The sequence below is a fragment of the Flavilitoribacter nigricans DSM 23189 = NBRC 102662 genome, from assembly GCF_002646595.1.
GTDB lineage: Bacteria > Bacteroidota > Bacteroidia > Chitinophagales > Saprospiraceae > Flavilitoribacter > Flavilitoribacter nigricans.
Genome location: NZ_PDUD01000028.1, coordinates 1 through 222176 on the forward strand (window position 1 = coordinate 1; position 222176 = coordinate 222176).

General features: G+C 51.0%; 160 protein-coding genes, 2 tRNA genes, 1 rRNA gene and 2 pseudogenes. 75 read left to right on the forward strand and 90 right to left on the reverse strand.

What is annotated here, in order from left to right:
- The 10 genes and pseudogenes from CRP01_RS23620 to CRP01_RS23665 all read left to right on the forward strand — a co-directional run.
- A partial coding sequence (locus tag CRP01_RS23620) for an IS3 family transposase (protein ID WP_143473513.1) occupies positions 1-729 on the forward strand: 729 nt, incomplete at its 5' end.
- Positions 730-743: 14 nt separating this feature from the next.
- Positions 744-1064, forward strand: a pseudogene (locus tag CRP01_RS23625) (recombinase family protein); the annotation flags it as partial.
- A gap of 101 nt (positions 1065-1165) precedes the next feature.
- On the forward strand, positions 1166-2398 hold the full coding sequence (locus tag CRP01_RS23630; protein ID WP_099152586.1) for a dsDNA nuclease domain-containing protein: 1233 nt from the start codon (positions 1166-1168) through the stop codon (positions 2396-2398).
- Positions 2399-2401: 3 nt separating this feature from the next.
- Positions 2402-2956, forward strand: coding sequence for a hypothetical protein (locus CRP01_RS23635; protein ID WP_099152587.1), 555 nt, complete (start codon positions 2402-2404; stop codon positions 2954-2956).
- Complete coding sequence (locus CRP01_RS23640; protein ID WP_099152588.1) at positions 2946-4895, forward strand: coiled-coil domain-containing protein; 1950 nt, start codon at positions 2946-2948, stop codon at positions 4893-4895. Before CRP01_RS23635 ends, CRP01_RS23640 begins: the two co-directional genes overlap by 11 nt.
- A gap of 74 nt (positions 4896-4969) precedes the next feature.
- Positions 4970-5953 (forward strand): restriction endonuclease, encoded by a 984-nt coding sequence (locus tag CRP01_RS23645; protein ID WP_099152589.1) that lies wholly within the window; start codon positions 4970-4972, stop codon positions 5951-5953.
- Positions 5954-5998: 45 nt separating this feature from the next.
- Positions 5999-7273, forward strand: a complete 1275-nt coding sequence (locus CRP01_RS23650; RefSeq protein ID WP_099152590.1) for a DUF559 domain-containing protein — start codon at positions 5999-6001, stop codon at positions 7271-7273.
- Between the two features lie 45 nt (positions 7274-7318).
- A complete protein-coding gene (locus tag CRP01_RS23655) occupies positions 7319-7561 on the forward strand; it encodes a hypothetical protein (protein WP_099152591.1) in 243 nt (80 codons plus the stop codon).
- Between the two features lie 72 nt (positions 7562-7633).
- Positions 7634-8473, forward strand: coding sequence for a hypothetical protein (locus CRP01_RS23660; RefSeq protein WP_099152592.1), 840 nt, complete (start codon positions 7634-7636; stop codon positions 8471-8473).
- Between the two features lie 336 nt (positions 8474-8809).
- On the forward strand, positions 8810-9067 hold the full coding sequence (locus tag CRP01_RS23665; RefSeq protein ID WP_099152593.1) for a helix-turn-helix transcriptional regulator: 258 nt from the start codon (positions 8810-8812) through the stop codon (positions 9065-9067).
- A gap of 90 nt (positions 9068-9157) precedes the next feature.
- Here the strand turns inward: CRP01_RS23665 and CRP01_RS23670 are convergent.
- The 3 genes from CRP01_RS23670 to CRP01_RS23680 form a co-directional block, all read right to left on the reverse strand.
- A tRNA-Cys gene (locus CRP01_RS23670) sits at positions 9158-9228 on the reverse strand.
- Positions 9229-9319: 91 nt separating this feature from the next.
- Positions 9320-10312, reverse strand: coding sequence for a sensor histidine kinase (locus CRP01_RS23675; protein ID WP_099152594.1), 993 nt, complete (start codon positions 10310-10312; stop codon positions 9320-9322).
- Positions 10313-10346: 34 nt separating this feature from the next.
- Positions 10347-11486 carry an FIST signal transduction protein gene (locus tag CRP01_RS23680; protein WP_099152595.1) on the reverse strand — a complete coding sequence of 380 codons (1140 nt, stop codon included), beginning with the start codon at positions 11484-11486 and terminating at the stop codon, positions 10347-10349.
- 184 nt (positions 11487-11670) lie between these two features.
- Between CRP01_RS23680 and CRP01_RS23685 the strand changes: the two genes are divergently transcribed.
- Positions 11671-12159, forward strand: a complete 489-nt coding sequence (locus CRP01_RS23685) for a hypothetical protein (protein WP_099152596.1) — start codon at positions 11671-11673, stop codon at positions 12157-12159.
- Positions 12160-12162: 3 nt separating this feature from the next.
- On the opposite strand, the gene CRP01_RS23690 is transcribed toward CRP01_RS23685, so the two are convergent.
- Positions 12163-13926 carry a T9SS type B sorting domain-containing protein gene (locus tag CRP01_RS23690; protein ID WP_099152597.1) on the reverse strand — a complete coding sequence of 588 codons (1764 nt, stop codon included), beginning with the start codon at positions 13924-13926 and terminating at the stop codon, positions 12163-12165.
- Complete coding sequence (locus CRP01_RS23695; protein ID WP_099152598.1) at positions 13926-14684, reverse strand: hypothetical protein; 759 nt, start codon at positions 14682-14684, stop codon at positions 13926-13928. Before CRP01_RS23695 ends, CRP01_RS23690 begins: the two co-directional genes overlap by 1 nt.
- A gap of 301 nt (positions 14685-14985) precedes the next feature.
- Between CRP01_RS23695 and secA the strand changes: the two genes are divergently transcribed.
- The 4 genes from secA to CRP01_RS23715 all read left to right on the forward strand — a co-directional run bounded on the left by secA (position 14986) and on the right by CRP01_RS23715 (position 20410).
- The gene (secA, locus tag CRP01_RS23700; RefSeq protein WP_143473514.1) at positions 14986-18309 is read left to right on the forward strand and encodes a preprotein translocase subunit SecA; all 3324 of its coding nucleotides are present in this window, start codon (positions 14986-14988) and stop codon (positions 18307-18309) included.
- A 195-nt stretch (positions 18310-18504) separates the two neighbouring features.
- A complete protein-coding gene (gene tsaB / locus CRP01_RS23705) occupies positions 18505-19188 on the forward strand; it encodes a tRNA (adenosine(37)-N6)-threonylcarbamoyltransferase complex dimerization subunit type 1 TsaB (protein WP_099152599.1) in 684 nt (227 codons plus the stop codon).
- 404 nt (positions 19189-19592) lie between these two features.
- On the forward strand, positions 19593-19931 hold the full coding sequence (locus tag CRP01_RS23710) for an ArsR/SmtB family transcription factor (RefSeq protein ID WP_099152600.1): 339 nt from the start codon (positions 19593-19595) through the stop codon (positions 19929-19931).
- A 152-nt stretch (positions 19932-20083) separates the two neighbouring features.
- Positions 20084-20410, forward strand: coding sequence for an ArsR/SmtB family transcription factor (locus tag CRP01_RS23715; protein ID WP_099152601.1), 327 nt, complete (start codon positions 20084-20086; stop codon positions 20408-20410).
- 72 nt (positions 20411-20482) lie between these two features.
- Here the strand turns inward: CRP01_RS23715 and CRP01_RS23720 are convergent, their stop codons facing one another.
- The 4 genes from CRP01_RS23720 to CRP01_RS23735 all read right to left on the reverse strand — a co-directional run bounded on the left by CRP01_RS23720 (position 20483) and on the right by CRP01_RS23735 (position 25378).
- Positions 20483-21625, reverse strand: a complete 1143-nt coding sequence (locus tag CRP01_RS23720; RefSeq protein WP_099152602.1) for a methionine aminotransferase — start codon at positions 21623-21625, stop codon at positions 20483-20485.
- An 81-nt stretch (positions 21626-21706) separates the two neighbouring features.
- A complete protein-coding gene (locus CRP01_RS23725; RefSeq protein WP_099152603.1) occupies positions 21707-22672 on the reverse strand; it encodes an AAA family ATPase in 966 nt (321 codons plus the stop codon).
- A gap of 344 nt (positions 22673-23016) precedes the next feature.
- Positions 23017-24495 (reverse strand): M48 family metalloprotease, encoded by a 1479-nt coding sequence (locus tag CRP01_RS23730; protein ID WP_099152604.1) that lies wholly within the window; start codon positions 24493-24495, stop codon positions 23017-23019.
- Positions 24496-24823: 328 nt separating this feature from the next.
- Positions 24824-25378: a DUF4199 domain-containing protein gene (locus CRP01_RS23735; protein ID WP_170110511.1), complete on the reverse strand. Its 555-nt coding sequence runs from the start codon at positions 25376-25378 to the stop codon at positions 24824-24826.
- Between the two features lie 396 nt (positions 25379-25774).
- Between CRP01_RS23735 and CRP01_RS23740 the strand changes: the two genes are divergently transcribed.
- Positions 25775-28816 carry a WD40/YVTN/BNR-like repeat-containing protein gene (locus tag CRP01_RS23740; RefSeq protein ID WP_099152606.1) on the forward strand — a complete coding sequence of 1014 codons (3042 nt, stop codon included), beginning with the start codon at positions 25775-25777 and terminating at the stop codon, positions 28814-28816.
- A gap of 80 nt (positions 28817-28896) precedes the next feature.
- On the opposite strand, the gene CRP01_RS23745 is transcribed toward CRP01_RS23740, so the two are convergent.
- The 4 genes from CRP01_RS23745 to CRP01_RS23760 all read right to left on the reverse strand — a co-directional run bounded on the left by CRP01_RS23745 (position 28897) and on the right by CRP01_RS23760 (position 32141).
- The gene (locus tag CRP01_RS23745; RefSeq protein WP_170110512.1) at positions 28897-30291 is read right to left on the reverse strand and encodes a tetratricopeptide repeat protein; all 1395 of its coding nucleotides are present in this window, start codon (positions 30289-30291) and stop codon (positions 28897-28899) included.
- 211 nt (positions 30292-30502) lie between these two features.
- Positions 30503-30961: a hypothetical protein gene (locus CRP01_RS23750; protein WP_099152608.1), complete on the reverse strand. Its 459-nt coding sequence runs from the start codon at positions 30959-30961 to the stop codon at positions 30503-30505.
- Between the two features lie 74 nt (positions 30962-31035).
- Complete coding sequence (locus CRP01_RS23755; RefSeq protein WP_099152609.1) at positions 31036-31566, reverse strand: hypothetical protein; 531 nt, start codon at positions 31564-31566, stop codon at positions 31036-31038.
- On the reverse strand, positions 31566-32141 hold the full coding sequence (locus tag CRP01_RS23760; protein ID WP_233752738.1) for an RNA polymerase sigma factor: 576 nt from the start codon (positions 32139-32141) through the stop codon (positions 31566-31568). The genes CRP01_RS23755 and CRP01_RS23760 overlap by 1 nt, the downstream gene beginning before the upstream one ends.
- 220 nt (positions 32142-32361) lie before the next feature.
- On the opposite strand from CRP01_RS23760, the gene CRP01_RS23765 reads away from it, so the two are divergent.
- From CRP01_RS23765 to CRP01_RS23790, 6 genes are all read left to right on the forward strand, one after another.
- The gene (locus CRP01_RS23765) at positions 32362-33105 is read left to right on the forward strand and encodes an isoprenyl transferase (protein WP_099152610.1); all 744 of its coding nucleotides are present in this window, start codon (positions 32362-32364) and stop codon (positions 33103-33105) included.
- Between the two features lie 207 nt (positions 33106-33312).
- A complete protein-coding gene (gene bamA / locus CRP01_RS23770; protein WP_099152611.1) occupies positions 33313-35880 on the forward strand; it encodes an outer membrane protein assembly factor BamA in 2568 nt (855 codons plus the stop codon).
- 141 nt (positions 35881-36021) lie between these two features.
- Positions 36022-36849: a prolipoprotein diacylglyceryl transferase gene (lgt, locus tag CRP01_RS23775; protein WP_099152612.1), complete on the forward strand. Its 828-nt coding sequence runs from the start codon at positions 36022-36024 to the stop codon at positions 36847-36849.
- A gap of 252 nt (positions 36850-37101) precedes the next feature.
- On the forward strand, positions 37102-37641 hold the full coding sequence (locus CRP01_RS23780; protein ID WP_099152613.1) for a hypothetical protein: 540 nt from the start codon (positions 37102-37104) through the stop codon (positions 37639-37641).
- A gap of 142 nt (positions 37642-37783) precedes the next feature.
- On the forward strand, positions 37784-38539 hold the full coding sequence (locus CRP01_RS23785; protein ID WP_099152614.1) for a hypothetical protein: 756 nt from the start codon (positions 37784-37786) through the stop codon (positions 38537-38539).
- A gap of 69 nt (positions 38540-38608) precedes the next feature.
- Positions 38609-39163 (forward strand): hypothetical protein, encoded by a 555-nt coding sequence (locus tag CRP01_RS23790; RefSeq protein ID WP_099152615.1) that lies wholly within the window; start codon positions 38609-38611, stop codon positions 39161-39163.
- 89 nt (positions 39164-39252) lie between these two features.
- Here CRP01_RS23790 and CRP01_RS23795 read toward each other — a convergent pair whose 3' ends face one another.
- Together CRP01_RS23795 and CRP01_RS23800 are read right to left on the reverse strand one after the other, a co-directional pair.
- Positions 39253-41052 carry a 4Fe-4S binding protein gene (locus CRP01_RS23795; RefSeq protein WP_233752739.1) on the reverse strand — a complete coding sequence of 600 codons (1800 nt, stop codon included), beginning with the start codon at positions 41050-41052 and terminating at the stop codon, positions 39253-39255.
- Between the two features lie 20 nt (positions 41053-41072).
- Positions 41073-42422, reverse strand: coding sequence for an NAD(P)/FAD-dependent oxidoreductase (locus CRP01_RS23800; RefSeq protein WP_099152616.1), 1350 nt, complete (start codon positions 42420-42422; stop codon positions 41073-41075).
- Positions 42423-42950: 528 nt separating this feature from the next.
- On the opposite strand from CRP01_RS23800, the gene CRP01_RS23805 reads away from it, so the two are divergent.
- Positions 42951-43679: a T9SS type A sorting domain-containing protein gene (locus CRP01_RS23805; RefSeq protein WP_099152617.1), complete on the forward strand. Its 729-nt coding sequence runs from the start codon at positions 42951-42953 to the stop codon at positions 43677-43679.
- Between the two features lie 101 nt (positions 43680-43780).
- Here the strand turns inward: CRP01_RS23805 and CRP01_RS23810 are convergent, their stop codons facing one another.
- Both CRP01_RS23810 and CRP01_RS23815 read right to left on the reverse strand, forming a co-directional pair.
- Positions 43781-44917 (reverse strand): site-2 protease family protein, encoded by a 1137-nt coding sequence (locus CRP01_RS23810; RefSeq protein WP_099152618.1) that lies wholly within the window; start codon positions 44915-44917, stop codon positions 43781-43783.
- A gap of 219 nt (positions 44918-45136) precedes the next feature.
- Positions 45137-46297 (reverse strand): acyl-CoA dehydrogenase, encoded by a 1161-nt coding sequence (locus tag CRP01_RS23815; protein WP_099152619.1) that lies wholly within the window; start codon positions 46295-46297, stop codon positions 45137-45139.
- 623 nt (positions 46298-46920) lie between these two features.
- On the opposite strand from CRP01_RS23815, the gene CRP01_RS23820 reads away from it, so the two are divergent.
- On the forward strand, positions 46921-56835 hold the full coding sequence (locus CRP01_RS23820) for a T9SS type A sorting domain-containing protein (RefSeq protein ID WP_233752745.1): 9915 nt from the start codon (positions 46921-46923) through the stop codon (positions 56833-56835).
- Positions 56836-56935: 100 nt separating this feature from the next.
- On the opposite strand, the gene CRP01_RS23825 is transcribed toward CRP01_RS23820, so the two are convergent.
- The gene (locus tag CRP01_RS23825; RefSeq protein ID WP_099152621.1) at positions 56936-58363 is read right to left on the reverse strand and encodes an RtcB family protein; all 1428 of its coding nucleotides are present in this window, start codon (positions 58361-58363) and stop codon (positions 56936-56938) included.
- 192 nt (positions 58364-58555) lie between these two features.
- Here CRP01_RS23825 and CRP01_RS23830 point away from each other — a divergent pair, with 192 nt between their 5' ends.
- A complete protein-coding gene (locus CRP01_RS23830; protein ID WP_099152622.1) occupies positions 58556-59134 on the forward strand; it encodes a hypothetical protein in 579 nt (192 codons plus the stop codon).
- An 18-nt stretch (positions 59135-59152) separates the two neighbouring features.
- Here CRP01_RS23830 and purD read toward each other — a convergent pair whose 3' ends face one another.
- From purD to CRP01_RS23855, 5 genes are all read right to left on the reverse strand, one after another.
- On the reverse strand, positions 59153-60421 hold the full coding sequence (purD, locus tag CRP01_RS23835; protein WP_099152623.1) for a phosphoribosylamine--glycine ligase: 1269 nt from the start codon (positions 60419-60421) through the stop codon (positions 59153-59155).
- 147 nt (positions 60422-60568) lie between these two features.
- Positions 60569-61834: an ATP-dependent Clp protease ATP-binding subunit ClpX gene (clpX, locus tag CRP01_RS23840; RefSeq protein ID WP_099152624.1), complete on the reverse strand. Its 1266-nt coding sequence runs from the start codon at positions 61832-61834 to the stop codon at positions 60569-60571.
- 183 nt (positions 61835-62017) lie between these two features.
- Complete coding sequence (locus CRP01_RS23845) at positions 62018-62728, reverse strand: ClpP family protease (RefSeq protein ID WP_099152625.1); 711 nt, start codon at positions 62726-62728, stop codon at positions 62018-62020.
- A 190-nt stretch (positions 62729-62918) separates the two neighbouring features.
- Complete coding sequence (gene tig, locus CRP01_RS23850; RefSeq protein WP_099152626.1) at positions 62919-64352, reverse strand: trigger factor; 1434 nt, start codon at positions 64350-64352, stop codon at positions 62919-62921.
- 498 nt (positions 64353-64850) lie between these two features.
- A tRNA-Leu gene (locus tag CRP01_RS23855) sits at positions 64851-64932 on the reverse strand.
- Positions 64933-65176: 244 nt separating this feature from the next.
- On the opposite strand from CRP01_RS23855, the gene CRP01_RS23860 reads away from it, so the two are divergent.
- From CRP01_RS23860 to CRP01_RS23875, 4 genes are all read left to right on the forward strand, one after another.
- Positions 65177-67405: a RelA/SpoT family protein gene (locus CRP01_RS23860; RefSeq protein ID WP_099152627.1), complete on the forward strand. Its 2229-nt coding sequence runs from the start codon at positions 65177-65179 to the stop codon at positions 67403-67405.
- A gap of 71 nt (positions 67406-67476) precedes the next feature.
- On the forward strand, positions 67477-68007 hold the full coding sequence (locus tag CRP01_RS23865) for a Fur family transcriptional regulator (RefSeq protein ID WP_099152628.1): 531 nt from the start codon (positions 67477-67479) through the stop codon (positions 68005-68007).
- Between the two features lie 11 nt (positions 68008-68018).
- Positions 68019-68372 (forward strand): STAS domain-containing protein, encoded by a 354-nt coding sequence (locus CRP01_RS23870; RefSeq protein WP_099152629.1) that lies wholly within the window; start codon positions 68019-68021, stop codon positions 68370-68372.
- Between the two features lie 136 nt (positions 68373-68508).
- Complete coding sequence (locus CRP01_RS23875) at positions 68509-69795, forward strand: adenylosuccinate synthase (RefSeq protein ID WP_099152630.1); 1287 nt, start codon at positions 68509-68511, stop codon at positions 69793-69795.
- Positions 69796-69933: 138 nt separating this feature from the next.
- Here CRP01_RS23875 and CRP01_RS23880 read toward each other — a convergent pair whose 3' ends face one another.
- The 4 genes from CRP01_RS23880 to CRP01_RS23900 all read right to left on the reverse strand — a co-directional run bounded on the left by CRP01_RS23880 (position 69934) and on the right by CRP01_RS23900 (position 77048).
- Positions 69934-71412 (reverse strand): pyridoxal phosphate-dependent decarboxylase family protein, encoded by a 1479-nt coding sequence (locus CRP01_RS23880; RefSeq protein ID WP_099152631.1) that lies wholly within the window; start codon positions 71410-71412, stop codon positions 69934-69936.
- A gap of 362 nt (positions 71413-71774) precedes the next feature.
- Positions 71775-74870: an efflux RND transporter permease subunit gene (locus CRP01_RS23890; protein WP_099152633.1), complete on the reverse strand. Its 3096-nt coding sequence runs from the start codon at positions 74868-74870 to the stop codon at positions 71775-71777.
- A 157-nt stretch (positions 74871-75027) separates the two neighbouring features.
- On the reverse strand, positions 75028-76140 hold the full coding sequence (locus CRP01_RS23895) for an efflux RND transporter periplasmic adaptor subunit (RefSeq protein WP_099152634.1): 1113 nt from the start codon (positions 76138-76140) through the stop codon (positions 75028-75030).
- 122 nt (positions 76141-76262) lie between these two features.
- Positions 76263-77048, reverse strand: coding sequence for a YwqG family protein (locus tag CRP01_RS23900; protein ID WP_099152635.1), 786 nt, complete (start codon positions 77046-77048; stop codon positions 76263-76265).
- Between the two features lie 130 nt (positions 77049-77178).
- Here CRP01_RS23900 and CRP01_RS23905 point away from each other — a divergent pair, with 130 nt between their 5' ends.
- Positions 77179-78714 (forward strand): hypothetical protein, encoded by a 1536-nt coding sequence (locus CRP01_RS23905; RefSeq protein WP_099152636.1) that lies wholly within the window; start codon positions 77179-77181, stop codon positions 78712-78714.
- 152 nt (positions 78715-78866) lie between these two features.
- Positions 78867-79604: a (Fe-S)-binding protein gene (locus CRP01_RS23910; RefSeq protein WP_099152637.1), complete on the forward strand. Its 738-nt coding sequence runs from the start codon at positions 78867-78869 to the stop codon at positions 79602-79604.
- Positions 79605-79618: 14 nt separating this feature from the next.
- Here the strand turns inward: CRP01_RS23910 and CRP01_RS23915 are convergent, their stop codons facing one another.
- The 3 genes from CRP01_RS23915 to CRP01_RS23925 form a co-directional block, all read right to left on the reverse strand.
- The gene (locus CRP01_RS23915) at positions 79619-80629 is read right to left on the reverse strand and encodes a potassium channel family protein (protein ID WP_099152638.1); all 1011 of its coding nucleotides are present in this window, start codon (positions 80627-80629) and stop codon (positions 79619-79621) included.
- 105 nt (positions 80630-80734) lie between these two features.
- A complete protein-coding gene (locus CRP01_RS23920) occupies positions 80735-83371 on the reverse strand; it encodes a M1 family aminopeptidase (RefSeq protein WP_099152639.1) in 2637 nt (878 codons plus the stop codon).
- Between the two features lie 348 nt (positions 83372-83719).
- Positions 83720-84499 carry an alpha/beta fold hydrolase gene (locus CRP01_RS23925; RefSeq protein WP_099152740.1) on the reverse strand — a complete coding sequence of 260 codons (780 nt, stop codon included), beginning with the start codon at positions 84497-84499 and terminating at the stop codon, positions 83720-83722.
- 766 nt (positions 84500-85265) lie between these two features.
- On the opposite strand from CRP01_RS23925, the gene CRP01_RS23935 reads away from it, so the two are divergent.
- Positions 85266-85967: an OmpA family protein gene (locus tag CRP01_RS23935; RefSeq protein ID WP_233752740.1), complete on the forward strand. Its 702-nt coding sequence runs from the start codon at positions 85266-85268 to the stop codon at positions 85965-85967.
- A gap of 574 nt (positions 85968-86541) precedes the next feature.
- On the opposite strand, the gene CRP01_RS23940 is transcribed toward CRP01_RS23935, so the two are convergent.
- The 4 genes from CRP01_RS23940 to CRP01_RS23960 all read right to left on the reverse strand — a co-directional run bounded on the left by CRP01_RS23940 (position 86542) and on the right by CRP01_RS23960 (position 91743).
- The gene (locus tag CRP01_RS23940) at positions 86542-87384 is read right to left on the reverse strand and encodes a DUF4249 domain-containing protein (protein WP_170110514.1); all 843 of its coding nucleotides are present in this window, start codon (positions 87382-87384) and stop codon (positions 86542-86544) included.
- A gap of 7 nt (positions 87385-87391) precedes the next feature.
- Positions 87392-89737: a TonB-dependent receptor gene (locus tag CRP01_RS23945; protein ID WP_099152643.1), complete on the reverse strand. Its 2346-nt coding sequence runs from the start codon at positions 89735-89737 to the stop codon at positions 87392-87394.
- Positions 89738-90111: 374 nt separating this feature from the next.
- Entirely contained in the window at positions 90112-90333 is a 222-nt protein-coding gene (locus CRP01_RS23950) for a CDGSH iron-sulfur domain-containing protein (protein ID WP_099152644.1), read from the reverse strand.
- A gap of 261 nt (positions 90334-90594) precedes the next feature.
- A complete protein-coding gene (locus tag CRP01_RS23960; protein ID WP_099152646.1) occupies positions 90595-91743 on the reverse strand; it encodes a PQQ-dependent sugar dehydrogenase in 1149 nt (382 codons plus the stop codon).
- Positions 91744-92142: 399 nt separating this feature from the next.
- On the opposite strand from CRP01_RS23960, the gene CRP01_RS23965 reads away from it, so the two are divergent.
- Together CRP01_RS23965 and CRP01_RS23970 are read left to right on the forward strand one after the other, a co-directional pair.
- Positions 92143-97608 (forward strand): T9SS type A sorting domain-containing protein, encoded by a 5466-nt coding sequence (locus CRP01_RS23965; protein ID WP_099152647.1) that lies wholly within the window; start codon positions 92143-92145, stop codon positions 97606-97608.
- 357 nt (positions 97609-97965) lie between these two features.
- Positions 97966-98385 (forward strand): hypothetical protein, encoded by a 420-nt coding sequence (locus CRP01_RS23970; protein ID WP_143473516.1) that lies wholly within the window; start codon positions 97966-97968, stop codon positions 98383-98385.
- Between the two features lie 90 nt (positions 98386-98475).
- Here CRP01_RS23970 and CRP01_RS23975 read toward each other — a convergent pair whose 3' ends face one another.
- The 5 genes from CRP01_RS23975 to CRP01_RS23995 form a co-directional block, all read right to left on the reverse strand.
- The gene (locus CRP01_RS23975; protein WP_099152649.1) at positions 98476-99105 is read right to left on the reverse strand and encodes a thioredoxin family protein; all 630 of its coding nucleotides are present in this window, start codon (positions 99103-99105) and stop codon (positions 98476-98478) included.
- Between the two features lie 180 nt (positions 99106-99285).
- Positions 99286-101514, reverse strand: a complete 2229-nt coding sequence (locus CRP01_RS23980) for an efflux RND transporter permease subunit (protein WP_099152650.1) — start codon at positions 101512-101514, stop codon at positions 99286-99288.
- Between the two features lie 118 nt (positions 101515-101632).
- Positions 101633-102208: a thioredoxin family protein gene (locus tag CRP01_RS23985; protein ID WP_099152651.1), complete on the reverse strand. Its 576-nt coding sequence runs from the start codon at positions 102206-102208 to the stop codon at positions 101633-101635.
- A gap of 216 nt (positions 102209-102424) precedes the next feature.
- Positions 102425-108838: a T9SS type A sorting domain-containing protein gene (locus tag CRP01_RS23990; RefSeq protein WP_099152652.1), complete on the reverse strand. Its 6414-nt coding sequence runs from the start codon at positions 108836-108838 to the stop codon at positions 102425-102427.
- Between the two features lie 116 nt (positions 108839-108954).
- Positions 108955-110724: a T9SS type A sorting domain-containing protein gene (locus CRP01_RS23995; protein ID WP_099152653.1), complete on the reverse strand. Its 1770-nt coding sequence runs from the start codon at positions 110722-110724 to the stop codon at positions 108955-108957.
- A gap of 55 nt (positions 110725-110779) precedes the next feature.
- On the opposite strand from CRP01_RS23995, the gene CRP01_RS24000 reads away from it, so the two are divergent.
- A complete protein-coding gene (locus CRP01_RS24000; RefSeq protein ID WP_099152654.1) occupies positions 110780-111283 on the forward strand; it encodes a DUF4112 domain-containing protein in 504 nt (167 codons plus the stop codon).
- A 290-nt stretch (positions 111284-111573) separates the two neighbouring features.
- Positions 111574-112821 (forward strand): hypothetical protein, encoded by a 1248-nt coding sequence (locus CRP01_RS24005; protein ID WP_099152655.1) that lies wholly within the window; start codon positions 111574-111576, stop codon positions 112819-112821.
- A 72-nt stretch (positions 112822-112893) separates the two neighbouring features.
- Here the strand turns inward: CRP01_RS24005 and CRP01_RS24010 are convergent, their stop codons facing one another.
- Positions 112894-114822 (reverse strand): CBS domain-containing protein, encoded by a 1929-nt coding sequence (locus tag CRP01_RS24010; RefSeq protein WP_099152656.1) that lies wholly within the window; start codon positions 114820-114822, stop codon positions 112894-112896.
- Positions 114823-114995: 173 nt separating this feature from the next.
- Between CRP01_RS24010 and CRP01_RS24015 the strand changes: the two genes are divergently transcribed.
- From CRP01_RS24015 to CRP01_RS24030, 4 genes are all read left to right on the forward strand, one after another.
- Complete coding sequence (locus CRP01_RS24015) at positions 114996-115520, forward strand: hypothetical protein (protein ID WP_099152657.1); 525 nt, start codon at positions 114996-114998, stop codon at positions 115518-115520.
- Between the two features lie 282 nt (positions 115521-115802).
- Positions 115803-117260 (forward strand): PQQ-dependent sugar dehydrogenase, encoded by a 1458-nt coding sequence (locus CRP01_RS24020; protein WP_099152658.1) that lies wholly within the window; start codon positions 115803-115805, stop codon positions 117258-117260.
- 69 nt (positions 117261-117329) lie between these two features.
- Positions 117330-118166: a CvfB family protein gene (locus CRP01_RS24025; protein WP_099152659.1), complete on the forward strand. Its 837-nt coding sequence runs from the start codon at positions 117330-117332 to the stop codon at positions 118164-118166.
- Positions 118167-118511: 345 nt separating this feature from the next.
- On the forward strand, positions 118512-118886 hold the full coding sequence (locus CRP01_RS24030) for an RNA recognition motif domain-containing protein (RefSeq protein WP_099152660.1): 375 nt from the start codon (positions 118512-118514) through the stop codon (positions 118884-118886).
- 106 nt (positions 118887-118992) lie between these two features.
- Here CRP01_RS24030 and CRP01_RS24035 read toward each other — a convergent pair whose 3' ends face one another.
- From CRP01_RS24035 to CRP01_RS24060, 6 genes are all read right to left on the reverse strand, one after another.
- Positions 118993-119988 carry an NADP-dependent oxidoreductase gene (locus tag CRP01_RS24035; protein ID WP_099152661.1) on the reverse strand — a complete coding sequence of 332 codons (996 nt, stop codon included), beginning with the start codon at positions 119986-119988 and terminating at the stop codon, positions 118993-118995.
- Positions 119989-120037: 49 nt separating this feature from the next.
- Positions 120038-120694, reverse strand: coding sequence for an MIP family channel protein (locus CRP01_RS24040; RefSeq protein ID WP_099152662.1), 657 nt, complete (start codon positions 120692-120694; stop codon positions 120038-120040).
- On the reverse strand, positions 120694-121323 hold the full coding sequence (locus CRP01_RS24045) for a low molecular weight phosphatase family protein (RefSeq protein ID WP_099152663.1): 630 nt from the start codon (positions 121321-121323) through the stop codon (positions 120694-120696). Before CRP01_RS24045 ends, CRP01_RS24040 begins: the two co-directional genes overlap by 1 nt.
- Positions 121324-121350: 27 nt before the next feature.
- Positions 121351-121884, reverse strand: coding sequence for an ArsI/CadI family heavy metal resistance metalloenzyme (locus CRP01_RS24050; RefSeq protein ID WP_099152664.1), 534 nt, complete (start codon positions 121882-121884; stop codon positions 121351-121353).
- A gap of 53 nt (positions 121885-121937) precedes the next feature.
- Positions 121938-122267, reverse strand: coding sequence for an ArsR/SmtB family transcription factor (locus tag CRP01_RS24055; protein ID WP_099152665.1), 330 nt, complete (start codon positions 122265-122267; stop codon positions 121938-121940).
- Positions 122268-122367: 100 nt separating this feature from the next.
- Positions 122368-122940, reverse strand: coding sequence for a hypothetical protein (locus CRP01_RS24060; RefSeq protein ID WP_099152666.1), 573 nt, complete (start codon positions 122938-122940; stop codon positions 122368-122370).
- Between the two features lie 201 nt (positions 122941-123141).
- Here CRP01_RS24060 and dacB point away from each other — a divergent pair, with 201 nt between their 5' ends.
- Both dacB and CRP01_RS24070 read left to right on the forward strand, forming a co-directional pair.
- Positions 123142-124608, forward strand: a complete 1467-nt coding sequence (dacB, locus tag CRP01_RS24065; RefSeq protein ID WP_099152667.1) for a D-alanyl-D-alanine carboxypeptidase/D-alanyl-D-alanine endopeptidase — start codon at positions 123142-123144, stop codon at positions 124606-124608.
- A gap of 232 nt (positions 124609-124840) precedes the next feature.
- The gene (locus CRP01_RS24070; RefSeq protein ID WP_099152668.1) at positions 124841-125587 is read left to right on the forward strand and encodes a class I SAM-dependent methyltransferase; all 747 of its coding nucleotides are present in this window, start codon (positions 124841-124843) and stop codon (positions 125585-125587) included.
- 107 nt (positions 125588-125694) lie between these two features.
- Here the strand turns inward: CRP01_RS24070 and CRP01_RS24075 are convergent, their stop codons facing one another.
- The 5 genes from CRP01_RS24075 to CRP01_RS24095 form a co-directional block, all read right to left on the reverse strand.
- Positions 125695-127329, reverse strand: a complete 1635-nt coding sequence (locus CRP01_RS24075) for a S41 family peptidase (RefSeq protein WP_099152669.1) — start codon at positions 127327-127329, stop codon at positions 125695-125697.
- 180 nt (positions 127330-127509) lie between these two features.
- Positions 127510-128274 carry an alpha/beta fold hydrolase gene (locus tag CRP01_RS24080; RefSeq protein WP_099152670.1) on the reverse strand — a complete coding sequence of 255 codons (765 nt, stop codon included), beginning with the start codon at positions 128272-128274 and terminating at the stop codon, positions 127510-127512.
- Positions 128275-128378: 104 nt separating this feature from the next.
- The gene (locus CRP01_RS24085; protein WP_099152671.1) at positions 128379-129674 is read right to left on the reverse strand and encodes a serine hydrolase domain-containing protein; all 1296 of its coding nucleotides are present in this window, start codon (positions 129672-129674) and stop codon (positions 128379-128381) included.
- A gap of 17 nt (positions 129675-129691) precedes the next feature.
- The gene (locus tag CRP01_RS24090; protein ID WP_099152672.1) at positions 129692-130066 is read right to left on the reverse strand and encodes a VOC family protein; all 375 of its coding nucleotides are present in this window, start codon (positions 130064-130066) and stop codon (positions 129692-129694) included.
- 64 nt (positions 130067-130130) lie between these two features.
- The gene (locus tag CRP01_RS24095) at positions 130131-131225 is read right to left on the reverse strand and encodes a 6-phosphofructokinase (RefSeq protein WP_099152673.1); all 1095 of its coding nucleotides are present in this window, start codon (positions 131223-131225) and stop codon (positions 130131-130133) included.
- A 439-nt stretch (positions 131226-131664) separates the two neighbouring features.
- Between CRP01_RS24095 and CRP01_RS24100 the strand changes: the two genes are divergently transcribed.
- The 6 genes from CRP01_RS24100 to CRP01_RS24125 all read left to right on the forward strand — a co-directional run bounded on the left by CRP01_RS24100 (position 131665) and on the right by CRP01_RS24125 (position 140821).
- Positions 131665-132282, forward strand: a complete 618-nt coding sequence (locus tag CRP01_RS24100) for a precorrin-2 dehydrogenase/sirohydrochlorin ferrochelatase family protein (protein WP_099152674.1) — start codon at positions 131665-131667, stop codon at positions 132280-132282.
- Positions 132283-132292: 10 nt separating this feature from the next.
- Positions 132293-132913, forward strand: coding sequence for an NUDIX hydrolase (locus tag CRP01_RS24105; RefSeq protein ID WP_099152675.1), 621 nt, complete (start codon positions 132293-132295; stop codon positions 132911-132913).
- Between the two features lie 47 nt (positions 132914-132960).
- A complete protein-coding gene (locus CRP01_RS24110; protein ID WP_099152676.1) occupies positions 132961-133791 on the forward strand; it encodes an META domain-containing protein in 831 nt (276 codons plus the stop codon).
- An 89-nt stretch (positions 133792-133880) separates the two neighbouring features.
- Entirely contained in the window at positions 133881-137246 is a 3366-nt protein-coding gene (mfd, locus tag CRP01_RS24115; RefSeq protein WP_099152677.1) for a transcription-repair coupling factor, read from the forward strand.
- Between the two features lie 277 nt (positions 137247-137523).
- On the forward strand, positions 137524-138402 hold the full coding sequence (locus CRP01_RS24120; protein ID WP_099152678.1) for a hypothetical protein: 879 nt from the start codon (positions 137524-137526) through the stop codon (positions 138400-138402).
- A 211-nt stretch (positions 138403-138613) separates the two neighbouring features.
- Positions 138614-140821 carry an alpha-L-rhamnosidase-related protein gene (locus CRP01_RS24125; protein WP_099152679.1) on the forward strand — a complete coding sequence of 736 codons (2208 nt, stop codon included), beginning with the start codon at positions 138614-138616 and terminating at the stop codon, positions 140819-140821.
- A gap of 171 nt (positions 140822-140992) precedes the next feature.
- On the opposite strand, the gene CRP01_RS24130 is transcribed toward CRP01_RS24125, so the two are convergent.
- Together CRP01_RS24130 and CRP01_RS24135 are read right to left on the reverse strand one after the other, a co-directional pair.
- A complete protein-coding gene (locus tag CRP01_RS24130) occupies positions 140993-141781 on the reverse strand; it encodes an Fpg/Nei family DNA glycosylase (RefSeq protein WP_099152741.1) in 789 nt (262 codons plus the stop codon).
- A 56-nt stretch (positions 141782-141837) separates the two neighbouring features.
- Positions 141838-142134 (reverse strand): SCP2 sterol-binding domain-containing protein, encoded by a 297-nt coding sequence (locus CRP01_RS24135; RefSeq protein WP_099152680.1) that lies wholly within the window; start codon positions 142132-142134, stop codon positions 141838-141840.
- A gap of 212 nt (positions 142135-142346) precedes the next feature.
- On the opposite strand from CRP01_RS24135, the gene CRP01_RS24140 reads away from it, so the two are divergent.
- Positions 142347-143327 (forward strand): endo alpha-1,4 polygalactosaminidase, encoded by a 981-nt coding sequence (locus tag CRP01_RS24140; RefSeq protein WP_099152681.1) that lies wholly within the window; start codon positions 142347-142349, stop codon positions 143325-143327.
- 12 nt (positions 143328-143339) lie between these two features.
- On the opposite strand, the gene CRP01_RS24145 is transcribed toward CRP01_RS24140, so the two are convergent.
- From CRP01_RS24145 to CRP01_RS24165, 5 genes are all read right to left on the reverse strand, one after another.
- On the reverse strand, positions 143340-144395 hold the full coding sequence (locus CRP01_RS24145) for a dipeptidase (protein ID WP_099152682.1): 1056 nt from the start codon (positions 144393-144395) through the stop codon (positions 143340-143342).
- Positions 144396-144431: 36 nt separating this feature from the next.
- Complete coding sequence (locus tag CRP01_RS24150; protein ID WP_099152683.1) at positions 144432-145538, reverse strand: D-TA family PLP-dependent enzyme; 1107 nt, start codon at positions 145536-145538, stop codon at positions 144432-144434.
- A gap of 88 nt (positions 145539-145626) precedes the next feature.
- On the reverse strand, positions 145627-146100 hold the full coding sequence (locus tag CRP01_RS24155) for a RidA family protein (protein ID WP_099152684.1): 474 nt from the start codon (positions 146098-146100) through the stop codon (positions 145627-145629).
- A 70-nt stretch (positions 146101-146170) separates the two neighbouring features.
- Positions 146171-147487, reverse strand: a complete 1317-nt coding sequence (locus tag CRP01_RS24160) for a gluconate:H+ symporter (protein WP_099152685.1) — start codon at positions 147485-147487, stop codon at positions 146171-146173.
- A gap of 192 nt (positions 147488-147679) precedes the next feature.
- Positions 147680-148174: a hypothetical protein gene (locus CRP01_RS24165; protein WP_099152686.1), complete on the reverse strand. Its 495-nt coding sequence runs from the start codon at positions 148172-148174 to the stop codon at positions 147680-147682.
- A 370-nt stretch (positions 148175-148544) separates the two neighbouring features.
- On the opposite strand from CRP01_RS24165, the gene CRP01_RS24170 reads away from it, so the two are divergent.
- The 5 genes from CRP01_RS24170 (at position 148545) to CRP01_RS24185 (ending at position 153117) form a co-directional block, all read left to right on the forward strand.
- A complete protein-coding gene (locus CRP01_RS24170) occupies positions 148545-149240 on the forward strand; it encodes an alpha/beta hydrolase (RefSeq protein WP_170110515.1) in 696 nt (231 codons plus the stop codon).
- Between the two features lie 45 nt (positions 149241-149285).
- Positions 149286-150110 carry an alpha/beta hydrolase gene (locus CRP01_RS24175; RefSeq protein WP_099152688.1) on the forward strand — a complete coding sequence of 275 codons (825 nt, stop codon included), beginning with the start codon at positions 149286-149288 and terminating at the stop codon, positions 150108-150110.
- Positions 150107-151885, forward strand: a complete 1779-nt coding sequence (locus CRP01_RS24180) for an AMP-dependent synthetase/ligase (protein ID WP_099152689.1) — start codon at positions 150107-150109, stop codon at positions 151883-151885. The genes CRP01_RS24175 and CRP01_RS24180 overlap by 4 nt, the downstream gene beginning before the upstream one ends.
- Before the next feature lie 144 nt (positions 151886-152029).
- Positions 152030-152203, forward strand: a complete 174-nt coding sequence (locus tag CRP01_RS42425; RefSeq protein ID WP_170110516.1) for a hypothetical protein — start codon at positions 152030-152032, stop codon at positions 152201-152203.
- Between the two features lie 35 nt (positions 152204-152238).
- Positions 152239-153117, forward strand: coding sequence for an alpha/beta fold hydrolase (locus tag CRP01_RS24185; protein ID WP_099152690.1), 879 nt, complete (start codon positions 152239-152241; stop codon positions 153115-153117).
- A gap of 207 nt (positions 153118-153324) precedes the next feature.
- Here CRP01_RS24185 and CRP01_RS24190 read toward each other — a convergent pair whose 3' ends face one another.
- Together CRP01_RS24190 and CRP01_RS24195 are read right to left on the reverse strand one after the other, a co-directional pair.
- Positions 153325-154944 (reverse strand): T9SS type B sorting domain-containing protein, encoded by a 1620-nt coding sequence (locus tag CRP01_RS24190; protein WP_099152691.1) that lies wholly within the window; start codon positions 154942-154944, stop codon positions 153325-153327.
- Positions 154945-155125: 181 nt separating this feature from the next.
- Positions 155126-155662, reverse strand: a complete 537-nt coding sequence (locus CRP01_RS24195; protein WP_099152692.1) for an ExbD/TolR family protein — start codon at positions 155660-155662, stop codon at positions 155126-155128.
- 434 nt (positions 155663-156096) lie between these two features.
- Between CRP01_RS24195 and CRP01_RS24200 the strand changes: the two genes are divergently transcribed.
- On the forward strand, positions 156097-157116 hold the full coding sequence (locus CRP01_RS24200) for a hypothetical protein (protein WP_099152693.1): 1020 nt from the start codon (positions 156097-156099) through the stop codon (positions 157114-157116).
- A 25-nt stretch (positions 157117-157141) separates the two neighbouring features.
- Positions 157142-158617, forward strand: a complete 1476-nt coding sequence (locus CRP01_RS24205) for a caspase family protein (RefSeq protein ID WP_099152694.1) — start codon at positions 157142-157144, stop codon at positions 158615-158617.
- Between the two features lie 139 nt (positions 158618-158756).
- Here the strand turns inward: CRP01_RS24205 and CRP01_RS24210 are convergent, their stop codons facing one another.
- Positions 158757-159620, reverse strand: a complete 864-nt coding sequence (locus CRP01_RS24210) for a glycoside hydrolase family 73 protein (RefSeq protein ID WP_099152695.1) — start codon at positions 159618-159620, stop codon at positions 158757-158759.
- A gap of 172 nt (positions 159621-159792) precedes the next feature.
- Between CRP01_RS24210 and CRP01_RS24215 the strand changes: the two genes are divergently transcribed.
- Positions 159793-160302 (forward strand): OmpH family outer membrane protein, encoded by a 510-nt coding sequence (locus tag CRP01_RS24215; protein ID WP_170110517.1) that lies wholly within the window; start codon positions 159793-159795, stop codon positions 160300-160302.
- A 149-nt stretch (positions 160303-160451) separates the two neighbouring features.
- On the opposite strand, the gene CRP01_RS24220 is transcribed toward CRP01_RS24215, so the two are convergent.
- Positions 160452-160862 carry a 6-pyruvoyl trahydropterin synthase family protein gene (locus CRP01_RS24220; protein ID WP_099152742.1) on the reverse strand — a complete coding sequence of 137 codons (411 nt, stop codon included), beginning with the start codon at positions 160860-160862 and terminating at the stop codon, positions 160452-160454.
- A gap of 174 nt (positions 160863-161036) precedes the next feature.
- Here CRP01_RS24220 and CRP01_RS24225 point away from each other — a divergent pair, with 174 nt between their 5' ends.
- The 5 genes from CRP01_RS24225 (at position 161037) to moaA (ending at position 166933) form a co-directional block, all read left to right on the forward strand.
- Entirely contained in the window at positions 161037-161516 is a 480-nt protein-coding gene (locus CRP01_RS24225; protein ID WP_099152697.1) for a glutathione peroxidase, read from the forward strand.
- 47 nt (positions 161517-161563) lie between these two features.
- Positions 161564-162751 carry a DNA polymerase III subunit gene (locus tag CRP01_RS24230; protein ID WP_099152698.1) on the forward strand — a complete coding sequence of 396 codons (1188 nt, stop codon included), beginning with the start codon at positions 161564-161566 and terminating at the stop codon, positions 162749-162751.
- 52 nt (positions 162752-162803) lie between these two features.
- Entirely contained in the window at positions 162804-164216 is a 1413-nt protein-coding gene (locus tag CRP01_RS24235; protein ID WP_099152699.1) for a PSP1 domain-containing protein, read from the forward strand.
- Positions 164217-164383: 167 nt separating this feature from the next.
- Entirely contained in the window at positions 164384-165787 is a 1404-nt protein-coding gene (gene lpdA / locus CRP01_RS24240; RefSeq protein ID WP_099152700.1) for a dihydrolipoyl dehydrogenase, read from the forward strand.
- Positions 165788-165934: 147 nt separating this feature from the next.
- Positions 165935-166933, forward strand: coding sequence for a GTP 3',8-cyclase MoaA (gene moaA, locus CRP01_RS24245; protein WP_099152701.1), 999 nt, complete (start codon positions 165935-165937; stop codon positions 166931-166933).
- Between the two features lie 112 nt (positions 166934-167045).
- Here the strand turns inward: moaA and CRP01_RS24250 are convergent, their stop codons facing one another.
- The 4 genes from CRP01_RS24250 to mqnC form a co-directional block, all read right to left on the reverse strand.
- A complete protein-coding gene (locus CRP01_RS24250) occupies positions 167046-167906 on the reverse strand; it encodes an inositol oxygenase family protein (protein WP_099152743.1) in 861 nt (286 codons plus the stop codon).
- Positions 167907-168030: 124 nt separating this feature from the next.
- Positions 168031-170349, reverse strand: a complete 2319-nt coding sequence (locus tag CRP01_RS24255; RefSeq protein WP_099152702.1) for a GH92 family glycosyl hydrolase — start codon at positions 170347-170349, stop codon at positions 168031-168033.
- 75 nt (positions 170350-170424) lie between these two features.
- Positions 170425-171255 (reverse strand): purine-nucleoside phosphorylase, encoded by an 831-nt coding sequence (locus CRP01_RS24260; protein ID WP_099152703.1) that lies wholly within the window; start codon positions 171253-171255, stop codon positions 170425-170427.
- A 198-nt stretch (positions 171256-171453) separates the two neighbouring features.
- A complete protein-coding gene (gene mqnC, locus CRP01_RS24265; RefSeq protein ID WP_099152704.1) occupies positions 171454-172596 on the reverse strand; it encodes a cyclic dehypoxanthinyl futalosine synthase in 1143 nt (380 codons plus the stop codon).
- A gap of 208 nt (positions 172597-172804) precedes the next feature.
- On the opposite strand from mqnC, the gene rimP reads away from it, so the two are divergent.
- From rimP to CRP01_RS24285, 4 genes are all read left to right on the forward strand, one after another.
- On the forward strand, positions 172805-173278 hold the full coding sequence (rimP, locus tag CRP01_RS24270) for a ribosome assembly cofactor RimP (RefSeq protein ID WP_099152705.1): 474 nt from the start codon (positions 172805-172807) through the stop codon (positions 173276-173278).
- A gap of 80 nt (positions 173279-173358) precedes the next feature.
- Positions 173359-174591: a transcription termination factor NusA gene (gene nusA, locus CRP01_RS24275; protein WP_099152706.1), complete on the forward strand. Its 1233-nt coding sequence runs from the start codon at positions 173359-173361 to the stop codon at positions 174589-174591.
- 366 nt (positions 174592-174957) lie between these two features.
- Positions 174958-178113 carry a translation initiation factor IF-2 gene (gene infB / locus CRP01_RS24280; RefSeq protein ID WP_099152707.1) on the forward strand — a complete coding sequence of 1052 codons (3156 nt, stop codon included), beginning with the start codon at positions 174958-174960 and terminating at the stop codon, positions 178111-178113.
- Between the two features lie 173 nt (positions 178114-178286).
- On the forward strand, positions 178287-179063 hold the full coding sequence (locus tag CRP01_RS24285; protein ID WP_099152708.1) for a hypothetical protein: 777 nt from the start codon (positions 178287-178289) through the stop codon (positions 179061-179063).
- 22 nt (positions 179064-179085) lie between these two features.
- On the opposite strand, the gene hemA is transcribed toward CRP01_RS24285, so the two are convergent.
- Together hemA and CRP01_RS24295 are read right to left on the reverse strand one after the other, a co-directional pair.
- Positions 179086-180318, reverse strand: a complete 1233-nt coding sequence (gene hemA, locus CRP01_RS24290; RefSeq protein ID WP_099152709.1) for a glutamyl-tRNA reductase — start codon at positions 180316-180318, stop codon at positions 179086-179088.
- Between the two features lie 83 nt (positions 180319-180401).
- Positions 180402-183527 (reverse strand): CHAT domain-containing protein, encoded by a 3126-nt coding sequence (locus CRP01_RS24295; protein ID WP_099152710.1) that lies wholly within the window; start codon positions 183525-183527, stop codon positions 180402-180404.
- Positions 183528-183933: 406 nt separating this feature from the next.
- Here CRP01_RS24295 and CRP01_RS24300 point away from each other — a divergent pair, with 406 nt between their 5' ends.
- Together CRP01_RS24300 and CRP01_RS24305 are read left to right on the forward strand one after the other, a co-directional pair.
- Positions 183934-184518, forward strand: a complete 585-nt coding sequence (locus CRP01_RS24300; RefSeq protein WP_170110518.1) for an RNA polymerase sigma factor — start codon at positions 183934-183936, stop codon at positions 184516-184518.
- A gap of 133 nt (positions 184519-184651) precedes the next feature.
- On the forward strand, positions 184652-185437 hold the full coding sequence (locus CRP01_RS24305; protein ID WP_099152712.1) for an anti-sigma factor: 786 nt from the start codon (positions 184652-184654) through the stop codon (positions 185435-185437).
- Positions 185438-185478: 41 nt separating this feature from the next.
- On the opposite strand, the gene CRP01_RS24310 is transcribed toward CRP01_RS24305, so the two are convergent.
- Both CRP01_RS24310 and CRP01_RS24315 read right to left on the reverse strand, forming a co-directional pair.
- Positions 185479-185937 (reverse strand): hypothetical protein, encoded by a 459-nt coding sequence (locus tag CRP01_RS24310; protein ID WP_099152713.1) that lies wholly within the window; start codon positions 185935-185937, stop codon positions 185479-185481.
- Positions 185934-186275, reverse strand: coding sequence for a PadR family transcriptional regulator (locus CRP01_RS24315; protein ID WP_099152714.1), 342 nt, complete (start codon positions 186273-186275; stop codon positions 185934-185936). Before CRP01_RS24315 ends, CRP01_RS24310 begins: the two co-directional genes overlap by 4 nt.
- Before the next feature lie 153 nt (positions 186276-186428).
- On the opposite strand from CRP01_RS24315, the gene CRP01_RS24320 reads away from it, so the two are divergent.
- Entirely contained in the window at positions 186429-187463 is a 1035-nt protein-coding gene (locus tag CRP01_RS24320) for an AI-2E family transporter (RefSeq protein WP_099152715.1), read from the forward strand.
- Between the two features lie 74 nt (positions 187464-187537).
- Here CRP01_RS24320 and CRP01_RS24325 read toward each other — a convergent pair whose 3' ends face one another.
- Positions 187538-188089: a winged helix-turn-helix domain-containing protein gene (locus CRP01_RS24325; RefSeq protein ID WP_099152716.1), complete on the reverse strand. Its 552-nt coding sequence runs from the start codon at positions 188087-188089 to the stop codon at positions 187538-187540.
- 174 nt (positions 188090-188263) lie between these two features.
- Between CRP01_RS24325 and CRP01_RS24330 the strand changes: the two genes are divergently transcribed.
- Positions 188264-189778 carry a serine hydrolase domain-containing protein gene (locus CRP01_RS24330; RefSeq protein ID WP_099152717.1) on the forward strand — a complete coding sequence of 505 codons (1515 nt, stop codon included), beginning with the start codon at positions 188264-188266 and terminating at the stop codon, positions 189776-189778.
- Between the two features lie 130 nt (positions 189779-189908).
- Here CRP01_RS24330 and CRP01_RS24335 read toward each other — a convergent pair whose 3' ends face one another.
- The 5 genes from CRP01_RS24335 to CRP01_RS24355 form a co-directional block, all read right to left on the reverse strand.
- Positions 189909-191009 carry a DUF2911 domain-containing protein gene (locus CRP01_RS24335; RefSeq protein ID WP_099152718.1) on the reverse strand — a complete coding sequence of 367 codons (1101 nt, stop codon included), beginning with the start codon at positions 191007-191009 and terminating at the stop codon, positions 189909-189911.
- 162 nt (positions 191010-191171) lie between these two features.
- A complete protein-coding gene (locus tag CRP01_RS24340; RefSeq protein WP_099152719.1) occupies positions 191172-191645 on the reverse strand; it encodes a hypothetical protein in 474 nt (157 codons plus the stop codon).
- Positions 191646-191748: 103 nt separating this feature from the next.
- The gene (locus tag CRP01_RS24345) at positions 191749-193368 is read right to left on the reverse strand and encodes a sodium:solute symporter (protein ID WP_099152720.1); all 1620 of its coding nucleotides are present in this window, start codon (positions 193366-193368) and stop codon (positions 191749-191751) included.
- Positions 193369-193512: 144 nt separating this feature from the next.
- On the reverse strand, positions 193513-194847 hold the full coding sequence (xylA, locus tag CRP01_RS24350; protein ID WP_099152744.1) for a xylose isomerase: 1335 nt from the start codon (positions 194845-194847) through the stop codon (positions 193513-193515).
- Between the two features lie 129 nt (positions 194848-194976).
- On the reverse strand, positions 194977-196482 hold the full coding sequence (locus tag CRP01_RS24355) for a xylulokinase (protein WP_099152721.1): 1506 nt from the start codon (positions 196480-196482) through the stop codon (positions 194977-194979).
- Between the two features lie 484 nt (positions 196483-196966).
- Between CRP01_RS24355 and CRP01_RS24360 the strand changes: the two genes are divergently transcribed.
- Positions 196967-197860 (forward strand): toxin-antitoxin system YwqK family antitoxin, encoded by an 894-nt coding sequence (locus tag CRP01_RS24360; RefSeq protein WP_170110519.1) that lies wholly within the window; start codon positions 196967-196969, stop codon positions 197858-197860.
- 492 nt (positions 197861-198352) lie between these two features.
- Here CRP01_RS24360 and CRP01_RS24365 read toward each other — a convergent pair.
- Positions 198353-199852, reverse strand: a pseudogene (locus tag CRP01_RS24365) (xylulokinase); the annotation flags it as partial.
- 179 nt (positions 199853-200031) lie between these two features.
- On the opposite strand from CRP01_RS24365, the gene CRP01_RS24370 reads away from it, so the two are divergent.
- The gene (locus tag CRP01_RS24370) at positions 200032-201210 is read left to right on the forward strand and encodes a serine hydrolase domain-containing protein (protein ID WP_099152724.1); all 1179 of its coding nucleotides are present in this window, start codon (positions 200032-200034) and stop codon (positions 201208-201210) included.
- Positions 201211-201214: 4 nt separating this feature from the next.
- Here the strand turns inward: CRP01_RS24370 and CRP01_RS43025 are convergent, their stop codons facing one another.
- From CRP01_RS43025 to CRP01_RS24390, 4 genes are all read right to left on the reverse strand, one after another.
- Positions 201215-202480, reverse strand: coding sequence for a helix-hairpin-helix domain-containing protein (locus CRP01_RS43025; RefSeq protein WP_233752743.1), 1266 nt, complete (start codon positions 202478-202480; stop codon positions 201215-201217).
- Positions 202481-202549: 69 nt separating this feature from the next.
- Positions 202550-203425, reverse strand: a complete 876-nt coding sequence (locus CRP01_RS24380) for an OmpA family protein (protein WP_099152725.1) — start codon at positions 203423-203425, stop codon at positions 202550-202552.
- Between the two features lie 237 nt (positions 203426-203662).
- Positions 203663-205129 (reverse strand): DUF1501 domain-containing protein, encoded by a 1467-nt coding sequence (locus CRP01_RS24385; protein WP_099152726.1) that lies wholly within the window; start codon positions 205127-205129, stop codon positions 203663-203665.
- Entirely contained in the window at positions 205129-207426 is a 2298-nt protein-coding gene (locus CRP01_RS24390; protein WP_099152727.1) for a PSD1 and planctomycete cytochrome C domain-containing protein, read from the reverse strand. The genes CRP01_RS24385 and CRP01_RS24390 overlap by 1 nt, the downstream gene beginning before the upstream one ends.
- Positions 207427-207633: 207 nt before the next feature.
- Between CRP01_RS24390 and mnmG the strand changes: the two genes are divergently transcribed.
- The 3 genes from mnmG to CRP01_RS24405 all read left to right on the forward strand — a co-directional run bounded on the left by mnmG (position 207634) and on the right by CRP01_RS24405 (position 214246).
- A complete protein-coding gene (mnmG, locus tag CRP01_RS24395; protein WP_099152728.1) occupies positions 207634-209499 on the forward strand; it encodes a tRNA uridine-5-carboxymethylaminomethyl(34) synthesis enzyme MnmG in 1866 nt (621 codons plus the stop codon).
- Positions 209500-209785: 286 nt separating this feature from the next.
- Entirely contained in the window at positions 209786-212365 is a 2580-nt protein-coding gene (locus tag CRP01_RS24400; RefSeq protein WP_099152729.1) for a penicillin-binding protein 1A, read from the forward strand.
- 219 nt (positions 212366-212584) lie between these two features.
- Positions 212585-214246 (forward strand): mechanosensitive ion channel family protein, encoded by a 1662-nt coding sequence (locus tag CRP01_RS24405; protein WP_099152730.1) that lies wholly within the window; start codon positions 212585-212587, stop codon positions 214244-214246.
- Positions 214247-214290: 44 nt separating this feature from the next.
- Here CRP01_RS24405 and CRP01_RS24410 read toward each other — a convergent pair whose 3' ends face one another.
- The 9 genes from CRP01_RS24410 to rrf all read right to left on the reverse strand — a co-directional run bounded on the left by CRP01_RS24410 (position 214291) and on the right by rrf (position 221868).
- Positions 214291-215001, reverse strand: coding sequence for an SDR family oxidoreductase (locus CRP01_RS24410; RefSeq protein ID WP_099152731.1), 711 nt, complete (start codon positions 214999-215001; stop codon positions 214291-214293).
- Between the two features lie 64 nt (positions 215002-215065).
- On the reverse strand, positions 215066-215524 hold the full coding sequence (locus CRP01_RS24415) for a hypothetical protein (protein WP_222845801.1): 459 nt from the start codon (positions 215522-215524) through the stop codon (positions 215066-215068).
- A gap of 56 nt (positions 215525-215580) precedes the next feature.
- Complete coding sequence (locus tag CRP01_RS24420) at positions 215581-216609, reverse strand: phosphotriesterase family protein (protein ID WP_099152732.1); 1029 nt, start codon at positions 216607-216609, stop codon at positions 215581-215583.
- Positions 216610-216688: 79 nt separating this feature from the next.
- Positions 216689-217783: a DUF4291 domain-containing protein gene (locus CRP01_RS24425; RefSeq protein ID WP_233752744.1), complete on the reverse strand. Its 1095-nt coding sequence runs from the start codon at positions 217781-217783 to the stop codon at positions 216689-216691.
- A 384-nt stretch (positions 217784-218167) separates the two neighbouring features.
- A complete protein-coding gene (locus CRP01_RS24430) occupies positions 218168-219010 on the reverse strand; it encodes a dienelactone hydrolase family protein (RefSeq protein ID WP_099152733.1) in 843 nt (280 codons plus the stop codon).
- An 87-nt stretch (positions 219011-219097) separates the two neighbouring features.
- Positions 219098-219586 (reverse strand): gliding motility lipoprotein GldH, encoded by a 489-nt coding sequence (locus CRP01_RS24435; protein ID WP_099152734.1) that lies wholly within the window; start codon positions 219584-219586, stop codon positions 219098-219100.
- A gap of 79 nt (positions 219587-219665) precedes the next feature.
- A complete protein-coding gene (dnaJ, locus tag CRP01_RS24440) occupies positions 219666-220829 on the reverse strand; it encodes a molecular chaperone DnaJ (protein WP_099152735.1) in 1164 nt (387 codons plus the stop codon).
- A 170-nt stretch (positions 220830-220999) separates the two neighbouring features.
- Complete coding sequence (locus tag CRP01_RS24445; RefSeq protein ID WP_099152736.1) at positions 221000-221542, reverse strand: nucleotide exchange factor GrpE; 543 nt, start codon at positions 221540-221542, stop codon at positions 221000-221002.
- Positions 221543-221758: 216 nt separating this feature from the next.
- Positions 221759-221868, reverse strand: a 5S ribosomal RNA gene (rrf, locus tag CRP01_RS24450).
- Between the last annotated feature and the right edge of the window lie 308 nt (positions 221869-222176).

A 222176-nucleotide genomic window follows, 5' to 3' on the forward strand; every position in this document is an offset into this window, starting at 1 on the left:
GAATTAGATACCTACATTGCTGATCTGCTTCATCAGGTTACCCGGCGCTTTGTAGCCTGGGGCTTTTGGATGGTGTTTCATTACCTGCGCCGACAGGGGCATTCATGGAACCACAAGCGGGTATACCGGATCTGGAAAGCTGAAGAGCTGCATTTACGATTGCCGCCGAAGCGCCCCAAGATCAGTCGTAAATATCAGGACCTGTTGGCTCCCGATCACATCAATGAGGGATGGGGTATAGATTTTTTGAGTGATTGGGTAGTAGGTCCTAATCAGGAAAGCGTACGGGTGATCAATATTATTGATGAACATTCCCGCAAGGCACTTTGGTCAGAAGCCTATTCGAGTATTTCAGCCAGAACTTTAATCGAAGTCCTCAACCTGGTGGTGCAATGGAGAGGCTGTCCGGCTTACATCCGGTGCGATAACGGGCCGGAATTCATCTCCCAAAAACTACAGGAATGGGCTAATGAACATGGTGTTGAATTACGTTTTATTCAACCTGGTAAACCCAGCCAAAATGGCTTGGTCGAGCGATTGAATAAAACCTTAAGAGTTGAATGTCTCAATCTGGAATGGTTCTCCAGCCTAGAGGCGCTGAACGAAAAGATCCAGGAATGGAGTGTCATTTATAACACCATCCGGCCACATAGCTCAATTGGCTACAAAACCCCGGATGAAATCGAATTACAAAATCAGAGTCTCTACTTTAGAGTGGTTGCGCATTAGGGGAAGAGCACACAGGTTTGAAGTCGCTGAATGACGCCATCGATACCACTACCCCACAGGGCAAGCTGACGTTTCATTTGTTTGCTTCCCTGGCAGAGTTTGAAAGAGACATTATCCGGGAACGCACCAAAGCAGGACTCGAAGCAGCTCGCGCACGTGGACGGAAAGGGGGACGACCGAAAGGGCTTTCGAAGGAGGCGAAGGATAAAGCTATGATCGCAGAGACACTTTATAGAAATGGAGAAATGTCAGTAACTGATATTTGCAAGCATTTGGGAATTGCAAGGAGTACATTGTATAAATACCTAAAATATCGGAAGGTAAAAATTAATTAATACTTTGTAGTCAAATTAGGTTTTCAAATGAAAGGTTGGATTACTCTGATTTTATAAATAGCAAATTAACTAACTATCCTATGTTATAAATCCCAATATAAATGAAACCAGATCAAACAGCAGCGACCAACGACCCTGGCGATGAGACATTAAAGAGGTATCGATTTCAAGCTACTTATTCGGCAATTATGTCAATAGGTTTACTGAATGATGGAAAAACAAAATTCCAGGAAATATTTTGTGAACATCATGAAGATATACTTGTAAAAAAGATAAATGGCAAATTTATTGGAATTCAAGTTAAAACCCAAGATTTATCAAGAGGAGCATTCAATTCCGGTGATGATGCAATCAACAAAACACTACACAGATTTGTAGATCTTTATCAATCCTTCCCCGACTCTTTTGAACGATTTGTTATTGCTAGCAACACTGGGTTTAGCAATAAGAAGGAAGTTTCCAGCTTGACATATATTCTAGAAGAAGCGCAGAAGCCTCAAAGTTTATGCGATCCTAAAGTAATTAAGTGGATTCAAAAGAAAGCTAAAAAGTATGGCTGTTTAGATAGTGATTTCCTGAATGTTTTGAAGATGATTGTTCTTGATCCCGGCCTCAGTGGACTCGATGAGATTAATTACAAGCTTATTCAACTACTTAGTCAAGAAGACATCTTTAAAGATAAAACGCTATCGGAATTGGGTAAAATTGCCGATAACTTGGTTATGCACCATTTGAATGCCTCCTCTTTAAAAATCACAAACCCACTCAACTCTTATTTTGCTTATTCTGATGATCCTGAAAATGAGAAAACAAAAGAAAAAATAGATGGAAAGAGATTTACAAAAGAGAAAATAAGCCAATTCTTTTTGGAACATCAAAGTGAAAATATTGCAATTGAACTTAAAGATAAGTTACCAGAAACAGATAAAATTTCTTCCTCTCAAAAACTCGAAGTCAAATTAGATTCGGGTGGGATCTCATATGAAAATATGTTATTGTTGAAAGATAACAAATACTCAATGGAAGAAAAATTGGTTAGTTGGCTTCATAAATGGGGAGAAGCGAAGACTACTAAAAAATATAATCAGGTTAAATCCATAGTACATGGGGAATGTCAATTAGCCTATGACAAGTGCTACAAAAAAGGAAATCTAATCACAGGAAATCCTAAATTTGGAACTGAGATGTTAGTTAATCTTAAAGAAAACTTGAAGGATAGATATTCAACTGATAAGGAGTTGTTTTTTGACTGTTTCCCGGAGCACCTATATGGTATGGCAGGCATTTTGACAGAAGAATGTAAAGTTTGGTGGAGTAAAAAATTCAAAATCTAAACTATGGAGCTCTATCAGATTCTAAACGAACTTGATCAGGCGGAAGATGTGCATTTAGGTAGAATTTTAATTCTCTTAAATGAGTTTAGTCAAGGGAAAAGAGAAAAAAAGATAGAAGGCCTAACGAAACTGGCTAAACTGGATTTTTTGTTGCGGTATCCTCTTTACTTGGAAAGGGCGTTAATAGCAAGGAGAAAAAGCACAAAGAATGTTCAAATTTTACCACACGAAAAGGATAGTGTTGAGTCTAAAATGGTCAGATACAAATATGGGCCCTGGGATTTTAGATATAGAAAATTTATCAACATTCTCATAGGGTTAGGATTAGCATACTACGAACAAGAAGGAAAGAGAATAAATATTGGGATTACACCTAAAGGCAAAGAATATGCTGAAAAACTATTGCAGACTCATTCTTTCGATGATGTAAGAAGAAGAGCAAAACTCGTAAAAACGAATTTTGACTTATCTGCAACCTCTTTAATGAAATTTATTTATCAGACTTTCCCGGAAATCGGAAGCTTAGACCTCGGCAAAGAAATCCAACATGAAAATTAGACTAAAAAGATTAACGTTACAGTGTAGACAATCCAGAGAAATTCTTGATTTAGATCATCAAGTTAATTTTTTTCACGGCAAGATTAGCGCAGGTAAATCATCGATTGTTCGACTAATAAATTACTGCTTAGGAGGCAAGCTGGAAAAAACTACAGCTATACAAAAAGAGTTAGTTTCTGCCAGTCTTTTTGTAGAAATTGGAGGAAATCAAGTTCTGCTTGAACGGACAATTGAATCCAATGATATACAAGCAACTTGGAAGAATGTAAATGGCGAAGAATTCTCAGTTTTGGCTCCTATTGCCACTGCCGGGGGCCCCATTTGGGAGGATGACATTTTTAGTTTATCTGACCTGCTGTTTTATTTTTTTAACATCGCTCCAATAAAAGTAAAGAAGAGTAAGGTTCAAGATAGCTCTCCCCTAGTGAGGTTAAGTTTCAGAGATTTCATGTGGTATTCCTATTTGGATCAAGATCATTTAGATTCATCTTTCTTTCGTCTAGAAGATACTTTCAAGAGCAATAAGAGTAAAGATGTGATGCGCTTTGTTGTTGGGTACTATTCCGAGAAGCTAAGTCAACTTGAAATTCGATTAGAGGATTTTTCTAAAGAAAAAGCCGGTAAAACAAGCGCTGTAGCTGAATTGAAAAAGTTCTTGGTACGTTTTGGATATGATTCTACTGAAAAAGTTGAAAAAGAAATTAGTGAGACGGCCGAGAAGTTGTCTGTAGCTAAAATCGAACGGAAGAAATTAGAAGAAGGATATATTAAAGCAACCCATTCCGGAGATACCTTGAGAAAACAAATACTCCCATTGGTTGAAATCATTGCTCAAAAAGAGGAAGCTCTTTTTGATTTAAAAGAGCGTATAATTGAGCAGAAGTCCTTGCGATCTGAGCTGATTTCATCAAAGTTTAAGCTTACAAGAGCAGAGTCAGTAGATAATGTGTTATCCGGTGTTTCTTTCGAAAGTTGCCCACAATGTGGTACAAATATTCAGAAGAGAGTCATTCCTACAGACCACTGCTCCCTTTGCCAAAGTGAACTTAAAAAAAATGATAATGAAGAAACCTTAAGCTCGAATGCCGATATTTTTCGATTGGAACTTGATGATAGAATCAAAGAACTTGATAACTCAATAGCATTTCATAATCGTGCGACAATCAGCCTTGCTAAAGAATTAGTTGACTTTAGGAATCAAAAAAAGAAATTAGACGAAGATCTTCGCAATAAACTTCAGGTTTATGAATCGCAGTACCTGGCTGGCTTCAGAGAGGTTGACTCTAATATTGCCAAGTATGAAGAACGACTAAAATCTCAGCAAAATATGCTTCAAATTCCAAAAGAGATCAACGCGCTCGAAGAACAAATTGACAAGCTGACTTTAGAGATAAAAAAGGTTAGGGATAATATAAGGAATGAACAAAGTAAGTTAAACCAAGCAAATTTGCATATCTCGGAAATTGAAGAACAGTTTAAGGAATATATGTATGAGGTAGGAGTACCCGGAGTTAGTAAAGAGGATACTGTCGAAATAAACCGAAAAACTTGGGAAGTCCAAATCTATCCAAAAGGTGAAGAGTACCTTAAATGGAATTTCTTTAATGCGGGTAGTGGTGGTAAAAAAACGCTATTTAATGTCTGCTATGCCTTGGCCATTCATAGTGTTGCCGCCAGGAATGAGCTCCCTCTCCCTACTCTCCTAATGATTGATACACCAATGAAGAATATTGGGGAAGATGTAAACGAAGATCTATTCAATAACTTTTATAATCTTCTGTATTCGTTGGCCAATTCTGTGCTTAAAAACACACAGTTTGTCATCATTGACAAAGAATTTTTTAAACCACAGATTGAAGATATTGATTTACAGTCTAGGTTTATGACTCCAGATGATGATAATCACCCTCCACTTATTAGATATTATAGAGGGGCATAAAATAGCCGTAAATCCCTGCCAATCAATACTCTTAATCTATCCCCCTGGTTTTCGCAAAGCCAAAAAACCTCAAAATGAAAGAAAAAAATTTCTGGATGGTAAGAGCCGGCGAAGGAGGTCGGTTGATCGAAGATTTTCTATCCAAAAAAATCGTTGCGATTGGTTGGAATGATATTGGAGATCTGAGCAAAATTGAAGACCTCGATCAGCTTAAAGCAAAATTTAGAGAAGCTTATCCAGAGGCTAGCGATGGTCAGGTCAATAATAACACGGGCCAGATTTACCGGTTCTTAAAGATTTTCAAAGAAGGTGATCTCGTTGTCACATATGATTCAGCAGGACGAATCTATTCAGTGGGTAAAATAACTTCGCATTACCAGTATGATCCTAATCTAATGGAATACCACCATGTCAGAAGCGTAGATTGGATCAGAGAGGTCTCCAGAGACGATCTATCAACGACTTCAAAGAACTCACTTGGCTCTACCCTTTCTATTTTTCAAATAAAAGATCTGACGGCAAAAGAACTATTAGGAAAACCAATAGACAAAGAAGAAGAAATTGAAAGAGAAGAAGAGACACTGGATGTCATAAAAGAGGATCTGGAGGCTAAAGCACTCGAGTTTATCAAAGACCAAATATCCCAGTTAAGTTGGGAGGATATGGAAGATTTGGTAGCTGGAGTGTTGCGAGGTATGGGCTATAAGACTATGGTAAGCCCCAAAGGCCCTGATCGAGGGAAAGACATCATGGCTTCACCGGATGGCCTGGGACTGGAAGATCCTAAGATTTTGGTGGAGGTAAAACATCGAAAAGCATCAATGGGTGCGCCCGAAATAAGAAGCTTCTTGGGAGGATTGAGGGCGAATGTAAAAGGTGTCTATGTTTCCACCGGAGGATTTTCTAAAGAAGCTAAATATGAAGCTGATCGCGCGAACAATCCGACCACATTGGTGGACCTTGACATGCTGGTCGGTCTTATCATACAGCATTATGATAATTTCGATTCAGAGACTAGGGCATTGGTGCCTTTGAAGAAGATTTACTGGCCACTGTAGGTTTTTTATTTCACTTCTTGTCTGTTGACGAACAAATTTGGTCCCATGAAATCATATCCCATTATCAAAATTCCATATGGCCTTAAAAATTTGAAGGAACAAAGGCCGCCGCTTCCTCAAAAGCCAGTTGCTCCAAAACCGCCTGAAAGACAGAAAAATTTGCCAGTTGCTCCAACCTATGAAGCCCCCCCTGTACCCCAGGAATCTAAGTCTGATTATGGTTGTTTTTGGTATCCTACAATAGGGGGAATAGTTCTATTTCTTATTTTGGGAGGTTCGAACGATCCTGATGAGTATATATTCTTCATCATTTGCTCAATAATTGCTGCAATTATTGGTATTTGGGCCTTAGTTAAAGGGTCAAATGAAAATCAAGACAAACAAGTAAAGTATATCCAGGCAAAGAATGCATATCCAAAATTAGAACAATTAGCTTTACTCGATCATAAAACTAAGTTGAAGAAACATAACGATGAATTATTAAAAATAGAGAGTGACTATGAGGAAAGGCTAGATCTTTTTAGGAATTATGAGTATCCCATGTATCTAGCAGAATTAGATACTTATGAAAAGCAGATTGATAGAATCAATGCATCTGAAAATATTGAAAACTTCCAATTAGAACTAAGGAAAAAAAACTTTGCCAATGCCGTTAAACCAAGTTTGCATCCAACAATAAATGAAATAAAAACAGGAGTTAGCGAAAGTTTTTTCTTAGGCTATTTGAAAAAATATTTTGGCAATAAGATTTATCAAAACTATGCATTGGTGAAAGAGAATATTTCAAAACCATATCTACCTGATTTCACCCTGTATGATAGAGAAATTGGTTATTGTATTGATATTGAAATTGATGAACCATATATTGGAAAGAATGGTAAGCCAATTCATTTTGTTGAAAGTGAACATGACGTAAAAAGAGATTCTTTTTTCAATTCTAAGGGTTGGGTTGTAATAAGATTCGCTGAGAAACAGGTCATAGAGTATCCAAATGAATGTTGCTGGGTAATTTTGGAAGTTCTAAATGAGATTTGTGAAGGCATTGCAAATTTTGAATACAATTCTGATTTTCTACTTCCCTCAATTAAGCAATGGACCAAAGATGAAGCCCATGAAATGGCTTTCAAACGAATTAGAAATTCATATTTAAAGACTGAATTCATTGAAAAGCTTAACGAAGAGGAGCATGAAATATCCGAGCACTTTATTCTTGAAATTCCAAAGGAAAAACCTGAGCCAATAAAAGTCAAAAATGACAGTAAAAAAGAAGAGCCACGTATCAGTCCAAAATATGATTTTGATGATGATTTGCCATTTTGATTAAAATCAGAAAAAGGTCTTAATGTAAATAAAAATAATTATTCGATGACCTATATCGCTGGATTCAAAAATAAGGATTCTGTCTTTATCGTTGGGGACTCTTCGATAACTTATTTAAATAAAAGGACCTTTAAAAGAAAGAGAACTACAATTGGCCAGAAAGTAATTGAATTATCAGGGCAATTTACTCATGAGGAATGTTTGAAAATTTACAATATTGAAAATAAGCTGATTTTAGGTTTTGCAGGGCAAGTTGAGGTAGCACTTAACTTCATTCAAACTCTTTGAAAAGAAATTGATTGGTCGGACATCCATACGTCGACAGGAAGAGCATTATGGGTAAACAAATACCCAAGAAAAATGCAGCTGATTTTAGGCTTCTTTCAAAATGATCAACCTCATTTATTGTCATACAATTGCGATAATGAGGATGGATATAGGGAAATCAAAGTTCATGATAAATCTATACAAATCGGAAACCTGGGAGCCGCTTATCAAAACTTTAGCAAAGATGTCTCAAATCTTTTGTGGCTAAAACAGAAGGAGCTTTCTGATGATGAAGTTTTAGTTATGTTATGTACTGCTCATTTACAAATCAGTATCTCTGGCGATTTACTGAGAAAGGGGGTTGGAGGTTTTTTTTCGGGAAACTATATCAATAAAGAAGGAGTAACTTGGCTTAAAGACACTACTTTTATTTTATACTCTTTGAATGAAGAAGAAATAAGAAAAGGGACCCGCGATCCAAATATTATCTTCCCTGATGCTGTTGTAATCAATCAAGCCATAAGAGATGAGGTTGTTGTTGTTGAGACTCCATATGGAGAACTTGGAGATCAGTGGAGGGTATTTAGAAACTGTATCAGACCCACAGCTACGAAAAGAGAAAGAGAAGAAAGGCAAGCTTTAGAAAACAGCTGGAATAAGAAATGGCATTTTACACTAAGACAGGAATTAGGCAATGCCATCTCTGATTATTACTGCTTTATGACAAGAAAAGATGATTTTCCTCTAAAAATCACCTTAGTCTCAAAAAATGATAATGAAAATAAGGGTTGGTTTACTTTAAAGAGAATAGATGATGATGGGTTATTTCAAACAGCATTTAAAGATGATTTCCTTAAAAATCTATTCCCCTTAAGTGATCCAAGTGCCCCTTTTGTTTTTCAATGGTTGAGATCTGAATCTCCCGAAAATTAACTAGAGATAAAATACGAGTCGTAAATCACTATACTAAACTGCACAAAGTGCACAAGATCGAACAATTTGCAAAACCTTAATCTTGTGCACCATAACTCAAAGAATACCAGTCCATTAGAGCAAGTGCACAAGATGCACAACATATTTTCATCAAAAAACTCCAGATTTTTTTCTTTTCAACAGCATTACGTTCAAACAACTGAATATCAGCATTTTATTTTTTGATTTTTATTTCCTAAATCTCCGGAAATTTTTTGTGCTTTGCCCAGACAGCTTGCCTCCCCTATTCTGTTAAAGTTTCAGTCTAAATTTTGACAGCAAAAATAATTTGAATTAATGGCGAACAAGAAAGAGGTGAATCGAGTAAAGGCCGTCCTGAAAGAACAGGGGCGATCCCAAAGTTGGCTCGCCGAGAAACTCGGTTACACCTTTGCCACTGTAAATGGATGGTGTAACAATCGAAATCAACCCTACTTGGTGGATATTGTGAGAATGGCCGAGTTGCTTGAAGTAGCACCGGCAGATCTGATAGTGGACGGCGCAAAAAAAGGAAAAGGCCTGACTGAAAGCCAAGCCTTTACTGAATTTAGCTAAATTCTTTTGAAAACGACTGCTGAAACGACGGCTAGCTCCAACTAGTTCGTCATAACATTTTGAAATACAGCCACCTATTCAAAAGCTGAGAGGTTGGGAGCGGATTCGAACCGCCGTACGAGGTTTTGCAGACCTCTGCCTAGCCACTCGGCCACCCAACCGGGTATACGTCCTTTCAAACGCGAACGCAAATATACGTCAATTTTTATGGCTACGCAATCCGAATGAATTTTTTTTTATGTGTTTCTCAAATTAGGTGTTGGGGGTATGCCCTTTCCCGATAGTGAAATAGAAGGTGGTGCCGTCGCCCGGGCGGCTTTCGTACCAGATCTCCCCGCGGTGGAGTTTGACGATCTTTTTGCAGATGGCCAGTCCGATGCCGGAGCCGGGCAGGCTGCGATCCGTCAGTCGCTGAAAGGGTAGAAATACTTTTTTGCTGAAGCTTTCGTCCAGGCCGATGCCGTTGTCTTTAACCGTGAATTTCCAGTGGGTATCAACGTCCTCGGCGGTAATCCGAATTTCCGGTGGCTCTTCGCTCTGGAATTTTATGGCATTGCTCAGGAGGTTTTGAAACAATTGGACCATGCCCGATTTGGAAGCCTGCATGACCGACGGAAGGGGACCGATGTGCAGTTGGGTCTGGGTATCGGCCAGTTCGGAATGTAAGTTGAACTTCACCATGCCCATGATCTCGTTCATATCGATATCGGCAAACATCTCCTTTTGTTCCTGAATGAAGGAGTACTCCAGCAGGTCCTTGATGATGTCGTTCATCTGCCGGGCGCCGGAAGTGATGTACTGCAGAAATTCATCGGCTTCTTCGCCCAGTTGCCCTCCGTAGCGGCGCTGCAGCAGTTGGGCGTAACTGGCAATGGTGCGCAGAGGGCTTTTCAGGTCGTGGGAGGCGATGTAGGAGAACTGCTCCAATTCTTCGTAGGACATCTCCAGCCGGTCCAGGCTTTCCCGTAGTTGGCGGGATTGCTCTTCCAATTGTAATTTTTGCAGCAGCAGGGTCTGGTTGACCTCTTCGATCTCCTCCTGTTTTTTTTGCAGATCGTCTATCGCCTGATTGAGTAGATTGATGGCAATGCTTTTATCCTTCAGGGTACGGGCATTCAGAAAATCCAGTCGCTCCTGATTTTTTTCCAGCACCGGAATAAAAGCGCTACATATCCGCTCCTGCACAGCCGGATCGATCGCCAGTTCGGCCAGTATTTTTCCTAGTGTAGTTTTTAAGTCGTCCATTTTTAAAGATTCTGGTGATCAGGAGCATTACTGATCAACATTCCCGCAGGAGTAATAGCGAGCAGGTCTCATTATGAAAGTCGCAATATCCCTGATCGTCAACGCCCAATTCTCCGTAGGAAAAGAAACCGATCAGCGGTTTTTCCCACTGTTCGTACACCCCTTTGATCTCATCCCCGATAAACGGCCCCAGCGCCGAATGGCGCCCTTTGCAGGAGAAGAGCAGCATGGCGTCCGCCGCCGCGTGCTTTTCGTGAAAGGTGGAGAATTCTGTCAGGGTCTGGTCGATCACATTGATGCCGGGCGACATGGAGAAGCGGAACTGATCGCCTTCACGTACGCCCGCGGCCAGGGTCAGGGAGCCGTCCTCTTCGTTTCCGATCAACGGCGAACGCAGTACCCGGTTGCCGTTTTCCTTGATGATCTGCAGCGGATACTGGGTACTCATATTCTCCAGCGACTGTTTCCGGATCTCCGCACTACTGAAATAACCGAAGTGCTTGATGAAGAAATCCAGCGCCGGCTGATCGTCGATCGTATGCACTACATTGCCGTCCGCCCGGGTGATCGTATGCACGGTACCGATGGCCTCCCAGCCACTGATGGCGATACCTTCGCAGCGCACCTTTTGGTTGTCGAATATCAAGGCGAATAAGGCATTATCACTGATGGCGGTATTCGAAAAGACCAATGTCCGGGAAAGTTGCAGATCGTCGCCGGCAAGCGCCCCGAAGATGGGACGGTTCAGATCACCGAAGGCCGTTTTGAACCCGTCAATAATGTTATCCGCATTTACACTGAAACCGCCCGAGAAGACCACGGAGGCCGGTTCTTCAAAACAGGATAGTGCGAAATGTCCAAGGTCTACGGCTTGCTGGTGGGTACATTCCTGATCGGGACTCGACTCGTAGATCCGGAAGGTAGATGGTTCCGGATCCAGCAGGAGACAGACGATCGATTGATCGAAAAATGATCCGTCGCAGATCTCACCGGCAGAGGTGCACCCGACACAGGTAATATCTCTTTGCTGAAAAATAACCTGAATAGTGGAGATATCCTGTTCGATCGAACAGAATACAATGGCTAGAGTAGGTTGAAACTGATGGTTGATGCAAGCGTCAACTTTCACTTCCAGATCCCTCGGATCCTGAGTAGCAAAAGAATGGCTGTTCATGGCGTTTATCGTTTGGTTCAGTAACCGGAGCAAAGTTTTTCGGAAAAACAGACGGCGTTCGGGCTTTGTCCCCTGCTGCCTTCTCTGTGAAGATAATAAATCTCCCGGAAGATCAGTATATTAGGGCAATTGTCGTAATTTAAGTATACTCTAAACTGATAAAAAAGTTCTAAAAAATTTACTTATGGAATTTCGGCGTATCCTCCTGATGATCACTCTGCTTTTTTTGTTCTCCCATTCCGGCTTTTCCCAACTCGACCGGGTATCCGGTTTTTGGAAAGGAACCTTCACCTGTCCCAAGACCGGAGAAGATATCGAGATCGAACTTCAATTGGTAACCAGCCCGCGGGAAAACGGGAAAAAAGACCGGAATTACGTCCTGGGTGCCGCCCGGGGCAGCGGCAAGCAACGGATCAATGACCGCCTCTACGACTTTCAGTTCAACTCCTTTGTACACAAAGATAATTCGATCACGGCCCGGATCTACCGGCTGACGGAAGAGAAACAAAAAGATCCGGACCCGAGTCTGGGTCAGGACGTCATTTTGCTGCTGGAAAAACGAAATGGGAAATATGTCATGACGGGAAACTGGGTGTATCAGGATGATGCTTCCCGGGACTGTGCCCGCGGCAATATCACGCTGGAACGCACGCGATCCACGATCCGGCCCTGATGCTTAACGCAACAGCAATACCGTCCCTTTTTTCTCGATAAGCTGTCCGCTGTTCTGTTTCATTTTGATGAGGTAAACGTACATGCCCTGCGGAAGCGGCCGTCCGTTCTTGCGACCATCCCAGCCGATGCTTAGATCCTGGCTTTCAAAGATGATCCCGCCGTAGCGGTCGTAAATGGTCATCAGGTATTCCTGCGATCCACCGAACTGCAGTACCGGTTTGAATTCGCGATTGACGCCATTGGGCACAAAGGCATTGGGTACAAAGAGTTTGGCCGACTGCTCCAGACAGACCACATTGGAAACGGACTGAACCGTTATCGACTGTCCCGAAAGGGCCACTTCTTCATTACTGACCACGTAGTAGCAGAGGGCTGCCTGTGAGGGATCCGTCAGATCAACGGGATCTACGTGCGTGCGTCCACTTTCGCTGTACGTCGCTTCAAAGGTTTCGCTGGCCCCCATGATCCGGTATACCTCGTAGGAAGATACCTGTCCTGCTTCATTAGCGTAAGGCGTCCAGTTCAATACATTTTCGCTGTTATCACCGGTGGAGCCGCTCAAATAAATAGTACTGGCCGCATTGGACACGATCATATTACCACACTGATCCTCCGCTTCAATACGATAGGTCAAAGGACCGGAATTGGCGAGGGCAGTCATATCCAGAAACTGCTCGTCTTCGGCCATAATGTCCGTAAGCGGCGAAAAATCCGAGCCATTGTCGGAGCGGAAAAGCGTTGCGGAGCGCAGGGGCACATCGGGTTCCAATACCCAGTTTACGGTGACGGATTCGGGAGCGACTTCCAGATTGGTCACTACCAGGTCCCTTACGGCCTGCACTACGCCTACTTCCACACAGGTTTCATTGGATAAGGACATATCGCCACTGCCCGCCGCTACCGCCTGTACCTTAAAGCAGAACAGGCTGCCGTCATTGGTAGCCGGAAAAGTAAACGTATTGACCGTACCTTCCACGGCACCCGCCAGCATATACGGACCGGGGGTTCCGCTAAGCGTTTCGCTCACCAGGATCTCGTAACGTTCCACGCCTTCGGGCCAGTTGATGTATTCCGTCCAGCGTAGGTTGACCTCCTGGCTGCAACTGTCTACGGAAACGATCTCCGTAAAAATAGTCTGATGGGGATCGGGCACCAGACTGACATTGCCACAGGGATCGAGCGCGACCACAAAATAGGTTTCCGGTCGCTCTCCGGGTCCGGCCGATAAGTCCGTGTAGACGAGGCTGTCGTAGATCGTATCCAGGATGGTGGTGCCCAGTGCATTCTGTCGGGAGACGATATATCCGATCACTTCGGGCGACGGGCTGGGAGTCCATTCCACACGTACTGTCGTTTCGTCCTCTACCGTTACCAGCCGGATCGGTCCGGCATCGGGTATCCGGTTATCGAGGGTATCCGATCTTAATATTGGTTCTCCGGCACACTCCAGATCGCTTTCCAGATAATAATACCAGGTTTGGTTGCCGGCGCCATCGTGGTAGTAGGAAGACTGGTTTTGGTTCGTTACCGTATCCAGGACATCGTACGGCCCGGTTATGTCCTGACTGCTGTAGATGAGGTAGCCGTTGAACGTACCGCAGTTATTTACGGGCGTGTTCCAGCGCAGGGTGTCGTTCTGAACACAGAGGAATTCCGGCGCATTGATCTGCGCCTGCAGTGGAGAAGAAAGTGGAAAGAGGAAGGCAATTAAAATAGCAATTTGAAAAATTGACCGGTATCCCAAATGCTTAAAGTCTGAGTTCATTAGTCTGTCGTCTTTAATCGTTCCGCAGCTTTTTGTTCGAGTTGTTCCATCGGATAACGATCCGCCAGTTCGTAAGCGATGGATTGCGCCCCCAGATTCTTCCGATAATAGACCAATCCAATACCTTTAGCGTAGATCTCCTCACCGTCAAATCGAGGCTCGATACTTCCTTCCGTCACCGAATTATCTTCCACCAGTTCACGTACTTCAAAGCGGACCGCATCGTAGGAATTACCCTGTACGGTATAGGTTGTATCGCCTACATAACGCCGATTTTTTATCAGTGTTGTGGTATTGCCTGTTTCATTTGGAAAATCAAATCGCACCTTGTAAAGAAATATACCGCTGCTGTCGCTCACGGAGAATGGGAAGACATTTCCAACCAGTACTTCCGCCGCGATCCGCTTTTGCCGGCCGGTCGAATCCGGCACGTACAGGAACAGGTCCTGCAACAGCATGCCGTTGCTCACCAGCTCTTCTCGCACCAGTTGTAGCGGATTGAGATCATACTCGTAATAGGTGCCGGTGAGATAGATCCCTTCATCCTGCAAAAAAGAACGATAATACCAGTAAGCCGGGCTGAGGGAATCCTGACCGATCGGCCGATATTCGTACACCTCCCCTTCCGTCAGCTTCTTCAGCGGAAAGTAGTAATCGCGAATGTCTTTTTGTCCGGATGGATTACAGCCCAGGAATAAGACCAGGGCGCAGGCCAGGGCCGGGAATAAGCGGTGTTCGGTGAAGTTCTTTATCGACATTTTGAGTAATTTGCAAATAGCTATAAAACTGTAAAAATTTCAGTTTGTTATAAATACGTGCCAATATGGCACAAATTGAGCTGTTCAGGCGATATGGTACGATTATCGTTACCGAAAAAGAGCAAGCCTTACCTTGATGGTTTGAAATTGCGATATCTTTGCGGCAGGATACCCCAGCCTGTGTCCTAATTTCGGGACGGATCATCTAAAAACAACCCTGATCCGTCACTACGATTGGCACATTCTGCAAATCCTGGCTTATCTTTGCAGCTCATTTGATAATACTGATAATTCAAGATATATGTTTAAAGGAATAACGGATTCCGTCAAAAAGATCTTTGGTAGTAAATACGAACGAGATGTCAAAAACTACATGCCGATCGTAGACGAGATCAACGAGATCTACGAAACGCTCGGGAGTCTGAGTAACGATGAGCTCCGCAACAAATCCCTGGAGTTTCGTAGCCGGATCGCCGACCACCTGGCCGGAATTGACGAAGATATCCAAAACCTGCGAGATCAGGCCGAAGAAGAAGAGAACCTCATCCAGAAAGAAAGCTACTTCTCAGAGATCGACAATCTCATCAAGGAAAGAGATACGCACCTCGAAGATATTCTCAAAGAGATCCTTCCCGAAGCTTTCGCCGTAGTTAAAGAGACCGCCCGGCGGTTCTCCGAAAATGAGACCATCGCCGTTACCGCCACCGATCACGACCGCGAACTGGCGGCCAGGACCGGCAAAGGTGCCTACATCAAGATCGAGGGTGACCAGGCCATCTACCACAACAGCTGGGTAGCTGCCGGTGGTGAGATCACCTGGAATATGGTACACTACGACGTACAGCTGATCGGTGGTATGGTACTCCACGACGGTAAGATCGCGGAGATGGCAACCGGTGAAGGTAAAACCCTGGTGGCCACCCTGCCCGCTTATCTGAACGGACTTTCCGGCAAGGGCGTCCATGTGATCACCGTAAACGACTATCTGGCCCGACGGGATTCCGAGTGGGTAGGCCCCCTGTTTGAATTCCTGTTCCTGACCATCGACTGTATCGATAAATACCGGCCGCATTCGCCGGACCGTATCAACGCCTACAAATGCGATATCACCTACGGTACCAACAATGAATTCGGCTTCGATTACCTGCGGGACAATATGGTCCGCTCGATGGAAGAAAAAGTACAGGGTAAGCACCACTTCGCCATGATCGATGAGGTGGACTCCGTACTGATCGATGATGCCCGTACGCCGCTGATCATTTCCGGTCCGGTACCCCAGGGTAGTGAAGATCAGGAATACAATGAGCTGAAACCACATATCGAACGCCTGGTGAGCGCCCAGCGCAAAATGGTTCAGGAATACCTGGCCGAAGCCAAGAAACTGTTCAAGGAAGGAAATACCGGTCTGCAGGACGGAGAAGGTGGTATGGCCCTGTTGCGGGCATTCCACGGTCTGCCTAAATACCGGCCATTGATCAAGTTCCTCAGTGAAGAAGGGGTAAAAGTGACCCTCCAGAAGACGGAGAACCACTACATGCAGGAGCAATCCAAGAACATGCACCTGGTGGACGATCCGCTGTACTTCATCATCGACGAAAAGAACCGAAGCGTTGAGCTGACCGATAACGGCGCGGAATACCTGGCCAAATTTAACGAAGACTCCCAATTCTTCATTATGCCGGATATCGCGACCAACATGGTGGCTATCGATAATAACGAGGAACTGACTGCGAAAGAAAAAGAAGAAGCCAAAAATAAACTGGCCCAGGATTTCGCGGTAAAATCCAAACGCCTGCACTCCATCAGCCAGCTCCTTAAGGCGTATACCATGTTCGAACGGGACGAGGAATACGTGGTGATGGACAATCAGGTAAAGATCGTGGACGAGCAGACGGGCCGGATGATGGAAGGCCGTCGCTATTCCGACGGTCTGCACCAGGCCCTGGAAGCGAAGGAGAACGTAAAAGTCGGTGATATCACCCAGACCTACGCAACCGTTACGCTCCAGAACTACTTCCGGATGTACCACAAACTGGCGGGTATGACCGGTACGGCCGAAACGGAAGCCAGCGAACTCTGGGACATCTACAAACTGGATGTAGTCGTGATCCCCACCAATAAGCCCATTATCCGGGATGACCGTGAGGACCTCGTATATAAGACCGAAAGAGAAAAATTCAATGCCGTTATCGATGAGATCGTATCGATGAGTGAAGCCGGAAGACCAACCCTGGTGGGTACCACCTCGGTGGATATTTCCGAAAAACTCAGCCGGATGCTGCAGATCCGCGGTATTGACCACAATATTCTGAACGCGAAACAGCACCAGCGCGAGGCCGAGATCGTAGCCGAAGCCGGTAAGCCGGGCAATGTGACTATTGCCACCAACATGGCCGGTCGGGGTACGGATATCAAGATCAGCGATCAGGTGAAAGCCGCCGGTGGTCTGGCCATTATCGGTACCGAACGACACGATTCACGGCGGATCGACCGCCAGTTGCGTGGTCGTGCCGGTCGTCAGGGAGACCCGGGTAGCTCTCAGTTCTACGTTTCCCTTGAGGATAAGCTGATGCGTCTGTTCCAGACCGAACGTATTGCCGGCCTCATGGACCGTATGGGCCACCAGGAAGGCGAGGTGATCCAGCACCGCATGGTTTCCAAGTCCATCGAGCGCGCTCAGAAAAAAGTAGAAGAAAACAACTTCGGTATCCGGAAGCGTCTGCTGGAATACGATGATGTGATGAACATCCAGCGGGAAGCGATCTACAAAAAACGGGATAACGCCCTTTCCGGAGATCGCCTGTCGGTCGACCTCAACCACATGTTCGAATCCATGATCGACAATCTGGTCTACGAACATAAAATGAACGGAGATGCGGAGACCTTCCGCCGGGCCGCGCTGAGTATTCTCGGTTTTGATCCGCAGATCGAAGCCGCCGATTTCAAAGAAGGAGCGACCGAAGACGTCAGCGATCGCATTTACGATCAGTTCCGGGAATTCTACGATCGTAAATCCCAGGCGATCACGGATGTGCTGATGCCTCAGGTACAACACGTCTACGAGAACCAGGGCCAGCGCTATAAGCGTATTGTACTGCCGTTTACCGACGGTAGCTCGCACCCGCTGCCCGTAACTGCGGACATTGCGGATGCCGTGAAAACGAAAGGCAAATCCATCGTTCGGGATATTGAAAAAGCCGTTACGCTTGCCATTATTGACGAAAAATGGAAAGAACACCTGCGGAGTATGGACGAATTGAAAGAATCCGTACAGGCGGCTTCCTTCGAGCAGAAAGACCCGTTGGTGGTATATAAAATGGAAGCTTTCAACCTCTTCGAACAATTGGTATTCGACGTCAACGAAAGCGTAACTTCCTACCTGGCTAAAGGATCCCTGCCGGCTACTCCGGAACAGGAAGAACTGCGTCAGGCCCGCGAGCAACGCACGGATATGAGCAAGGTGAGCACCAACCGTACCGGTGAAGCCGCCCGTCAGGCCGGCGAAGCCGTAAGCCGCAAACGCGCCAAGCCGGAGACATTCAAACGGACCGAGAAGAAGGTCGGCCGGAATGATCCATGTCCCTGCGGTAGCGGTAAGAAGTACAAGCAGTGCCACGGAAGATAGATCAGAACGGCTGAGGTCTTTTGCGCCAAATTATTGAGCGCTGAGAGACTGTTTACCGTCGGAGGGTGGAAAAGTGCATAAGTGTATAGGTTCGGATACCGCCGGCTTATCCATTTATCCATCTTTCCACCCTTTCGTTTTCAACAATATTCACACAGCAACACTCAGGCACTCTGGTCCGCTAACACATTAAACATGCCACTACTCCTACTGATCGAAACCGCAACCGACATCTGTTCCATCGGTATCAGCCGGGATGAAGCACTGCTGAGCCTGGTCGAGATCGACGAACGCGCGGATCACGCCGCCCGCATCAACGAACTCATCCTCCGGGCCTGTAAGGAGGCCGGATGTACGCTGGCGGAAGTGGATGCGGTGGCCATCAGCAAAGGGCCGGGCTCCTACACTTCGCTACGGGTAGGCACCGCTACGGCCAAAGGCATCTGTTATGCGCTGGACAAACCGCTGATCGCCGTGGATACGCTGGAATCCATTGCCCGGGCCAGCCGGCAGCAGGATGGAGAAGAAAAATGGCTGTACAGCCCCATGATCGATGCCCGCCGCATGGAGGTGTATACTACTTTTTACGATCGCGATCTCAGGGTGCTGGAAGCGACGCATCCGCTGGTGGTGGAATCTGATGTTTTTGCGTCCTATCTGGAGGAAGGGTACCGGGTAGTGATCGCCGGCAACGGTTCCGAGAAGTGCCTGGAGGTACTGCCCGAAAGCGTGATCTGGAAGCAGGTAACATGCTCCGCTGCTCATCTTCTTGCCCCCGCGCTACGCGCGTACCGGGAGCAGGAATTTGCCGACATTGCCTACTTCGAACCCTTTTATCTGAAAAAGCCGAACATTACCAAGTCCAAAAAACAACTCTGACCATCCCCTCTCCGGCTTCGTTACAGCTCCTAATGTATAGGCAGCGAAAAAAATAAATGTAATTTTTTTGCTATTTCTGCCCAATCGTATCAGAAATCTTTAGGCAGCTCCGTTCTATATATTGAAGTTTTACAAATGTTTTTGTAAATTTGTTTAGTTCAGTATATTTTTATGTGTTAAAGTATGTCATAATACGTACTTTGGTATGAAATTTGCACCAAATACGTCGGGCGACGGAAAGACAAAAACTACCGGTTAACAGTGTTTCTAACATGTTGTCACTTTAAGGCGCAGCCCTAAGTTCTAACCAAGCGCCGTCGGTAAGTTAACTGACAACATCTGCTGGACACCCGTTAGTTAAAATGTTCACCGTTGTGATATACATTTTAGCAAAAAACATTGTTATGAGAAAACAAAAAAATGAAACAGTTACGCTGAAGAAGGGCAAAAACGACATTCAACTCGATTATGCCGAACTGCGTAAAGCCGTCCTCGTATTGAGGGCCATCAACCACAAACTCCGTCAACGTATCATTGACCTTTTGGAAGAGAACGAAAGCATGACGGTGACGGACATTTACATCAAACTGCGCCTCGAGCAATCTGTCGCTTCCCAACACCTGGCTATTCTGCGCCGGGCGGGAGTGGTAAGAACCGAACGCCAGGGTAAATTCATCAATTACTCCATCGATAAAAATCGTTTGGCTGAAATTTCTAAACTGGTTGAGGAATTAGCTGCTTAGAACAGCCGAAATCTCACTTGATTTTTAAAAATCAGAAAATGCTGTAAATCAATTAGATTTACAGCATTTATTTTTTTACAGCTTTGATAAAATAAATAAAAAACGCATATTTGCTTAACGAGAACACTATCTGCAACCGAAAACGAGCTTCTATGAGAAAGGCTAAAGTCAACATTAACAATGAAAAACTGCAAGCGTCTTCTGAAGTCCTCCGAGCTCTCTCTCATCCACTTAGATTACAAATTTTGGAGTTTATAGATCAGAACGACACCATCAACGTCAACAAGATCTATAACACCCTAAATTTAGAACAATCTATAACTTCTCAACATCTACGTATACTCCGCCTGGCCGGTTTGGTAGAAACCGAGAGAGACGGAAAATTCATTCACTACCGAATTGATTACGATCGCATCAAAAATGCGGTTGGTGCCATCAACCGGTTCCTGAATAAAGAAGAAGACGAAGAAGAAGCGTAAGTAAAGTTTTTCAGCTCCATTATCCTACCCGGTCCTTTTTTCAACACAATTAACACAAACCACAAACTACTTTTACATGCTCTGCAGGCGCTCCGTTGCAGCCTTTAGGGTAGATTCCGTTTTTGCAAAGCACAGGCGGATAACACCATTGTTATGCCCGTTACTGTAGAAAGCAGATACCGGTATAGCCGCCACTCCGATCTCCCGCGTCATCCAGGCCGCGAATTCTCTTTCCGGCATATCACTGATCTCCGAATAGTCAAACAGGTGGAAATACGTCCCCGAACAGGTTAGCGGCTTCAGCCGGCTACCTTCCAGTTGCTGCAGGAAGAAGTCCCTTTTCTTTTGGAAGAAATCCGGAAGTTCCAGGTATTCCCGGGGATCTTTCAGAAAATCCGCCAGGGCGTACTGGATGGGCGTATTGATGGAAAAGGTATTGAACTGGTGCACTTTCCGAAATTCGGCGGTAAGTTCCGGCGGGGCTACGCAGTAGCCGATCCGCCATCCGGTCTTGTGGAAGGTCTTGCCGAAGGAATAAACGGCCAGACTACGCTCCCGCAGTTTCGGGTACCGCAGCACGCTCTGGTGTTCCAGGCCGTCGTAGATCAGGTGTTCGTACACCTCGTCGCTCAGCACCAGAATATTGGTGTCCGCCGTAATGCGTTCCAGGGCCTGCATATCTTCCGGGCTGAAGGCGGCTCCCGTAGGATTCGTCGGCGTATTGATCACGATCATACGGGTACGCTCGGTGATCAGAGCCTGTACGGCATCCCAGTCAATTTTAAAATCCGGAGCAAACAGCTGGTAAATGACGGGGACGCCTCCCACCACTTCGATAGCGGGGCGGTAGGAATCGTAGGCCGGCTCCAGAATGATCACCTCTTCTCCGCGGTGTACCAGGGCAGCGATAGAGGTGAAAAGTCCTTCAGTGGCTCCGGAAGTGATGGTCACTTCCTGTATCGGATCCACTTCCACGCCGTACATCAGCTTGATCTTATGTGCGATCTGTTCCTGCAGCTCGCGCACCCCCATCATCGGGGCGTACTGATTGTGTCCGACCCGGAGATGCTCGGTTACCAGATCGTTGAGTCGCTCGGAAGTAGGAAAATTAGGGAAGCCCTGAGATAGGTTGATCGCCCCGTATTCATTGGCCATGGCGGACATGACCGTGAATATGGTAGTACCAACATTGGGTAGTTTGGAAGTAATTTGCATGCTTTGTGGTAATAGGTCAAAAGTCGTAAGGCATCCGTCTTTTCCGGCTTACGACTTTTGACGGATGACTTACCACTTCACTTAGAAGAGGCTTTCGATCACCTTTTCTTCATTAATGCCTTCCGCTTCGGCTTTGTAGTTGCGTACGATGCGGTGACGAAGTACATATTTGGCGATAGCCTGTACATCTTCAATATCGGGAGAATATTTGCCCTGAATAGCTGCGTGGCATTTGGCGCCCAGCACCAGATACTGAGAAGCCCGTGGGCCCGCTCCCCAGGAGATATAATCGTTTACCATCTGAGTGGCCCGATCGGTGCCCGGCCGTGTTTTGGTAGCCAGCGATACGGCGTATTCCAGTACATTATCGGCAATAGGGATCTTCCGGATGAGTTGCTGGAAGCCCAGAATATCCATGTCCGTCAGTACGTGTTTGAGTTCATAGTTCTGAATGGTCGTGGTGCCCTTCACTACCCGGATCTCCTCCTCGTAGCTGGGGTAATCCAGGGGAATATTGAACATAAAGCGGTCCAGCTGCGCTTCCGGCAGCGGGTAAGTACCTTCCTGTTCGATGGGGTTCTGGGTAGCCAGTACGAAGAAAGGCATCGATAGCGGGTGGCGCACACCACTCACCGTAACGGAGCGTTCCTGCATGGCCTCCAGGAGGGCGGCCTGCGTTTTGGGCGGCGTCCGGTTGATCTCATCCGCCAGTACGATATTGGCGAACAGCGGACCTTTATTGAAACGGAAATGCCGGTCTTCATCGAGAATTTCCGAACCGGTAATATCCGAAGGCATCAAATCCGGGGTAAACTGAATGCGTTTGAATTCCAGGTCAAGTACTTCGGCAATGGTGCTCACCAGCAGGGTTTTGGCCAGACCGGGTACCCCTACCAACAAGCTGTGGCCGTTACTGAACAAAGAGATGATCACTGCTTTGACCACTTCATCCTGGCCCACGATCACCTTACCGATCTCACTTTTTAGATTTTTGTACGATTGTGCAAGTGCGTCAACTGCCTCAACATCCGAGTTAAAATTCTGCATGATATGTGTTTTTCAATAGCTTCCAATTTCCCAAAAATCCGATCACTTTTGGGAAGTTCGGGTAATCTTAATTTTTTAAAATCTTAGGAAGGAATTCAAAGATTGGTTTATTCCGGCAAAATAACGGAAGATTTTTACATACAACCTATTGGAAACGGAATAATTTACTTTTTGTTGCAAACATTTTGGCGATAAACTGGCAGAAAAGCATACGTGGAAGAAAGGGATCGGAAGAAATACAAAAATCAAGGTCATTCCGGGTTTTGACCGATAAGGATCCAAAACCCGGAATGACCGATTTTACAGGTGGTTGGGATCCACCAGCGGGGAGAAAACGACTATTATTATTGTCCTACAGACTTGATCCAGTCGCCCTTTTGTACCGTAGCATTCAGCGGCATCCCGTTCAGAATGGAGAACTCCTCCAGCCGATTACTGGGGATACCAAATCCGCGCAGGGCATTTTCCAGCGTAGTGGTATTGGTGACGGCCATGATGCGCAATTTTTCCGGCTGGCGATTCAGTTTATCCGGATCACTCAGGGTATTGAAATTGCGAATAACGTTGGTAAACTGCCGTTGCCAGGTACCAAAGGTCTGAGCCTGGGAAACGCCGATCAGACGGTAGATATTTCCACCGTAAGCGATCAGGCCGATATGCAGCCGAAGCTGCTGCTGTTGCTGCTGCTGTTGTTGTTGCGGATCCTGCACGATATCCGCTACCAGCTCAATGGCGCTCAATCCGTTGATGTTGGTCGACTTGGAATCCAGCACATTCAAATTGTACTGTTTTACGGTTTCCTGCGCAGCATTCTCCAGAGAATTACCGGCCGCCAGGTTGAGGATCATCATGGCTTTTCCGTTGCTTTCGCCCATAGCGAATTGGGTTGGAGAATTCTGGGTAGCCCATCCTGCCGGCACCGGAAACTGAAACTTCAGTTCGGGATGGTAAAAATTGTTATTCTCCACAAATCCCTGACGGGGATCTTCACCGTACACTAAGCCTTCCAGCATGCGCAGGTAATTCTGACGGTTCACGGCAAAATCCTTACCGGGATTTTGTGCCTGCCACTCAGAAGCCAGTTTGGCTACGGTTTTTTCGCGGTTGACCGGATTCGGGTGAGTGGACATAAAGGTAGGAACCCGTCCTTCACTTCCACCGCTCAGTCGGTCCAGCGTACCGAAGAAACCAGCCATCTGCTGGGCATCGTAACCGATCTTGGTAGAGTATTCCACACCCAGTTCATCCGATTCGCGCTCGTGGTCCCGGCTGTATTTGAGGAACAATAATTGTAAGGCCTGACCGGCCGTTTCGCCCATCTGAGCGATCTCAGGTACAGCGATCATACCGACGATGAGGCCCAGGGTACTGAACGTTTGGTTGGTCTGTTGACGGGCGGAGTGCCGGGCCGTTACGTGACCGATCTCGTGGCCCAGTACACCGGCAAATTCTGCTTCATTATTGAAGTGGGCCATAATGCCCCGCGTAAAGTAGACGAAACCTCCGGGCAGGGCAAAGGCGTTTACTACCGGAGAATCCACAACTTTAAATTCATATTTCAGTTCCGGCCGGTGGGAGATCGCGGCCATTTGTTGTCCTTTTTCGTTGATGAAGTTCTGTAGTCGGTCATCCTCGTAAAGACCGAACTGAGCGACAACCGCCGGGTCTGACTGTTGCCCCATCTGGATCTCCTGTTCTTCGGATACCAGCATGAGTTCTCTTTTACCGGTAACGGGGTTAGTGGCACAAGCACCGATGATCAGGAATAGGACCGACAGCAGGGCGTAGCGGTATAGGTTCTGTAGGAAGGCGTACTTTTTCATTAGTGTAATTTTTTTTAATGAAACGGTGCAAGTTTAGGTTACAGCAACACCAGCACTCGGTTTTTGGACTGTAAAGCTGTAAGAAAGTTACACGCGATGTAGGGGAAATGGCTTATTTGCCCAATTTTTACCCCCATTTTAAGTAACGCCAAGTGTTTTATGCTTGTTTGGCCAAAGCTCTCGAAATATAATAATTAAAAATTTAAGACTCTTTTATGAAATAATTAACATACTTTTGCAGAGGACTTACGTCCAAAGATTAATTACAGTCGGGTGATTACAGGGGAAAACCCTCTTCGCGGAGGTGTTTTCCCTTTGTTTTTTAGATCTAGGCCTCTGCGGCAGCCGCCATTTGCCCCTCTTTCTTCCGGAGTAGTACCGCCGCGATCAGCGAAATGATCAGTCCTACCGGAAAGATCTCCAGAAAAGTAAGCCCGATCATCACCAGCGGCTGTTCCTCGTACAGCTCCATAAAACTTTGCATTTCCGAAATTTCCTGTTGGATCACTGCTTCCGGCCGGCCGCTATTCTGAATATTGGCGATCTGTTGTTCCAGATAGGAATCCATCATTTCCTGGCCACTGCCCAGATGGTAGTAGAGCAGCCAGCCCGCAACGTAGATCACGGAGGCCACCAGCGTGATGAGAATACCCACCTGAACGGCTTTCCCAAAAGTGATCACTCCGCCCAGTTGCTCGTCCCGGTACGCTTTGATCCCGAAAAAGATCAGGGAGAGCGCCACGATCATGGTCGTATATCCCAGCAGTTCTCCGTATTCAGCTTTCGAACTCCCGTCTTTTACCAGCAACGCCATCAGGCCGAAACCGACAATCACCTGGATCCCGCCGGCTATTAATCCATACTTGTAAACTACATTTTTCATATTGCTCTTTTTTTCAACAAAATTGGCGGAGATCGTCCAAATCCGCATCACCCGAAAGAACCATTTAGTCAAAAAACCGCCAATTGGTACGAAAGTACCAGTGCAAATTGGGCGTCGGCCACGTTTTTATCGCAGCATTCCTTATTTTGGCATAAATTAAATAATGTGAGGATTACACCGGCCTTGTTTCCGAACGATTAACAGCGAGACATTTATTAGTGGCGAGGATGCCCGCTTGTGTGTTTTTTCTTCTTACCAAAAGAAAATAGACGACACAACCGGATCATCGAATCCGTCCGAATTGGACTAATCTGCATAAATATACCCCATCCGAAACCGATCGTTTTTGAGGTAAAACTCACATTTCATTAGATAACCGTTTGAATAATTACACTTATGTGCATCCGTTCGCTACTAGCGCTCCTGTTGCTGTTCATTACCGGAGAGCTTTCGCTCACCGCCCAATCGGTCGATCCCGATCTGATCGAAAAAATTAATTTTAGAAACGTCGGACCCACCCGGGGTGGCCGGGTAACCAGTGTTGCCGGGGTCGCCCAGCAAGCCGGCATCTTTTATATGGGTGCTACCGGTGGCGGCGTCTGGAAAACCGATGATTACGGAAATAGCTGGGAAAATGTTTCCGACGGCTATTTTTCCACACCATCCATCGGAGCTATCCGCGTCGCGCCCAGTGATCCCAAGGTCATTTATGTGGGCACCGGTTCGGATGGCCTGCGCAGTAATGTGATCGCCGGGAAAGGCATCTACCGCTCCGATAATTCCGGTAAAAGCTGGTCGCTCATCGGTCTGGAACATACCGGCCATATCGGCGCCGTGGAAGTTCATCCCGAAAACCCGGAACTGGTATACGTAGCCGCAATCGGCAATGGGTTCGCCCCCAATGCAGAGCGGGGCATCTACCGCAGCAAGGACGGAGGTTCCAACTGGGAGCAGGTGCTCTTTTTGTCGGATACCATCGGTTTTGCCGACCTGGAAATTGCCCCCGATGATCCCAATACCCTTTACGCGGCCGCCTGGCGCGGGGAACGCAAACCCTGGACCATCATCAGTGGTGGCCGGAAAGGTGGCATCTACAAGTCCACCGACGGCGGAGACTCCTGGGAGCAGGTGATGAAAGCCGACATCATGCCTTCGGGCCTGATCGGTAAGATCGACCTGGCCGTTTCTCCGGATGATCCCGACCGGGTCTACGCCCTGGTAGAAGCGCCGCAGGACGAAGGCGGCCTCTATCGCTCGGACGACCGCGGTGAAAGCTGGGAACTCGTCAGCACCTATTCACCGCTGCTCGACCGGCCATTCTACTATTGTAATGTGGATGCCAATCCGATGAATGCGGATGTAGTATACGTCAATTCTACTCAGTTCTGGCAGTCCTCCAACGGAGGGAAAAGCTGGAACCGACGGCGGACGCCCCACGGCGACAACCACGACATGTGGATCCATCCGCAGGATAGCATGGTCTGGGTACAGGCCAATGACGGCGGCGCTAATGTCAGTATCGACGGCGGCCGCAGCTGGTCTACCCAGAATAATCAGCCAACGGCCGAATTGTACCAGGTGGAAGTGGACGACCGCACGCCCTATTGGCTGTATGCGGGTCAGCAGGACAATTCTACCATTGCCGTTCCCAGCCTCCAGCCGTCCAACTCTCCCGCCGGAGCCCTTGGCTTCTGGGAAGCGGTAGGTGGTTGTGAGACCGGTCCGGCGGTACCCAAGCCGGGTGATCCCAATATTGTTTACAGCAATTGCAAAGGACGGTTCAGTGTATACGATCGTCGTACGGGCCAAAGCCGGCAGTACTACGTAGGCGCTTCCAATATGTACGGACACAACCCGCGGGATCTGACCTATCGCTTCCAGCGGGTCTCCCCCATTCACGTTTCTCCCCACAATCCGGATGTAGTCTACCATACGTCCCAGTTTGTGCACCGCACTACGGACGACGGACTTACCTGGGAAACGATCTCTCCCGACCTGACGGCTTTTGAGCCCGATAAGCAGGTGATTTCCGGTAGCCCCATCACCCGGGACGTAACGGGTGAAGAATTTTACAGTACCATCTACGCCATTCGCGAATCTTCCGTAAAGGCCGGAGTGATCTGGGTAGGATCCAATGACGGTCCCGTGCACGTTACTCAGGATAATGGTAAAAGCTGGGAGGATGTTACTCCCGAAGGTCTGCCCGGAGGTGGCCGGGTAGATTGTGTAGAGCCCTCGCCCCACGATGCGGCCAAAGCCTATGCGACTATTCTCCGTTACCAGCTGGACGACTGGAAACCTTATCTCTACCGTACGACGGATTACGGGAAAAGCTGGGAACTGATCAGCACGGAAAGGGCCGGATTTCCGAATGACGAACCGGTGCGCGTGGTGCGGGAAGATCCCGGACGCGAGGGCACCCTTTACGCCGGTACGGAGTACGGTCTCTGGGTTTCCTTCGATGACGGCGCTCACTGGCAGAGCTTCCAGCAAAATGTACCGGTTACGCCCATTACTGACATCAAGGTCTTCCGGGATAACCTCATTCTGTCCACCATGGGTCGCGGATTCTGGATCATGGACGATCTGCCTACCCTGCGGCAACTGCCCGACCTGGACAAAAGCGCCCGGGTACAGATATTGCCCGTTGGTGAAGTGCCCATGGTCCGTTCTTTCCCGGAAAGAGGGGTTCCCGAATATCCGGTTACCGGTACGACTTTTTACTACTACCTGAACGAAAAGGTAGACGCACCGATCGCCCTGGATATTCTCGATGACAGCGGCAAGGTGATCCGTTCCTTTACTAACCGCTCCAAGTCCAGTAAAGATAAAATGCCATCCGAGCCGGATATGGCTACGGGTTTTGTACAGCGCGGATATTCCAGTGCGCTGAGTGACAAAGCCGGTCTGCACGCATTCGAATGGGATTTCCGCCACGCCGGTTCCTGGTCCGAAAACGGAAGTAGCCGTCGGGGCAGTCCTTCCGTAGCGCCGGGTAAATACAGCCTGCGCTTACAGGTGGGCAACCAGCAGATCGAAGAACCATTCGAGCTGCAGATCGATCCCAGACTGACCACTGCGGGCATCACGGTGGCGGACCTCCAGGCACAGGAGGAACTGGCCCTGCGGGTACGCAACCTAATGAGCCGGGCCCGCCAGCTCGATGCGGCTATTGGTGCCGGGCTCAAAAAACCGGAAAAGAAAGCGGCCCTGACCAAGATCTCCCAGGAGATGAATACGGCCGACGGTCGCTACCAGCAGCCACAGTTGCTGGATCAGATCTCCTACCTGTCCAGCATGCTGAGCTATGCGGACCAGCGTCCGGGGCAGGATGCCTACAACCGCTACGATGAATTGCGGAAATGGTTTGAGGATCTGCTGGAAGAGTGGGCCGATGTGAGTGGTGAATCCGCTGCCCGTTTCAAACTGGATGACTGATCCGGATACGGTAGAAATCAGAACGGCCCCGATGGACATCCATCGGGGCCGTTCTGGTTTTATAACCAACCTGTTTGCAATTACAGGCGATAAGATGCGATCATAGATAACAGCGCCGAATCCTGCTCCAGTTCAGGAGCCAGATCGAAAACAACGCGATGCTGGTCGTAGTCTTCGGCCAGGGCTTCACCCAGCCAGTAGAAAGCTTCTTTCCGACGGCCCATTGAGAACAACACGGCGATGCGTGCGTAAAGGATCTCTACGCCCAGTTCGTAATCTTCGGCTTCCTCGGTGCAGTTGAGTGCTTCCCGGTAGGCTTCCGTAGCCAGCAGAAATGCAATGTAACGCAACCAATACCGAATATCTTCCGGGGCAATATCTACGGCCGCACGGTAAAGCGGAGATGCCTTTTCCCACTCATTGGTGTGAAAGAAAGCTTCGGCCAGGGCCGCGTAGTATTCCTCCCGGCTGTTCTCGATACTCAGCGCTTTGCGGAAAGACCGGACGGCCTGCTTCCATTTTCCTTCATCGGCGTAACATTCGCCGATGTGGAAATGCACCTCATCGTTCAGTGGATCGAGCTGGATCGCCCGGTGGAAATATTTACGGGCATCGATATAATTCCCCATCTCCCGGTAGCACTGACCGATGCGGAGCAGCAGTTCGCTGTCCGGCTCGAACAGTTCCAGGATCTCCTGGTAGCACTTCAGCGCCTTGCGGTAGCGTTTCATTTCGAAACACAATTCCGCACAATCGCGGTAAGCGTATTCAAAACGCTCATTGATCACGAAAGCGAATTCGTAGGCATCAACGGCTTCCTGGTAGTTGCCCAGATAAGCGTGGGCGTGGCCCAGATTGTACCAGGACAAATAGGAATAAGGATCGATATCCAGAATATAATCGTGCAGCTTAATGCTTTCTTCGTATTTCTTGGAGAGTTCCACGGCCAGCCAGACCCGTTCCAGCGCTTCTTCGTTGGAGTGGTTTTCCCGCAGCGCCCGGCTGAGGGTGTAGAACATCAGTTCGTATTCCTCCTGGTGCTCGTGCGCCATGGCTTCTACCAGCAGGATATCGCTCAGCGTTTCTTTGGAAACATTGATCTTTCGATCTTCCAGCAGGGCCAGCGCCTCGTCGATGCGATCCATGTAGATGAACGCTTCCGCCCGCAACAGGTCGATCTCTATTTCGCGCGGAGCGAATAGTGCGGCCTGATCCAGCGTTTCCAGAGCATCCTGTTCGTGATGGGTATCGATCAGCAGGTGAGCCTTACGGAGATAAAAATCGATCGTATAGTTATGATGATGAATAGCGTGCCCGGCGACTTCCAGTGCACGGTCCAGTTGTCCTTCCTCTTCGTAGTAGTCGATCAGTTGCTGGTACGATTTTTCGGATAGAAATACCTCCAATCCTCGCTTAGAATTGCTTTCGTATTCCACCACCAGATCGTAGATTGCCTGATCACGTTCATTGTTCATAGGACCCATAGCCACGTGTTGAGCTGTTTCCGACTAAAGATAAACAAATATCATTCAATTGTAGAGATAATGCCAATTTATACGGTAGAATCTTCCACAGGGTTTCTGACTTTGCCTATCATATACAAAAAAAGGCACCCACAGAATGGGTACCTCTATGCAAATATAAGCATTTGTACGTTAATGGGTAGCTTTTTTTAAAAAAGCCTCGTCAATTTCTTCCCCGCCTCCGATTGGCACGTATCCTATTCAGTAACAATTTCTTAAACTCCCGGTCGGCCCGGTTGAAGCCCGCCAGTTTGCGCGGAGAAATGATATCCGCCAGTCGCAAAAAATACTGACGTTTCAGGTCCAGTAATTCCTGCTCCATATCGAAGCGGCTTTCCAGAAATTGCTTTGCTTCTTCGTTAGACATATCGATCACCCGCCGCATATCCGACTGGTATCGTTTTCGGATCTTTCGTTCTTCCCGTTCGTACTCATTAAATACCGGCCAGAATTTTTCGGCCTCCTTGCTCGTCATATCGATCTTCTCGGTAATGAATGCTACCCGCTGGGCCTGCACCCGGTCCAGGGCGGCGGAAGAGATCTGATCCTCATCCCCAAAATCCTGTGCGCCGGCCGCAAAGGCCAGGCAGCAAAAACTCCAAATTAAATAAGCACGTTTCATGTCAATTTTTTAAATAACGAAATGCCTCAACAAAAGCTATCTTGTCCGTAAATACGTATTAGCATACTGCCTCCTCACAGCAGGTCCTCCAGGTCGATCTCATCGAGCAATTCATCGAAGTACTCCTCCATCAGTTCTCCGTCCAGGCTATCCTCTTCCATCAGCAAAGGCGCACTGCCCGGCTCTTCGGCCATTTCTTCCGCCAGCAGATCGAGATCAAAATCATCGATATGGTAGTCGATGTAATCATTGATATCCTCGTCCGTCATGGCTATATCGGGCGTTGTGTCCGCCACTTCACTCCGGTTAAAAACGGAAATGGTCACCAATAGTATGGCTACACCGGCCAGCGCCAGCGCGTAGGCCGGACGCTGAAAAAGCGACGATAAACCCTGCCACCACTGCTGCCAGACCGGCGGAGCGGCCGGCACGTCCCGGGCCGCAGCCTCTTCCCGCTGGATCCGCCGGAAGACCTCATCCGATAACTGATCGAAATAGCCCGGCGGCACTTCCGGCGGCGAGTTTTGTTCCCGCAGGCGGGCCAGATTCGGAGCGATGGACTCCAGTTCCTCCCGGACCGAACGTTTATTTTTTTCGTTTCCCATTAGATGATCGTATTAATGAGATAATGTTCAATCTTTTTCACGGCGTGGTGGTACGAAGCTTTGAGCCCGCCAACGGACGTCTTCAAAATCCCGGCAATCTCCGCGTAGCTCAATTCATCGTAGTAGCGCATTACAAAAACCTGTTTCTGCCGGTCGGGCAGGGTTTCCAGCGCTCGCTGCAAATGCTCCTGAACGGCTTCACCGTCCATCCAGGCGTCGGCCCGCAGCTGGCGGCCGGCCGTTGCCTCATCCTCCGGCTGCAGCTTATTTACGTGCCGTTGCCGTTTGCGCAAAAAGGTCATAGCTTCATTAGTCGCAATGCGGTACAACCAGGTGTACAGGGCCGACTGCGCTTTGAAACTGCCGATATTGCGGTAGACTTTCACCAGGCAGTTCTGCAGCACATCATTGGCGTCTTCGTGTTCGCCCACCATCCGGCGAATGTGCAGGTACAGGCGTTCCTGGTACGCCTGCATGAGCAGCCGGAAACCGCTGTCCCGTGTCTGCTCACTGCGCAGTAATGCCAGGAGTTTGTCCTCTGTGATTTTAGGTTCCGGTGCCTGCACCTGTGTCACTTTTTAGGTATTGGACGCCAATGATTACCAGAGGTTTAACGACCGGCCGGATTTTTTTATTGATCCGGTCCCGGAATTACGGGATCCTGAAGCGAACTTCCGTCGCTGCTGGTGGTCAAAGTTTCCTATAAATCAGGGGAAAGGCCGAAAAGTCCCAACAGTTTCGTAATTTTGTGGGAATTTTCTGATAAGGTTGCTTTTGAGGCTATCGATGAAGCTAATGGATTTGAAAGAACAGATCAACAAAGATAAATTGCCACGTCACATTGCCGTCATTATGGATGGCAACGGACGTTGGGCCAAGCAGCATGGTAAAGCTCGGGTTTTCGGCCACCGAAACGGAGTGAAAGCCGTGCGCGAAACCACCGAAGCGGCGGCCGAACTGGGTATCGAATACCTGACGCTCTACGCCTTCTCTACCGAGAACTGGAGCCGGCCGAAGCTGGAAGTCAGCGCACTGATGACCCTTCTGGTAGAGACGCTGAACAAGGAGGTCGATACTTTGATGAAGAACAACATTCGCCTCAAAGCCATCGGCGACCTCTCCCGCTTGCCCTCCAAAACCCACAAAGCCCTGTTACAAGGCATGAAACGCACCGCCGGCAACACGCGGATGACCCTGGTGCTGGCGCTGAATTACAGTGGCCGCTGGGAACTGGTGGAAGCCGCCCGCGAAATTGCCCTGCGGGTAAGTCAGGGCGACCTGGAAGCCGATCAGATCGATGAGGCTTTAATGTCCGCCGCCCTCAGTACCCGCGATATGCCCGATCCGGAATTGCTCATTCGCACCAGTGGCGAACATCGCCTGAGCAACTTTTTACTCTGGCAACTGGCCTACGCTGAATTCTGCTTTTCCCCCGTATTCTGGCCTGATTTCCGGAAAGAACACCTCTACGAAGCCATTATCGATTTTCAGAAAAGAGAACGTCGTTTTGGCAAGATTAGCGAACAATTAGTACGGTAACATACAACCAATCGGTCTTCCGATGGCTCTTTGAGTCGCTGTATGTAACGAAAAATAAGATCCGCCCGGCAGCAGTGTCGGGATTAATACGTTGTTAGTGAATAATAAAGAGTAAGACAATCCAGCCGACGCACTTTCACCGCATCCGGGATCCGGTGAAAACGCACGGAAAAAGATACACTGCTCGCCATTTAATAATCAGACTGTATGCAAAATATATTTGCGAAGTGGAAGGTTAATTTTCGCTTCCTCGTTTTAGTGGGAATTTTTTGTGTGAGTGCGGGTATCCGGACCGAAGCACAGGTGGCTACCGATACTTTACCGATCTTTAGTTACGACGAACCCAAGGAGTACGAGATCGGCGGCATCACCGTTACCGGTGCCAATTTCAGTGATGACAATGCCATTATCGGGGTTTCCGGCCTGAAAGTAGGCGATAAGATCCGCATTCCCGGTGGAGAGATCCCCCGGGCCATGAAATCACTGTGGAAGCTGCGCCTGTTCACCGATGTACAGATCCTGGAAGAAAAGACCATCGGCGACGTGATCTTTCTGGAACTCATCGTGCAGGAACGACCGCGCCTTTCCCGCCACTCCTACCGGGGCATAAAAAAATCCTACCACGAAGACCTCAATGAGACCCTGGAGCAATTCCTGCTGAAAGGCGGTATCGTGACGGAAAACGTCAAGGTCAACGCCAGCGAAGCCATTCAGGACTTTTTCATCGGCAAAGGTTTTCTCGACGCTGAGGTGAGCGTTTCCGAACAGGTAGACTCCAGCCGGATAAACTCCGTTGCGCTTGTCTTCGATGTCGACCGGGGTGAACGGGTAAAGATCCACGATATCATCTTCCAGGGCAACGAAAATGTAAAAGATAAGAAGCTGCGCAAGCAGATGGATAATACCAAGCGCAAAAGGCGCTTCTTGGCCTCCTCCAAATTCATCGAGGATGAGTACGAAGAAGATCAGGATGCCATTATCCAGTTCTATAATACCATAGGTTTCCGGGACGCTCAGATCGTTTCCGATTCCTTCTGGCGCAACGAGGACGGCCGCGTCATGCTGCAAATGAACATCGACGAGGGCAACCAGTACTATTTCCGGAACATCACCTGGAAGGGTAACTCCATTTATCCGACGGAGACCCTGGAATCCGTACTCGGTATTGAAAAAGGAGAGATCTATAACCAGGAACTGCTGGAAACCCGCCTGCGCTTCAGCCAGGACGGCCGCGACGTGAGTACCCTCTACATGGACAACGGTTACCTGTTCTTCCAGGTAGATCCCACGGAAGTTGCAATTGTCGGTGACTCCATCGACCTGGAAATGCGGATCTTTGAAGGGCCGCAGGCCACCATCGACAAAGTGGTGATCATGGGTAATGACCGTACCCACGAGCACGTGATCCGCCGGGAACTGCGGACGCGTCCGGGCGACAAGTTCAGCCGTTCCGATATCATTCGTTCCCAGCGGGAGATTGTCAACCTGGGTTATTTCAACCCCGAAGCACTGGATATCAACACCCCGGTCAATCCGCAGCGCGGTACCGTAGATATCGAATACACCGTAGAGGAAAAACCTTCCGACCAGTTGGAACTCTCCGCCGGTTGGGGTGGTAACCGCCGGGTGATCGGTACGCTCGGGGTAGCCTTCAACAACTTCTCTCTGCGGAATATCTTCAATAAAGAAGCCTGGCGTCCGTTGCCACAGGGTGATGGTCAGCGGGTGAGTCTGCGGGCTCAGACCAACGGTGACTTCTACCAGTCGTACAATATGTCTTTCACGGAGCCCTGGCTGGGTGGCAAAAAACCGACCTCCTTCACGCTGGCCGGTTTCTACAACCGTTTTGCTTTCGGTACCCGCGGTACCAGCAGCCGCCAGAGCTTCAACATTATACAGGGTTCGGTGAGCCTCGGTACGCGTCTGCGCTGGCCGGATGATAATTTCGTTTACAGCACGGCTATCAACATCCAGACGCTAAGTCTGGACAACTGGATCAGCGGTCTGTTCCGCACCGACGACGGTGGAGTGGTTTCCGAAGGGTACTACAACAACTTTAGTTTGTCGCAGACCATTGCCCGGACCACGATCAACGATCCGATCTTCCCGAAAGAGGGTTCCAAGTTCTCCCTGTCCTTACAGGCGACCCTCCCCTACTCGCTGCTGTTCTTCCAGGATCGGGATTACTCCGAACTGTCTTCCGCCGAACGCTTCCGCTGGCTGGAATACCACAAATGGCGTTTCGATGCCGAATGGTATACGCCGCTGGTGGGCAAACTGGTGCTGAAGGCCCAGTCCAAGATCGGTATTCTGGGTACCTACAACAAAAAAGTGGGTACGTCACCGTTCGAACGCTTCCAGTTGGGTGGCGACGGTATCAACAACCAGCAGTTTGGTTTTGCCGGGGTGGATATCATCTCCCTGCGCGGTTACGATGTGGAAGATCTGGAAGCCAACCTCGACCCCAACGGCGGTTCCGGAAATATCGCCACACCGGTATTCTCCAAGCACACGCTGGAACTACGCTACCCGCTGTCGCTTAACCCAAGTTCGACCATCTTCGTTACGGCATTTGCCCAGGCCGGTAATGCCTGGAGAACCGTACGGGATTTCAACCCATTCGATCTGAAACGTTCGGCGGGTCTCGGTCTACGGGTATTCCTGCCGATGTTCGGTACACTTGGTTTCGACTACGGTCTTGGTTTCGACAAGGAAGTTACTGCCGACAAGAAGCGGGGCACGTTCAACATCGTACTTGGTTTCGAACCGGAATAAACAAATACGACCAGCTCCGAATGGAGCAGCTTACTGTATATTTTTTCGGAGGCCTGCGGTTGAAATTTATTTCGGCCGCAGGCCTTCGGGTATAAGAAGCTGCTAATTTTTAGTAGTTTCACTTCATAAAAAATTCCGCCTGTGTTCCTTAGCATCCACTGGGACGTTTCTCCGGAGATCTTTACGATCGGTAATTTTTCCATGCGCTGGTATGGGGTCTTGTTCGCATCTGGTTTCCTGCTGGGACTGTGGATGGTTACGAAAATGTTCAAAGCCGAGGGAGCGCCCGAAAAGTGGCTGGATATCATTTTCTTCTTTATGATCGGCGGTGGGGTGCTCGGTGCCCGGCTCGGTCACGTATTTTTCTACGAATGGGATTATTATTCCCGTCATCTTTCCGAGATCCCGAAGATCTGGCAGGGCGGACTGGCCAGCCACGGTGGAGCCATCGGTATTTTGATCGCATTGTGGTTGTTTTCCCGTATCTATTCCAAACGATCCATGTTGTGGATACTGGACAAGATCGTAGTACCGACGGCACTCGCAGCCTTCCTGATCCGCCTGGGCAACCTGATGAACTCGGAAATTGTCGGTCACGTCACCAGCGTACCCTGGGCGTTTGAGTTTGTCCGGCACGCCGAAACCAATAACATCCCCCTCGAACCCCGCCACCCGGCGCAGCTTTATGAAGCCCTCGGTTATCTTGCCATTTTTGCTGTCCTGTATTATATCTACTGGAAAACGGAGAAGCGGCATCAGGAAGGCTACATTTTTGGACTGTTCCTGGTACTGGTGTTCAGCTGGCGGTTTATTGTGGAGCCTTTCAAGACCAGTCAGGGTGGTTTCGAAACCTACCTGGGTGACGCGCTATCGACCGGACAGTGGCTCAGCATTCCTTTTATACTGGCGGGCGCCTTCTTCATGGTGCGGGCCGGCAGGAAACAACCTACAGCCGATTTTAAGAAATAACAATCATTGGAACCTTCCATGATTTTTTTCAGTAGTATCGATTAGAGCCTATCCAGAAACCGTTTTTGATGTCGAAAATGACCAGATTTGGGTTCTCACGAAGTCATTTTCGAGTTTCGTAGCAGCGCTACGGAAGGAGAAAATGACGAAATGAGGTTCCATAGATGGTTATTTTAAGACCAAAGGATGGTTTTTGGATAGGCTCTCAACCAATCGGTTTAGCTGTATCGTCGATCCATTGTTTATTGAATTATGAACCCTTTTCTGGATACTTCTCTGGATCCGAATTTTGACCTGGGTAAGATCAGGTTCCACGGCCGTCTTGCCGGTGATGGCTGGCGCCACGAACATTTTACTCATTTTTTGACCTGCACTCAGATCTTGTTCTTCTTTACGGCAATCGTGCTGCTGTTTGCTCCCGTAGCGCCTTATATCTTTCCGGCAGCCCATCTTGACACCTGGATCTTCACGCCGCCTTATCTGTGTATACTATTATTCCTTACCTGCGGATTTCTTTTCAACCGGTTTCGGCTGGTGGCTTTGCTCCTTGCCCTTTCGCTATTTAGCTTCATGACGGTTAGTTATACGCTGTATGCACCTACTTTTAGTTTTTACCCATTCGGTTTGCTCGGCGCACTAACCGTGCTCGTGATGATGGCCATCGTTCTGCATTTCCTGGAAAAAAAACTGCGCAAATTCCTGATCAACGAACTGGAAAATAATCCCATTGCACCGTTCACCGTACTGCCGGGTGCGGACCTTCCCGGGCGAAGCGAAGTAGATGGCAGATAATAGACGTAAATTATTTCTTCCTTGGAACCGGGTAATTCCCCAAATACCTACCGTTCTTCCTCATGCTTTTTACACTAATAATTTTACGCTTCAGACATTCCGATCTTATCTCTAAAACAGAATAAATCCCTATCTTCATCCCATGACAAACCAGCCCGAAGAACAATACAAACCCGCCGAAAAACTGGAACTGGGAGCGATCGAAACCCAGGCATTTCCCAAAGTTTTCAAAAAAGTCAGTTGTCCTTCCTGTGAGGAAGAAGTACAGGCAAATAATCTTAACCTGCAAAATAGTATGGCCAAATGCGGCAGTTGCAACGCTATTTTTTCCATTGAGGAAGAAGTAGCAAGTGTAAAGGTCCAAAAGGATATGAAGCAGGAATTCATTCGACCGGAAGGTGTAGATCTTTTTTATTTCAAAGACGATTTGGACATCACCGTACAGCAACACATTCAGGGGCTGGACGCTTTCGGTATTTTCTTTGCTCCCATGTCGGCTATTTTCGCCCTATTAATTTACGTTGCTAAAGGGATATCTGTTCTTTATCCCGTTTTTTTCGCCATCATCACTTTGTACTTCCTTTACCGGGTCTTGAATTATTCCAGGAATAAGACCTATATCGATATTAACAGTAAATACCTGAGCATAAGATCTCGCCCGAAAAATTTCAAAAAAGACAGGACTTATGCTGCGAATGAGATCGATCAATTGTATTTAAAACATTCCGGGGACGGCATGGGCTACTACACCATTCATATGATCGTCAATGGCGTAGAAGGTCAGACTCACGAAAAATTGCTGACCCTTAATACCTTGTCCAAAGCAAAATATGTAGAACAGGAAATAGAGCGGTATTTGAATATTGAGGATAGAGCCGTACCGGAAGCTAATGTTTAAAGACAAAACGCCCCTCCATCTATAACTCTACCCAGACAAAAAGATCAAATTTTTAGAAAAGGATATTTTATGAGTAAGTTTTGGAAAGAGCCACAAAATGTAATCGCTCTGGGGGTGACCCTGATCAGCGTCTGTGCCCTCATCGTTTCCATAACTCAGACCCGTATTATGATCCGCCAAAGCGAATTGATGGATGTCCAGGCCCGGGCATCGGTTCGACCTATTCTACAGATCAATAAATACCAGGCGTTCGATCCAAAAACAAAGCAACTGACTGAATATCGTCTGGTAGCGGCCAACGGTGGTGTCGGTCCGGCCACTATCGATGAATTGCAGGTAGAATATAAAGGAAAACAGGTCAATGACTGGTGGGACATCTTCGCCACCATGGACCTGCACGATTCTATTCCTGATTACCTCACCACCGGTCAACTCAACAATACCGTCATCCAGGCGGGCCAGGCTGTTACCTTCCTGGACCTAACGGATAATATTGCGCTGGCCCGAATCGTCTACCGATCGCTGGACAGTATAAAAATGAGCATTCGTTACAGTTCTATCTATGGCGATGAGTTTGAAGGAACGCTTTCTTCCGATGGCTGGACAAACAAAGCCCTAGACTAAAAAATGCCCCTCATCCTACCGAAAAAGATCAGTCACAAAACAAAAAACCATCAACCGTCAACCATCGACCGTCAACCGTCAACCGTCAACTACATCTCAATACGCACCTCACCCCCACTAATCCGGATCGTCCGCAATGCTTCCGTACGCGTATCCACATCCAGATCGCTATTTTCCAGGCGCAGCACACCACGGGGGCACACCGCCGCACAGACGCCGCAGCCCACGCAGGACGCCCGTACCACATCCTGCCCGCGTTGCGCGTAGTGACGCACATCGATGCCCATTTCGCAGTAGGTTGAGCAATTGCCGCAAGAAATACACTGGCCACCGTTGGTCGTGATCCGGAAGCGGGATTTGAAGCGTTGTACCAAGCCCAGATAAGCCGCCAGGGGGCAACCGAAGCGACACCACATCCGGTTTCCCATCAGCGGGTAAAAGCCCGTACCCACTACGCCCGCAAAAGCCGATCCGATCATAAATCCGTACCAGCCCCGCACGGTATCGCTACTCATGAAGAGGATCTGCTGACTACCCGTAAAATAGGTATACAGCACCGCAATGGTCATGACCACCGCAAATACCAGCACCCCGTGGATGATCCAGCGTTCAAACTTCCAGGCCCGCAGACTTTTATCCGATAAATGGCGATAGGGATCCCCCATAGTTTCGGCCAGTCCGCCGCAACCGCACACCCAGGAGCAATACCAGCGCTTTCCGTAGAAATAGGTAAATACCGGCACGGCAACGATAATGAGCAGCACACCCCATACAAACATGAAGATGCCCAGCGCGCCGCTGTTGATCAGATTATTGATGTTCCAGTCGAAGAAAAAAGTATAGTTCAGCGGCCAGATATTTTTAAAGTCGAAATAAGGTTGGTTGAGTCGCACCAGGATCTCCGGCAGCAAGAAGGCGATCGCCGTCTGGAAGAACATCACGGAGATGGTGCGAATGATCTGATAGCGATTGTGCCGGTATTTGGCGATCATTTTGACGCCCATGACCAACACGATCACGGTGTACAGCAAACCGTAGACAAACCACTGACTGGCCTCGCCGCCGTTCAGGGCCCGGCTCAGCGGATCCGACATCCGCATCCAGGGCGTGATGTGTTCCGGGGCCCAGTACAGCAGTACGTAAAACAGGATCAGATAGGTCCCTGCGATCACCCCCAGCCAGGCCGTGTTCAGTCCGTATCCGGGCCCGGCGGATCGCGCGGGTGTACGCTCCCTGGAATTTTCGTAAGAGAATACCAGCCAGATGATGAGCCCCATGATCGCCGCCGTCACCGACGGCCAGAAGAAGTTATTAATGTAGAAGAATCCGTAGATCAGGATGCCCAGGATGGTGGCTCCGAGAAAGAACGTACGCCAGTTCAGATCCAGGCCGCGCTGCAGGCTGCTATGGAAAATCCGGTCGTTTTTGATCCCGGGTATTTTCAGGAAAACCGGAAGGATATACAGCAGGCCGCCGATGCTTCCCAGACCAATTGTCAAAAGCAGGAACAGCAGCGGCTGACTGGTCACGGGCCCTTCCGCGGATTGCCGGATGGTTGCCAGCGTATATTCCGTAAACTTCCAGTCGCCCAGCTTGTAATCCCATTCTCCCAGCCCCTCGGGGATGCCGGCTTCGGCCCGCTCGTTCAGGCTGGCCTGCGCATCTTGCAGTAAGCTTTTAAACTGGCCGGAAAAAGCAAAGCTGCTGCCGTAAGTCTTATCCAGGGCGTCGGCTGCGCGGGCTGCTTCCAAAAAGGCCTCGCGGTGGTAGTCATTGTCGATTGCCAGCGTGTCAGAAGAAAGTCGATATTGATCCAGGCCCAGCATCAGGGTGAAGATCCCCAGTGCCAATACGAATAATACCAGGCCGATGGTTTGTAAGTACTTCATGTAGCTTTAGTCTTTTGGGTTTAAAGGGCAGTTTTGGAACGTAGAAAACGCAGTGCCGCGGAAAGACTCCGCTTTTGTTTTAGCTGGAGGTTGCGGCCGCTCTGTTGATTGTAAGCGGCAACGACCGCCGCTTCGTGCTCCCGATAAAACTCGGGATCAAAATTGGCCAGGCCCAGTTGCTGGATCACTGTTTCAATGGGAGTGGCCTCGGCGATCCATTTGTCGCACACTTCGTGGCGGTACCGCACGCCCATCAGATTGAAACCGCTTACCGCGCCGTCCGCTTTTCGGTAATTGATCCGAATGGATTTTCTGCCGTCAGGATGTTCCCAGTAGAGGCTTTCGGTATCATCGGGCAGCGCCGCCGGAATATCACCGTACACCTGATATTCGATATCCAGGAATTTGGCAGAATTGAACCAGATCCCCGGATCGTAGGCCTGGGGTTGCCCGCAGAGGGTGTGGGCTACCGTTTCGCCCATCATACGCCCGGTGTACCAGACCGCTTCGATCGGGCGACGACCGGGTTTGGGCTCGCGCAATTGCACACAATCACCGATAGCGTAGACATCCGGCAGATTGGTTTGCAGGTGCTCATCGACCAGAATGCCGCGGCCAATTTCCAGTTCGCCATCTTTGAGGAATTGAATGTTGGGGTGTACCCCGGCCGTCAGACCGACGTACCCGCATTCGATGCGTTCGCCCTCATTGGTGATGACCGCACAGGCCCGGCCGTTGCCGTCATCAACGATCTCGCTGAGTTCGGTGGAAAGGCGTAGGTCGAAACCGTGTTCCCGGATGTGCCGACTAACCATTTCCGATTCTTCTTTCGGTAGCACGGCATCCCAGTAACTTTGTTCCCGGACGAGAAAGGTGACCGGTATGTGCCGGGAGTGGAACATTTCGGCCATTTCAATACCGATGAGCCCGCCGCCCACGATCACCGCCCGTTTCAGGCCATCGCTGTGCGCTTCCATATATTCCAGATCCTGATAACTGTACAATCCGCGCACACCGGCGAGATCCTGCCCCGGCCATCCGAATTTATTGGGAGCAGATCCCGTGGCGATGATCAGTTTATCGTAAGCCAGAGGTTCTCCCTCCGTAAACTGCAGTTGCTTTCCGGAAAAATCCACCCGTTCTACCCAGCCGCGGCGCAGGGCGATCCGGTTTTTCTCCCAGAACCAGGGTTCATAAGGCTGGGTATCCGTAAATCGCATGTGGCCCATGTAGATGTACATGAGAGCCGTACGGGAAAAGAAATAATCCGTTTCTGCAGAGATCACGGTGATCTGGTGATCGCTCATTTTTCGAATGAAGCGGGCCGCCGTAATTCCACTGATCCCATTACCGAGAATGGCTATGTGCATATCAATTAGGTGTTTTCAGTTATTAACCACAATATCTTTTAATTGCACAAGTGGTCGATAAGATTACAGTAAAGAGGTAATTTGTCAGGATATGTCCCAATCAGGACAAGCCTTCCGATGAAGTGGAAGCTTGAAGTTAGAAAATTATACCTGGATTTTAGGGTAACTGTTTCATTCCAAAGATGGGTAATTGTAAATCCGGGCGCACCAAAGCGGCTGAAAGATTGTTGCTACCTTCAGTTATTGGTTAGATCTCCCAAAATTGGATCAGGATCGGTAACCTGGTGGCCGGTAAGTAATACGAATATATTGTGGTTGAAAAATGATTCGCCGGACGTTCGTATATTACCTTTTTAACTCAAATACAGTTATATTTGAATTATATAAATAAAAGGGAAATATAACAGTGTTTACGCTGGTTTCCCGCGTTAAATATTGTTTAAAAACCTTGACATTTCCAGAAAATGAGGCCTATTTGAGTTTTTTAAACGAATTTTGGGAGAGCGCCATGAGATAAGACGACGAATTATGAAGCAATTTTTACTCTTCTTATTTTTTTTGGGTTCTATTTACAGCCTGGATGCACAGCGGCTGGTTAAGGTAGAAGCCATTAGTGATCGGGATATCCTGGTAGAGGATATTTCCGATATCAGTCTGGAAATTGAATTTACGGTCCGTCTCACCAATCTCTCCCACGATACGCTGTTGATCAAATGGGATAAAAAAGTCTATTCGCAACCGGCCGACTGGCTGACCCAGGTAAACGATGACAACGGGATCTATCTGCCCAATGTCCATACCAATTTTGGTCCCATTCCCGGCACAGATATTCCACTTTCCATTTTACCCGGACAGTCTACCGAAATTAGCATGCACGTTTTACCGCTCGGAACGGAAGGTGAAGGCTGGTACGAACTTTCCTTCTCCTATGCCGATGCTCCGGGTTATATTTTAGAATCCGTAGATTTTCGCACTTCCACCGGTGCCACGGCATCGGAATACACCAATTCCAAAGCGGAGATCCTGGTTTATCCGAATCCGGCTACCTTTTACTTTGAGGTGACGCCCAACAACCTGGTGGACGAGATCGACATCATTAATATTGTGGGAGGAAAGATCCGGAGTTTTCCCTACGAGCACGGTCAGCGCTATTCGATCGCCAACCTACCTTCCGGCATCTATCTGGTAAGTCTGGTAAACGCTAAGACTGGTGTAATCAAAACCATTCGCCTCGTTAAACGGACTTTCCGAACTTAAGTTGAACCGCTCAGGCAATTTCACGACCGAATAACCTCTTTACTGAGGGCATATTCTCCTGCACCTGTATTATTATCTCTATTGTTTAGTGGTAAGTGAGCCTATTGTTTAGCCAACTGGCGCTGTAGCCCCAGGAAGTGATTGATCCCCGATTGGTCGACCAGGCCCAGCAATCTTCCGTGCTTATTGCAAACCGGCAGGGCCCCCACTCCATTTTCCTGCATTTTCACCAGCGCCGATCGCAGCGGATCCGTATCCAGCATATACTCAAAATCGGTAGACTGCCAGTGATCGACACGTTGTTCCAGTTTTTCTTTCTTGGCCGCATCCAGTAAGACCTCTTCGGACAATACCGCCCGCAGGTTCTGCCAGCGGTCAAAGATCAGGAAACTGTGTTCCTTGTCCTGTTCTAGCAGGCGGTAGGCCAGCTGCATCTGATCTTCCGGATAAATGCGGGAAAAACGTTTGCGAAGGGCATCTTTCACCTGAAATTTTTCCAGGAACTGATCCTGCCGGGCCGCCCGGTATTCTACCGTAGCGTTGAAGTAAACGAATACACCGATGATCCCGGCCGCCCAGTTTTCGTACTCCCAGGCCAGCGCCAGCAGGATCACGGCAAACAACTGCCCCAAAAAGGTAGCGATCCGGGTAGCGCGTATCCGTTTCAGCCGAATAGACAGAAACGCCCGCAGAATACGACCGCCATCCATCGGAAAAGCCGGTAACAGGTTAAAGACCGCCACGGTGAGATTCAGGGCCACCAGTCCAAAAATGAACCACTCCCACGGCAGGATATTACGGGCGAAAAAATTCCCTTCGGACTGCAGGATAAAACCGAAGATCTGTTGCACCTTACCGTTGGATAACAGCAACAACAGGGGGGAAAAAAAGACCGCCAGGCCCACATTGACCATGGGTCCGGCCAGCGCAACGAGTAGTTCCTGATTCGGTTTATCCGGAAGTCTTTCCAGTACCGCCAGCCCACCTATCGGCAGCAACAGAATATTGCGGGTCTTTACCCCGTATCGACGGGCGGTAAGAGCGTGCCCCAGTTCGTGGAGCACTACACAGAAAAAAAGGACGAATACGGAAAGGCTGGTCCATCCCAGGCTATGCCAGTCCCAATATCCTTTTTTCGTCAGTACGGTATACACGATCCAGGCCAGGATCAAAAAAAAGCTCCAATGCAGTTGAATGGGAATACCGTACACCCTCGCTATCTGGAAAGAACCTTTCATATCTGCAAAGATGCATATAATTTGAATAAGGGTGGGTCAGGGTTTTAATGTGCTAAAGTTGAAACGTGTGAAGGTGGAAACGTATGAATGTGCTAAGGTGGAAACGTGTTAAAGTGGAAACGTTGGGATGCCCTTTAGCAACATTTCCACATCAACACTTTAACACATCAAAACCTTAACACATTTCCACATTCACCCGTTAGCACGTTTCCACATCAATCACATGTCGATATACGGTTTGCCCTTTTCCACCGCCCGGGAGATCACAATACGTTGTACTTCGGAAGTACCTTCGTAGATCTGGGTGATCTTGGCGTCGCGCATCAGGCGTTCTACGTGGTATTCTTTGACGAAACCGTAACCGCCGTGGATCTGGACGGCTTCCACCGTGTGTCGCATGGCCACTTCGGAAGCGTAGAGTTTTGCCATGGAACTGGCCGTATCGTAATCCAGCTTCTGATCCTTCAGCCAGGCGGCGCGGTAGACCATCATTTTGGCCGCTTCAATATCAGTGGCCATATCGGCCAGTTTGAAGGAGATCGCCTGGTGCTTGATGATGGGCTTACCAAATGCAGAACGTTCCTGGGCGTAGGCCAGCGACAGTTCGTAGGCTCCACCGGCAATTCCGAGCGCCTGGGCAGCAATGCCGATGCGACCGCCGGACAGGGTTTTCATTGCGAATTTAAAGCCAAACCCATCGTCTCCGATCCGGTTTTCCTTCGGCACTTTCACATCGGTATACATAATGGTGTGGGTATCGGAGGAACGGATCCCCAATTTATCTTCTTTGGCACCGATCGAGACGCCGTCCCAGTCCGCTTCCACCAGGAAGGCATTAATACCGCGGTGCCCCTTTTCGGCATCCGTTTGGGCAATGACGATGTGCAATTTGGAGGTGCCGCCGTTGGTGATCCAGTTTTTGGTACCGTTCAGCAGGTAGTGATCGCCCATATCGATGGCGGTAGTGCGCTGGCTGGTGGCATCGCTGCCGGCTTCGGGTTCAGACAGGCAGAAAGAACCGATCCATTCTCCGGCCGCCAGTCGGGGCAGATACTTTTGTTTTTGCTCCTCGGAACCAAAGGTCTCGATCCCCCAGCAGACCAGGGAATTATTCACGGACATGATCACCGAACAGGAGTTATCCACTTTGGAGATCTCCTCCATCGCCAGCACGTAGGAAAGGGTATCCATGCCGCCTCCACCGTATTCGGGAGAGACCATCATGCCGAGAAATCCCAGTTCAGCCATTCCACGGATCTGTTCGGTTGGGTATAGCATCTTGCTGTCTCGCTCGATAACGCCGGGTTTGAGTTCTTTTTGGGCAAAATCCCGGGCTGCTTCCCGAACGGCAAGCTGTTCTTCGGTTAGGTTGAAATTCATATTGGTTTTACTTGAAAATTAGATTTAGCGAATTTCCGCTAAATTACAACATTTGGTCCATCTATAACGGCCGAATGCCCGATTGTGTTGACAATCGATGGTAGAATGAAAAAAGTCCGTACATCTATGAATAATATTGTATACCATTAATTGCTATAGTAAAATAATTGTGCTATATTAGGGGCAAATTGTCCACATCTCCTCTGCATCATATTTCCCTAAAGTATCTGGTTTAAATACTAGGCATACCTTATTGTATACCCAAACAGACTATTTTACACTAGTAGTTACCCCCCTTACAGTATAGCACCAACTATCTCATTCTGGAATTTAACAATACATGCCCGCACCCAAGTGGTAGTGTGGGGTCCGGTATAACTTTGTCTAAATCTCAATAACATCACTAAATTAGGTACGTAATGAACCCTAGATCTCTATTTCAGAGGCCTGCTGAAGTCATTCCGAAAAGACTCAAGAGGCCCAAGGAGCATTCTCCAGCATTTTCTAACCTTCAAAAAATCTTACGGAAAAACAAAAATTTACAATTTGCTGATCCATTCAGGTTTACTTCATCAAAATTCGCGCTGAACTGGTCCTCTATTTTAAAATCGACTTTCCTTTTGATGTGCTTTCTGGCTACCACCGGCGGATTACAGGCTCAGGTTTGCCCCGGTGATCCCGTTCCGGGAAGCCAGATGGACCTTCGCGGTAACAGTGAGTACAAAGTTGGCGAATGCCCGGCAAACGATGTACAGATTGTCAGCGCTCGTTTGAGCATTCCCGGTGACGCCTGTAACTCCTGTACGCCCGGTACTACCGTCACGGCGAACCTGATCATTAGGATCACACACAACACGAACAGTCAAAACCGTTACCTCGGTGTATTTGCCGACCTGACGGAGAATTTCATGGGAGGATCGTCCTCTACCTGTAGCATCGTCCGCTGCTCGGGCCCATTAGCCAAGCAATCCACTTTCGACCTGGATTTCGGTACGGTCACCTTCACCTGTGGCAGTGAACTGGTGCTGGATAATATCCTGCTGGTCTGGACCGCTGCAAACGGAGCCTGCCCCGTAACCCCGGATAACAACCCGAACGGGAAGTATTGCTATGACAATCCGGCTATCGTTATTACGCCTCCTTTAAATGCAGTTATTGCGGCCGATTGCGGCACCGGTAATACGGCAGACATCAATCTGACCGTTACCGGCGGTTCCGGTAGTTTTTCTTACCTATGGAGTAATGGTGCTATGACCGAGGATCTCAATGATGTATCCCTCGGCACCTACAGCGTGACGGTAACCGACAACCTGAAAAATGACGCAAACGGTCAGCCGTGCCAGGTTACCCAGTCCATTACTTTCAACGGCCCCTGCTGCGAGCTGATGGTCAGTTGCAGTCCCAAAACCGCCAATATCAGCTGTGTCAATCCACTGCCGGAGGCGGCGGATACCGAAGCTGAATTTGAGGCGATATTCGGAGCCAACGCGATTACCGGTTACCCCTGCGGCCCGCTGAGTATTACCTACTCGGATAGTGGTACGCTCGATTATTGCGCCAATGGTAGCCAGATCGTCCGCACCTATACGGTTACCGACGGAGTGACGACGGAAACCTGTACACAGACGTTTACGGTGGTCTACACACCACCTACCCTTTCCAGTTGCCCGGGAAATGTGGTTAAAGCGGGCTGTACGACCCAATCGGAACTCAACACCGCCTGGGATAACTGGATCTCCAGCATCGAGGGCGTTACCGCCAGTGGTCTGTGTAATCCGGTCGTCTACGTATCTCCTCCCGTCGGCGATCTGACCAAACCGACTTTATGTAATCTAACCGATAATACGCAAACGGTGATCATCTCCGCCGATGACGGCTGCCAGGTCGTTCGTTGTACCACCAGTTTCACTTTGCAAGCCTATCCCAATGATCTGGCGGTGGATAATTGTCCGACCCCGGTAGACCTGGATGGTTGTACCGCCGATGCGGCCATCACCACGGCCTGGAATAACTGGATCACCGAACTTGGTAATATGGGCGCTACCGGTGGTTGCAGTCCGCAGGTCACCTTCGATCCGCCGCTCAACACCCTGGTACAGCCCTCGCAGTGTGCCGCTACCGATCAGGTCATTTCTGTAACGGTAACCGCTACGGACCTCTGCGATACCGACGACTGTACGACGACTTTCACCCTGAGAGCTTACCCGGATGACCTGGCTTTGTCCACTTGTCCGGTAGAAACCCTGGACGGATGTTCCACCCAGGCCCAGATCAACTCGGCCTTTGCCGACTGGATCGCCGATATTGAGGCGATGACCATTACCGGAAGTTGCAGCCCGCAACTGACCTACGATCCGCCGCTGGAAAGCCTCGTGGCTCCGACCGAATGTATGGGCTCCGAGCAAACCGTGAATGTAAAGATCATGGACCTCTGTGACAATGTGAGTTGCGATGCAACTTTCACCCTGCAGGCTCCGCCCGATGATCTGGACCTCGATGATTGCCCCACGGCTGTTGATCTGGACGGTTGTACCGCCAACGCCGCGATTACCAGCGCCTGGAATACCTGGTATACGGCCCTGTCCAATATGGATGCTACCGGTGGCTGCGATCCGCAGGTCACTTTCGACCCGCCGCTCAATACGTTGGTACAGCCCACACAATGTGCCGATCAGGATCAGGTCATTTCCGTGACCGTCACCGCTACTGACCTTTGTGATGAGCAGGAATGCACCACGACCTTCACCCTGAGAGCTTACAGCGATGATCTCGTGCTGGACGATTGCCCTGCTGCCGTCGATCTGGACGGATGTACGCCGAATATCGAGATTGCCGACGAGTGGGATAACTGGATCAGTGCGCTTGGTAGTATGGACGCTACCGGTGGTTGTGACCCGCAGGTCACCTTCGATCCGCCACTCAACACCCTGGTGCAGCCTACGCAATGTGCCGATCAGGATCAGGTGATTTCCGTGACGGTGACCGCTACTGACCTTTGCGACGAGCAGGAATGCACCACAACCTTCACGCTGAGAGCCTACAGTGATGATCTCGTGCTGGACGACTGCCCCACTGCCGTCGACCTGGACGGATGTACTGCCGACGCCGCAATTACGAGCGCCTGGAACTCTTGGTATACGGCTTTATCCAATATGGATGCCTCCGGTGGCTGTGATCCGCAGGTTACTTTTGATCCACCACTCAATACCCTGGTACAGCCCACGCAGTGCGCCGCTACCGATCAGGTCATTTCTGTGACCGTGACCGCTACCGACCTCTGTGATGAACAGGAATGCACTACTTCTTTTACCCTGAGAGCTTATCCGGATGATCTGGCTTTATCTACTTGTCCGGAAGAAACCCTGGACGGCTGCTCCACTCAGGCACAGATCAACTCGGCCTTTGCCGACTGGATCGCCGATATTGAGGCCATGACCGTCACCGGCAGCTGCAGCCCTGAACTGACCTACGATCCACCGCTGGAAAGTCTGGTGGCTCCGACCGAATGTATGGGATCCGAGCAAACCGTGAATGTAAAGATCATGGACCTCTGTGAGAATGTGAGTTGCGATGCGACTTTCACCCTGCAGGCTCCGCCCAATGACCTCGATCTCGATGATTGTCCTACGGCTGTTGATCTGGACGGCTGTACCGCCAACGCCGCTATTGCAAGCGCCTGGAATACCTGGTATACCGCACTGTCCAATATGGATGCGACCGGTGGTTGCGATCCACAGATCACTTTCGATCCGCCGCTCAATACCCTGGTGCAGCCCACGCAGTGTGCTGATCAGGATCAGGTCATTTCCGTGACCGTCACTGCTACGGACCTTTGTGACGAGCAGGAATGTACCACGACCTTTACCCTGAGAGCATACAGTGACGATCTCCTACTGGACGATTGCCCCGCGGCCGTCGATCTGGACGGATGTACGCCGAATAGCGAGATTGCCGACGAATGGGATGACTGGATCAGTGCGCTGGCCAGCATGGATGCGACCGGTGGTTGCGATCCGCAGGTTACCTTTGACCCGCCGCTTAATACCCTGGTGCAGCCCACGCAGTGTGCCGATCAGGATCAGGTGATTTCCGTGACGGTGACCGCTACTGACCTCTGCGACGAGCAGGAATGCACCACGACCTTCACGCTGAGAGCCTACAGTGATGATCTCGTGCTGGACGACTGCCCCGCTGCCGTCGACCTGGACGGATGCACGCCGAATATCGAGATTGCCGACGAATGGGATGACTGGATCAGTGCGCTGGCCAGCATGGATGCGACCGGTGGTTGCGATCCGCAGGTTACCTTCGATCCACCGCTCAATACCCTGGTGCAGCCCACGCAGTGTGCCGCTACCGATCAGGTCATTTCCGTGACCGTGACCGCCACCGACCTCTGCGATGAGCAGGAATGTACCACGACCTTTACCCTGAGAGCTTATCCGGATGATCTGGCTTTATCCACTTGCCCGGAAGAAACGCTGGACGGATGTTCCACTCAGGCGCAGATCAACTCGGCCTTTGCCGACTGGATCGCCGATATCGAGGCCATAACCGTCACCGGCAGCTGCAGCCCTGAACTAACCTACGATCCACCGCTGGAAAGTCTGGTAGCTCCGACCGAATGTATGGGATCCGAGCAAACCGTGAATGTAAAGATCATGGACCTCTGTGAGAATGTTAGTTGCGATGCGACTTTCACCCTGCAGGCTCCGCCCAATGACCTCGACCTCGATGATTGTCCCACGGCTGTTGATCTGGACGGTTGTACCGCCAACGCCGCTATTGCCAGCGCCTGGAATACCTGGTATACCGCCCTGTCCAATATGGATGCGTCCGGTGGTTGCGATCCGCAGGTCACTTTCGACCCGCCGCTCAATACCCTGGTACAGCCTACGCAGTGTGCCGATCAGGATCAGGTTATTTCCGTAACCGTCACCGCTACCGACCTTTGCGATGAGCAGGAATGCACTACGACCTTTACCCTGAGAGCCTACAGCGACGATCTCGTGCTGGACGACTGTCCTTCCAACGTTAACCTGGACGGATGTACGCCGAATGCGGAGATTGCCGACGAGTGGGATGACTGGGTCAGTGCGCTGGCTGGTATGGACGCTACCGGTGGTTGCGATCCGCAGGTCACTTTCGACCCACCACTCAATACCTTGGTGCAGCCCACGCAGTGTGCCGATCAGGATCAGGTTATTTCCGTAACCGTCACCGCTACCGACCTTTGCGATGAGCAGGAATGCACCACTACTTTCACCCTGAGAGCCTACAGTGACGATCTCGTACTGGACGATTGCCCCGCTGCCGTCGATCTGGACGGATGCACACCGAATAGCGAGATTGCCGACGAGTGGGATGACTGGATCAGTGCACTGGCTGGCATGGATGCCTCCGGTGGTTGCGATCCGCAGGTTACCTTCGACCCGCCGCTCAATACCCTGGTGCAGCCCACCCAGTGTGCCGATCAGGATCAGGTTATTTCCGTGACCGTCACCGCTACCGACCTTTGCGACGAGCAGGAATGCACCACTACTTTCACCCTGAGAGCCTACAGTGACGATCTCGTACTGGACGACTGCCCCGCTGCCGTCGATCTGGATGGATGTACACCGAATAGCGAGATTGCCGACGAGTGGGATGACTGGATCAGTGCGCTGGCTGGTATGGACGCCACCGGTGGTTGCGATCCGCAGATCACCTTCGATCCGCCACTCAACTCCCTGGTACAGCCCACGCAGTGTGCCGATCAGGATCAGGTCATTTCCGTGACCGTCACCGCTACCGACCTTTGTGATGAGCAGGAGTGTACCACGACGTTCACCCTGAGAGCCTACAGTGACGATCTCGTACTGGACGACTGCCCCGCTGCCGTCGATCTGGACGGATGCACGCCGAATAGCGAGATTGCCGACGAGTGGGATGACTGGATCAGTGCGCTGGCTGGCATGGACGCCTCCGGTGGTTGCGATCCGCAGGTCACCTTCGACCCGCCGCTCAATACCCTGGTACAGCCTACACAATGTGCCGATCAGGATCAGGTCATTTCCGTGACCGTCACCGCTACTGATCTTTGCGATGAGCAGGAATGCACCACTACTTTCACCCTGAGAGCCTACAGCGATGACCTCGTACTGGACGACTGCCCCGCGGCCGTCGATCTGGATGCCTGCACCATCGAGGCTGATATCACTTCCGCCTGGAACAACTGGATCAGCGCGCTCAGCAGTATGGACGCTTCCGGCGGCTGCGATCCGCAGCTTACTTTTGATCCGCCGCTCAACACGCTGGTACAACCCGAAAAGTGTGTTGAGACCGATCAGGTGATCTCGGTAACCGTAACGGCCTCCGACCTTTGCGATGAAAAAGAATGCACTACGACCTTTACGCTCCGGGCTTATGCCAACGACCTTCAGGTGGATTGCCCCGGCGACGTGAATTTACCTTCCTGTAGCACGGAAGACGAGATCAGCGCTGCTTACGATAATTGGAAAAACACCTTTATGGTATCCGGTGGCTGCAACACGACCTCCAACATCGGACAGATCCCGGATCTGCCGGATTTTGTCTGCGGTGGTGAAGTCAGCCTATCCTTTACCCTGGAAGCAACGGATGACTGTACGGAAAGATCCTGCTCCGCCAGTTTCTACGTAGCTCCGGCCGTAGAACTTTCCGTTAGCTGTCCGAACGATCCTAACCTCTCTGCCTGCGCTACGCAGGATGAGATCGAAGCCGCCTACCAGATCTGGAAGGACGGATTCGGATTCCAGGATGGTTGCAACCCGATCTCGAATATCGATCAGATCCCCGATCTGCCGCCTTACGTTTGCGGTGCTGCGGTCAATCTGTCCTTTACTTTGGAAGTTACGGACGACTGCAGAACCAAGTCCTGCTCCGCTACCTTTACCGTACCGGCCACTACTCCTCCGAGTATCGATGAGCCGGCCAAAGATAAAGTTGTGGAATGCGACGGTTCCGGCAACGTAGAGGCCCTGAACGCCTGGTTGGCGGACAATGGCGGAGCGGAAGCTTCCGATGACTGTAGTGAAGTACGCTGGGAAAATGATTTTGACGGACTATCCGATGAATGTGGCGCTACCGGTTCGGCAACCGTAACCTTTACCGCTTACGACAATTGCGGACTGTTCGCCCAAACCACCGCGACCTTCACCATCGAAGATACCAAGGCACCGGAACTCACGGGAGTTCCCGAAGTGATCCCGAATATCAACTGTGACGATCCGCTGCCGCCGCTGGAAGTGGTCAGCGCTACGGACCTTTGCTCCGGTGATATTCCGGTAGAAGCCACCGTGGATCCCTACGTAGTAGATATCTGCAACGGCTACAGCATCACCTACCGCTGGAAAGCCACGGATGACTGCGGACTGATGACCGAAGCCAGCCGGACCTTCCAGGTATTGCCGGACACCAAAGCGCCGGTGATCACGCCGTTGTTCGGTGACATCGAAGACGGTGCTACCATGTATGTACAGTGTAATAACGCTGATCCGGATTGGGATCCGTTCCAGATCGGAGTAGATGATTTTGACGTGATGGACGACTGTTCCAATGTGAGTGTCAAATTCGAGGATGTACTGGTAGAAGAGGCCGATTGCAGTGGATATTCCGATTTCCTCAGCAAGTGGAAATGTATATTCACCGCTACTGACGATTGCGGCAATACATCCACACTGACCTTCTATATGGTCATTTACGATGATATGCCTCCGGTATTTACCTACTTCCCGGAAGATAAAACGATCGATTGTGATGTATACCCAGCGATTGAAGAACCTATCGCAGTGGATGCCTGCAGCGGTGTAACGCTGGAACTGATCGAGAATAAGCCGGAAAAAGGAGGCTGTAACTATACCATTACCCGTACCTGGATCGCCAGAGATGGATGTGGTAGAATGACTTCCCGCACACAGACCATCTACGTAGAAGACAACGAAGCTCCGGTCATTCTTCCGGATCACCCGCTGATCATGGATCTGGAAGACGGAGACGAGGTAGAAGTGGATTGTGATATGTGGGGTACCCTGATGACCGAACTGGATGAGTATTCAATCGGTAAGATCGATAACTGTGATCGTACGCCAAAAGTCGATTACATGTTCATGACCGTAAATAATGCCGCCAACTGCGCCTTTGCGGGTTACACCGTAAGAACCCGTTCCATGTGGACCGTGACGGATGAATGCGGCAACAGCAGCACCTTTGAGGTGATCTGGCGACTGGTAGATAATACGCCACCGGTGATTTCCGGCGTACCGGCCGATGCCTGCGTTACGGAAATACCTCCGGTTCCCGAGGTTACCTTTGTGGATGCCTGTAGTTACGCGACCATGTCTTTTGAGGAAAGCGACCCGATCGCCTGTGAGGATGGCAGCGGCAGCTACATCCTGCGCACCTGGACGGCCGAAGACCAGTGTGGAAACGTATCCACCGCCAGTCAGAAACTGATCCTCGACGACGGTACCGGTCCGCAGATCAACGTGGATTATCCCGGATTTGAAGGCGTTGCCGACGGTGGAGAAGCGATCGTAGAAGCAGTCTGCACCGAAGGTTACGAATACGCATTGCCCGATCTGGCCGAATTCGTGCAGACTACCGACAACTGCATGGCCGGGGAAGTAACGACGACGCTCAGCCTGCTCAAAGAAGGCAACTGTGCGGAAAATGGCTATCTCTATCTCCTCGAACTGATGGTAGAAGCCAGTGACCTCTGCGGCAACATCTCCACCTACACCGTTAGTGTTAAAGTGGTAGATAATGAAGCGCCGGTTATTTCCGGGCCGATCGAAGCTACGGTTAACTGTAGTGATGAATTGCCCGACCTGGTTGCGGAAGATGCCTGTACGGAGATCGTATCCCTCACCGTGGAAGAACTGAACGAAGTAACCGAATTCTGCGGCACCCAGTCTCTGGAGAGATTGTGGACGGCTACCGACGCCTGTGGTAATGTCAGTACCATGGTGCAGACCCTGACCATCGTGGACGATGAAGGCCCCGAATTGATCGGACTTCCCGACGACGTTTGTGATGTCATTCCGGAGATCCCGGTCGTAACGGCCATTGACGCCTGTACGGGCGAAGAAGCGGAAGTTAGTTTCGAAGAAGTAACGGAAGACGGTCCGTGCGGAGATATCATCCGCCGTACCTGGTCTGCCACCGACGGCTGCGGCAATACCAGCACCCACACTCAGTCCATCTACTTCAACGATACCGAACCACCGGTGATCGGATTCAAAGATCCGGTACTGAGAAGAAGCGCGGAAGGTCGCCTGCGACTGGCTTGCGTAGACTATCCGGAATACCCGGCAGTAATGCCTACTTTCGGACCGGATGCACTGGAAGTTTCGGACGCTTGTACCGGCGATGTCGATGTCAGTCTGGATATCGAACTGATCAGCCTGGGAGACTGTGCTACGGACGGTTACCTGAGCAAGCACCTGTACACCTGGACGGCTACCGACCCCTGTGGCAACAGTGCGCAGATCGCGCTGGAGATCACCTTCATCGACAACTACGCACCCGTGCTGGTCGGCGTACCGCATGATCTCAAACTCGATTGTGATGATGAGATCCCGCACCCCGCAACGGTTACGGCTATTGACGATTGCTCCGAAGCTACCGTGAGCATGGAGGAAAGTATCGAATACTTTGACGGTGGTTACGCCATCCTGCGTACCTGGACTTCGGAAGATGCCTGTGGCAACTCTCGTTCCGAAACGCAGAAGATCAAAGTATACCAGTCGGAGATCAGCGGCACCTTCAGTAGTACCGCCAAGATCAATTGCGGATCGGACGGCAATATGCTTTCCATCGCCGTATCCGGCGGAAAAGAGCCGTATACTTACTTCTGGGAAATGGTGGACTGCGACGGTTTCATTACCGATGGCCAGCAAACGAAGAAGATCACCTATACGGCCGGTTATACTACCCTCAACTTCCGGGTACGGGTAATGGATGCCGGTGGCTGTGTCGCGATCTTTGAAACTTCGATCGAATGTATCAAGGAAGAAGCTCCGGATAAAGTGGAGATCATCAATGTGTTTGGCCGCAATCTGCTCTCCGGTAACCAGGATAACCCAACGGGTGATAAGGTTACACTGGATCTTACGGAATACCGCGGTATGAACGGATCGTTCCTCATTGTTGATGCCGCTAACCGTCCGGTTCGTTCCTTTAATTACCAGCCGGTACCTAACGATCCGGTTGATTTTGATCTGGAGGGTCTGGCACCCGGCGTATACCGTCTGGAAATGCGGGATCAGCCCATCAACATCTTCCCGAATCCGACGGCGACCAATGCCATGATCGACCTCAGCACCTTCAGCGGCGCCTCCGGTACCCTGATCATTTACGACATGCATGGCAAAAAAGCCAAGGTGATGGAGATCGACGAGGTAACGAACGATCTGATAGAATTGAAACTGGAGCAGTTCGATGCCGGTTTGTACCAGGTATCCTTCCGCTCGAATAACGGACAAATGGTAAGCCACAAGCTGATCATTCAGCGTCCGTAAGCTTTAAAACATTTTTGTCCCTCTTACTAGATCAGAACGGATCGGCAGTGCCGATCCGTTCTTCTTATATTACAGGAGGTCTAAAATTTCAGATCAGGTTCTACTTCCAATTCCTGGCTTTGGCTCCTTCCATTCTCACCACCCGCGGCTGAAAGATGCCGACGATATCGACCAGGTCCTGCTGGGAACGCATCACTTCGTGGATATCCTTGTAAGCCATGGGCGCTTCATCCAGTCCGCCGCCGATCAGGCGCACGCCCTGTTCGGCAAGATGATCCCGAAAATCTCCGGTGGAGATCAGCGATTTGGCCTTGCTGCGGGACATCACCCGCCCCGCCCCGTGCGAAGCTGAATTTACGGAGTCGTTATGGCCCTTTCCCCGCACAATAAAGCCCGGGGCAGTCATGGAGCCGGGAATAATTCCCAATACGCCTTTACCGGCCGGAGTAGCTCCCTTCCGGTGAACGACTACCTGCCGGCCGTCGGCCAGTTGTTCTTTCCAGGCGAAATTGTGGTGGTTTTCCACGCGGGCGATGGGCGCTTCTCCCAGGGCCCGGGCGATCCGGCGGTGGATGTGATCGTGGCAGGCAGAGGCATAATCTCCCGCCAGATTCATGGCCATCCAGTACTCGTGTCCTTCCTGAGAGTCGAGTGTCAGCCAGGCCAGGTGCCTGGCTACTTTGGGCAGCCGGCATTTATCCATAGCAACTTTGGTGTAATGCCGTGCGATATTCGCTCCCAATCCCCGCGAGCCGGAGTGCGACAATACGGCCAGATAATCCCCTACCGGAAGATCGAAATCATTTTTGGGATCGCTCAGCCGCACCGTTCCGAACTCCACGAAGTGGTTGCCGCCACCGGAGCTGCCGATCTGCTGGTACGCCCGGTGTTTCAGATCCTTCACCACCTTGATGTATTTGAATTCTTTGCGTTCCAGCACCGGATCATCCATGGGATCGTCAAAGGTATCGAGGCCGAATCGGGAATTTTCCAAAAGTAGTTTTTCGAATTTCTCGGGCTGCTCCCGCAGATGGGAAGGACTCAGGTTGTACATGGTCAGACACATCCGGCAGCCGATGTCCACGCCCACTCCGTAGGGAATAACCGCATTGTCCACCGCCAGGACGCCTCCGATCGGCAGCCCGTATCCCTGGTGGGCGTCCGGCATCAGAGCGCCGTCCACCGCCACGGGCAGGCGCATGGCCGTAAACATCTGGTGTTTGGCTCCCTCCTCGATCTGTTCTTCTCCGAAGATCGGAAAAGGTTTTACCTGCTCCAGCAGCTCGTAATATCCTTCCTTCCGTTGGTCCTGTTCCGCTCCGATCAGCTCGCGGGCTACCCGGCCGAAAGCTTCGTCTTCCACGAAATTCCGGGGATGCTCCAGTATGTTTTTCAACATGGCCAGTCCCCACTCCCGGCTCTGCCGGCGGTGGTGCTCGTACAGGCTGTTGATGGCCAGTCCGACAACTTTCCCCTCCGGATAGCCCAGCTTGATCAGATCCTTTCCCCTTATTTTCATTTTTGCCATGACGAGACATTTTTCGTTCATTGCTACAATTACCGCCGCCATTTAGTTCCAATTAGGGTAACTTAGCAAACTGTCGAAGCGGTAGGCGGTTGACCGCAGCAACTAACGGTATAGTATAGCTTTAGAACTATTCTGAAAAAGAGCTGGTTCGGCCTCATCATCTGCCGGAGATAGGTTCCAGTAAAAGCAGGCATGACATTCAACGAAAGCGGACTTGAATTTAATTTTGGGAAGGGATGGGTCGTCAAAAAATACGACGAGCACGCCTATTTTCGCAGCCTGAGCGGGATGGGCCTGAAGGGCGTGGATTTCATCGCGATCCGCGACCAGCAGGAACTGATATTTATCGAAGTAAAGAACTACCGCACCCGTTACAATCCGGAAATGGACCGCTCTTTCGACGTAGCCGCCAAACCGGCCGCCGAACTGGCCTATGAGCTAAAAAGAAAATCAGAAGATACCCTGCTGGCCATCGATGCCGTCCTGCAGTATTACCGCCGGAGCTGGTGGTACCGCCGCTTGCGCAATCTCTGGATGCGCTGGCCCTGGCTGCAGCACAACCGCGCATTCTGGTCGCGGGCGGACGAACTGGCCAACCACCACCTGCACTACGTCGTCTGGCTGGCGCTGGATTTCGATGATCCGGAAAACTACGAGGAAGAATTGCTTTTCCACCTCAATCTCATGCAGATCGAAGCAGTAGACCGCATCAGTATTGCCAACGGGAAACACTCCCCTTTTGGGGATGAGGTACGGGTAGTTGTACCGTAATATTTTTAGAACAGTTTCTTACAGATCAAATCCGATATCACTCCGGTTGTATTTCCCTTCAAATTCTACCTTAGCGGCATCGCCCAGGGCCGTATTCAGGGCATCCCGGAAGTGGGGACCGTAGGCAGTAATGGCCATTACCCGGCCACCGTTGGTGACGACCTGCCCTTCGGATTTACGCGTGCCGGCGTGGAAGACCAGACTATTGGCCACATTTTCCAGTCCGGAGATCGCTTTTCCTTTTTCGTAGGATCCCGGATATCCTCCCGATACGAGAATAATGCTGGCGGCAGCCCGCTCGTCGGTCTCGATCTCCATCTCTTTGAGGCGGCCTTCGGCCGTAGCGCGGCAGAGTTCCGCCAGGTCCGTATTCAGTCGGGCAAATACCGATTGGGTTTCCGGGTCGCCCATACGGCAGTTGTATTCGATCACATAGGGATCGCCTTCCACCACGATCAGTCCCAGAAAGACGAACCCTTTGTAGTTCATATCTCTTTCGCGGATCCCTTTGATCGTCGGCTTAATGATCCGGTTCTCCACCTTGCGCATCATTTCATCATCTACAAAAGAAACCGGTGATACCGAGCCCATACCGCCGGTATTCAGGCCCGTATCGCCCTCCCCGATCCGCTTGTAATCTTTGGCCACGGGCAGTACTTTATAATCTTTGCCGTCCGTCACGACGAATACGGAAAACTCAATGCCTTTGAGAAACTGCTCAATCACGACCGTTTCGCTGGCCGCACCGAATTTACCCGCCAGCATGTCCTGGAACTCCTGCTTGGCAGCTTCGATATCCTCCAGGATCACCACGCCTTTCCCCGCCGCCAGTCCGTCGGCTTTCAATACGATCGGTGGCCGTTGGGTTTCGATGTAGGCCAGGCCGTCCTGCAGGTCCCGGGCGGTAAACTCCCGGTAGGCAGCCGTGGGGATCACGAACTCGCGCATAAACTCCTTGGCGTAGGCTTTACTGCCTTCCAGTAAGGCGCCTTCCCGCGAAGGGCCGACGATCAGCACGGACTTCAACTCATTATCCTCCTGGAAAAAGTCGACGATACCGCGTACCAGCGGTTCTTCGGGCCCTACTACCACCAGATCGATAGATTGGTCCAGCACCAGCTTTTTTACAGCCGCAAAATTATTGGGATCCAGATCGATATTGGTGCCGTGCTGCTCGGTGCCGGCGTTACCGGGTGCGATGAACAGGGCTTCACAGAGCGGGCTTTGCTGCAATTTCCAGGCGAAGGCATGCTCGCGGCCTCCGCTACCTAGTAGTAAGATTCGCATGGGTATAATGAGTTATTTTTGAGCAAGGGAAAAGGTGTAATAAAAAAAGGAGAGGCCGTGAGCTGGAACCGGGAAAATTGGTATTTCTCCCTGTCGCACCATCTCCTGGTCTCTCCTTCCTGAATTCCGTTATTCGTCATAAAAAGATCAGGCCGCTTTCAGTTGCGTAAGCCGGGAACGGCTCAGTTTTTCTTCAGCGTATTCCTTAGTGACGGTGAATTCCTTAATTTCCTCCTGCGACGGCAATTCGAACATGGCGTCCGTCATGATCGCTTCGCAGATGGATCGCAAACCACGTGCCCCGAGGCCAAAGTCCAACGCTTTTTCTGCGATGTAGGCAATGGCATCCTCGGTAATTTCGAGTTGAACGCCTTCAAGTTCAAACAGCATCTTGTACTGCTTCACGAGGGAATTCTTGGGCTCCGTGAGGATATTTTTCATAGCATCCAGATCCAGCGGATCCAGATAGGTCAATACCGGCAAACGACCGATCAGTTCGGGAATGAGCCCGTAGTGTTTCAGGTCCTGGTGATTGATATACTGCAGCAGGTTTTCCTTGTCTATCTGTTCCAGCGCATTTTCTTCGGACTTGAACCCGATCACCTGCGTATTCACTCTCCGGGCAATGATCTTTTCGACACCGTCAAAAGCACCGCCGCAAATGAAGAGGATATTGTGGGTATTGATATTGATCTTGACCAGTTTTTGTTCCGGATGCTTCCGGCCACCCTGCGGCGGCACGTTCACATCGGTACCTTCCAGCATTTTCAGCATGGCCTGCTGTACGCCTTCCCCGGATACATCGCGGGTAATGGAAGGGTTGTCGCTCTTGCGGGCGATCTTATCGATCTCATCGATGTACACGATCCCTTTTTCCGCCGCAGCTACATCGTAGTTACACACCTGCAACAGGCGGCTCAGGATACTTTCCACGTCTTCGCCAACGTAGCCCGCTTCGGTGAATACCGTTGCATCTACGATCGCAAAGGGTACATTGAGAAATTTGGCGATCGTTTTGGCCAGCAGGGTTTTACCCGTACCGGTCCGGCCCACAAAAAGAATATTGGATTTTTCTATTTCGACATCGGTCTTCACCGTTTGCCCCAATCGCTTGTAGTGATTGTAAACGGCGACCGAGAGTACTTTCTTAGCTTCGTCCTGACCGATAACGTACTGGTCCAGGTGCGTTTTGATCTCTTTGGGCGTTACCCGCTCCGGCAGCAGGAAGGGTGCCTCTTCCGGCATTTCTTCCTTCGGTTTCTTCCCCCCGTACAATTCTTCCTGTACGATCTCATCCGCCTGCTCTACACAAACTTCACAGATATGCCCATCAATCCCGGCAATGAGAATGAGTGCCTCCGATTTATCTCGACCGCAAAAGGAACAGCGATAGCTTTGCTTACTTTTCCGCATGGCACTTACTTGTATTTATTGTCTGTTGTTTAGAAGGAGTCAGATTTTCGGAAAAGGTTGTCAGGTAAATTACTAACTGATGCATCCCGGCCACGAAAACCTATAGCTCTTAAAGATAACAAAAAAAGTCGGGGTCAGGATGATGTCTCGGCTCCTAACCCCGACCAGGATTACTTAAGATTCTTATTTTTCTTTTCTACGCGGATTGTTGCGATCCAGTACTTCGTCGATCAGGCCATATTCTTTGGCTTCATCGGCAGTCATCCAGTTATCGCGATCACAATCCCGCTCGATCTGTTCGTAGTCTTTTCCGGTGTGGTGCGCCAGGATCTCATACAGTTCTTTCTGCTGCTCTTTGATCAGCTTGTAGTAGATCTCCATTTCGGTCACCTGACCCTGCATACCACCCAGCGGCTGGTGGATCATTACCCGGCTGTGGTACAGACAGGTTCTTTTTCCTTTAACACCCGCAGTTAGCAGTACAGCACCCATGGAAGCCGCCAGACCGGTACAGATCGTGGCCACATCCGGAGAGATGTATTGCATGGTATCGTAAATACCCAAACCGGCAATCACACTACCACCCGGGCTGTTGATAAACATCTGTACATCACGCTTGGGGTCAGTGGATTCCAGGAATAGCATCTGTGCCTGGATCACGTTTGCAACGTAATCATTTACCGGCACACCCATGAAAATAATACGGTCCATCATCAAACGAGAGAATACATCCAGGCCGACGATATTCATCGAACGCTCCTCGATAACATTCGGCGTAAAAGCCTGAATATTAGGAACGGTAGCCATGTTCTTCTCTGCGTATTTCTCTAAGTGCATCCGGCTCATCCCGAGGTGGCCGGTAGCGTATTTCATGAATTCATCCTTATGAAACATCAGTGCGTATTTAATTCAATTGTGGAATATCCGTACTATTAACACCACGAAGTACGCGATGGTTAACTCTATAGGTAAAATTCCCGGAAAATAGGCTTCCGGGGCTGACAATATTTGCTATTGGTATACCTGCTGCGGGAATCCCGGGCGCGCCGCAAACCTTACGGGTGCGCGGCGCGGGACTCGCTATTTATTCTTCTTCACCGGCTGCATCAGCGCCCGCTGCTGCCTGCCGGGCCAGTTCCTTAGCCTGGTCTCCTTCGTTGATATCCTGGATCACTTTTTCAAAATCATCGGTGCTGATCGCTTTCGGCTCTACCTTTACGGAATCTTTCACCGCGGCAAATACCTTATCGGTCAGTACCTGCTGGGCAACGCGATCCACATCTTCCTCTTTTTCCATCATCCGCACGGCCATAGTTTCGAGGAAATTATCGTCGAACAGGGCCGGATTGCTGATCATTCCCTGGATCTGGCGCTTGAAGGCATCCTTGATCTCGTCCTGGCTGATCTGCACATCGTGCTTTTTAGCCAGTTTGGAACGGATCAGGGTCCATTTCAGGTTGTCCAGAAAATCGGGGAAGTCGCGCTCGATCTGCTCGTCGGTAACGTTCTCGTTATTCGTTTTCAGCCAGCGCTTGAGGAAATCCTTCGGCAGGTCCATGGAGTTTTTCTCCAGCAGATATTCCTGGATATGGCGGTACAGTACCGCTTCGGCCTGACGATCGTAGTAGGATTTCAGATCGTTCTCCATTTTTTCGCGGGCCTCCTCTTCGGTAGACACGACTCCTTCTCCGAACATCTTGTTGAAGAATTCCTCATCCATTTCGGCTTCCTGCAGACGGGTGATCTCCACGATGGTCGCCTGGACCGTATCGCCTACCGCTTCGGCTTCTTCGCCTTTAACGCCCAGGAAATAGTTGTGCACGTATTCCGGAGAGGTTTCTTTTTCCAGTTCGTAAATGTTGATCTGGAAGCTATCGCCCGGTTTGTGCTGGCTGATGATCTTTTTGGCCTCATCCGTCAGCCGGTCTTCCGGCACGCTGAATTCGTTGGTTACGCCTTCTTCTTTCGGGCTGTCGCCGTCCAGCTCCTGGATAGATAGTTTGATGAGATCACCTTCCTGCACTTCTCCTTCGATGGGCACCTGTTCGCCCATACGCTTGCGGCCGGCAGCCAGCTCATCGTCGATCTTATCCGTGGGGATGGTGACATCGTACATCTCAAAGGAAGCGTCATCTCCCAGTCCCTCTACTTCAAAATCGGGAGCCAGGCCCAGGTCGAATTTGAATTCGAAATCTTCGAGATCTCTCGGATCGAACTCGTAGACCTGCTGATCATCATTGGGCAGGGGCTGCCCCAGGTAATTCAGATCATTTTCCGTCAGGAAGTTCCCTACTTCGGATTGCAACATTCCGTTGATCACATCCGAAAGGATAGCTTTCCCGTACATCTTACGCAGTACGCTCATTGGGGTTTTGCCCTTGCGGAACCCCTTCATTTGAACCTGCTTGCGATATTTATTTAGCTCAGTCTTGAACTGACCTTCGTATTCTGATTTTTCGATCGTTACCGTTAATACGGTATTCAAATTGTCAATATCCTCTCTGACAACCTTAGGCATAACAACAACATTAAAATGATTAAAATCTTTTGTAGCACGTAGAGTGTGTCAAGCAGACGGACCGGAACGGGAAAATTAAAACGGCATCGTTCCTTTTAACGATCTCTCAGTTTCTCCTTACCAACTTTATGGACCTCTACTTTCTGCTCTCTACCAGGTTGCCTGGCAACCTGCAATAATATATACAAAGAGTCGGCATCATTGTTGACGAAAAAAATGGCGGATTTGTTAACAAAATCCGCCATTTTTTAGTGCTGGTAGCAAAAGCACCGATATCTACAGGGCTTTTTCAACAATAATATACAAGTAACGTTTAATACAAAAAGGCTAAATGCTTAATGCTAGCTTCGTACCAGTACCGGATGGGGAATCTGCATAAGCCTGTTTTTATACCTGACCAAACTGCAATCCGTCACCCTGGATTTTGAGGGGGAATAACTTTCCGGTCTTGCTTCAATGCCAGGGAGGAAAGTCATTTTCGCCACCATCTTTGTGTTGTGCGGGTGGAGGGACTCGAACCCCCACGCCTTGCGGCACTAGATCCTAAGTCTAGCGCGTCTACCAATTTCGCCACACCCGCAATGGGACCTTTTTTCAAAAGCGATGCAAATATATAATCTTTTTTATAAAAAAGAACGGCTTTTCAAGTAGATAGGATCAAAAGTTTTTTTTCCATTTTTTTGATTAGCTTTGTATAGAGTGGTAAATATGCGCCGACAGGAAAGGTAAACACTGTAATTGCAGGCCATTTTCACAGAGGATGGCTCACTCTTTTTAGTAACCGGTGAAGCAGCCAAGATCCATGAACACAGTAGGAAAAAACCATGCCTGAGGTATTAATTAAAAATCGAGAAGAACAAGAGATGATCGAATCCGCCTACCAGGATATGGTAGCGTCGATCAAGTCTCATATGGACGATCGGGACCGCGAACATATACGCGGTGCCTACGAACTGGCCGTGGAAGCTCACCAGGAACAAAGACGCAAATCGGGAGAGCCCTACATCCTGCACCCCATTGCGGTAGCCAAGATCTGTGCCGCTGAGATCGGACTGGGCCCGACGGCCATCACCGCCGCGCTGCTGCACGATGTAGTGGAAGATACCGAGGTTACCCTGGCCCAGATCCAGGAAAGGTTTGGCGGCCGTATCGCCAAGATCGTCGACGGCCTCACTAAACTGGACAGCGCCTACAACGCAGAAAGCCCACAGGCCGAAAATTTCAAGAAAGTACTCAGTACGCTCGTGGAAGATGTCCGGGTGGTACTGATCAAAATGGCCGACCGGCTTCACAATATGCGTACGCTGGGTTCCATGCCCCGCCACAAGCAGTTGAAGATCGCCGCCGAGACCAGCTATATCTACGCCCCGCTGGCCCACCGCCTGGGGCTGTACGCTTTCAAGACGGAGTTCCTCGACCTCTGTATGAAGGTGACCGATCCGGACAATTACCACGCTATTGCCAAGAAACTGGCGGAAACAAAACGGGCGCGGGAATCCTATATTCAGGAGTTCATTCAACCCCTGGAAGAAAAACTCAACAGCCTGGATGCTACCTACCGCATCTACGGCCGCCCGAAGTCCATCTATTCCATCTGGAACAAGATCAAGAACAAGCAGGTACCCTTCGAAGAGATCTACGACCTGTTTGCCGTACGGATCGTCCTGGATGTACCGCCGGAGCGGGAAAAACTGACCTGCTGGCAGGTCTATTCCATCGTAACGGATGTGCACACGCCCATTCCGGAGCGTTTGAAAGACTGGATCACCACTCCAAAATCCAACGGTTACGAATCACTGCATACCACAGTGATCGGACCCAAAGGCCGGTTCGTGGAGGTCCAGATCCGGACCGAACGTATGGACGAGATCGCCGAGCGGGGCTTTGCCGCCCACTGGAAATATAAAGGCGTGAAGGACCAGCCGGATGTTTACGAAAGATGGCTGGATAATGTGCGGGAGATCCTCGAAGATCCCAACAGCGACGCCGTGGAATTCCTCGGAGACTTCCGGGCTAATAACCTCTTTACCGAAGAGGTGTTTGTCTACACGCCCACGGGAGACATGAAGATCCTGCCTTCCGGAGCCACTGCTCTCGACTTTGCCTTCAGTATCCATACGGACATCGGGTACCATTGCACCGCCATCAAGGTCAACAACCGTTTGGTGCCGATGGGTTATAAACTGCAGAACGGCGATCAGATCCAGGTTTACACCAATAAGAACCAGAAGCCCAGTGAAGACTGGCTGAAAATGGTGGTAACGGGTAAAGCCCGGGCCAAGATCCGTTCGGCAACCAAGGAAGAACGCCGTATTCGCGGAGAATTCGGCAAAGAGGCCATTCAACGCAAACTCAAAAATCTGAAGGTCGACTACGAGGACAGCATAGAGTTTCTGCTGAAACACTTTGCTTACCCCTCCCGGGTAGACTTCTTCTACGATATTGCCGTAGACAAGCTGAGTATTCCGGAGATCTTCCGGGAAGTGCACGCGGAAGCCGGTAAACTGGTCATCACGGAAACGGCTCCCAACCCGATCCCGGCGGCAGCCCCGGAAATACCGAAACCCAAAAACCGGGCGTCGAGGAAAGCCACCGAAAAGCCGCGCCTCATGATCAACGGGGAGCCGGCCGAACGTTTTGATTACAGTTTTGCGAGTTGTTGCAATCCGGTACAGGGCGACCAGATCTTTGCGTACCTCACAGCTAATGCCGGACTGAAGATCCACCGGTCAAACTGCCCGAATGCAGCCAACCTGATGGCTAATTACGGCTACCGGGTGATGAAGGCCGACTGGGTATCCACCACCAATTCCACTTTCGTGGCGGACCTGAAGATCACCGGTATCGACGACGGACCGGGTATTATCGAAAAACTAAGCCATCAGATCTCTTCGGCCCTCAACCTGAATATCCGCTCCTTCAGTATCGAAGGATACGAAGGATATTTCGAAGGACGGATCAGTTTGCTGGTTGCGAATACGGACCAGTTAAACCTGGCGATCAGGGCCTTGCAAAACCTAGATCACGTTTCAACTGTTTCTAGAGTAGAATAGGGCCTGTAAAGCATTTGCGGTCAGTGATCGAGGGAAAGCGATTGCAGAAATAACAGCTTAAAAAGAAAACAATGGAGAATAGTGTGCAGCAAGATGTAATAAAAGAGGTTAAGCGAATATTTGCGGAGCATTTGGAAGAAAATGGTCTCCGGAAAACCCCCGAACGCTTCGCGATCCTGGAAGAGATCTACAAACGTTCCGATCACTTCGATGCGGAGGCCCTGTACATTCATATGAAAAATCAGAACTACCGGGTAAGCCGGGCTACCGTATACAATACCCTGGAACTGCTGGTGACCTGCGACCTGGTCAAAAAGCACCAGTTCGGGAAAAACCTCGCCCAGTACGAAAAGTCCTACGGCTACAAGCAGCACGACCACCTGATCTGCATTGATTGCGGTAAGGTGCTGGAGTTTTGCGATCCGAGAGTACAACAGATCAAAAGCATGATGGGCGATCTGCTGAAATTTAACATCACCCACCATTCGCTCAACCTGTACGGCCACTGCGAAGGGGCCTGCCCGCGCACTAAGACTAATAAAAACGACGAGACCGAAACCGGTAATTTTCTACTACCAAAAGAGGAACTTCCTCTTCGCTGATCCTTTCTACCATGAACCCAAGCTGGCAATTAAGCGTCCGAGAAAACATTCAACTTCTTCAAGTCGGCGACCTGCTGAGTGAGCACACCAATAAAGAAGTGCTGCGCACGGTCGACGATCAGATAGAACAGGGATTTTACAACTTTGTGGTGGATCTGAGTGCCGTTGATTACATCAATAGCATCGGGCTTAACCTGCTTATCCTCCTCCGGGAGCGCACCAGAAAACAAGGAGGAAAGGTCGTTTTGGCCAGCCTCTCCCCTACGGTGGTCAAACTATTTGAAATGACCAAGCTTTCCCCGCTATTCGAGCAGACGGATACCGTAGAGGCCGCATTTGGCGTATTTCCGGAGCAAAAGAATTGATTTTTCCACGGCAAAACCTTAGCTGATCCAATTGTTTGTTTAATTTTACCGGGTAAAACGAACGTCTAGGAAAACCTAACGATACCCAATAGGTATTTTGTTAGGTTTCATTATTTTTATAGAAATAATTTTTGATATGGCAGTTGATGTAATCCTCGGTTTGCAATGGGGTGATGAAGGAAAAGGTAAAATTGTTGACTACCTCGCCACCAAATACGATATCGTAGCCCGCTTTCAGGGCGGCCCTAATGCCGGCCATACCCTCAAATTCGACGGTAAAAAATTTGTCCTTCATACGGTTCCCTCCGGAATTTTTCGCTCCAATATCATCAATGTCATTGGCAATGGTGTGGTGATCGATCCGATCACCCTTTCCCGCGAGCTCAGCGAATTGGACGAAGCCGAAGTGTCCTACCAGAATCGCCTGCTCGTTGCACTCAAAGCACACCTGATCCTGCCCACCCACCGACTGCTGGATGCCGCTTCCGAAAATGCTAAAGGCCAGGAAAAGATCGGTTCCACGCTGAAGGGGATCGGCCCTACCTACATGGATAAAACCGGACGTAACGGTTTGCGGGTCGGAGATATTCTACAGGACGATTTTCAGGATCGCTACGATTCCCTGAAGCAGAAACACCTCAACTTACTGGAGATCTACCCGGAAGTAGCCTTTGATCTGGAAGCCGAGGAAAAGAAATGGTTTGAAAGTATCGAGGTGCTGCGCAGTCTGCGGCTGGTCGATTGCGAATACTACATCAATCAGGCCCTCAAACAGGGACACGCCGTACTGGCGGAAGGCGCCCAGGGATCTATGCTCGATATTGATTTCGGCACCTATCCTTTCGTTACTTCTTCCAATACGATTACGGCCGGGGTCTGTACCGGTCTCGGTATTGCTCCCCAGCAGATCGGCGAAGTGATCGGTATCACCAAGGCCTATTGTACCCGGGTGGGATCGGGCCCTTTCCCGACGGAGCTGTTTGACGAAACCGGAGAACTGCTGCGCAAGGAAGGTGCTGAGTTCGGAGCAACTACCGGCCGGCCCCGCCGCTGTGGATGGATTGATCTTCCCCAACTGCAGTATACTATTATGCTGAACGGCGTTACGCAATTGGTGGTAACTAAGATCGACGTACTGAATATCTTCGATCATATCGAAGTTGCTACCGCCTACCAGATCGGCGACGAAGAGACCAAACAACTTCCCTACGATATTTGTCATGCGAAGATCGAGCCGGTGCTCGAATCTTATCCGGGTTGGAAACAGTCCCTGGACGGTATTCAGGATTTCGATGCCCTGCCGGCGGAAGCCAAATGGTACCTGGAAATGCTGGAAGACCAGCTGGATGTACCGGTGACGATGGTATCTACCGGTCCTGAGAGAAAGAAACTGATCCTGCGGGGTGTGGCTGCGGAGGTTTAGTTGGTGACGGGGAGACTGGGTGACGAGGAGATCGGGAAAGGGGGTGTTTTATACCTTTTCCCGCTCTCCTGATCTGGCTCTCTGTTCCTGATCCATGAGAACATCCAGTACTATTTACGCTGACTTGCCGCTAAGTGCCTAATTGCGAATCTCTTCGCCTATACGGCATACCTGTTCTACCAACAGATCGAAATCTTCTTCCCGGCTCCGATGATTGGAAATAGCGATGCGCAGGCAATAACGGCCACCCAGTGTGGTGTAACCCGGTGCCGCGATGCCGCGTTCTTCCAACTGCAGCTTGATCTCTTTATTGAGCGCATTCAGTGCTTCGGTATTCAGCCCGGCCGGTTGGTAACGGAAGCAGACGATGTCCATGCCTACCGGAGCGATGAGTTCCAGATCGGGATGCTGCTCGATCAGGTCTTTGAGATAGTGCGCCTGCTCTACATTCCTCGCGATCATACGACCGAATTTTTTAGCACCGTGTTCCTTCAGGGACATCCACACTTTCAGCGCCCGGAAACGACGTGATAACTGCGGGCCGTATTCACTGAACCAATTGCTGCCCGAAGCAACACCCCGGGTATTTTTTGCCAGATATTCCGGGATTAGGGCAAAGGTGTTTTTATGCGCATCCTGGTTTTTCACCAGTACACAGGCGGCTTCGAATGGCATGTGCATCCACTTGTGCAGATCGATAGCCAGGGAATCCGCCCGGGAAAGCGCGGCGATTTGCGGCCGTACATTATCCGCTAACATACCAATGGCACCGATGGCACCGTCGATGTGCAGCCAAAGTCCCTCGGCGGCACAGAGGTCCGCCAGCGCATCGATATCATCCACCGCACCGGTGTTGACCGTTCCCGCCGAACCGATCACACAGATGGGCTGAAGCCCCTCGCATCGATCCCGCTCGATCTGTTCCCGCAGAGCGTCCAGGTTGATGGTATAATCTTCATTGACGGCGATCTTGCGCAGGCTCCGACTGCCCATTCCCAATAATTCCACTGCTTTCTGGTTGCAGCTATGCACTTCGGTGGAAGCATAGACCGTGAACCGCTTACCATCTTTGATGCCTTCTTCCCGGAGGTCGTAACCGGCCTGTACATTTCGCCCTACGGTCAGTCCCAGCAGATTAGCCATGGAGCCGCCGCTTACCAGCAGACCGCTGGCCGTAGCCGGGAAGCCCATGATCTCTTTCATCCAGTTGATCACCTGCTCTTCCACTTTATGGGCGGCGTGATTGCCCCCTCCGAGGTTGGAATTGGTAATGGAGGCCAGGAAATCGGCAGCGGCTCCGGAAAAGGTGCCGGCACCCATATACCAGGCCCAAAACCGCGGATGAACGGTTCCCATGGGATACGGTAATATGTTTTCTTTGAATTCCTGATAAACCGCCTCAGCGGATTGAGGCTCCTGCGGCAGGGACGTTTGAAAAGTTTCCAGTACCTCATCGGGCATTTCCTGCCAAATGGGTCTTTCGCGTACTCCGGCGATGAAATCGATGGCATCATCAACCATCTGGTGCATCAGGGAACGGGCCTGTTCCCAATCTTGCGGATCCAGAGATTCCGCGGCGACTTCCGGGGCAATAGGTGTGGTGTTATTTTTTCCCATTGGTTCGATTTCTTTATCAAACCTACACCTTTTGGAGAAAAAAAGTTTTCCCCCAACCCACTTATTGAGCGGAATGCACGATGTAATGAGGGGATGCAGCGGGGCAGCGTGCGGGTATGGATAAAATTGGAAGGCAAAAAACTCGCCCTAATCTCCATACCCGCACCTAGTTTTCCCCTCCGAATCAGAGTCATTCAGGACCCGGATCATAGCCTGCACGAAATGGCAAATTCAATGGCAATGGCAATTTCAATGATCCAACATCGGGCGAAAAGGCCATCAATGGACCAGGCAGTCGCCATTTTCCTGCCATTGTAGTTGTAATTGGCATTGCCATTACTTAAAATTGAATAGCTCCGGCCTTAAACCATCTCCGTTTTTTCCCGCTCCTCCAGGATCTCTTCCATCTTCTGAATATTCGCTTTCCTGGAAGACAGGTAAGAGTAGATAGCCGGAATAACAAAAAGTGTCAGAATGGTAGAGAATACCAATCCGCCGATTACGGCAATACCCATGGATACCCGGCTTTCGGAACCTTCGCCCAGGGCCAGTGCTATCGGAAGCGTACCGAGTATGGTCGAAAGACTCGTCATGAGAATCGGGCGGAAACGCGCGGCCGCAGCATCTTTGATCGCCGCTATCCGGTCCAGACCAGCTTCTTTTCGCTGGTTGGCAAATTCAACGATCAGAATACCGTTTTTGGCCACCAGACCGATCAACATAATGATACCGATCTGGCTGAAGATATTGAGCGTCTGACCAAACCACAACAAAGTCAGTACCGCACCGGCTAAAGCCAGGGGCACGGTGAACATGATGATGAAGGGGTCGACAAAACTTTCAAACTGGGCCGCCAGTACCAGATAGATCAGGATCAGGGCCAAACCGAATGCAAAGGAAAGACTGGAAGAACTTTCCAGATAATCCTTGGAAGGCCCGGTCAGGCTGGTCAGGTAAGAATCGTCCAGTACCCGGTCCGCGACAGCCTGCATGGCTGCGATCCCGTCTCCGGTCGTTTTGCCGGTTGCGAGGCCGGCAGAAACCGTAGCCGAAATAAAGCGGTTGAAGCGATAAAGCGTTGGCGGAGTAGTTTGCTCCGTCATCGTGATGAGGTTATCCAACTGGATCATGTGGCCGTCCCGGTTACGCACGTAAAGCGACTTAACGTCTACCGGTTCATCCCGGTTTTCCCGCTGAATCTGTCCGATCACCTGGTATTGTTTACCGTTCATGATGAAGTACCCGAAACGCTGACCGCTCAGTCCGAGCTGCAGGGTCTGGGCGACATCAATGATCGATACCCCGAGGTCCTGCGCTTTTTGCCGGTCGATGTTGATCTGGATCTCCGGTTTGTTGAACTTCAGGTCTACATCCACAAAACTAAAGGTAGGGTCTTTCTGCGCCTCTTCCAGGAAGGTAGGCACGATCTCTTTCAGCTTCTGAAAGTTGTTGGCCTGGATCACGAACTGTACGGGCAATCCACCACGGCGGTCCCCGATACTCACTTCCTGGCTGGCAAATACCCGGGCTCCGCTGAGCTTGGAATATACCGGAGAAATATCATCGAGGATCTGCTGCTGGGAGCGCTGCCGCTCTTTCGGATCTTTCAGCAACAGGATCAGCATTCCGGAGTTCACCGTAGAGGACGAACCGTAACCCGGCGAAGTGATCGACACGGCACCGGCCATTTCCGGGATCTCTTTTTCCGTGACGGCGGACAACTCGTTCATGAAGTCGTCCATGTATTCGTAGGTGGAACCTTCCGCGGCCGTAGCCCGCACCCGGAGCCGGCTGCGGTCTTCCAGTGGCGCCAGTTCCGCCGGCAGGCGGAGACCAATATAATAGATCATAAAACCGGTCAGTACCATGATCGGCAGAGCCAGCCACCGTACCCGCATAAAGCCCGACAGCAGGTAGGAATATCCATTCGTCAGGTTCCGGAAAAAGGGCTCCGTAACGCGATAGAACCAGGGCTGGCGTGCACGCCTTTTCAGCAACTTACTCGACAGCATCGGCGTCAGGGTAAGCGCCACGAAACTGGAAATGATCACCGCACCGGCGATGACAATACCAAATTCACGGAACAGACGGCCGGTCAGGCCCTGCAGGAATATTACCGGCATAAACACCGCAGCCAGAGCGACGGTGGTCGCAATAACGGCAAAGAAGATCTCCCCGGACCCCTTGAAAGCAGCCTGTACGGGAGACATGCCTCCCTCGATCTTCGAATAAATATTTTCCAACACCACAATGGCATCATCCACAACCAGACCGATCGCCAATACAACTCCAAGCAGGGTGAGGATATTGATGGAAAAGCCCGCGACGTACATGATAAAGAAAGCACCGATCAGCGAGATGGGAACCACCACTATCGGAATAAGGGTCGTTCGCCAGTCCCTCAGGAACAGGAAAATGATCAGCGTTACCAGGCCGAAAGCCAGATAGATCGTTTGTTCAACCTCCGCGATAGAAGCCCGGATATAAGTCGTGTTATCAAAACCGACATCGACCATTACGTCTGCCGGCAAGTCTCTTTTGATCTGATCCAGACGTTTGTAGACCTCGTCGGCGATCTCGATATGATTGGAGCCCGGTTGGGGCACGATGGCGTTACCCACCATGGGGATACCATCCCTTCTCAGAATAGACCGCAGGTTTTCCGGAGCCAGTTCGGCATTACCGATATCCCGAAAACGCACGATATTCCCGTTTACGACTTTGACGATAAGATTGTTAAAATCTTCGGGCGTCGTCAAGCGGCCCTGGGTTCTCACGGTAAGTTCCGTATTATTCCCCTCCACACTGCCCGAAGGCAATTCGATATTTTCCCGTTGCAGCGCATTTCTTACATCCAGAGGAGTAAGCTGATAAGCCGCCAGCTGAGCGGGTTCGATCCACAGGCGCATGGAATAGCGTTTGGAGCCCCACACCATGATACTACTCACGCCGTTGACGGTCTGCAGGCGTTCTTTGAACACGTTTTCGGCAAGGTCGGTCAATTCCAGTAAGGACCGCTGCTGGCTCTGGATGTTGAGGAAGATGATCGGACTGGCATCCGCATCGTTTTTCGAGACCGTAGGCGGTTCGGCATCCGGAGGCAGGTTACGAACAGCCCGGCTGGTTTTATCCCGCACGTCGTTAACGGCCGTTTCCAGGTCGACTTCCAGGTTGAATTCTACCGTCACCGTGCTTCGGCCGTCCCGGCTAACCGAGGTAATGGCCCGGATACCGGCAATACCATTGATCGCTTCTTCGATCGGTTCGGTGATCTGCGATTCGATGATCTCAGCGTTGGCACCTACGTAGGTCGTAGACACGGAAATGATCGGTTTATCCACACTGGGGTATTCCCGGACACCAAGAGAGCGGAGTCCGATCAGACCGAACAGGATGATCACGATGGATAAAACACTTGCTAAAACGGGCCGTTGGATACTTATGGATGAAAGACTCATATGGGTCAAATTGATGGGCGGAGTTATGATTGCATGCTGCCCGGAACGAATAAATAGACGTTGATTTATTCAGACCTTGGGACCTTTGGCCGGCGAGACAGGAGGTTCTGAAGGGTTCTCCGGGCGTCTCGCCTTAGCCGGTCTTACGATCTGTTGATCAATCAGTCGGAAGCAGGATATCTACCGGCGATCCGGTACGAAGCTGAAGTATACCGGAAGTGATCAGGGTATCGCCTTCCGACAAGCCGGACAGCACCTGAATATTGGCTTCCTGACGGATGCCGGTTTCCACTTCTACCGGTTGGGCGGTACCGTTACGGGCTACAAAAACCTTTTTACCCCCCAGTTCGGGAATAACGGCTTCCGTAGGGATCATGATACTGGAAGAAAACTCTTTCAGATTGACGGTAACATTGGCAAATGCTCCGGGTAGGATAGACCCGTTGGGGTTGGGAGCACTGGCTTTCAGGCGAAACGTGCGGGTATCGGCGTCGATCACCGGTTCGGTAGCGATCACCCGGGCGGTGTAGGTTTCATTGCGGCCGTCCAGTTTGAAGGTGACTTCCGTCCCCGCTCCTACCATACGGCTGTATTTTTCCGGCACCGAGAACTCAATCTCGATCGGGTTGATATTGACCAGGTTTACAATGGCTGTTCCGGGAGACAGGTAACTTCCTTCACTCACCATACGCAGGCCGAGCACCCCACTGAAGGGGGCGCGAATAATGCGCTTATCCAACTGGGCATCGACCAGAGCGATCTCCGCTTTGACCTTTTCCACTTCGGCTTTGGCCACCTCGTATTCCTGCAGGCTCACCCCTTCTTTTTCGTAAAGGGCCTGTAAGCGCTCGGAGATCTTTTCGTTGAGGTTCTGCTGAACCACCAGACGCTGCCGCTGGGCCTGCAATTCGGTATCGTCCAGCTGGATCAGCGATGCGCCTTTACCGACGCGGCTGCCTTCCTTAAAAAGGATCTTCATGACCTTACCCGGCACTTCACTGCTTACCGTAACTTCCTCATCCGGCTGGGTGGAACCGTTGACCGAAATAAATTCTATTACCGAAGTGGGTTCGATCACCATTGCCCTTACGGGCAGGGCGTTAGAGGCCGAACTGTTGGCTACCGCAACGGGCTTGGCATCGGCAGTATCATCCGCCATCGACATTTTCTTTTCCGATTCGCTGAAATACCCCAGGCGGTATAATGCTATTACAGCAATTACCAGGAGGATCCCCAGGAAGGAGAGTATTCGAGTAGATCTTTTTTTCATAAAGCAGTACCGTAAAATAAATATATAAAAAAATGAAGCTAAGCGTACTTAGCAGTAAGAATCCATATGGCACCGCTCCAATACCTTCTAGTTTGCTAGTTCAATGTAAAAAACTTCGGACCCTAATAAGCGTCCCAGTAAAACATAACACGTGAAAAGTCCATTTGGCTTAAATCTTTTTCAGAAATAAAAAACTTAGCCGTTCCCATATCTCCCCACATGCTTTCCATTTCGGCGTCCGTATCCATCTGAAACAACAGCATGAGCTGCTCGTCTTCGCGTGGATCTTCCTGGGCGAAATGGGCGTATCCACCCATCTTGTGGCCTTCCGAGGAAGTTTGTTCTCCGTAGTAGTTATAGAGTGGCCACTGCAGATCGCCGAATTGTTCAAAGAAATCCTGACCCAAATGTCGGGTAAAAAATTGATCGGTCAAAGGAACCACTTCCTCCTCTTTGGTAAATTCCATTCCGCTGTGCAAATGCGTATACACCGGAAGGTCGTCATAGGCCCGCAAAAAGGAAAAGTCCGTTTGCAGGGCCGACCGATCCGTCACTACCTCCGGATAGTAAACTACCCGAAACCGATCCTGCCGGAATGGATCTTCCGTATTCATCCCGAATAAGGCATCGTCAAAGATGTAGAACTGCAGGATACCCTGACGGGGAAACGGCTCCAGTGGAGGCATTTCAGCCAGATTGACCTGCGCCAGAAAGAACAACTGCGTACCGTCCGGACTGGTCGGAAAATCCACCGTCTTCGGCAGATAGGGCGTTCCCCCAAAACAACTCTGCCAGGGAGCGGTCGGTGGTTCCAGCGTCGGAACGATCTCGATAAAATGCCTTTTGCTTTCCAGCAGTTTCTCCCGGAAAGGTGTTAAAGGCTCCGGTAATTCTTCCATCCATTCCATAGGCGTGAAGTTAAGCTTTTTGCAGCAAATGAAAAGTTTTAAACTTTTCTTAAAGACGCAGTAGTTTCTAACAGTAATGCGTAATTTCTTAGCATCTTGAAGAAGTTGATTCAGAATTATTTAGAAATACATGAGCAAGACTACTATCTACCCCCTGCTTTTTTTCCTGCTGCTGGCCGGTTTGCAGGTCAACGCCCAACGCAGAAACGGCAATCCTCCCGAAGATGCAAAGGCCAGCCAGATCTTTGAAATCCTGCCCGTAGCCGGTAAAGGTTACGTTACGATTTTTACCGACCGGGGCGAAACGCCCAGTAAAGTGCGGATGATCTTTACCGGAGCATCCGAAACCGTCGAGGCGGAAAATGAGTTATCCCTCGTCCGGCGCGGTTTATCCGGCATGGTGGAAAGCGCCTTTATCTGGGAAGGGCAACTGACCCTGATCACCTCCCTATTCTATCCGGGGCCGCAACGTGACCTGCTTTTTATCCGCCGTTTCAGCCTGCCCGATCTGGAAGAAGTGGCGTCCGAAAAAATTGCGGAAGCCTACGTTCCCGGTCGCCTGCGTATCCCTTTCGGTTACGCACTGTCTCCGGACAGTACGCAGATCATGTTCTACAGCTGGAGCTACGCCGTACCGGAAGACCCGGTGAAAATGGAGATCCATGTGCTGGACCAACAACTGACCCGCCAGTGGACGAAGCGTTTCCTGCTGCCCAATAAAAACGAGAATTTTTACATCTACGCCTGTAAGGTGGACAATGACGGCAACGCTTATCTCCTCTGCGAAGATTATAAAGGAAAGATCGGGGCCCGCATCCGGGACGACAAGATCGAGCGTTTCGTACTCCGGCTGGATCAGAACACCAGTGAAGCCGTTTCCTTCGCCATTCAACTGCCGGATAAGGTGATCACCGATCTGCGCTTCACGATGGACAAGCAGGGCAACCTGTACGGCGCCGGACTTTACCGCGATGCCAAAAAAGTTTTTCAGGCCGGAGTATTCGCCTACCGGATCGACCAGAAAACCCAGGGATTCCGAAAAAAAGAGATCCCGATCAGCAAGGAGGATTACCAGGCGGCCCATCCGTATGCCGATGCGGACGGCAAACATGTTTCGGGCACCCGCCAGTTTCGCGATTTTTTTATCGACCGACTGGATTGGGATGAGCAAGAAGGCCTGACCATGATTGGCGAACAGCGCATCTACGATGACGATAAAGATACTTACCGGGACATCCTTGTCATTCAGCTGGATACCACCCTGCGCAAATCATGGATGACCCGCATACCCAAAGATCAGTCCACCCTCTGGGGCCAGCCGACCTTTGCCTCCTATACCTATTTAAGCCGCGGCGATCAGAAATATATACTTTTCAACGACGAGGCAGAAAACATGCCGGGAGAAACGGACTTGCCCTCCCGGATCAGATCTTTCGATCTCCAGTATTCAACGCCCACTCCTATCCTGCATATGGTGAAGATCGGTGAAAACGGCGTATTGCAGCATCAGAATCTCAGTACAGTTATCCGGGCCGGATCGAAAACGGGACTGGTACCGGCCATGACCCGCAGTGATCAGGAGAATACGTTTCTGCTGTATATGGTGAATTTGAATAATCCAGAAGCGGAAGGTGAGGTCTTCCCGATATCCTGGATGCGGAAATAGCGGAAGGCTCATCGTATTTTCATCCTTCGACCGGGTGGTCTGGTGCCGGGCAAGATGCCAATTCGATGACCAAATCCATTGGCGAAAGGGATTGAGGAGAAGCACCTCGCAATATTTTTCTATTTTGGGGCGAATTGAAAATTGTACCGCAAATGAAGGTTGGTTTATTTGTTCCCTGCTACGTCGATCAGTTTTATCCACAGGCCGCAATTGCCACGCTGGAACTATTGGAAAAACTGGGAGTAGACGTGGAGTATCCCAAACAACAGACCTGTTGCGGCCAGCCGATGGCCAATTCCGGTTACGAGAATGCCGGCTGGGATGTAGCGCGTCGCTTCGTGCAGAATTTCAAATCCTTCGACTACATTGTAACCCCTTCGGGAAGCTGTGCCCTGCACGTCAAGGAGAATTACGATATCCTCGGTGTGAATGACGAAGTGGACCGGGTCCGGAAACGTACCTACGAATTGTGTGAATTTCTGACCGACGTACTGAAAGTGGAAAAACTGGATGCCAGCTTTCCGCATAAAGTAGGCCTGCATAAGAGCTGCCACGGCTTGCGGGGTCTCCGGATGGCGAAAACGTCCGAACTGATGGTCGATGATTTTTCCAAGCTGCAGTATTTGCTGGGCCTCGTTCAGGATATCGAACTCGTGGAACTGGCCCGGACGGATGAGTGCTGCGGTTTCGGCGGCACCTTTGCCGTCAGTGAGGTAGCCGTTTCCGTTAAAATGGGTAAAGACCGGATCAAAGATCACGAAAGCCACGGCGCGGAATACATTACCTCCGCCGATATGTCCTGCCTGATGCACATGGAAGGTCTGATTCGGCGGGAGAAGCGCCCCTTACAGGTGGTGCACATCGCCGAGATCCTAAACGGTAAGCGATGAACCGACCGCCCCGCCTAGAGCCGGGTAAAATGAGCCACCATCTTTTTTAGCTGCTGCTCCGAGCCCAATACGATCAATGTATCATCCACTCCGATGAAAATATCCGAACTGGGGCTGGGTATCAATCCTTTAATATTATCCTTCACACCGATCACGGTGCAGCCGGTTACTTCCGGTATGTTCAGTTGCCGGAGGGTCTTATCCCGAAACTGCGATTTCAGGTTTTCGAAATGGATCGCTTCCAGGCGGTAATCACTGCCGCCCCGTCCGGTGAGCAGATCGAGAAATTCGATCACTACCGGTTTGGTGACCATCTGGGCCATGAACATACCGCCCAGATTATCCGGCATGATCACCTGGTTTGAACCCGCCCGGTAAAGTTTTTCCTCCGTTTGTTTCTCCGATGCCCGGAAGATAATGTAGATATCCGGCTTCAGCACCCGGGCGGTGAGCGTAATGAAGACATTTGCCGCGTCGGAGGGTGTGGTAATGATAATAACGCTGGCCCTCTCGATACCCGCCAGTTTCAGATTGCTGTCGGCTGTAGCGTCCGCGATCAGGAACTGGAATCCACTGGTGGAGGGTACGCTCTGGCGGATCTCCGGATCCTTTTCGATCACCACAAATTCCTTTCCGCTTTTTAATAATTCTTCGCAGGCCTGACTGCCGTTGCGACCGTAGCCGCAAACGATAACGTGGTCTTTTAATTTGTTGAGTTCCCGGTCCACCATAAAGTCTTTAAAGATTGAACGAAGTTCTCCCTCGAATAAGTAGGCACTGATCACCGATACGACGTAGGCAAAAATGCCCAGATTCATCAGGATGTACACCGAAGTGAACAGGCGGCCGTTGGGCGACAACTCGTGCACTTCGGTAAATCCGACCGTGGAGATGGTGATCACGGCCATATAAAAAGCGTTCATGAGATCGTAATCCTCGACCTGCATAAAGCCGAAAACACCGATCAGAAGACTGATCTGCAACAGGAAAATTGCCGTGATCAGCTTGCGTAATTGCCCCTTCATACGCTTTTAGGCTAAGATACAAGCTACCGCCCTGGATTGAAAATAAAAAGCGGTGAACTACCAACAAAGTAGTTCACCGCTTCCGATCTGCGCTCGCCGGTGGTTTTACGGCACCTGCAGGCGCTGGTACAGCGATTTTAACTGCGGATCGTTCTCGTTCGAGAAGATCTTCTGAAATTGAGCGTCCAGGGCACTGATCTGCGCCTCGATGGCGGCTTTTTCATCCGCATCGGCAACGCCTATTTGCTCCCGGTAGTACTGCTTCATTTGTACGATGGCCCGGGTGGCACCAAACCGCTTGAATTGCGACTGGTTGGCATCCATGGCGATCACCTCCAGTCGGCCCGCTACCACTTTTGCGGTTTCCAGCCCTACGTTTACGGCCAGCGCCTGGTAGCTGTCCATGAAATTGATCACACTGAAACCATCCAGTTTTTCGATATTCTTTTCGAAGAAGGCCAGATTTTCCGCCTTCCCGCCGGCGATGTAGATATCACCCACCATTTCAACGATCTCCGGAATACTGACGTCTTCCAGTTTCTGAGCGTACTGGAGGGCCAGTTCGGGCTGCAGTTCATTGATCATTGCCAGAGCGGAAGCCACTACGGAGTAGGACTGATCTTTTTCAATGGCCGTCTTGGCTATTTCCAGCGATTCCTCATCGCCCATTTCCGCCAGCATGGCGAAGGCCGTAGCCCGCACGTCCGAACGCTCGTCATTTTTGGCCAGCTCCCGGATGATGGGGATGGTATTTTCATCCGGCTGCAGGTTTTGCAGCGCCATCGCCCGGATCACCCAAAAATCATCTTTCAGTGCTTCGTTCAGCATCGTTTTTACTTCGGGCATATTCTCACCGCTCAGCTTTTGCATGGCTTCGAAGCGATCCACAAAACGCGGTGCGTGCTTGAACTGGAACATCAGTTCCTCATCCGATTTGTTATCCTGGCGAATGGCCAGCAGAGAACGGGAAGGATCAAAATTGATCAGTGCAGGACGCTCCGTGGCGGGGAAGGTGAAGGTTTGCTCGCGTTCGGTCACGTGTACGGGATAACGCGTGCTGGTGCCGTCGGCCTTATATACATCCACGAAGGTGCGCAATTCAAAAATGGCCGGCATATTTTCCGGGCTTTGCGTTTGTTCTACCGTGAGACTGGCCTCACCGGCCGCTTCGTCGTAATCGTAGTTGAGGGTCATTACCGGGTGTCCCTGGTTGAAGTACCACTGGTTGAAGAACCAGTTGAGGTCCTGCCCCGTCACATCTTCAAATGCAAGTCTCAGTTCGTGCGCTTCCACATCGGAATAGGCATTTTCCGTCAGGTATTTTTTCAGAGCGGCGAAGAAAGCATCGTCGCCTACCATGTTGCGCAGCATATGCAGTACCGATCCGCCCTTGTTGTAACTGTGGGCGTCGAACATATCTTCTTTATCATCGTACCCAAAATAGATCAGCGGGTGCACCCCACCCTGCGCCGAACCGAAGTAGCCGGACCATTCCTGTGCCAGGTGGTAGTCCGCGGCATCGCGTCCGTATTTGTGTTCCATCCACAGGTATTCGCTGTAGTTGGCAAAACCTTCGTTCATCGTCAGGTTAGCCCAGCTTTCGGTAGTCACGTAGTCACCGAACCATTGGTGGAACAATTCGTGGGCTACTACTTTTTCGTTCTGATGCTCGTCGATCAGCTCGCGGGCACTGCGCTGCATAAACTCTCCGAAGATCGACGCCGTGGTATTTTCCATTGCACCGGATACATAATCCCGCACCACGATCTGAGCGTATTTCTGCCAGGGAAACTCCACCCCCAGTTTGTCGGAGAACAGGCTCAGCATTTCGGGCGTGTAGGGGAAGATCGCTTTGGCATCTTCCTCAAATTCGGGTTCTACGTAATATTCCACCGGAATATCGTTCCAGCTTTCGGTCACTTTGGCGAATTCACCCACGGCCAGCATAAACAGGTAGGGCGCGTGGGGTTGATCCATTTTCCAGTAATCGGTCCGGGTACCGTCGCTGTTCTTGGTGGACGATTCCAACAGCCCGTTGGAGAGGGTCACAAAGCGGTCATCGACCGTTACGTAAATTTCCTGGGTAGTCCGTTCGTTCGGTTTGTCGATGGTCGGGAACCAGCGGGAGTTATTTTCGGTCTCACCCTGGGTCCAGATCTGCATGGGTTTGTCTCCTTCTTCACCGCGGGGATTGATGAAGAAAAGGCCTTTGTCCGAAGTGATCGCGGCACTACCGCCGTCAGCGCGGGGCGTGGCCGTATAATCGATTACCAGGGTATACTCATCGTTGCGGGTCAGGGTTTTGCCCAGATCGATCGTGACCTGCTGACCGTCGTATTCGTATTTGAGAGGTTCGCTCTGTCCGGCGTAAGTGATGCTGTTGAACTCGAAATTCTTCGCATCCAGCACTAATTTATCGGTGGCATAGAAGTAAGGTTTCAGTTTCAGGGTAGCTTTGCCCATTACCTGTTCTTCCTCCCAGTTGAAGCCTACCTCCAGTTTGGTATGCAGGAGATCATGGCTGCGCTCGTGACTGGGATTGTACTCGGGAAGCTCGTAGGTTTCTTCGGTCGGTTCTTCAATGGCCCGGGGTGCGGAAACCGTCATGGTGTCCAGTTCGCGGTATTCGGTAACCTCTGAATATTCCTCCGGTTGGTCCTGCGGTTCCTGTTGGGCCACCTTCTGGGTACCGCAACCGGCCAGCAGGAGAGCTACCGATAAAAAGAAAAAATAAAATCTCATTTGATGTTTTTTAGTGTTAAGTCGTCAGCCCCGCCGGGCCACGAACTTACCTTCCATTAATATGATAGAATAACGGTGAGTGAAATGTGAAAATATCTCAACTACAAAAAAACAGTTATTTCTCAAGAATAATAGTAAAATTCGGCCACGACCGATTCTATGGAGAGAAACACGGAATTTTTGTAGATGTTGGATAACGGGATCGTAGATGTGTCGGTATTTATAAGCTAGATGTCCGGACGGGTGATAGTGGCGGTTAAAAGAACGTTAAACCGCCGATTCAGGCTATTTTCAGTCCGGAACCGATCGACCTTCTCCGTACCTATATACTAATATGGATACAGCAGTTTAGTGCCCAAGCGTTTCGGCACCGACACTTTGCAGGAATGATTCGAGGTGCTGATTGAAGATCTCGGGATGCTCCATCATGGGGGCATGGCCGCACTCAGGCAGGAGGATGAGTTCCGAATTTTCGATCAGTTCATTGAATTTTTCGCCGACAAAAGCGGGGGTCACCTGATCCTCTTTCCCCCATACCAGAAGAGTGGGGACGGTAATGCGGTGCAGTTTATCACCCAGGTTGTGCCGTACGGCTGACTTTGCGGTGGCAATGATCCGGATCGCTTTATTCCGGTCATTTACGATATCAAAAACCTCATCTACCAGTTCTTTGCTGGCAATTTTCGGATCGTAAAACGTACCCTGGACCTTCTTTTTCATGAACTCGTAATCTCCCCGCTTCGGGAAACTGGTCCCCATGGCACTTTCGAACAGCCCGGAGCTTCCGGTCAGAATGATCGTTTTTACCTTGTGCGGATGGTTCAGGACATACAGCAGAGAAATGTGTCCGCCCAGCGAGTTACCCAAAATATTGATCTTATCGTAACCTTTGTATTCGATAAAATCAGCCACGTAGTCCACCAGTCCCGTTACCGACACCTTACGCAGCGGCAATTCAAAGATGGGGAGAATGGGCACAACCACATTGTAGGAATTACCAAAGTGATCAAGGATCCCTTCAAAATTACTCAATGCACCAAAAAGCCCATGAAGCAAGAGCAGAGTTTCCTCACCGCCTTGGGTTTCAATGTATTTGAATTGCTTCTCCTGAATGATCTCGTAATTCATGGATTCGTTACAATTGTTTGGAAAGGGCGAAAATTGCGTTTCCCAGTCTGCAAAAATAGTTTTTTTATCGCATATCGGCGCAATTCCTTCTTCCGGGCTCAAAAGTGCAGGCTATTTTTATTCCTTTATCTACAAAGGCCGGCCAAATTATTATTGTTGTCCGGATAGCTGTAAGTGGCAGCAGCTAAAGCGAGCGTCTTGCAGATGCATTCCTGTCCCATATCCATATCTCACTTACAATTTCGTCCGATTCCGGCTCCGGCCGTGATGCCCGGATCTCCCAAAAAGCGACTCATCTGAGGTGCGTGATCCGGTGTAATCCGAAAGGGAAAAAACAAGGCCGATCCACCTTGGGGAAAACGCCTTCCAATCCCGCTACCCAACAGGAAATTCCAGTGTTGCAGGAAAAATTTTAAATTGTAGTGAACACAGCCCGAAAAATTGAAGTTTTGAGTTTGGAAACATAAGATAAAAGATACCATTTCAGTACTCGCTTGATTATGTTTTCTTGCAAATTCGATAAGAAAAGGTCTAACTTCCAAGCATTCTGCATTATAAAAAGGTCATGATCTTTGTTTTATTGAAAAAATATCTATTGCTTTGCATTGTTAATTCTCATTATTGGCGTTTTTTGTCTTTTATTAGTCGTAAACACGTTTCAATAACCAAAATAACACCTTCATTTTCTAATTAAACTTTAACGAACATGCGTCTGATAGTACGATTGTTAATCATTTGTCTCGCAGTTGGTAGTCTCCAATCTTGCGTGTCTAAAAAGAAATACGATGAACTCTCGGCTGCAAAAGCTGCAACTGACCAAGCTTTGGCTGAGACTCAAGCAAATGTGCAAACACTAGAGGAAGAAAAAGATGCTCTGGCCGCTGAAATGGAAGCTGAAAAAACTCGTATGAACGAGGAGATCAGTGGAATTAAAAGCGACCTGGACGCCACCAAGAGCAACCTGGCTCAGGTTCAGGAGAAACTGAACATGACTGAAGCCGAACTGAATGAATTCAAGGAAGAGATCAACGGTATTTTCAATACTTACAAAGAGAGCGGACTTTCTCTGGAAGAAAGAGATGGTCGTCTTTACGTAACCACTTCTGAGCCTTTCAACTATTCTTCTGGCTCTTCTTACCTGTCAAAAGCTGAGCGCGATGCAATCGACTCTATGGCTGAAACCCTGAAAGCAACTCCTAACGCCAAGGTACTGATCGAAGGGCACGCCGATAGCCAAAAATTCGCTGCTGATGCCGGTACGGACAACTGGGACCTGGGTTACGCTCGTGCAAAAGCTGTAGCTAACCGCCTGATCCGCGGTGGTGTTGCTGCTGCCCAGATCGCTCTGGCTAGCCGCGGTGACAGCATGCCTGCTGCTGACAACGGAACTTCTGAAGGACGGGCAACTAACCGTCGCGCTGTTATCCTGCCTAATCCGGATCTGGGTAACATCATCAAGCAGAACTAGAAAAGTTAAGGTTTGCTTTCGGCAAACCGGATTTACTGATACTAATAAAGAACGAGCCGTTCAGCCTACGCTGAACGGCTTTTCTTTTTTGGTCCATGTGGTAAGCCGGATAAACCTTCCCACGCTGTTGAAGCGCTTACCGCAAGCCCGACCGAAGGTATTCGCAGCTCCGGTAAAGCATTTGGTGCGATTGTATAGGATCGATAATCGTGCAAATGGCGTTGATAGCCGTTCCGGGAAATGGTCTTAGCATAGACTGGATAATGTCAATAATGTCAATGCTATAGGCGATGGTTAACAATCAAGGGCTAAAAATCCCGGAGGGACGAGATATCGGTAGCCCGTTCAATAATTGGGTAGGTTTGGCGTGCCGGAGGTATGCCATGTAAAAACATATTGCACATCTACGGTACGCTAAGCCGGTAAATGGGCATTTGCACCTTAAGGGAATTCCTCTAAATACAACGCCTGATTCGCACGAGTTGTCGGTTAGAGCAATGATCGTCAACGGATCTAATTCGCGGCGGGGAGAACGAAAACAGATTACAACAGGGTCAGTGATCAGCCCCTGCTTTTATTCCAGTACCGTGATCTCCCGGGTATAACTCAATCCGGTAAAGATGCCCACGGAACGGGCCGTACCTTCCAGCTTCGAATTGATCGGACTGGGCTGACCGAATGGATTCCCGTTGGACAGCACCGCATTATCCACACTTTCCAGAAAATCGAAATAGGTCCGGTCGATATGGAATAAGGTATTGAACACCGTATCCCCTACCGCAAATTCGTAGCCGGTACCGAAAACGATCACATCTTCCACGACCCGATCATCAAGCGTAAAATCCTGCATCGCCAGGCTGTCGAGGCTGTTGTGGTGGAGCATGCGCCGGTAGTAATTGGTCTGATCCGGTATATCGGTGAAATAGGTGAGTACACGAGCCAGCGTATCGTTTTCCTCAAACTCCACGACCACACTGTCGATCGGTACTACGGGCAGCAGACGGGTTGTACCCGTGATGGTGGAACCGTCCTGTAACTCGATTGCCAGTTCGAAGTCTTCGGTGTAATCCTGGGGCACCAGGTTTTCGTTGTAGTAGTTGTAGAGTTTCTGCGCTTGCTGATCAATGACCAGCTGGTTATTCAGGTCGTAGCGCACGCCGGCGTGGTTGATGCTGACCTTCGCTCCGTTGACCAGCAGATTCTGCAGCAGGTCCGACGTGGCCGTATCAAAAGGAGAAAAGTAGGAGGTCGAACGGGTCAGCAGCAGCTGAAACGGTCGGCCGGGTTCCAGATAACATTCTACCACTGTTTTGGAATCATAGTCCGGGAGATCGATCTCGATCTCCTTTTCCAGGTTGCAGGACCAGCAAAGAGCCCCCAGTAATAAAGTAGTGATGGATATTGAAAGCCACTTCATGTTCGTATTAAAATTTAAAATTCCAGGTGATAGAAGGTAAGATCGGGAACAACGAGACCTGCTTTGCCGCAATCCGTTCCGGGAAAGAAACGGCAGTGCCGCCATCGCTTATTTCAGCAAATTCCGGTTCCAGATAAATAAAGAAGGTATTCCGCCGGTCGTAGGCATTGATCACACTTAGGGTCAGATCACTTTCTCCCCAACGCGGGAAGAAGCGCCAGACAGCTCCCAGGTCCAGCCGATGGTACGGCGGCAGGCGATAGTTATTCCGCTCCTCGTAGTCCGGCACCACGGGTTCAAAATCACTGCCCTGCACATCGCCGAAAGAGAAGCGGCCCGTTGGCAGCCAGCGAAGATCACCCGAACCGTAGACAAATGTTGCCGTAAAGCTGAACCTGCGGCTCAGTTCATACATCGCCACGACCGACAGGTCGTGCCGGCGATCGAAAACCGGGGAGAAGTACCCCTGCTGGGCGAAGCGCTTGCTGTCATCCAACAGATTGAATTCTCCTCTTTCCACAAAAGCCAGCGTATAGCCGATCCAGCCGGTCAGTTTGCCCTCCTTCTTTTCGATGCTCAGTTCCACACCGTAACCTCGCCCTTTTCCGATAGCAAATTCCTGTTCCAGATCATCATTGGCAAACAACTGAGCGCCGTCCACGAATTCCAGCACGTTTTGCTGGTCTTTGTAATATCCCTCCACAGTCAGGAAATAACGAGTCCCCAACAGATAGGAAAACCCGGCAGCCACCTGATCCGAACGCTGCGGCCGGACCCTTTGGGTGGACGGATACCAGATATCCGTCGGCAGGGTGATGCCCGAGCTCGCTACCAGGTGGAGGTACTGGTACATGCGCGCGTAGCTGGCTTTGAGGGAAAGGCGTTCATTAAGAATATAGCGGGAAGCGAAGCGAGGTTCGAGGCCGGCGTAGGTCTGCCCCTCATTATTAAAGGCACTGAAACGAAGCCCGTAATTAATTTTCAGCCGATCATTTACCGACCAGTCATCGGAAAAATACGCGCCGCCTTCCAGAGCCGCAAATTCCTGTCCGGCGGAGAAATTGATCAAACCGTCGTCCGTGCCGGCCTGCAGGCGGCCTACCGAAAACTGGTGTCTCGTCACACTGGCGCCGAAACGGAAAGTATGGGCGTTGTTGAGTGCGAGATAAAAATCGGATTTAAAATTGGCGTCCCGGATGTCGGAGCCCACCTCAAAATTGAAACCCGTCAGGCGGTTCTTTATATTGTACTGATAGTCGGAATAGGTAAAGGTCGTATTGGCAAATAATTTGGGGTTAAAAACGTGATTCCAGCGGGCGGTACCCGTGGCATTGCCCCAGTCAAAATCAAAATCGAAGAAATCACCGTCGAAACCGAAAACATCCCGCCCAAAGTAGCCGCTAAGGAACAGGCGGTCTTTTTCTCCAAACTGGAAATTGATCTTGGTATTCAGATCGTAGAAATAGTAGTTGGGAATGGGATCGTAATCTTCGTTATCCGCATTGGACTGGTTGATCCCGCGGGTCAGCAGGTCTACGTAGGTGCGGCGTCCGGAAACAATGAAGGATGATTTTTCTTTTTCGATCGGTCCCTCCAGCGTAAGCCGGGACGCGATCAGACCGATCCCTCCGGAGCCGGCCAGTTTCTTGTTGTTACCCTCCTTCAGCTTTACATCGATCACCGATGAAAGCCGGCCGCCGTACTGTGCGGGAAAGCCGCCTTTGTAGATCTTGAGGTCTTTGACCGCATCGGTATTGAAGGTGCTGAAAAAGCCAAACAGGTGATTGGCATTGTATACGACTGCTTCGTCGAGCACGATCAGGTTCTGATCCGAGCCGCCACCCCGTACGAAAAGCCCGGTTGTGCCCTCCGATCCGGATGGGATACCCGGTTTAAGTTGTATCGTTTTCAGAATATCGCTTTCTCCGAGCAGAACGGGGATCAGCCGGGCCTCCTTGGTCGTGATCACCTCTACACTCATTTCCGTAGAATTGAGTTGCTCTTCGAAGGAGTTCGCTTTCACCACCACTTCATCCAACTGGACCCCACTCCCCAGTTCTACATCGAGGGTGATATCCCGATCGAGCAGAATTTTACGGACCTGGGTCTGAAATCCTACATAACTATAGGTGATCTGCAGGGAATCTCCCCCTTCCAGCGTAAAGGAATAAAAGCCGTATTCATTGGTGATGGTGCCTATATCTGCCGCCGGCACGGCCACCGTGGCTCCGATCAGCGTTTCGCCGGATTCGGCGTCGCGAACGGATCCGCTCACGGTATACTTCTCCTGGGCGGTCAGAGATAAAGCGCATAAAAGCAGAAGTGAAAGCAATAAAGTATAGGTCTTCAGCATGGCAATTGGTCTATTGGGACGCTATGAGGAACAATTATTATATGACTAGGTTGTTGGAAAGAGGCGGAAATTTGGATGATGGTTGGCATTTACCCGGCCTTTTTCCAAAGTCCGCAAGTTCACGTAATTATTCCCGAATCGAATGCTTTTTCGATGATCGGTAAAAAATCTTCTGTGAGCTGCAAAATTTGCGGGATATCACGTAGTCCCGGCAAGGGGCCACCGTACCCAGCGCAATCCAATCCTAACCTGTACGTCATTCAAAAATTCCAAATAGCAGGTTGCCTGTACGTTTTGTACCTGTATCTGTATTGCTGTCAGGTTCATTAGGTGTTAATGAACCTTTTCGTAATCTGCCGAGAATTTTAGGGTATCTACTTCTTCGGAGGCAGGTCAAATGCTACCGCTTCGTGCTCAAAGTGGCCACGGTGCGAGCCATCGCAGAAGGGTTTGTTGTTGGATCGGCCGCAGCGGCAGATCGAAACCAGCGTCCGGCCGCCCAGATCGTATTGGTTACCGTCTTTGTCCACGATTTCGAAATCACCTTCCACGCGTAGAGAGCCGTTGGTGTTCACCGTTATTTTAGTACCTGCCATAATGTGTTCTTTAAATTTTGATTTGGAGCGAAGTTATCAAATCAGGTTGTGAATAATTCAAAAATTGCGAATTGGATTGAAAATATGGAGCAGGCCTAACGGATAGTCTCCGCTTTTGGCCCGTGGGAACGGCGAGCCTATCACCTTGGACCATCAGTTTGGCGACCGGCTGCGCTGTTTTCCACTCTCTTCTACCTTCCATTATTGCCTGCAATTTTTAAAAACCCCAAAATTGCGATGGCATTGCCTCCAGGCATGCTTTTACATGGCTGAATTATCGTAAGTCACCCGGTAAATGGCATCCGCAAAGTCATCGGAGATCAACAAGGATCCATCGGGCATCAGTTCTACATCCACCGGACGGCCCCAGACGTCGTCCGATTCCTGGTTCAGCCAACCTTCGATAAAAGGCTCGTAACTAACGACCTCATTGCCGTTCAGGGTCGCCATCATCAGTCGGTAACCACTTTTTTTACTGCGATTCCAGCTGCCGTGTTCCGCAATGATGATGTTGCCCCGGTACTCTGCGGGAAATTGATCAGCGGTATAAAATTCCAGTCCCAGCGGAGCTACGTGCGGACCCAGTTTATAGGCCGGCGGCGTAAACTCACTGCAATCCCGCTTTGCGCCGAATTCCGGATCGGGTACATCTCCCTGGTGGCAATAAGGAAAACCGAAATGCATGCCGTTTTCGGGGGCCCGGTTCAGTTCACAGTAGGGAACGTCGTCGCCCATACGATCCCGGCCGTTATCCGTAAACCAGAGCTCACCGGTTTCCGGGTGCCAGGTAAAACCAACGGTATTCCGGATGCCGTGCTGCACGATCTCAAAATTGGAACCGTCCGGATCCATGCGGGTGAGGGAAGCGAAGATCTCCTCCTCAGATTCACAGACGTTACAGGGAGCCCCTACCGGAACGTAGAGTTTACCGTCGGGACCAAAGGCGATGTATTTCCAGCCGTGTTGTTTCTCATCGGGGTACTGATCGTAGATCACCACCGGTTCCGGCGGATTATCCAGATGGGCTTCAATATCGTCGTAGCGTAGGATACGGCTGCGTTCGGCAACGTACAAACTACCGTTACGAAAGGCTACCCCATTGGGCATCGTCAGATCTTCGGCGAGGGTATAGACGGTGTCCGCACGAAAATCTCCGTTCTCATCGCGCAGCGCGTACAGTTTACCTTCGCCGCGGGTACCGACAAAGAGGGTACCGTTGGGCGATAGTTCCAGCGAACGGGCATTCTTCACTTCTTCGGCAAATACCTGCAGTTTGAAACCCGGCGGCAATTGCAGAGAATCGATCGGAAGGTCCGATTCGAATAAGGGTGGGATCGGTGGATTAATGTTTCCACAGGCAGCCGCCAGCAGTCCGACGGCTAAAAATAGGTATAGTCTGGTTTTCACAATGTGCTTTTGTTATGCATAACAATCCGTCCTGCTCTCAGTTCACTTCCATACCGGTCCTTCAGCCTTTTCAGCATCATATAGCTGATAACAACAATATTTCGGATACAGTACGGAACGGCAGCTCCGATCCCCCTACCCTCCAAAAGTCATAAAATGTAACAGAGAGAAAAAAATAAAATTTTATAAATCTGAAAATCAATTAATTACAAATAATTTTTTGGTAGCTGCCAAAAATTGGCCCCATAATTGCAATATCCATATATGAAATAAAAACCATAAACGTGGTGCCTTTGCAAGGCAATAGCTTCACGCCATTTCTCCTGTCAGGGACAGGGGGAAGGCCGGGAAAGTTATGCCCCAAACCACATAAGTATCAGTCATGTCCAAAAATTATTGATCATGAAACACTTTACGATGATTCGGCACGGATCGTCATCATGGCCATTCACCAAGCCGATAGACAATCAGCCTGCTTTTAACCCGGATAGCCCCCGGCGACAAGCACCGCAACAAAAACTACTAGCTAAGATCTTATTACTCGCCGTCTTCCTGGTTTCCGCCGGGTTGGCCCAGGCACAGGACGAATTGCCGATCATTTACCTCGGCGAAACGGCGGATGATCCGCCGGCCTGCAATTGCCTGAACAATGCAACTACGCTTGCGGACGGCCAGTTCAGCGAGACCATTACCATCGAAAGCCTGGAAGATGAGGAGTGGCTGATCACTGCCAATACCGGCTTTTACCTCATTGACGGTCCGGTACCTCCGAACAACCCGGTACTGGTACCTATGGGTACCGCTTTCACTGAGTTGGAAGAGAGCCCGGGCACTTACCAGCTGTCCGGTTTGCACGTGGACGGTCTGGGTTTCTCCATTACCGTATCGAACGGTAGCGTTGACCGGACCATTTCCAATACCTGCTATTATCCGAACATCAGCATCGTCAATTTCCCGGATGAGATCTGCCTCAGCAGTGCTCCGGTCACCCTGGAAGGTAGCGCCAACGGAGCTACCGGTACCGGGTCATTCCTGATTGACGGATCTCCGGCTACGATCTTCAGCCCGCAGATCCTGGGGGCCGGCAACCACACCATCACGTATACGTTTGATGCCGGTGAAGGCACACCCAACGATTTTACCGACCCGGGATGTATCCAGTCGATCACCCGGCAGGTATTCGTCAATCCGGTGCCCAGTATCGTTGTAAATAACCAGGTCAATGCTTCCCTGGGGGCGGACTGTATGATCACCTTGCTTCCGGACCAGATCATGGAGGGAACTTATCCCTGTATGGATGATTATATCGTGACTATTTACGATCCCAGCGGAGTACCTCTGGGAAACAAGGTCAGTGGCGATTATATGGGGCAGATCCTGCGTGTGGAGATCACCACCGTCGCGGGCGGTTATTCAGGTCGCGGTAATGTCCTGCTGTTGGACAATGCGCCACCGGTACTGGAAAGTTGTGCCCCCGATACCGATCTCGGTACCATGAACCGGGAAGTACAGATCCGTAGCGGATCCCTGGCCATGGATGATGCGACCTTCTTTCCGACCAATTTCGCCTGTTTTGCCGATCATATAGATGTATTGGGACAGAGTCATTTCTACGATCTCTATACCTTTGAAGTAGACACCGCCGATACTTTTGTATTCGAGCTGGATACTGATTTTGGTTTTGGAGCGGCGCTCCTTTACGAAGGCGGTTTCAATATGCTCAACGGTCCCTGTTCGAATTATATCGCTCAACCGAAACGCCTGGCCGCCGGTACCGGATATTTCACCGGAAGCGACGAAAGCATCCGGCTCGTTGCCAAACTGCAGGCCGGTAAGCAGTATACCCTGCTGACCACCTCTGCCAACGGCACCCAGGTCGGCGATTTCATCTGGGCCGTTTACAGTGAAGACGAAGGTAAAATACAGGACCTGCCCGTTACTCTGGCGCCGGTTGTACTGGACCTGTACTGTAATGATTACCAGCGCGTGCTGAACAATCCGAACAGCCTCAATATCACCGGTCGGCCGATAGTGGATGATACCTGCCCGGATGATCCGACGCTGACCTTTTCCGATTCCTTTGCCGGCCTGTCCGAATGTGATGAGACCATTATTACGCGGACGTTCACCATTACCGATGGTGCGGATAACTTCGTGCAGTGCGTGCAGGAAATTGAAATGCAACAACTCGAATTGTCGGACATCATCCGCCCGCCCAAGAACGTATTTCTGGATTGCGGCGATGAGTTCCCGACCACCGATAAAGATAATCCTCACCCACAGGTGACCGGAAGGCCTATGATCCTTTCTACTTTCGGCACTACGGAGCTGGATCCAAAATACTGTAACCTGATCGCGACCTACACCGATCAGCCGAGGATCAACCTCTGCGCCGGAAGTTATCAGTTCTTCCGCAGATGGTTCTTCTACGACGAATGTGAAATGAACAATACCCAAACTTACGATCAGATCATCCGCGTGCTGGATCGCACCGCACCGGAAGTAAGTTGTATTGCTCCGGATAACAATAATGACAGTCAGCCGGATACGCTGCTGTTCAATACCAGTTCCGGCTCCTGTACGGCCTCTTTCGAAGTGCCGATGCCGGAAGTCAGCGATGATTGCTCTACTACGAGTGTGATCTCGGAGATCGTCAAGTATACCGAGGTGGTGGTGGTCGGTCCGACCGGCCCCCAGAATCAGATCCAAACCGAAATAATAGCTACTATTCCGGCCAATGCCGATAGCCGCATCGTAAGCGGCATCCCGGTAGGATGCTACTGGATCCGTTATACGGTACGGGATGCCTGCGGTAATGAAACCGAGGTCGAATGCCCGATCTGTGTGGTGGATACCGTACAACCGGTCGCGGTCTGTGATGACAACCTCATCGTTTCGCTCGGCGGTGGCGGAGTCGGTAGCGTATACGCCGTAGACATCGACGAAGGTAGCCGGGACAACTGCGGTATCGAGAAGATCGAGGTTCGCCGGCAGTTGAACTTTGACCCGGAGAATTGTGAATTCATTCCCTCTTACTTCACGGAATGGGGTGAATTCGTGGAATTCTACTGCTGCGAAGTCGGCGATCCCATGATGGTCCAGTTACGGATCACGGACACGTCCGGTAACGAAAACAGCTGTATGACCGAGATCCAGATCGAAGATAAGATCAACCCGAGCTGCGAAGCGCCCGATCCGGTAACGGTAAAATGTGCCGACCTGCCCGAGGATTTTGATTCCGCCAATTCCACCCAAATGGACATTCTATTCGGTAACGTGGAGGTGGAAGACAACTGCGGAGGAGCCAGCATTCAGGAACTGACGCCGATCGTCGACCTGGATAACTGTGGCACCGGAACCATTACCCGCCGTTTTGGCGGCGTCGATGCGCAGGGCAACGAAACGGGGATCTGCCAGCAGATCATTACCGTGCGTCAGTCTTTGAACTACGCCATCAAGTTCCCGAAAGACGTCATTTCCGAATGTGGAATTCCCATCCCGGATACGATCGAGCTGACGGGTGAAGGCTGCAACCAGATCGCCGTAACGGTAGACGATAAGATCTTCGAAACGGACGAAAACGCCTGCTACGCGATCCACCGGACCTATCTGGTGATCAATGCCTGTGAAAATGACGGCGTCGGCGATCCGGTGGTGATCGAACGCAACCAGGATTGTATCAATGGCGGTGGCGAATCGGATGTCTGGCTCGTCATGACCGACGAAGGAGCCTTTATCGACTCCGATGAGGATCCGACCAACGAATTCCCGGCAGCGGGCACCAAACTGCCCGCCTGCGACGGCACCACGAACCCGGAAGGATACTGGCGCTCCGTCAACTCCATGGGCTACTGGATGTACACTCAGATCATCTACATCGTGGATGATACCGAACCGATCATGGCTATCGATCCGATGGATGCATTTTGTGCTACCAACCAGCAAAGCTGCGAAGGCGCCGTTACGGTTGACTTCAGCGTTGACGAGGCCTGCTCGGCGGACGGTATGAACATTGTGGTCATTTTCGACGAGAACAATGACGGATTGCTCACTACGGATATAACGGCCGACGCCCTGAGCGGAACTTATCCCAACTATCAGATCGAGGGAGACTTCCCCATCGGCCAGCACGCATTCATCGTGCAACTGAACGACGGATGCCAGAACCAGAACGTAACTAAAGTAGTATTCGAAGTTCAGGACTGTGCGGTGATCGAACCGAACTGCCTGAACGGACTGTCCATCGACCTGAACCCACTTCCTCCCGGCAGCGATGCCGATGGTGACGGGGATGCCGATGCTGCCGCCTGGGTGGTGAACGTGTCGGATATGCTGATCGGTGGAAATGATGATGACTGTTCCGGAGAAGTTACTTATTCCATCTTCCGGATAGCCGATATCGAAGGAGGATTGACGCCGGATCAGAGCAATCAATCCATCATTCTGACCTGTGACGACCTCGAACCCGGTACGGTTCCCGTACGGATCTACGCCTGGGACCAGGCCGACAATCCGGTTGCTCCGCAGCCCGACGGCAGTACGGGCGGCAATAACTTCAGTATCTGTGAGACCTTTATTCAGGTACAGGACGAAGATGAAGATTGCAACAACGGCGGCGTGGCCATGGGCATGATCTCCGGTATGGTAATGACCGAATCTGAACAACCGGTTATGGGTGTAAGCCTACGTCCGGCGGATTATATGCCACCGATGATGAAAACCAAGAACGACGGTAGTTACCAGATGGGTGAACTCGAACCGAGTCTGGATTACCAGGTGATGGCCGAACTCCCCGACAGTTACCTGAACGGGGTAAGCACCCTGGATATCATTCTGATCTCCAAGCACATCCTGGGCCTGCAGCCACTGGGTTCTCCCTACCGGATGATCGCCGCGGATGTGAACGGTTCCGGAAATATTTCCACGATCGATATCTTGTTGTTGCGCAAACTGATCCTGAATATCGAGACCAAATTACCCGGCGAAAAGAGCTGGACCTTTGTGGATGCCTGGTACGAATTCCCGCAACCGACCAACCCCTGGAGCGAACCTATTCCCGAAACGGTAGTAGTGAAGAACCTTCAGGGACACCGGACCGATCAGAACCTGATCGCTATCAAGCTGGGAGACGTCAACGGCAGTGCCAATCCGGCGGACGCCATCGAAGCCAGAAGCAGCAAAGCCGATTGCTTCCTGTACGCCAACGAGCAGTATCTCGAACCGGGGGAATGGTACAATATCGACTTCAAGAATACCGCTACCGAGCCGATCGCCGGCTTCCAGTTCACGCTCGAGATCGATACGGATGAACTGGAACTCTCCGGCCTGCGCCACGGACTGGTTCGGGACGATCACACCGGTCTGACCTATCTCGAAAAAGGGATGATCCTGGTGAGCTGGGATGCGACCGAAGAAGAATGGGTACTGCCCGAAGAAGTAGGATCTGAAGTACTGTTCGGATTACGGGTAAAAGCCAAACACGGCGGTTACATCAGCGATCTGGTACGGATCAGCTCCGAAATACTGGAAGCGGAGGCTTACTCCAACGACTACGAACTCATGAATGTGGACCTGCAGTTTGTAGGCGAGCTACCGGAGGGCACCAATTACGAACTGTCTCAGAACCGCCCCAACCCGTTCTACGATTATACGACGATTGACTTCTATCTGCCGGAATCTGCCCCCACCAGCTTCAAGGTATTCGACGCCAACGGGCGGATGGTACTGGAAAGAAGCATGACGGGACAAAGCGGTTTCAACCAGGTAGAACTTTACGGCGATGACCTGCCCGCACAGGGTATTTATTACTATCGCCTGGAGTCGGGTCAGTTTTCCGAAACGAAAAAAATGATACTGATGAACAGATAAGATATTTCATGACTGATTATAGGAGATTATCGCCCGGGGCCTTCACCCCGGGCTTTTTTTATGCCGGGAGCTTCGTTAAAAATTTGGAATTTTAAATAAAAAGGATGACATTTGGATAGCTATAAAAATTTCCCTCCCAAAGCATAGTCACTTACAATTCGCTTCTCCTTTATTGTTATTGTATGCATTCACACGTTAATTAGGTTCAACTAGCTTGTACAGGCCTGTTAGCTGCCTGTATCCTATACTAAACACCACACCTTTTTGTCTGTCCTCTGATTCGAAGTCCTACCACAGTATAGGCTCGAACGTTTCACCCATTCATCTAAACACTTAATGAACCTAACTTTTTGTACTATGAAAACACTACAAAAGTCTTCCCATGCTCTATTGAAAGAGGTGGGAAAAGGCCTCAAAGCAGATGTTGTCTTCGGGTCTCCCACCAACCGCTGTGTCGGTATTGGCATTTGTCAGGTCAATCCCTACCAGTCGACGGTAGTCAGCCGGCATTTGTCCTGCTGCCAACGGGTCGAGACCACGCTTCATTTCTCCCAGCCGGACCGGCTGATCTTTAGCTTTTCCAGAAAAAAGATCTGTAAGAAAATGATCGGCAGGCAATTTGCCTACTCGAGATTTCGGATCAAGGATGCCCTGGAGCTATCCGATTGGCTGACGGATCAATTGGGAACGGGTAAAGCCGAATTGATACCCGGCACCTATCCGGTTATTTTTGAAGAGGAGTGGATCAGCGTCGCGATCAGGATCAGGCAATCCTGAGCAACTGTTTTAAAATAAAAATCCCACACAACGGAACGAATATTCGTGCTTCCGCTGTGTGGGATCCTACCGGATCTTTTCCGGCAATGTTTACTGGAGTGAAGCCTCGGTAATGGCCTTCATCTCCGCCAGAAACGGTTCAGCCTGTTTGAACCCTTTAGACACATTCACCCGTTGGAAATTGCTGTTCAGGTACACGTAAGAAGGATAGCTCAACTGGCCTTCCAATAACGCATACGCCAGGGTATGAATCCCTCTGCGGCCACCTTCAACAACCTTGAACTCCTGTCCGCGGAAGGTAACGGGATCTTCCGTTTCCGCATTGAATTTTACCGCGTAGTAATTATCGTTGATGTAATTGATCACTTCCGGATCCGTAAAGGTCTGCTTATCCATCACTTTACACCAGCCGCACCAGTCGGTATACACGTCGATAAACATCATTTTAGGATCGTCTTCAATGGACGCTACCGCTTCATCCCAGCTCATCCACTGGATCTCATCCGAGTTTTCGCCCATCGTTTTGGACTGACTGACCGGAGCCGCCTGGGCCGGACTTGCTTTGACCGCCGGTTGTGGAGTGGCGGTGGTTTCCGTCGGAGCAGCCGCGGTGGTTGCGGCATCTTCAGCCGGCGCATTGCTGCTACACTGCCACATCAGCACTGCGAGTATAAATAGGGATGCAATTTTCGGTAAGGGTAAAAAAAGGACTTTTTTCATGGAAATAATGATTGATAGTTTAGTCTAATACTTCAAAAGTATCAGTTTTTCCAGCAAGCTGCTATTGCGAAGCAGTGAGATCCGGCAAAAATGATCTAAACGGCCGTTTCCGGCGTTTTTTTAACTAAACTTTAAGTATTCGGTGCGGAAATATTCCGCTTATCCGTTCACAATCAATTGTTAATAAAGCCATCTGATCAACAGCGGGATCAGTAATAGATCACTGACCAGGGCACTGATCAGGGTCAGACTGATCAGCAGACCAATGGTGACACTGGGTGGATGAATGGAGAACAACAGCACCATGAATCCAAAGAACAGGATGATCGAGGTTAGGATGATCGCCTTACCGGTTTCCCGGAACGTGATCAGGATCGCTGACTCCCGGTTCATTCCTTTCACTCTGGCCAGTTTGTACTTACTGAGAAAATGGATGGTATCATCAACGGCAATGCCAAAGATCACGGCAAAGACGATGGAAATATCCGCTTCCAGTTCGATGCCCAGGTATCCCAGCAGCGCTCCGGCCAGTATCAGAGGAAACAGGTTAGGCACCAGGGAAATGATCACCATTCGCCAGTTGCCGAACAACAGTCCCATAAGCACACTAATGATCAGAATGGCCACGCCCAGTCCCTGCAGTAGATTCCGGCGGATGTACTCCGCATTTTTATCGAGGAGCAGGCCGGTGCCGGTACGGTCCGCCTTGATAATGGACTGATCGGTATTGTTGTCGATCCAGCGATCGATCCGCTGCCCCATCTGCTTGATCGTGTCCGAGCCCATATCCAGGATGCGGGAGGTGATCCGTGCCTTCTCCCGGTCCTTGCTTACCATAACGCTTACATTCAGTTTGGGGATTTGCTCCGCCAGGCGTTTATACCGGTTGAACTGCTGCTCGTTTTCCGGCAGCTTGTAGGCTTCCGGCCGGTTGTTGGCATTCATTTGATTAATGCTCTTGTACACCGCGGTCACTGATGAAATCGCCCGTACCCCGTCGTACTGGTGCAAATAATTTTCGATCTTATCAATCTCCTGAATAACCTCATAATCGGTTGCCTTGTAGGGAGGTTGTGCGTAGATCGCAAATTCCATCGGTCGGAATCCCGTCAGGTGTTCCTCAAAAAATATAAAGTCCTCGGTAAGCCGAGCCCCCGTCGGCATATTATTGATAATGTTGTAATTCGTATTGATCCGGCTGATACCGTAGGCGGAAATCAACACTACCGCTATCGTACCCCAGGTGATCTGGCGCCGCTTCTCAACGGTAAATTGATACGCACCCGCCAGTAAATGATCCCAGAATTGCCGGCCCTTGGTAATTTTCACGATCTGATCGACGCGAAAGAAGGCCAGGGTTGAAGTGGTAAAGAGGATAACCGTGACGTAGGCGACCATTACGCCCGCCGCCGCGTTGAGGCCGAAATCGCGGATCGGTTCCACGCGGCTGGTCAGTAGCGTGCAAAAACCGATGGCCGTAGTCAGTGAAGTGAGTAAGGTAGCCAGGCCGATTTCCCGAACGGTGATCTTGATCGCCTCGCTTTTGCTCAGTCCTTTTTTCAGTTCGTCGATGTACTTCGACATCACATGGATCACATCGGAAGTCCCCACAATGACCATCAATACCGGATAGAGGGCCGACATGGCGTTGAGCTCCCGTCCGGTGGCCCCCAACAAACCCAAAAACAACAACATGCCCAGTCCGATAGAAAACAGGGCCAGCATGACACCCCAGAACCGGCGGAAGATGATGAACAGAATGATCGTTACCAATATACCGGAAATGATCGTAGAGACGGTGATCTCCCGTTTCTGCATCGACACCAGTTCCTGCTGAAAATAAGGACGCCCCAGATAATGGTATTCCGGAAAATCGTACTGACCCACCAGTGAATCGAGCGCCGTCATAAATTCCTGCGCCTGCGACAATTTGATACTATTGATCATCTTCAGATAGATCACCAGGGTATTCCCGTCCGGCGAGATGAGATTGTACACAAATCGTTCGTCGTTCACCAGGCGTGCACTGTCCCGAGCGTAGTATTCGGGCTGGTCGATATGGATGGCGGGAATCGTAGTAAAGCCGAAAGGCGTTTTGACCGGATAGCCGAATTTAGTCAGCGACTGGGTCTCTTCCACGTGGGGCAGCTTCCGGCATTCCAGGGTAAGGTCGTGCACCTTCCGCAGAAACTCCTGCTCGAAAGCACCGCTGTCCCGGTGTAGTGCCACCAGCATAAAATTATCATCCGTCTCAAACTCCTTGGTAAATTCACGAAAGACCTCCAGATCCGGATCTCCGGTGGGGAAGAACTGTTCGAAGTCGAAGGCGAACTTTAACTGAAAAACAAAATATGCGCTTACTCCGGCCAGGAGCAGGAAGAGCGCTATGATGGCAATGCGTATTTTCATTTCCGTTTAATAGAAACTTCAATTTAGAGTAGTCAGCAGCAAAATATCCCCGGCCGATTGTTGCCGGTAAGGGTTCTTAAAGTTCTTCCTGATCATCAGGCCGGAACCAGCTGCCATTTTAGTTTTCCTTCCATTTGATATTGCAACCCGCGCTCGGATACTGTATATCGGTAACCGGCTCTCCGGCGAGCACCGCATCCAGCGCTGCGCGCATGTCCTTACCGCTGAGCTCCCCTACCGGCGGACGGGTAGGACGCGGCGGCCGCGACTCGTCGATACGGCCGCGATATACCAGTTCCATATCGCCGTTGAAAATATAAAAATCCGGCGTACAGGCGGCATCGTAGGCCCTGGCTACCTCCTGACTTTCATCGTACAGGTACGGGAATTCGTAGCCCACCTTGGCAGCGTGCGTCTTCATTTTATCCGGTCCATCCTGCGGGTAGTGCTCCACATCATTGGAACTGATCCCTATAAATCCTACGCCCTTTTGGGAATATTCATTTGCGATGCGAACGATCTCCGGATTTACGTGGATCACGTACGGACAGTGATTACATAGAAACATGATCACGGTAGCCTTTTCACCCTTCATCTCCTGCAGATTCAGGTCTTTACCGCTTACGGTGTCCGGCAGCGTAAAATCGGGGGCCTGAGTGCCCAGCTCCATCATATTGGATTCGGTCAATGCCATATTGAGATTTTTGCTTTGAAATTTGACTATACAACATACTTTTGGGGCTAAGGTTTACTGCCTGACTGATAAGCGGCAATACCACATCTTTGGGGGGAATAATCCGGGCTAAGTTAGAGCACTTTCTATAAAACCGAATATATTCCTCATAAAATGACCGGTGATCTCCACTCAGGGCGATCACCGGTCAAGTCATCCATATCGATCATCCGGAAATTAGCGGGTAATCACCAGACGTTCGTAGCTTTTGCCGGTATCGGTTATCAAGTGAACTACGTAAACCCCGGCCGGCAGCTGATCCAGTTCCAGAGAAAGCTGGTACACGCCGGCCGACTGCCACTGCGCCGGCTGCAGCATTTGCACCATCCGGCCGTTGGCATCAACTAGTTGCAAACTCACCGTTGTTGCTTCCGGCAAGGAATACAGCAGGCGGGCCCGATAGTTCGCCGGGTTGGGGAACAGTTTTAATTGCAGTGGCTGGATATTACCCGTCGCAGTTGACCACTGACCCGGGGTCGGCTCCACGCTGATCCTACCGTTTTCTTCCAGCCCCGAATTGCCTTCCTCGTGTTCCATCGGTACGGCATCTGGGTCCACGGCCACTTCTCCGTTCTCGATCTCCAGCATCAGATTTTCCTCGACGATCAGGGTGATCAGACCGGTGGTTAGCACCAGGTCCGGCACCGCCGGGTTCGTGACGTGGCAGTAGTACTTTCCGGTATCCGAGATCTTCAGGCTATCAAAGTAAAGTTCATTCACACCCTGTAGCTGCCGCCAGGCCACGCTATCCTTATACCACTGGTACCGGTTGTTCTGCACCTCATCGTCTTCTACCAGATCGAAGGTCAGCGACTGGTGCTCCACCAGTTTGTAATAGGCGCGATGCGGTAGCGGTTGCTGGGGCACGTAGGAATCCGCCGATAATTGATCTGCATTGGGTAAAATATCCTCGAAGGTAAACCGATTATTCGCCAGCTGTAATTCCTGCAACTGCGTCAGGTGCTCGTAAGCCGGAATGAGTCCGCTCAGGTCATTGGCCATCAGGTTCAGCCGGATCAGAGCGGGTTGGCCGTTAAAACCGGGCAGATTCCCGCGCAGCAGGTTGCCGGAAAGGTCCAAATCTTCCAGACGGCTCAGGCCCGTAAACTCCGGTATAGCGCCAGTCATTTCGTTGCCGGAAAGATCCAACTGAGTGAGGCGGGCGAGGTCCCAGTTCCGCAGTCCGCTCAACTGTCCCTTTACGCCATTGCCGGAGAGGTTCAGGGCCGTAACACAACCCAGTTGCTCATCCATACTTACACCGTACCAGCTATCCAGTGGTGCCTGCAGATCCCAGGTATTGTCCCAGCCCGGGCCACCCATTATCTGGTAGAACAGCACCAGCGACAGCGAGTCACTGGCCCGGCAGTTCGGCGGCGTTACCGCCAGGGTAATGGTCCGACTCTTCAGTTGCAGGTCCGGTAAAGCCGCATTGGTAACGATACTGTGGTATACGCCATTATCCGCAAAACTCAGTACCGGAAAGGTCAACTGATTGTTGCCGGTAACGGTCTCCCGGATCTCCCCGTCCTGATACCACTCGTAGACATTGGCCGACACTTCCTGATCAATCCCCAGATCGATGGTCAGAGAAGATTCGTAAGCGCCCCGGATCAGGGTATCGCTGAAGAATTCCTGCTGGGGTGCGTATTGGAAAGTGGTTGGTGCCGGTGCCCGCAGCGGCAGCAGATCCTCGAAGGTGAACTTATTTCCTTCCAGGCGTACATTTTTCAGGGCGGTTGCCCCAGCGAGGCTACCCTCTGTACAACTCAGCTCATTGTTCTGTACGGTCAGCTGATTGAGGTAAAGGTTAGCGGAGAGATCCGGCAGACAGCCACTAAGCTGATTATTGGCCAAATCCAGTTGGCTCAGCTGGGACAAATGCCCCAGATCGGGAATCGAACCGCTTAGCTCGTTGTTGGCCAAAATAATATTAGCCAGTTTGGGAAGTCCGGCAAAAGAAGGAATTACTCCATCAAGTTGGTTGTTTGCGAGGTTCAGATGATAGAGGTCAGGGGCGGATGAAAGATCAGGTATGGTGCCAATGAAAGCGTTTTTCTCCAGCCCCAGGGAGGCCAGTGCCGGTAAGCCGTTGATCGCAGGGATTGCACCGCTGAGCTGATTGGAGGCCAGCATCAGCATTCGCAACTTCGGTACAGCGGTCAAACCGGGCAGGGGACCTTCGAGCCCATTTAGGTTAGCTACAAAAATTTCCAGTTCGGGTAAATTTGAAAAATCCGGAATACTGCCGCTAAGCTGATTACGCGTAAGCGCCAGCATGCTCAGGTTGGCCAGATCGGAAAAATCCGGAATCGCTCCCGACAGCTTATTGTAACTGAGGTTCAACACTCGCAAATTGGGTAATTGCAGGTCCGGTATAGAGCCGGTCAGATTATTTCCCGTGTTCCCATCCAGTGGTTCCTCGCAGTTGACCGAGCCGTCCAGGTCCAGACAGGTCACGCAGCCATTCTCATTGAGGCCCACTCCGTACCAGGTATCGATGGGTTGATTGAGATCCCAAGAGTTGGTCCAATCGGCCCCGTTGGTGGCTTCGTACAATTGTACCAGCGCGAGGGAGTCCAGCGTGCGGCAGGTAGGTTCCGCCACCTGCACCTGCGTTCCCGAAAGTTCCAGGCTCAGATCCGGTGCCCCCGGATTGGTGATCACACAATGATAAACCCCTTCATCGGCGAATTGCAGGCTTTCGAAAACCAGTTCGTTAATGCCGGTTATTTCCTGGAACGGGACTCCGTCTTTATACCACTGGTGGTGATTATCGGCTACATTTTCGTCAATCATCAGGTCGATCACCAAAGACTGTCCCAGCGTCCCCGTCTGGCTGGGGTTATCGTAGCGCGATTTCTGCGAATCGTAACTGTAAACATGGTATCCTTGACTACCGTTCTGAGCGATGCGGGCTTCCAGTTCTCCGATATGGGGCAGAATATCTTCAAACGAAAAGTAATTGTAACTGAGGCTCAGCTCCACCAGTCCCATTGCCGCCGGGAAAGAAGGTACCAGGCACTCCAGCTGGTTGTTGGTCAGATCAATGGTTTGCAGGGAGGGCAAGTTGGCGAAATTCGGCACACAGCCTTCCAGGGCATTATGAGAAAAATTGATGGTGTACAGATCCGGGAATGCGGAAAAATTCGGGATCGTTCCGCTCAAATTATTGCGGCTCAGCCCCAGGTGATTCAACTCCGCCATATTGCTGAAATGAGGGATGCTTCCCTCCAGGTCATTATCATCCAGATGTAGATTGGACATGATCGGTATATCCGAAAAATCCGGGATGGTGCCGGAAAGCTCATTCCCATTCAAAGACAAGACGGTCAGGTTAGGCAGATCAAAATCCGGTATCGGGCCGCTGAGCCGGTTTTGACTCAACTCCAGTCGCTTCAAAGCCGGAAGGTCCGAAAAATCCGGGATGGTCCCCCCGATCTGATTAGTCGACAGATGCAGGCGTTCCAGAGCGGAGAAACTCAGGTCCGGCAGCGTACCGGAGAGATTATTACCCAGCAACTGAATACTGGTGACACAGCCCTGCTCATTGAGTTCCACCCCGTACCAACTGTTTATCGGGGCATTCAGATCCCAGCTTGTTTTCCAGGAGGGGCCATTGGTAGATTGGTACAGATCTACCAGCATCAGGGAATCCGCCGCCCGGCAGGGTACGTAGACGATCAGTTCGATCTCACCGGTGGTCAAAGTGAGCCCCGGCGCGTTGGGGTTGGTAATTTCGCAGGTATAAGTACCGGAATCAAAAGTGTACAGCTCATTTAGCACGAGTTTATTGTCACCAACCGCTTCGTGCACCAACTGCCCGTCCCGGTACCACTTGTAGTTGTTACTGGCCACCGCCGCGTCGATCATAAGATCAAAAGTGATATTGCCCAGCTCGTACGCCTCTAGGAGGGTGTCCGGATAAACGGCCGCCTGGACGGTATAATCAAAGTTGGATACGCCCAGATTCGGCAGGATCGACTCGAAAGTAAAGCGGTTATCGGACAGATCCAGCGTAGTCAGTAAGGGCAGGTTGCTGAACATGCCGCCGCCACGCAATTCGTTGCCGGAAAGATCCAGGGTACTTAGGTTGGGCAAATTCAGATCGGGCAAACTGCCGCGGAGACCATTGCCGGGCAGCGCGAGCGAGGCCACACAGCCATTCTCGTTAAACCCAACACCGTACCAGCTTACGATGGGCGTATTCAGGTCCCAGCTGTTCGTCCACTGCGGGCCGTTGGCCGCATCGTACAGGGCCACCAGTGCCAGAGAATCCGTGAGGCGGCACTGGTCCCAGGGATTGCCGCGCACCTGCAATTCGATCGGGTAGGTTTCCAGCGTCAGGTCGGGCGCGAAAAGATTGGTCACTTCGCAACGATAAATGCCGACGTCGGAGAACTGAATATCGTCGATTATGAACTGGCCATTTCCGGTATTGGTCTCGATGATCGTTCCATCTTTATACCAGGTGTAAACGTTATTGGAAATAGCGGCGTCAATATCCAGATCGATCAGCAGATCCTGACCGGGATCTTCGAGAATGACGGTATCTCGGTACAGCCTGGCCTGCGGCCCGTAGATGAACTGGCCGCCCTCGCTGGTCAGCTTTTCGATGATAAAACTCGTTTGGGGTAAAAGGTCTTCAAAGGTGAGTTGATTCCGGTCCAGGCGTACCTGTTTCAACCTGGGCATGTTGTAAAAATCCTCGTCGTCGGCCAGGGTACTCAGCTGGTTGTTGGAAAAGTAGAATTCCAGTAATTCCGGGAAATTGTCCTTGAACCAGGTGGTCCGACTCAGGCGATTATTGGCCAGACTCAGAAATTTGAGGTTCTCCATTTCGAAATTCCAGGGGCCCGTCACCAAATTATTTCCACCGCCGTCCGGGCTGTAGGCGCAGTCCCAGACGCCGTCCAGGTCCAGACATTCCACCAGTCCGTCCTCGTTCAGTCCGACGCCGTACCAGGAAGACATCGGCTGAGTAAGATCCCAGGAATTGGTCCAGTCCGGGCCACCGCTGCTGTTGTAAAAGTCTACCAGCGAGAGGGAATCTCTGGCCGGAGTCTGGCAGGTGAAGCTCTCCAGATTTTGCAACTGGACAAATCCCCAGCAGTTGTTGCCGGAATTTGCGACGGTATCTTCTACCGCATATTTAAAACTCCCCGTGAAGTAATCACAATCCAGGACGATCGAATCGCTCCCGTCGCTATTGTAGAATCGCTCTCCGCCTATCGACAAGTAAAACTCCAACGGAGAAGAGGCACAGGGACCGGTGTACGGACCATTCTCGGTAAATATCATGTCCTGTAGCCGAAACGTCAGGCTACTCTGATCGGGCACCTGGCTCATATCCACCGTGTACATACCCGAGCAGATCAACTGCGGGCAATTCTCGATGTAATCTACCGTAAGATAGTAGTCAGCCATCAATACCAGCTCCGGAGCCTGCTCGTTGGTGATCTCGCAGCGATAGTGACCCGCCGTTGGGCTCCAAACCTCTTCCAACTGCAATGTATTCACACCATTTACGACCTGAAATAATTCATCATTTTTATACCAGGTGTAAACATTGGTGCTTACAGTGTCGTCTACCCCCAGGTCAATGGTAATGTCTACATCCGGCTGATCAACACTACGCTCGGACTCGTAGACCAGCTGCTGGGGACTGTAGACAAAGGAGCCTCCGTTAGCGCTAGTAATAGCGGTCAGTGTATCAATCGAGAATAAAATGTCGTCGAAACTCAGGCGGTTGCAGTCTATTCGCAATTCCCGGAGGTTAGGCATGCGGGAAAAATTGTAAAAATCCAGTACGGTATCTACTCTGTTATTTGAAAAATAGAAGGCTTCCGCCTCCGGCAATTTAGAGTAGAAAAGTCTGGTGTCTTCAATAGCATTGTTGGCAACACTCAAAAATTCCAGAGCGGGAAGATCCAGAAATAATTCACCTCCTACTAAATTGTTTCCGTTCCCATTTTCGGTATACGCACAGTCATTTACCCCGTCCAGGTCGATACACTTTACAAATCCTTCTTCGTTGACTTCAACTCCGTACCAGGAGCTCATCGGCTGAGTGAGATCCCAGGACATATCCCAGGCATTGCCACCGGTTTTATCGTAGAAGTTGACCAGTTGCAGGGAATCTTCAACTGGCTTGCGGCAAATGGGATGCGGGTAATTTTCGATAGTAATGTATCCCCAACAATCATTTCCATTTCGAGTGGCATCATCGTAACCATCCGCAATAACATATTTATATTTTCCCGAATAAGCTTTACAATCCAGCACCAGTGAGTCTTGAACGAGTGGTAGATCCCAGGCCCATTGTATGTGAAAATAGATCTCATCCTTACAGGGGGCGAATTTGGTTTCGAAGTCAGGCATCAGATCGGAAATCCTTATGATCACGGTAGTATCTTCCGGAGCACCGCTTAGGTCTACCGTAACTGAACCGTTACAAACGAACTCCTGATCACACTCGAAGGTAATTTGCTCCTGTGTGAGAGCAGCATTCAGGTTTTGCTCATGATTAATAAAATAGGAAAACCAGGCCAGCAACCAGCCGGTCAGAGATAGGTACAGAGAGAAATTCATAAATTGAATTGCGTTTTAAAGTGTTACCCGGGAGGGCGGGTGGTATAAAAAATTATGATCTGTTAAAAATAATTATCAGGCATAGATATTAAAAATTATTCGCAAGCTCCGGCGAATTACTTTCGCGTCACCTTACTGATCCGGATCAATGCACTTTTACCGTCAATCTGCAGTCGCGCAAAGTACATCCCCGCCGGATAGGCGGAAAGGTCGAGATCCACCTGCCAGGGTCCGGCCGGCCGTTGCCCCTGATAAACGGATCGAAGGTGTTTTCCTTCCACGCTCAAAAGTTCAAGCTGTACCTTTCCTGCTGCCGGCAATTCCAGGCTCAGCCGACTAAAGGCAGAAGTCGGATTAGGGAATAATTGCAGATTCAGTGCCTCTACTTCCAGTACCGGAGCCGCCAGTACTATCGCTTCCCCAACCAGCCCCTGGCGGGTATTACTGCCTTTGTAAGTTCCCCACAGCACACTTGATTCCGTATAGGGCACACCGAGATTGTAAACGTTTATGAAGGTCGAATCGATGCCCTGGTTAAAGGTCTGGGTGTAGGAAAGGGCAACCAGATCCAGGGTATCATTGCCGTCCACATCTCCGAAAGCAGCACCGTTGAGGAAGGTCCAGCCGTAGGTGTGGATCGGGAAACCCGCCACTTCGCCGGTACCGTCCAGCTCGTAGGCATGGATGCGCCCCATCCCGTCCGGATCGATCAGATTGGTACCGAATACGATCTCCTGTTCGCCGTCTCCGTCCACATCAGCCAGGGAAATGATCCCCTCCAGTCCGCCGGGTTTTACAATAGGAAATCCGGGAAATAAGTTCCCGTCCTTATCCCAGCAATAAAGCATATCCGCCTCATTGGAGTCGATCGGGCGGCTCATAAAGATCCGGTAGCTTCCGTCGATCTCCGCCACAGTGGGCGTATTAAAGGTCCAGGCCTGCCCCGGCACCGGCATCGGCCAGCCGGGATAATCCGAACCGTCGTGCTGCATGACGTAAAATTCCGGCAGATTGATCTGGTTATCGCTGTGGGTAGCCCCGATGATCTCCAGGTCGCCGTCATCATCCAGATCCGCCAGGATGGGCGACTGGTAACTGTAGCGTTGCCGGGGATGGGTCACTACCGGGAATCCGTCCTCGAACTGTCCGTCCAGGTTCAGGACGTACCGGGCTTCGGTGGTATTCATCACGATCTCCATGGCTCCGTCATCATCCACATCCCCTGCCGACGGCGTTACGGCGGGAGTTGCTTCCACCGCCACCGGCCAGTTCGGACTGTAGGAGGTCCCATCCACCCGCAGAAGATGGATATTGCCGTTCGGCGCTATCCGTTCCAGAATGATGATCTCCATGATGCGGTCGCCATCCACATCCACCAGGGTCGGACTGGTAAGGAGCCAGTTGTCGTTGAAATCCAGCGGCCAGTTGGGCGCATCGCTACCGTCGGCTTCAAACATATAGGCCGCCGTGCTGCCGGTACCCCCGGTGATCTGTACGATCTCCGGCGATCCGTCATCGTCCACATCTGCTACCGAAGGCGGGTAGACCGCTATGCCTTCCAGGTGGCGCTGCCACAAGAGCTGATCGTTCTTGAAAACGTAGAATTCATCATCGATCCCGATCAGGATCTCTTCGGCACCGTCGTCGTCCAGATCGGCCAGCGTGAGATTGCGCAAATTTTTGAAGACCGGATTCGCCGGAACGCCCTGGGGGAAACCGGATATTTGGGCGAAGCCGTCCTCATCGCTCCGTGCTCCCGCTTCTACGGGCGCCGGCACCGGCCGGACTCCGATCTGGCCGTCTGCTGCCAGGAAAGCCCGCTGCCATTGGGCGGAAAGGGTAAAAGTGAAGAAAAGGGCGAGGAAAAATACAGAGAACTTACGCATAGGGAATGTGGTTTAAAAGCTAGAAAATTAATAAACTTTCACCAAAAACTTAAGCATGCCCAAATTAAACACCAACGCTCCGGTACTCAATGAAAAACAGCGCGATGTGGCGCAACTGGCCTGGGTGGATGGTTTTGGACGCCTGCTGGATACCCGATTCCGGATACCCGGCACCAATGTACGCTTCGGCCTCGATTTTCTTCTGGGATTGTTCCCCTACGCCGGTGACCTGATCAGTCTGATCTTTTCCGGGCTCATGGTGGCCACGATGGCCCGCAACGGAGCGAGTGGTGTACTGGTGGCCCGCATGCTGGGCAACGTAGCGCTGGACGCGCTGGTGGGAACCGTCCCCATTCTCGGCGACCTGTTCGACCTTTTTTACAAAGCCAACATCCGCAACCTCCAACTGATGCGGGAGCATTACGGGGAAGGAAGACACCAGGGAAGCGCCTGGCCGGTAGTGATCGGTATCGGCATCTTTATCCTGTTGGTATTTGGATTGGTAGCCTGGCTCGCCTGGCAACTTTTATCCTGGACTTGGGGACTTATATTTTCTTAAAAAATCACTCGAAAGGTTTCAAAATTATTGAGCTTTCACCTCATATTTAATTATTTTCATATTTTTTCAAAAAAAGTAAACGAGAACGCAACAACATCTCGGGAAGTACAGTTATATTAGTGCATCAAGTATCTGCCAAATAAAATTTCCCTGCCACCAATTTGCGATTTACTCGGTCGCTAATCAAATAACCAATTATTTAAAACCTATACGGAACAGAAAAATCATTTTTTGTTTCGTATTGTTTTGTTAACCTGTGCAAACGTTTGCACAAACGAAAGTTTTTTCTTATGAATTGGCAGTCCCGATCCTTGTTCCTATTTTTTTTGTCTTTCCTATTCATCGTTCCCGCTCAGGCCCAGATGTCGGAAGATATTGACCGGCTGAATGTATTTGTAGATTGCAGCGCCTGCGATATGTCTTACCTGAAGCAGGAGATCAACTACGTTAACCACGCCGTTGATCCCTTCGTTGCCCAGGTGCACATCTTCATCGCCAACCAGGGCCTCAACTCCGGTGGTACACTTTATAAGATCAACTTCATCGGTAAAGGGAAAATGGACGGCAATAACCTGAACATGGACCTGGAAACGGATCCGACCGCCACTTCCGTAGAAATCAATCAGGCATTAAAACGCACCATCGAAATGGGACTGGTGGCCTTTCTGGCCCACACCCCGATGGGTGACCAGATCGAACTGAAGATCAAATCCGACGCTCCCGTCGCCAAAAGACCGGAACCCGTCAGCGGGCCACTGGATAACTGGATCTTCGAACTCTCCGCCAATGCCGCCTGGAACAACGAAAGCAGCCAGAGTGTGATCAATACCAGCTACGCGCTCGACGCCGACTACGTTACTCCGGAAATGCGGATCCGTATGCGCCCCTACTATTCGTACCGGCAGCAAAAAGTGCAGAACAACGGCGAGGATATCATCTCTATCCGCAGAAGGAGTTACATGACCAGCTCGGTGGTAAAAAGTATCAACGATCACTGGTCTTATGGCTTTTTCCACAGTCTGAATAATTCCACTTACAGCAATATCAAACTCGCCAACTGGATCGCTCCGGCTCTGGAATACAATATTTTCCCGTATTCCGAAGTCCCTTTCAAGGAATTCACGATCGCCTACCGGGTAGGCTGGCTGAGTCAGAAATACTACGAAGAAACGATCTATTTCAAGTTGGCGGAAGAAGTACTGAGCCAGGTATTGAACGTCAACCTGCGGCTACGTCAGCCCTGGGGTTATGTCAATACCTCCCTGCGCGGATCCAACTTCCTGAACGACTGGAGTAAAAACCGGATGACCTTTGACAGCCGCCTCTCCGTGCGCGTCATCAAAGGATTTTCCGTCAATCTGAGTGGAGGATTTGAAGTGATCAACGACCAGATCTCTCTGCCCAAGGGTGAGGCTTCCATCGAGGAGATCCTGCTGGGTCAGCGCCAGTTGGCCACCAATTTCGAGACCAACCTGCGGTTCGGACTCAGCTATACCTTTGGAGATCTTTACAACAATGTAGTCAATACCAGACTGTAATAGCCTTCGATCAGAGGTCAGTCGATATTTACCGGACTGACCTCTGATCGAAAGGAGCGATGCCAGCGTGGCTCAATGCTCTTTTTCCAGCCTTTCGATCAGGCGGCCGGACACCCGGAGAAAATCCATTTCCGTGATCAGGCCGATCAATTCACCGTCCTTTACGACGGGCAGACAGCCCAGCTTTTTATCCCGCATCAGATGCATGGCCTCCACGATGGTGGCTTCGGGGGCGATGGTGATGGGATCGTGGCGCATGATGTCTTTGACCAGTACCGCCTCTTTTCCGTTGAAGCGGTTGCGCTCCGTAAAGTAACGCATGAGAATGCGCGAAGTGATCAGTCCGCTGAGTTTGCCCTTGCTGTCCTCAACGGGCATGTAGCGCACTTTTCTCCATTCCATGAGCTCCGCTACCAATTCGATGATATCGTCCTTCTGGACCGTAAACAGGTCCGTTTCCATGAATTCTTCCACCTTCAGCCGGACCGGGCGGTACTCTTCCAGATCAGCCGTTGTCGGGAGTTCCCATTCGTGTACCGGCGTCCCTTCCCGCTGATTCTTCATCATGCAGGCGGTGAGGATGGTGAGGGCTTCATCGCGGCCTACTTCCTTTTTCAGTTTGGAAAAGGCGCGGAGTTGCCAGCGGGCGCCGTTCATATGCCGTTTGGCCCGCTCTTCAATGATGCCCAGGTATTTATCGATATCTGCTTTTTTGACCTTACGGCTGGTGAGGCCCTTTCTGGCCAGGGGCAGTAGTTCTTCCAGTACCAGATCACAGGCGGAGATCTTCTTATCCTTCATCCAGGTAAAGGTGGTGTCGATCCCGTAGCGGGCCGCTTTGGCGAAATTATCCCGCACGTCTTCCCAGGAGATCACTTCGCGGATGTCCGGGTATTTCATAGCCATGCCGGTCATGGCTCCGATCCAGAATGCCGCGTTGGCCACTTCGTCCACCACGGTTGGGCCGGCGGGCACCACGCGGTTCTCGATCCGCAGGTGGGGCTTGCCGTTATCACTGATGCCGTAGCAGGGGCGGTTCCAGCGGTACACCGTGCTGTTGTGCACCTGTAGCGCCCGCAGTTTCGGCACTTTCCCTTCCTTGATGGTTTCAATGGAATCTTCCGATACTTCGGAATTGAGCAATACCCGGAACCGAGCGATATCTTCTTTGTAGATCTCCATGATGGAGTTTTCCAGCCAGCCCGAACCGAAACTTACCCGCGGGCTGCGCTCACGCATGTGCTCGTGGGTGGTCCGTACGTCCAGTGCCTGCTGAAAGAGGGCGATCCGGGTTTCGTGCCACAGGCGTTTGCCGAACACGATGGGTGAATTGGCCGCGATGGACATGATCGGTGCCGTCAACGTTTGGGCAATGTTATACATCTGCACAAACTGATCCGGCGACACCTGCAGGTGGATCTGAAAACTGGTATTGCAGGCCTCCAGTAGAGGCGTATCGTGTTTTACGAGGATCTCGTCGATCCCCATTAGTCGCAGTTCAAAAGCGGTGCCGATCAACTGGCTGTGAATGGCATCGATGAGGGCGCGATAACGGGGCTTCGGGGTCAGGTTCTGGGAATCCAGATCGAATTTGCGCAGGGTGGGTAAAATTCCGGTCAGCACCAGATCTCCGTCCATTTTATTGAGGGTCTTCTGGATCTTCTTCAGGTTTTCCCGCACTTCTTTCTCCAGCACACTGAAACAATTTCCGCTAAACTCCTGGGGCATCAGGTTGGTCTCCAGGTTGAACTGGGCGAGTTCGGTGGTCAGCCAGTTGTGATCAGCCATCTTTTCCAGTACCGGCATAGCCAGGTTGGCGGGTTTGAGGGTGCGTCGGTTGACCAGACACATCTCCTGTTCGGCCCCGATCCGGATCGTATCTTTTTCGAACCAGTCGTTGTCCAGCATGTACTGCAGAGCCTGCACGTCACGCAATAAACTCCGGGTGAATTTCCGCAGTTCCTCCTGATCGGTAGCAATATTTACTTTTTGTTCACCCATAATTTTTAAAGTGTGTTTGGATAAAGGTAATCATTCAACCTGAAATATAATCAAGGCTCAAACATATTGGCTTATACATTATTTTCGCATTCCGGCGTTGTGGTATTGTGAATCCGGATCATTGGGAAATAGATCCGCTCCGAAATTCACCATCAGCTATTAAAACGAGCAACATGAGAAAGCTTTTGAGTATAAGTATCGTATTTCTTATTTTAAGTGTAGCCTGCAAGAAAGATCGCCGCGAACGGTTATTCGAAATTAACTATCCCAACTTTGAATTTCAGTTTCCCGCCGGTTTGAGCCAATTCCAGGCCCGGGTTTTCGCCTTTCCCGTGGTAGCGACCGATATTGATAATTATTTGCAGCAATTTAGCACCGATACCAGTGCGATCGCCGCCATCAATCCCTATTTCGCAACCATTACCAACAATAATAATGTCGATTTTGATTTTTTGCAAGAGGTATCGGTCCGGGCCTGCCCCGTTGGCATGGAATGTACGGCATTTGATGAAGTTTTTTACCTGGATGACCTCCGCAACCGGCGGCTGAGCCGATTGAACCTGTTACCCACCCTCCGTAATGTGAAAGAATTGCTATCCGGACAGAACTATCGCCTGGAGATCGTCTTTTTCCTGAGCGAGATCTCCCCGTTCACGATAGATTGCCGTTTGGAAATGGCGTTTGAAGCGGTCCGCTAGGTAGCTTTACCATCCGCCTGCCGGATAATGGATATTGCACTAAAATGGCAAGCGCGCTTCGGTCATCCTTTTCACACCACTGCTGAAATACATACATTCAGATCAAAATTGAACCAAGTCGGGGTTTGCTGGTTAAAAAATTGCATTTTGCGGGTTTGTAATGACCCGGCCGGTTACCACCGTCCTTTTTCGTAAAATTTCGCGGTTGCGACGGGACCAAAATCGTTTCGCGTTAACCAAACGTACTATCTACTATTCCAAAAAAATGAAAAATCCAACAGCATGAAAATAAGCCTACCGAAAACACTGTTGCTCGGGCTGACAGTTTTATCCCTGATCTTTGCCTGCTCCAACTCCAAAAATATGTCCGCAGATGACCTCGCTGACCAGGGAGACACGATGCCGGCTCACGATTTCTCCGCGGCCAAAGCCAGCTATGCCGATTTTTGCGCCGGCTGCCACGGCGAGCAGATGCAGGCGTTTGTTGATCGCAAATGGAAATACGGCAAATCGGATGGCGATCTGTTCAAAGCCATCAAGGAAGGATACACCGAAGACGGTATGCCTTCTTACGACACCACTTTTACCGACGAAGAGATCCACGAACTGGTTGCCTACATTCAGACCGGTATTGCCAATGTGGACCAATACGAATTCGAGGAGGAAGAAAAACCTGTCGGTGATCTGGTTACCGAAGCGATGAGCGTACGGCTGGATACCTTTGCCAGCGATCTCAAAAGCCCCTGGGGCATGACTTTCCTGCCGGGCGGAGATATGCTCTTCACCGAGAAAGGAGGCGAACTCTACCGCTATTCCGGATCGGGCGAGCCTCAGCAAATTTCCGGCGTCCCCGAAGTGCTCGCCATGGGCCAGGGAGGCTTGCTGGATGTAGAATTGCACCCTGACTTTGCAAATAATAACTGGATCTACCTCTCCTACTCCAAATCTAAGGAGGAAGGAGGCGAAACCCTGGGCACCACGGCCGTGATGCGGGCCAAACTGAACGGCAATGCCCTGAGTGAGCAGGAAGTGATCTTCGAAGCGCTACCCTATTCCAAAACCCGCCACCACTACGGCTCCCGGCTGGAATTCGATCCGGAAGGTTATCTCTTCCTTTCGGTGGGCGACCGGGGCAACCGCGACCAAAATCCGCAAAACCTGGATAATCACTGCGGAAAGATCCACCGTATTCATGACGACGGGCGCATTCCGGAGGATAACCCCTTCGTCGGCCAGTCCGGCGCTATCGCTTCCATCTATTCTTACGGACACCGGAATCCGCAGGGGCTGTCCCGCCATCCGGAAACCGGTGTTATGTGGGATCATGAGCACGGCCCCCGGGGCGGTGACGAGGTCAACATGATCGAAAAAGGTAAAAATTACGGCTGGCCGGTTATTTCCTACGGTATCAATTACAATGGCACCACCTTTACCAGCAAAACGGAGCAGGCCGGTATGGAACAACCCGACCTGTACTGGGTGCCCTCCATTGCTCCCTGCGGCAGTACTTTCGTGACGGGCGATCGCTATCCGGCCTGGAAAGGAGATCTGCTCGTAGGTTCCCTGCGCTTCAAATACCTGAACCGGTGTATCATGGAGGACAACAAGATCGTTGGCGAAGAAAAGCTTTTCAAAAATATCGGCCGCGTTCGTGCCGTGGAAATGGGCCCCGATGGCTACATTTATGTATCTGTGGAAAATCCGGGCTTTATCTTCCGGGTTGTTCCGCTGAACAGCTAAACCGTTGGCGGAGGCTGGGTTTTCTAGTAGGAGCCTGGCCTCCGGCGACCGGTGACTAAACTAATATGTATGATGCAAGTTGGACGCTTCAATAAATTGAATTTTTCCCGTTCTACCCGTCATGGGATCTATCTGCAGGACGAAGAAGGAAAAGAGGTGCTTCTGCCCAACTCAGAGGTGCCGGAAGATTTTTCGGAAGAGGACCCGATCGAGGTATTCATTTATACCGACTCCGAAGACCGGCTTATCGCCACTACCCTCCAACCCAAGGCCATCCGCGATGAATTCGCCTATATGCAGGTCGTGGAAGTCAGTGCCGTCGGTGCGTTCCTGGATTGGGGCCTGCGGGGTAAGGACCTGCTGGTGCCTTTCTCCGAGCAGCGGCGCAAGATGCAAAAGGACAATTGGTACCTGGTTTTCGTTTATCTCGACGAACTCACCAACCGGCTGGTCGCCTCCAGCAAGATCAACCGTTTTTTTGAGCACCAGCACCTGGACGTCCAGACCGGTGATGAAGTGGAACTTCTGGTGGGTAAAGAAACCGATCTCGGTTTTAATGTGGTGGTAAATAATAAGTACCGCGGACTGATCTACCACAACGAGATCTTTCGTCCGGTGCGGTCCGGTTTTCGCATCCGGGGCTTTGTCCACCAGATCCGCGAGGACGGCAAACTCGATATCCGGCTAAGCGCTCCGGGCTTTGCCAAAGTAGAACCCAACGCCCAGAAGATCCTCACCTATCTGGAAAATCAGGGTGGTTTTCTGGACCTGACCGATAAAAGCGATCCGGAATCCATAAAGCGAAAACTGGCAATGAGTAAGAAGACCTTCAAAAAAGCCGTTGGTGTGCTTTACAAACAACGCCTGATCCGGCTTGAACCGGGTGGTATATTTCTGAATAAGTGAGGGTTATGAAGGTGGAAGCAAAAGAAAATCATGCACGGTTCAAATAAAGTTCTTACCTTTGCGTTGTAGTATTAGCTCAACAATGGTTTTTGAGCAATTTTAAATTGCGTACTACGCATTGAATTTTGAGCAATTATTGTTAGCAATAGATTTTGACCTTGATCGGTAAAAAGTCCGAGTAAACCTGGTAATCTCTACTTTCTTTCCTGCAAGTATATTTTCTCCCGGCTTAACCTCGTTATTTTCTTCTTTCATTGTCTTCGTCTGTAAACGTCTCCCTGTTGAAGTGGAAATTGTACGCTACACACTAATTTCTCGACTTATTAACTTCTTAATTTTTCAGTAATGAACATTTTTGTAGCAAAACTGAACTACGATACGCAGGAAGACGACCTGCGCGATGCTTTCGAAGAATTCGGAGCAGTAGATTCAGTTAAAATCATCATGGACAAATTCTCCGGAAGATCCAAAGGCTTTGGTTTTGTTGAAATGCCTAACGACGACGAAGCTCGTGCGGCTATCGCAGACCTTAACGATTCTGAATTAGACGGTAGAACTATTGTGGTGAAAAAAGCTGAGCCAAGAGAAAATCGTGGCGGTGGCGGCGGCGGCGGACGTGGTCGCGGCGGCTATGGCGGCGGCGGCGGTGGTCGCGGCGGCTATGGTGGCGGTGGCGGCTATGGCGGCGGCGGTGGCTACGGTGGTGGCAATCGCTACTAATCACACAGTAGTTTCCAAGAAATAAAGCTCCTTAGGGGGCATTACAAAGGCTTATCCGGAGTATCTTCGGATAAGCCTTTTTACTTTGTTGCAACAACGAGCCGATTTAAATTTTCAAAACCAGCTTCCCGAATTTGTCACCGCTAAACAGCCGCAGCAGCGTCTCGTTAAAGTTTTCAATCCCTTCGTAAATATCCTCCTGGGTTTTCAGGTGACCGCTCGCCAGCCAGCCGCCCATTTCGGTGAGCGCATCGGCGTATTCCCGGGCAAAATCCATAACCACAAAACCTTCCATCCGGGCGCGGTTGACCAGCAGGGACATATAATTGGATGGGCCCTGTATTTTACCGGTTGCATTGTATTGCGAAATAGCCCCACAGATCGGGATACGTGCCCCGCGGCGCAATTGAGTAAGTGCCGTATCGAGGATATCGCCTCCTACATTGTCAAAATACACATCGATGCCTTCCGGGCAGGTCTCTTTTAACCGCTTGTAAATATTTTCGTTTTTATAATCGATGGCAGCATCAAATCCCAGCTCTTCCTGGATATAGGCGCATTTGCGGGGGCCGCCCGCGATCCCGACTACATGACAGTTCTTGATCTTCGCGATCTGCCCGACAACACTTCCCACTGCGCCGGCACCGCCGGAAACCACCACCGTTTCTCCCTCCTGAAGCGCTCCGATCCTAAGCAACCCAAAATAGGCGGTCAGGCCGGGCATCCCCAGCGTACCCAGGTAAACCGGTAAAGGCGCCAACCGGGGATCAACTTTGTGCCACCCCTTGCCGTCGGAGATCACGTATTGCTGCACGCCTCCCCAACCCGTTACAAAATCTCCTTCCTTGAAATCGGGATGATGGGAGGTCACTACTTCGCCCACCCCTCCGGCGCGCATCACATCATCGATGGCTACGGGTGGAATATAGGATTTTTGATCCCGGAGCCATCCCCGCATGGCGGGATCCAGGGAAATGTATTGCTGTCTTACCAGTATCTGCCCTTCGGCGGGATGAGGAACGGGATGTTCTTCCAGTCTCCAGGTGGCCGCATTGGGAAGGCCCTCCGGTCGTTTTGCCAGTCGAATCTGTTGATTAGCCATTGTTCTAAGTTTTGCAGTAAAATAAGCAAACTACTGCAGACCGCAACGTTTATGTCGATTGAATGCCCCGCCAGGCCAGAATGCCCAGCAGTGCTCCGGTGACCGGAGCCAGCAGATAGATCCAGAGATGTTTAAAATTGCCCATTACCAGGGCCGGCGCCAGAGAACGGGCCGGATTCATCGACGCTCCGGTTACCGGGCCCGCAAAAAGCGCTTCCAGTAATACCGTCAGCCCGATTGCCAGGCCCGCCATGATCCCTACTTCCTTGGACCCCGTGGCCACCTGGATAATGACGAACATAAGAAAAAAGGCGAGCACAACTTCCAGGACGAAAGATTGACCTACACCGCCCGCCGGCAGGGTCTCGCCCAGTGTGGGCGTTTCCGGGAACAGCAACCGAAGCAGCAGACTGGCCAGCGTTCCTCCCAGGATCTGGGCCAGTGCGTAGGGGAATACCTCCCTTCCCGGAAATTTCCCCGCCGCCCAGAACGCCAGGCTCACCGCGGGATTCAGATGGGCGCCGGATTTCTCTCCGGTAGCGTAGATCATGGCCGTCACGATCAGGCCGAAAGTTAGGGCAATCCCAAGATGCGTGATCACTCCGTTCTGTAAATGATCGATCACAATGGCTCCGGTACCACAGAATACCAGGGCGAAAGTTCCGATACCTTCGGCCAACAGCTTACCCAGCAGCGCTTTACTCATTACACTTGCCGGTTTTGAGCAACCAACTGCATTGCCCAGAGTAATTCCCGTCCGATCTGCCGGGCTCTTTCATCGTACCGTTGCCCTTCCTGCGGAGTACCGTCGGCCTCTTTTGGATCCCGGTAGGTAAGCGGAAGGCGGAGCTCGGCACCGGGGATGAACGGACAATTTTCATCTGCATCCGAGCAGGTCATAATGGCGGCAAATTCCCGTGCCGGATTGGATGGATCGTTGTAGGTCTTCGACCAGGCCGTCAGGGGCGTAGCCGTATCCGAGTACCGGATCTCATACCGGGGATTTTCACCGCCGGCAGGTTGGATCCGGAATCCGATCCGCTCCAGAGCCGCTACCGCCCTGGGATTAAAAGCGGTTGCCTCCGTACCACCCGAAAAGGTCTTTATACCGGGCAGGGCGAAATAAGTGGCCGCCACCGCCGCCCAGATCTGACCCAGATGGCTCCTCCGGGAATTGTGGGTGCAAATAAAATTCAGTTGTACCGGGAGATCTTGCTCCAGTCGCTGTCCGATATAATCGGCCAGTTGCTGCAACTCCAGTTTCCTCGGTTCCGGTATCCGATCGGCTTCCCGCAGTAACTCCCGGATAATTTTTTCGATTGCTGGATATAACATGTATCGCTGTTTAAAGGCGGTGTGGAATTAGCAGCATCCGGAACCGGGCGTACAGGCATTTTCCGCCGTGCTTCCCTCCACGATCGGCAGACTTATGGTTTCGAACTGGACTGCCGCTTCGGTTTCTGCGGGTGCCGTGCAGCAGGCCTGTGCTTCGGTAGTATCGTAACGCGGGTCATTGAATTCGGCGTCCTCGTGGAAAAAGTAGACCTCCCATTGGTGACCGTCGGGATCGTTCACCCAGAATTTATCCTGGATGGCGAAGCAACAGGCCGTTCCGATTTCTTCCCGGGAAACGATACCTTCCCGGCGGGCTACTGCAAGCCGTGATTCCATTTCCTCCTTAGTTTCCACCTGAAAGCCCAGATGGCCGAATCCCGATCGTACCCGTTCCGGATTCTCAATGAAGGAAATGATCAGTGCCGGCTTTTCCAGCAGATATTTCGTATAACCCTTCCGGATCTTTTCGGGGCGCTGCCCGAAAAAAGTGTTGTAGAAATCAACGGTCTCCGCCAGATTACTGACGTAAAGGGAAACGTGCATACGTGGAAAACTACTCATAAGATCAGCTTAATTGTTTTATTGCAATAAATGCATGATGTGGTATAAAAAAATCAACAACAGGTATCCCCCAACTGGTAAGCATCAAACAGGCCATTGAAAAGACTCTGGATCTCTTTCCAGCGCTCTCCGTCGATACAGTAACTGATACTGGTACCTTCAATGGTCCCTTTGATCAAACCTACGGACTTCAATTCTTTCAGGTGTCGGGAAATGGTGGGCTGGGCCAGGGGAATATGGTCAACGATCTCCCCACCAATACAGGCATTCACTTCCAACAAGTACTGCACGATGGCAATACGCGCCGGATGCCCCAGTACTTTGGCAATGTCGGCCAGCTGGTTTTGTTTTTCCGTAAAGAGATCCGATTTAGTGGCCCCCATGTCTTTATTTATTTATCGCAATATTACAATTAAAGGATCAAATGTACAAGTATGGGAAAAAGATTTTTTGCCGGACCTATCGATTAGGTGGAGTCTTGATCTACGGTTTTACCGGGTACAGCTCGACCTGTCGGCCTACGCACTGCATAGCGTCGCGGATAGCGTCCTGTTGTTCTTCATTGAGCTTGAAGGTTCGCTTTAACTTCTTGTACTCGATCCGAATGGCTTCGATCGTACTGAAAGTTAATCGGTAAAACATATCGAGCGGAACGATGATGGTATGCTGATAAAGTCGCATATTCGTGGTATCATCAAAAGTGCCCCGATCCGGAACATTGTAAAAGGAGATCACCTCCCCGTCGGACAGTTTCATACGCACATTGAAGCCCGCTTCGATGGGTTGGAAGGTGTATTCCGGAATTGCCAGCGTTAAAAAGAAGCTGTTGATCGTATCGTTTTCGCTGTACATCACGATCGCTTTACCTTCTTCGATCAGGCGTGGCCCGCTGACCGTTTCGTAAAGACTGGGAACCATATAGCCGAAAGCGACGCTACTGGAAGCGACGGTTCGCAGACTGTCAAATTCATCGATCTCATCGAAAGCTATTTCACACTGGGCTGAAAGATCAACCGAAAGCAAAAGTAAAACCAGCCAGAAGCAATGTTTTATCATAGCGTGTAATTTTTGGGTATCATCCTATTCGGGTGCAAAAATAGAGAAATTGATAAAAGAAAGGGGAATGGTGCCTTGTGGTCTTTTCAGTAAGGTGAGGTTCATATTTTATTCAAAACACCGAACTTAGGAGCGGCCCTCCTTATTGTTCATAAGTAAGTTTAAATTAGTTATCCGATCCTATAAAATTATTTTTCACTGATGAAACACCGTTTTTTACTATTAGTTTGCTGCCTCCTCACCTACGGACTCTGGTCGCAGAACCCCACCCAGAACGCCGTTGATCAGCTTGCCAAAGAAGCCGCACTGCAGTACGGACAACTGGGCGTAGCCGTGATCGACGTGCAGACCGGACGGGTCGTCGCTTCCTATGACGCAGAAAAGAGCCTGATCCCCGCCTCTATCCAAAAGGTTTTCACTACCGCTTCGGCCATCGGACTGCTTGGAGCCGACTTTACCTTTAAAACGGAATTGCAGTACGGCGGCAAACTGGGACCGGATGGCGTTCTGCAGGGAAATATATACATCAGGGGATACGGAGATCCCACACTGGGGTCGGACCAGATGGAAGAGGCAGCTGACCTGCCGGAGGTGATGGAAAAGATGAGAATATCCGTTCAGCAAAAAGGCATCCGCCGGATCGAAGGCCGGGTGGTCGGAGACCCGACCTGGCTGGGCACCGAAGTGAACGGCCGGGGCTGGCCCTGGGTAGATCTCGGCAATTACTACGGCGCCGGAGCCTGGGGGCTGAATATCCACGAGAACCTGTACTACCTCCGTTTTCAGCAGAGATCCCGCCTGGGGGATACCCCGCCGATCGTTGAAGTAGAACCGGCCATTCCCGGTCTGGAGTTTCGCAATGAACTGAGCTCGGCGGGCGCCAATACCGGCGATAATGCCTACATCTACGGTGCGCCACGTACCTATGACCGCACTGTACGCGGTACCATTCCCGTAGGCAGCCGGATCTTTTCGATCAAGGGTTCTATACCCGATCCGCCGCTTTTTGCCGCCCAGCACCTCCAGCAACAACTACAGAGCGTGGGCATCATTTCCAGTGATAAGGCCCTCAACTACTGGGACCTGCCGCCGGCGGAATCCCACGGAAACGACCGGCAACTGTTGTACACGCACTTTTCTCCTGCATTGTCGGAAATTGTGCAGCGGGCAAATATGAAAAGCGTCAACCTCTACTGCGAAGCCCTGATCCGGGCGATCGGTCAGGAACGGGGCGATGAAGGTAGCCCCGACGGGGGCATCGAAGCGGCGGAAGCGTTCTGGAAGGATCGCGGCCTGCCCGCGGACGGATGTTTCTTTCAGGACGGCAGCGGACTGGCCCGCACCAATGCCGCTACCAGTCTATTCTTTGCGCGCCTGCTCACCAAGATCGCCCGGGATGAACGCATCTATAAACCGATGTACAACTCGCTGCCGATCGCCGGTCAGAGCGGTGGCATGCGCTACGCGCTGAGGGGTACGGGGGCCGCCGGAAAAGTACGGGCCAAAACCGGAACTTTAAATCGGGTTCGCTCGTTAGCAGGCTATATTACGGCCAGATCCGGCCGCCAGCTCGCTTTTTGTATCATTACCAACAATTTTACGGGAAGCGGCGGAGTTATGCGTAAGAAAATGGAAAATCTGATCCTGAAGATCTGGGAAAGCAATTAGATGGTATTACCTTCCTCCGATAAAATGACCGGGCGTCGGTTATCGGATATCCGGAGTTTTAGAGGCTGCCTACCCTGATACTTTGCTTGCCTGATCTCTTTCATCGTGGTCCACATTGAGGGGACCGGAGCGGAAGCACAGGACGATAGGTGATCAAAATTTATTATTTCTTTAACCAAAAATTAAGGGCAAGTTAAGCTCCTTGCCCGTTTAGGGCCTAAACTGTAACTTTATGGCCACACATTTGCCCTATATGAGACTTTTTACTACCCTTACCAACTGCATTGTTCTTTCCTCCATGCTGCTGCTTTCGGCCTGTCTGGATGGTACGAGTAATGGCTCACCGGCATCCGACAGGAACGGTAATCTCAGTAACGATCCCGATACCCAGTCGTTACGCACCACGGAAGGTCTGCGCGAAGACTACATCAATGAGAATCGCGTGATCTGGCAAAAACCCGATCTGGTGCTCGATCTGATGGGAAATCTCGACAACAAAACCGTAGCGGACATCGGTGCCGGTTCCGGTTTCTTTTCGACCCGCCTGGCGCGTAAGGCCAAAAAAGTGATCGCCATAGATATCGATCCGCAAACGATCGAAAACCTCGACAGCATCCGCCAGATGGAGTTGCCGGAAAACATCCAGGATCGCCTGGAGCCGCGCCTCACCGAACCGGATGTAGCCAACCTCAAAGCGGGAGAGGCAAATGTGGTGCTCATTGTCAACACCATCATCTACATCCCCAACCGGATCGCCTATCTGAAAAAACTGAGCGAGGGGATCGCTCCGGGTGGTCAGGTGATCATTATTGACTTCAAGAAAAAACGCACCCCGGTTGGTCCGCCCAACCAGATCCGCATTCCCGGTTTCCAGATCGAAGAGGAACTTTACCAGTCGGGCTATACCAACATAAAAGTTAACGATACTTCTCTGGACTTCCAGTACGTTGTGATCGCCGAAAAAGGAGCGGCTCAGTAATTCCCATAGCCCTAAAATAATTGCGGGATGCAATCCGTATTATCATCGGTTTGCATCCCGCAATCCGGCAACCATTTCGGTTCACCGGGTGGTTCTTTTCGAAAGGACTATTGCATGCTCAGGATCTCCTTATAACGAGCCGGCGTGTTGATAATGGTGATCGCTTCCTGGATCTCTTCATCGTTTCGCAATCCCATCTGCACTTTCCCGCGCTGGTAGAAATAACGACTGGCGATCTCCTTTTCGATCAGGTCGATGATCTCATCCTTATGCGCCTGTAGCTCATCCTGCTTGGCATTTTCGATCTTTTGCTGGATCGCCTGGATATTGGTTTCCAGATTGATGCCTTCCGTGGTACTTTTCACCAGCAGTTTCTGCAGCATGATCTCGGTTTCGGATTCGTACTCAAAGTTCCGCTCTTTAAGGAAAGACAGGAATCCGGAAAAATCCTGGAAGTGGAATTCTTCCACCGGCGCTACTTCGGGGTTTTCCGCACAGAACTGAGACACATAGTCGAAGATCAGGTGATCTTCCATCAGGCTTTTCAGGATGCCTTCCTCCGTCGGTTTTTTGATGTAAACATCCGGAGAAATGCCGCCGCCGTCCAGTACTTTCCGTCCGTTGCGGGTCTTGAATACCGCGCGTTTATCATCCGGAATGTGTACCGGTTCTCCATCTTCGTATTCTACGCTCTGGATGCAGCGCTGGCTCGGGATGTAATATTTGGCCGTGGTCATCTTCACTTTGGCATTGTATCCGAGGTCGCGGGTATTCTGCACCAGGCCCTTACCGTAGGAGCGTTGCCCCAGCAGTACGCCGCGGTCGTAATCTTGCATTACCCCACTCACGATCTCCGATGCGGAAGCGGAATTTTTATTGATCAGTACCACCAGCGGAATATCCAGATCAACCGCCTCGTTGAGGGTCTTGAAGCTGCGGTCCCAGTCTTTTACTTTCCCCTTAGTGGAAGCCACCAGTTCGTTGCGCGGAATGAAAACGTTGGATACGTTGACCGCTTCGGAAAGCAGACCACCACCGTTGCCGCGCAGGTCGAAGATCACCCCTTTCAAAGCGGGGTTTTCACTCTTCAGTTCTTTCAGTGCATTCCCCACGTTCTGCCCCGCCTGACGGGTAAAGGTGGTCAGCGCGATATAACCGATATCGTTACTTACCATACCGGAGTAGGGTACGTTCGGTACGCTCACTTCGCCGCGTACCAGGCGGACTTTTACTTTATTTTTTTCTCCCGGCCGGTCGATGGTCAGTTCTACCGACGATCCCGGATAGCCGCGCAGGATCTCATTTACCTGATCCGTTGTGCGACCGAAAGCGCTTTTGCCGTCGATCTCCACGATCTTATCCCCAACTTTCAGGCCCGCTTTGTCCGCCGGCTGATCCTGGTAGAGTTCGGTGATCGTTACGTATTCGCCCATTTTTTCACTCACCGCACCGATACCGTGGTACCGGCCTTCCGTGAGAAAGCGGTATCCTTCAATATCCGACTCCGATATATAATTGGTGAAAGGATCCAGCGATTCCATCATGGCATCGATCCCCGTGCGCATGAGTTTACCGGGATCCAGGTCATCCACGTAATAAGTATTGACCTCCTTGTAGAGTGCCGTAAATATTTCGATGTTTTTCAGAATATCAAACTGGCGGTTGGTAGGCGTATATACGGTATTCGCTAATCCGCCCAATAACAATACTACCAAGCCTCCTATTTTCCAAAAACGCTTCATGCTGCTTCCGATTTGATTAAATTTTAATAATGATTCAACTTAGGGGGAATTCAAGGCAGGCAACCTCTATAAAGGACCTAAGCATTGGTTGGTACATGCAAGTTACGATCTTTGCTTCAAAAAAGCTCAGAATTGTATACGGGTAAAAAGGATTTTTGTTCTGATAAATCCCCGCCCCGACTAAGAAGCACTCAAAAAACGACTTACTTCCTCCAGCAAAACCTTGGGGGCTTCAGCGTGCACCCAATGCCCGGCCCCGGGTACGGTGGCCAGTTCTGCCTGAGGGAATAAGGTTTGGATCAATGGCCAGTCGGCATCCTGAATGTAATCCGACCGCTCCCCACGAATGAAAAGGCTGGGCCCCGTGAAAGGCTCTCCCTTGACCGCGGAAAGGATGTGAGGGTAATCCCGGTGTAAAACCGGTAAGTTCATCTTCCAATCGTAGCCTCCGTCCTTATTTCTGCTTAGGTTCTTTAATAAGAATAAACGTATGGACGGGTCAGTAATTGTCCGGGCCAGCTTTTCTTCTGCTTCCGTGCGACTTTCCAGTTGTGTCGGTTCCAGATCCAGCATTGCCTGGAAGATCGTTTCGTGCCCTCCCCGGTAGGCTTTAGGTGCGATATCGACCACCGTCAGCCGGTTGAGCATATCCGGATAGTCGAATGCAAACTGCATCGCCGTCTTTCCGCCCATGGAATGCCCGATGATACTGGCCTCGTAGATCCACTGGGATTCCATAAACTCACGCAGATCCTCGGCGGCAGCCCGGTAGTTCATTTCCTCCGCATGCGGTGAGCGACCGTGGTTGCGCAGATCCACTATATAGACCAGGAAATGCTCGGAAAGTTGCTTGGCAAATGTCTGCCAGTTGTCCAAATTACCGAATAAACCGTGCAGGATGATGACCGGATCTCCCTGACCGAAGGATTTGAAATTGAGGTCCATGAAGTTGGAAAGTTTGTATGTTGATAAGTTTCGAGCTTGGGATCGTGGAAGTTGAGATGATGGAGATTACCCGGCATCCCAACTTCCTTCTATCCGACAGCGGATCAATTGTCCACTGCCTGGCCAACTAACAATCGAAACTTCCATCCGGTTTGATCGCTCACCGGACCGCGGGTCTGTTTCATAATGATCCCGATAATATCCTCCTGGGGGTCAGCGAAGTACTGGGTATTGAAATAACCGCCCCAGTCAAAGGTACCGACACTGCCACTACCTCCCCGGTCCTGTCCTTCCTGGGTAAGTACGCCGAAGGCCAGACCGTAATACCGGCTACCGCCACCGAAGAGGTCTCCGGTCTGGTTGCCCATGATGGATTGTACGGTCGTGCGGCTGAGGATGCGCACCCCGTTCAGTTCCCCGTCGTTGAGGTACATCTGCAGGAAAGTAGCGTAATCTTTTGCCGTACTGGAAAGGCCGGCGCCCCCGGAGAAGAATCGTTTGGCTCCCTTGATCGGATAATCCGGATCGTAGAAGGTGACCGGATAAGGTTCCCACTGGTCGCCGTCCTTTTGCTGTACGGCCACCAGTCGGTCGGATTTGCCGGAAGGCAGGTAGAACCAGGTATCATTCATTCCCAGCGGTTCGAACAGGCGGGTGCGCAGGAATTCATCAAAGGGCATACCGGACATGATCTCGATAAAATAGCCCAGCACGTCCAGCCCTTCGCTGTATACGTAAGCTTCGCCCGGGTGGTGGTGCAGGGGCAGTTTAGCCAGTTTTTTCACACTCTCTTCAATGCTGATCGCTTCGGTGGTGAACAGGTCCGTAATGCCCGCTTTATCGTACAACATGCGGAAGCGCTCATCGCCGTCGATCACGCCGTAGCCCAGTCCGGAAGTATGGGTCAGCAGGTGGCGGATCGTGATCGGCCGCCGGGCCGGTTCGCTGTTGAAGGTAGTATCCTGATAGCGGAAGCCGGTCAGTACCTGGGCATCCTTAAATTCGGGGATATACTTGGAGATCGGATCGTCCAGCTGAAATTTCCCTTCTTCCCAAAGCATCATCACCGCGGTGGAGGTAATGGCTTTAGACTGGGAAGCAATGCGAAAAATAGCGTCCTTCTTCATCTCTTTACCGGACTGGTTATCGGCCATACCGTAAGCCTCGTGAAAAACGATCTTGCCCTTTCGGGCCACCAGGGCTACAATGCCCGGTACCTGCCCTTCGGCAACTGCGTCCCGGCACATGGCGTCAATGCGGTCCAGGCGTTCGTCCGACATCCCTACGCTTACGGGCGTGGCCTCGGTCAGAGGAGGAGATTTCTGCGCGGATTTGGTCTGAGCCGACAGCCCGCCAAATGCGATCAACAGGAAGCAGAGCAGTAGAAGGTGGTTTTTCATAACGTCTTGTTTTGTTTTTACAATGCTTTAAATTCGGGATTGTAGATCAACCCGATGAGATTCCCCCAGGGATCCCGGACCGTGGCTACCACGATCGGACCGCCCACATTTTCCGGTTTTTCAAAACTGGTTGCTCCCAGGGCCAGCAATCGCCGGTATTCGGTTTCTACGTCGTTGACGCCCCAGTAAGTAGAGACATTTTCTCCTTTGGCTCCGGCAGGTACCGATTCGGGTTGCAGGCCCAATTCGTAACCGCCGATACTGTAGCCGATGTAAAAAGGCTGATCAAAATAAGGGACCGTCTGAAAAGCCTGATTGTACCAGCTTTTGGCTGCTTCCATATCCGGCACCTTATAGATGACCGTGCGCAGACCCAGCATTGGTGTTTCCATTTTTTATCGTTTTTGGTTTTATACGTTTGATGGCGGATCAGGTGGCCTATCCGCTCCGGGGAGCTTAGTCACCGAAGGAGATCCCCAGTGAGCGGGCAACGTGCACCAGGTAGTGATCTTTGCCTACGAACTTATTGCCCCCGACGGCCTCTTCCAGCGGTACACTGTCGATCTCATTGTTGCGCAGCGACACCATGCGCCCGTGTCCACCCTGGTCGATCAGTTCAAAGGCTTTTACGCCCATTGCGGTAGCCAGGATACGGTCAAAGGCCACCGGTGTGCCCCCGCGTTGTACGTGCCCCAGTACGGTGGTCCGGATCTGCTGTTTACAACCGGCTTCTTCCAGTTTAAATTTGAGGTAGTTGGCTACACCGCCCAATTTAAAGTGACGGTCTCCCACATCACCGGAAGTTTGTCCGATCGCTTCTCCACCAACGGGTTTGGCGCCTTCCGCCACTACGATATTGACAAAGCCCCGGCCTTTGGTATAACGCTTCTGAATTCGCTTACGGATCTTTTTCAGGTCGAAAGGGATCTCCGGTAACAGGCAGATCTCCGCCCCTCCGGCTACGGCCGTATGCAGGGCGATCCAGCCGGCATCCCGGCCCATCACCTCCATGATCATCACCCGGTGGTGGCTTTCCGCCGTAGTGACCAGTTTATCAAAACTATCGGTAGCGATCTGGACTGCGGTCGAGAAACCGAAGGTCAGGTCCGTCCCCAGCAAGTCGTTATCGATCGTTTTCGGCACGCCTACTACGGGAAGTCCCAGCTTATTCAGCGCCATGGAGATCTTCTGGCTGCCGTCTCCGCCGATATTGACCAGCGCATCAAAACCCAGATCCTTGATCTTCTTCACGACATCACCGCAAATGTTCACATATTTCCAGGTGCCGTCATCTTGCAGTACCGGGTATTCCAGGGGATTGCCCCGGTTGGTGGTTTTCAGGATCGTTCCTCCCTTCACGTGGATACCCGCCGTCTTCTTGGGCGTAAGCTTGATCAGCTCCGGCGGATCGCTCATAATACCGTTCAGAGCTTCCTTACTGCCCCACACTTCCCATTGCTTCGATTTTTTAGCAGCCTTAACAACACCTCTGATCACGGCATTGAGTCCCGGGCAATCGCCGCCTCCGGTACTGATGAGTAATTTTTTCATAAATTGGGAACAATTTAAGATCGTGAAAAATAAATTTTCGAGTGTTTGGTTTTATAAACCGTACGGGTTTGGGCATGATCGTTCTATCCCGTAAAAAAGCACTATTTGGTGGGCATGTTCAATTGGAATGATCCGACAGGTTGCACCACTTGAGAACGGCGGAAAAACGTAGCAAACGGTACGACCAGCGCTAAAGAATGCAGCCATATTTATTTTCACTATCGTTCATCCCACGGCCAAGAACTCCACAACCGCTGCCAATTTGCATTGCAACTCCGGCTCGACCAGTAAAATCGACCGAAAATAAAAGAAAAGACACGACTTATGCAAATTAGTCTGTTTATGATAAGTCCCTAGTTGCGCACGCACGATCAGCACCGACGATCTGGCCCTTGCAGGCAGCGGATTTATAACCAGCAGACACAAGACCAAAATAATTATGACGGATTTTAACGACAATAATACCGGGAATACCCTTTTTCCCGTGTTCCTTAAATTACATCAGCTTCACCTGCTCATTGTGGGTGGCGGAAATGTCGGCCTGGAAAAACTGGAGGCCGTACTCAAAAGCAGTCCGGTAGCCCGGGTAACGCTGGTTGCCGGGGAGATCCGTCGGCCGGAGATCCTCGAGATCGCCAAAAACCACCCGAACCTGGAAGTCATCATCCGCCCATTTCAGATGGACGATCTCGACGGTAAGGATGTGGTCATACTCGCTACGGACAGTCGTCCGCTGCACGCGACCATCAAAACGGAAACCCGGAAACGACACCTGCTGACCAATGTGGCCGACACCCCGGACCTGTGTGATTTCTACCTCTGCTCCGTAGTTAAAAAGGGAGATATGAAAATCGGGGTCTCCACCAACGGCAAATCCCCTACCCTGGCCAAACGTATGCGGGAATACCTGACGGAAAGTCTGCCCGATTCGGATTCGATGCAGACCCTGCTGGACAATCTCAAGGAAGTACGCGACAAACTGGGCGGAGATTTTGATTATAAGGTGCAGAAATTGAACGAGATCACGAGTTCCTGGTTAGAAGAAAGGAAGGATTAATGAAAGGATCATGTTGGAACTTATCGAAAAAGTAAGCCATCAGCTGAAAAAACCACTGCCCGGGCAGGAAGCCCAGTACCGCATGGCCACGGCATTTCGCTACAATCGGATGCCCGCGCCCGCCGGTGCGGTCAAAGCCTCGGTGCTGGCTTTATTTTATCCCAAGGGAGACCAATGGCACATCGTATTGATCGAACGGGCCTCGCGCTACGTGCAGGACCGGCACCGCGGGCAGATCAGCTTTCCCGGTGGACGCTTCGAGCCCAGTGATCCCTCGCTGGAATACACTGCGCTGCGGGAAGCCGAAGAAGAGATCGGTATCGATGCGGGGAAAGTGGAAGTACTGGGGCAGTTAACCGAACTTTATATCCCCGTCAGTAATTTTCTGGTATACCCCTACGTGGCCTATACCGACGAATATCCCACCTTTACACCCCAACCCTCGGAGGTCGCCAATATCCTTGAAGTACCCTTCGACCATTTCCTTTCGGATCAGAATGTCCGGACCATGGACATGACCGTCCGGGAAAACATCCGTCTCAAAGATGTGCCGTACTTCGACATTAGCGGCAAAGTGCTCTGGGGAGCTACCGCGATGATGATGAGCGAACTGCTGGCTCTGGTGGAGTAAACCGCCGAACCAAATATTTGTTATTATCGTTCTAACAGAAAACCAATATGAAAAAATTACTCTTGCCGTTTGCGGCATTTCTTTTTTTATTTGCCTCCTGTAGTCCCAAAATGGGAGAAGAGAGCAGTTCCGAAACCGACATGAGCTCAAATGAACCGGCCAGCACCGTCGAACCCGAAGGTTCGATGAACGACAACTGGGTTGCCAAGAGTCAGGCGGGCGTCGATTTTATCGCCACCGGCAACGAACCGTTCTGGTCCGTGGAGATCGATTTCGAAAAGATGATGACCTTCAATACCATGGAGGAACCCAATAAAATGAGTACGCCGGTCCCCAATCCGGTGCGTCCGCAGGATGTCAACGCGATCAGCTACCGGGCAAATACCGAAAAGGGTAATCTCTACGTCACGATCTTCAAGGAAAAATGTATGGACTCTATGTCCGGGCTGGAATCGCCGTACAAAGTAACGGTATCCATGAAACCCGGCGATAGTGACGAGTACGAAGAATTCACGGGATGCGGACGTTATCTGGGCAATTACCGGCTGAATGACATCTGGGCGCTGACCGAAATGGACGGTGAGTCTGTTGCTCCGGGAGATTTCCCCAATGGCGTACCGACCCTGGACCTGCAATTGAAGCAGGGCAAGGTATTCGGTCACTCCGGCTGCAACCGCATGAACGGCAAGATCACCATGGGGGACGATTCCGTGACTTTCGGTCCGCTGACCAGTACAAAAATGGCCTGCCCCGCTATGCAGTTTGAGACCAGATATCTGGCTGCGCTTTCGGGCAATACCCTAACCTATGAACTGGATGGCCTGAAATTGCATTTACAAGGTAAGGAACATACATTGACATTTAAGAAAGTGGATTAAATCCGGGAAAAGGGAAGCTGGGAGCAACAAAATCTCCCAACTTTGCAGGATATTTGCCTCCTGACTTCCCAATACAATCAACGTATTCATTGGAAAATTTGAAACGGCTGCTGGAAGCATACCAGCAAGCCCCACGTGTAAAGGAAATAAACGACAGTTTAAAAACAGAAACACCGGCACGTTTACAATTGCTAGGTTTGCGCGGTGCCATGGAGTGCTTTGTCCTGGCCGGAAGCTACCGGGCCGAAAGACGACACCATCTGTTTATCGGCCTGGATAAAGAAGATGCCGCCTACATTCAGAATACGCTGGCCGGACTGCTCGAAAATAAAACCATCCATTTTCTACCGGATTCCTTCAAAAGGCCGCGATATTTTGAAGTGCTGGACAGCAACAACGTGCTGCAGCGCACGGAGGCCGTCAACCGGCTGACGCATTCCAAAGCGACCGGCGAGATCGTGGTCACCTATCCGGAAGCGCTGTTCGAAAAGGTAGTGGCTCCGGAGATCCTTTCCTCCAACCGGATGGACATCAATGTGGGGGAACAACTGGATGTAAATACCCTGATCGATGTTCTGGTGGAATACGGTTTCAACCGGGAGGATTTTGTATACGAACCCGGTCAGTTCTCCGTAAGGGGCGGCATCGTTGATATCTATTCCTACGGAAATGATTATCCCTACCGGGTGGAGCTTTTTGATGAGGATGTGGAAAGCATCCGGACCTTCGATCCGCTGACCCAGTTGTCCAAGAAGAACATCAAGCAACTTTCCATTGTACCCAATATTAATACCCGTTTCAGCCAGGATCAGAAAGTATCTATCTTTCAGGTATTGCCGCCGGATACGGTAGTCTGGATCAAGGATTTTCAATTACTTCTGGACCGGCTGCAGCAGTGTTTTGAAAAGGCAGAGGAATTTGCCCGTACCATTTCGTCCCTGGACGAGAGCGAACTGGCGGAGATCTTCCGCGACCGGGCTTTTATCCGACCGGGTGAAGTGATCGGGGATGTAGAGCAGTACTCCATTTTGTGTATGGCCGAATCCGGTCAGCCGATCCCTTTTGATCAGCAGATCCGGTTCAACGGGAAACCGCAGCCGAGTTTCAACCGGAATTTCAACCTGCTCATCGAGAATCTGAAAGCCAACAATGGCGACCGGATCGAGAATTACATCTTCACGGATAATCCCAAGCAGATCGAACGTTTTTATTCGATCTTCGAGGATCTAGAAACCCAGGTGCCCTTTCACCCCGTGATCAAAGCTATCCATCAGGGTTTTATTGATGAGGATCTGCGGATCGCCTGCTATACGGATCACCAGATTTTTGAACGTTTTCACCGGTATAAGCTGCGGCAGGGTTTCACCCGCGACCAGGCGGTCAATCTGCGCATGCTGCGCGAGTTGCAACGCGGTGATTTCGTCACCCATATCGACCACGGTGTCGGACGTTTCTCCGGTCTCGAAAAAATCAATATCAACGGCCACATTCAGGAATCCGTCCGGCTGATCTACCAGAATAACGATATCCTATACGTCAGCATCAATGCGCTGCACAAACTTTCCAAACACGTCGGCAAGGAGGGCACACCGCCCAAGCTGAGTAAACTGGGATCGGACGCCTGGCAAAACCTCAAGCGCCGCACCAAGAAGAAAGTTAAAGATATTGCCGGCGAGCTCATCAAACTCTACGCCCAGCGTAAGGCGTCCGAGGGTTTTGCTTTCCCGCCGGACGGCTATCTGCAAAACGAACTGGAATCGAGCTTCATTTACGAAGACACGCCCGATCAGCTCACCGCTACCCAGGATGTCAAAGAAGATATGACCAAAACCTACCCCATGGACCGGCTCATTTGCGGGGATGTAGGTTTTGGGAAAACGGAGATCGCCATCCGGGCGGCCTTCAAAGCGGTAGTCGGCGGCAAACAGGTAGCGGTACTGGTACCGACCACCATCCTCGCCCTGCAACACTACCGTACTTTTCAGGATAGGCTCAATGAGTTCGGCGTGACTGTTGACTACGTCAATCGCTTCCGCACCGCGGCCGAACGCCGCGAGATCTTCAAACAACTGAAGGAAGGTAAGATCGATATCGTGATCGGCACCCACGGCCTGCTGAACAAGGAAGTAGGCTTCAAAGACCTGGGTTTACTGGTGATCGACGAAGAACAGAAATTTGGCGTTGCTGCGAAAGAAAAATTGCGCAGATTCAAGGTCAATGTAGATACCCTGACGCTGACCGCTACCCCGATCCCACGGACACTGCAGTTCAGTCTGATGTCGGCCCGGGATCTTTCCATTCTGCGTACACCACCGCCCAACCGGCAGCCCATCCACACGGAGGTGCGGATCTTCAGCGAAGAACTGATCCGGGAAGCCATCTATTACGAGGTCAACCGCGGCGGACAGGTATTTTTTGTGCACAATCGCGTCAAAACCCTGCCGGATATTGCCGCCATGGTGCAGCGTCTGTGTCCGGATGTGGACATTGCCGCTGCGCACGGTCAGATGGAACCCAAAAAGCTGGAAAAAACCCTGCTGGATTTCATCGACCGGCAATACGATGTGCTGATCTGTACCAACATCATTGAGACCGGTCTGGATATCGCCAACGCCAATACTATGATCATCAATAATGCCCACCAGTTCGGGATGTCCGACCTGCACCAGTTGCGGGGACGGGTGGGCCGCTCTAATAAAAAGGCATTCTGTTATCTGTTTAGCCCACCTTTGTCCGTGATCAGTTCGGATGCCCGCAAGCGCCTGCGTACGCTGGAAGAATTCTCCGAATTGGGTAGCGGGTTCGATATTGCCATGCGCGACCTGGATATCCGCGGCGCGGGTAATATGCTGGGCGCCGAGCAAAGTGGTTTTATCACCGATATCGGTTATGCGACCTACCAGAAGATCCTCGAAGAGGCGATTCAGGAACTGAAAGAGAACGAGTTTAAAGACCTGTTCCAGGAAGATCTGGAGAAAAATCACGACTATGTCCGCGACGTGCAGATCGAAACGGATGTGGAAATGCTCATTCCGGATGACTATGTCAGCAATATCCAGGAACGACTTAACCTCTACACCAAACTGGATGATCTGGAGCGCGAAGATGAACTGGAAGCTTTTGAAAATGAACTGCGCGATCGTTTCGGTAAAGTACCGCCCCAGGTAAAAGAGCTGTTCCAGGGCCTGAAGTTGCGCTGGGTTTGCCGCGACCTGGGCTTTGATCGCCTTATCCTCAAACGCAACAAGCTGCGGTGCTACTTTGTGGAGAATGCCCAGTCGCCCTACTACGAAAGCAAGCGCTTCGGCGATATCGTGCGACTGGTAGGAAAAGAGGGGAAAAAGCTGGGACTGAGCCTAAAACAGTCCCACAATCGCCTCATCCTGATCAAGGAAGGGGTGCGTACCCTGAGCCAGGCCAACCAGGTATTGGATAAGTTGCTGGAGCGGGTGTAGTGGTTAACTGCACGTGCTACGCGATCGGGTGCTTCGACAATAAAATGCGCTTAAAATTGCATCTCCCCTAAAAAAGTCCGAACTTAAGTGAAATGACAGCCACTGCTGCATGTCTGACAAGAACCAGTTATAGAAACATTGCCGCTAAATAAATTAGGTGGAACCGGGATTTGATCCCGTTTCACTTCAATTTTCCCTAACGAATCTTTAGGTAGGTACCCAGTCAATCTACTTTTAAAAAGGCATACTTTATTTTTAAACTAAACTCCATTTTACCATGAAAACATTTAAATCAATTCTGTTTTCCCCTTTTTTCCTTGCTTTTTTTCTCATTTTATTCTCCTGCGATAACGATGATGATACTTCTCCCGGAACGGAACCGCCCGAGCTTACGCCTACCTTAGCTACTTCCAGCAGTGAAATATTATCTCTGGCCGAGTCCGTTAAGGAACCTATTGGAATTAAGGCACTCGACATTTACGAGGAACGAAAGGCCCAATCGTTTGACGATAATGTGAGATACAGCAATAACTGGATCCAGAGTCAAATTGACTTTTACGATTCGGTTTCAGGTGAGAATAAGGGTTATTCCGAATACATTGAAGAAATGATCGAAGGCGGCGGGCCGGAAAAAAGCCTGGGCATGCGTGGCTGGTTAAATGATCCCGACAATGTAGCCTTTTGGGATAATGCCGTTCAGCAAAGTATCGGGGATGATGGTTATGCCATGCTGATATCTTTAAATGGTGCGTTCCAACCCGAAGTCAGTTCCCAGTTTCGATTAATTTACGGAGGTACCCGTTTATTCCACGACCAGGAAGACCGCCTGTCAATAAATGGTTCGTTTTTTGAAAACATCGAACTTACCAATAAATTTGGCGAGTTTCCGGATAACCCTTCCAATGAGGATTTCTTCAGAGTGATTAATGGTCTAAGCCACAAGATTCGGTTGCAGGTATTTCAGCTATATACCGATTACCGGAATGGGAATCTCTCAGAGGAAACTATCCGTAGATTTAACCGTGCTTACGCGGTGGTAGGAGGTTGTGCTACCGCTAACACAGACGCCGCAGATAATTTACCTAAAGCCCAGCGGTATCTTAGCGGGCTGAATTTCTTCGCCCAGGAGTTAACGGAAATGGGCTATACCATTTGATCTTTGCCGGGACGTAGAGCAAGTTTTTGTCGGAATTGCTCTACGTTCTACCTATTTATTGAGTGCGGTCCCTGTTAGATCTTCTTTACTCACAACTCCGGGAAAAAGCACAGACCCCACCAGATACCCCAACCAGCCCAAAGCAACATTTGCGATCCATTCCCTGTTTCGCAGGTAACGCCTGTTTAATTTACAATTGTTACCGATCTTAATGAGCTCTTCTTCCGAAACGAAAACATTATTTTCCTCCGATGCCTTCACCCTCTATTCCGACCGGATCGTGCAGGGCAGATATTCCGCCAGGGCAATTGCCCCCGACCATCTGGTTTCCAATTATCCCAGTCGCGAGATCGAATTACTGGATGATCACGATCAGGATTCGGAAAAAAGCTGGAAACTGACGGAAGATCTGTCCCGTTTTCCTCAGTACCGTTCCGACCAGCCACTGGTGGATACCCTTTACCAGCTATCCCTGGAAGAAGCCCATCTGAATATTGAACCCGACGGCACTTTTCGCACCGGCGCCGAATGGGGTGGCGTCTGGACGCGCGATATCAGTTACAGCATTCTGCTGGCTTTTGCCTTTCTCGAACCGGAAGTTTCCAAAACCAGTCTTCGCAAAAAAGTACGGCGGGGTATGATCATTCAGGATACCGGTTCCGGTGGGGCCTGGCCGGTATCTTCCGACCGGACCACCTGGGTACTGGCGGCCTGGGAGATCTACCAGGTGACCGGTGATGCCGCCTGGTTGGACGAAGTCTACCCCATCATCAAAAATACCCTGGAGGATGATTACAAAACGCTTTTTGATGCAGCTACCGGCATGTTCTGTGGTGAATCCTCCTTTCTGGACTGGCGGGAACAGACCTACCCGCGCTGGATGTCAAATGCGGATATTTATACCTCGCTCAATCTGGGTACCAATGTCGTACATTATCAGGCCCACAAAATACTGGCAGCGATGGCAAGGATCAAAGGCGAATCCACCGACGTCTTTTCCCAACGGGCCGATCTGATCCGGGATGGTATCAACAAATATCTGTGGCAAAAGGACGTGGGCTACTACGGCCAATACCTCTACGGTCGCTCCGACCTGATCCGTTCTCCGAGATTTGAGACATTGGGAGAATCGCTGGCGATCCTGTTTGGGGTAGCCGATCAGGCCCAGACCGAAAGCATTATCAATAATGCGCCGCTCACTCCTTACGGGCTCAGTTGCATCTATCCGCAAATTCCCAATATTCCGGCCTATCATAATAACGGCATCTGGCCCTTCGTCCAGGCTTACTGGAATCTGGCAGCCGCCAGGGCCGGCAATTTGTCCGTACTGAACCACGGTCTGGCCAGTATTTACCGGCCGGCAGCCCTATTCCTGACCAATTACGAGAACATGGTCGCCGAAACGGGGGATTTCCGTGGAACCGAGATCAATTCCCATCGGATGCTGTGGAGCATTGCGGGAAATCTGGCAATGGTATACCGGGTATTTCTGGGTATGTCTTTTGGGGAAGACGGACTGCATTTTACTCCGGCGGTACCGGAATCCTACGGTGGAGTGCGGACACTCAGCGGCTTTCACTACCGGAATGCCGTGCTGGATATCAGCGTCAGCGGCTGGGGGCGGCAGATCAAAACCTTTACTCTGGATGGACAGGAGCAGGACCGGGCTATGGTGCCACCGGACCTTTCCGGCCACCATAAGATCACCATTGTATTGGAGGCGGAACCCAAGGAAGGAGCGGAAGCCCGGATCATCGATAATTATTTCAGTTTACCGGCACCCCGGGTCATTCCGACCGCCAAGTCCATCGAGTGGGAGTCCTTACCGGGAGCTACTCACTATAAGGTCTACAGGAACGGTGAATTCTGGCGGGAAACCAAAGACACCGAAATGGCGGTCGGCACTCCCGCCTATGCGGTCTATCAGGTAGAAGCGGTTGATGCCCGGGCTTATCCCTCTTTTGCCAGCGAACCGGTCACCTTTGCGAAAGATGTCCGGATCATTCCTTTGGAAGCATTTGTGGCTGCATCTCCGCTACCGTTTACCGATTTTACCGGAGATGGTTTTGTGGAGGTGTCGCTGGATAAAAACCGCGTGATCGATATTCCGGTAGAGATTGAAAAGGCCGGAAATTACCTCCTCGATATCCGTTACGCCAACGGCAGTGGCCCCTGGAATACCGATAACAAATGCGCCATTCGCAGTCTGAGTGTGAATGATGCCTACACCGGCGTAATGGTTTTCCCCCAGCGGGGTACGGATGCCTGGTCCGACTGGGGATATTCCAACGTCCGAAAAATTCAGTTGCAGACCGGTACAAACCAGCTGAAACTCCATTTCGAAGAGTGGAACCACAATATGAATGTAGAGATCAACCGGGCTATGCTGGACCATATTCGGATCATCGCAATCGATTAATTCTAATAGCCCGACATGTACCTTTTGTCTGATTTGGAGGTATTGGATTTGTTATTGCTATTGAAATTGAATCTTTTATACCCAATAATTTGAGTACCGAAAAGCCCAAAGCTCTCAGGGGAGGCTACTAATAACGATTTCAACCTGAAGACAATAAGAACATTCCTGGCACTAATACAATTCCTGTATCCCCTCTATGTAATAGGTGGTACGCCCCGCAATTTTGGTCCGCTGTACGATGCCTTCTCCGTTTGGCCCCGGTTCGCCTTCCTTTCGCCATTCCCAAAACCAGTTTTCCGGATAGTCTTTGTAGTAGGCATTGCGATTGATCGCTTCCTGCAGGATACGCTGCATCGCCCCGTAAATGTCCAGCTTCTGCGTTTCGGATAAATTATTCACCCGCGAAGCCGGATGGATGCCGGTCTGATAACAGATCTCATCCGCATACAGATTACCCACGCCGGCGAGGTGGCTCTGATTCAGTAAAAAGCCCTTGATGGTAGCCGTTTTGCCTTCGGTCTGTTTCAGAAAATCCGCATCGGTGATCACCAAAGCGTCTTCCCCCAGTTTGATGTCGGCGATATACCCGGCCAGGTCTTCGATGTACCGGATCTTGGCAAACTTCCGGGGGCAGTCAAAACCCAGATGCCGCCCGTTATCAAAATGAAAAACAAAACGTTCGTACTTCGTGCGCTCTTCCGGCTCGGAATAGTAATTCAGATCACCGGTCATGCCGAAGTGCAATAGAAGATGCTCGTCATTGTCCATGCGGGCAAAGAGGTATTTCCCCCGGCGGTAGGTACTGAGAAAGGTCCGACCGGTCATCCGGTCGATAAATTCTTCACCGCTGACATTGCGAATGATCATGGCATCCTGCACCTCAACGGACTCGATACGCTGGTGCAGGGAAGTGCCGTCAAAATATTTTTGAAATGTACTTACTTCGGGTAGTTCGGGCATCTGGATAATACAGTTAAAACAAAATTCTGTAATGGCCGGGGACAAGCCCGTTCATTTTACGACAAAAGTGATTGCAGCTTCATTGCCAGCGCCATATCGCCTTTGATCTTTACCTTACCGGACATTACGGCCATCATAGGATTCACGGTACCCTTGCGCAGACCGTCGAGCGTTGCCAGGGAAGTAATAATGGTGGTATCCGCTTCTGCGTCCTCGTTGGTGATCACGGCTTCTTCTCCCGTGAGATCGAGAAAGACGATCCCTTCGTCAAACTGAAATTTAAGTGATTTGCCTAAGGTGGGCATTCCGGGCGCCGCTTTGCGGAATTCTTCGGTTACTTGTTCTATGGTCATTTTGTATACAATTGATGTTTATGATTGGAAAAACTGCGGTTAACAAACGTACAATTTTTCCATTTGTTTTTATTTATCGTCCTCAAGTCCGGGTTTTCATCTCAATTCTTTGCCGGAGAGGAGTATTGTATAAAAAAACTCCGTCACGCATAATAAGTTCACCCGCTAAACCATTGTAAGAAAAAGTCCCAACTCCAATACCCTAAAAAACCATGAACAAACGAATCCTGTTTTTCCTGCTGGGGGCCGCGCTTTGGTCCTGTGAAAAGAATTCCAACTCTCCGGTATCCGGCGATATCGATTTCCGTCAGGAAATGCGGCAACTGGTCCAATCGGTCAGCGCCTATGGCCGTTTTCTCGATCCCGATTTCATCATTATTCCCCAGAACGGGGAAGACATCATTACCGTAGACGGAGCGCCGGAAGGCCCTCTGGCCACGGGTTATCTCAATGCTATCGACGGGGTCGGCCGCGAAGAGCTTTTCTACGGTTACAATAATCGGGATAACGAAGCGACCCCTTACGCCGAGACGTCCTTCATGTTGCCTTTCCTGAATTTACTTCAGCAAAACGGGAAAGCCATTATGGTCACGGATTACACCAATGATCCCGGCCAGCAACTGGAAGCATCCACTCAGTGTCAGAACCGGGGCTTTGTCCCCTTCATTGCAGCCGACCGGGAACTGTCCCTGCTCCCTGATACCAGTCTGCAACCGGCACTTAGCGGAAAAGATATTATTCGCCTGGACCAGGTCGAAAGTTTTCTCTTTCTGATCAATCCGCAAAAATTTAATGACCGGGCCAATTATATTGCCAGTCTGGCCACCTCCAATTACGACCTGCTTTTGATCGACCTGTTCTTCGATGACCAACAGGATCCGCTGACGATCGAGGAGATCCTGCAGTTGCGTTTCAAACCGGACGGCACCCAACGGCTTCTGATCGCTTACCTGAGTATTGGGGAAGCCGAATCCTACCGCTACTACTGGCAATCGGACTGGGATACCAACAAGCCGTACTGGATGGAAAGTAAAAACAGCCAGTGGGCCGGAAATTACAAAGTGCGTTACTGGGAACAGGACTGGAAAAACCTGCTCATCGGCAATAAGAACAGCTACCTCAAAAAGATCGTAGATGCCGGCTTTGACGGCGTGTATCTGGATGTAGTGGACGCATACGAATTCTTTGAATAGCCCCCGGACCGTTTAGGCCCAGGCCTTGCGCAGGAAACGCAGCCAGTTGCCGTACATAAAGCCCGCGATATCCTCATCCGTATATCCTCGCTGGGACAGCAGATCCGGAAGTTTTTGCAGGTCGGCGATCGTATCGAGATCCGCCGGGCCCTGCTCGGTACCGAAGCCACCGTCCAGATCCGTACCGATACCGATGTGGCGGGTGTTGCCGGCCAGCTGGCAAATGTGATCCAGGTGATCGATCAGTACGTTTAGCGTCACGCCTTTTTCCTGCGGAGTGGATTTCCGCCGGATCCAGCCGGGCACCATCATCCAGGCATCCAGCGCACCACCGATCACCGCATCCCGGCTGATCAGTTCCCGGATCTGCTCATCCGAAAATTGCCGGTTGTGGTCCACCAGCGCCCGGCAGTTGTTGTGGCTGGCCCAGACCGGCCCGTTAAAATGATCCATGGATTCCCAGAAACTCACATCACAAAGGTGGGTCGCATCCAGGATGATATTTTTGGCTTCCATGGCAGCTAGTAGAGCCCGGCCCTTCTCCCCTATCCCGCCGGTAGAATCCGTACCGAATGCATAGGTACCGGGGCCGTAATGCGCCGGCCCCAATGCCCGCAGGCCCGATTCGTACATCATATCGAGATGCTCCAGGCTGACGATGGAATCCGCCCCTTCCAGACTGAGCACATAGCCGATTGTGTGACGGTGCTCCGGCCATTCGGTCAGTTGCCTTTCCAGTCCTTCCAGGTCCCTGATCTGCACCAGTTCTCCGGCACGTTCCATTTCCCGGTACCAGGCGAGTTGACCCTGGGTCTGGGCCCAGGCCTGCTGCGGTGAATGCCAGCCGGGAAGAGGATTGGAGGTTTTTACATAGCGCGCGATCAGGGTGGCTACGCAGAGCCCGATGTCCCCTTCGCGCATGGCGGGAAAAGAAACGGTGTTGTTACCCCGATCCGGTTTGTCCGTCATTCCGGCTTCTCGCTGCCGGATATGCGCTACGGTTTGCCGGAAATCCCGGTTCCAGTCCAGGGCGTTCATACTGAGATCGAGGTGGGCGTCGAATACCATATTGCCAGTTGGTTTATTGGATCTCTTCTAATAGGGTTAAATGGATATTACCCGGTCTCTGGCGATCACTCCCCATTTTTCGGTGGCCAGGCCGTCGCGCACGACATGGGCACTTTCGTACAGGGCGCAGGTCGGACAGATGTGTAAGGGCAGACCGTAAAGCAGCGTACCTACCGGGTAGTTGGCCGGGTTGTCTACTTCGAGTACCAGATGCTCTTCACTTTGCCCCAGCTGGCGGGCATCCGGCAAATTGAAAAAATGTACACGGGGAAACGGATTCTCCGCCGCCACACTTTTGTGCCCCAGGTCTACACAGATCCGGTTATTTCCGGGATGGGATATTACCCGGGTCAGGACCAGACCGGCATACAGGAAGGGCTGTTCTTCGAGTTTGCGCGCGTAGCCCCAGTCCCAAAGCAAGCAGGTGCCCGGGCTGCAGGTCACATTATCCCGCAAGGCATGCACCGGAAAAGTAGGACTTCCGCCGGCTACCACATCCAGTTGGCGGCCCGTAGTTCCCTCTATCTTTGCCCGCAATTCCTCCACCGCTCGAAAGGCTTCATCCGAGGCTCGCTTTCGCTCCTCGAACTGTTGCCGGAACTGCCCGTCGTAAACGTGTAACCCTACCGGATCTACTCCAGGCAGAGATAGGCAATGGTTGAACAGATCAACTGCTTCCGCGCCCGGCTCGATACCGGTGCGGTGCATACCGACGTCAAGATCCAGGTAAACGGTGAGTGCCTTCCCGGCGGCCGCAAAAACTTCGGAAATAGCGGATGCGGATGCGGTATTATCCACCAGAGCGGCGTAGTGGGTATCCAGAAAGCGGTTGACCAACTCCAGCAATCGGGTGATCTTGGGACCCACCGGCTGGTAGGCCAAAAGCGCCCGTTCTGCTCCGGATTGTCCCAGCATTTCTCCTTCCGCGATTGTGGCGAATTTAAACTTGCGGATCCCGGCGGTCATTTGCATATCCACGACTTCCCGCATTTTGTAGGTCTTCACGTGCGGTTGCAGGCGGGTGGGGTCATCGGCGACCCGTTCCAGCATCAGCCGGATATTTTCCCGGATCCGGTCCGGATAAACAACCAGACAGGGAGTGTCCAGCGTATCGGCATTATTGATCTCGTACCACTCAGCCATAATGATGGTATTCAGTTTTGGAATGTATAATGTGCAGTCTCAGACAGGTGCAGAGCATTCGTTTAGCAGGCACCGAACGATCAATCTATTACACCTTCAGTTCAAATGCCGCTTCGATTTCCACCGGGATATTGTCCGGGAGGCTTCCCATTCCCACGGCACTGCGTACCCCGATCCCTTTGTCTTCGCCGAAAACCTGGGCAAACAACTCACTACAACCGTTGATGATGTAGGGATGCTTTTCGAAGCTCGATACACAATTGACCATGCCCAGCACTTTAATGACCCGCTGGATGTGATCCAGGCTGCCGAGATTGGCGCGCAGCGTAGCCAGAATAGCCAGACCAACCTGGCGGGCGGCGAGTTTACCGGCTTCCATGTCCATATCCTCGCCGATGCGGCCGATGATCAGGCTCCCGTCGGACTGCACCGTTCCGTGCCCGGAAACCAGGATCTGATTCCCTACCCGGAGAAATGGTTTGTAAACGCCCAGCGGTTTGGGTGCGGGCGGTAATTCCAGCCCGAGAGCGGCAAATCTTTGTTCAGGTGTTAATGCTTGCATTACTTTCGATTGACAGTTGATGGCGGCCGGTGAACACTCGCAAAACCGTACTTACCGGAGGCCGCCGAAATTATATAATTTGATCCAGTATCAGGACGCCGATCAGGCCCACGACTGATACAATAGTTTCCATAGCCGACCAGGTCTTGATCGTATCGGTGATGCTAAGGTTGAAAAATTCTTTGAACATCCAAAAGCCACTGTCATTTACGTGCGAAAACATCAGACTACCCGCCCCGGTGGCCAGTACCATCAGGTTAGGGTCAGCGCCCGTGGTAACGATCAGCGGCAATACGATACCGGCGCTGGTCAGTCCCGCCACCGTAGCCGATCCCACACAGACGCGGATAATGGCCGCAATGCCCCAGGCCAGGATCAGCGGAGAGGTATCCAGGCCCTGCAACAGGCCCGCAATGTAGGCACTGACCTCGCTCTCTACCAGGATCTGCTTCAGTGCACCGGCTCCCGCAATAATGAGCAGGATCATGGCGATGCCCTTGATCCCCTCTTCCAGGCTTTTCCCCACTTCCAGCATGCTTTTTCCCCGCATGATGCCCAATGTAAAGATCGCCACCAGAATGGTGATCAGCATAGCAATGATGGGATCGCCCACAAAGGCCAGAAACTGACCGAAGGGAGATGCTTCGGGTACAAACAACCGTAGTACCGCCGTGACCGCCAGGAGCAGTACCGGCAGTAGAGCCGTAAAAATGCTGATACCCAGACTGGGCATTTCTTCGTCACTTAGTTCTTTGGTATTGAAGAAAGCCTCCAGGGGTTTTGGATTGTACTTTTTGAGTGTACTGGCAAATACCGGTCCGCCCAGAATGATGGCCGGCACCGCGATGATGAGTCCGTAGACAAGGGTCAGGCCGAGGTCCGCCCCGTAGGTTTGTACAATGGCCGAGGGAGCGGGGTGCGGCGGCAGATATCCGTGGGTAACCGAAAGCGCCGATAGCATCGGCAGCCCCACGTAGATCAGGGGAAGTTTGTTGATGGCCGCCACGGTAAATACCAGGGGGACCAGGATCACAAATCCGACCGAGTAGAACAGCGGAATACCCACGATGAATCCGGTAAGGACCAGCGCCCAGTGAATGTAACGGACGCCGAAGGCATTGATCAGGCTGGTGGATATGCGCTGGGCCGCGCCACTGTCGGCCACCAGCTTACCCAGCATAGCTCCGAAACCCAGGATGATGACCAGGAAGCCCAGAATGTTCCCGATCCCCGTCTGCACGGCTTTGGAAACGGCGGCAGCCGGCATTCCTTCCGCCAGGCCGATCCCGATGGAAACTACGACAAAGGCGATAAAAGCATTGATCTTAAAATAACCGATAAGCAGTACCAGCAGCAGGATACCGACAATAACAATTGCTAAGGGCATAGGTGTTTAAAGTTTTTCGTTTTTTTCAGAGACTGTTCAAACAGTCTCTCCGTACTATTGCAGCGGTCGCCAATATACAAAATACTTTAGGTGTGCCATCCCAGGACGGTACCCACAAAAAAAATCCCGGATGCTCGGGGGTGAGCATCCGGGATTAGTGTTTTTGATTAAAATTTTATAATCGGTCGGTTATTATTTTCTCTCAAATATCTCATCCAGAATATTCTCCAGATCGTCGAGATTTTCAATGCTAAGAAAATAACGTTCACCGTTGCGCAGATCTAAACGCAGACCACGGTTTTTACCCATGTTCCAGCCGCGGGTTCGACTTCCGTACTGTACCGACCAGCCACTCAGCGCAGCCTGCTCGGGCAGTTCGATAATCTCGAAATTCTCTACTTCCTCCCACTTGATCTTTTGCTTACTTTTCTGCCAGGGGTAAATACTGTATTTCACCCCTTTGGTGTCTACTTTCACCTTCATTCTTACTTTCAGAAAGTAAGCGAGCGTAAGCACAAGACTTGCCAGCAGGAAGATTCCCAGAATCAGATTTCCGTTCGCGGCAGCTTCGCCGGAAACGGTAGTTACTACCAAACGAATAGCTGTACCTAAGGTCAGGATGGCCAAAAGTGCGATGACCTCCCAATGCCGATACCGCTGCGTTTCCTTAAATTTCAACTTGGCCATGATAAAGTGTGTTTAAATTAAATAAATCAAGTTGCGAAACAACTTGTAGAGGGTAGAAAGCGCTAAATTCACAAACAGGGCAATTTCAGCTCCGTTTATTGAATGATTATCCTTCTACTCTATACGGTTAGGAACGCAACTTGTGTTGATAATTACCCAAGTGGTATGGATTCTACCGATTAGGTAATCATACAAATTTACGAAAAATATAATTAGTTTACATTAAATTAACATTGGATTAATTTAAATTTAACATTAGAATTTGTCCATACAGCCGAAAAAGACCTTGATCACCTTAATTATTGCTTACATCCTGATAATTATATTGTTATATGGCTTACATGAACGCATAGTTTTTCGTCCAAGCTCATTGGATCCGGACTATTCTTTCGAGTTTAAGCATCCCTTTGTCGAACTCAGCCTCGATGACAAAGGCGCGGATCGGTCGCTAAATGCCCTCTTTTTTCCGGTAAGCGAACAGGCAAAAGGTATTGTACTTTACTTCCACGGTAATGCGGATAATTTGCAGCGCTGGGGAACATATACGGTAGATTTTACCCAAAACCAATACGAGGTGCTGGCGGTAGAATATCCGGGTTACGGCAAAAATCCGGGAACGCCCACTGAGGCGGAGCTGTACAAAAGTGCTCAGCTCGCTTACGAGCGGGCCCGGGAGCTATATCCCGCCGATCAGATCATTATTTACGGACGATCTCTGGGGTCCGGTCCGGCCAGCTGGCTGGCCGCGCAGCATCAGGCCCGGCAACTGATCCTGGAAACGCCTTTCCCCAGTATCCCGAAACTCTTCCGGATGCGGGCTTCGGTGGTGCTGGTGCCCTTCGAGCCCAACCCTAAGTTCCCGGTAGCCCGGCACCTGCAATCCGTTTCTTATCCCATCAGTATCATCCAGGGAACCAACGACTGGGTGGTACCCTACCGCGTCGCTTCGGAGCTCCGAAAATACCTCAAACCGGATGACCAGTTCATCACGATCGAAGGCGGCGGGCACAGAAATCTGCGCAGCTTTCCGGAATACGAGAAAATACTGGCCGATTTGTTGCAGTGAAGTTTTTTGTATATTCATCCAAAGAACACGTCCTAATTTGCAGCAATGACATTGACCAACTCCTTCATCATTCTATTTGCCATCTACGTGCTGGTCTGTGTCGTTTTTTACTTTTTTCAGCATTTCTTTTTCTTCCGTCCCGAATTACTCCCCCACGAATTCACCTATAAATACCCTTTTGATTTTGAGGAAAAGACCTTCGAAATGGAAGACGGCGGGCGCATCAATGCCATCTATTTTCGGGTACCCAACAGCCGGGGGGTGATCTACTACCTCAAGGGCAATTCCCGGAGTATCAAAGGCTGGGGGAAATTCGCCAAAGATTTTGTGAGCAATGGATACGACTTCTTTATGATGGATTACCGGGGTTTCGGAAAAAGCCGCGGCAAACGCACCGAGCCCATTCTCTACAACGACGCTCAAACCCTCTACAGGTGGCTCGCCAAGCAATACGAAGAGGACGAGATCGTGATCTACGGGCGTTCTATGGGGTCGGGCATTGCGGCGCGGATCGCATCCTGGAACCGGCCCAAAATGCTCATCCTCGATTCGCCCTATTTCAGTTTTTACCACCAGATCCGTCGCTACGGTTTTATTCTTCCGCTGCGCTGGCTGCTGCGGTATCAGATCCGGACCGATCAGTTCTTCCGGAAGATCGAATCACCCATCTTCCTCATTCATGGAACCAAAGACCGCCTTATTCCATTTGAGCACAGTGAACGGCTGCAACAGATCCAACCGGAACTGGCCCACCTGTTGCCCATCGAGGGGGGTGGGCACAATGACCTGCCGGACTACCCGGAATACCACCAGTACCTGTACGATATTCTCAATGGTTATTATGTAGAACAAACCGCCGGGGCCGTATGATCCGCCGCACTTTCGATATCATCGATTTCCAACTGGAGCGCCACCCGAACGACCGGGCATTGGTGAGTTATTCAAACGGGAAGTGGACTCCTTACAGTTCGACCGAAAGCCGGGACAGGATCTACCAGTACGGGACAATATTGTTGGAATTGGGTATCGAGAAAGGGGATCGGGTCGTGATCCTGCCCCATCTGGCATCGGCCGACTGGATATTTCTCGATCTGGCCATACAACAGGTCGGAGCGGTGGTCGTACCGGTACACTTTACCAGCCAGCCCGATCAGTTGTACCACATTCTGGACCATTCCGAAACGAAGCTGTGTATCGTGGCCGACCGCACGCTGGGAGAACGCTTTCTTCCGCCACCGGAAGGGCTGACGGAATTGCAGATCTTCTTCCTGCACGATCCTTCGGAACGGGAAGACAGCTTCGGCTCCCTGTTGGATCGGTATCCGGCCCAACCGGACCGGGTCCGGGCCGCAGCCAAACAGGTAAGTCCGGAAGACCTGGCGGCCATTATTTACACTTCCGGTACTACCGGCATTCCGAAGGGGGTGATGCTCAGTCATCATAATCTGGTCTGCAACTTACAGTCCGTACTGCCGCTGGTACCGCTGGACCGCCGCAAGACCAGTCTTAGTTTTTTGCCATTCAGTCACATCTTCGAACGGATGGCTATCTACGTGACCATCGCTTCCGGGGCCAGTCTGCATCTGTTAGTGGAGCGGGAATACCTGGAAAAAGCCTTTCGCGAGGTACATCCCCATTTTTTCACCGCTGTACCCCGGATCATTGAGAAGATGTACGAACGGCTGCTGGCGCTACGGGGCGAGAACGCCAGTTGGCGGCGGCAGCTCATCGACTGGGCCCTGCGGGTCGGCCAGCGCTACCGCGACCGGCCGGGCACCAAATTTACCTACTGGATACAATTGCAACTGGCCCGTTTTCTGGTCTTTAACCAGTTGAAGCGAAACCTCGGCGGACGGGTGGAAGGGATCATCGTCGGCGCGGCCCACCTCCAGCCCCAACTCGGACGGCTGCTCGCGGCCATGAACATCCGTATCCGCGAAGGATACGGTATGACGGAGACTTCGCCGGTGATCACCCTGAACCAGTTTCGCCCGGGCCTGTACAGTTTCGGTACGGTAGGCGTCCCCATTCCCGGGGTAGAGGTCCGCATCGATCAACCGGATGCTGCGGGAGAAGGAGAGATCCTGGTGCGGGGCCCTAACGTCACCCGGGGCTACTACAAACAGGATGCTGTTACCCGGGAGGTCTTCACAGAAGACGGGTGGTTTCGAACCGGAGATGTGGGCAAATTTGTAAAAAAGCGCTTCCTGCAGATCACCGATCGCAAAAAGGATATTTTCAAAACCTCGGCCGGAAAATATATCGCGCCCCAGGTCCTGGAAAATCATTTCCGGCAGTCCGCATTTATCGAACAGATCATGGTTGTGGGTTTTCAACGTCCCTACCTGACCGCCATCATTAAGCCTAATTTTGAATTGCTGGAGCAATGGTGTAAGGTGCACGGTATTCACTGGACCAGCCCCCGCTACATGGTGCTCAATCTGAAGGTAAAAGAAAAGATGCAGGAAGAAATTGACCTGCTCAACGCTCTGCTCCCCAACTTCCAGAATATTCGGGCGTTCCACCTGACCGATCGGGAATGGACCATTTCTTCCGGCCTGCTGACCTATACGCTTAAGCTGATCCGTCCGCAGATCCTCCAGGCTTACCAGAAAGACATTGATCTGTTGTACAAGATGAGTTAGCTTACAACCGCAGAAATACAGCTCGTGCTAACCGAATTCTCCAGGTTCCGGATTTCACAATAAAGTTCGGTAATGTAATTGCGAACGATTGGAACGGTGCTCCTCAGCATCTTTGCAGAGCATTCACATTAACCGCTTTGCACCATGAAGAACTTATTGATCTACTATATTTTGCTTTTTATCCTACACCTGGTATTCGGAGCCATCTTTGCGGCCGGCAACCTGATGGAAACCAGCACACTCGATATCACGGAACGATTGTTTCAAATGACCGAGTGGACCGCAGCCGGTTTCGAATATTATCGAAAGGCGTCCTGAAACCAATCCTGTACTTTTACCAAATGAACCAGCAAATGAACACATTATTCAGCAGTCCTGCCGCCAGAGAACGTATTCTGGAACTCTACTTTGACAAACTGGAAGAACTGAACATCAGCTACGACACCTGCACCATTGAAACGAGCTTTGGGGATACGCACATTATCATGACCGGCGACAAAACCGCGCCGCCCCTGGTATTGCTGCACGGCGCTAACGGTTGTGCCCCGATCGCCATTGAAGCGCTTCCCGGTTTATTGAAGGATTTCCGGGTCTATGCGATCGACATTATCGGTCAGCCCAACCCCAGTGCAGAATTCCGGCCGGATATCCACACCCCGGCCTACGGGCAGTGGCTGCAGGAGATCCTTTCCCGAATGCACATCACCGGAGTTACGCTGGTTGGCATTTCATTCGGCGGACTGGTTAGCTGGAAGACCCTCGCATTTGACGAGCGCCGCATCGCCCGGGCTTTCCTGATCGTGCCGGCCGGCATCGTGAACGGCAATCCGATCCAGGCGCTCTGGAAAGTCTTCTTACCCATGAAACGCTACATGGCTACCCGCAAGACCAAATACGTTCATCGGTTCCTGGGGGCGTTGTTTACCCGGGAAGACCCATTTGCCCTGCGTTTTCTGTCCGAGGTTTTTCTGCATTTTTCCATGGATTTCTCTCCCCTGCCTCTGATCAGTCGGAAAGAAGCAGCACAAATTAAAACGCCTGTATACATCGCGGCTGCAGAAAATGATCTGATGTTTCCGGGGAAAAAACTACTCCGGCGGGCACAAAAGATCTTTCCTTCCCTGCGGGATACGCTACTCTTACCCGACTCCAGGCACGTACCGGACGAAGCGGGCAATGAGGAAATCGTAAAATGGATCAGCAAAAATTACGGTCACCCGCAGGAGGTGTAGGGCTGTTCAGTGCTATAAAAACGCAATGCGAATTTTTCAATTACAATGTCAAGCACCATAGCAATAGCTAGCAAAAGGCAGCTTTCTGCTCCGATTTTGACCTTTTCGCCTGATTTTGAGTTATTGAAATTGCTATTGCCATTGAAATTGCCATTTTTTATATTCAATAATTTGAGAACGGAACAGCTCTACCCGCAGGAGGGGTGATCATCGCATGAGGGTGAGTGCTCCCTGCCGCTGCCGCAGCACTCCGTCTTCCATCAACAGGCTCATGGAATAGAGGTAGACCCCATTGGGCGCGATCTTACCGTTGCGCAGGTGGCCGTCCCAGGATTCTGAAGTTTCGTTGGGTGTCAGGTCTTCCCTATCGTAGATCATCTGTCCCCAGCGGTTAAAGACCTGCAGGGATTTGATCATTATCAGATCCTGATCACCGAAGATGGTAAAAGTGTCGTTGATGCCGTCGTCATTGGGAGAAAAAGCATTCGGAATGTAGACGTGATAATATTCCAGATCCACGTGGACTGTACTATCGCAGCCGATGGCCGTTTCCAGGTGCGCCAGATGCCGGCCGCGTTCACTGAAGTTGTACGCTCCTACCCGGTAGGCTTCACCGTCAAAGATCTTTACGGCAATACTGTCCACCTGGTCGGACGTTACCCGCAAATCAAGCTGGATGATACTGTCGCAGTGATCGACGGACTTCAGGGTTTCCGTGTAGACCCCGCTCCGCGAAAGCGACTGGCTGTGAAACTGGTAAATATCTTCCTGGCAGATCACCATTTCCTGCTCTTCGTAAAAGAACGGACGGTCGAATATAAAATCATTGGTCAGCTTGCATCCTTCCGATCCGGTGATCCGCACCTGGTAATTGCCGCTTTCGCCTACCGGTTGCAGCCGGGCGCTGGTTGCACCCTGGATCGCTACTCCGTCGCGGTACCACTGATACTGCAGCGTATCGTAGTCCGGCACGCTCAGCGAGAAGGTATCGACGCAGGGATTACCCCGCTCGGTCACCTGAAACTCAAAAGCCTTCTGATCCGCCAGGATCAGGTTGTCAAAAAAGTAATAGTAATCTTCGGTACCGCTCAATTCCCGGCAGGAAGGACCGATGGCAATGGCATAAATATCTTCCTTGGGGCGAATATCGATCTCTTTCTGCACCCAATTAAAATTACCACTGGCCGATACCGACCCCAGTACTTTCCAGTTGGGATCATTAGACGGGCAACCAAAATCCCGCTGTCCCATTCCGAAAGGCAGATTGGCACAATCGGTTGTACCGTAAAAGACCACTTCCGTGGCCGGCGAATTTTTCCCAAAGGTAAATCCCACATAAAACTGAAAGGTATAACTGTTGTCCGCTCTGAGCGGTGACAGCAGGCAGGCCCCGGCGTATTCTTTCCAGTTGGGTTCCGTGTCGTCGGTAAATTCGTTGGTCATGAAGCGGCCATTCCGGTATCCCACGCAGCCTTCACCATTCGGGATCGGCAGGGGTACGGGCAGGTAATCCCACCCCATCCAGCCGCAGGTATGAATGTAGTCGGTGGTGGCTTCGGAAGCCTGGATCCAGGTTTCGGCACAATTGAGCTGACTGCGGTTCCGGGGACAACAGCTCCGGTCTTCAAAGGAAGGATTGGGGATCAGTGAAATGGGGTCTACGCTGGGACAGGTACAATCCGGATCGTTCAGATCGATCAATCCGTCGGCATCATCGTCAATACCGTTGTCGCAGATCTCTCCCTTCACCGGTGTTGCCGGATACCAATCATAGTGATAACCGGCCAACAGGAGGATGACCAGAACGTTAATAATGCCCCATTTCATGTTCGGTTAGTTTTTCCGCAAAACAAGATAACTTATTTTTCGGCTACTGGTTCACAATCGAACGATCAATGGGAATTTTTGTCTCCAATCTGATAGTCGGGAACCGGGATGCCCAAAGTCTTCAAATTCAGCACTCTGGCATCCCGGCATCCTCTCCTCTATGCTTAGGCTATCAAGCCGGTCAGTACTCCGTCGGCTCCGCTTCGGAGATCACCAGGGGTATTTCCGCCCGGATACTTTTCTGATGCGCGATCGGAAGTTCTACGTAGGTCCGGCCGTAGTTTTTTTGAGCGGCGGCTTCCCAGAGTTCGCTGTAGGCAGCCTTTATTTCATTGTAGACTGCCAGGTAGGTGGCGTAATTGGTGCCCCGGTCATTCATAATGGAGACAATGGCATTTTTGGGACTTTTGGGCTTGTTATCCTCTCCGTTCGGATTTGCGATAAAGACTTTGGCAATATCTTTCAACCGATCAACGGTGGTGATCTCTCCCTCGACCAACAATTCGTTCTTTCCGTTGACATTTACGGAAAGTACATTATCCTGATTAAGGGTGATGGGTACGGGATCCGGCTCCCAGGGGGGTAATTTCACAAAGATCCCCTGATCTTCGGCAATGGTGGCGGTCACCAGAAAGAAAATGAGTAAGAGGAAGGCAATGTCTGCCATGGAGCCGGCATTGATGGGCTCACTCTGGCGCGGTGGTTTTTTGTTTAACATTCTACCGATTTTTAAAGTGTGATAATACCGGTAGCTGATCGACGAGCGTTTCTCTATTGCGGTCTTCGGTTCCGGCCTAAAAAGTGGAATGAGGACCGTTTTGGAAAAACCATTATATTAGAGACTACATTAAGAGTATGTTTGGGAATTTTTCTTTGAGGCGAAAACAGTCAATTTTTTGTTTAGACGAAGGTTATTTTGAAGTGCATACCTGCCCATACGGGCCCGTTCTGGGGAAGGTACGGACTGAAAAATAGCTGAAGTATAAACGAAAAAGTGGCGTTTGCAGCCCGATTAATAATTCCCAAACACACTCTAAGATATTTTTATCGCCTGGCAAAACCTAAAGTTTCCTGCGGCAGCAGCGATTTTAATACATTCTGTTAGATGCCGGGAACCGCAGCTTTGGCGGCCGGACAACACTCAAAATTACCATGAAAACCAAAATCTTTATTTTGTTCCTGCTGGTTGCCCTGACCGGCTTCAGCGCGCACAGCCAGCACATTGTCAGTACCTTCAGCGCCAAACCCAATGGCGTAGTCGAAGTAGCGGGTCGCCTCGAGGACGGCAGTAAAATGGAGGACCTCAGTTGGGCCTGGAGTAGCCAGAATGCCTGTTTCGTTTCTACTAAACAGCACAAGTTCAGCGGCAACCACGTGCTGTATCAGACCGAGATCCCTCCGCGTTCCGAAATGACCATCCGGGTGATCCCCCGTGATAAAAATGCCGATTTCAGCCTGTACGCCTATTCCGGCGGCGGTGGGGCTGTCGTTCCCAATCTTCCCTATTGCACCAGTTGCGAGGCCGATTACAAATGGGATTTCAAACGTCGCGGCAAAACCCAGGACCACACCCGAAGTGTACAACTGCGGGCCATCAATAATCCCTTTCCGGTCACCATCGGCGTGGTGGGGGGACAGGGACTAAGCTCGGGCGATTTTATACTCGAAGTATCACTGGAAGGGGGCGAAACGCCGGAAAACAAACCCCAGCCGGATATTCCCATCTTCCGGATCGACAGTGAAAAAGGGAAAAGTCTCACCTACGAAGGGAAACTCAAGGAGGGGGTCTTCGTATACAAACTCGACTGGGCCTGGGACGGCCAGAATGCCTGTTTCCCTTCTACCCAGAAAGACAAATACGAAGGGCATCACCAACTCTACCTGACTGAGTTGCCGCGTCGTTCGGAATTAACCGTAACCCTGATCCCGGACAATCCGAAAGATCAGCTCAATCTATATGCTTATTCCATAGGAAGTGAACTACAGGTGGTACCGGACTTGCATTCCTGCGTCAGTTGTGAGGCGAGTTACATGGCGCGCTCCGGTCGGGACCCAGGCATCCGGCAGGTAGAATTGCGGGCCATCAATAACCCCTACCAGGTAGTGATCGGCGTTGCCGGAGCGAAGGGCGTTACGAGCGGCAGCTACCGACTGGAACTGAGCTTAAAATAATTCTACTTTTCGATCTTCAAATAATATGAATACCAGAGGACAAGGTTTGGACGATAATGCCCCGCAATCTCCCCGCAGAAAGGGGAAAAACTACCTTTTCGCCATAGCGATCGATCGGTACCGCTACAGCCCACCGCTCTACAATTGTGTGCGGGATGCGGAGCAGATCATTGCCCTTTTGCAAAAGAAATACCAGTTTGAACCGGATCATACCATCACCCTCTACAATGAAACCGCCACCGAAAAGAACATTTTCGATACTTTCAAAAAGCTCGTCAAGACCCTTACGCCCGAAGACAATCTGCTGATCCTGTATTCGGGGCACGGTGAATTCGAGACCGACATCGAAGAGGGCTACTGGATCCCCGTAGATGCCCAACTGGGCGATTTCAGCGATTACGTCTCAAACAGCCGGATCGTAAAATACCTCCGGGCCATCGACGCCCACCACATATTGATGATCGTGGATTCCTGTTTTTCCGGTACGCTTTTTGCACACCGCAACGCCGGAAGCGAACATTCATCCGCTTTCCGGCTCGATGAGATCCCTTCACGCTGGCTGCTGACTGCCGGACGCAGCGAAGTGGTTTCCGACGGAAAACCCGGAGATCACAGCCCGTTTGCGGACAACATCCTCTACTTTCTGGAAAATAATTCATACGATAGCCTGTCCATAGCGGACCTCAGTGATTCGGTGATCGATGCCGTGATCTACAATTCCCGGCAGACGCCTCGGGGAGAACCGCTTCAGGATGTCGGACACCGCGGCGGACAGTTCTATTTCCACCGCAAGGGGCACGTACCGGTCGCTCCGGTTGAGGACAATCCGGTGAAAACACATACCCATACCGAAACCCCGCCCACTACGACTACTACCGAAGAGCGCACCGGAAAAACTTCCTCCGGCGGTGGCGGTTTCTGGATACTGGCGGTTATTCTGGTAGCGGTGGTCGCAGCGATCATGGTAGCCGGTTCTCTCTTTAAACCGGAAGCGGAAGCAGTGACCGAGTTGGAGTATGAACCGGAAGAACTCTCGTCGGAGGATTATACAGGAAGTACCGAGACCACCCCGGTAGAAGTGCCACCAGTAACCGAGCCCAACCAAGAAACGAACAACCGGATGCAGCAGGCCTGGACCGCCGTTCGGAATATGGATACGGAAGAGGCTTACCGGCGTTTTATCGATCGTTTTCCCAAAAGCCGCCTGGCAAACGAAGCGGAGAAAAGGATCGCCGCCATGTACCGATACGAGTTGATGTTCAGTCCCAGTATCAAAGGGGCGCAGGAGCTATCCGTTAATTTCAGTACCGGAAAGCCGCCTTTTCATATCCGGATGATCCCACCTAATGGCGAAGCACTGGAAAAAACCTGGAATTCAAGAGATCAGTTTTTTATCGATCTGGGTAAGATGGAGGCCACCGGTGATGGTGTGAGTGTATTGAAGGTGATCGTGACGGATTATAACTTTAAAAAAGCGGGCCACGTTTTGCCGGTCTATTAGCGCCGGGCAGTTTTGAAAGCTGGGAAGTGCGCACCCTGCGATTGCTATTCAACACTCCGGGATAACTTGATCCCGGTACACTTCCCAACTCCGGTTGCGGCCCTACCGCTTGCTCCGGCTGATGCCCGGAGAAAATGGATCATTCGTCGTACGCAAAGAGTTCCAGATCGTCGATCAGTTCGATGATCTTTTCGGCGTAATTCGGATCCGTCGCATAGCCGGCTTTTTTGAGGCCTTTGGCCCACCCCCGGTAATCATCCGCAGACAGATCGTACAGGGGTTGATAGCGCTTGGCTTTCAGCAGCTGGCTGTGCGCCCGAAAGCTTTCCCAGGCACTCCGGTATTTGCGGAAAAAGTCCTTATGAGAATCATCGGTAAAATTGCTGCAGTGCCCTTTTTTGCATTTGCGTGAGAAGCACTTGATCCCAAAGTGATTGTTGTTTTTGGTCGCCAGGCGGCTCTCGCCGACATTGCTTTCCAGTAACCCCTGGGCCAGCGTGATGCTCGCCGGGATCTTGTACTGCTCCATTTCCTTCTGAGCGATCTTGTAGTAGCGTTGGACGTAAGCCAGTTGCTTCTTACGCTTTGCAGCCCGCCGGGCCAGATCTTCGTCGGAATATTTGTTCACATTGGAGTAAGTATTGGCCAGATTGGGGTCCTTGGATGTGGGTTTCCGTTCCGTAGTGAGATGACTCACCGTCATGGCCTTAGACTGGGCAGCCGGAGCCGGGCTTTTGGCACTGGTCAGTTTGGATACGTTCATGGGTTCCTGCGATTGCTCACCGTTACTCTCTCCCGTGCTTTCCTCGTAGAATCCCATGGGCTGGGCTACGGAATTGAGATTGAGATTAATACTGACGTCCTTGCGGATCAGGAGGAAGGCCCCCAGGCCCAGAAAAAAGGCACGCAACCAATACCGACGCACCAGATTTTCAGTCTGATAGCGCCAGTGCAGAAATTGCGCCCGGGCCGATGCTTTAATTAGTTGTAATTTTTGGTGCATGTTGCAATCTTTTGTGTCGATGAGCAATTGTGTGCACAAATTAAACCAAAATGTTTTTTAAAAACAAAAATAAAAAACAAAAAGTTTTTATTAAGTGTTTTTCACAGTTCTTTAAGACCTCATGTTCAAAGAATCAGATACCTTTGCGGGAAATAAAAAGCAAACAACATTCATGAAAAAAATAGTTTTAATGTTGGCGATGTCACTGGCCGTAGTCGGTACGGGTGTCGCCCAGAAATACGGACACTGCAACTTTGGCTCCCTGGTGAGCGCCATGCCCGGCACCAAACAAGCGGATACGGAACTGGAGGCTTATCAGAAGCAACTGGTCAGCAAAGGAGAAGAAATGGCAACTGCTTTCCAGCAGAAGGTTACGCAGTATTACACGGATCAGCAATCCGGTGATTTTACGCCGAAGGTCCTGGCGGACCGCGAGCAGGCCCTGCAACAGGAACAGCAGACCATTATGGCCTACGAGCAGGAGATCCAGCAAAAACTGGGAGCCAAACGGGAAGAATTGTTGAAACCGCTGGTCGAACAGGTAGAAGCCGCTATTTCCAAAGTAGCCAAGGCAAACGGCTACGTGATGATCTTTGACACCAGTATGTTCAACTCCATACTTTTTGCCGAAGAAGCCGTGGATATTACGGCCCAGGTGAAAACGGAACTCGGTATTGAATAGTAATTTCTCCGGGTAAACATATGCTAAGCCCCGGATTTTGAAATCTAAGCTATCAGGCCACGAATGCACCAGATGACCCAACAGTTTCTGCCGGTCTACTGCTCATTCGTGGCTTTCCTTTTTACAGCAAGGCGTAAGCCGGCCGGTTTTTAATCCGCGGGATATTCCACATAGTTCCGGGGCGTCTCATACAGCCGGACCTTGAGATCCAGACGATCCTCCAGGCGTTTGCGCAGCAGCTGCCAGATGACGTAACAGATATTCTCGGCCGTCGGGTTGAGCTCCCGGAATTCTTCCGTATCGAGGTTCAGGTTCTTGTGATCGAAGCGTTGCTCCACCTCTTCAAAGATGATCTCTTTCAGGACCTTCAGATCGATCAGGTAGCCCGTTTCGGGATCGGTCTCTCCCACTACTTTTACTTCCAGTTCGTAATTGTGGCCGTGGTAGTTATTATTGCTGCAAACTCCGAACACTTCGAAATTCCGTTCATCCGACCAGTCCGGCCGGTAAAGCCGGTGTGCAGCGTTAAAATGGGCTTTTCTGAAAACAGCTATTCTCATATTTTGACGGTAACTTTTGCGGCTCGGGGCGCCCGGATAGCCAGGCTTAAAACCTGGATCCCGCACCCCAATACCTAACATTTTCCGGTACATTTAGTTTGAAAACAGTCGAATGTGGTAAGTGTTAGAGAAAATAACTACTTTTACATTCAGAACACTTGGAAAGAATAAATTTTGAGTTCTATACATCAATTTAAAGTAGCAGGAATAGGCCAGGAGGAGATTGATTTTGCCGATTTTTCCGGCAAGAAAATATTGGTGGTCAATGTCGCATCGGAATGCGGCTTTACCCCTCAGTATAAGCAGTTGCAGGAACTCTATGAGTATTTCAATGATAAATTAGTTGTAGTGGGTTTTCCCTGCAATGATTTTGGAGGGCAGGAACCCGGTAATGCCGACACCATACAACAGTTTTGTGAACGTAATTACGGTGTGAGTTTCCCGCTTGCGGCCAAGATAAACATAAATTCGTCGGAGCCCCATCCTATCTACCAATGGCTGACGCAAAAGGCCAGAAACGGAAAACTGGATGCCACGGTTAACTGGAATTTCAACAAATTCCTACTAGACGAAAAAGGTCAGTTACTCGCTCATTTCCCTGCCTCCGTCAGTCCGGTAGATCCGGCTGTCACCGATCTGATCCAGGATCAATAAAAATTGATTGAACACTCGATAATTCTTTCCGCAAAGACTAATATACCATGACCTTTGCGGAGGTAATCGGCCAGTATAAAACCAAAGACGTACTGTTGCAGATGTTGCACAGCGACCGTCTGCCCCACGCCCTGCTGCTCCTGGGAGCGCCGGCGTGCGGACATTTATCCCTGGCTCTTGCTTTCGCCCAGTATCTGCTTTGCGAAAACCGGCAATCCACCGATGCCTGCGGTCAGTGCCGGCACTGCCTGAAGGCCTCCAAGCTCATCCATCCCGACCTCCATTTCTCTTTTCCCACCGTTGGTTCCAAGGTCATCAGCGACCAGTTTTTACCGGAATGGCGTAAGGCTATGGCCGAAAACCCCTATCTGGAAATTAACGACTGGCTGCAACGGATCGGAGCCGAGAACAAACAAGGGAATATCAATAAGGAAGAATGCCTCAACATCATCAAGAAGTTGAGCCTTAAAACCTTTGAGAGCAAGTACAAAGTGCTTGTTATGTGGTTGCCGGAATACTTGGGCAAGGAGGGGAATCGTTTATTGAAACTGATCGAGGAGCCACCGGAGAACACGGTATTTCTCCTGGTTGCCGAACAACAGGAAATGATCCTCAACACGATCCTTTCCCGTTGTCAGTTGGTCCAGATACCGCCGATGGCGGACGAGGATGTGATCAGCGGACTGGTAGCCCGGGGCGCCACATCCGAGAGCAACGCCCAGACCATTGCTCAGCTCGTAGACGGCAACTTCAACGAAGCCCTGGCGCTGGCCCGGCAGGAGGAAAGCGATCACGCCGGCCTGCTGCTCGACTGGCTTCGTAAATGCTACCGTGGTCAGGGTGTGGAGATCGTAGACTGGGTGGAAAACTTCGCCGGTCTGGGTCGCGAGAACCAAAAACATTTTTTGCGTTACGGCCTGCATTTTCTGCGGGAACTGACCCTGATGAAGGTGATGAGCGACCAGCCGGATTTCAACGGAAAATTCCGGCTGCCGGGCAAAGAGCTGGAAACCGCCCAACGCCTGGTAGGTGTCGTGGAACTGGATCAGTTGGAATTGCTCGCGCAATTGTTCACCGATGCCAGCTACTACGTAGAGCGCAACGCAAATCCGAAAATACTCTTTCTGGATGTATCCATTCAGATGAATCAAATATTTAAGCGGAGGCAGCCCGATTTGCAGCCCCGCGAAAAAATTAGTTTAGAAGAACGCAGTACATTAGGGATCCGGAAGTAAGCGTACCCAGGCAACTGGCACGGCTCCGGCCCTTCAATAAAACCGAGGAAAGATGGGATGTATAGGATGTTCTGTGGTTACCCCGAACGGCGAACCCGCCGGCTGCCGAAGCAACGGCGGCTGCAGCTCCGGAGGTTGTAACCGACTCAATACATATGACTGGCTGACCGCCAAAGAGATCACGGACGTTGATCCGTTCAATATCATTGAAGTTTCCTTCAAAAACGGCGCGCATAAAAATTTCTTTATCCGGGAGGACGCCACCCAGGTGACCACCGGCGAAATGGCCGTAGTGGAAACCGGTAATGGCTACGACGTAGGTAAAGTAACGCTGTCCGGCGACCTGGTGCGCCTGCAGATGAAAAAGAAAAAAGTGAGTGCCGGTGCCATTACCAATAAGGTGATCCGGCGCGCCCACGAGCGGGATATGGAGCGACTGGCCGAAGCCCGCAGCATGGAGAAGGCGACGATGATCCGTGCCCGGGTCATTGCCCGCACACTTGGACTGGAAATGAAGATCGGTGATGTGGAATACCAGGGCGATAAGCGAAAAGCCACATTTTACTACACCGCCGACGGCCGGGTGGATTTTCGCGAACTCATCCGCCACTACGCGAAAGAATTCCGGGTAAAGATCGAAATGCGCCAGATCGGAGCGCGGCAGGAATCCGCCCGGATCGGAGGACTTGGGTCCTGCGGTCGGGAACTGTGCTGTTCTACCTGGTTGTCGGATTTCAAATCCGTATCCACGGCAGCCGCCCGTTACCAGAACCTGGCGATCAACCAGTCCAAATTATCCGGACAGTGCGGCCGCCTGAAATGCTGCCTCAACTACGAGCTGGATACCTACCTGGATGCGCTGGAGAAATTTCCGAAGCATGCCGATAAACTGAGAACGGCGACCGGAACGGCTACCCTGATCAAAACCGATATCTTCAAGGGCATCATGTACTACATTAGCGAGGAAGGTAAAGGACGTACCCAGATCTTCACCATGACGGTGACGGAAGTACAGCAGGTGCAGGCCATGAACGCCAAAGGGGAAAAACCCCTGCACCTCAAAGAGATCGCCAGCTCTCTGCAATCGGAGGAAGTGGAAATGGATTTCGGTGACGTTACCGGCGCGATCGAACTGCCACCGGAAGAACGCAAGAAAAAACGGCGCAACCGGCGGAAAAAGAAACGCAATCCCAAATCCGGCGGCAATTCCCAGGGAGGCAACAACAACAACAACAACAACAACAACAACAACAACAACAACAACAACCAGCAGCCCAAAGCCAAGAAAGAGAAAGGTGGCGGTGGCGGCGGCAATAAGGGCCGGTCGAAAAAACAGGGAGAGAACAATGCTTCCAACGAGCAGGAAAAGTCCGATAAGCCAAACAATAAATCCCGTCGCAATAACCGCCGGCGCAACAAACGTCGCGGCAATCGCAACCAGGGACCGAAAAAGAAAGAGGATTAAATCCATGCCCTGTACAGCAAAATGCGGTTTCGTTTGTTAATAGAATGTGGGTAACCGTTGTTTTCTCGGGGAAACCCTGGATTCCAGCGCCACACTCCATTACTTTCTACCGCTTCACCCCAGGGGCCTGTTTACAGCAACTCGCAACTCGAATTAACTTAGAATAAATGAAATACGATGTTACCATCATTGGGTCCGGTCCGGGAGGCTATGTAGCCGCCATCCGCTGTGCCCAATTGGGTATGAAGACCGCCATCATTGAACGCTACCCCACGCTGGGGGGCACCTGCCTGAACGTAGGATGTATTCCTTCCAAGGCGCTGCTGGACAGCTCCGAACACTACCATGCTGCCCACGAAAAGTTTGAGAGCCACGGCATCAAACTCAAAGACCTGGAAGTGGATATGCCGCAAATGATCAAGCGCAAGGACGATGTAGTCCAGCAGACTTGTGATGGAGTAGCCTTCCTGATGAAGAAAAATAAGATCGATGTATTCCACGGACACGGTTCTTTCGTTGACGCCCATAAGATCAGCGTAGCGAAAGATGACGGCAGCACCGAATCCATCGAAACTGACAAAGTGATCATCGCGACCGGTTCCAAACCGATCACGCCGGAAGCGTTCAATTACGATAAGAAAAGAGTGATCACTTCCACCGAGGCCCTTACCCTGAAAAAGGTGCCCAAGAGGATGGTGATCATCGGGGGCGGTGTTATCGGCCTCGAACTCGGCTCGGTTTACGCCCGCCTGGGTACGGAAATTGAAGTAGTGGAGTTCCTGGATCGCATTATTCCCGGAATGGATGTAGATTGCAGTAAGGAGCTGATGCGCGCCCTGAAAAAGCTGGGCATGAAATTTCACCTGAAACACAAGGTGACCACGGTTAAGAAAAAACGCAGCGGCGTATCGGTCGAAGTGCAGAAGCGCGATTCCGAGGATACTTTTTCCATCGACGCCGATTACTGCCTCGTTGCCATCGGCCGCCGTCCCTACACGGACAATCTGGGGCTCGAAAACGTTGGTATTGAAAAAGACGATCGCGGACGCATTCAGGTAAACAACCACCTGGAGACCAATGTCCCGGGCATCTATGCGATCGGTGATGTTGTAAAAGGCATCATGCTGGCCCATAAGGCCGAAGAAGAAGGTGTACTGGTCGCCGAATTACTGGCTGGTCAACAGCCGCACATCGATTACAATCTGATCCCGAATGTGGTGTACACCTGGCCGGAAGTGGCCAGCGTAGGCCAAACGGAGGATCAGCTCAAAGAAGCCGGTGTTCCTTACAAATCCGGGAAGTTCCCATTCAAGGCACTGGGTCGCGCCCGGGCCAGTATGGATACCGAAGGGATGATCAAGGTACTGGCGCATAAAGATACGGACGAGATCCTCGGGGTGCATATGGTAGGTCCCCGTACCGCGGACATGATCGCGGAAGCCGTTGCCCTGATGGAATTCCGGGCGAGCGCGGAGGATGTGGCCCGTATGAGTCACGCCCACCCGACCTACACGGAAGCTTTCCGCGAGGCCTGTCTGGCCGCCACGGAAAACCGGGCATTGCATATGTAAACCGGAACAGACCGGCCGTAAGTCGCGGGATATTGCTCTCCGGGCAAACCAGCGACTTACGGCTTTTTCACAAGTAATTCTATTAACCGACATCAACAAAACAATGACTATTTGAATTGAATTACTAGCCAAAAAAACGACTTTAATTTGAAAAAGGCACTCTACGACAATCATGGCCGCCAGATCAGTTATTTGCGCCTGGCCGTTACCGACCGTTGTAATCTCCGCTGTTTTTACTGTATGCCCGAGGAGGGGATCAAGTACATGCCCCGGGAAGACCTGCTGACCTACGAGGAAATGGTCCGCCTGGTAAGCCTGCTTTCCAAAATGGGGATCGACAAGGTGCGCATTACCGGAGGAGAGCCTTTCATCCGCAAGGATATGCCCAATTTCCTCGCCGCCCTGAGCCGGCTGGATGATATCCAACAGATCAACATTACCACCAATGGTACTACTACGGCCGACTTGGTACCGGAACTGGCCCGCATGGGCATCCATTCCGTCAATTTAAGTCTGGATACGCTCGACCGTGATCGCTTTTTTCAGATCACACGCCGGGATAGTTTCGACAAGGTCATGGAAACCTTCGAAGCGCTATTGCAGCACGGCATAAAGACCAAGATCAACTGCGTAGTGATGGCCGGTCAGAATATTCAGGACCTCATTCCCATGGCCGAACTTACGCGCCGGCATCCGGTTAGCGTTCGTTTTATTGAAGAAATGCCGTTTAACGGAGAGGGGCAGCATTACGATCAGCTTCACTGGCATCACGCCAATATTCTGGCCCATCTCAAAGAACAATTTCCCGATATCGAAAAACTGCCGGACCCGCCATCCAGTACGTCCTATAATTATCAGATCCCCGGCCATCAGGGTAGTGTCGGTATTATTGCCGCTTACACCCGTACATTCTGCGGAACCTGCAACCGCATCCGCATCACTCCGCAGGGTACGCTCAAAACCTGCCTGTACGATAATGGTGTGTTCAATATTCGCGACCTTATCCGGGCCGGAGCTACCGACGAGCAGATCGCCACTACCTTTCTGGATGCCCTCGGCAATCGCGCCCGCGACGGCTGGGAAGCGGAAAGAAACCGTGGATTCAACGTTCCGGTAAAAGAATCTATGGCGAAGATCGGTGGGTAAGCAACGGGATTGGATTGACCGACATCGTTTAGAAGAAGAGAAAGATCACTTCATTCAAAGTGGCTGTTATGAGCCGCTGATACTGCTCACCCACAACAGCCACCTCGATCAATTAAAACTTAATGGTATCCGGCAGGTACTTAGCCGCCAGGTCTTCGTAGTACGGTCGCAGTTTTTTTACATCCGGCCGCACTGGTGATTTGGTGTACAGATCGTATTTATTGAAGATCTTCACCCACTTGAACAATTCGTGATCGTGCTCATTCATGAGGTGATCGTAAGCCCCTTCCCGGTGCTGGGCGTAGAAAGAATGGTACCGCAGCATATAGAGGCCTTCTTCCGGCAGATAATCCTTCATGACGTGGTAAATGTACTCATCGTGCCCCCAAGACATCAGCACATTATCCAGACCGCAGTGTTCGTCGTAGATCCCGTAGGTGGTCTGGTATAGCGGGTTGTTATAATCGGGGTTGGCCGCAAAAAATTCCGGATAGACGATCCGGTCCGAATACTTGCACCCCACGGGGAAGGTATCGCCCACCACAGCCCACTGGGGCTCTCCGAAAAGGCAAAGCACCTTACCGAGATCGTGCAGGAAGCCCGTCAGGACGAACCAGTCCGGATGCCCGTCGGCCCGAATGGCTTCTGAGGTTTGCAGCAGGTGTTGGGTCTGATCCAGATCGATATCGGGATCGCTGTCGTCGATCAGCGTATTGAGAAATTCCACCGCATCCCACAGGCCCATTTCCCGGCGGTCCAGCTTCAGGAATTCCGCACGTTTCTCCTGTACAAAATCGAAGGTCTGGTAAGTATGGTTCAATCGGTAGAATTCCTTAACGGTATCCCGGGCGGGATCATCGTAATTGCGGTATTCTTCTTTCGCTTTCGGGGTACTTTCTTCCGGATATCTCACCAACAGATCATCTTCCCATTCATCCAGGCTACCCAGCGGATTCTGATTATTTTCGTTCATGCTTTCTAATTTTTCAGTTTGACGTATGAAAAATACGGAAATATTTTCTTTTGGAACGGGGAATTTAGCGGCCTGCATTTGCGGTTTGCATAATTAAACCGACGACCTACCTGCTTTCCCGGTTCTATTCCCGGTTTTCCTTCAGATCCAGCGCCAGTGTGCCTCCGCGGATGATATCCTGGTGACGAAGGCTCAGGTCGGGCAGCGTTTTTCCGTCAAAAGCGGCCGAGCCGATGTACAGTTTTCCGGCATCCCGACCGGGGGCCGTGATCTCAAAAGTTTTACCCGGGAAATAATCCGGGTGCAAATGTACTTTAACCCGCTCAAAAAGCGGCGTACTGATCAGATAAGCGGGGTTTTCTTCCGTTCCTCCGCTCATCTGGAACAGGCCCATTTTCAGCAATACCGCCAGACTCCCCATCAACCCCTGGTCTTCATCCCCACTGTAGCCGGTTTCGGGGGAAAGCCCTCCGTACACGCTATCGATCACCTGAGCGGTCCAGAATTGCGTCAGCTCCGGCCGGCCGAGTGACTGAAAGACAAATAAGGTTTGTATGGAAGGTTGGTTGCCGTAATTGATCGGGATCTCACTGTATTCGGGATGGGCTTCCTTTTCGTGGGAATTTCCGGACGTAAATCCGAGTTCGGATGCCTTCTCGAACTGTTGCTGTAGCTTGGCGATCGCCTGCTCTTTGCCCCCCATTAGTTCGGCCAGTCCCTCCAGGTCCTGCGGTACAAACCAGGTCGACTGCGCACCGTTCGATTCGTTGAAACCGCTCCGCTGGTATTGATACGGGCTGTAGGGATCCTGCCATTCTCCGGCTGCATTTCGGGGCCGCATCCACCCTACTTCCGGATCAAAAGTGTTTTTATAGTTTTTCGAACGTTCCATGAAATAGTTGTAATCGTCCGTTTTACCCAGCGCTTTGGCCATCTGGGCCAGGGTCCAGTCCTGATAGGCATATTCCATCGTCAGACTGGGACCATCCTGGTGGAAACCATAATTGCCGTTCGGATTGGGGTAAGGCACGTAGCCTTTGTTGATGTAGTCCTCCAGGCCACCTCCGATTTCGGTATCGTGCTCGTAGCCCGCACGGCCCATGGTTCCCCCCGGCATGTGGTTCTTTTTAAGCGCCTGGTAGGCCATTTCCGGATCGACATCGGTAATGCCCTTCTGGTAGGCACTTACCACAAAGGGCGTCGAAGAGGCACCCGTCATCACGTGGGTATAGTTGCCGCCGGAAGGTCCCCGTGGCACCAGTCCGCCATCGTGATAATACTGCAACAGGGACTGTACGAATTCATCGTAAATTTCCGGGTAGACCAGCCCCCAAAGGGTATTGATCGTCCACTGCGCCCCCCAGAATGAATCGGAATTGTAGTGATTGAACCTGGGTTTTCCCGCCGCATCCAGCGGTATCTGGCCGATACGAAAAGTGGCACCGGTATTATCCGGATACGCTCCGTTCACATCGCTGATGATCCGACGGCCCTGCAGCGCGTGCCACAGGTCGGTGTAAAAGCGACGCTGCTGCGTTTCAGTGCCTCCGCTGATCTCAATCCGCCCCAGCATTTCGTCCCAGTGGTCGGCCGAGGCTTCTTTGACGGCGTCGAAATCCCAGTGATCCAGTTCCGTTTGCAGGTTTTGCCGCGCATTTTCCACCGAAGTATAGGAGATTCCTACTTTCATGAGTAGTTCGGATGCGGCATTATCAGCAAAGGTCAGCAGGAATTTGCCATCCGGCCCCGGTTCCAGATCGACGATCGCTTCACTGGTTTCTACGTAGAAGAATACCGGACTGTCCTTCGGGCGGCGGCGGGTCGGTGCGTTCACCAGACTACCCGAAAAACCTTTTTCGCCCTCCAGCTTTACCGTACCGTCTTTGATATCAGAGGGTCCCAGGGTGCCTCCCATATTCAGTACCAGGCCCCGCCGTCCCGTTTCCGGGAAGCGATAGCGGTGGAAACCCACCCGGGTAGTGCTCGTCAGTTCTACATCAAGACCGTAGCGATCCAGGTGCAGCCGGTGGTAGCCGGGAGCGGCCACTTCCGATTCGTGCTTGAAGGCGGAGTAGTAATCCGCCATGACCGAAGCCGAATTTTCATCCGAATAAACCACCGGCAACACGGAAAGCCCCGACAACTGCCAGGCGTGGATATGGCTCAACCCTTTGATCGTATCGGTATTGTAGCGATAACCACTTCCCCAGGCGCCCCCGATCTGGGTATCCGGACTCAGATTGACCATCCCGAACGGGCGGGTCGCCGAATTAAAAAAGAACCAACGGGAATTGGCGGCATCCAGAAACGGATAAACCAGTTCCGAAGGACTTAATGCTGTGATCGGCGCATCGCCCACTTCCGTTCGCCGGTTGCAGGAAAGCAAAAGGCTGCCGGAAACAATAAATATAAATAGTGAAAACAAGTTTAGTGTAGCTCGCATATACGGTGCTTTTCAGATTTGATGTGCACCGGGAAGACTGCAATTTCCGCCGGCTACCCTTAATAGCCGGCGCGGCTACAGATCGCCCTCCAGTTCGCGTAGCAGTCCGCCGAGAATAGTCCTCATTCTGGGCTCGGCCGCCTGGGCTACGGCGATCACATCGGATACGCTCGTCTCTTTGATCTCGGATATAGGGAAACAACGATTGGTCACTACGGACATGACCGTCAGGTCCAGCCCACTGTGGCGGGCCACCAGTACTTCGGGTACGGTAGACATGCCCACCAGGTCACCGCCGATAGTATGCAGGAAGTTGTATTCGGCGGGGGTTTCCAGATTGGGACCCGGTAATGCCACGTATACGCCCTCGTGGGCACGGATATCGTGTTTGCGGGCAATGCCCAACGCTTTGCCGTTCAGGATACGATCATACGTATGGAGCATATCCGGGAAGCGCGGCCCCAGCCGTTCGTCATTGGCGCCCCGCAGCGGATTATCCGGCTGGAGATTGATGTGGTCCCGCACCAGTACGATGTCTCCGGCCTGATATTCGGCATTGGTGCCCCCGGCGGCGTTGGAAATAAACAAATGCCGAATACCCAGCCCTTTCATCACCCGCACCGGAAAGGTCACCTGCTGCATGGTATAGCCTTCGTAGTAATGAAACCGTCCGGCCATGGCCACTACGGGTACACCGTCCAGTTTACCAAAGATCAACTGCCCTTTATGGCTCTCCACCGTCGACACCGGAAAATGGGGAATAAAGCGATACGGAATGGCGATATCCACCTCCATTTCGTCGGTCAGTTTACTCAGGCCCGTACCGAGGATGATCCCGTAGCGGGGTTGGAATTCGGTCTGGGTCTGCAGGTAGGTTATGGCTTCGTTGATCTGGTCGTAGAGCATGATAATGTGCGAAAGTGTTGAGGTTTGAATGTGTTAAAGTGGGGGTGTGTTGAGGTGTTGAAGTGGGGAGGCGTTGAGGTGTGGGTGTATTAGTGTGTCTTGTAGAACTCCTCGGAATACCAAACATTAACACATTCCAACCTTAGCACCTTCACACATCAACACACCAACACTTCAGCACCTTAACACATAAAAAAATTAATCCACGATCATTGCCTCCCGGTCCAGCTGTTGCTGAACGATATTGGCCGGCAATTCCCGGTATTCGTACTGCTGGGTACGGAGTTGCGGTTCGAAACCGGCTTCGCGAATGGCGTCCTGAATGCCCTGGGCGGTAAAGCGGAAACGGGCCCCGGCGGCCGAGACGACATTCTCTTCGATCATGATGGAACCGAAATCATTAGCTCCGGCGTGCAGACAGACCTGGGCTACGGATTTACCAACCGTCAGCCAGGAAGCCTGAATATTGGTGACATTCGGCAACATGATCCGGCTCATGGCGATCATCCGGACGTATTCATCTCCCGTGCAGGTGTTGCGGGCCCGCTTGATCTTTTTCAGGATCGTATCCTCATCCTGGAATGGCCAGGGAATGAAGGCCAGAAATCCTTTAGCGTGTTCCGGTTTGCGATACTGTACTTCCCGCATCCGCACCAGGTGATCCATCCGCTCGAGGTTGGTCTCGATATGTCCGAACATCATCGTGGCGCTGGTCGTGATATCCAGTTGGTGGGCGGCTTCCATAATGTCCAGCCACTCCTGCCCGCCGCACTTTCCTTTGGAAATGAGGCGGCGAACCCGGTCACTGAGAATTTCGGCACCGGCACCGGGCAGACTGTCCAGGCCCGATTCCTTAAGCGCCTGCAGTACTTCGGTATGCGAGGATTGCTCCAGCTTGGTGATGTGCGCGATCTCCGGCGGCCCGAGAGCGTGGAGCTTCAGGTCCGGGTAAAGCGTTTTCAGTTCGCGGAACAGATCGCAGTAATAATCCAGTCCCAGATCCGGATGGTGCCCGCCCTGCAGCAGCAACTGGTCGCCGCCGAAAGCAAACAGCTCATCGATCTTCTTTTTATAATCTTCGATGGAAGTTACGTAGGATTCACCGTGGCCCGGCCGCCGGTAGAAGTTGCAAAACTTACAGTTGGCGATACAGACATTGGTGGTATTGGAATTCCGGTCAATGATCCAGGTTACTACTTTACCGGGCACGTGGTGCTGACGCAGGCGATCCCCTACGTACATCAATTCGGTCGTGCTTGCCTGTTCAAACAGGAAAACACCTTCCTCGGCGGAGAGGTCTTCCAATTGTAAGGCGCGGTGTAATAAATCGTCTATATGCATTATATGAATAGTTGTCAGTCGACTGTCAGCCATCGACTGGTGACTAAATATTGGCTATTCTGAAAACAAAGATACCCAGCCGTAGTTTATTAATAAAGCATAAAAACCAAAGACTTGTGGGTTTCCCGAATTAGTTATATATTTGCAGCAGATGACAAAAACCTAGGAAGAGGGAACACTGCGTTCCCTCTTTTTAATTGTATAAGCATTGGAAGCGAAAATATACGATCTCTTAGACGAGAAATTTGCGGAGGAAGAATTTACAGATTGTTTTCTGATCGAATTGAAGTTACACGCGAATAACAAGTTGGACATTTTCATTGACAGTGATACGGGCATCACTTTTGACCGGTGCCGCAAGATCAGTCGCTATCTGGAATCCTATCTTGACGAGTCGGGTTGGCTGGGCGAACGGTATACGCTGGAAGTTTCTTCCCCCGGAGTGAGCCGGCCTTTGCAGTTACTGAGACAATATCCCAAACACATCGGCAGAAAGCTGAAGGTGAAGCTCAAGGACGGCAGCGAGCTGGAAGGCACCCTTACGGAAGTAGGGGACGACCAGATCACCCTCGAGCGCAAAGTCGTGGAACGACAGGGCAAGAGAAAAAAACACATGAAAGTAAGCACGGAGATCCCGTTCGGAGATATCGACGGTGCTCTGGTGCAAATAAGTTTTAAATAACAGCATGGCGCAAGGGGCCCGGATAATGGCAATTCCCGCCCCCTGCTCCAGGCTCCATGCTAACTAAATAAAAATATGCGATGAATCTGGTAGAGACATTTTCGGATTTTAAAAATATGAAAAGTATTGATCGTCCGACAATGGTACGGGTACTGGAAGATGTATTCCGTACGCTGATCAAGAAGAAATACGGCTCGGACGACAATTTCGATGTAATCGTTAATACCACCAAAGGTGACCTTGAACTCTGGCGGGTACGGGAGATCGTACCCGACGGCGAGGTGACCGATGATCGCAGTCAGATATCTATCTCGGAAGCCCTGTCTATTGATGAGGACTACGAGATCGGCGAAGAATGTTACGAGCAACTCCAACTGGAAGATTTCGGTCGCCGGGCCATTATGGCCGCCCGGCAGACGCTGATCTCCCGGATCATGGAGCTGGAGAAAGACGAGATCTACCGCCAGTACTCCGAGCGTATCGGAGAGATCGTACTGGGTGAAGTACACCAGGTACTGAAGCGGGAGATCCTGATCATCGACGATGTGACCGAAAATGAACTGATCCTGCCGAAGAACGAAATGATCCGCGGAGATTACTTCCGCAAGGGAGATATGGTACGCGGCGTGATCAAGGATGTGGAAATGCGGAACAATAACCCGGTGGTGATCGTATCCCGTACGGACCGCACCTTCCTCGAAAAACTGATGGAACAGGAAGTACCCGAGATCGAGGACGGCCTGATCACCATCCGCAATATCGTGCGTATCCCGGGAGACCGCGCCAAAGTGGCCGTGGAATCCTACGATGACCGCATCGATCCGGTGGGTGCCTGTGTGGGGATGAAAGGTTCCCGTATTCACGGCATCGTCCGGGAACTGAACAACGAGAACATCGATATCGTCAACTATACCAACAACCCGAGCCTGTATATCCAGCGGGCGCTGACTCCGGCCAAACCGACAACGATCAACCTGGATTCGGAAACCATGCGCGCCGAAGTGTATCTGGAAGCGGATCAGGTAGCCCTGGCGATCGGGAAAGGTGGTACCAATATCAAACTCGCCAGTGAATTAACGGGTTTTGAGATTGATGTTTACCGCAACAACGAAGTCGAGATCGACGATGTGGATCTGGACGAATTCAAAGATGAAATTGAAAACTGGGTGATCGAGTCCCTGAAAAGTATCGGTTGCGATACGGCTCGCAGTGTACTCGAACTGAGTGCTTCGGAGTTGCTCCGCCGCACTGACCTGGAAGAAGAAACGGTCGAAGAAGTCCTCGGAATTCTGGCCGCGGAATTTGAAGAATGATTCAAATAAATTCCGGAAGTTTCTAAATATGAGGGAACTATTCACCTTCACCGTTCGTTGTATTGATTTGGTGAAGGTGAAAATTTCCCGATTTTACAGCTAATTCAAGTCTTTTATGGTATGTAGTTGCCATGAAGACCTTTTTACTGTTATCTTTGCACTGCTCTGAGGAGAGTAGTGGTATTTGTATCATGTTATCGGAAGATACATATCGATTTTTTTAATTATGACAGGCAAAAGCTTTGTGCAATGAGCCTCTTATTTTATTCATTAACCAAAAGGTAAATAGAATATGTAAGACTTCAAGAACGAGGAGCTTAAAGTTTTTGTCTATCTACAAGCGTAGCGAAGCTCAAAAATTTATTAATGGAGAAACGTTTGATTAAGATAGCAAAGGAGCTTAACGTAGGTACTTCTACCATCGTTGACCATCTTACTAAAGCGGGTTTTGATATAGACAACAAACCCACAGCCAAGGTGAGCGATGAGATGTACACTGAGCTGTTAAAAGAGTTCCAGAAGTCCATTGCCATCAAAGAAAAGGCCGACTCCCTGGTTATCGGTAATCGACCGGTAGGTGGTGGAAAAGGCGCACCTGAATCTCCTCCCACCCCTCTATTCAACACTCCTGAGTCCGAAGCCCCTGCTGATAAAAAAGAGGCTGCACAACCGGGTGCTCAGGAAAAAGAAAAGAAATCGGAAAACAGGATCTCCCTGCGTCCACAACCTCAATTGAAAGTAGTGGGCAAAATAGACCTGGAAAATAAAGAGAAGCCTCAGGCCGAAAAGGCCAGTCAACCCGAGGCCAGTCCGGTACAACCACCCGTAAAAGAAGAAGTGGAAAAGCCAGCGGCAAAATCCGAGCCGGTCCAACCAGCCGAAAAACCGGAACCCGTGGCGAAGAAAGAGAAAGAAGAGGCTCCCGCGAAAGAGGAGAAAGAACCAGCGAAAGAGACAGCTCCTGCCAAAGAAACAACTGCTACCCCACCGGTAGCGGAAAAGCAACCTACTCAAGAATCTGTAAAAGAACAAAAGGCAGAAGCCGAAAAGCCCGTGGTAGAGCAGCCCAAAATTGAGAAAAAAGAGCCGGTTTCCGAGCAAAAGGAAGAAAAGCCCGTAGCTAAGGAAAAAGAGCAGCAGGAAGAAAAGCCTGCCAAGTCCGAACCGGCCCCGCACGCTGCTCCCGCAGCGAAGACAGAGACACCTCCTGCATCTTCTCCTCCTAAACCTAAGGCGGCCGAAGCATCCAGTTCCGAAGAGCAAACCACTAAAGATCCGGAAAGCGTTATCCGTGCGGAAGCGCCCGAACTCCGGGGTCTGAAGATCCTCGGTAAGATCGATACGGATAAGCTGAAGCGTCCGAAGAAGAAGAAAAAGGAAACCGCCAAAAAGGAGACCGGCAAAGCCGGAACTACCGATAACAAGAAGACTTCCGAAGGAGGTGACGACAGCAATGCGCCGAGAAAGCGCCGTCGGAAACGCAAAAAGATCACGACCGATTCACCTCGTTCCAATCAGAGCGGCGGCAACCGGGGTTCCAGTCGCGGCGGCCAGGGCGGTGGCAGAGGACGCAATCAGAAAGACGAGGTTAAGGAGGTTTCCCAGAAGGAGATCGAAGAAAAGATCAAGGCTACCATGGCCCGGATCTCCGGGGGTGGCAAACGCAAACGCCAGAAAATCCGTCGCGAAAGCCGGGAACGTACCCGCGAGCGTCAGGAAATGATGGAAATGGAAACCACCAATGACAAGCTGAATGTAACGGAATTCATTTCCGTACAGGAGCTGGCCAACCTGATGGACGTATCCGTTTCCGAAGTGATCATGACCTGTATGAACCTGGGAGTGATCGTTTCCATCAACCAGCGTCTGGACGCGGAGATCATCGAACTCGTAGCCAGCGAATACGGCCACGAAGTAGAATTCATCACCGCCGAAGAGCAGATCGGTATCGAAGATGACGAGATCGAAGACGATCCCGAAGATCTGGAACCGAGAGCGCCGATCGTAACGGTTATGGGTCACGTTGACCACGGTAAGACTTCTTTACTGGACTATATCCGAAGCGCCAACGTGGTTTCCGGTGAGGCGGGTGGTATCACCCAGCACATCGGTGCCTACGAAGTAACCCTGTCGGATAACCGCTCGGTTACCTTCCTGGATACACCGGGTCACGAGGCCTTTACGGCCATGCGGGCACGGGGTGCCAAAGTAACGGATATCGCGATCGTGATCATTTCGGCGGACGACAGCATCATGCCACAGACGCGCGAGGCCATCAGCCACGCCGAAGCGGCCGGTGTACCCATCGTTTTCGCCATCAACAAGATCGATAAACCGGGGGCCAATCCTGAGAAGATCAAACAGGACCTTGCCTCTATGAACTACCTCGTGGAATCATGGGGTGGTAAATATCAAAGTCAGGACATTTCCGCCAAAACGGGTCAGGGAATTGAGGACTTACTGGAGAAAGTACTGCTCGAAGCAGAACTGCTGGAACTGAAAGCCAACCCGGATCGCCCGGCCGTTGGTGTGGTTCTGGAAGCTTCTCTGGAAAAAGGACGTGGTTATGTAGCCAAAATGCTGGTGAATACCGGTACGTTGAAGATCGGTGACCCCGTCGTTGCCGGCGAACACTCCGGTAAGATCAAGGCCATGTTCAACGAACGCAACCAGCGGGTAAAAGAAGCCGGACCTTCCGATCCGGTACTGGTACTCGGTCTGGATGGTGCACCGCAGGCCGGTGAAACGGTTAAAGTAACCGAATCCGAACAGGATGCCCGGCAGATTGCCAACAAGCGGGCTCAGATCATCCGTGAGCAGGCCAACCGGGCTACGAAACGGATCAGTCTGGATGAGATCGGCCGTCGTCTGGCACTGGGTAACTTCAAGGAACTGAACCTCATCGTAAAAGGTGACGTGGATGGTTCTATCGAGGCCCTGTCCGACTCGCTGATCAAACTGTCGCAGGAAACCGTTCAGGTGAACGTGATCCACAAGGCGGTCGGTCAGATCATCGAATCCGATGTACTGCTGGCTTCTGCTTCCGATGCGATCATCATTGGCTTCCAGGTTCGCCCGTCTATCGGTGCGCGTCGTCTGGCCGAACGCGAAGGTGTTCAGATCAAGATGTACTCCATCATTTACGAAGCGATCGAGGAGATCAAACTGGCCATCGAGGGTATGCTCGAACCTACCAAGGAAGAGAAGATCGTGGCCCAGGTGCTGGTGCGGGAAGTATTCAAGATCAGCAAAGTGGGTACGGTTGCCGGATGTTATGTCGAAGAAGGGAAGATCACCCGGAACACCAAAGTACGGATCATCCGGGATGGTATCGTTATCTATCCTACCCGGGAGAACGTTGTCGGCGAGTTGTCCTCTCTGAAGCGATTTAAAGAGGATGTTCGCGAAGTGAAGAACGGTCTGGAATGTGGTCTGACGATCAAGAACTTCAACGATATCAAAGTCGGTGACATTGTCGAAGGCTACGAAGTCATTGAAATCAAACAGAAACTGGAACTCTAATCGTTTCGGGCATCTGTTATCATAAACCGGTGAGGCGGTATTCGGAAAGTTTCCGGATACCGCTTTATCATAATATGACCGTGCGGGCGGAAAAGCAATGAAAATCAAACTGAGTGCGGGGACCGGCACCCGAGTGCTCATGCTTTCACTATTTTCATTCACACCTAAAGATCATGCTGAGCGGACATTCCATACCCTTCTACCTCTTGATCGCTTTTATGGCGGCGGGCGTTTTACAAGGCCTGGCTACCGGAGGGTTGTTCTTTTTTAAAAGTTCCGGGATCAAGCGCAGCAACTATTTTTTTGGTCTGTTACTCATCTGTTTCGGTCTCACCCTGCTGCACACCATTCTGATCCTGCTGGATTTTTACGAAAGTAATCCCGACCTTAAATTCATTCCGATCTACTTCAGTCTGTCTTTTCCCGTACTGCTCTTCTATTACGTCAAGCTCGATCTATACCCCGCCTACCGCCTGGAACCTTCGGATGCCAAACACTTCGTGCTGCCGATAGGGCAGTTCCTCTTCCTGACCATCAACTTTCTGTTACCGCTGGAACAAAAGATCCAGACCGATCGCTATTTCTACAGTCCATTCTACGGGGCTATGGAACAATTTCTCTACCTGAGTCTATTCTTTGCCTATCTCTATTTTGCCCGGCGATACATCGTTCAGCGCAGAAAGACCAACCGCGACCCCAGTCAGGTCAGAAGGCTTTACTACTTGCGCAAACTGGTGAAGATACTCTTCATCCTGTTTGTGATCCATTCCATTATGGTAGTTACGGATTTTATTGCCTACGAATTTTTACAGGTAAATATGCGGGCATTCAAACCCTATGCGGCGCTGGGTGTACTCTCTTTTACCGCTTTGGTACTTTGGGTAGGCACCTACGGTTTTCAGGTCCTGCTGTGGGGTAGAAGAGTATTCGGACGGGGAAAAAAGAAATGAGATATTAAGGGTGGTCCTGCAGTTACTGGATGATCGCTTCGCGCGCTGCTTTCATGGGAATGCCGATACATTTTTTCTCCATGTAGGTCAGCATGCGATCCAGTAGTTCGCGGGTATTGTCGTCCAGCACCTCTACTTCCTTACGGAACACCTCTTCGATCGCTTTCCGTTTGACATCCTTGATCGCGTTCGGTACTTCGCGGAGCGCAACTTCCAGTTGGCGTTGCTTCAGCAGGGCCGGAAACTCGGTCAGGTGACGGTTGATCAGATGGTGGGCACGAACGATCTCCTGTTCGCGGAAAGCCAGGTTCTCTTTGGCCAGATTACGCAGTCCTTCGATCTCGATGTAGTGTACGGAAAACTGTTCCACTACCTCGCGGTCCACGTTATTGGGAATAGCCAGATCGATCACGATCTTATTGGAAGTCTCTCCATTGAGCAGCTGCTCATAAAGCTCGGGAGTGATGATGGCCTCTGTCGCTCCGGTACAAACGACCATGGCGTCAAAACCTACGCGGTAATCGGCCAGATCTGCCAGCAGGTAGGCTTTACCTTCCAGTAGCTCGGCTACTTCCTGGGCTTTTTCCAGGGTGCGGTTGAAGACCGTTACCTGATTGAAACCGTGCTTGAGCAGGAATTTGGCTACGAGATTGTTCGTCTGCCCGGCTCCGACCAGCAGAATGCGGGCGTTCTTGGGCAGATGCGTGCGCATCAGCTGCTGGATGGCCAGAGAAACTACGGAAACCGGCTTCTCTCCGATCCGCGTTTTAGCGTAGACTTCTTTGGCCGACTGGATGGATTGCTGGATGAGCAGGCGGATAAAATCGCCGGTCAGTTCCCAGGCGTGGCATTGTTCGTAGGCTTCTCTCAGCTGGCGCAGGATCTGACGTTCGCCGATCACCAGGGAATCAATAGAGGCAGCTACATCGAAAAGGTGGGCCATTGCTTCCTCACCTTCCAGGATCTGCACTTTTTCTTCGATCGTTTCCAGTTGTTCCAGTGACAGTTCCGGGTTGATCTTTTGGAAAAAGTGGCCGGCGTAGGAAGCGTCCACAGCGTGATCGGTGACCAGGCAGTACATGACACGGTTGCAGGTAGAGAGGTACATCAATTCATCCAGACGAAGCTGGAATTTGAGTTTCTGCAAACGCTGACAGAGTTCGTCTTTACTACCGGTTTTTAACACGTAGTCCCCAATTTCATTCAAATTGGTCCGCTTATGAGTTACCGTTAGTATTTTAAGACGCTCTAACATATCATTTGATCTATTCTGTGGAAAAAACCGAGACAAAGATAACAGTTGGCCTCGCTTTATATGTCACGACTCTGTCATCTAGGTTATTTGGACAAATTCTTAAGAAGCCCGGGTTTTAGCCACCATACGAGGCCTAAAACCAGTAGAAAAAGCGGCCCTAAAAGCCATAGATAAGAACGCGGCCCCAGGTCTAAAGGTTCCATATCACCAATCGGCAGATAGGCCGCCCAGTAGAAGGGATGAGCATCCGCCTGACCGGCCTTTTTCAGGTAATTTTGCTGTACTTTCCGGATCGCTTCGTCCTTGGAAAGTCCCTTTTTCATCTCCCGGTAAAAGTCCTGCATAAACTCCGAGGTCTTATGGTCATTCACGTTCCAGAGTGTAGCGATCAGACTACGGGCTCCGGCGGCCGCAAAGCCCCGACCCAGACTGATGGCACCTTCCCCGGCCTGGAAACGGCCGATACCCGATTCGCAGGCGCTCATGACGATCATATCCGCCGGCAGTTCCATTTGGTACAGGTCCTGTACGTAGAGCCGTCCGTTGGCGGTGGTATCCGGTAAAGTGAACGCCAGATAGGAAAATTCGCTGCGGTAAATATTGGCAATCCCGTGGGTTGCCAGATGCAATATCCGGTACTGGCCGGCCAGATCAAGGAATTTACTCCGGGTGGCTTCCTGACCGATGAGGGTCGTAGCACCAACTTCCCGGGCGAGCCCCTTTACTTCTTCTGCGTTGTAATCGAGCGGCGCCAGGGCCGGACGGTGACCGTCAAATACCGGGGCTATGGCCAGACAGGTCTGCTTTTCCTCCAGTTCGGGCTGCTGCAGGGCCTTCGCCAGCAGAGCCGTGGAATAGGCATAGCCGATCTGATAATCCCGGAGCAAATAGGGATAAGACCGGTACCGCATTGCTACTTTGGGTTCTCCCGTCAACAGCACGGCAAAAGGCAGATAAGCCAGCGTACCGTCCGGTACGATGATCAGCCTGGATGCTCCCCGGAATGCTTGCTCCATCGGAAGCCAAACCCGTTGGTAAAGTTTGCGGGCCGTCAGTTGGTAGAAAGAATCCAGGACCACCTGTTGTTCACTTCCCGCCAGTGGATATTGGGCCAGACTTTGCCCAAGATCGGCGGTCAGGCGATCGATCTCGGGCATCCCGTCAATAATGCCGGCCTGTAACTGGTGGTCTTTCAGAAAAAACCAGAATAGTTTTTTAGGGCCCGCAAACAGGGCCAGTAACCCACGATTCCCTCTTAATCTTTCCTGCAATGATCCGGCAGCAGCTTCCTTCATGCTCAGCGCCCGGGCCAGGGCGGATGTATTTGCATTGTTATCTTCCGGTTTTTCCAGCCACTTTTCTCTTAATCTCAGTCCTTTGCTATTCTCGCTCAGCTGGAATGCCCGCCACAGATACGCACTGTCTTTTTCCATTTGCCAGCGCGCCAACTGGCAGGCAATAGCCCCCTCAAACAGATCGTAGTGCAACGCGACCCCTTTCTGACGGGATTCCGTATGCAGAATGTTCAATTGGCGTTCATTCAGCAATTGCATGCTTTCCTCGAAAGCCGCCGCAGCCAGCCGCAGTGTATCCGGATCCCGGCCCGATTCGTAGACCCGCAGCAACGTATTGGCCCGGGTACTTAAGGTATACAGGATCTCCATTTGTTGCTCCGTCCGGTTCCGATCAAACAACTCCAGCGCTTTATCGTAAGCGTCCAGAGCAGCGGCATATTCCTGTAGCCCGTCGTACGCCACGCCGATCTGCTGCCAAACCGCTGCCCTCAGCCGGGCCGACTCGCCCGAAAGCAGAGCCAGAGCCTGCTGGTATGCTTCAAGCGCTTCCGGCCAGGATTTGTTCTTCAGGTAACTGTTCCCAATATTGCTGTAGGCTTCCGCCTGCTCCCTCAGGTGTTGCCCGCCGTACTGCCGCCAGATCTCCAGCGCTTTACCGTAGTAATAGAGCGCAGAAGCGTGGTCGGAATCCTGCCAGTAGACATTGCCCAGGTTGGTATACGCCCCGGCGATCACCGGATGGTTCGGTCCGAAAAACTTCCACCGGATATCCAGCGCCGTCATCAGTGCATCTCTGGCTTCCAGGAAATGCCCCAGCACCTGATGGCAGAGCCCGAGCTTTTCCCAGGCGTCCGCCAGGTAGGGATCTTCTTCCTGCAGGTATTCGGTCAGGATCGACCAACCTTTTTCGGTAAGCTGCAGGGCTTCCAGATAGTCGCCCTTCTGACGGTTGATATCTCCAAGATGCAGGTAGGAGGTAGCGGGGGCCACCGGATCGGCGTCGCTCAGCGCTTCCCGGATGTGCAGGGCCTGCCGGTGCTGTTGCTCGGCAAGGTCCAGTTGATTTTTTCGCAGGGCGCAGTTGCCGAGGTTTTCGTAGAGGTTAGCCAGTTGCGGATGGGTAGAATCGTAATTCAGCCGGGCATTTTCCAGAGCGATCTCATAATAAAGCTGGGCCGAGTCCAGTGCGCCGGCCTGGTAGAAGGCATTACCCAGATTTTGCAGGGTCCGGCCGTAGCGGGGGTGGTCCGGTCCCAGAATGTCGATACGGATATCCAGGGTTTGGCGGAAAGCCTGGGTAGCGCGGTTCACCTGCCCGAGATAGAGATACGCACTACCGATATTGTTTAGCGCAGATGCCAGCGCGGATGGATCGGATGCCCGATGCCGCCGGCGGATGGCCAGTGCTTTTTCGTAGTAGACCAGGGCTTCGGTCGAACGACCAGCCGACTGGTATACATTACCCAGGTTATTATTGGAATCGGCTACTTTGGGATCCGTAGCCCCGTAATGGGCCATACGGATCGCCAGTGCCGCTTCGTGAAACTGCCGGGCCGAATCCAACTGCCCGGTTGTAAAATAATAGTGTCCGAGGTCATTGTACGCCTGCCCGATCACCGGATCTTTTTTCGGAAAGTTGTTCTCCGTAAAGGTCACCACCTGCCGGAAAACATCGTAAGCCCGCATGTAATCCCCCGTTTCCAGCGCCAGATAACCGCTCAGGCGAAACACTTCGGCTTCCAGTTCCGGACGCTCCAGCGCCAGCACCTCCGGGGAAACCGAGCGCAACAGGCTATCCGCCCGCTGGTAAGCGGCTGCATCCAGCAGGTCTTCTACCCGTTGCAGCTGTTCACGCGCCACAGCCGGGTCCGTTACCTGGGCACCGACGGTGGATACTACCAGCCAGAAATACAAGAAGAAAAGATTTCGACGTTTAAGCACTGTTGTCCTTTTACGGTGATCTTTGCCCTCAAAGTTACGAACTCAGGAGCAGGCATACTATATTGACGTAAAATTGGTTGGGAAAATCCCAGATCGGGAAACCTAACTGAGCCCCGTTAAGCCTGAATCCGATCAACCGGGCAACTTCCCCACCGTTTACAAACTGCAATGGGCAGCAAAGCTCCAAAGTTTTATTATTGCAACAGTGTACCTTTGGGTTGCTCCGATCAATTCGGGTAGCCGGGGGCAAAATCACCATTAGTAGTTCATACTTATTATCTTTATCGATGAGCTGGGGAAAATGGTAGATTGTATTTGCACTTTCTCCGAAAAAAGTTTGGTCATATGGGTACATTACCCGGATTATAAACACCTATGTATGAAAGTATACACCGATCAAGAGTTGGTGGCGGCCATTAAGAAGGGCGGCTCCGGCCGGCAGGAAGCAATTCGCTTTATATACAATAAAGGAGACCTGCGCCGAAAAGTAGTCCATTTTGTCCGCAACAACCAGGGAAATGACGCTGACGGTAACGATATGTTTCATGAAGGTATCATCGTCCTGGATCGCAATATTCGCGAAGACAAATTTAGAGCGGAAAGCTCAATTGAGGGTTATTTATATTCCATTTGCCGCTTCCTCTGGCAGAACCAAAGACGCAAGAAAGCTCGCGTCGATCTTAAGGAAGACGCGACCCAAATGGACCAGATTGAAACCAGTACACCTGAACTCCAGTTATTGAGTGACGAAAAAAAGAACCTTTTGCACCGTGCTTTAGAACAACTCGGAGAGCGATGTAAACGCATCCTGGAATTGTGGCAATTGTCCTACTCCATGGAAGAGATCGCCACCGAAATGGACTTCAGCAGTGCGCAAATGGCACGCAAAAACAAATACCGCTGCCAACAGTCACTTTTGAAATTTTTTAAAGATCAGCCTCAATGGAAACAATGGCTGAGTTAGCCAGGAAAGGGAAATGAAAGCAAGGGAATGAGCAACAGTTTTTGATCGAGGATCGAATATCACCAACAAAGCTCTTTTCAATCCAAGTTTCTCATTCCAGGATTATTTTCCTCATACCCAAAAAAGGTCAGAAATGGAACCAGATATCGACAAAATAGAAGCATACTTATCCGGCGCACTGGCCGGAGCCGAGCGTCAGGCTTTTGAAGCCGAGATCGCCGGTGATCCCGCTCTGGCGGAAGAGGTGGACGCCGTCCGCCTGGCCCGGGAAGCGGTGGAATTTTCCATCAGCAGTAACCTTCGCGCCCAATTTCAGGAATGGCAGGAAGCGGAGGCCACCGGAACCAAAACGGAAGAAGCCAGGGTAGTGACCATGGCCCCACGCCGTAATCTACGCCGGGTATTGGCCATTGCCGCCAGCGTTCTACTCATTCTGGCCGTAGGTAGTTTCTGGTACGCCAATGAGCAATTCGCCTCCGATCAACTGGCGATGGATTATTACGAGAATATGCCACTCGATCTGCATATCCGCGGTAATGCGGAGGAACTGCCCGAAGCGGTTGCCAAGATCCGAGATAATAACTTTGCCGAGGCCGACGCCTACTTACGCAGTGTACCGGCGGATGATCCGCTGTATTACAATGCCCGTTATTACCTGGCCCACAGCTTGCACCGGCAGGGGGAATACGACGCTTCCAACGACATACTGAATGAAGTGAATGAAGCCAGCAATCCCAACCTCCGCGAGGATGCCTCCTGGTTAAAAGTCCTGAACTATCTGGAACTGGAGCAGACCGGAAATGACGAATTCCAAACGCTCCTGGAAGAGATGATCGCCGATGACGGGCATACCCATCACAACGATGCGGTCAATCTGAATGATAAACTGAATAGCTTTTGGTATAATATCGCTAATTGATCAGTTGCCGGCAGCCTTTGCCGGCAACTGATCCAATCTTTTTACGCCTGCAATCTCGCTACAAACTGTTTATAGCCGAAACTGAACAATAATGGCAGAAAGCCAAAACCGAAAACAACCAGTCCCAGCGTCTGCAAAATAAAACGGATCTCTCCCGCCGGACCAGCTCCGGAGAGTATCATGAATTTGTAGATAATAGTACCCAATACGTATAGGAATACAGAGAAGAACGCAGTTAAAAATATGCCCTTTACGTGCATGATCTTTGATTTTATGGTGAGGTAATAAATAGTGTCGGATTGAATTTCCCGGATATCCTCCGGCGGCACGAGCAGTCTCGCTTCCGCAAAAGCAGTTTCGAAAGAATTACCCGCCCGCAGGCTGTCTTCGATCACACAGCAGAAATGATCCTGCATATCGTCGACTACCGCCGGTATATCCAACCCACTTTCCAGCAGGTATTTTCGGATCTCTTTAATTTGTTGCTCCCGGATGCTCATAATTGGGTAGTTGGCTTGGTGGTCAAAATCAGTTTTATGGTACTCATAAAATCTTCCAGCTCGCCCAGCGCGCTAACGGTTTCCGTTTTCCCTTTTTTGGATAAGGCGTAGTATTTCCGGGTCCGACCGTCCACCTTTCTGGATTCGGTTTCCAGTATTCCTTCGGCCAGCAACGCGTGTAATAGGGGATACAGACTGCCTTCCTTGATCACGATCTTGCCCAGCGACATTTGTTTAACCGCCTGGACGATCTCGTATCCGTACATGGCTCCCCGGTCGCTCAAAAGCTTCAGCAGTATGGGTTTTAGCGTACCTTTCAACAGTTCTTTCGAATACATTTTATGGTCTTATTGATACATCATTTATCTATGCATCATAAAACTAGGTATAATTTTCGGTTTATGCAAGTCTTTGGTTTAAAAGTAGGCAGGAGCTATGTATCTTAAGGGCGAAAATTACACTTGCGCCGGCAGGCACCAAACCCTTAGCACATGAAAAAGAACACGCCACATTTATTTTTTCTTTTGTTGGTGTTAGTGATTACCGCTGCGTTTTTCGGGCTCATTAAAGACTTCCTACTGGCTGTATTCTGGGCGATCGTACTTTCCATTCTTTTCCATTCCACCTACCGATATATCGGTATCAAGCTCAAGGGTCGTAAAAACGCCGCTGCCGGACTCACCCTGCTGAGTATACTCCTGCTGGTGATCATTCCCCTGACCTTTCTGGCCATTACCCTGGTGAACGAAAGCCTGGCGGTCTACGAACAGATCCAGGATGGTGATATTAATATCCAGGAACGGATCGATCGCTTTCAGGAACAGATCCCGGAACTGGAAAGCTATCTGGAGAATTTTGGGGTTGAAACGGCAAAGATCCGGGAATCAATCGGAGAAGCCATTGCCAGCGCTACCCAAAATCTGGCCGGAAAGGCGATCGGTATCACCCAGAATATATTCGGCTTTATCGTCCAGTTTTTTCTGATGCTCTATATCCTTTTCTTTTTTCTGCGGGACGGTCGTCGACTGATCCATCAGCTCGTATGGGTATTACCGCTGGGCGACGAGAACGAAAGAAAATTGCTGGCGCGCTTTGCCAGTGTAGCAAGGGCTACGGTCAAAGGCAGTCTGATCGTAGCGCTGGTACAGGGCACCATCGGCGGTCTGCTTTTCTGGGCCGTCGGCATACCCGCTGCGGTACTCTGGGGCTTCCTGATGACCATTCTCTCCCTGCTCCCCATCGGTAGCGGTCTGGTTTGGGGACCGGCCGCCATCATTCTTTTTACGCAAGGAGAGATCGGTAAAGCGATCGCCATTCTCATTGTAGGTGCACTGGTGATCGGACTGGTAGACAACCTCCTGCGTCCGCGCCTGGTGGGCAACGATACCAAAATGCCGGATTACCTGATCCTGCTGTCCACACTTGGGGGACTTGCCTGGTTCGGTCTGTCGGGTTTTGTGCTCGGCCCCATCATTGCCGCCTTTTTCGTTACCTGCTGGGCGATGCTTGGGGAGGAATTCCGGTAGACCACTGCGAACTGTCTTTACTCCGCAGCAGCATGATCCGGTCCGGATAGATCAATTGCGGATATTCATCCGGATCAGCTCACTGCGTACCAGAAAACGATCTGGTACACTATTCCCAGGACGGCGATCAGTATGGCCGAAAAGGCCACAAAAGCCAGGAAAAAACGCCAGTCCGTCAATCGTTCGATAAAGCCGGTAAAGATCCCCACCTGCTGGATGATCACCGGCGTGGCGGGGGTTAATCTTTCCGCCGGCGCACCGCTCAGGTAATCCGCCTTGGTAATGCCCGGTAACAAACGATAGCCTTTTTTCGGAATGGTCTCGATCACTTTAGGATTGCGGGCATCGTCCCGGAAGAGCTTCCTCAATTTGGAAATAGATTGCAACAGGGCCTCTTCTCCCCCGCCGTAATTATCCCAGATCTCCGCAACCAACTGCTCTTTTTTGACCACCCGGCCGCCGGCCCGAGCCAATCGAAGGAGCACTTCCATCAAGCGCGGTTCCACCTTCAAAACCGGATCCAGTACCGTCCCGTTTAGAAATCCGATCTCATTAGCGGCCGGATTGACGTAGTAACGATGATCGAGCAAAAAGGGAGCGGCGTTTAGGGTAGCAGAAATTTCCATAATGCTGAATTGAATACCTGAAGAAAACCTTTTTCAGTATAAATCAAGGTCGATTTTCCAAATTTACAGGCGATGATCTAATAGTTTTATCGGGTACCGTTGGTGGGTATGTCCGGCCGTTTGCCGGGCTAAACACTCACCCTTTTCAACTTCACCCATTTAAATAAGACTGTAATGCAGATCATCCGATGCACCTCGCTCCTTATTTTTTATTTTTTTGTTGGCTCTTTGACCAATTGTATCAGTCAGCAGCCTGAAATTGTCATTCCCGATCGGCAGGAGCTGACCGACCAGCGACTTACTTCCGTCCGGGATACCATTTTGAGCTGGGTGGACCAGGGAAAGATACCCTCCATGTCCGTCGGTGTGCTCTACCAGGAGAAAGCTATCTGGCTGGAGGGACTGGGCCGGGCCGATATTCAACAAAACATTCCGGCAACGCCTCAGACCATCTACCCACTGGGCTCCATGTCCAAATCCATCAGTGCTACCGGAGTAATGACGTTGGTAGAACAGAACCGGATCGAACTGGATAGCCGGGTGAATGAGTTGCTCGCGCCGGGCCGGCTAAGCGCCTACCGCTGGGATGCCGATCAGGTCAAAGTGTGGCATATCCTGAATTGTGCCGCAGGCATTCCCCACGGCTGGACTTCTTTCAACGATCCGGCGGATTATCCCCATACCGACGGAGAAAAAGATGAGTTACTTCGTCATTACGGGATCATCACCCTGCCTCCGGGCCAATTTTTCAACTATTCTAACTATACCTTCGGCGTTGCGGATCTGATCATGGAGCGGGTCTCCGGACTGTCCCTGCAAGACTACCTGCAGCGGGAGCTGTTTACGCCTCTCGGTATGCAGCACAGCTATACAACTTATTTCCCCCAGCTGGAAGTGCCCTATGCGATGACCTACCATCGCGATCTCACAGAGGCTGGTCGGCTGAATAGTGTGCCCTACGGCGGCCTGGGTTATTATTCTTCCGCCGAAGACCTTCTGCACTACGCTCAGTTCCATTTAAAAGAATGGCCGACGGAACAGTCGCCGCTCAGTCCGGCCAACATCGAGCAAATGCACCATTTTCCCCGCAGCGTTACCCGCCGGTTTGGTCTCGGCTGGCACGACATGGGCCACGCGCTGGTCAGCAACGGTAGCGTCACGGGTGCCAATACCAATCTGACGCTCGTTCCGGAATCCGATCTCGCCATTGTCTGCCTGACCAATGTCACCAGCTTCAACGGTTACGCCGATCAGATTGCTCAGCGCATAATGGATGCGCTATTGCCGGACCTGGAAAAACAGGTGACCTACGAAAAATACGTGGCGGAATACGAAAACCCCTATGTCTACAATGAGCAACTGGCCGGCAACTGGCGGGGCACCATCCGGGCCTACGGTGAGGACCTGACCATCCGCTTAAGCTTTCCGAAAAGTGGAAAAGTTTTCGTGCAAATAGAGGACGGTGCCCCCCAGCAGATCGAAGAAGTGATCTACAACCGGCACCAGCTGTTGAACTTCCAGTTTACCGGCAAGATCCCATTGCCGCAATACGACGGGAGCACCCCAAATAATAATGAACTGATCCTTTATCCGTGGGAAGGTAAGCTTGTAGGACATATTGCTGCCGCCTTTTCCAGCGAAGCGGGAGGCTTCCGCTACGGCGTATACGTTGAGCTGGACAAAGAGTAAAAGTGAATTGGCCAGTTGCAAATTAAAATGGGGCTGGATCGTCATTTGATTTTAACGATCCAACCCCATTCCACTCAGAGCTATTGCCCAAGGACTATTGTTCCACGGAACGACGCTCCGGTTTTCGATATTACTTCAAAGTGATTGGCAGGCGGGCCATGGTGTTTTCCCAACCTACTACCAGATCGACCTGATTAGCACCTTTTTCCACCAGCAGAATGGACAGCGCCTCTACCGTTTTAGGTGTTTTTTCCGTTTTGGCTTTAACCGTTACCACGTTCGTGCTTGGATCGTGGTTCGGATTTCCCCAGGAAGGAAGATTCTTGTGGATAATGAACTCCCATTCATCTTTTTCCACATTGGCAAAAAGACCGTATTTCCCGGCTTTCACTTCTTTACCGCCGATCATTACATCCTGGAAGAAGGTAACTTCCGTGGTTTCGTTGGCACCTACGCGCCAGGTTTCTCCGTACTTCAACAGTTCACCGAATACCTTGCGGTCTTTCATCTGCGGGCGGCTGTACACCACGCGGATCTTAGGCGCAGATTTGTCGAAATCTGCTTCGGACTGTAAGTTGCGCAGCCTGGAACTCGCCGGATAAGCCACCAGATCCATCGGGCTGGCATCCGCACCGGCCAGGCTTACCGGGTTCAGGTTGATGGGCAGTACCGCACGGGTCTGATCCCATTCGAATACCATATTGACTTCGCCGTCATCCACTTTTTGGAAACCGATCGTGAATGCCTCTCTAACTTTAGGTACTGAGGTAGTAGGGACTACCGCCGCCGTAATATCCTGGCTGACATCGCGGTTGCTGGTACCGGCAATGAAGCGCTCCGTTGACAGCTTCACTACCCAAAATTCCGGATATATTTCCGCAAACATGGTGTAAGTCCCCGTCGGAACGGTCACGCCACCAATACCAACCGGCTGGTAGAAAGTGACTTCCGTGGCTTCATTAGCGCCCAGACGCCAGTCCTGACCGAAGGGTACCAATTCCCCGAAAATAGCACGTCCCTTTTTATTGGGGCGGCAGTACAGGACTTTGATCTTCAGATCACGGTTGGGGTCATCTTCGCTTAGATAATTGCGAAAAGCGGCACTGGATGGATAGTGCGCTGCGTCCATCGGACTGGCATCCAGACCGGGAAATTCTATTCCCTGGGCCATAACGTCCACATTACTTACGAACAGCAGGGCTACAAATAGAAGAGTATACTTCCAATACATGGGTATTAATTTTTGTTAAAAATGCGAGCTAAAGTAATACTATTTTTAAGCTTAGGCAGGCTATTGGCGGTAGAATCGTTAACAGGCACTACTTATTTGTTTTTAAGTTGGCGACAGGACAAATTTGATCGTATTTACAGCCAGAAGTGAGATCCGAACCGGTCAATTCACATCGGGATCGTTGCCTCCAAAGCCCCGTAATACCGCTTCCGCTCCTTGGGTATCATTTACACTGAGCACAATGATCCGCTTATCCGTTTTCCGGATCTCCAAACCCGATTTGCTGTTGATGATAAAACCTTTCTTGGTACGAGAATACCGAATGCCTATTCCTCCGAAATCCATCAATGCATTCACATTGATCAATTCCCATTCGCTGATCTTTTCCCAGGGTATAAACTGCTCGGAGAAATGAAAGGGGACGTATTTGAAAAAGACTCCCTGCCGGTTGATCCGCACCGTCATTTTCAGGCTACCCATCAGTAAAACCACAAATACCAGACTACCGATCACAATAGTCAGGCCCGGTGAATTCTTGTAAAAAATAGCAATGAAAAAAGCAGCGATAAGCGGTACTCCCAGGATCAGCGAGAGCATTCGGTTCATGAACAGTTGGGTCTCTTTCCATTCTCCCATTATCACAGAGTTTTTAAATAAGGACGCTTCGGGTAGACCAGCTCCCGAAGCGTCCTCATGTTTATACCATTAAGATATAAATTTAATGCTGTTCTGCCAGGTCCTAGCTGAAGTAGATCATGATAAACACCACAATGGATACTACAAACAAGGAGGCGACAATATCTATCCAGGTATAGCTGGAACGGTTGCTCTCTTTTTGTTCTTCGGACAGTGTACCGAAAGTCAAACCGGCCAGGTTGGCTTTGATCGGCTTTGCGGTCAGCAGAGAAACCACTACGGCCGCAGCGACACAATACAGGAAGAAGAATGAAGAGAACTTCAGGAAGTTCATATCTGCGATCGTGAACAGGAACGAATCCGGATTCAGCGACCCCTTGAATACTTCCAGGATCAATCGTACTGCAGCGATGGCCAGGCCCGAGAAAAGGGTCACCAGCGCACCATTGGAATTGATCCGGCTGGAGAAAATACCCAGCAGGAATACCGCCGTGATCGGCGGCGCGATATAGGACTGAACGTTCTGGAGATAATTGTACAGCGAACCACCCGCCAGTTGCTCGATGATGGGCACCCAGAGAATACCTAATAGTACCACCACCGTTGTCGCGATCCGGCCCACTTGCACCATTTGCTTCTCCGTGGTTTCCGGACGGATCTTTTTATAGATATCCACCGTAAACAGGGTCGAACAACTATTGAATACCGAAGCCAGCGACGACATCAGGGCTGCCATCAAACCGGCCGCTACCAATCCGCGGAGTCCCGCCGGTAAGATCTGCATCATCAGGGCCGGGAAGGCCTGATCGGGCGTATCCCAGGCTAGTTCACCCCGTTGTTTCAGCACTAAGGCGATCACCCCGGGAATGAGGAATAAGAATACCGGCATCAATTTCAGGAAGGCGCCGAAAATAGTACCCCTCCGGCCTTCTTTGATATTTTTGGCCGTCAGCACCCGTTGTACGATCACCTGGTCTGTACACCAGTACCAGATCCCCACGATCGTGGAGGACAGTACCAGCCAGTGCCAGGGAAACTCCGGATCGTTCGAGGAACGCCACATATCCATATACTGCGGGCCAACCTCTTCCACGATCGAGCCCCATCCGCCCGCGGCGTTCAGGCCCAGAAAGGTCAGCGTAGCCGCCCCGATCACCAGGATCATTGCCTGTAAGGTCTCCGTATACACTACGGCCCGCATACCGCCGAGCACGGTGTAGATCCCGGTCAGGATCACGGTCGCCAGAGCTCCCTGCATGAAGGAAATGTCCAGTAAGGTAGAGATCACGATCCCGCCCGCATAAAGCGTCACGGAAACCTTGGTGAGTACATAAGCCGCCAGACTAAAGAGGGATAAGAACCATCTCGCCCTCGGATTGAAGCGCTTCTCCAGGAATTCCGGCATGGTGAATACCCCGCTTCGCACGTAAAACGGCAGGAAAAGCCATCCCAGCAGGACCACCACCCAGGCGTGCAGCTCGTAGATCAGCAGGGGAAATTTATCTCCTGCTCCCGACCCCGCCAGTCCGACCACGTGTTCCGATCCGATATTGGAGGCAAAAATGGAAGCACCGACGACGAACCAGCCCATATTCCGGCCCGCCAGAAAGTAATCTTCGGAGTTTTCCTGCTTCTGTAAGATCACCCAGGCTGCTATTCCTAATAACAGCAAAAAATAGCCGGCAATGACTATCCAATCTAAAGTTGCTAAACTATTACTCATTGAATCTTGCTTAAAAGGGTTCCCGGACAACAAGAGTGGCATTCAGTCCAAAATGACCTGGATATTGAAGGTAGAGACGTCGCAGCCGGATAAACCATAAGCTCAACGTCTCAACCTCTCTGGTCTTTTCTAACTGGTACCGGTTTATACGAATTGGTTAATAATGTTTTCGTACAATTCCTGTTGCCCACTGATTTGTTTAGGCTCTCCGTTCGCAGTCGCAATATTGGCAAGATCGGTCAAAGATAATTTTCCCTGTTCAAAATCCTGCCCTTTTCCGGAATCAAAAGAAGCGTAGCGCTCCGTCCGCATTTTTTTATAAGCTGATTTATCGAGGATGGCATCCGCCGCCAGCAAAGCCCGCGCGAAAGCATCCATACCACCGATGTGGGCGTAGAAAATATCGGCCAGATCCGTAGAATTCCTCCGGGTTTTGGCATCGAAGTTCACGCCACCGCCCTGGAAACCGTCGCCTTCCAGGATCACGAGCATGGCTTCCGTCAGTTCCAGCACATTGTTGGGGAACTGGTCCGTATCCCATCCGTTCTGGTAGTCTCCCCGGTTGGCGTCCATACTGCCCAGTGCTCCGGCGTTGACCGCAACCTGCAACTCGTGTTGGAAAGTATGTTGGGCCAGCGTGGCGTGGTTGACTTCCAGGTTTAATTTGAAGTCGTCCATCAGGTCGTATTCCCGCAGAAAACCGAGTACGGTAGCCGCGTCGAAATCGTACTGATGCTTGGTGGGTTCCATCGGCTTCGGTTCGATGAAGAAGGTCCCTTTGAAACCCTGGCCACGGGCGTAATCCTTAGCCATGTGCAGGAAGCGGGCCAGGTGATCTAGCTCGCGCTTCATATCCGTATTCAGCAGGGACATATAACCTTCCCGGCCGCCCCAGAAAACGTAATTCTCTCCGTTGAGGGCAATGGTCGCATCCAGCGCATTTTTCACCTGAGCACCGGCGTAGGCTACCACGTCGAAATCCGGGTTGGTAGAAGCTCCGTTCATGAAACGGGGATTGCTGAAGAGGTTAGCAGTACCCCATAACAGTTTCACGCCGCTGGCGGCCATCTTCTCCTTGCCGTAAGCAGTGATCGCTTCCAGTCTCCGGGCGGATTCCGCCAGACTACCTCCTTCTTCCACCAGATCAAAATCGTGAAAACAGTAGTAGGGAGCTCCGATCTTGGTTATGAATTCAAAAGCGGCGTCCATTTTATCTTTGGCGCGCTGCACCGCCTCGTCGGCAGCATCCCAGGGAAATACCTTGGTGCCCGGACCAAAAGGGTCGCCACCGGTTCCGCAGAAGGTGTGCCAGTAAGCAATGGCAAAGCGAAAATGCTCCTTCATCGTCTTGCCGGCCACTACTTTATTTTCATCGTAATATTTAAAAGCTAGAGGATTGTCGGATTCACGTCCTTCGAATTCAATTTTACCTATACCTGGAAAATATTCTTTGTTACCAAGATGTACATTGCTCATCATATAAAAATTTAAGTTGTCAGTCGATTGTTGGTAAGTCCGGAACATGCAGGTATTGTAAACTTCCGAAGTTCGGCCGTTTTGAACCCGCGCTATTCGTCCGGATCTTTTGCTTTATCGTGTTTTGGTATTTCAAACTTCTACAGCGGAGTATTCGGCCAGCTTTTTCTCCAGCGCCTGACGCCAGATCGCGTAGGCATCCCGGTAGGCTTCCGTATTTGCCAAAGGCCGGTAGACTTTGATGCGTTCCAGTGATCCCATTGCTTCATCCAGAGAATTGTACACCCCGGCACCGTAGCCGGCACCCCGCGCCGCACCGATCGCACCGGTCGTTTCCAGTACTTCGATCTCGCAATTTAGTAATGTAGCAATAGTTTCCGAAAAGATTTGCGAACGGAACATATTATCGTTACCCACCCGCATAATATCCGTACGCAGGCCCATCTGGTGGAGGATCTCGCCGCCATAAACGAAGGAGAACGCTACGCCTTCCAGCGCCGCGCGGTAGCAGTGAGCCCGGTTGTGCCGATTGAATTCCAGGCCGTGAATATGGGCACCCAGATTGATATTTTGCAGCACCCGTTCGGCGCCGTTGCCGAAGGGTAAAATATGTAAACCTTCCGAACCGACCGAAACGCCGGCGGCGGCTTTTTCCATTTCGTAGTAGTCGACATCCGCTGGAGCCACCTGGTGGCGCATCCAGCCGTACTGACTGCCCGCTCCATTGATACACAAGAGCACCCCGATCCGCGGATCTTCCTGCGTGTAATTGACGTGCGCAAAACCGTTCACGCGGGAAAACGGATCGGATACCGCTTTGTCCACCACGCCGTATACGACTCCGGAAGTACCACCCGTAGCGGCCACCTCTCCGGGATTGAGGACATTCAACGCCAGGGCGTTGTTCGGCTGATCGCCCGCCCGGTAGCAAACCGGCGTACCGACTTTCAGACCGGTTGCGGCCGCTCCCGCTGCATTCATTCTACCCTGATCACCAAAAGTGGGCACAATGTCCGGGATCAGCGAGCTGCTAATCCCGTAATCTTCCAGGACGATCTGGGCCACATCATTGGCTTTGAAGTCCCAAAAGATTCCCTCGGAGAGGCCGGAAATGGTCGTATTGACCGTACCCGTCAGCTTCATCGCGATGTAATCTCCCGGCAACATGATCTTGTGGATCCGGGCGTAGAGTTCCGGTTCGTTCTCCTGCACCCATTTCAGTTTGGATGCGGTGAAGTTGCCCGGCGAGTTGAGCAGGCAATTCAGTGACCGTTCGTGTCCGATCCGGTCGAAAGCCTGATTGCCGATCTCTACCGCGCGGCTGTCGCACCAGATGATGGAGGGCCGAAGGACGCGGTGCTGATCGTCTACGACGACCAGCCCGTGCATTTGGTAAGCAATTCCTATTCCCTGAATCGCTGCCGGATCAATGCCGGTCTGTTGTAGCAGTTTAGCCGTAGCAGTACAAACGTGCTGCCACCAACTCTCGGGATCTTGCTCCGCCCACCCACTCTGTTTGGCGATCATCTCCATCTCCCTTTCGGGTTCCTGCCGGACAGCGATCTGCCGGCCGCTTGCTACTTCGATAATTGCCGCCTTAATGGACGAGCTTCCAATGTCGTACCCGATCAAATACATAAATTTCAGTAGGTTTTTCGTTCGTTTAATTAATTGCCAAATACAAAATTGAAACGCTACAAAGACTGGGGTAAAAGACAGGATTCAAGAAGGTTACTTACACTCCTTCGTTTTTTCTTGAGGATAAAGATGTGCCAGATTTCAAAAACCTGGCACATCTGGTATTTTTGTTCAAAACATAAAGCTGGCGAAAATTCGCATACTTTAATAAAATTTTGAACCAATCAATTTTCACAGAACAAAGAACGGTATTTTAGAATAGTGCGCACAAGTTTGCGATACTGCAATAGCACGTCAACAGCTCTGGCAAATACGTCAATAATACGTCAAAACCAATGCCTATCTATTCCGTCGATCAAGATTATCCTTATGACTCTCCAAAATGTCTCTCTTTCCATTTCGTCAGTTAATGTACGGTCAGGAAAACGCAAGGCAGCAGAAAAAAACTTATCTTTTACCATCGTCTTCACCTAACCTGCTGAATATGCGTATTACTCTGATCGCCTTTTCCTTATTGATCTTTTCCAGCCAATGCAGCCAAACGGAGCTGATTTCCGAACCAGTCCAACCGGAACCGGAACAGCTGATACCGCAACAGCGATTTTACCGGACCGGCGAATTGCTGGCCAATTACACCATGACGGCCGATAGCCTCATGCACGGTCTGTACGAAGAATACTTTCTGGATGGGACGGTGCACCGCCGCATACGCTACAAAAACGGGCGGATCAGCGGGACTTACGAAAGCTTTCACCCATCGGGCACCCTTTCCTCAAAATATACCTACGCCCAGGGCTATGCCCACGGACCGTATTTTTGGTACCACAAAAATGGTAAACTGGCCCAGCGGGGAGAAAAGGTCTGGGACAAAGCGGAAGGCAGGGTAGAACTTTTTTATCCAAACGGACAGCTCGAAGCCCGGCGTACCTACCAGAATGAGCAATTGCAGGGCTCTGACATAACTTTTTATCCGGACGGGAAACTGCAGAGCTATTCCTATTACGATCAGGATGCGGATCGGATACTGGCCATCAGCTATAAGAAAGATGGCGGGGCCTTGCACTACGTTGGAAATCCGTTCGCTGACCTGTCGGCTGAATTCGACCGGCTGAGCGGTAAATTCTTATTAAAATTTAACCTGGCTACTCCTCCGGATACCCAGCCCATTATTCGACTTATCCGCCGACAGGGAAAAAATGCCTGGTTGTGTCCGATCGTAAATGATCACGAAAAATATAGGTTCCAGGAACCGCTGCCGGATGATTTTGCTGGAAAATACCTGCTGGAAGCCATTATTCCGGTGGCAGCCGACAGCCTGCGGTTTTCCGAAGAGATCTTTGTGCAGCGGAATATGGTGTCCTACGGCGCACCAATTTAAACCTTTGGGCACCAGGCTCGCCTAAAGCCCTTCCAGATATTCCACCAGACCTTCTTCCCGCGGCAGATCCAGCTTTTTCCGAAGCCGGTAACGGCGCGTTTCTACCCCTCGTACACTTAGGTTAAGGATATTCGCCAGTTCTTTGGTAGAAAGGTTGGTACGGATGAGATTACAGAGATGAATATCCTCCAGGCTCAGCTCCGGGCAGGTTTTGCGCAATTTGTGGTGAAAATCGTCCTGCATCAGGTCGATACGTTGCTCCAGGAGGTCCCAGCTCTCCTGGTCGTGCAGAAAATGATCGATCTTCCGATAGAGGTTTCTTGCCGAAGGATCCCCCTGCTCCTTTTCCGTCGTTTGTTTTTTCAAATAATCGCGCACATCCCCTAACAACTGGTCTGCAGTCGACAATTTCAGACTCGCCGTATTGAGTTCTTTTTCTTTGCGTTTCAAGCGACCGGGCAGGTCGTCCCTTACCTGGTCTACCGGTGCATTGCGACTGCGAGGGTGCTCGTTCAGAATACGATCAAGGCAAGACTGCCAGTAGCTGTAAGCCTGTCGGCACAGCGCCGGATTCAGGGTAGGTTCGTGCACCGCTTCTACCGTCAGACCGGACAGTGCTTCTTCCAGGGAGTTGTATATACCCGCTCCGTAACCGGCGGCGCGGGCCGCACCGATCGCTCCGGTGGAATCCATGACCTCGATCTTGCAATCCAACAGACTGGCAATCGTCGCTCCGAAGATACCGGAGCGGAACATATTGTCGTTCCCTACCCGCATTACGGATACCTGCAGCCCCATTTCCTTGAGAATGTTGATACCGTAGACAAAAGAAAAAGCCACTCCCTCCAGCGCGGCCCGGAAGGTATGGGCCCGCGTGTGGCGGTTGAGCTGTAAATTGAACAGATGGGCGTTGAGGTTGCGGTTACCCAACATACGCTCCGCTCCGTTTCCGAAAGGCAACAGGCACAGACCATCCGAACCGACCGGCACGGTGGAGGCCATTCGCTCCATATCTTCGTAGGTCGTACCCGAGCGGGCAACCTGATGCTTCATCCAGCCGTACTGGATCCCCGCGCCGTTGATGCACAACAGCACCCCGATCCGTTGCTGATCCGCTCCGTGGTTGACGTGGGCAAAAGCGTTTACCCGCGAAAGGTTATCGTAGCGGGCTTCATCCACAATACCGTATACCACTCCGGAAGTCCCGCTGGTAGCGGCGATCTCCCCCGGATGCAGTACATTCAGGGCTAAGGCATTGTTCGGTTGGTCCCCGGCCCGATAGGTTACGGGCGTACCGACTTTGAGCCCCATGCTTTCGGCCGCCATACGCGTCAGTTCTCCCTGTAGCGAAAAGGTCGGCACTACCGGCGGTAAAAGCCCCGGATCAATACCGAAGTACTCCAGCAAAGGATCGGCCACTTTATTCTCCCGAAAATCCCAGAAAATCCCTTCCGACAATCCGGAAACCGTAGTGGTTAACTCTCCGGTCATGCGCATGGCCAGATAGTCGCCCGGCACGATCACCCGGTGGATCTTTTCGTAAATCTCCGGTTCGTTATCTTTTACCCATTTCAGGCGACTGGCCGTGAAGTTTCCCGGAGAGTTGAGCAGATGCTCCAGGCAATACTGTTCTCCGAGTTCTTTAAAAGCCTGCTGTCCGATAGGTACAGCGCGGCTGTCACACCAGATAATGGAAGGTCGCAGTACGTGCTGATCCCGGTCTACCAACACCAACCCGTGCATTTGGTAGCCCAGCCCAATGGCTTTTACGCTTTCCGGATCCACATTGTATTTGAATAATAATCGACGCGTGGCGAGGCAGAGGTTTTGCCACCAGACTTCCGGATGCTGTTCGGCCCAGCCGCTCTGCCGGGAGATGAGATCCATCTCCGTTTCCGGAAATTGTACCACACCTACCGTCGTCCGGCTATCGGCATCGATCAGTGCAGCTTTGATGGTGGAAGAACCTATATCAAATCCGAGTAAATACATATTACGTCATTGATACGTCAAAGATACACTTTTATACGGGCAGTAATAGGTTTTACCCGCCGGAATTATCCGGACCGGAACGGTATCGCACCGATCTGCCGGTGAGCAAAGTCATTGCAAAAGCTGGGAGCAGCGGGTACTTTTGAAAGGAAGTTCCTGATCCATAAAGCCCCGTTCCAATGAAAAAAAGTATCCTGTTACTTACGCTTCTTTCCCTGTTATACCTCAGCTGTGATCTTACTCCCGCGGGTACCTACCATTATCGAGCGCCCGATCCAGGAGCAGATGGCCTGCCAACCGGCTCTCTGAGTGAAGTCGCCATTGATACCTCCCCGATCATCAGGGCCGTCAACCGTATCTATTCCGGTCGATACCAGGGCATGCACAGTATGCTCATCTTTAAGGACAATAAACTGGTACTGGAGGAATACTTCCCGGGGCACAAGTGGCAATGGGAGGCGCCGGCCCACCACGGCGAATGGATACAATGGGATGCGGATCAGTTGCACAACATTCATTCTGCGGCCAAAAGCGTCACCTCCGCCTGCATCGGCATTGCGATCGACCGGGGTATTATCCAGAGTGAGGATCAATCCATCTGGCAATATCTGCCCGACCATCAGCACCTGAAAAAAGACGGGAAAGAAGGGATCACGATCCGTCACCTGCTCACCATGACCTCCGGTTTGTACTGGCCGGAATGGAGTGCGCCCTACAGCAGCGGAGAAAACCCGGCCGTTGGGATCTACTTTTCGGAAAAAGATCCGATCACCTTTATTTTGGAAATGCCGTTGGTCGCCGCTCCCGGGAGTCAGTTTAATTATTCCACCGGTAATGTCATTCTCCTGGGAGAGATCATCCGGAATGCCAGTGGAATGCCGATGGAAGCCTTTTCCGGAAAATACCTTTTCCAACCACTCGGAATTGAACAGTTTGAATGGTCCCTAAAACTTAAAAATGAGGTGGATGGAAATACCCTGGAGATCACCGCCCGGGACATGATCAAGATCGGGGCCACTTTCCTGAACGGCGGCCTCTGGCAAGGCAGGCGGATCATTTCGGAAGATTGGGTAAAGAAAAGTGCGACTACTTTTCCCGGTATTTATCCCATCAACGTGCCCGGAGAGCCTTCCGGAAAAATGGGTTATTCTTATACCTGGTGGACAAAAGATTATAAGCATTCCGGACAGACCGTACACCTGTATGCGGCTTCCGGTTTCGGCGGGCAACACATCATGGTGCTTCCGGAACTGAATACGGTCGTCGCTTTCACGGGCGGTAATTACCTTACCCGGAGACCACCATTTAAGCTACTGGAAAAATATATTCTTCCGGCCATCAGGGCCGTACCTACCTGATCGCTTAAACTCTTCGGCCGCCTTTCAGTTCGTCCTGCATGGTCTGCAGATCATCCCATTTGCCATTGGCCGCCAGCAGGGCCTGCTGCGACCAGGTACTGGGATCGTGGATGCGGTAGCGTTCGCCGGCAGCGGCAAGGATGGATTGCAGGCGCTCCAGGTCCGTTTCCGCCAGATCGTGCCAGGTGTTGATACCGGCCTCTTTGAGCAACTGTTCGATCTTCGGTCCGATACCCTCAATGACTTTCAGGTCTTCGGCATTCGGTAGTGGAGTGACCAGAGCCGATGGGTTGGTCTGTTTGAGGTGATAGAGGCTTCTCGCCTGTCCCACCCAGTTGTCTTTTTCGATCCGCCCCGGGAAATAGCTGATCTTGTCGGTTACTTCCGCAATACGGGCAGCGTCCCACTCGGCAATATCCTGGTAGGAATATACTTCGATCTCGTTGAGTTTGGTCTGCAGGAACGGTCCGATCCCTTCGATCTTCGTCAGGTCGTCCCGCTCGATATCAGCCACGGCGATCTTTTTGTGCAATACGGTTTTGTCCGGAGTAGTTTTCAGTTCCGGTTCCTCCTCCACATCATCGATCTCAAAGATCAGGGAACTGGAATCAACTGCCGCACTTTTAGACTGCGGAACCGTTTCCTGCGGATGCAATCCTCTGATCTGTTGTTTCAAGGCCTGGTTTTCGGATTCCAGCTGGGCCAGTTTAGCTTCAAAACGTTCCAAACGCTGGTTGGTGGCCTCCAGATCCGTCACTGCATCGGTGTCGGTGGCTGCGTAGATGACCTGCGGCGTATCGTCCTCGGTGTCGTCATCTTCCGTTACCACTACGGTAGTGGGTACTTCCCGCCCCTGCTCGAAGTCGGCGATCTGCTGGTTGAGGTAATCGATCTTGGCCTGATAGGAACGGGTATTGGCCTGTTGATTTTCCACCTCCTGGTTGGCCTGAAATATATCTTTGAGCAGTTTCGCCTTTTCTTCTTCCAGCGCATCTACCCTTTCGGTCATTTCCACCAGATCGTAATGGACCCGCTGCAGATCGGCCTCTTTCTGATCAAGCTGATCTTTCATACCGCCCAGCTCCTGACGGGCCTGCACCAGATCGGCATTGGATTCTTCCAGTTCTTCCCGCAACCGTCTCACTCTCGGACTACGCAGCAGATATCCGATCAACAAACCGAATAAAAAGCCAATAAGCGTAATGGCCAGGGCCGCGTAACTATCTGCTGTATCCCAATTATCGAAAAACTGATTCATATCGAAATCCATGCCTCTGTTAATTTTTGGTGTTCAGGTATTGAGAGCTGCAAAATTTTGAAAACTTTGCAGCTCTCTCGATTATTCAATCACGAAATTCACCCGCCGGTTCTTCTGCCGGCCTTCGGGATTATCTTTCCCATTCTGCCGGTTTGGCGCTACCGGTTCGGTTTCTCCCTTGGAATCCACTTCGATGGTAGCTCCCACGCCCAGTTCCTTGAAGTACTGCCGGGCGTTTTCCGCCCGACGCAATCCCAGGTCATAATTGTATTCGGTAGTGCCTTTACTGTCGGTATGGCCGATGATAGTCAACATCTTGCCATCGTTCAGTTCCAGATAGGTCTTTACCGAGTCGGCATAGAGTACCGCCTGGGTTCCCGGCCGGAACTCCGCCGAATTAAACTCGAAATTGGCATCGGAAAAGGTCATATTCGTAAATACGAAAGCGGTTCGGTCGTACGCATCGGGGCCTCCGCGCGGATCAAAGAGGTGGAAGGTGAGCGGCTCCAGCAGATTCGGATCATTACTCAATTTGTAATCCAGAGATACCCGGCCTTCGGGTACGCCTCTTTTTACTAATAGAGACCGGATGGCGTCCGCCCGGGCGATACCGATATTTTCGAAGAAACCGCGTTCCGGCTTCCAGTCGGACTCACTCGGCCGAATAAGACCGGTAATGGTCAGATCGCGGGTAGAATCGGCCAGCAAAATAGCGGCCAGTGTATCCAGAAATGCTTCGTTATTCGGATTCAGGCGAGGTTGCACACTCAGCGGATCAAAAGCGAACTGGTCGTAACTGTCCAGGATCGCGGTGCTGTCTTCGTCCAGTAGTTGCAGGGTAGTCAGGCGAACATCCTGCTCTCCGCACATGCCCCGAACTTCACAGACAAAATACCATCTGGCCCAAAGGGCAAAAGCAACAAACACTAAAAAGAGCAAAAACGTCAGGAACCTCATATTGGTGTGTGGTTTGTTCGAGGTATATGCTATACGTAATCGGCTAATACTCACCGGGTGTATAAAATAAACAGCTCCTAAGGTAAATATTTAGCGCATACTGCCCAAGAATCAGTGTGTTTTTTGTTGATGCAATGCTGCCGGGCACCGAAGATCCCCGGCTATCATCACACGATTACAGCCTCCGCCCCTGGATCGTAGGAGGATTCATCCCTCACTAGAGTCAGGAACTTTTGGTCAGGCCATGATATCGTGCACCAGTTCTCCGTGTACGTCAGTCAGGCGGAAATCACGCCCCTGAAAAGGATACGTGAGCTTAGTGTGATCCAGCCCGAGCAAATGCAACAGGGTTGCCTGCAGATCGTGGACGTGTACATTGCCGCTTACCGGTGCGTAGCCCACTTCGTCCGTCTCGCCCAGCGTCATACCTTTCTTTATCCCGGCTCCGGCTACCCACATCGTGAAGGCCTCTTTGTGGTGATCACGGCCCCGGAATTTATTCGTTTTACCGCCCCGGTTTTCCTGCATGGGAGTCCGACCGAACTCACCGCCCCAAACGACCAGCGTACTATCCAGCAGTCCGCGCTGTTTGAGGTCTTTCAGCAGAGCCGCCATCGGCTGGTCGATCTCATTACATCTTTGCAGGAAACCGCCGTCCAGCGATTCAAAATCATTACTTCCGTGGGAATCCCATCCCCGGTGGTACAGTTGCACGAAACGTACGCCTCTCTCCACCAGCCGGCGCGCCAGCAAACAGTTATTGGCAAAAGATCGCTGACCGGGTTCCGTACCGTACATTTTGTGGATATATTCCGGTTCCTTGCTGATGTCCGTAGCTTCCGGCACGGTCATTTGCATCCGGAAAGCCAGTTCGTACTGCGAGATCCGGGTAAGCGTTTCCGGATCGCCGACTTCCTCAAACTCCCGCTGGTTGATCTTGCTGATCGTTTCGATGGCCTTGCCGCGCAATTCGCGATCAATCCCATTCGGATTAGAAACGTACAGTACCGGATCACCCTGGGACCGGAATTCCACTCCCTGGTACAGAGAAGGCAGAAAACCGCTACCCCACAAACTTTTCCCGCCACTGGGCGCCGACTGCCCGGAAACCATTACGACGAATCCCGGCAGGTTTTTATTGGGGGAGCCCAGCCCGTACGTCACCCAGGACCCCATACTCGGACGTCCGCTACGCGCGTGCCCGGTATGCATAAACAGCTGCGCCGGAGCGTGGTTGAACTCTTCGGTCTGCATCGCTTTCAGAAAGCACACATCATCCACGGCGTCCTGAAAATGCGGCAGCAGATCGGATACCCAGGCGCCGGATTCTCCGTACTGGTTGAAATTCACCCGGGTGCCCAGCATCGACGGAACGCCGCGGATAAAGGCGAACCGTTTGCCCTCCAGAAAAGACTGCGGGCAGATCTCACCGTCCAAGCGATCCAGGGTCGGTTTATAATCAAAAAGCTCCAGTTGGGAAGGTCCGCCCGCCATGTGCAGGAAAATGATGTTGCGCGCACGCGGCACATAGTGAGAGATCTTTTCCAGCAGGGCTTCCGTCGGATCATCGGCCTCACTTCCGGAACACCCCATAGTACCCAGCGCCAAAGCTCCCAGACCAAGCGTGCAATCGCGCAGGAAATGCCGCCGGGTGAGATAATTCTGGTGCGTATCTATTAGTTCGTTATAGAGCTTTCTTTTCATTATTTGTTGATTAATTCGTCCAGGTTGAGAATGATGCTTGCGACGTTGACCAGGGCCGCCAGTTGTGGTTCCTTTGTTTCGTTTTCCGCCAGGAGGGCTTTCGCCTCTTCCGGGTGCTGCTGGTAGTGCTCTTCCGCTTCTTCGTAGAAGTCGACTAGTTCCCTGAGCCGGAAATCATCCGCCGGCCGGAGCAGGGCCCGCTTGTAGGCATACTGGATCTGTTCGGCTGGTTTGGAACTCTTTTCCGCCATATTGACGGCCAGGTGTTTGGCCGCTTCCGTATAGACCGGATCATTGAGCGTCACCATAGCCTGCAGCGGCGTATTCGTCCGGATGCGACGCGACACGCAAAACTCCCGGCTCGTTCCGTCAAAGGTCAGATGGGAGGGGTAAGGACTGGTTTTACGGATCATGGTATAGACCCCGCGCCGGTGACGGTCATCTCCCGGACTGGTCTCCCAGCGGGCTACCTGCCGGATCACGTCCCACACCCCATCCGGCTGGTAGGGCATCACGCTCGGTCCGTACATCTTCGGACTGAGCAGGCCGGCTACGTACAGCGCCTGATCGCGCAATTGCTCGGAACTCAGCCTTACCCGCGGCCCCCGGGACAGCAGTGCGTTGTAGGGATCTCTTTTCAGTTTTTCGGCGGATATTTTACCCGACTGCCGGTAGGTTGCCGACATCACAATATCTTTCAGCATTGGCTTGAGCTTCCATTCGTGCTCGTGCATAAAGCGTAAGGCCATCCAGTCCAGCAGTTTCGGATGGGAAGGCGGTTCGCCCTGGCTACCAAAATCTTCCACCGTTCGGACGATCCCGTTACCGAAAATGCGGCCCCAGAATCGATTGACGATCACGCGTGAGGTCAGGGGGTTATCCGGATTGACCAGCCATTCGGCCAGATCCAGCCGGTTGACCAGACTGTCTCTGGATAATTGTGGCAGGACTTCGGGTACATCGGGCTGCACCGTATCCGTCAGGGCCAGCCAGTTGCCGCGATCAAATACGCGGGTGATCCGGCTGGAATCCGGATGAAAATCCTGCATAACGGGCACCCGCCCGGGCTGGATTGCCATGAAGGCATCCAATTTGTCTTTGAACTCCGTAGTGACGGTATCCCCGTCAGCGCGTTTGGCTTCCAGATAATTGCCCAGGCGATCTTTTTCCCGCTTCTGGGCGGGAGACAGTAGGTTTACCCTTGGGAACTCGCTGGTCAGGTCGCGATCCAGGGTATTGTTGAAAAAGGCCATGGAGGAATAGAACTCCTGGTGCCGGAAAGGATCGTAGGGGTGGCTGTGGCATTGTACACAGCTCATGGTCACACCCTGCCAGACTTCATAAGTCGTATTCAGGCGGTCCATGACCGCTACCAGCCGGAACTCTTCATCATCCGTTCCTCCCTCGTCATTGGTATTGGTATTCCGGTGAAAGGCGGTTGCCAGTACCTGGGCGTCATCCGCGCTGGGCAGCAGATCACCGGCGATCTGCTCGACGGTAAACTGATCAAAAGGCATATCGCGGTTAAAGGCATCGATCACCCAGTCCCGGTACCGCCAGATATTCCGGCGCAATTTATCTTTCTGATAGCCCTGTGAATCACCGTAACGGGCCAGATCCAGCCACATGGAGGCCCAGTGTTCGCCGTACTGGGGCGAAGCCAGCAGGCTGTCTACCACCTGTTCGTAGGTCATCGACTGGTCTTCCAGAAATGCCTGGCGCAAATTCTCTGAAGGCGGCAGACCGATCAGGTCCAGGCTCAGCCGGCGCAGCAGCACCGGCGCGGAAGCCTCAGGCTCCGGTTGCATGCCCAAGGACTCCAGTTTGTTCCAGACGAAACCGTCGATCGGGTTTTTAGCCCACTCGATCTCGGCAATATCCGGCACGGTCATGGCCGTATCCGGAGCAATGTAGGCCCAGTGTTTTTCCCATTTGGCGCCTTCATCGATCCAGCGCGCGATCAGATCGATCTCCTTTTTGGATAAGGGATCCCCATCGGGCGGCATGCGTACTTCGGGATTGGTCTCTACCAGACGACGGTACATTTCGCTGGCCCGATGCCGGCCGGGAACGATGGCCTTTTTTCCCGATTCCGTCGTATCAAATGCCTCCTCCTCAAACAACAGACTAAAACCTCCCATCTGCCGAACTCCGCCGTGGCAGGCCAGGCAATTGCGGTTCAGGATGGGTCGAATATCCCGATTGTAGCTGATGCGCTCGTCAGCCGAAGAACTACACTGGCTCAAACCAGCAAGCCCCAGTGCCAGACTTAAAAAAAGATAAATTTTATTCTTCATAATTCATTTCCAAATATAGGAAAAACAGTCCCGCAAACATGACGTTAATATGACGGTTTGCCCCGATAAGCAATTGTATTATTAATCAAGCAACTAAACCCGAAATTGCGTATCTTTGCGGGTCAATTTAAAGAAATGAGAAACGATTATTGAAAATAAGGTTTTTCCTTTTTTCCAACTTTCCTTTCTCGATCCTAATTTATCGAAATGTTTCCGACTTACGACGTGATAGTGGTAGGGGCCGGGCACGCCGGCTGCGAAGCCGCAGTAGCTGCCGCCAATATGGGCTCCAAAGTGATGCTGGCGACGATGAATATGAACACGATCGCCCAAATGAGCTGCAACCCGGCAATGGGTGGGGTGGCCAAAGGGCAGATCGTACGCGAAATTGACGCGCTGTGCGGGTATTCCGGTATTGTTACGGATCACACCATGGTCCAGTTCCGAATGCTCAATCGCTCCAAAGGACCGGCCATGTGGAGCCCGCGGGCCCAAAGTGACCGGATGCAGTTTGCCGCCAGATGGCGCAGTATGCTGGAAGCCAATCCCAATATCGATTTCTGGCAGGAAATGATCGTAGGCCTCGTCGTAAAAGACGGTATCGTCAAGGGTGTACGGACCGGTATCGGTCTGGAGATCCCGGCGCGGTCCGTCGTACTGACCAACGGGACTTTTCTGAACGGCGTGATCCACATTGGTGAAAAACAGTTCGGCGGCGGCCGGGCCGGAGAAAGAGCGGCCACCGGTATCACCGAACAACTGGTAGAACTGGGTTTTGAATCCGGCAGGATGAAAACCGGAACACCGCCGCGTATCGACGGTCGCAGCCTCGACTGGGACGCAATGGAGGTGCAACCCGGCGACGAAGTTCCCGGAAAATTCTCCTACACAGATACGCCGACACCGAAGCGACAACTACCCTGCCATATTGCCTATACCAGCCAGGAAGTACACGATATTCTGCGGACGGGTTTTGATCGCTCCCCAATGTTCAACGGTCGTATCCGGGGACTGGGGCCGCGTTATTGCCCTTCTATCGAAGATAAGATCGATCGTTTTGCCGACCGGGATCGCCACCAGCTGTTCGTTGAACCGGAAGGGTGGGATACCTGTGAGATCTACGTCAACGGATTTTCCAGTTCCCTGCCCGAAGATGTGCAGTACAAGGCACTCCGTCAGGTAAGGGGTTTTGAGAACATGAAAATGTTCCGACCGGGTTACGCCATTGAGTACGATTTCTTTCCGCCCACTCAGCTGAAAATATCGCTGGAAACCCATCTGGTAAAAAACCTGTTTTTTGCCGGGCAGATCAACGGTACCACCGGCTACGAAGAGGCGGGCAGCCAGGGGCTTATTGCCGGCATTAATGCTCACCTCGCCGTACAGGAAGAGGAACCTTTCGTCGTGCGCCGTTCGGAAGGATACATCGGTGTGCTGATCGACGATCTGGTCAATAAAGGGACGAAAGAACCCTACCGGATGTTTACCTCCCGGGCCGAATACCGCATTCTGCTGCGCCAGGACAATGCCGATCTCCGGCTGACCCCGCTGGCCCAGAAACTGGGCATGGCCGGTAGCGACGAGCGCATGCAACGGGTGGAAGCCAAAAATGATGCCGCCGAACACATCGAAAAAGTACTGCGTGATCTGAGTGTTGAACCGGGGCAGGTCAACGGCCTGCTGGAGGAAAAAGGATCTTCACCGATCAATCAGAAAGTAAAGCTACACGGTATCCTGCTGCGTCCTCAGATCTCCATGGAAGATCTGCGCACGGCGATCCCTCAGGTAGCGGAACTACTCAGCGGTTACGAACAAGAGTTCGTTGACCTGGCGGAGACCAATATGAAATACGAAGGCTATATCCGCCGCGAACAGGAAATGGTGGATAAAATGAACCGCCTCGAAGAAGTACATCTGCACGAGGACTTCAACTACCAGCAACTGGCTTCCCTTTCCAAAGAAGCCCGCGAAAAACTCAGCCGGATGAAACCACGCACCATCGGGCAGGCCAGCCGGATCAGCGGAGTGAGCCCGGCGGATATTTCCGTACTGCTGGTGCATGTCGGACGTTAGACGAACTGCAGGCGAGCGGCAACGTCCTCTCGCCGCGTGCAGCCAAACGCCGACGGTCTTGTCATTAAAGGCAGCATCACTACTGCGTTTGGATGTACGGAAAATAAACACTGTTCCCAATAAACGCCAGCCGGATAAAAAAGAAAGAACAAATAGTTGTGACTAGTCGTTAAATATGAGGTCTAAATCGATCGATTTAGCCGAAGAATATCGGCGGTTTTATCCAGCTTTTATTTAACGATTTGAACGTATCCGACCGCGATCGGAAGTACATATCAAAAAACATATGGCAGAGAATCAGCCCTCATCCAACACGCAGCCTGACCTTCTGGAAATGGTCAAAGAATGGTCAGCGACACGTATTGCCAAGCTGAAGGTCTATTGGCGGAAATTCCGCCTGGATTATCCCCGGGGCAGTCAGGTAGTCAAATGGGGCAGCATCCTCGGTGTGAGCGGCGTGGTTGCGCTTTTCCTGGTCTGCCTGCTGGTGTATTGGGGCGCTTTCGGTCCCCTGCCCTCCTATCCCGAATTGAGTAATATCCGCAATAACACCGCCTCCGAGGTTTATTCCGAAGATGGCGTACTGCTGGGAAAATATTACGTTGAGAACCGGGTCAACGCCGATTTCGAAGAAATTTCGGAAGATGTGATCAACGCCCTGGTCGCCACGGAAGATGCGCGTTTCTTTGAACACAACGGCATCGATATCCGTGCCTGGGGCCGGGTACTGGTAAAATCCATCATTTTATCGGATGATGCTTCCGGTGGCGGTAGTACGATCAGCCAGCAGTTGGCTAAGAACCTCTATCCGCGGCGCGATTATCTCCTGCTGTCTACTTTTATCAACAAACTGCGGGAAACTTTTGTAGCCCGGCGTCTGGAAAATACCTACACCAAGGAAGAACTGCTGAATCTTTACCTCAATACCGTTCCCTTCGGGGATGATATTTACGGGATCAAGGTCGCTTCCCAGCGATTCTTTAGCAAATCACCGAATGAACTGACCCTGTCCGAGGCCGCCGTGCTCGTCGGCATGCTCAAAGCGAACAGCTATTACCATCCGGTACGTCATCCGGACCGGGCGCAGCAGCGACGCAATACCGTACTCGCCCAAATGGTCCGCTACAATTACCTGGCGCCCGAGGTCTACGATACGGTGAAAACCATGCCGGTAGAGGCCGCTTACGTCAAGGAAGGTAAAAACCGGGGATTGGCTACCTACTTCCGGGAACACCTGCGCCTGAAGGTGGAAGAACTGCTGGAAGGTTACTACAAAAAAGACGGTACCCCCTATAATCTCCAAACCGACGGATTAAAAATATACACCACCATCGATGCCACGCTGCAGCAGTACGCGGAGCGGGCCGTGGAAGAGAACATGCCGGTTATCCAGTCCAATTTCGATAAAAACTGGAAAAAGCGTACGCCCTGGGACGATCGCTTATTGAAAAGTACCGTTCAGCAATCCCGCCGCTACCGCGCCCTGAAAGCGCAGGGGAAAGGCGAAGAGGAGATCATGGCCATCTTTGAACAACCGGTACAAATGCGGGTTTTCGGCTGGGAAGAGGATAGTGATGATTACCGGGATATGAGCCCATTGGATTCCGTAAAGCATTATCTCACCCGGCTTAATACCGGCCTGATGGCCATGGAACCGCATACCGGACTGATCCGGGCCTGGGTAGGCGGAAACGATTTTGGCTACTTCCAGTACGATCACGTGAAATCGCGGCGGCAGGTGGGCTCCACCTTCAAACCGGTGGTTTACCTGGAAGCCCTGCAGCAGGGAATGATGCCCTGTGAATATACGCCCAACGAACTCGTCACCTACGAAGACTACGACAACTGGCAACCCCACAACTCCGATGGCAAGTACGGTGGCGTCTACTCCATGGAGGGTGCCCTGAGTCATTCGGTCAATACCGTGACGGTAGAACTACTGATGCGCTCGGGAGTAGAACCGGTACGCGAACTGGCCCAGAAGCTGGGCATTTCCAGCGATATTCCCAAAGTGCCTTCCATCGCGCTGGGTACCGTAGAGGCATCGCTGTTCGATATGGTGCAGTTGTACGGAACTTTTGCCAACGAAGGCAGACGCCCGGAGATCCATTATCTGGATCGGATCGAAACGAGCGACGGAGAAGTCCTGATGGAGTTCGACCGCCCCGATACCCAAGAATTTGAAGAAGTCGTTTCCCGTGAGCACAACATGATGCTGGTGAAAATGCTGGAATCCGTGGTGGATAGCGGAACGGCCCGCAAAGTACACTACGGCTACGGCCTCTACGGGGACATTGCGGGTAAGACCGGTACAACGCAGAACCAATCCGACGGCTGGTTCCTCGGCTTTGTACCCAATCTGGTGGCCGGAGTATGGGTGGGCGCCGAAAGCCCGCGTATCCATTTCCGCACCATGAGCGCCGGTCAGGGATCCAGTACGGCTTTGCCCATCTGGGGGACCTTCATGCGCTCCATGTACAAAGACAAAAAACTGGCGGATAAATACCGAAAAGGTCGTTTCCCGGAAATGGCCGACACCCTGATGGCGACCATGCTTTGCCCGCCCTTCCTGGATGAAATGCCGATCCTGGCGGAATGGGGGGAAGAGAATTACTACGAGATCCAGGATTTCTACCAGATGGTCCAGGAATTCAATCAGGATGCCCTCCGCAAGGTGATCGAAATGAAACCCCGCCGTGAAGGCGAAACTTACCAGGAATACGGGGAACGGATCGAACGTTTTTACGACCGGGAACAACGCAAGATCGAAAACCGGGAAAAGCGGAAAGAATTCTGGAGTAATTTCCTGTTCGGAAAGAAAAAAGAAGAGCAGGATAAGGAAAAATCCAACGGCGGCGGCGGATAGACCTAGGCTGCTGGAGAATCATCTTCGGCTGCCCCGGAGCTAAAAAAGTCGTATCACCCTTGGTACGACTTTTTTTGTTTGTAAACTTTCAGGCCGTCTTTCAAGGGAAACAACGTTTGGGATTAAAATCAGGCATTTCTGCGCTGGATAAGCCTGGAGTAACAGCAAGTCCTTACCTTTGGGCGACTTGATAAAAAACTCAAAGTGCAGACCAGCCTCATGATTAGAAAGATAATCATCTTCACCCTCTTATGTATTTCGGGCTCCATTCCCCTGATCAGTCAGATCGATTCTTCCGAAGTAAACGACAGTCCTTACGGCGTCATTTACAATCACCTTTACTATCTGCAAACCGATTCTTATCAGCCCGCGAGGGCGGCATTATCATTTGCTCCCGGGGTAGCGGAGGCCGAAGACCTGGCCATCCAGCTCAAACAGATCCTGGACGGGCGGGGCTTATACGTAGATATCAACCGCCTGCCTACGGAAAACAGCTACTATGATTCTCTGGCCAAGGCGGCGGTGTATTACATCGATCAACATTATCCACTCCTCTATGTGGAAAAGATAGGCAACGACTGGTTTTATTCCCGCACTACAGTCGAAGCCATTCCGGATCTGCACCGGGAACTGTTTCCACTAGGCACGCAGATCACCACCTATTTTCAGGCACCTTTCTGGCAAACGCCCATTCTGAATATCAAGCTTTGGAAATGGATGGGGATTATCGTTCTGCTGTTGCTTTCCTGGCTGGTCTTCACCTTTATCAATTGGCTCAGCAGAACGATCATTCGACCCAGTCTGCGCAAACGCATTGGGATCTCGCCGGAAGTGGATAAGGCCGGCCGGAGACTCTACCGCTTGTTCGGGCTACTCATCAGTGTGCGATTTTTTGCCTACATACTGCCCATGCTGCAGTTACCCGCCAAAAACAATTCCATTCTGCTCAAACTGCTGGGGATCCTGAGTATTTTCTTTATCATTTTCATCGTCGATCAGTTGGTGAAAATCCTGTTCTTCAACCTCAATAAGGTGGCCAAAAAAACGGCCAACACGCTGGACGACCAGTTGATGCCCGTGCTAAAACGGATCACCTCTATGGTTGTATGGGCCGTAGGACTGTTTTATATTCTGGACTACCTCAATGTCAATGTGACGGCCCTGTTGGCCGGTATTTCGATCGGTGGTCTGGCCATCGCTCTGGCCGCCCAGGATACGGTGAAGAATTTCTTCGGTTCGATCATGATCTTTCTGGATAAACCTTTCCAGATCGGCGACTGGATCCATTTCGGTAACGTTGACGGCGTGGTGGAAGAGGTTGGTGTCCGTTCTACCCGCATCCGTACCTTTGCCAATTCCATTACCTACGTTCCCAACGGGCAACTGGCCGATCAGGTGGTGGACAATATGGGATTACGGCAATACCGCCGTTTTAAAACGGAGATCGGGGTGACCTACGACACGCCTCCGAAGCAGATCGATCTTTTTGTGAAGGGGATCCGGGAGATCATTCTTCGCCACCCGACTACCCGGAAAGATTATTTTGAAGTACATCTCAACAGCTTCGGGGCCAGTTCACTGAATATTCTGCTCTATACTTTTTTTGAAGCCCCCAACTGGACAGTCGAATTAAAGGGCCGGCACGAAGTGATGTACGCCATCATTGCTCTGGCGCATGATCTAGGCGTTCGTTTTGCCTTCCCCACACAAACGCTGCACATCGAGGAGTTTCCCGGTCAACTCAGCACCACTCCGGGTGCTCCCGCCGACAGCGGAGATGAACAACTCCGGGAGAGTCTGAAGGACATCAGCAAATATTTTAAAACAGCCAATCGGCCGGGGGGTGATGCCGGAAAGATCAAACCTCTGGGTGGGGAATGAATGTACCCGGGTTATCAGTTCGTTATTGACCAGATCGAAGCTACTTACCAGTCGATCCGTTTGCCGTCCCGGAAAAAGCCGCCGCTTGGTCCGTCATCCGGCAGAGTAGCCGCCCAGACGATCCCGCGTGCTCCTTCCGGAATGCTGCGGGTGGCGTTACTGCCTCCCATTTCCGTCCGCACCCAACCGGGACAGACCGAATTGACCAGAATATCATCGTCTTTGGTTTCGGCCGCCAATTTAATCGTAAGTACGTTCAGCGCAGCTTTGGAAATACTGTAGGCAGGTGTGCCACCGCTCATGCCCTGCAAGGCACCGGAACCACTGGAGACATTGACAATGCGCCCGGAATCGCTTTTACGGAGCAGGGGCAAGAATTCCTGAACCATTCGCCAGGCGCCGAAGAGATTCACATCGAGGGTCTGCCGGCATTCTTCCAGATCGGGTTCGGTTGCTTTCTGCCAGGTATCGTAATTGATGGCGGCATTGTTGACCAACGTATCCAGTCGGCCAAAGCGGGTAGCGACAGTTTCGGCCGCCTGCCGCACACTATCCGGATTGCTTATATCGAGTGGTATGAAATGGAGATCACCGGCGGTAGCACCGGCTTTCAGTTTATCCAGTGCCTCCTGTCCTTTTTCTACATCACGGCTGGTGAGAATTACCCGGTATTGTTGGGCCAGCAGTTGCCGGCATACTTCCAGACCGATGCCCCGGTTGGCTCCGGTGACTAGTGCAATTTTTGGATCAGTCATGTTGCTTGTAGATTACTTTATCCTCAAAACAAGCAACTGACCAAAAAGATCACAGTACTTTGGATCAGAGTTCCACGTCCAACTGGCGCCCTTCCTTTTGGGCCTTTTGGTCCATATTGGTTCCCACCGCCAGGCCGATGCTCATGCCGATCGGCAGACCGATACCCAGGAAGGCCAAATTACCCAGCGCACTGCCGAAAACCACTCCGAGCGGAATGCCGAAAACAGACATGCCTAAAGCCATCCACTGGTTCCGGTAATAATTGCGGGGCACGAGTTTTAGTTCCTTTTCAACTATTTTCAGAATAGAAGTTCTGACCGCCCGGATCTTCCGCTTCAGATCCTTACCCTCTCCGGGAAAAGTATTGATATCGTTAATCTCCGTATTGATCCTCACCAGAATATCTTCCGGGATCTCCCGGGATCGAAGCTCCTGGATGATCTCCTCCAGAATGCGGTATTCCTTTTCCAGTTTTTCATCCAGACTGACGTCCTGAGATCGGTTGAGCGATTCTAATTCCATGTAATTTTTAGAATTAATGTGAATTTACCTGAGACGGGAAAGTAGGTATTCCGCTTCTAGCGATCCACTTTTCTAGACGAAGGAGTTATCCCCAGGGCTTTAGGTGGATTTTTGATCAGGATCTGATCCAGTTCTCTGGCGGTAAGCCCTCTTTTTTTCAATTCGGGGATCAGTTGCTCGCTGATCGTTCGGTAGGGTATTTCATTGCCATTGCCAAACAATTTCAGACTAATTTCTCCTTTCTGATTTTCCACACTCCAGCCGTCGTCGTGGGAAATGAGCAGCCGAGATAAGAGGTCTTTCTCTTTTAAGGCCAGGATCATTTCCACGTATTGATCTACCCGGGTGGCACTGACTCCATCCAGGCTGATCCAAACACCTTTCTGCGCAAGTGCGATTCGTTCTGCATCAGTTCCGTTCTGAGCGTGCACCCAGATCAGACGCTCTGGCGCCAATTCTTCGCGGCTAATGATCTCATATTCGGATTGCGCGGCAGCGCCGTCCCCGGTATGCACGTAGATCGGTAATCCGCTCTTTTTACTCAGCATAATACCTGCTACCAGCAACTTTTCTTCCACTGCGTCGAGCGGGCCCCTTCCTACCCCCAGCTTTATGAATCCCGGGCGAATACCGCTACCCTCAATTCCATCGGTCCACTCCTTTTCCCAACGGGCGGAAATGGTGGCCGCATCCTCCTCGAAAACATGCTGGGGTAGATATTTTTTATCTACCGCAGCGTAATAGCCCGTATTGGTCAGGATGTTCAGGCCGGATCTTTCCGATAAGCTTTGCAACAGGCGGACGTCCCGACCGATGTGGTTGGGCGTACATTCCACCAGAGTATTGATACCCCGGGCTTTGAGAGCTTCCAGATGCGGCAGGATGGTACTGCTCGCCAGATCCTGTTCGTACTGGGGCTGTTTTACCTTTTCCGCGCCGATGAAGTCCGTAGTAATGTGTTCGTGCACCAGAGTGGGGCCCAGTTTCCCAGGCTTTAGTTTACCCTGTACACTCATCACGTAGGTGCGGGAAGAATTGCAGGATACCAGTAATAGTGCAGAAAAGAGGAGATAAACCAATCGCATAGCTCGCTGTTCTTTTGATGAATATTATCTCCAAATTAAGCACAAAGCGGAGCTTTTGGAAAATCATCGGGCGGATATCTTATTTCTCGATAGCCAGTTGCTGCTCCAGGTCCCGGTTTTGCAGTTGGTAGATCGTTTCCCGGGGGATCAGTAAGCGATCGAGCGCTTTGCGGTCTACCAGTTTTTTCTGCTCCCGCACAAAATCCGTGATATCTTCAACATAGCGGATCTGTTCCTGCCCAAATTGTTTAAGCACCTCTCCCTTCATACCGATCTGAATGGCCCGTCGGGTTTCTTTATTCCCGTAGGGATCATGGTCCGGATCCCATTGCAGGCGAACGGCCTTTTTCTGTAATTCCTCCTGCCAGGCTTCCCGGGTATCGTAGTATTTCGACTGATAGGAAGACAGCACCGCCTGACTAAGGATCTTTTCAAAGTCCGCTTTTTTGATCGCAATCGCCAGTACTCTTTCCTGATCCTTTTTTTCGGCCCAGCCGCAACGGAACATCATCCACAGGAAATTGGGTTTGATCCAGGACATGCGTCCGTAACTAAAGTCGGCTCCGCCCAATTGCTGATGCTCTACTGCGTAGCGGGCAATTGAAGGTTTGAAAGCCTGATAGACGATGATCTCGTCTTCGGTCTGATATCCGATGATCTGTTGTCCGCTATTCGGCAACTCCCGGATTACATTCGGGTAATAATCTAACTGAATGTTCTTCCCGGCCGGATTACTCCGTACGGCCAGTTGGCGTCCTTTTCTCGGTAATTCTTTTTCCCAGTTATCCAGTCTTTTTTGGGCGAAACCCTCAATCAGTGGATCTCCGCAGCCGGCCATTTCTGTCAGGAACTGCCTGGATTGCTCCGTTCCGATATCCGCCAGGGCCCAGGTACATTTTCTGGCCAACGGCTTGTAATCCATCGGGTCCAGTTCTTTACGGAAAGCATTATGGTACAGGGCTTCTTCCGCCAAGGGATTCTTTTTAAGCTGAAATGCCGAAGCCAGTTCTTCGTGTAATTGGTGCCAATCTTCGGCAAACAGTTCCAGTTCCATCAGGACCTTTTCATTTTCGGTGAATTCCCGAAAATCCAGCGTCCAGAAATCTTCCGCCAGTTTAGGGTCCCTGGCTCCCATAATGGCTTTAAATCGGGTGTTTACTTCTTCTCTTTTCATTGCTATTAAATTGCATAAAATTCATCACTATTCGACCCGCCTCCGGGAGGCCGGCCGGGATCAGCTAACGGATATATTTTACAGATCTTTTTCAACGGGCCGGGAGGCCACAGGCAAGCTCACGGTATTTCTTCGACCGAAGTGCATCAGATCATTTTGAACACCAACGGTAAACAGTCCATAAAAGTTTCCGGCTGAGCGATCTAAATTTGCGGGAGAAAATTGCTATCAGGTCGGCTGGAGCAGCTGTTCTAAACCTTTAGTCAGCTGCTTGAAAAGAACCGCCAGGAATGAAAATAAACAATCAATCCTGGCGGCTAAATTATATAGGTAAAAAGAAATTTCAGGGGAACAGACCGTCCGGATCTACCGGTGGCCTGATGTTTATAGTCGTTCCTGTAAAAAATTCAAAGCAAGCGCATTGGCTTCTGCGGTCGCTTCTTCGTTATAAGCTTCGGCATTACTTGGGTTGGCAAAAGCATGAGCGGCATCGTACTGATGGATCTCAATACTCTCGCCGGTCGCTTTGGCCAGGCTTTCAAATTTGTTGACTACTTCCGGAGTGATCCAGCCATCCTGTTTGGCAAAGATGCCCAGAATATCCGCCTCGATCGGTGCCAGTTTGTCGGCCTCCTGCACGGGCATTCCGTAGTACATCACACAGGCTTTTCCCTGGTCTCCCGCCATAATAGACGTGCGTAAAGACCAGCCGCCGCCAAAACACCAGCCAATGGTGCCAATACCCGCTTCGGGACCGGCATAATTGAGTGCGCCCTGAATGATAGCCTGCGCCCGGTCTTCTTTTACTGCCTGCATAAATTCTCCGGCCTGATCCTGCGTGGTAGCCACTTTGCCGTCGTACATATCCAGCGCCATTACCGTGACGCCTTCCAGCCCTTCAAAAAGCCGGCCGGCTTCCCATTTGATATGATCGTTTAGCCCCCACCATTCGTGGATGACAAACAGGAAGTCGCCGTTTGGATTTTCCGGCATAATGGCGAAAGCGCTCCCCGTTTTGCCGTCGGGAGTTTCAAAGGTCATCATTTCCCCGTTGGCGGGCGGTTCAATGGCTTCCGGTTCCGGATGTGCCTCTTTGAACTCCTCGTCATCGGCGAACTGGGCCATATCATCGGAGCTTTCTTCCGTGGCATCGGAATTTCCTCCATTATTGCAGGAAACGAGTGCAAAGCTTCCGAGCAATAACATAAAAAGTATTTGCTTGAACATGAATTGTGTATTTAAGAGTGAATAGTGATCAACTCTTAAACCGGAAGATTGGGAAAATGTTTTGCCCCATTGTGGGAATAGGCAAGCTTACTGCTGGCGGGTCTGGTCCGTCTTCTCTACCATAAAGCCGATGGTCCGAATACCCTCGATCGGATCTCTGCGCATGAATTGTTCCAGCGTGATATTATACGTTCCGGCCTGATTGAAAAAGGCACCTTCCTGAATGGGGATCTTTAAGGTACAGGTCTTGCTGTTACAATCACCGAACCAGCGACCGACATTATCCGCCAGTTCCAGGGATAGTGGTTCTGCCAATTGTTGCCCGGAAGGGAAGCGGGTATGGATCCTGGTGTAGAGATTTTGAAAGTCGTAGTCGACACTATGCTCTACTTCCAGCCAAAGATTATAGACCTGCAGGGTATCCTCGATTTCAAAGGAAAACTGGAGGCTGTCCGCATAGGTCCAATTGCTGGAATCGATCGGGTAGGATCGCTCGTACAGGTAGTCCGATCCACAACCCCAGAGTACACAACTCAGTAAAAGGAGAAATGGCCAGGCTTCGGGACGAAATTGCATAGGTGAGACGTGAAAGATGAGATTTGAAGGATCAGGAATATCTCCTAAAAAGCAACATTCCTGATCCTCTAATGCTCAGTTATGATTTAAAATAGTCGCGCATCCGGTCAAAGAATCCGCGGTCAGATTTTCCGGGCTGAGGTTGAAAATTAGGCTTGTTCCTCAATTGTTCCAAAACCTTTTTCTCGTCCTCGGAAAGCTTTTTCGGGGTCCAGACATTGATATGGATCAATTGATCTCCTTTACCATAGCTCTGTACCGAAGGCAATCCTTTCTCTTTTAAACGAAAAATCTTTCCGGATTGTGTACCGGCGGGTATTTTAATCTTCACGCGGCCGTCAATGGTCGGTACTTCTTTGGAAGTACCCAGTGCGGCATCGGCGAAATTGATGTATAGATCGTGAATGAGGTTCATCCCGTCCCGTTGGAGGGACTCGTGTGGTTTTTCTTCGATATTGATCAGCAGATCTCCGGATGGTCCACCCTGCCGACCGGCATTACCCTTTCCGCGCAGGGACAACTGCATGCCTTCTTCCACACCGGCGGGAATTTCGATCTCGATCATCTCTTCACCGTACATTCTGCCGTCGCCCTTACATTTGGAACAACTGGCAGTAATGGTTTTTCCGGAACCGTGGCAGGTGGGGCACGTTGCCGTCGTCTGCATCTGTCCCAGGAAAGTACTGCGCACCTGGCGGACTACACCGGCACCACGGCAGGTGTTACAGGTTTGCACGGAATTGCTATCCTTCGCACCGCTACCGTTACAAACGTCGCAGGTGGTATGTTTTTTAACCTTGATTTTCTTGGTAACGCCATTGGCGATCTCTTCCAGTGTAAGGGATAACTTGATCCGCAGATTGCTTCCGCGTTCACCCTGGGCACGGCCTCTGCCTCCGGAACGGGCGCCACCGAAAAAGGATTCGAACGGGCTCCCGGAGTCTCCGAAGATATCGCCGAACTGGGAGAAGATGTCCTCCATCGTCATGCCGCCGCTAAAACCTCCGCCGGCATTGCCACTCACTCCGGCGTGGCCGAAGCGGTCGTAGCGTGCCCGCTTATCGGCATCGCTCAGGATCTCGTAGGCTTCGGCTGCCTCCTTAAACTTCTCCTCTGCCGTTTTATCATCGGGGTTTTTATCCGGGTGATACTTAATCGCCATCTTCCGGTAAGCCTTCTTAATCTCATCCTGACCGGCACCCTTAGATACGCCCAGTACCTCGTAATAATCTCTTTTAGCCATTGTTATTGCCCTTACTTTTTGATGGCGTGAATCTAAATTTAATTTCAGTGTTGAAGCTGACTGCCGGAATAAACACCAAGGGGTAGAGTGAAGCGACCGTGGAGAAAAGCAAAACCTCTCCATTGTACCGTCTCTCTACCACCTGCGTTACGCGGCGGGCCGCGATCAACTTATTTGCCGACTACCACTTTGGCGTGGCGGATGATCTTGTCATTGAGGGAATATCCCTTTTCAATAGTATCGACCACTTTGCCTTTCAGGTCCTCGGTAGGGGCGGGTATCTCGGTAAGCGCTTCGTGCAGCTCTGGATCAAAAGGCTCACCGGTAGATTCCATCGGCTTGAGCCCTTTATTTTCCAGAGAACCTTTCAATTTATTATGGATCAGCAGGATGCCTTCACTTAAGCCTTCGGGGCTGTTGGCGGCCCTGTCAAAATCGTCCAAAACTGGCAGTAAGGCTGACATAGTGTCCTGTGCAGCACTTTTCATCATTTCCAGTTTTTCCTTGAAAGTTCTCTTTTTGAAGTTTTCGAACTCCGCAACCAGCCGAATGTACTTGTCTTTCAACTCTTCATTCTGCTTTTGCAGTTGCTCTACTTCCGAAACACCGCTCTCGGCCTTCGCAGCGGCGGTAGCTTCTGTATTTTCGACCGAGGCATTTTGCTCATCGAGCAACTCCTCGTTTATAGTTTCCTGATTATTCTTTTTGCTCATGCGGTTCTTCCAATTTAATGGTCTCCTAAACATGTGATAAAGATAGCAATTACTTTGCCAGTAATGGATTTACGACAATTTGGCAGGCAAAACGGGAAAATACAGTTCAATTAGTCAACACCTGGCTTTCAAAGAAGTTGAAAGCTTCGCGGAATGCATTACGGAATGCCCTAAAATGGAGAAAGCCTCCCGACGTTAGTCGGGAAGCTTTCATAAAGTTGGCAGTGACCTACTCTCCCACCTAGTGGTAGTACCATCGGCGCTGAAGGGCTTAACTTCTCTGTTCGGAATGGGAAGAGGTGAACCCCTTCGCTATAACCACCAACAATTCTTGTGAATACCGCTTTTGGTATTCGATTTCTTTATTTGATTTTGATCATGGTACAGTGTACCTCTTGGCGATCCCGATTCGATCCCCCGGATCTCATCCGGGATGATCATTGCGCGGGGCGCATGATCAAAATCAATTGACAAGTGTGGGAAGCGGTAAGTTTACTGACATTTGCTTGCGCTGGTGTCAGCATTGAAGGTAAAGATCGTTTGCAGTTGTCTAAAGTGATGGTAAAGTTGAAGAAATAAAGGAAGCTTTCGGGTAATTAGTACTACTCAGCTTCATACATCACTGCACTTCCAC

Coding starts and splice junctions, on each gene's coding strand:
- CRP01_RS24195 (WP_099152692.1), bottom strand. CDS start 155,662: ATGTTAAACAAAAAACCACCGCGCCAGAGTGAGCCCATCAATGCCGGC.
- CRP01_RS24420 (WP_099152732.1), bottom strand. CDS start 216,609: ATGCGATTGGTTTATCTCCTCTTTTCTGCACTATTACTGGTATCCTGC.
- CRP01_RS24165 (WP_099152686.1), bottom strand. CDS start 148,174: ATGGCCAAGTTGAAATTTAAGGAAACGCAGCGGTATCGGCATTGGGAG.
- CRP01_RS23995 (WP_099152653.1), bottom strand. CDS start 110,724: ATGCGTAAGTTCTCTGTATTTTTCCTCGCCCTTTTCTTCACTTTTACC.
- CRP01_RS24300 (WP_170110518.1), top strand. CDS start 183,934: ATGAAAGTATACACCGATCAAGAGTTGGTGGCGGCCATTAAGAAGGGC.
- CRP01_RS23890 (WP_099152633.1), bottom strand. CDS start 74,870: ATGAGTCTTTCATCCATAAGTATCCAACGGCCCGTTTTAGCAAGTGTT.
- CRP01_RS23920 (WP_099152639.1), bottom strand. CDS start 83,371: ATGAGATTTTATTTTTTCTTTTTATCGGTAGCTCTCCTGCTGGCCGGT.
- CRP01_RS23630 (WP_099152586.1), top strand. CDS start 1,166: ATGAAACCAGATCAAACAGCAGCGACCAACGACCCTGGCGATGAGACA.
- CRP01_RS24030 (WP_099152660.1), top strand. CDS start 118,512: ATGAACATTTTTGTAGCAAAACTGAACTACGATACGCAGGAAGACGAC.
- CRP01_RS24130 (WP_099152741.1), bottom strand. CDS start 141,781: ATGCCCGAACTACCCGAAGTAAGTACATTTCAAAAATATTTTGACGGC.
- CRP01_RS23690 (WP_099152597.1), bottom strand. CDS start 13,926: ATGAACTCAGACTTTAAGCATTTGGGATACCGGTCAATTTTTCAAATT.
- CRP01_RS23990 (WP_099152652.1), bottom strand. CDS start 108,838: ATGAATTTCTCTCTGTACCTATCTCTGACCGGCTGGTTGCTGGCCTGG.
- CRP01_RS24250 (WP_099152743.1), bottom strand. CDS start 167,906: ATGAACGAAAATAATCAGAATCCGCTGGGTAGCCTGGATGAATGGGAA.
- CRP01_RS24355 (WP_099152721.1), bottom strand. CDS start 196,482: ATGTATTTGATCGGGTACGACATTGGAAGCTCGTCCATTAAGGCGGCA.
- CRP01_RS24020 (WP_099152658.1), top strand. CDS start 115,803: ATGAAAATAAGCCTACCGAAAACACTGTTGCTCGGGCTGACAGTTTTA.
- CRP01_RS24200 (WP_099152693.1), top strand. CDS start 156,097: ATGAAAACCAAAATCTTTATTTTGTTCCTGCTGGTTGCCCTGACCGGC.
- CRP01_RS23780 (WP_099152613.1), top strand. CDS start 37,102: ATGAACCCTTTTCTGGATACTTCTCTGGATCCGAATTTTGACCTGGGT.
- CRP01_RS23675 (WP_099152594.1), bottom strand. CDS start 10,312: ATGGACGACTTAAAAACTACACTAGGAAAAATACTGGCCGAACTGGCG.
- CRP01_RS24140 (WP_099152681.1), top strand. CDS start 142,347: ATGAACAAACGAATCCTGTTTTTCCTGCTGGGGGCCGCGCTTTGGTCC.
- CRP01_RS24075 (WP_099152669.1), bottom strand. CDS start 127,329: ATGAAGCGTTTTTGGAAAATAGGAGGCTTGGTAGTATTGTTATTGGGC.
- CRP01_RS24415 (WP_222845801.1), bottom strand. CDS start 215,524: ATGGAATTAGAATCGCTCAACCGATCTCAGGACGTCAGTCTGGATGAA.
- CRP01_RS23980 (WP_099152650.1), bottom strand. CDS start 101,514: ATGAAAATACGCATTGCCATCATAGCGCTCTTCCTGCTCCTGGCCGGA.
- CRP01_RS24310 (WP_099152713.1), bottom strand. CDS start 185,937: ATGAGCATCCGGGAGCAACAAATTAAAGAGATCCGAAAATACCTGCTG.
- CRP01_RS24110 (WP_099152676.1), top strand. CDS start 132,961: ATGAAAAAATTACTCTTGCCGTTTGCGGCATTTCTTTTTTTATTTGCC.
- CRP01_RS23825 (WP_099152621.1), bottom strand. CDS start 58,363: ATGGCAAAAATGAAAATAAGGGGAAAGGATCTGATCAAGCTGGGCTAT.
- clpX (WP_099152624.1), bottom strand. CDS start 61,834: ATGCGGAAAAGTAAGCAAAGCTATCGCTGTTCCTTTTGCGGTCGAGAT.
- CRP01_RS42425 (WP_170110516.1), top strand. CDS start 152,030: ATGAAGAACTTATTGATCTACTATATTTTGCTTTTTATCCTACACCTG.
- CRP01_RS24380 (WP_099152725.1), bottom strand. CDS start 203,425: ATGAGGTTCCTGACGTTTTTGCTCTTTTTAGTGTTTGTTGCTTTTGCC.
- CRP01_RS23870 (WP_099152629.1), top strand. CDS start 68,019: ATGAACCCAAGCTGGCAATTAAGCGTCCGAGAAAACATTCAACTTCTT.
- lpdA (WP_099152700.1), top strand. CDS start 164,384: ATGAAATACGATGTTACCATCATTGGGTCCGGTCCGGGAGGCTATGTA.
- CRP01_RS24125 (WP_099152679.1), top strand. CDS start 138,614: ATGAGCTCTTCTTCCGAAACGAAAACATTATTTTCCTCCGATGCCTTC.
- CRP01_RS24215 (WP_170110517.1), top strand. CDS start 159,793: ATGAAAAAAATAGTTTTAATGTTGGCGATGTCACTGGCCGTAGTCGGT.
- CRP01_RS24220 (WP_099152742.1), bottom strand. CDS start 160,862: ATGAGAATAGCTGTTTTCAGAAAAGCCCATTTTAACGCTGCACACCGG.
- CRP01_RS24100 (WP_099152674.1), top strand. CDS start 131,665: ATGACGGATTTTAACGACAATAATACCGGGAATACCCTTTTTCCCGTG.
- purD (WP_099152623.1), bottom strand. CDS start 60,421: ATGCGAATCTTACTACTAGGTAGCGGAGGCCGCGAGCATGCCTTCGCC.
- CRP01_RS23815 (WP_099152619.1), bottom strand. CDS start 46,297: ATGAATTTCAACCTAACCGAAGAACAGCTTGCCGTTCGGGAAGCAGCC.
- CRP01_RS24285 (WP_099152708.1), top strand. CDS start 178,287: ATGCTGAGCGGACATTCCATACCCTTCTACCTCTTGATCGCTTTTATG.
- CRP01_RS23725 (WP_099152603.1), bottom strand. CDS start 22,672: ATGCAGAATTTTAACTCGGATGTTGAGGCAGTTGACGCACTTGCACAA.
- CRP01_RS24045 (WP_099152663.1), bottom strand. CDS start 121,323: ATGTTATATCCAGCAATCGAAAAAATTATCCGGGAGTTACTGCGGGAA.
- xylA (WP_099152744.1), bottom strand. CDS start 194,847: ATGATGAGCAATGTACATCTTGGTAACAAAGAATATTTTCCAGGTATA.
- CRP01_RS23740 (WP_099152606.1), top strand. CDS start 25,775: ATGTGCATCCGTTCGCTACTAGCGCTCCTGTTGCTGTTCATTACCGGA.
- CRP01_RS24360 (WP_170110519.1), top strand. CDS start 196,967: ATGCGTATTACTCTGATCGCCTTTTCCTTATTGATCTTTTCCAGCCAA.
- CRP01_RS24060 (WP_099152666.1), bottom strand. CDS start 122,940: ATGATAAAACATTGCTTCTGGCTGGTTTTACTTTTGCTTTCGGTTGAT.
- CRP01_RS24055 (WP_099152665.1), bottom strand. CDS start 122,267: ATGGGGGCCACTAAATCGGATCTCTTTACGGAAAAACAAAACCAGCTG.
- CRP01_RS24400 (WP_099152729.1), top strand. CDS start 209,786: ATGGCAGAGAATCAGCCCTCATCCAACACGCAGCCTGACCTTCTGGAA.
- CRP01_RS23765 (WP_099152610.1), top strand. CDS start 32,362: ATGGATTTGAAAGAACAGATCAACAAAGATAAATTGCCACGTCACATT.
- CRP01_RS23860 (WP_099152627.1), top strand. CDS start 65,177: ATGCCTGAGGTATTAATTAAAAATCGAGAAGAACAAGAGATGATCGAA.
- infB (WP_099152707.1), top strand. CDS start 174,958: ATGGAGAAACGTTTGATTAAGATAGCAAAGGAGCTTAACGTAGGTACT.
- CRP01_RS23805 (WP_099152617.1), top strand. CDS start 42,951: ATGAAGCAATTTTTACTCTTCTTATTTTTTTTGGGTTCTATTTACAGC.
- CRP01_RS23820 (WP_233752745.1), top strand. CDS start 46,921: ATGTGCTTTCTGGCTACCACCGGCGGATTACAGGCTCAGGTTTGCCCC.
- CRP01_RS24025 (WP_099152659.1), top strand. CDS start 117,330: ATGATGCAAGTTGGACGCTTCAATAAATTGAATTTTTCCCGTTCTACC.
- CRP01_RS24180 (WP_099152689.1), top strand. CDS start 150,107: ATGATCCGCCGCACTTTCGATATCATCGATTTCCAACTGGAGCGCCAC.
- dnaJ (WP_099152735.1), bottom strand. CDS start 220,829: ATGGCTAAAAGAGATTATTACGAGGTACTGGGCGTATCTAAGGGTGCC.
- CRP01_RS23830 (WP_099152622.1), top strand. CDS start 58,556: ATGACATTCAACGAAAGCGGACTTGAATTTAATTTTGGGAAGGGATGG.
- tsaB (WP_099152599.1), top strand. CDS start 18,505: ATGCCACTACTCCTACTGATCGAAACCGCAACCGACATCTGTTCCATC.
- CRP01_RS24305 (WP_099152712.1), top strand. CDS start 184,652: ATGGAACCAGATATCGACAAAATAGAAGCATACTTATCCGGCGCACTG.
- CRP01_RS23790 (WP_099152615.1), top strand. CDS start 38,609: ATGAGTAAGTTTTGGAAAGAGCCACAAAATGTAATCGCTCTGGGGGTG.
- CRP01_RS23640 (WP_099152588.1), top strand. CDS start 2,946: ATGAAAATTAGACTAAAAAGATTAACGTTACAGTGTAGACAATCCAGA.
- CRP01_RS24190 (WP_099152691.1), bottom strand. CDS start 154,944: ATGAAATGGGGCATTATTAACGTTCTGGTCATCCTCCTGTTGGCCGGT.
- CRP01_RS24255 (WP_099152702.1), bottom strand. CDS start 170,349: ATGCGAGCTACACTAAACTTGTTTTCACTATTTATATTTATTGTTTCC.
- CRP01_RS24335 (WP_099152718.1), bottom strand. CDS start 191,009: ATGTATTGGAAGTATACTCTTCTATTTGTAGCCCTGCTGTTCGTAAGT.
- CRP01_RS24235 (WP_099152699.1), top strand. CDS start 162,804: ATGGGATGTATAGGATGTTCTGTGGTTACCCCGAACGGCGAACCCGCC.
- CRP01_RS23865 (WP_099152628.1), top strand. CDS start 67,477: ATGGAGAATAGTGTGCAGCAAGATGTAATAAAAGAGGTTAAGCGAATA.
- CRP01_RS23910 (WP_099152637.1), top strand. CDS start 78,867: ATGAAGGTTGGTTTATTTGTTCCCTGCTACGTCGATCAGTTTTATCCA.
- CRP01_RS23710 (WP_099152600.1), top strand. CDS start 19,593: ATGAGAAAACAAAAAAATGAAACAGTTACGCTGAAGAAGGGCAAAAAC.
- CRP01_RS23940 (WP_170110514.1), bottom strand. CDS start 87,384: ATGAAGTGGCTTTCAATATCCATCACTACTTTATTACTGGGGGCTCTT.
- CRP01_RS23665 (WP_099152593.1), top strand. CDS start 8,810: ATGGCGAACAAGAAAGAGGTGAATCGAGTAAAGGCCGTCCTGAAAGAA.
- CRP01_RS24120 (WP_099152678.1), top strand. CDS start 137,524: ATGAAAACATTTAAATCAATTCTGTTTTCCCCTTTTTTCCTTGCTTTT.
- CRP01_RS24230 (WP_099152698.1), top strand. CDS start 161,564: ATGACCTTTGCGGAGGTAATCGGCCAGTATAAAACCAAAGACGTACTG.
- CRP01_RS24390 (WP_099152727.1), bottom strand. CDS start 207,426: ATGAAGAATAAAATTTATCTTTTTTTAAGTCTGGCACTGGGGCTTGCT.
- secA (WP_143473514.1), top strand. CDS start 14,986: ATGTTTAAAGGAATAACGGATTCCGTCAAAAAGATCTTTGGTAGTAAA.
- CRP01_RS23655 (WP_099152591.1), top strand. CDS start 7,319: ATGACCTATATCGCTGGATTCAAAAATAAGGATTCTGTCTTTATCGTT.
- CRP01_RS23645 (WP_099152589.1), top strand. CDS start 4,970: ATGAAAGAAAAAAATTTCTGGATGGTAAGAGCCGGCGAAGGAGGTCGG.
- CRP01_RS24145 (WP_099152682.1), bottom strand. CDS start 144,395: ATGGTATTCGACGCCCACCTCGATCTCAGTATGAACGCCCTGGACTGG.
- CRP01_RS24090 (WP_099152672.1), bottom strand. CDS start 130,066: ATGGAAACACCAATGCTGGGTCTGCGCACGGTCATCTATAAGGTGCCG.
- CRP01_RS23650 (WP_099152590.1), top strand. CDS start 5,999: ATGAAATCATATCCCATTATCAAAATTCCATATGGCCTTAAAAATTTG.
- CRP01_RS23900 (WP_099152635.1), bottom strand. CDS start 77,048: ATGGAATGGATGGAAGAATTACCGGAGCCTTTAACACCTTTCCGGGAG.
- CRP01_RS24010 (WP_099152656.1), bottom strand. CDS start 114,822: ATGGGTGAACAAAAAGTAAATATTGCTACCGATCAGGAGGAACTGCGG.
- CRP01_RS23985 (WP_099152651.1), bottom strand. CDS start 102,208: ATGGCATTGACCGAATCCAATATGATGGAGCTGGGCACTCAGGCCCCC.
- CRP01_RS24430 (WP_099152733.1), bottom strand. CDS start 219,010: ATGTTCAAGCAAATACTTTTTATGTTATTGCTCGGAAGCTTTGCACTC.
- CRP01_RS24070 (WP_099152668.1), top strand. CDS start 124,841: ATGGCCACACATTTGCCCTATATGAGACTTTTTACTACCCTTACCAAC.
- CRP01_RS24000 (WP_099152654.1), top strand. CDS start 110,780: ATGCCCAAATTAAACACCAACGCTCCGGTACTCAATGAAAAACAGCGC.
- CRP01_RS24155 (WP_099152684.1), bottom strand. CDS start 146,100: ATGCAAGCATTAACACCTGAACAAAGATTTGCCGCTCTCGGGCTGGAA.
- CRP01_RS24005 (WP_099152655.1), top strand. CDS start 111,574: ATGAATTGGCAGTCCCGATCCTTGTTCCTATTTTTTTTGTCTTTCCTA.
- CRP01_RS23950 (WP_099152644.1), bottom strand. CDS start 90,333: ATGGCAGGTACTAAAATAACGGTGAACACCAACGGCTCTCTACGCGTG.
- CRP01_RS24085 (WP_099152671.1), bottom strand. CDS start 129,674: ATGAAAAACCACCTTCTACTGCTCTGCTTCCTGTTGATCGCATTTGGC.
- CRP01_RS24080 (WP_099152670.1), bottom strand. CDS start 128,274: ATGGACCTCAATTTCAAATCCTTCGGTCAGGGAGATCCGGTCATCATC.
- CRP01_RS23715 (WP_099152601.1), top strand. CDS start 20,084: ATGAGAAAGGCTAAAGTCAACATTAACAATGAAAAACTGCAAGCGTCT.
- CRP01_RS23660 (WP_099152592.1), top strand. CDS start 7,634: ATGCAGCTGATTTTAGGCTTCTTTCAAAATGATCAACCTCATTTATTG.
- CRP01_RS24210 (WP_099152695.1), bottom strand. CDS start 159,620: ATGCACCAAAAATTACAACTAATTAAAGCATCGGCCCGGGCGCAATTT.
- CRP01_RS24260 (WP_099152703.1), bottom strand. CDS start 171,255: ATGCTCTACGACCAGATCAACGAAGCCATAACCTACCTGCAGACCCAG.
- hemA (WP_099152709.1), bottom strand. CDS start 180,318: ATGTTAGAGCGTCTTAAAATACTAACGGTAACTCATAAGCGGACCAAT.
- CRP01_RS23905 (WP_099152636.1), top strand. CDS start 77,179: ATGAGCAAGACTACTATCTACCCCCTGCTTTTTTTCCTGCTGCTGGCC.
- CRP01_RS24205 (WP_099152694.1), top strand. CDS start 157,142: ATGAATACCAGAGGACAAGGTTTGGACGATAATGCCCCGCAATCTCCC.
- CRP01_RS23975 (WP_099152649.1), bottom strand. CDS start 99,105: ATGAAAAAAGTCCTTTTTTTACCCTTACCGAAAATTGCATCCCTATTT.
- CRP01_RS24015 (WP_099152657.1), top strand. CDS start 114,996: ATGAGAAAGCTTTTGAGTATAAGTATCGTATTTCTTATTTTAAGTGTA.
- CRP01_RS23810 (WP_099152618.1), bottom strand. CDS start 44,917: ATGAAAGGTTCTTTCCAGATAGCGAGGGTGTACGGTATTCCCATTCAA.
- CRP01_RS23845 (WP_099152625.1), bottom strand. CDS start 62,728: ATGTTTCATAAGGATGAATTCATGAAATACGCTACCGGCCACCTCGGG.
- CRP01_RS23875 (WP_099152630.1), top strand. CDS start 68,509: ATGGCAGTTGATGTAATCCTCGGTTTGCAATGGGGTGATGAAGGAAAA.
- CRP01_RS23755 (WP_099152609.1), bottom strand. CDS start 31,566: ATGGGAAACGAAAAAAATAAACGTTCGGTCCGGGAGGAACTGGAGTCC.
- CRP01_RS24105 (WP_099152675.1), top strand. CDS start 132,293: ATGTTGGAACTTATCGAAAAAGTAAGCCATCAGCTGAAAAAACCACTG.
- CRP01_RS23735 (WP_170110511.1), bottom strand. CDS start 25,378: ATGAAAAATGTAGTTTACAAGTATGGATTAATAGCCGGCGGGATCCAG.
- CRP01_RS24370 (WP_099152724.1), top strand. CDS start 200,032: ATGAAAAAAAGTATCCTGTTACTTACGCTTCTTTCCCTGTTATACCTC.
- CRP01_RS23915 (WP_099152638.1), bottom strand. CDS start 80,629: ATGAAGGGGCAATTACGCAAGCTGATCACGGCAATTTTCCTGTTGCAG.
- CRP01_RS23635 (WP_099152587.1), top strand. CDS start 2,402: ATGGAGCTCTATCAGATTCTAAACGAACTTGATCAGGCGGAAGATGTG.
- CRP01_RS24385 (WP_099152726.1), bottom strand. CDS start 205,129: ATGAAAAGAAAGCTCTATAACGAACTAATAGATACGCACCAGAATTAT.
- CRP01_RS23970 (WP_143473516.1), top strand. CDS start 97,966: ATGAAAACACTACAAAAGTCTTCCCATGCTCTATTGAAAGAGGTGGGA.
- CRP01_RS24425 (WP_233752744.1), bottom strand. CDS start 217,783: ATGAAAAGAGAAGAAGTAAACACCCGATTTAAAGCCATTATGGGAGCC.
- CRP01_RS24345 (WP_099152720.1), bottom strand. CDS start 193,368: ATGAGTAATAGTTTAGCAACTTTAGATTGGATAGTCATTGCCGGCTAT.
- CRP01_RS24095 (WP_099152673.1), bottom strand. CDS start 131,225: ATGAAAAAATTACTCATCAGTACCGGAGGCGGCGATTGCCCGGGACTC.
- bamA (WP_099152611.1), top strand. CDS start 33,313: ATGCAAAATATATTTGCGAAGTGGAAGGTTAATTTTCGCTTCCTCGTT.
- CRP01_RS24405 (WP_099152730.1), top strand. CDS start 212,585: ATGATTAGAAAGATAATCATCTTCACCCTCTTATGTATTTCGGGCTCC.
- CRP01_RS24325 (WP_099152716.1), bottom strand. CDS start 188,089: ATGGAAATTTCTGCTACCCTAAACGCCGCTCCCTTTTTGCTCGATCAT.
- CRP01_RS23745 (WP_170110512.1), bottom strand. CDS start 30,291: ATGAACAATGAACGTGATCAGGCAATCTACGATCTGGTGGTGGAATAC.
- CRP01_RS23785 (WP_099152614.1), top strand. CDS start 37,784: ATGACAAACCAGCCCGAAGAACAATACAAACCCGCCGAAAAACTGGAA.
- CRP01_RS23880 (WP_099152631.1), bottom strand. CDS start 71,412: ATGGGAAAAAATAACACCACACCTATTGCCCCGGAAGTCGCCGCGGAA.
- dacB (WP_099152667.1), top strand. CDS start 123,142: ATGAAACACCGTTTTTTACTATTAGTTTGCTGCCTCCTCACCTACGGA.
- CRP01_RS24185 (WP_099152690.1), top strand. CDS start 152,239: ATGAACACATTATTCAGCAGTCCTGCCGCCAGAGAACGTATTCTGGAA.
- tig (WP_099152626.1), bottom strand. CDS start 64,352: ATGCCTAAGGTTGTCAGAGAGGATATTGACAATTTGAATACCGTATTA.
- CRP01_RS24135 (WP_099152680.1), bottom strand. CDS start 142,134: ATGACCATAGAACAAGTAACCGAAGAATTCCGCAAAGCGGCGCCCGGA.
- CRP01_RS24315 (WP_099152714.1), bottom strand. CDS start 186,275: ATGTATTCGAAAGAACTGTTGAAAGGTACGCTAAAACCCATACTGCTG.
- CRP01_RS24035 (WP_099152661.1), bottom strand. CDS start 119,988: ATGGCTAATCAACAGATTCGACTGGCAAAACGACCGGAGGGCCTTCCC.
- CRP01_RS24330 (WP_099152717.1), top strand. CDS start 188,264: ATGCAGATCATCCGATGCACCTCGCTCCTTATTTTTTATTTTTTTGTT.
- CRP01_RS23945 (WP_099152643.1), bottom strand. CDS start 89,737: ATGCTGAAGACCTATACTTTATTGCTTTCACTTCTGCTTTTATGCGCT.
- CRP01_RS24160 (WP_099152685.1), bottom strand. CDS start 147,487: ATGCCCTTAGCAATTGTTATTGTCGGTATCCTGCTGCTGGTACTGCTT.
- CRP01_RS23695 (WP_099152598.1), bottom strand. CDS start 14,684: ATGTCGATAAAGAACTTCACCGAACACCGCTTATTCCCGGCCCTGGCC.
- mnmG (WP_099152728.1), top strand. CDS start 207,634: ATGTTTCCGACTTACGACGTGATAGTGGTAGGGGCCGGGCACGCCGGC.
- CRP01_RS24320 (WP_099152715.1), top strand. CDS start 186,429: ATGAAAAAGAACACGCCACATTTATTTTTTCTTTTGTTGGTGTTAGTG.
- CRP01_RS24040 (WP_099152662.1), bottom strand. CDS start 120,694: ATGAGTAAAGCGCTGCTGGGTAAGCTGTTGGCCGAAGGTATCGGAACT.
- CRP01_RS23750 (WP_099152608.1), bottom strand. CDS start 30,961: ATGAAACGTGCTTATTTAATTTGGAGTTTTTGCTGCCTGGCCTTTGCG.
- CRP01_RS24340 (WP_099152719.1), bottom strand. CDS start 191,645: ATGGGAGAATGGAAAGAGACCCAACTGTTCATGAACCGAATGCTCTCG.
- CRP01_RS23795 (WP_233752739.1), bottom strand. CDS start 41,052: ATGAAGTACTTACAAACCATCGGCCTGGTATTATTCGTATTGGCACTG.
- CRP01_RS24050 (WP_099152664.1), bottom strand. CDS start 121,884: ATGAGTAGTTTTCCACGTATGCACGTTTCCCTTTACGTCAGTAATCTG.
- CRP01_RS23965 (WP_099152647.1), top strand. CDS start 92,143: ATGAAACACTTTACGATGATTCGGCACGGATCGTCATCATGGCCATTC.
- CRP01_RS23895 (WP_099152634.1), bottom strand. CDS start 76,140: ATGAAAAAAAGATCTACTCGAATACTCTCCTTCCTGGGGATCCTCCTG.
- CRP01_RS23685 (WP_099152596.1), top strand. CDS start 11,671: ATGGAATTTCGGCGTATCCTCCTGATGATCACTCTGCTTTTTTTGTTC.
- CRP01_RS23800 (WP_099152616.1), bottom strand. CDS start 42,422: ATGCACATAGCCATTCTCGGTAATGGGATCAGTGGAATTACGGCGGCC.
- nusA (WP_099152706.1), top strand. CDS start 173,359: ATGAATCTGGTAGAGACATTTTCGGATTTTAAAAATATGAAAAGTATT.
- CRP01_RS24175 (WP_099152688.1), top strand. CDS start 149,286: ATGACATTGACCAACTCCTTCATCATTCTATTTGCCATCTACGTGCTG.
- CRP01_RS43025 (WP_233752743.1), bottom strand. CDS start 202,480: ATGGATTTCGATATGAATCAGTTTTTCGATAATTGGGATACAGCAGAT.
- CRP01_RS24410 (WP_099152731.1), bottom strand. CDS start 215,001: ATGACTGATCCAAAAATTGCACTAGTCACCGGAGCCAACCGGGGCATC.
- CRP01_RS24445 (WP_099152736.1), bottom strand. CDS start 221,542: ATGAGCAAAAAGAATAATCAGGAAACTATAAACGAGGAGTTGCTCGAT.
- CRP01_RS24435 (WP_099152734.1), bottom strand. CDS start 219,586: ATGCAATTTCGTCCCGAAGCCTGGCCATTTCTCCTTTTACTGAGTTGT.
- CRP01_RS23925 (WP_099152740.1), bottom strand. CDS start 84,499: ATGAATTACGAGATCATTCAGGAGAAGCAATTCAAATACATTGAAACC.
- mqnC (WP_099152704.1), bottom strand. CDS start 172,596: ATGCATATAGACGATTTATTACACCGCGCCTTACAATTGGAAGACCTC.
- CRP01_RS24150 (WP_099152683.1), bottom strand. CDS start 145,538: ATGGCTGAGTGGTACGAGATCAATAATGCCGATACGCTGGACACTCCC.
- CRP01_RS23730 (WP_099152604.1), bottom strand. CDS start 24,495: ATGAAAAAGTACGCCTTCCTACAGAACCTATACCGCTACGCCCTGCTG.
- CRP01_RS23720 (WP_099152602.1), bottom strand. CDS start 21,625: ATGCAAATTACTTCCAAACTACCCAATGTTGGTACTACCATATTCACG.
- CRP01_RS23680 (WP_099152595.1), bottom strand. CDS start 11,486: ATGAACAGCCATTCTTTTGCTACTCAGGATCCGAGGGATCTGGAAGTG.